This window comes from Methylobacter sp. sgz302048 (assembly GCF_052162025.1).
Taxonomy (GTDB): domain Bacteria; phylum Pseudomonadota; class Gammaproteobacteria; order Methylococcales; family Methylomonadaceae; genus Methylobacter.
The window spans coordinates 1480811-1711496 of sequence record NZ_CP197401.1 but is presented as its reverse complement, the minus strand read 5'-3'; the positions used below and the strand labels follow the sequence as shown (position 1 = coordinate 1711496).

The 230686-nt window shown below is 51.8% G+C and carries 202 protein-coding genes, 3 tRNA genes and 1 pseudogene (2 of these 206 cut by a window edge); 87 read left to right on the top strand and 119 right to left on the bottom strand.

Features of this window, described 5'->3' with window-relative positions:
• Together ftsH and rlmE are read right to left on the bottom strand one after the other, a co-directional pair.
• Positions 1-1717 carry the 5' portion of an ATP-dependent zinc metalloprotease FtsH gene (ftsH, locus tag ACTNE6_RS08045; protein ID WP_442499264.1) on the bottom strand. Its footprint begins 191 nt before the window's first position, so the window shows 1717 of its 1908 coding nt (coding positions 1-1717); it begins with the start codon at positions 1715-1717; its stop codon lies off the left edge, out of view.
• A 178-nt stretch (positions 1718-1895) separates the two neighbouring features.
• Positions 1896-2513 carry a 23S rRNA (uridine(2552)-2'-O)-methyltransferase RlmE gene (gene rlmE, locus ACTNE6_RS08040; RefSeq protein ID WP_194970477.1) on the bottom strand — a complete coding sequence of 206 codons (618 nt, stop codon included), beginning with the start codon at positions 2511-2513 and terminating at the stop codon, positions 1896-1898.
• A 46-nt stretch (positions 2514-2559) separates the two neighbouring features.
• On the opposite strand from rlmE, the gene yhbY reads away from it, so the two are divergent.
• The gene (yhbY, locus tag ACTNE6_RS08035; RefSeq protein ID WP_442499263.1) at positions 2560-2826 is read left to right on the top strand and encodes a ribosome assembly RNA-binding protein YhbY; all 267 of its coding nucleotides are present in this window, start codon (positions 2560-2562) and stop codon (positions 2824-2826) included.
• A 60-nt stretch (positions 2827-2886) separates the two neighbouring features.
• On the opposite strand, the gene greA is transcribed toward yhbY, so the two are convergent.
• The 8 genes from greA to hrcA all read right to left on the bottom strand — a co-directional run bounded on the left by greA (position 2887) and on the right by hrcA (position 13750).
• Positions 2887-3363: a transcription elongation factor GreA gene (gene greA / locus ACTNE6_RS08030; protein WP_434482954.1), complete on the bottom strand. Its 477-nt coding sequence runs from the start codon at positions 3361-3363 to the stop codon at positions 2887-2889.
• An 81-nt stretch (positions 3364-3444) separates the two neighbouring features.
• Positions 3445-6663 carry a carbamoyl-phosphate synthase large subunit gene (gene carB, locus ACTNE6_RS08025; RefSeq protein ID WP_194970474.1) on the bottom strand — a complete coding sequence of 1073 codons (3219 nt, stop codon included), beginning with the start codon at positions 6661-6663 and terminating at the stop codon, positions 3445-3447.
• Positions 6664-6699: 36 nt separating this feature from the next.
• Positions 6700-7830, bottom strand: coding sequence for a glutamine-hydrolyzing carbamoyl-phosphate synthase small subunit (gene carA, locus ACTNE6_RS08020; RefSeq protein WP_442499262.1), 1131 nt, complete (start codon positions 7828-7830; stop codon positions 6700-6702).
• 103 nt (positions 7831-7933) lie between these two features.
• The gene (gene dapB, locus ACTNE6_RS08015) at positions 7934-8743 is read right to left on the bottom strand and encodes a 4-hydroxy-tetrahydrodipicolinate reductase (protein ID WP_442499261.1); all 810 of its coding nucleotides are present in this window, start codon (positions 8741-8743) and stop codon (positions 7934-7936) included.
• 5 nt (positions 8744-8748) lie between these two features.
• Positions 8749-9882 (bottom strand): molecular chaperone DnaJ, encoded by a 1134-nt coding sequence (gene dnaJ, locus ACTNE6_RS08010; protein ID WP_194970471.1) that lies wholly within the window; start codon positions 9880-9882, stop codon positions 8749-8751.
• A gap of 127 nt (positions 9883-10009) precedes the next feature.
• Positions 10010-11935, bottom strand: a complete 1926-nt coding sequence (dnaK, locus tag ACTNE6_RS08005; protein ID WP_194970470.1) for a molecular chaperone DnaK — start codon at positions 11933-11935, stop codon at positions 10010-10012.
• Between the two features lie 68 nt (positions 11936-12003).
• Positions 12004-12624, bottom strand: coding sequence for a nucleotide exchange factor GrpE (gene grpE, locus ACTNE6_RS08000; protein ID WP_442499260.1), 621 nt, complete (start codon positions 12622-12624; stop codon positions 12004-12006).
• A gap of 70 nt (positions 12625-12694) precedes the next feature.
• On the bottom strand, positions 12695-13750 hold the full coding sequence (gene hrcA / locus ACTNE6_RS07995; RefSeq protein ID WP_194970468.1) for a heat-inducible transcriptional repressor HrcA: 1056 nt from the start codon (positions 13748-13750) through the stop codon (positions 12695-12697).
• 227 nt (positions 13751-13977) lie between these two features.
• Here hrcA and ACTNE6_RS07990 point away from each other — a divergent pair, with 227 nt between their 5' ends.
• The 6 genes from ACTNE6_RS07990 to ACTNE6_RS07965 all read left to right on the top strand — a co-directional run bounded on the left by ACTNE6_RS07990 (position 13978) and on the right by ACTNE6_RS07965 (position 19724).
• A complete protein-coding gene (locus tag ACTNE6_RS07990; RefSeq protein ID WP_442499681.1) occupies positions 13978-14859 on the top strand; it encodes an NAD(+) kinase in 882 nt (293 codons plus the stop codon).
• Positions 14860-14864: 5 nt separating this feature from the next.
• Complete coding sequence (recN, locus tag ACTNE6_RS07985; RefSeq protein ID WP_442499259.1) at positions 14865-16544, top strand: DNA repair protein RecN; 1680 nt, start codon at positions 14865-14867, stop codon at positions 16542-16544.
• A gap of 36 nt (positions 16545-16580) precedes the next feature.
• Positions 16581-17609, top strand: coding sequence for an agmatine deiminase family protein (locus ACTNE6_RS07980; RefSeq protein ID WP_442499258.1), 1029 nt, complete (start codon positions 16581-16583; stop codon positions 17607-17609).
• 182 nt (positions 17610-17791) lie between these two features.
• The gene (locus tag ACTNE6_RS07975; RefSeq protein WP_434482963.1) at positions 17792-18136 is read left to right on the top strand and encodes a nucleotidyltransferase domain-containing protein; all 345 of its coding nucleotides are present in this window, start codon (positions 17792-17794) and stop codon (positions 18134-18136) included.
• Positions 18129-18740: a DUF2238 domain-containing protein gene (locus tag ACTNE6_RS07970; RefSeq protein WP_194970463.1), complete on the top strand. Its 612-nt coding sequence runs from the start codon at positions 18129-18131 to the stop codon at positions 18738-18740. Before ACTNE6_RS07975 ends, ACTNE6_RS07970 begins: the two co-directional genes overlap by 8 nt.
• 99 nt (positions 18741-18839) lie before the next feature.
• A complete protein-coding gene (locus ACTNE6_RS07965; protein WP_194970462.1) occupies positions 18840-19724 on the top strand; it encodes a carbon-nitrogen hydrolase in 885 nt (294 codons plus the stop codon).
• 78 nt (positions 19725-19802) lie between these two features.
• Here ACTNE6_RS07965 and ACTNE6_RS07960 read toward each other — a convergent pair whose 3' ends face one another.
• Positions 19803-20147, bottom strand: coding sequence for an H-NS histone family protein (locus tag ACTNE6_RS07960; protein WP_194970461.1), 345 nt, complete (start codon positions 20145-20147; stop codon positions 19803-19805).
• A 1037-nt stretch (positions 20148-21184) separates the two neighbouring features.
• On the opposite strand from ACTNE6_RS07960, the gene ACTNE6_RS07955 reads away from it, so the two are divergent.
• The 4 genes from ACTNE6_RS07955 (at position 21185) to ACTNE6_RS07940 (ending at position 27919) form a co-directional block, all read left to right on the top strand.
• Entirely contained in the window at positions 21185-24016 is a 2832-nt protein-coding gene (locus tag ACTNE6_RS07955; RefSeq protein WP_442499257.1) for a 2-oxoglutarate dehydrogenase E1 component, read from the top strand.
• A gap of 1 nt (position 24017) precedes the next feature.
• Positions 24018-25301 carry a 2-oxoglutarate dehydrogenase complex dihydrolipoyllysine-residue succinyltransferase gene (gene odhB / locus ACTNE6_RS07950; protein ID WP_442499256.1) on the top strand — a complete coding sequence of 428 codons (1284 nt, stop codon included), beginning with the start codon at positions 24018-24020 and terminating at the stop codon, positions 25299-25301.
• 356 nt (positions 25302-25657) lie between these two features.
• The gene (gene lpdA, locus ACTNE6_RS07945; RefSeq protein WP_442499255.1) at positions 25658-27112 is read left to right on the top strand and encodes a dihydrolipoyl dehydrogenase; all 1455 of its coding nucleotides are present in this window, start codon (positions 25658-25660) and stop codon (positions 27110-27112) included.
• Between the two features lie 33 nt (positions 27113-27145).
• Positions 27146-27919: a hypothetical protein gene (locus ACTNE6_RS07940; RefSeq protein ID WP_442499254.1), complete on the top strand. Its 774-nt coding sequence runs from the start codon at positions 27146-27148 to the stop codon at positions 27917-27919.
• 85 nt (positions 27920-28004) lie between these two features.
• Here ACTNE6_RS07940 and parC read toward each other — a convergent pair whose 3' ends face one another.
• Together parC and ACTNE6_RS07930 are read right to left on the bottom strand one after the other, a co-directional pair.
• Positions 28005-30236: a DNA topoisomerase IV subunit A gene (gene parC, locus ACTNE6_RS07935; RefSeq protein ID WP_442499253.1), complete on the bottom strand. Its 2232-nt coding sequence runs from the start codon at positions 30234-30236 to the stop codon at positions 28005-28007.
• 2 nt (positions 30237-30238) lie between these two features.
• Positions 30239-30736 (bottom strand): acyl-CoA thioesterase, encoded by a 498-nt coding sequence (locus tag ACTNE6_RS07930; RefSeq protein ID WP_268120367.1) that lies wholly within the window; start codon positions 30734-30736, stop codon positions 30239-30241.
• Positions 30737-31219: 483 nt separating this feature from the next.
• Between ACTNE6_RS07930 and ACTNE6_RS07925 the strand changes: the two genes are divergently transcribed.
• Entirely contained in the window at positions 31220-32206 is a 987-nt protein-coding gene (locus ACTNE6_RS07925) for a GlxA family transcriptional regulator (protein ID WP_442499252.1), read from the top strand.
• On the opposite strand, the gene ACTNE6_RS07920 is transcribed toward ACTNE6_RS07925, so the two are convergent.
• From ACTNE6_RS07920 to ACTNE6_RS07895, 6 genes are all read right to left on the bottom strand, one after another.
• Complete coding sequence (locus ACTNE6_RS07920) at positions 32207-33205, bottom strand: dienelactone hydrolase family protein (RefSeq protein WP_442499251.1); 999 nt, start codon at positions 33203-33205, stop codon at positions 32207-32209.
• Positions 33206-33248: 43 nt separating this feature from the next.
• Positions 33249-34460, bottom strand: coding sequence for an aminotransferase class I/II-fold pyridoxal phosphate-dependent enzyme (locus tag ACTNE6_RS07915; RefSeq protein ID WP_442499250.1), 1212 nt, complete (start codon positions 34458-34460; stop codon positions 33249-33251).
• Between the two features lie 261 nt (positions 34461-34721).
• Entirely contained in the window at positions 34722-35945 is a 1224-nt protein-coding gene (locus ACTNE6_RS07910; RefSeq protein ID WP_442499249.1) for an MFS transporter, read from the bottom strand.
• Position 35946: 1 nt separating this feature from the next.
• A complete protein-coding gene (locus tag ACTNE6_RS07905) occupies positions 35947-36672 on the bottom strand; it encodes a TenA family transcriptional regulator (RefSeq protein ID WP_442499248.1) in 726 nt (241 codons plus the stop codon).
• Positions 36673-36687: 15 nt separating this feature from the next.
• Entirely contained in the window at positions 36688-37242 is a 555-nt protein-coding gene (locus ACTNE6_RS07900) for a GNAT family N-acetyltransferase (RefSeq protein WP_194972015.1), read from the bottom strand.
• Between the two features lie 474 nt (positions 37243-37716).
• Entirely contained in the window at positions 37717-38067 is a 351-nt protein-coding gene (locus ACTNE6_RS07895) for an FUN14 domain-containing protein (protein WP_194972016.1), read from the bottom strand.
• A 194-nt stretch (positions 38068-38261) separates the two neighbouring features.
• Here ACTNE6_RS07895 and ACTNE6_RS07890 point away from each other — a divergent pair, with 194 nt between their 5' ends.
• The gene (locus ACTNE6_RS07890; protein WP_442499247.1) at positions 38262-39692 is read left to right on the top strand and encodes an aldehyde dehydrogenase family protein; all 1431 of its coding nucleotides are present in this window, start codon (positions 38262-38264) and stop codon (positions 39690-39692) included.
• 4 nt (positions 39693-39696) lie between these two features.
• Here the strand turns inward: ACTNE6_RS07890 and parE are convergent, their stop codons facing one another.
• Positions 39697-41592 carry a DNA topoisomerase IV subunit B gene (gene parE / locus ACTNE6_RS07885; protein ID WP_442499246.1) on the bottom strand — a complete coding sequence of 632 codons (1896 nt, stop codon included), beginning with the start codon at positions 41590-41592 and terminating at the stop codon, positions 39697-39699.
• A 397-nt stretch (positions 41593-41989) separates the two neighbouring features.
• Between parE and ACTNE6_RS07880 the strand changes: the two genes are divergently transcribed.
• The 4 genes from ACTNE6_RS07880 (at position 41990) to ACTNE6_RS07865 (ending at position 45633) form a co-directional block, all read left to right on the top strand.
• Positions 41990-42223 carry an exodeoxyribonuclease VII small subunit gene (locus ACTNE6_RS07880; RefSeq protein WP_194972019.1) on the top strand — a complete coding sequence of 78 codons (234 nt, stop codon included), beginning with the start codon at positions 41990-41992 and terminating at the stop codon, positions 42221-42223.
• Positions 42216-43112: a (2E,6E)-farnesyl diphosphate synthase gene (ispA, locus tag ACTNE6_RS07875; protein ID WP_442499245.1), complete on the top strand. Its 897-nt coding sequence runs from the start codon at positions 42216-42218 to the stop codon at positions 43110-43112. The genes ACTNE6_RS07880 and ispA overlap by 8 nt, the downstream gene beginning before the upstream one ends.
• 85 nt (positions 43113-43197) lie before the next feature.
• Positions 43198-45060 (top strand): 1-deoxy-D-xylulose-5-phosphate synthase, encoded by a 1863-nt coding sequence (gene dxs / locus ACTNE6_RS07870; protein ID WP_442499244.1) that lies wholly within the window; start codon positions 43198-43200, stop codon positions 45058-45060.
• A gap of 57 nt (positions 45061-45117) precedes the next feature.
• A complete protein-coding gene (locus ACTNE6_RS07865; RefSeq protein ID WP_434485086.1) occupies positions 45118-45633 on the top strand; it encodes an adenine phosphoribosyltransferase in 516 nt (171 codons plus the stop codon).
• Between the two features lie 29 nt (positions 45634-45662).
• Here the strand turns inward: ACTNE6_RS07865 and ACTNE6_RS07860 are convergent, their stop codons facing one another.
• From ACTNE6_RS07860 to hpnH, 4 genes are read right to left on the bottom strand one after another with little or no spacing between them, the layout of a single operon-like run.
• Positions 45663-46652, bottom strand: a complete 990-nt coding sequence (locus ACTNE6_RS07860; RefSeq protein WP_194971981.1) for an MlaA family lipoprotein — start codon at positions 46650-46652, stop codon at positions 45663-45665.
• An 11-nt stretch (positions 46653-46663) separates the two neighbouring features.
• The gene (locus ACTNE6_RS07855; RefSeq protein WP_194971982.1) at positions 46664-47275 is read right to left on the bottom strand and encodes an ABC transporter substrate-binding protein; all 612 of its coding nucleotides are present in this window, start codon (positions 47273-47275) and stop codon (positions 46664-46666) included.
• Positions 47276-47305: 30 nt separating this feature from the next.
• A complete protein-coding gene (locus ACTNE6_RS07850; protein ID WP_442499243.1) occupies positions 47306-48433 on the bottom strand; it encodes a glycosyltransferase in 1128 nt (375 codons plus the stop codon).
• A gap of 6 nt (positions 48434-48439) precedes the next feature.
• Positions 48440-49549, bottom strand: coding sequence for an adenosyl-hopene transferase HpnH (gene hpnH / locus ACTNE6_RS07845; RefSeq protein WP_194971984.1), 1110 nt, complete (start codon positions 49547-49549; stop codon positions 48440-48442).
• Between the two features lie 440 nt (positions 49550-49989).
• On the opposite strand from hpnH, the gene ACTNE6_RS07840 reads away from it, so the two are divergent.
• The 7 genes from ACTNE6_RS07840 to dxs (ACTNE6_RS07810) all read left to right on the top strand — a co-directional run bounded on the left by ACTNE6_RS07840 (position 49990) and on the right by dxs (ACTNE6_RS07810) (position 59332).
• Positions 49990-51090 carry a phytoene/squalene synthase family protein gene (locus ACTNE6_RS07840; RefSeq protein ID WP_442499242.1) on the top strand — a complete coding sequence of 367 codons (1101 nt, stop codon included), beginning with the start codon at positions 49990-49992 and terminating at the stop codon, positions 51088-51090.
• Positions 51091-51101: 11 nt separating this feature from the next.
• A complete protein-coding gene (gene shc / locus ACTNE6_RS07835) occupies positions 51102-53057 on the top strand; it encodes a squalene--hopene cyclase (RefSeq protein ID WP_442499241.1) in 1956 nt (651 codons plus the stop codon).
• On the top strand, positions 53054-53794 hold the full coding sequence (locus ACTNE6_RS07830) for a phosphorylase family protein (protein WP_442499240.1): 741 nt from the start codon (positions 53054-53056) through the stop codon (positions 53792-53794). Before shc ends, ACTNE6_RS07830 begins: the two co-directional genes overlap by 4 nt.
• 246 nt (positions 53795-54040) lie before the next feature.
• Complete coding sequence (locus ACTNE6_RS07825) at positions 54041-55429, top strand: aspartate aminotransferase family protein (protein ID WP_442499239.1); 1389 nt, start codon at positions 54041-54043, stop codon at positions 55427-55429.
• 6 nt (positions 55430-55435) lie between these two features.
• Entirely contained in the window at positions 55436-55792 is a 357-nt protein-coding gene (locus ACTNE6_RS07820; RefSeq protein WP_331814685.1) for a copper resistance CopC family protein, read from the top strand.
• 11 nt (positions 55793-55803) lie between these two features.
• Complete coding sequence (locus ACTNE6_RS07815) at positions 55804-57468, top strand: copper resistance D family protein (protein WP_442499238.1); 1665 nt, start codon at positions 55804-55806, stop codon at positions 57466-57468.
• Position 57469: 1 nt separating this feature from the next.
• Positions 57470-59332: a 1-deoxy-D-xylulose-5-phosphate synthase gene (dxs, locus tag ACTNE6_RS07810; RefSeq protein WP_442499237.1), complete on the top strand. Its 1863-nt coding sequence runs from the start codon at positions 57470-57472 to the stop codon at positions 59330-59332.
• Between the two features lie 161 nt (positions 59333-59493).
• Here the strand turns inward: dxs (ACTNE6_RS07810) and ACTNE6_RS07805 are convergent.
• The 3 genes and pseudogenes from ACTNE6_RS07805 to ACTNE6_RS07795 form a co-directional block, all read right to left on the bottom strand.
• A pseudogene (locus ACTNE6_RS07805) lies at positions 59494-59799 on the bottom strand (IS982 family transposase); the annotation flags it as partial.
• Between the two features lie 217 nt (positions 59800-60016).
• Positions 60017-60403 (bottom strand): carboxymuconolactone decarboxylase family protein, encoded by a 387-nt coding sequence (locus ACTNE6_RS07800; protein WP_228779300.1) that lies wholly within the window; start codon positions 60401-60403, stop codon positions 60017-60019.
• 171 nt (positions 60404-60574) lie between these two features.
• On the bottom strand, positions 60575-61054 hold the full coding sequence (locus tag ACTNE6_RS07795) for an SRPBCC family protein (protein WP_442499236.1): 480 nt from the start codon (positions 61052-61054) through the stop codon (positions 60575-60577).
• A gap of 202 nt (positions 61055-61256) precedes the next feature.
• On the opposite strand from ACTNE6_RS07795, the gene ACTNE6_RS07790 reads away from it, so the two are divergent.
• The 8 genes from ACTNE6_RS07790 to ACTNE6_RS07755 all read left to right on the top strand — a co-directional run bounded on the left by ACTNE6_RS07790 (position 61257) and on the right by ACTNE6_RS07755 (position 66405).
• A complete protein-coding gene (locus tag ACTNE6_RS07790; protein ID WP_442499235.1) occupies positions 61257-62156 on the top strand; it encodes an AraC family transcriptional regulator in 900 nt (299 codons plus the stop codon).
• 249 nt (positions 62157-62405) lie between these two features.
• A complete protein-coding gene (locus ACTNE6_RS07785) occupies positions 62406-63029 on the top strand; it encodes a sigma-70 family RNA polymerase sigma factor (RefSeq protein WP_442499234.1) in 624 nt (207 codons plus the stop codon).
• Positions 63022-63222, top strand: coding sequence for a zf-HC2 domain-containing protein (locus ACTNE6_RS07780; protein WP_442499233.1), 201 nt, complete (start codon positions 63022-63024; stop codon positions 63220-63222). The genes ACTNE6_RS07785 and ACTNE6_RS07780 overlap by 8 nt, the downstream gene beginning before the upstream one ends.
• 4 nt (positions 63223-63226) lie before the next feature.
• Positions 63227-63451 (top strand): GDCCVxC domain-containing (seleno)protein, encoded by a 225-nt coding sequence (locus ACTNE6_RS07775; RefSeq protein WP_442499232.1) that lies wholly within the window; start codon positions 63227-63229, stop codon positions 63449-63451.
• A 405-nt stretch (positions 63452-63856) separates the two neighbouring features.
• Positions 63857-64174, top strand: coding sequence for an HvfA family oxazolone/thioamide-modified RiPP metallophore (locus tag ACTNE6_RS07770; RefSeq protein ID WP_442499231.1), 318 nt, complete (start codon positions 63857-63859; stop codon positions 64172-64174).
• Between the two features lie 16 nt (positions 64175-64190).
• Complete coding sequence (locus ACTNE6_RS07765) at positions 64191-65063, top strand: HvfB family MNIO-type RiPP peptide maturase (protein WP_442499230.1); 873 nt, start codon at positions 64191-64193, stop codon at positions 65061-65063.
• Positions 65060-65839 (top strand): HvfC family RiPP maturation protein, encoded by a 780-nt coding sequence (locus ACTNE6_RS07760; RefSeq protein WP_194971921.1) that lies wholly within the window; start codon positions 65060-65062, stop codon positions 65837-65839. Before ACTNE6_RS07765 ends, ACTNE6_RS07760 begins: the two co-directional genes overlap by 4 nt.
• Complete coding sequence (locus ACTNE6_RS07755) at positions 65836-66405, top strand: HvfX family Cu-binding RiPP maturation protein (protein WP_442499229.1); 570 nt, start codon at positions 65836-65838, stop codon at positions 66403-66405. The genes ACTNE6_RS07760 and ACTNE6_RS07755 overlap by 4 nt, the downstream gene beginning before the upstream one ends.
• Before the next feature lie 176 nt (positions 66406-66581).
• Here the strand turns inward: ACTNE6_RS07755 and ACTNE6_RS07750 are convergent, their stop codons facing one another.
• Together ACTNE6_RS07750 and ACTNE6_RS07745 are read right to left on the bottom strand one after the other, a co-directional pair.
• A complete protein-coding gene (locus ACTNE6_RS07750) occupies positions 66582-66950 on the bottom strand; it encodes a reverse transcriptase N-terminal domain-containing protein (protein ID WP_442499228.1) in 369 nt (122 codons plus the stop codon).
• A gap of 665 nt (positions 66951-67615) precedes the next feature.
• The gene (locus ACTNE6_RS07745; RefSeq protein WP_442499227.1) at positions 67616-67765 is read right to left on the bottom strand and encodes a hypothetical protein; all 150 of its coding nucleotides are present in this window, start codon (positions 67763-67765) and stop codon (positions 67616-67618) included.
• A gap of 29 nt (positions 67766-67794) precedes the next feature.
• On the opposite strand from ACTNE6_RS07745, the gene ACTNE6_RS07740 reads away from it, so the two are divergent.
• The 5 genes from ACTNE6_RS07740 to ACTNE6_RS07720 all read left to right on the top strand — a co-directional run bounded on the left by ACTNE6_RS07740 (position 67795) and on the right by ACTNE6_RS07720 (position 71519).
• Complete coding sequence (locus ACTNE6_RS07740) at positions 67795-68409, top strand: uracil-DNA glycosylase family protein (protein WP_442499226.1); 615 nt, start codon at positions 67795-67797, stop codon at positions 68407-68409.
• Entirely contained in the window at positions 68384-68935 is a 552-nt protein-coding gene (locus ACTNE6_RS07735; RefSeq protein ID WP_194971918.1) for a DUF488 domain-containing protein, read from the top strand. Before ACTNE6_RS07740 ends, ACTNE6_RS07735 begins: the two co-directional genes overlap by 26 nt.
• 165 nt (positions 68936-69100) lie before the next feature.
• Complete coding sequence (locus ACTNE6_RS07730; RefSeq protein ID WP_442499225.1) at positions 69101-70834, top strand: NAD-dependent malic enzyme; 1734 nt, start codon at positions 69101-69103, stop codon at positions 70832-70834.
• Between the two features lie 192 nt (positions 70835-71026).
• A complete protein-coding gene (locus tag ACTNE6_RS07725; RefSeq protein WP_442499224.1) occupies positions 71027-71224 on the top strand; it encodes a hypothetical protein in 198 nt (65 codons plus the stop codon).
• 64 nt (positions 71225-71288) lie between these two features.
• Positions 71289-71519, top strand: a complete 231-nt coding sequence (locus ACTNE6_RS07720; RefSeq protein ID WP_442499223.1) for a hypothetical protein — start codon at positions 71289-71291, stop codon at positions 71517-71519.
• 89 nt (positions 71520-71608) lie between these two features.
• Here the strand turns inward: ACTNE6_RS07720 and ACTNE6_RS07715 are convergent, their stop codons facing one another.
• Positions 71609-72121 (bottom strand): transposase, encoded by a 513-nt coding sequence (locus tag ACTNE6_RS07715; protein ID WP_442499222.1) that lies wholly within the window; start codon positions 72119-72121, stop codon positions 71609-71611.
• Between the two features lie 438 nt (positions 72122-72559).
• Positions 72560-74077, bottom strand: a complete 1518-nt coding sequence (locus tag ACTNE6_RS07710) for a cytochrome-c peroxidase (protein ID WP_442499221.1) — start codon at positions 74075-74077, stop codon at positions 72560-72562.
• 549 nt (positions 74078-74626) lie between these two features.
• On the opposite strand from ACTNE6_RS07710, the gene ACTNE6_RS07705 reads away from it, so the two are divergent.
• The 12 genes from ACTNE6_RS07705 (at position 74627) to ACTNE6_RS07650 (ending at position 87113) form a co-directional block, all read left to right on the top strand.
• The gene (locus ACTNE6_RS07705; RefSeq protein ID WP_442499220.1) at positions 74627-74902 is read left to right on the top strand and encodes a hypothetical protein; all 276 of its coding nucleotides are present in this window, start codon (positions 74627-74629) and stop codon (positions 74900-74902) included.
• A 13-nt stretch (positions 74903-74915) separates the two neighbouring features.
• Entirely contained in the window at positions 74916-75104 is a 189-nt protein-coding gene (gene hemP, locus ACTNE6_RS07700) for a hemin uptake protein HemP (RefSeq protein WP_442499219.1), read from the top strand.
• A gap of 91 nt (positions 75105-75195) precedes the next feature.
• Entirely contained in the window at positions 75196-75423 is a 228-nt protein-coding gene (locus tag ACTNE6_RS07695; RefSeq protein WP_442499218.1) for a hypothetical protein, read from the top strand.
• A 113-nt stretch (positions 75424-75536) separates the two neighbouring features.
• Positions 75537-77672 carry a TonB-dependent receptor family protein gene (locus ACTNE6_RS07690; protein ID WP_442499217.1) on the top strand — a complete coding sequence of 712 codons (2136 nt, stop codon included), beginning with the start codon at positions 75537-75539 and terminating at the stop codon, positions 77670-77672.
• A gap of 9 nt (positions 77673-77681) precedes the next feature.
• The gene (locus tag ACTNE6_RS07685; protein ID WP_442499216.1) at positions 77682-78890 is read left to right on the top strand and encodes a hypothetical protein; all 1209 of its coding nucleotides are present in this window, start codon (positions 77682-77684) and stop codon (positions 78888-78890) included.
• Positions 78887-80668 (top strand): IucA/IucC family protein, encoded by a 1782-nt coding sequence (locus ACTNE6_RS07680; RefSeq protein WP_442499215.1) that lies wholly within the window; start codon positions 78887-78889, stop codon positions 80666-80668. Before ACTNE6_RS07685 ends, ACTNE6_RS07680 begins: the two co-directional genes overlap by 4 nt.
• Complete coding sequence (locus tag ACTNE6_RS07675) at positions 80665-81837, top strand: MFS transporter (protein WP_442499214.1); 1173 nt, start codon at positions 80665-80667, stop codon at positions 81835-81837. The genes ACTNE6_RS07680 and ACTNE6_RS07675 overlap by 4 nt, the downstream gene beginning before the upstream one ends.
• A gap of 17 nt (positions 81838-81854) precedes the next feature.
• Positions 81855-83678: an IucA/IucC family protein gene (locus tag ACTNE6_RS07670; protein WP_442499213.1), complete on the top strand. Its 1824-nt coding sequence runs from the start codon at positions 81855-81857 to the stop codon at positions 83676-83678.
• A 1-nt stretch (position 83679) separates the two neighbouring features.
• Complete coding sequence (locus ACTNE6_RS07665; RefSeq protein ID WP_442499212.1) at positions 83680-84906, top strand: type III PLP-dependent enzyme; 1227 nt, start codon at positions 83680-83682, stop codon at positions 84904-84906.
• The gene (locus tag ACTNE6_RS07660) at positions 84890-85666 is read left to right on the top strand and encodes an HpcH/HpaI aldolase family protein (protein WP_194969821.1); all 777 of its coding nucleotides are present in this window, start codon (positions 84890-84892) and stop codon (positions 85664-85666) included. The genes ACTNE6_RS07665 and ACTNE6_RS07660 overlap by 17 nt, the downstream gene beginning before the upstream one ends.
• The gene (locus ACTNE6_RS07655) at positions 85663-86727 is read left to right on the top strand and encodes a PepSY-associated TM helix domain-containing protein (RefSeq protein WP_442499211.1); all 1065 of its coding nucleotides are present in this window, start codon (positions 85663-85665) and stop codon (positions 86725-86727) included. The genes ACTNE6_RS07660 and ACTNE6_RS07655 overlap by 4 nt, the downstream gene beginning before the upstream one ends.
• A 56-nt stretch (positions 86728-86783) precedes the next feature.
• Positions 86784-87113, top strand: a complete 330-nt coding sequence (locus ACTNE6_RS07650; RefSeq protein ID WP_442499210.1) for a cupin domain-containing protein — start codon at positions 86784-86786, stop codon at positions 87111-87113.
• 178 nt (positions 87114-87291) lie between these two features.
• Here the strand turns inward: ACTNE6_RS07650 and ACTNE6_RS07645 are convergent, their stop codons facing one another.
• The gene (locus tag ACTNE6_RS07645; RefSeq protein ID WP_442499209.1) at positions 87292-88044 is read right to left on the bottom strand and encodes a cytochrome b/b6 domain-containing protein; all 753 of its coding nucleotides are present in this window, start codon (positions 88042-88044) and stop codon (positions 87292-87294) included.
• A gap of 274 nt (positions 88045-88318) precedes the next feature.
• On the opposite strand from ACTNE6_RS07645, the gene gloB reads away from it, so the two are divergent.
• Complete coding sequence (gloB, locus tag ACTNE6_RS07640) at positions 88319-89083, top strand: hydroxyacylglutathione hydrolase (RefSeq protein WP_442499208.1); 765 nt, start codon at positions 88319-88321, stop codon at positions 89081-89083.
• A 123-nt stretch (positions 89084-89206) separates the two neighbouring features.
• On the opposite strand, the gene ACTNE6_RS07635 is transcribed toward gloB, so the two are convergent.
• Positions 89207-89620 (bottom strand): carboxypeptidase-like regulatory domain-containing protein, encoded by a 414-nt coding sequence (locus ACTNE6_RS07635; RefSeq protein WP_434484889.1) that lies wholly within the window; start codon positions 89618-89620, stop codon positions 89207-89209.
• Positions 89621-90066: 446 nt separating this feature from the next.
• Between ACTNE6_RS07635 and ACTNE6_RS07630 the strand changes: the two genes are divergently transcribed.
• The gene (locus ACTNE6_RS07630; protein WP_442499207.1) at positions 90067-90594 is read left to right on the top strand and encodes a peroxiredoxin; all 528 of its coding nucleotides are present in this window, start codon (positions 90067-90069) and stop codon (positions 90592-90594) included.
• Positions 90595-90625: 31 nt separating this feature from the next.
• Here the strand turns inward: ACTNE6_RS07630 and ACTNE6_RS07625 are convergent, their stop codons facing one another.
• The 15 genes from ACTNE6_RS07625 to ACTNE6_RS07555 all read right to left on the bottom strand — a co-directional run bounded on the left by ACTNE6_RS07625 (position 90626) and on the right by ACTNE6_RS07555 (position 105058).
• On the bottom strand, positions 90626-91585 hold the full coding sequence (locus ACTNE6_RS07625; protein ID WP_194971213.1) for an IS110 family transposase: 960 nt from the start codon (positions 91583-91585) through the stop codon (positions 90626-90628).
• A 298-nt stretch (positions 91586-91883) separates the two neighbouring features.
• Positions 91884-92201, bottom strand: coding sequence for a DUF2818 family protein (locus ACTNE6_RS07620; protein ID WP_442499206.1), 318 nt, complete (start codon positions 92199-92201; stop codon positions 91884-91886).
• Entirely contained in the window at positions 92201-93697 is a 1497-nt protein-coding gene (gene lysS / locus ACTNE6_RS07615; protein WP_442499205.1) for a lysine--tRNA ligase, read from the bottom strand. Before lysS ends, ACTNE6_RS07620 begins: the two co-directional genes overlap by 1 nt.
• A gap of 88 nt (positions 93698-93785) precedes the next feature.
• A protein-coding gene (prfB, locus tag ACTNE6_RS07610; RefSeq protein ID WP_194969830.1) for a peptide chain release factor 2 occupies positions 93786-94884 on the bottom strand; the annotation gives its coding sequence in 2 pieces (ribosomal slippage) (positions 93786-94808 and positions 94810-94884; 1098 coding nt in all).
• Positions 94885-95041: 157 nt separating this feature from the next.
• A complete protein-coding gene (locus ACTNE6_RS07605; RefSeq protein ID WP_442499204.1) occupies positions 95042-95362 on the bottom strand; it encodes a non-heme iron oxygenase ferredoxin subunit in 321 nt (106 codons plus the stop codon).
• A gap of 77 nt (positions 95363-95439) precedes the next feature.
• Entirely contained in the window at positions 95440-96216 is a 777-nt protein-coding gene (locus ACTNE6_RS07600) for a class I SAM-dependent methyltransferase (RefSeq protein WP_442499203.1), read from the bottom strand.
• Between the two features lie 144 nt (positions 96217-96360).
• A complete protein-coding gene (sufU, locus tag ACTNE6_RS07595; protein ID WP_268120300.1) occupies positions 96361-96813 on the bottom strand; it encodes a Fe-S cluster assembly sulfur transfer protein SufU in 453 nt (150 codons plus the stop codon).
• A gap of 66 nt (positions 96814-96879) precedes the next feature.
• Positions 96880-98103: a SufS family cysteine desulfurase gene (locus tag ACTNE6_RS07590; protein WP_442499202.1), complete on the bottom strand. Its 1224-nt coding sequence runs from the start codon at positions 98101-98103 to the stop codon at positions 96880-96882.
• Between the two features lie 90 nt (positions 98104-98193).
• Complete coding sequence (gene sufD, locus ACTNE6_RS07585; protein WP_442499201.1) at positions 98194-99516, bottom strand: Fe-S cluster assembly protein SufD; 1323 nt, start codon at positions 99514-99516, stop codon at positions 98194-98196.
• Positions 99516-100259, bottom strand: a complete 744-nt coding sequence (gene sufC, locus ACTNE6_RS07580; RefSeq protein ID WP_194969836.1) for a Fe-S cluster assembly ATPase SufC — start codon at positions 100257-100259, stop codon at positions 99516-99518. The genes sufD and sufC overlap by 1 nt, the downstream gene beginning before the upstream one ends.
• A gap of 73 nt (positions 100260-100332) precedes the next feature.
• On the bottom strand, positions 100333-100545 hold the full coding sequence (locus tag ACTNE6_RS07575; protein ID WP_442499200.1) for a type II toxin-antitoxin system HicB family antitoxin: 213 nt from the start codon (positions 100543-100545) through the stop codon (positions 100333-100335).
• Positions 100535-100795 (bottom strand): type II toxin-antitoxin system HicA family toxin, encoded by a 261-nt coding sequence (locus ACTNE6_RS07570; protein WP_442499199.1) that lies wholly within the window; start codon positions 100793-100795, stop codon positions 100535-100537. The genes ACTNE6_RS07575 and ACTNE6_RS07570 overlap by 11 nt, the downstream gene beginning before the upstream one ends.
• Positions 100795-102243, bottom strand: a complete 1449-nt coding sequence (gene sufB / locus ACTNE6_RS07565; RefSeq protein ID WP_442499198.1) for a Fe-S cluster assembly protein SufB — start codon at positions 102241-102243, stop codon at positions 100795-100797. Before sufB ends, ACTNE6_RS07570 begins: the two co-directional genes overlap by 1 nt.
• 14 nt (positions 102244-102257) lie before the next feature.
• The gene (locus ACTNE6_RS07560) at positions 102258-102707 is read right to left on the bottom strand and encodes an SUF system Fe-S cluster assembly regulator (RefSeq protein ID WP_442499197.1); all 450 of its coding nucleotides are present in this window, start codon (positions 102705-102707) and stop codon (positions 102258-102260) included.
• 86 nt (positions 102708-102793) lie between these two features.
• On the bottom strand, positions 102794-105058 hold the full coding sequence (locus ACTNE6_RS07555; RefSeq protein WP_442499196.1) for a DNA internalization-related competence protein ComEC/Rec2: 2265 nt from the start codon (positions 105056-105058) through the stop codon (positions 102794-102796).
• A 74-nt stretch (positions 105059-105132) separates the two neighbouring features.
• On the opposite strand from ACTNE6_RS07555, the gene ACTNE6_RS07550 reads away from it, so the two are divergent.
• Complete coding sequence (locus tag ACTNE6_RS07550) at positions 105133-105642, top strand: DUF2062 domain-containing protein (RefSeq protein WP_442499195.1); 510 nt, start codon at positions 105133-105135, stop codon at positions 105640-105642.
• Between the two features lie 49 nt (positions 105643-105691).
• Here ACTNE6_RS07550 and lolD read toward each other — a convergent pair whose 3' ends face one another.
• Genes lolD through fur form a run of 3 tightly spaced genes read right to left on the bottom strand, consistent with a single transcriptional unit; the run spans position 105692 to position 108055 of the window.
• Positions 105692-106372: a lipoprotein-releasing ABC transporter ATP-binding protein LolD gene (gene lolD, locus ACTNE6_RS07545; RefSeq protein WP_434484905.1), complete on the bottom strand. Its 681-nt coding sequence runs from the start codon at positions 106370-106372 to the stop codon at positions 105692-105694.
• Positions 106365-107612 carry a lipoprotein-releasing ABC transporter permease subunit gene (locus tag ACTNE6_RS07540; RefSeq protein WP_442499194.1) on the bottom strand — a complete coding sequence of 416 codons (1248 nt, stop codon included), beginning with the start codon at positions 107610-107612 and terminating at the stop codon, positions 106365-106367. Before ACTNE6_RS07540 ends, lolD begins: the two co-directional genes overlap by 8 nt.
• Before the next feature lie 23 nt (positions 107613-107635).
• Positions 107636-108055: a ferric iron uptake transcriptional regulator gene (fur, locus tag ACTNE6_RS07535; protein ID WP_194969847.1), complete on the bottom strand. Its 420-nt coding sequence runs from the start codon at positions 108053-108055 to the stop codon at positions 107636-107638.
• Between the two features lie 151 nt (positions 108056-108206).
• Between fur and ACTNE6_RS07530 the strand changes: the two genes are divergently transcribed.
• Positions 108207-108737 (top strand): outer membrane protein assembly factor BamE, encoded by a 531-nt coding sequence (locus tag ACTNE6_RS07530; RefSeq protein WP_194969848.1) that lies wholly within the window; start codon positions 108207-108209, stop codon positions 108735-108737.
• A gap of 34 nt (positions 108738-108771) precedes the next feature.
• Here ACTNE6_RS07530 and ACTNE6_RS07525 read toward each other — a convergent pair whose 3' ends face one another.
• Genes ACTNE6_RS07525 through ACTNE6_RS07515 form a run of 3 tightly spaced genes read right to left on the bottom strand, consistent with a single transcriptional unit; the run spans position 108772 to position 110842 of the window.
• Positions 108772-109056: an RnfH family protein gene (locus ACTNE6_RS07525; RefSeq protein ID WP_194969849.1), complete on the bottom strand. Its 285-nt coding sequence runs from the start codon at positions 109054-109056 to the stop codon at positions 108772-108774.
• Positions 109049-109480: a type II toxin-antitoxin system RatA family toxin gene (locus ACTNE6_RS07520; RefSeq protein WP_194969850.1), complete on the bottom strand. Its 432-nt coding sequence runs from the start codon at positions 109478-109480 to the stop codon at positions 109049-109051. The genes ACTNE6_RS07525 and ACTNE6_RS07520 overlap by 8 nt, the downstream gene beginning before the upstream one ends.
• Entirely contained in the window at positions 109481-110842 is a 1362-nt protein-coding gene (locus ACTNE6_RS07515; protein ID WP_442499193.1) for a sodium-dependent transporter, read from the bottom strand.
• Between the two features lie 103 nt (positions 110843-110945).
• Between ACTNE6_RS07515 and smpB the strand changes: the two genes are divergently transcribed.
• Genes smpB through ACTNE6_RS07490 form a run of 5 tightly spaced genes read left to right on the top strand, consistent with a single transcriptional unit; the run spans position 110946 to position 114018 of the window.
• A complete protein-coding gene (smpB, locus tag ACTNE6_RS07510) occupies positions 110946-111431 on the top strand; it encodes an SsrA-binding protein SmpB (protein ID WP_194969852.1) in 486 nt (161 codons plus the stop codon).
• 8 nt (positions 111432-111439) lie between these two features.
• The gene (locus ACTNE6_RS07505) at positions 111440-112006 is read left to right on the top strand and encodes a hydrolase (RefSeq protein ID WP_442499192.1); all 567 of its coding nucleotides are present in this window, start codon (positions 111440-111442) and stop codon (positions 112004-112006) included.
• A gap of 17 nt (positions 112007-112023) precedes the next feature.
• On the top strand, positions 112024-112377 hold the full coding sequence (locus tag ACTNE6_RS07500; protein ID WP_442499191.1) for a HopJ type III effector protein: 354 nt from the start codon (positions 112024-112026) through the stop codon (positions 112375-112377).
• 26 nt (positions 112378-112403) lie between these two features.
• Complete coding sequence (locus ACTNE6_RS07495) at positions 112404-113465, top strand: NAD(P)/FAD-dependent oxidoreductase (protein ID WP_442499190.1); 1062 nt, start codon at positions 112404-112406, stop codon at positions 113463-113465.
• Entirely contained in the window at positions 113443-114018 is a 576-nt protein-coding gene (locus tag ACTNE6_RS07490) for a class I SAM-dependent methyltransferase (RefSeq protein ID WP_442499189.1), read from the top strand. The genes ACTNE6_RS07495 and ACTNE6_RS07490 overlap by 23 nt, the downstream gene beginning before the upstream one ends.
• A 10-nt stretch (positions 114019-114028) precedes the next feature.
• Here ACTNE6_RS07490 and ACTNE6_RS07485 read toward each other — a convergent pair whose 3' ends face one another.
• Positions 114029-114400 (bottom strand): hypothetical protein, encoded by a 372-nt coding sequence (locus ACTNE6_RS07485; RefSeq protein ID WP_442499188.1) that lies wholly within the window; start codon positions 114398-114400, stop codon positions 114029-114031.
• 221 nt (positions 114401-114621) lie between these two features.
• Between ACTNE6_RS07485 and ppnP the strand changes: the two genes are divergently transcribed.
• From ppnP to ACTNE6_RS07445, 8 genes are all read left to right on the top strand, one after another.
• A complete protein-coding gene (gene ppnP, locus ACTNE6_RS07480; RefSeq protein ID WP_194969858.1) occupies positions 114622-114936 on the top strand; it encodes a pyrimidine/purine nucleoside phosphorylase in 315 nt (104 codons plus the stop codon).
• Between the two features lie 4 nt (positions 114937-114940).
• Positions 114941-115414: a LabA-like NYN domain-containing protein gene (locus tag ACTNE6_RS07475; protein ID WP_442499187.1), complete on the top strand. Its 474-nt coding sequence runs from the start codon at positions 114941-114943 to the stop codon at positions 115412-115414.
• A gap of 73 nt (positions 115415-115487) precedes the next feature.
• Positions 115488-117077 (top strand): ABC-F family ATPase, encoded by a 1590-nt coding sequence (locus ACTNE6_RS07470; protein WP_442499186.1) that lies wholly within the window; start codon positions 115488-115490, stop codon positions 117075-117077.
• 376 nt (positions 117078-117453) lie between these two features.
• Positions 117454-119559: an elongation factor G gene (gene fusA, locus ACTNE6_RS07465; RefSeq protein ID WP_434484916.1), complete on the top strand. Its 2106-nt coding sequence runs from the start codon at positions 117454-117456 to the stop codon at positions 119557-119559.
• 240 nt (positions 119560-119799) lie between these two features.
• Positions 119800-120075, top strand: a complete 276-nt coding sequence (locus tag ACTNE6_RS07460; RefSeq protein WP_442499185.1) for a hypothetical protein — start codon at positions 119800-119802, stop codon at positions 120073-120075.
• A complete protein-coding gene (locus ACTNE6_RS07455) occupies positions 120075-121271 on the top strand; it encodes an EAL domain-containing protein (RefSeq protein ID WP_442499184.1) in 1197 nt (398 codons plus the stop codon). Before ACTNE6_RS07460 ends, ACTNE6_RS07455 begins: the two co-directional genes overlap by 1 nt.
• 93 nt (positions 121272-121364) lie before the next feature.
• Positions 121365-121757 (top strand): DUF2721 domain-containing protein, encoded by a 393-nt coding sequence (locus ACTNE6_RS07450; RefSeq protein ID WP_194969864.1) that lies wholly within the window; start codon positions 121365-121367, stop codon positions 121755-121757.
• Between the two features lie 426 nt (positions 121758-122183).
• Positions 122184-123299: a GGDEF domain-containing protein gene (locus tag ACTNE6_RS07445; protein WP_194969865.1), complete on the top strand. Its 1116-nt coding sequence runs from the start codon at positions 122184-122186 to the stop codon at positions 123297-123299.
• 274 nt (positions 123300-123573) lie between these two features.
• On the opposite strand, the gene ACTNE6_RS07440 is transcribed toward ACTNE6_RS07445, so the two are convergent.
• From ACTNE6_RS07440 to ACTNE6_RS07380, 13 genes are all read right to left on the bottom strand, one after another.
• Positions 123574-125325, bottom strand: coding sequence for a pilus assembly protein TadG-related protein (locus ACTNE6_RS07440; RefSeq protein WP_442499183.1), 1752 nt, complete (start codon positions 125323-125325; stop codon positions 123574-123576).
• Positions 125326-125360: 35 nt separating this feature from the next.
• Positions 125361-125657 carry a DUF3613 domain-containing protein gene (locus ACTNE6_RS07435; protein WP_194969867.1) on the bottom strand — a complete coding sequence of 99 codons (297 nt, stop codon included), beginning with the start codon at positions 125655-125657 and terminating at the stop codon, positions 125361-125363.
• 47 nt (positions 125658-125704) lie between these two features.
• A complete protein-coding gene (locus tag ACTNE6_RS07430; RefSeq protein WP_442499182.1) occupies positions 125705-126445 on the bottom strand; it encodes a tetratricopeptide repeat protein in 741 nt (246 codons plus the stop codon).
• Entirely contained in the window at positions 126438-127370 is a 933-nt protein-coding gene (locus ACTNE6_RS07425) for a type II secretion system F family protein (RefSeq protein ID WP_442499181.1), read from the bottom strand. Before ACTNE6_RS07425 ends, ACTNE6_RS07430 begins: the two co-directional genes overlap by 8 nt.
• Before the next feature lie 11 nt (positions 127371-127381).
• The gene (locus tag ACTNE6_RS07420; protein ID WP_442499180.1) at positions 127382-128284 is read right to left on the bottom strand and encodes a type II secretion system F family protein; all 903 of its coding nucleotides are present in this window, start codon (positions 128282-128284) and stop codon (positions 127382-127384) included.
• Complete coding sequence (locus tag ACTNE6_RS07415; RefSeq protein ID WP_442499179.1) at positions 128277-129560, bottom strand: CpaF family protein; 1284 nt, start codon at positions 129558-129560, stop codon at positions 128277-128279. The genes ACTNE6_RS07420 and ACTNE6_RS07415 overlap by 8 nt, the downstream gene beginning before the upstream one ends.
• A gap of 4 nt (positions 129561-129564) precedes the next feature.
• Positions 129565-130788, bottom strand: a complete 1224-nt coding sequence (locus tag ACTNE6_RS07410; protein ID WP_194969871.1) for an AAA family ATPase — start codon at positions 130786-130788, stop codon at positions 129565-129567.
• A 4-nt stretch (positions 130789-130792) separates the two neighbouring features.
• A complete protein-coding gene (locus ACTNE6_RS07405; protein WP_442499178.1) occupies positions 130793-132148 on the bottom strand; it encodes a type II and III secretion system protein family protein in 1356 nt (451 codons plus the stop codon).
• A gap of 49 nt (positions 132149-132197) precedes the next feature.
• Positions 132198-133181, bottom strand: a complete 984-nt coding sequence (gene cpaB, locus ACTNE6_RS07400; protein WP_442499177.1) for a Flp pilus assembly protein CpaB — start codon at positions 133179-133181, stop codon at positions 132198-132200.
• A gap of 301 nt (positions 133182-133482) precedes the next feature.
• Entirely contained in the window at positions 133483-133986 is a 504-nt protein-coding gene (locus ACTNE6_RS07395) for a TadE/TadG family type IV pilus assembly protein (protein WP_442499176.1), read from the bottom strand.
• A gap of 37 nt (positions 133987-134023) precedes the next feature.
• Positions 134024-134569, bottom strand: a complete 546-nt coding sequence (locus ACTNE6_RS07390) for a prepilin peptidase (RefSeq protein WP_442499175.1) — start codon at positions 134567-134569, stop codon at positions 134024-134026.
• A gap of 38 nt (positions 134570-134607) precedes the next feature.
• Positions 134608-134823 (bottom strand): Flp family type IVb pilin, encoded by a 216-nt coding sequence (locus ACTNE6_RS07385; RefSeq protein WP_442499174.1) that lies wholly within the window; start codon positions 134821-134823, stop codon positions 134608-134610.
• Between the two features lie 430 nt (positions 134824-135253).
• Positions 135254-136147: a hypothetical protein gene (locus tag ACTNE6_RS07380; protein ID WP_194969876.1), complete on the bottom strand. Its 894-nt coding sequence runs from the start codon at positions 136145-136147 to the stop codon at positions 135254-135256.
• Between the two features lie 369 nt (positions 136148-136516).
• Between ACTNE6_RS07380 and ACTNE6_RS07375 the strand changes: the two genes are divergently transcribed.
• Both ACTNE6_RS07375 and ACTNE6_RS07370 read left to right on the top strand, forming a co-directional pair.
• Positions 136517-137308 carry a hypothetical protein gene (locus ACTNE6_RS07375; RefSeq protein ID WP_442499173.1) on the top strand — a complete coding sequence of 264 codons (792 nt, stop codon included), beginning with the start codon at positions 136517-136519 and terminating at the stop codon, positions 137306-137308.
• 527 nt (positions 137309-137835) lie between these two features.
• Complete coding sequence (locus tag ACTNE6_RS07370; protein ID WP_442499172.1) at positions 137836-138186, top strand: hypothetical protein; 351 nt, start codon at positions 137836-137838, stop codon at positions 138184-138186.
• A gap of 248 nt (positions 138187-138434) precedes the next feature.
• On the opposite strand, the gene ACTNE6_RS07365 is transcribed toward ACTNE6_RS07370, so the two are convergent.
• Complete coding sequence (locus ACTNE6_RS07365; RefSeq protein ID WP_442499171.1) at positions 138435-141515, bottom strand: transglycosylase domain-containing protein; 3081 nt, start codon at positions 141513-141515, stop codon at positions 138435-138437.
• Positions 141516-142435: 920 nt separating this feature from the next.
• Here ACTNE6_RS07365 and ACTNE6_RS07360 point away from each other — a divergent pair.
• Complete coding sequence (locus tag ACTNE6_RS07360; protein WP_442499170.1) at positions 142436-144583, top strand: FAD-dependent oxidoreductase; 2148 nt, start codon at positions 142436-142438, stop codon at positions 144581-144583.
• A 31-nt stretch (positions 144584-144614) separates the two neighbouring features.
• On the opposite strand, the gene cas9 is transcribed toward ACTNE6_RS07360, so the two are convergent.
• A complete protein-coding gene (gene cas9, locus ACTNE6_RS07355) occupies positions 144615-147665 on the bottom strand; it encodes a type II CRISPR RNA-guided endonuclease Cas9 (RefSeq protein ID WP_442499169.1) in 3051 nt (1016 codons plus the stop codon).
• 468 nt (positions 147666-148133) lie between these two features.
• Here cas9 and ACTNE6_RS07350 point away from each other — a divergent pair, with 468 nt between their 5' ends.
• Positions 148134-148805 (top strand): lysozyme inhibitor LprI family protein, encoded by a 672-nt coding sequence (locus ACTNE6_RS07350; protein ID WP_442499168.1) that lies wholly within the window; start codon positions 148134-148136, stop codon positions 148803-148805.
• Between the two features lie 89 nt (positions 148806-148894).
• Here ACTNE6_RS07350 and ACTNE6_RS07345 read toward each other — a convergent pair whose 3' ends face one another.
• Positions 148895-149131 (bottom strand): WGR domain-containing protein, encoded by a 237-nt coding sequence (locus ACTNE6_RS07345; RefSeq protein WP_194969882.1) that lies wholly within the window; start codon positions 149129-149131, stop codon positions 148895-148897.
• An 868-nt stretch (positions 149132-149999) separates the two neighbouring features.
• Between ACTNE6_RS07345 and ACTNE6_RS07340 the strand changes: the two genes are divergently transcribed.
• Positions 150000-152822, top strand: coding sequence for a transporter substrate-binding domain-containing protein (locus tag ACTNE6_RS07340; protein ID WP_442499167.1), 2823 nt, complete (start codon positions 150000-150002; stop codon positions 152820-152822).
• Between the two features lie 72 nt (positions 152823-152894).
• Here ACTNE6_RS07340 and ACTNE6_RS07335 read toward each other — a convergent pair whose 3' ends face one another.
• Complete coding sequence (locus ACTNE6_RS07335; RefSeq protein ID WP_442499166.1) at positions 152895-154181, bottom strand: hemolysin family protein; 1287 nt, start codon at positions 154179-154181, stop codon at positions 152895-152897.
• A gap of 143 nt (positions 154182-154324) precedes the next feature.
• Here ACTNE6_RS07335 and ACTNE6_RS07330 point away from each other — a divergent pair, with 143 nt between their 5' ends.
• The 4 genes from ACTNE6_RS07330 to pntB all read left to right on the top strand — a co-directional run bounded on the left by ACTNE6_RS07330 (position 154325) and on the right by pntB (position 160928).
• The gene (locus ACTNE6_RS07330; protein ID WP_442499165.1) at positions 154325-155350 is read left to right on the top strand and encodes a zinc-dependent alcohol dehydrogenase family protein; all 1026 of its coding nucleotides are present in this window, start codon (positions 154325-154327) and stop codon (positions 155348-155350) included.
• Between the two features lie 149 nt (positions 155351-155499).
• Positions 155500-157755 (top strand): copper-transporting P-type ATPase, encoded by a 2256-nt coding sequence (locus ACTNE6_RS07325; protein WP_442499164.1) that lies wholly within the window; start codon positions 155500-155502, stop codon positions 157753-157755.
• 202 nt (positions 157756-157957) lie between these two features.
• On the top strand, positions 157958-159523 hold the full coding sequence (locus ACTNE6_RS07320; RefSeq protein WP_442499163.1) for a Re/Si-specific NAD(P)(+) transhydrogenase subunit alpha: 1566 nt from the start codon (positions 157958-157960) through the stop codon (positions 159521-159523).
• Positions 159524-159533: 10 nt separating this feature from the next.
• On the top strand, positions 159534-160928 hold the full coding sequence (pntB, locus tag ACTNE6_RS07315) for a Re/Si-specific NAD(P)(+) transhydrogenase subunit beta (RefSeq protein ID WP_442499162.1): 1395 nt from the start codon (positions 159534-159536) through the stop codon (positions 160926-160928).
• 468 nt (positions 160929-161396) lie between these two features.
• On the opposite strand, the gene ACTNE6_RS07310 is transcribed toward pntB, so the two are convergent.
• The 8 genes from ACTNE6_RS07310 to ACTNE6_RS07275 form a co-directional block, all read right to left on the bottom strand.
• Entirely contained in the window at positions 161397-161681 is a 285-nt protein-coding gene (locus ACTNE6_RS07310; RefSeq protein WP_434484943.1) for a hypothetical protein, read from the bottom strand.
• Positions 161682-161713: 32 nt separating this feature from the next.
• On the bottom strand, positions 161714-161977 hold the full coding sequence (locus ACTNE6_RS07305; RefSeq protein ID WP_442499161.1) for a hypothetical protein: 264 nt from the start codon (positions 161975-161977) through the stop codon (positions 161714-161716).
• Entirely contained in the window at positions 161974-162504 is a 531-nt protein-coding gene (locus ACTNE6_RS07300; RefSeq protein WP_442499160.1) for a hypothetical protein, read from the bottom strand. The genes ACTNE6_RS07305 and ACTNE6_RS07300 overlap by 4 nt, the downstream gene beginning before the upstream one ends.
• A gap of 151 nt (positions 162505-162655) precedes the next feature.
• A complete protein-coding gene (locus ACTNE6_RS07295; protein ID WP_442499159.1) occupies positions 162656-163792 on the bottom strand; it encodes a methyltransferase in 1137 nt (378 codons plus the stop codon).
• A gap of 165 nt (positions 163793-163957) precedes the next feature.
• Complete coding sequence (locus ACTNE6_RS07290; RefSeq protein WP_442499158.1) at positions 163958-164554, bottom strand: dihydrofolate reductase family protein; 597 nt, start codon at positions 164552-164554, stop codon at positions 163958-163960.
• A 163-nt stretch (positions 164555-164717) separates the two neighbouring features.
• The gene (locus ACTNE6_RS07285) at positions 164718-165230 is read right to left on the bottom strand and encodes a hypothetical protein (protein WP_442499157.1); all 513 of its coding nucleotides are present in this window, start codon (positions 165228-165230) and stop codon (positions 164718-164720) included.
• Positions 165231-165334: 104 nt separating this feature from the next.
• Positions 165335-165772, bottom strand: coding sequence for a DUF4304 domain-containing protein (locus ACTNE6_RS07280; RefSeq protein WP_442499156.1), 438 nt, complete (start codon positions 165770-165772; stop codon positions 165335-165337).
• A gap of 119 nt (positions 165773-165891) precedes the next feature.
• Entirely contained in the window at positions 165892-167184 is a 1293-nt protein-coding gene (locus ACTNE6_RS07275; protein WP_442499155.1) for a HEPN/Toprim-associated domain-containing protein, read from the bottom strand.
• Between the two features lie 218 nt (positions 167185-167402).
• Between ACTNE6_RS07275 and ACTNE6_RS07270 the strand changes: the two genes are divergently transcribed.
• Positions 167403-168371 (top strand): integron integrase, encoded by a 969-nt coding sequence (locus tag ACTNE6_RS07270; protein ID WP_442499154.1) that lies wholly within the window; start codon positions 167403-167405, stop codon positions 168369-168371.
• A gap of 139 nt (positions 168372-168510) precedes the next feature.
• On the opposite strand, the gene ACTNE6_RS07265 is transcribed toward ACTNE6_RS07270, so the two are convergent.
• Positions 168511-170091, bottom strand: coding sequence for a peptide chain release factor 3 (locus tag ACTNE6_RS07265; RefSeq protein WP_434484956.1), 1581 nt, complete (start codon positions 170089-170091; stop codon positions 168511-168513).
• 104 nt (positions 170092-170195) lie between these two features.
• Between ACTNE6_RS07265 and ACTNE6_RS07260 the strand changes: the two genes are divergently transcribed.
• Positions 170196-170843 carry a DUF2959 domain-containing protein gene (locus ACTNE6_RS07260; RefSeq protein WP_442499153.1) on the top strand — a complete coding sequence of 216 codons (648 nt, stop codon included), beginning with the start codon at positions 170196-170198 and terminating at the stop codon, positions 170841-170843.
• A 119-nt stretch (positions 170844-170962) separates the two neighbouring features.
• On the opposite strand, the gene ACTNE6_RS07255 is transcribed toward ACTNE6_RS07260, so the two are convergent.
• The 35 genes from ACTNE6_RS07255 to ACTNE6_RS07085 all read right to left on the bottom strand — a co-directional run bounded on the left by ACTNE6_RS07255 (position 170963) and on the right by ACTNE6_RS07085 (position 213708).
• Positions 170963-171262 (bottom strand): hypothetical protein, encoded by a 300-nt coding sequence (locus tag ACTNE6_RS07255; protein ID WP_228778906.1) that lies wholly within the window; start codon positions 171260-171262, stop codon positions 170963-170965.
• A 207-nt stretch (positions 171263-171469) separates the two neighbouring features.
• Positions 171470-173131 (bottom strand): ATP-binding protein, encoded by a 1662-nt coding sequence (locus ACTNE6_RS07250; RefSeq protein ID WP_434484958.1) that lies wholly within the window; start codon positions 173129-173131, stop codon positions 171470-171472.
• A gap of 251 nt (positions 173132-173382) precedes the next feature.
• Positions 173383-173610, bottom strand: coding sequence for a FeoC-like transcriptional regulator (locus tag ACTNE6_RS07245; RefSeq protein ID WP_194968840.1), 228 nt, complete (start codon positions 173608-173610; stop codon positions 173383-173385).
• The gene (gene feoB, locus ACTNE6_RS07240) at positions 173597-175936 is read right to left on the bottom strand and encodes a Fe(2+) transporter permease subunit FeoB (protein ID WP_442499152.1); all 2340 of its coding nucleotides are present in this window, start codon (positions 175934-175936) and stop codon (positions 173597-173599) included. Before feoB ends, ACTNE6_RS07245 begins: the two co-directional genes overlap by 14 nt.
• Positions 175936-176169 (bottom strand): FeoA family protein, encoded by a 234-nt coding sequence (locus tag ACTNE6_RS07235; protein ID WP_194968842.1) that lies wholly within the window; start codon positions 176167-176169, stop codon positions 175936-175938. Before ACTNE6_RS07235 ends, feoB begins: the two co-directional genes overlap by 1 nt.
• Before the next feature lie 469 nt (positions 176170-176638).
• Positions 176639-176944, bottom strand: a complete 306-nt coding sequence (locus ACTNE6_RS07230) for an integration host factor subunit beta (protein ID WP_194968843.1) — start codon at positions 176942-176944, stop codon at positions 176639-176641.
• Between the two features lie 65 nt (positions 176945-177009).
• Positions 177010-178671, bottom strand: a complete 1662-nt coding sequence (gene rpsA / locus ACTNE6_RS07225; protein ID WP_194968844.1) for a 30S ribosomal protein S1 — start codon at positions 178669-178671, stop codon at positions 177010-177012.
• Between the two features lie 98 nt (positions 178672-178769).
• The gene (gene cmk, locus ACTNE6_RS07220; protein ID WP_434484962.1) at positions 178770-179426 is read right to left on the bottom strand and encodes a (d)CMP kinase; all 657 of its coding nucleotides are present in this window, start codon (positions 179424-179426) and stop codon (positions 178770-178772) included.
• Positions 179426-180745 (bottom strand): 3-phosphoshikimate 1-carboxyvinyltransferase, encoded by a 1320-nt coding sequence (gene aroA / locus ACTNE6_RS07215; RefSeq protein WP_442499151.1) that lies wholly within the window; start codon positions 180743-180745, stop codon positions 179426-179428. The genes cmk and aroA overlap by 1 nt, the downstream gene beginning before the upstream one ends.
• Entirely contained in the window at positions 180723-181622 is a 900-nt protein-coding gene (locus ACTNE6_RS07210; protein ID WP_442499150.1) for a prephenate dehydrogenase, read from the bottom strand. Before ACTNE6_RS07210 ends, aroA begins: the two co-directional genes overlap by 23 nt.
• The gene (gene hisC / locus ACTNE6_RS07205; protein WP_442499149.1) at positions 181615-182727 is read right to left on the bottom strand and encodes a histidinol-phosphate transaminase; all 1113 of its coding nucleotides are present in this window, start codon (positions 182725-182727) and stop codon (positions 181615-181617) included. Before hisC ends, ACTNE6_RS07210 begins: the two co-directional genes overlap by 8 nt.
• Positions 182728-182771: 44 nt before the next feature.
• A complete protein-coding gene (pheA, locus tag ACTNE6_RS07200) occupies positions 182772-183857 on the bottom strand; it encodes a prephenate dehydratase (protein ID WP_194968849.1) in 1086 nt (361 codons plus the stop codon).
• A gap of 15 nt (positions 183858-183872) precedes the next feature.
• Positions 183873-184952, bottom strand: coding sequence for a 3-phosphoserine/phosphohydroxythreonine transaminase (gene serC, locus ACTNE6_RS07195; protein WP_442499148.1), 1080 nt, complete (start codon positions 184950-184952; stop codon positions 183873-183875).
• Positions 184952-187555, bottom strand: a complete 2604-nt coding sequence (gyrA, locus tag ACTNE6_RS07190; protein ID WP_442499147.1) for a DNA gyrase subunit A — start codon at positions 187553-187555, stop codon at positions 184952-184954. Before gyrA ends, serC begins: the two co-directional genes overlap by 1 nt.
• Positions 187556-187724: 169 nt before the next feature.
• Positions 187725-188444, bottom strand: a complete 720-nt coding sequence (locus tag ACTNE6_RS07185; RefSeq protein WP_442499146.1) for a dienelactone hydrolase family protein — start codon at positions 188442-188444, stop codon at positions 187725-187727.
• 46 nt (positions 188445-188490) lie between these two features.
• Entirely contained in the window at positions 188491-188973 is a 483-nt protein-coding gene (locus ACTNE6_RS07180; protein WP_442499145.1) for a low molecular weight protein-tyrosine-phosphatase, read from the bottom strand.
• Between the two features lie 186 nt (positions 188974-189159).
• Positions 189160-197880 carry a GH36-type glycosyl hydrolase domain-containing protein gene (locus ACTNE6_RS07175; RefSeq protein WP_442499144.1) on the bottom strand — a complete coding sequence of 2907 codons (8721 nt, stop codon included), beginning with the start codon at positions 197878-197880 and terminating at the stop codon, positions 189160-189162.
• Positions 197881-198356: 476 nt separating this feature from the next.
• A complete protein-coding gene (locus tag ACTNE6_RS07170) occupies positions 198357-198506 on the bottom strand; it encodes a lmo0937 family membrane protein (protein WP_194968855.1) in 150 nt (49 codons plus the stop codon).
• A 182-nt stretch (positions 198507-198688) separates the two neighbouring features.
• Positions 198689-199816: a DUF1207 domain-containing protein gene (locus ACTNE6_RS07165; protein ID WP_442499143.1), complete on the bottom strand. Its 1128-nt coding sequence runs from the start codon at positions 199814-199816 to the stop codon at positions 198689-198691.
• Between the two features lies 1 nt (position 199817).
• Positions 199818-200285: a BON domain-containing protein gene (locus ACTNE6_RS07160; RefSeq protein ID WP_194968857.1), complete on the bottom strand. Its 468-nt coding sequence runs from the start codon at positions 200283-200285 to the stop codon at positions 199818-199820.
• 645 nt (positions 200286-200930) lie between these two features.
• Positions 200931-201131: a CsbD family protein gene (locus ACTNE6_RS07155; protein WP_194968858.1), complete on the bottom strand. Its 201-nt coding sequence runs from the start codon at positions 201129-201131 to the stop codon at positions 200931-200933.
• Positions 201132-201525: 394 nt separating this feature from the next.
• Positions 201526-201816: a cupin domain-containing protein gene (locus tag ACTNE6_RS07150; protein WP_442499142.1), complete on the bottom strand. Its 291-nt coding sequence runs from the start codon at positions 201814-201816 to the stop codon at positions 201526-201528.
• A 162-nt stretch (positions 201817-201978) separates the two neighbouring features.
• Positions 201979-202905 (bottom strand): ExeA family protein, encoded by a 927-nt coding sequence (locus ACTNE6_RS07145; RefSeq protein ID WP_442499141.1) that lies wholly within the window; start codon positions 202903-202905, stop codon positions 201979-201981.
• A gap of 409 nt (positions 202906-203314) precedes the next feature.
• Positions 203315-204202: a UTP--glucose-1-phosphate uridylyltransferase GalU gene (gene galU / locus ACTNE6_RS07140; protein WP_331820312.1), complete on the bottom strand. Its 888-nt coding sequence runs from the start codon at positions 204200-204202 to the stop codon at positions 203315-203317.
• A gap of 111 nt (positions 204203-204313) precedes the next feature.
• Entirely contained in the window at positions 204314-205714 is a 1401-nt protein-coding gene (locus ACTNE6_RS07135; RefSeq protein ID WP_442499140.1) for a mannose-1-phosphate guanylyltransferase/mannose-6-phosphate isomerase, read from the bottom strand.
• Between the two features lie 569 nt (positions 205715-206283).
• Positions 206284-206358 (bottom strand) — tRNA-Gly (locus tag ACTNE6_RS07130).
• Between the two features lie 17 nt (positions 206359-206375).
• A tRNA-Cys gene (locus tag ACTNE6_RS07125) sits at positions 206376-206449 on the bottom strand.
• Between the two features lie 52 nt (positions 206450-206501).
• A tRNA-Gly gene (locus ACTNE6_RS07120) sits at positions 206502-206576 on the bottom strand.
• Between the two features lie 59 nt (positions 206577-206635).
• The gene (locus ACTNE6_RS07115; RefSeq protein WP_194968863.1) at positions 206636-207160 is read right to left on the bottom strand and encodes a hypothetical protein; all 525 of its coding nucleotides are present in this window, start codon (positions 207158-207160) and stop codon (positions 206636-206638) included.
• A 290-nt stretch (positions 207161-207450) separates the two neighbouring features.
• Complete coding sequence (locus tag ACTNE6_RS07110) at positions 207451-209028, bottom strand: hypothetical protein (RefSeq protein WP_442499139.1); 1578 nt, start codon at positions 209026-209028, stop codon at positions 207451-207453.
• A gap of 46 nt (positions 209029-209074) precedes the next feature.
• Positions 209075-209983 carry a cysteine synthase A gene (gene cysK, locus ACTNE6_RS07105; RefSeq protein ID WP_194968865.1) on the bottom strand — a complete coding sequence of 303 codons (909 nt, stop codon included), beginning with the start codon at positions 209981-209983 and terminating at the stop codon, positions 209075-209077.
• A gap of 88 nt (positions 209984-210071) precedes the next feature.
• Positions 210072-210875 carry an ABC transporter permease gene (locus tag ACTNE6_RS07100; RefSeq protein ID WP_194968866.1) on the bottom strand — a complete coding sequence of 268 codons (804 nt, stop codon included), beginning with the start codon at positions 210873-210875 and terminating at the stop codon, positions 210072-210074.
• Positions 210872-211612, bottom strand: a complete 741-nt coding sequence (locus tag ACTNE6_RS07095; protein ID WP_442499138.1) for an ABC transporter ATP-binding protein — start codon at positions 211610-211612, stop codon at positions 210872-210874. The genes ACTNE6_RS07100 and ACTNE6_RS07095 overlap by 4 nt, the downstream gene beginning before the upstream one ends.
• Positions 211609-212571, bottom strand: a complete 963-nt coding sequence (locus ACTNE6_RS07090) for a PQQ-dependent catabolism-associated beta-propeller protein (protein ID WP_442499137.1) — start codon at positions 212569-212571, stop codon at positions 211609-211611. The genes ACTNE6_RS07095 and ACTNE6_RS07090 overlap by 4 nt, the downstream gene beginning before the upstream one ends.
• A 9-nt stretch (positions 212572-212580) precedes the next feature.
• Positions 212581-213708, bottom strand: coding sequence for an ABC transporter substrate-binding protein (locus ACTNE6_RS07085; RefSeq protein ID WP_442499136.1), 1128 nt, complete (start codon positions 213706-213708; stop codon positions 212581-212583).
• A gap of 215 nt (positions 213709-213923) precedes the next feature.
• Here ACTNE6_RS07085 and ACTNE6_RS07080 point away from each other — a divergent pair, with 215 nt between their 5' ends.
• From ACTNE6_RS07080 to ACTNE6_RS07035, 10 genes are all read left to right on the top strand, one after another.
• Entirely contained in the window at positions 213924-214322 is a 399-nt protein-coding gene (locus ACTNE6_RS07080; protein ID WP_442499135.1) for a PilZ domain-containing protein, read from the top strand.
• 63 nt (positions 214323-214385) lie between these two features.
• Positions 214386-215210: an MOSC domain-containing protein gene (locus ACTNE6_RS07075; protein ID WP_442499134.1), complete on the top strand. Its 825-nt coding sequence runs from the start codon at positions 214386-214388 to the stop codon at positions 215208-215210.
• 133 nt (positions 215211-215343) lie between these two features.
• The gene (locus tag ACTNE6_RS07070; RefSeq protein WP_442499133.1) at positions 215344-217167 is read left to right on the top strand and encodes a Na/Pi cotransporter family protein; all 1824 of its coding nucleotides are present in this window, start codon (positions 215344-215346) and stop codon (positions 217165-217167) included.
• A gap of 67 nt (positions 217168-217234) precedes the next feature.
• Positions 217235-217480 (top strand): hypothetical protein, encoded by a 246-nt coding sequence (locus tag ACTNE6_RS07065; protein WP_442499132.1) that lies wholly within the window; start codon positions 217235-217237, stop codon positions 217478-217480.
• A 196-nt stretch (positions 217481-217676) separates the two neighbouring features.
• Positions 217677-219338, top strand: a complete 1662-nt coding sequence (locus ACTNE6_RS07060) for a glutamine--tRNA ligase/YqeY domain fusion protein (protein ID WP_442499131.1) — start codon at positions 217677-217679, stop codon at positions 219336-219338.
• A gap of 218 nt (positions 219339-219556) precedes the next feature.
• Positions 219557-221275: a DUF2138 family protein gene (locus ACTNE6_RS07055; protein ID WP_442499130.1), complete on the top strand. Its 1719-nt coding sequence runs from the start codon at positions 219557-219559 to the stop codon at positions 221273-221275.
• Positions 221263-221889, top strand: a complete 627-nt coding sequence (locus ACTNE6_RS07050; protein ID WP_442499129.1) for a DUF1175 domain-containing protein — start codon at positions 221263-221265, stop codon at positions 221887-221889. The genes ACTNE6_RS07055 and ACTNE6_RS07050 overlap by 13 nt, the downstream gene beginning before the upstream one ends.
• A gap of 116 nt (positions 221890-222005) precedes the next feature.
• On the top strand, positions 222006-226538 hold the full coding sequence (locus ACTNE6_RS07045; RefSeq protein ID WP_442499128.1) for an alpha-2-macroglobulin family protein: 4533 nt from the start codon (positions 222006-222008) through the stop codon (positions 226536-226538).
• A gap of 3 nt (positions 226539-226541) precedes the next feature.
• Positions 226542-226934, top strand: a complete 393-nt coding sequence (locus tag ACTNE6_RS07040; protein WP_442499127.1) for a DUF2300 domain-containing protein — start codon at positions 226542-226544, stop codon at positions 226932-226934.
• A complete protein-coding gene (locus ACTNE6_RS07035; RefSeq protein WP_442499126.1) occupies positions 226931-228004 on the top strand; it encodes a DUF2135 domain-containing protein in 1074 nt (357 codons plus the stop codon). Before ACTNE6_RS07040 ends, ACTNE6_RS07035 begins: the two co-directional genes overlap by 4 nt.
• Positions 228005-228131: 127 nt before the next feature.
• On the opposite strand, the gene ACTNE6_RS07030 is transcribed toward ACTNE6_RS07035, so the two are convergent.
• From ACTNE6_RS07030 to ACTNE6_RS07020, 3 genes are all read right to left on the bottom strand, one after another.
• The gene (locus ACTNE6_RS07030; protein WP_442499125.1) at positions 228132-228845 is read right to left on the bottom strand and encodes a WbqC family protein; all 714 of its coding nucleotides are present in this window, start codon (positions 228843-228845) and stop codon (positions 228132-228134) included.
• 585 nt (positions 228846-229430) lie between these two features.
• Entirely contained in the window at positions 229431-230075 is a 645-nt protein-coding gene (locus tag ACTNE6_RS07025; protein WP_442499124.1) for an FMN-binding negative transcriptional regulator, read from the bottom strand.
• A gap of 72 nt (positions 230076-230147) precedes the next feature.
• A protein-coding gene (locus ACTNE6_RS07020; protein ID WP_442499123.1) for a hypothetical protein crosses the window boundary here: on the bottom strand, positions 230148-230686 show its 3' portion. The gene runs 301 nt beyond the window's last position; only the last 539 of its 840 coding nucleotides appear in the window; its start codon lies beyond the right edge, outside the window; the stop codon is at positions 230148-230150.

Below are 230686 nucleotides of genomic sequence, written 5' to 3'. Positions count from 1 at the left end.
GAATGTCAATATTTTCCTTAAGAATTTTTTCCGCACGCTCATAATTCCGGTCAATGAAAGAACGAATCTCTTCATCAATCGTATGAGAAGTTTCTTCCGCAACTGTCTTATGCTGCGTTACCGAGCGTCCCAGAAAAACTTCACCTTCCTCTTCACTGTATGCCAACGGCCCTAAACGTTGAGATAATCCCCATTTAGTCACCATGTTTCTGGCTAACTCAGTGGCTCTCTCGATATCATTGGAGGCACCGGTGCTAACCTGCTCCCAACCAAAGATCATTTCTTCGGCAATACGGCCGCCATATAAACTGGAGATCATGCTATCCAATTTTTGTTTGCTGGCGCTGTATTGATCCCTTTCCGGCAAGAACATGGTAACACCCAACGCACGTCCCCGCGGCATGATACTGACTTTGTAAACAGGGTCATGCTCAGGAACAAGCCTTCCGACGATAGCATGGCCGGCCTCGTGATAGGCCGTCATCTTTTTTTCCTTCTCGCCCATAACCATGGAGCGTCTTTCAGCACCCATGATCAACTTATCCTTGGCTTTTTCCAGATCCGCCATATTCACCAGGCGTTTATTCGATCTGGCTGCAAACAAAGCCGCCTCATTAACCAGGTTGGCCAAATCGGCGCCTGAAAAACCTGGCGTACCCTGGGCTATATATTTAACTTCAACATCGTCAGCCGTAGGCACTTTCTTTAGATGCACATTAAGAATCTGTTCACGGCCTCTTACATCAGGCAGACCCACCGTTATTTGACGATCAAACCTGCCGGGACGCAACAAAGCCTGATCCAATACATCGGGACGGTTTGTCGCCGCAATAACGATAATGCCTTCATTACCCTCAAAACCATCCATTTCCACGAGCAATTGGTTCAATGTTTGCTCGCGCTCATCATTTCCGCCGCCCAGGCCGGCGCCCCGTTGACGACCAACCGCATCGATCTCATCAATGAAGATAATGCAAGGTGCGTGCTTTTTAGCTTGATCAAACATATCGCGTACACGCGATGCACCTACACCCACGAACATTTCCACAAAGTCCGAGCCGGAAATAGTGAAAAACGGAACTTTAGCTTCGCCGGCAATGGCTCTGGCAAGTAATGTTTTACCTGTACCGGGAGGACCAATCATCAATGCGCCGCGAGGAATTTTGCCGCCTAATTTCTGATATTTGGCAGGATCTCTCAGGAAATCGACCATCTCGACAACCTCTTCCTTGGCTTCATCGCAGCCGGCCACATCGGCAAAGGTCACTTTAATCTGATCTTCTTCAAGCATGCGGGCTTTGCTCTTTCCAAAAGTCATTGCACCGCGACCACCGCCAGCGCCGCCCTGCATTTGCCGCATGAAAAATACCCAAACAGCAATAAGCAACAGCATCGGCCCAAAGGACACCAGCAACTGCATGAGCATTGAAGGCTGTTCGGGTGGTATAGCTTTGATTTCGACGCCGTTTGCCAGCAAGTCATCAACTAAATGCGGGTCTTCCGGTGCATAGGTTTTAAACCTCTCACCTCCCTGCATTTTGCCTTTGATAACGTTATCGTCAATCATAACTTGCTGAACCTGGCCCGATTTTACCGACTCAATGAACTGCGAATATGATAGCGATGAATCGCCCCGGTCGCTCTGCGGACCAAAATTATTAAAGATGGACATCAATACAACAATAATGACGCCCCACAGGATTATATTTTTAATCATATCGTTCAATTTGCACACCCTAGGGCCGAACGGCTCACGGTTTAAAAAACTGACTAATTATATCAGGAATAATCTTTTTGACAGTGCCTATTTATCTGGAATTCACCAGCTATGAAAATAAAATTTCCACCACACCTAGTAATCTCCTTATTATCTAAATATTAAGGGCTATAAACGATTATTTAAACCCTTTGGCCAAAATATATACTTCATTACTTCTTGGTCTTGAAGCTTTTGGTTTTCTAATGACTACCCTTGAAAAAGATTTCTGCACTTCTTGATAAAACTGCTCAAAGCCTTCGCCATGGAACAGCTTAACCAGAAAAGTACCGCCTTTTGCCAGCACCGCCTTGGCCGTTTCCAAAGCCAGTTCTCCCAAGTAAATAGAGCGCGGCTGGTCTACAGCTTTGTTGCCGCTCATATTCGGCGCCATATCCGACATCACCAAATTAACCTCTGCTCCATCGAGAACGGCATATAACTCATCCAGAACAGCTTGTTCGCGGAAATCTCCCTGTATAAAGTCAACACCTTCAATCGGCTCCATCGGCAAAATATCCAATGCAATAATCTTATTCTTTTTACCGATGATCTCTCGTGCAAACTGCGACCATCCGCCCGGGGCCGCGCCTAAATCGATAATATTCATCCCTGGCTTAATAATTTGATCCTTATCCTGAATCTCATTCAGTTTAAAAACCGCGCGCGATCTATAGCCCTTCACTTGAGCCATTTTGACATATTCGTCACTGAAATGTTCCTGCATCCAGCGGTTGCTACTTTTACTTCGTCCCATTGCCAATTTTTAGTGTAAAATTAAGTTTTTGATTTAGGAATAAAGAGTGAATTCTGCAGATAAGAAAAAACTCCGAGCGCAGGCTCATAGCTTAAAACCCGTAATCATGATCGGCCAATCCGGGCTGACGGCAGCAGTGATGGCAGAAATAGAGCTAGCGCTCGACAGCCACGAGCTTATAAAGGTAAGAATACGTGCCGAACGGGAAGATCGCAAGCAAATTAGCGATAGAATCTGCATGGATACAGGAGCGGCGCTCATTCAAACTATTGGCCAGATTGCTGTCATTTACAGAGTAAACCCCGACAAATAACTCAAACCAAGGCTAAAAATAGGAAGCGCCATAGCTTATATTTTTAGCCTTGAGGCTCAATTAAATATACTCGACCGAAAGGATTTCGTATTCGACATTGCCGCCCGGTGCCTTAACCGTAACAATATCTCCAGCTTCTTTACCAATTAGCGCCCGCGCGATAGGCGATCCGATTGAGATGCGACCATCCTTAATGTTGGCTTCATCTTCACCGACAATTTGATACGTCACTTTCTTTTCCGATTCTATATCTTCTATTTCAACTGTCGCACCGAAAACCACCTTTCCATTCGCATCCAGTTTAGTGACATCAATAATTTGGGCATTGGATAATTTAGCCTCAATTTCGGCAATACGTCCTTCTGCGAAACTTTGTTGCTCACGCGCCGCATGATATTCCGCATTTTCCTTTAAATCGCCGTGCTCACGCGCAGAGGCTATAGACGCAATAATGCGCGGACGAACTACTGATTTCAATTCGTCCAATTCCTCACGCAATTTTTCTGCACCCTTCACGGTAAGCGGTACTTTATTCATTCTGTTACAACTCCAAAAATATTATTCATCCATCCCTTAACCTGGGAATTCAAAACCTGCCTAAGGCAGATCGATCATTAATTAAGTCAGGCTTTTATGCAGATCCTGAAGACTATTCACATTACCAGCATCCAGTTCGCCAAGCGCGTAACAGGCTGCTCTAGCGCCAGCCATAGTCGTGTAATAGGTTACGCGATGCTGCAATGCTTCTCTGCGCATGGTAAATGAATCGGAAATAGCCTTTTTACCTTCCGTTGTATTAATAATCAACTGAACCTGATCATTTTTTATCATATCGACTGTATTAGGTCGACCTTCATTGACCTTAAATACAACTTCACAAGGAATGCCAGCTTCCTTAAGAAACTTAGCCGTGCCGCCGGTTGCGACAATCTCATATTTTTTCTCCACCAGCATTCTTGCAATATCAGGCAGTTTGGGTTTATCAGCATCGCGAATGCTGATCAGCACCTTGCCGCTATGATTCAAGTTAACGCCAGCCGCTCGTTGAGATTTGGCGAACGCTTCACCGAACGTCTTTCCAACTCCCATCACCTCACCTGTTGACTTCATTTCAGGCCCCAATAAAGGGTCTACACCTGGGAACTTAACGAACGGGAACACGGCTTCCTTGACCGAATAATAGGAAGGAATACGCTCTTCAGTAATGCCTTGTTGCGCCAACGATTGCCCTACCATGCAGCGCGCCGCAATTTTGGCCAGCGGATAGCCTGTGGCTTTGGATACAAACGGCGCCGTACGCGATGCCCTTGGATTCACTTCCAGCACATAGATATCCTCGCCCTGAATCGCAAACTGCGTGTTCATCAAGCCTCTTACTCCCAAAGCCTCTGCCATTTTGGCGACCTGTTCGCGCAATTTGTCCTGAATCTCGGGAGCCAGGTCGTATGGCGGCAATGAACATGCTGAATCGCCTGAATGGATACCGGCCTGTTCGATATGTTCCATCAAACCGCCGATCAATACGCGCTCGCCGTCATAGATGGCATCGACATCCATTTCGACCGCATCATCAAGGAATCGGTCGAGCAAAACCGGCGAGTCATTAGACACTGTAACCGCTTCCTTCATATAGCGCTGCAGGCCTTCTTCATTGAAAACGATTTCCATGGCGCGCCCGCCCAATACATAGGAAGGCCTCACAACCAAAGGATAGCCCAGCTCTTTTGCCGCATTAAGCGCTTGCTCGACAGAACGCGCTGTGGCATTGGGCGGCTGTCTCAAGTCCAATCTTTCCAACAACTTCTGAAACCGCTCACGGTCTTCGGCCAAATCAATTGAATCAGGCGATGTGCCAATAATCGGTACGCCCGCCGCTTCCAGCGCGCGCGCCAGCTTCAGAGGCGTCTGTCCGCCGTATTGAACAATTACACCCTTGGGTTTTTCAATATTGACGATTTCAAGCACGTCTTCCAGGGTTAACGATTCAAAATACAACCGGTCGGACGTATCAAAATCGGTAGAAACCGTCTCAGGGTTGCAGTTGACCATGATCGTTTCATAACCGTCTTCACGCAGCGCCAATGCCGCATGCACGCAACAATAGTCGAACTCGATGCCTTGTCCGATACGGTTAGGCCCGCCGCCGAGAATAATGATTTTTTCCTTATCGGAAACGCGTGCTTCGCATTCTTCTTCATAAGTCGAATACAAATAAGCCGTATCCGAGGAAAATTCAGCCGCGCAGGAATCAATGCGTTTATAGACCGGGCGGATATTCTGTTTATGCCTGACGTTGCGCACTTCGGATTCGGTCGTATCGAGCAGCTTGGCCAATCTTTGATCAGAGAAGCCTTTACGCTTTAACCTGTAAAGTTCACCCTCTTTCAAGGTCGACAAGGTTTTAGTCGACAATGATTTTTCGGTCTGCACCAGATCTTCAATTTGCGCCAAAAACCATGGATCGATTTTGGATGCCTCATGCACTTCATCCAGAGTCATGCCGCTACGAAAAGCATCAGCGACATAAAGCAAACGATCTGGCCCTGGATGGCGCATTTCACGCTGCATTTTTTCGCGTGCATCTTCGGCGCTCAAGTCGACAACTTCATCGAGGCCACAGATGCCGATTTCCAAACCGCGCAAGGCTTTTTGCAGCGATTCCTGGAAAGTCCGGCCTATCGCCATGACCTCGCCTACCGACTTCATCTGCGTGGTCAGACGATCGTCGGCTTGCGGAAATTTCTCGAAAGTGAAGCGCGGCACTTTGGTGACGACATAATCGATCGTCGGTTCAAACGAGGCCGGAGTTGCACCCCCTGTAATCTCATTCTGCAATTCATCCAATGTATAGCCAATCGCCAGTTTGGCCGCGACTTTGGCAATTGGAAAACCAGTAGCTTTCGAAGCCAATGCAGACGAACGAGAAACACGTGGATTCATCTCGATAACAACCATGCGCCCGTCTTCAGGATTGATCGCCACCTGTACGTTTGAGCCGCCGGTATCGACGCCGATTTCGCGCAATACTGATACCGCGACATTGCGTAAAATCTGATATTCCTTATCAGTCAAGGTCTGCGCCGGCGCTACAGTGATTGAATCGCCGGTGTGCACGCCCATCGGGTCGAAGTTTTCGATTGAGCAGACGATGATGCAGTTGTCTTTCGAATCGCGCACAACTTCCATTTCATACTCTTTCCAGCCCAGTACCGACTCTTCAATCAGCAACTCATTGGTCGGAGACAAATCCAGGCCGCGTTCGCAAATTTCAATAAACTCTTCCTTGTTATAGGCAATGCCGCCGCCGCTGCCTCCCATTGTAAAAGATGGACGGATAATGGTGGGATAACCAACTTCCTGCTGAGCCGCCAGCGCCTCCTCCATTGAATGCGCAGTCTTTGAGCGCGCCACTTCGAAGCCGATTTTTCGCATGGCCTGATTGAACAGTTCACGGTCTTCGGCTTTGTTGATCGCTTCTTTGGTAGCACCGATCATCTCGACGCCATATTTTTCCAGCACGCCATGCGCATCCAGCGCCAGCGCGCAGTTCAATGCCGTCTGGCCGCCCATGGTCGGCAGGATGGCATCGGGACGTTCTTTTTCGATAATTTTTTCTACGGTTTGCCAATCGATAGGCTCGATGTAGATGGCATCGGCCATATCCGGATCAGTCATGATGGTAGCCGGGTTCGAGTTGACAAGAATGACGCGATAGCCTTCTTCCCGCAACGCTTTACAAGCTTGCGTACCCGAATAATCAAACTCACAAGCTTGACCAATAACAATCGGGCCTGCGCCCAGTAATAAAATCGATTTTATGTCGGTTCTTTTTGGCATTTCGTTGTTTTGCTTTGCTGATTATTGACTGGCTTGTTACTTGTTGACTTGATCCATCATAGTGATGAAATCATCAAACAATGATTGCACATCATGAGGACCTGGACTTGCTTCAGGATGTCCCTGAAAGCTCATGGCGGGGCAATCGGTCCGCTTGATGCCCTGCAAACTGCCGTCAAATAAAGAATGATAGGTTGCGATCAAGTTAGCGGGAAGCGATGCTTCATTAACCGCGAAGCCATGATTCTGGCTGCTGATCATCACGCGGCCTGTAGATTTTTCCTGTACAGGGTGGTTGCCGCCGTGATGGCCGAATTTCATTTTTTCGGTTTTAGCCCCGCTGGCTAAAGCCAATAACTGATGCCCGAGGCAAATGCCGAATACCGGAATTTTCCTGGCTAAAAATACTTTGATCGCTTCTATGGCGTAAGTGCATGGCTCCGGATCGCCAGGGCCGTTGGATAAAAATACGCCATCGGGATTCATCGCCAGCACGGTTTCCGCGGGCGTGGTTGCAGGCACGACCGTAATACGGCAGCCTCGATTTGCCAATAATCTCAAGATATTGCGCTTAACACCGAAGTCATAAGCGACAACATGCCGGGTCAGGTTTTCAGCTTTAGTGTGGCCGTCTCGCAGATGCCAGACATTTTCAATCCACTCATAAGGCTCGGCGACGGTAACGTCTTTCGCCAAGTCCATGCCCTGCAATCCCGGGAAAGTATCGATTGCCGCTTTGGCTTCCTCTACATCCACTGATTCCCCGGCCATGATGCAGCCCCGCTGAGCGCCTTTATCACGCAACAGGCGCGTTAATTTGCGCGTATCGACATCGGCGATAGCGACAACGTTATTGTCGATCAGATATTGCTGCAGAGTTTTTTCACAGCGCCAGTTACTGGCCAGCAATGGCAGATCTCTGATGACTAACCCGCTGGCAAAAACGCCGGTAGACTCGTCATCTTCGTCCGTTGTGCCGACATTACCGACATGCGGGTATGTTAATGTAACAATTTGCCGGGCATAAGACGGATCACTGAGGATTTCCTGATATCCGGTCATAGAGGTATTAAATACGACTTCTCCCACGGAACAACCATCGGCGCCTATGGATACGCCATTGAATACTGTTCCGTCTTCCAACACTAACAACGCAGGCTTACTCAAACACGTCACCTCAAATGTGCAAAACGGGATGAACCCGTAAGGACTCACCCCGTTATAAAAAACAAAATTCTGCTTATTTTACGAGATTATAGCGTTTTGGTCATTAACAATTTTTCAGACCTAAGACATCCTGCATGTCATAAAGACCGGTTTGTTTATCTTTCAACCAAACTGCCGCCCTGACTGCACCATTGGCAAAAGTCATGCGGCTTGTGGCTTTGTGCGTGATTTCCACGCGTTCGCCTTCGTCGGCAAACATAACCGTATGCTCTCCAACGATATCGCCGGCACGGATAGTCGAAAAGCCGATGGTTTTTCGGTCCCGCTCGCCGGTATTGCCTTCACGGCCATAAATCGCACAGTCTTTCAAATCCCGGCCTAGCGCAGCCGCAACTACCTCGCCCATGCGCAAGGCAGTGCCTGACGGCGCATCGATCTTATGCCGATGATGGGCCTCAATGACTTCAATATCGGTATAATCACCCATGACCTTGGCGGCCATTTCCAACAATTTGAGCGACAGATTGACACCGACGCTCATATTGGGCGCCAGCACTATCGCCACTTCTTTGGCAGCCTCTGCAATCCGGGCTTTTTGCACATCACTGTACCCCGTAGTTCCGATTACGATTTTTTTGCCGGCCTGGCGGCAAATATCGATATATTCCATGGAAGCATCTGGACGAGTAAAATCGATCAGCACGTCAAACTGGTCAACAACAGACGCCAGATTATCGACGACTTTAACGCCGACAGCGCTAATACCCGCCAATTCGCCGGCATCCTTTCCCACTGCAAGACTCTCAGGCCGAGAGACTGCCGCAGAAAGTTCAGCCTTGTCGGCCAATGCCGCCGCCTTGATCAGACAAAGCCCCATCCGTCCTGTTGCGCCTACTATAGCAATACGAATCATGGTGCTTATCCTGTCAATTTATCAAAAAAGCTTTTTACACCGTCGGTCCATGAGTGTTCCTGAGGACTATGATGCTTGCCACCACCTGACAGGGAATCACCCAACTGTTGAATCAGCTCTTTCTGCTCTTTGGTCAGATGAACCGGGGTTTCAATCTGCACCCGGCACAACAAATCGCCGATAGCGCCGCCGCGTACCGGCTTGACGCCTTTGCCGCGCAATCTGAATAATTTTCCGGTTTGCGTTTCGGCAGGAATTTTGAGCATCACTTTGCCATCGAGCGTCGGCACCTCTATCTCGCCCCCCAGACAGGCCGTAGGAAAGCTGATCGGCACTTCGCAGTAAAGATTGGCGCCATCCCGTGTGAAAATCTCATGTTCTTTCACCTGAACCTGCACATACAGATCACCGGCCGGCCCGCCGCGCTCTCCGGCCTCGCCTTCTCCAGCCAAACGAATACGATCGCCGGTATCGACCCCAGCAGGCACCTTGACGGACAAGGTTTTGGTTTCCTGAACCCGCCCCTGGCCATAACATTTGCCGCAAGGATCCTTAATTTGCTTGCCTGTACCGCGGCAAGTCGGACAGGTCTGTTGAACGGAGAAGAAGCCCTGCTGCATTCTGACCTGCCCATGACCATGACAGGTCGAGCAGATAACCGGACTGGAACCCTTCTTGGCGCCCGAACCGCTACATTCACTGCAAACCACCAGTACCGGCACCCGAATTTTAGCTTCGGTTCCGGCGACAGCTTCTTCCAGCGTCAATTCGAGGTTATAACGCAGGTCCGCACCGCGCTGCACAGAACTGCGCGCCCTTCCACCACCGCCAAAAATATCGCCAAACACATCACCGAAAATATCGCTGAAGCTTTCGGCGCCAAAACCACCGCGCCCACCGCCCATGGATGGATCAACGCCGGCATGACCGAATTGATCATAAGCGGAGCGTTTTTTAGGATCCGATAAAACTTCGTAAGCTTCCTTAATCTGCTTGAATTTCGCTTCAGCCTCAGCCTGATTGTCTTTGTTTCTATCAGGATGATACTTCATCGCCAAGCGGCGATAGCTTTTCTTAATCTCTGCATCACTGGCGTTTCTTTCTACACCGAGAAGCTTATAAAAGTCTTCTTTTGCCATGTTCCAATCGTTAGTTTCGTCTTGCTTCGCTTAAATCCATTCCCGAGGACTTACTCAGGAGTGCAAGCATTGCCATAAAGTTATCAGGAACCGCGCCGTTAAAGGCGCGGCATGAACTATGTTTTAATTACTTTTTGTCGTCCTTGACTTCTTCAAACTCGGCATCAACAACGCCTTCATCAGCGGCATGCTCAGAAGCGCCCGCGCCAGCAGACTCGCCGCCTGCAGCGCCGGCTTTCTGAGCATAAACGCGCTCAGCCAGTTTGCCAGACAATTCTGTCAAGGCATTGGTTTTCGCTTCGATCTCAGCTTTGTCATCGCCTTTAACGGCGTCTTTCAGCGCATTGACCGCATTCTCGATCGCGCTTCTTTCATCGGCACCGACCTGATCACCCAGCTCTTTCAGCGACTTCTCCGTAGCATGGATCATACCATCGGCATGATTGCGCGCCGCCACCAGTTCCGCCAGTTTGCGGTCTTCATCAGCATGAGCCTCAGCATCTTTGATCATGCGTTGAACTTCTTCATCTGATAAACCGCTGGACGCTTTAATGACAATAGATTGTTTTTTACCGGTTGCCTTATCTTTGGCCGATACATTCAGAATACCGTTGGCATCGATATCGAATGCCACCTCGATCTGCGGAATGCCGCGTGGAGCAGGCGGAATGTCAGACAGATCAAAACGTCCCAATGATTTATTGGCAGATGCCATCTCACGCTCACCCTGCAACACATGAACCGTTACCGCAGTCTGGTTGTCATCGGCCGTAGAGAAAACCTGTGAAGCATTGGTTGGAATCGTGGTATTTTTCTCGATCAGCTTGGTCATAACGCCGCCCATGGTTTCGATACCCAAAGACAACGGAATAACGTCCAGCAACAGCACGTCTTTGACTTCGCCACCCAGAACACCGGCCTGAATCGCCGCACCCAAAGCCACCGCTTCATCCGGGTTAACGTCTTTGCGCGGCTCTTTACCGAAAATGTTTTTTACCATTTCCTGTACTTTCGGCATACGGGTTTGACCGCCCACCAGGATCACGTCATCAATTTCGGATGCAGACAAGCCGGCGTCTTTAAGCGCTATTTCGCAAGGACCTTTCGTGCGATTGATCAACTCTTCAACCAGCGATTCCAGTTTTGCGCGGGTCAGTTTAACGTTTAAATGTTTAGGACCTGTTGCATCAGCAGTGATGTAAGGCAGGTTAACATCGGTTTGCTGGGCTGAAGACAGCTCGATCTTGGCTTTTTCCGCCGCTTCTTTCAAACGTTGTAGCGCCAAAGGATCATTATGCAGGTCAACGCCGCTTTCTTTCTTGAATTCTGACGCCAGATATTCAATGACTCTCAAGTCGAAATCTTCGCCGCCGAGGAAAGTGTCACCGTTAGTCGACAATACCTCAAACTGATGCTCGCCTTCTATCTCGGCAATTTCGATGATGGAAATATCGAATGTACCGCCACCGAGGTCATATACGGCAATTTTGGTATCGCCTTTAGGCTTGTCCATACCGAAAGCCAGTGCCGAGGCAGTCGGCTCGTTGATGATACGCTTTACATCCAGCCCGGCAATACGGCCGGCATCTTTAGTCGCCTGACGTTGTGAATCGTTAAAGTAAGCAGGCACCGTGATAACGGCTTCGGTGACTTCTTCGCCCAGATAAGCCTCGGCGTCTTTTTTCAGTTTCATCAAAACACGTGCTGAAACTTCAGGCGCCGCCATTTTCTTGCCGTGCACCTCAACCCAGGCATCGCCGTTTTCAGCTTCGACAATTTTATAAGGCACCATTTTGATGTCTTTTTGCACGACATCATCTTTGAAACGGCGACCGATCAGACGCTTGATGGCAAACAGCGTATTTTTAGGATTGGTTACGGCCTGACGTTTAGCCGATTGACCCACCAATACTTCGTCATCACTGGTAAAAGCGATAATTGACGGTGTCGTGCGAGCGCCTTCGCTGTTCTCGATCACTCTCGCTACGCCGTTTTCTAAAACCGCAACGCAAGAGTTTGTAGTTCCTAAGTCAATTCCAATTATTTTAGCCATTGAAGTCTCCAGACTTGAATATGTAAATGTTAAAAGTTGTTCTTAATATGGGGATTGTTTTATCTTCTTCAAGCCTGTTTATTATTGCTTGGTGTATCTTCTGCCGGTTTTTCGGAGGCTTTGGCAACCACGACCATGGCAGGGCGCAACAAACGTCCGTTCAGTAAATAGCCTTTTTGAAAAACATTGACCACGGTATTAGGCTCGACGCCCTCTACGACCTGCATGGCCATAGCTTGATGGTGCTCGGGATTAAAAGGCTGGCCGACCGGATCAATCGTTTCAATGTTAAATTTAGCGAATACCGATTCGAATTGTTTGATCGTCAATTCGCTGCCAACGCGAAACTTCTCCACTTCAGGGCTATCGCCAGTCGCTGCCTGTAATCCTAATGTCAGACTGTCCAATACCGGCAGCAACTCTTTGGCAAACCCTTCCAACGCAAATTTATGCGCGCTCTCCAGATCTTTCTGCGTCCTTCTCTTCAGGTTTTCCATCTCCGCTTGGGCACGAACTGCCTTATCCCAGTTTTCCTGGGCTTTCTGCTCGGCCTGCGTCAATTGCTGCTTCAGTTCTTCAAGAGTTGGCTCTTGCAACAACTGCTCTTCGCTGACAACTTCACCAACTGGCTCTTCGTTTTTAGCCTCGGTTTCAACCTGAGATTCAGGCACTTCCTGATCATTACTCATTCGCTATAGCTCCTCAAAATATAAAAATGGGTTATCGCGCCTAATCGCACGAAAGAAAAACAGATGCCAGTTATGATGGGGACGATGATTTTGGATTCAAGGCGGCGCCTAATAATTTTGCCGTAATATCGACATAGGGGATAACTTTCTCATAAGCCATGCGTGTCGGCCCGATGACGCCCAGCACACCCACCACCTCATCACTAATCGAATAAGATGATGTAACCAGGCTGCAGTGATCGAATGCCTGATAGCCGGATTCTTCGCCGATAAAAATCTGCACGCCTTCTGCATTCATACATTGATCCAGCAAATGAATCACATCCTGTTTTTGACTGAATGCTTCAAATAATTTTTTCAGCCGGTCCATATCCGCCAACTCTGAGAAACCCATTAAATTGGTTTCGCCGGTCAGCACGTAATCTTCTTTTTCACTGTCCTGCTCGAAAGTCAGCTGCGCCATTTTGATCGCATCAAGCATACCCTGATTCATGCGCGCCTGATCTTCCTTCAATTCTTCAAAAACCGCTTGCCGCACTGAAACCAGACTGCGGCCGCAATAAATTGAATTCAGATAATTGGCCGCCTGCTGCAATTCAGCAGCGCTAAACGCCTTCGCGGTATGAATGATTTTGTTATGGACTTCCTGCTCATTGGTAACAAAAATCACCAATACACGCGTATTGGATAAAGGCAAAAATTCAATATGCCGAAGGCAGAGCATTTCCCGCCTAGGCAAAGTCACGACCCCGGCCATACGGGTCAATTCCGACAGCAGACGAGAGGCGACGCCGATAACATCACCATTATTATCAGTGACTGATAAACCCTGCTGCAATCGAGCCAATTCTTCCGATTTCAAGGGCTTGACTGTCAACAGGCTGTCTACGAACAAGCGATAACCGCTGACTGTGGGGACGCGTCCAGCCGAGGTATGCGGCGAATGCACCAGCCCCAACTCTTCAAGATCGGCCATAACGTTGCGGATGGTTGCCGGACTCAAGTTTAAGCCCGAGTCTTTTGATAAAACCCTTGAGCCCACCGGCTGACCGTCACTGATATAACGCTCAACCAGCGTTTTCAGCAATTGCAGCGACCTTTCGTTTAAAACTTGACCAGTACTCACATCAACCTCTAAAAGATCATAATTAGCACTCCACCCAAGCGAGTGCCAGCGCCGCAAAATATCAGCTCAACGGTTTGTTGTCAATAAAACCCTTTTTCTTAAAACTGTCTATTAAAAGAAGGTCTTTCGCCATCCCTCATGAGAACCCCAAACATCTTCTGCCAGCAAAACTGGTTGGTTTACTGAGGTTTTTGTATAATTCAATTCATTTTGACTTGTATCCGGCAATGCAGAGCCCTTTCAAAACCATTGGCCTCATAGGCAAACCCAGTGACCCCAGCATTGCTGAGCCCCTGTCAATTCTTTATGATTTTTTAAAAAGCCGGCAATTCACTGTCCTGATTGCCAAGGACAGCGCCCGGTTTATTCGTAACCAGCCCGAATCCCGCCCTATGGACAAACTAGGCCAATATTGCGATCTGGTTATCGCGGTTGGCGGCGATGGTACTTTTTTGACCGCCGCACGGGCCATTGCCGAATATGATATTCCTTTGATTGGCATCAATCTGGGGCGTCTCGGTTTTCTGGTCGACATATCGCCCAACGAACTGCCGGAGAGATTGCACCGCATGCTCCAGGGCCACTATATTGAAGAAAAACGCTGCTTATTGCGGACCAAAATCGTCCGTGACGAACAGGTCATTCACGAAGAAACAGCCGTCAATGAAGTGGTGATTCATCGCTGGGTGACGCCCAGCATGATTGAAATCGTTACCAAGATTGACGGCGTCTTTCTCAATTCTCAACGCTCCGACGGCTTGATTGTTTCCACGCCCACCGGTTCGACCGCCTACTCCCTGTCCGCAGGGGGCCCGATTCTGCATCCGTCGTTAAATGCGCTGGTATTGGTGCCGCTCAACCCCCATACCCTGACCAATCGCCCGATCGTCATCGATGATTCCGCTGAAATTGAAATCAGCTTCTGCCAGACCAAGCAAATCAATGCCCTGGTCACCTGCGATCAAATTGAAATTCCGGCCGTGCTGATCAGCGATAAAATTTTGATCAAAAAAGATCCGAAACCGATTAGAATTCTGCACCCCGAAGACCATGACTTCTTTCAGATACTGCGGGGCAAATTAAACTGGAGCAGTGGTTATCATATTTAATCCTTATGCTATTGAACCTTAACATCATCGACCTCGCCGTTGTCAAATCGCTGGACCTGGACCTTGAAAAAGGCATGTCCGTGCTTACCGGCGAGACAGGAGCCGGCAAATCCATACTGTTGACCGCATTGGGGCTTGCCCTGGGTGACCGGGCCGACTCAGGCTATGTGCGCCCCGAAGCCAAACGCGCCGAAATCAACCTGGAATTTGATCTGGCCGATGCGCCGGAGGCCCAGCGCTGGCTGAAAGAAAACGATCTCGATGACGACCACCATTGCCTTATCCGGCGCATAGTCAACCAGGACGGGCGATCCAAAGCCTATATCAACAACCGGCCGGTCACATTGCAGACCCTGCAGGCGCTCAGCGAGAAACTGGTAGAAATTCACGGCCAGCATGCGCATTTGACCTTGCTCAACAGCGACGAACAACGCCGCCTGTTGGACGCCTACGCCAAAGACCAGCCGCTTCTTGATCAAGTCAACGTTTGTTACCGGCAATGGCAGCAAGCCCATAAGGAACTGGAAGCGCTGATCAAAGCCGGCAAGGACAAAACCGAGCGCGAAGAATTATTGCGCTACCAGATTGAAGAACTGCAGCAGCTTGATCTGCAAAACTTCAATTACGCGGCCTTGTCGGAAGAACACAGCAAACTGGCCAATCTGGGCCAGATTTTAGCGGTCGGCCAAAGCCAGGTTGATATTCTCTACGAAAACGACGAGCAATCAGTCAGCCAGATGCTGGGCCATAGCCTGAATGAAATCACGCACATTGCCCGCTTTGCGCCGGAACTGAACGAGATCTGTTCACTGTTATCGGAAGCGCAGATTCAGACCGAAGAAGCGGCCCAGCAGCTACGCCGGTTCCTCGAATCCCAGGAAGCCGACCCGCAACGCATGGACATACTGGAAAACCAGATCGCCATCATTCAGAACTTGAGCCGCAAGCATCATGTCAAGCCGGACGAACTGCCGGAACTGGCGGAAAAGCTCGAGCAGGAACTGGACGGGCTAACCCACAGCAGCGAGCGTATCGAAGCCTTAAAGATCAACACGGCAAAATTGCTCGAGCAATACGATCAACTGGCCGCACAATTGTCGGAGCGGCGCAAACAGGCCAGTAAAAATCTGGCGCGGCAGATTTCAGCCATGATCAAGGAGCTGGGCATGCCGCAGGGCGAGTTTCTGGTCGACGTCACAGCGCTGGATCTGGAGGCGCCCAAGCTGAACGGCAAGGATAAAATTGAGTTCCTGGTCAGCGCCAACCCGGGCCTGCCGGCCAAGCCGCTGGCCAAAGTCGCCTCGGGCGGCGAATTATCGCGCATCAGTCTGGCCATTCAAGTCACGACCAGCAGCGACAAAACCACGCCGACCATGATTTTCGATGAAGTCGATACGGGCATCGGCGGCGGCATTGCCGAGATTGTCGGGCAAAAACTGCGCAGCCTGAGCCAGAACCGCCAGGTCATGTGCGTGACGCATTTGCCGCAGGTCGCATCGCAAGCGCACACTCATCTCTATGTTGAGAAAAATAATAAGGCCGATATCACATCGTCCAATGTCAGAGTCCTGAACGACGAGGAACGCGTTCAGGAAATTGCCAGAATGCTGGGCGGCGTCAACATCACCGCCAACACGCTGGCCCACGCTAAAGAAATGTTATTTCAATCCGCTGCCAGCCATTAATCAGCCGGCGCACACAACCACAGGGTATCAAAATCAATGATCCGCTTTCCAGCCGAATGGGAAAAACAATCCGCCGTATTAATCGCCTGGCCGCATGCAACCGGCGACTTCAGCAATCGTCTCGATGCTGTCGAACAAAGCTACGGTTTTATTGCCGAAACGATAAGCCAGCATCAGCGCTTATTTATCGTCTGCAAGGATGACGCCCATCAGCAGCATATTCAGTCTTTAATCAAAAACAACGGCAATATCATCTTCCTTCACGCCGAAGTAAATGACATTTGGGTCAGGGATACCGTTTTCCTGACCGCAGAAGAAGACGGCCGTATGAAACTGCTCAATTTCAGATTCAACGGCTGGGGCGGCAAATACCCGCATCAGCGCGATAACGCGCTGAACCATGCCTTATTAAACTACAGTCCGTTCAAGAATGCGGCTTATGCCGACATAGACTTCATCCTCGAAGGCGGCAGTGTTGAAAGTGATGGCATTGACACAATCATGACCACGCGCCAATGCCTGCTGAACCCGAACAGAAACAAAGAACTGTCGCAACAGGACATTGAACAGCGACTGTTACAGTACTTCGGCGCCGAAAGAATATTATGGGTGGACCAGGAAAATCTGTCCGGCGACGATACTGACGCCCATATTGATACACTGGCCCGTTTCTGCTCAGCCACGACTATCGCCTATACCAGCAGCAATGATCCTGAAGACAAGCATTACGCAAGTTTGAAAAACATGGAATCTCAGCTGCAGGCTTTCCGCACGCAAGCAAATGAAGCCTATAATCTGGTGCCGCTACCGATGCCTAAACCGATCTTTGACGAAGAAGGCCAGCGCCTGCCGGCCAATTACGCCAATTTCCTGATCATCAATCAGGCCGTCATGGCGCCTGTCTATGACGACCCGATGGATGCAGTTGCCCTGGAACGGCTGGCCGGCTGTTTTCCGCATCACAAGATTATCGCCACGCCATGCCGGCCGCTGGTGCATCAATACGGCAGCTTGCATTGCATGACCATGCAGTTTCCTGAAAAAGCGTTTGCCGTTATCGGCTAATGCTCAAACCGTAATTCTCAGCGGTAATTAAGTATAAGCGTCCGATATATATTCGGATGCTTATATTATTGATGAAGCCCGTTACATAATAAAACGATTTAAATGAACTTGAAGTACAAGAGCTCATTCAAAGCCATAAATACTTTATATGAGCGAGTTTATTTAAGGCACAATCATAAAACATGAAGTACGGTCTCAAAAAACAAACCATAGCACAGATAAATGCCGTTTTTGCCGGCCATCCTGAAATAGAACAGGTCATACTCTACGGCTCTCGGGCGAAAGGCAATTATAAAGACAGCTCGGATATCGATCTTGCGTTAAAAGGGCATAAATTAAATTCAAGCGTTATTGACAGGGTAAATTTTGAGCTCGAAGACCTGTTTTTACCTTATTGTTTTGATATTTCACTCTTCAGTCGAATAAATAATGCCCATCTTATTGATCATATTAATCATATAGGCGTCATTTTTTATGAATCTGCAAATGCACCGCATTTAGATAGACAAAACTCCAGCCATGACTAAAACCTGGATGGCAATATTCTTTTCGGTACTGATCTGGTCGGCTATCAATCCCAAAGATTATTTTACCTGGCTACTTGAAACCGCACCCGCTCTGATCGCCTTGATCATTCTTATCGCGACACGCCGGCGCTTCCCTTTGACTCGCCTCACCTACAACCTGATTTTGATCCACAGCATTATCCTGATGATAGGCGCCCATTATACTTATGCCGAAGTTCCGCTATTTAATTGGCTAAAAGTGACCTTCGAATTGGAACGCAATAATTACGATAAACTCGGCCATCTGGCCCAAGGTTTTATCCCGGCCATTGTAGCCCGCGAGATATTAATCAGGAATCAAGTCGTGGCAGGCCGTAAATGGCTAAACTTCCTCATTATCTGTATCTGTTTAGCCATATCGGCATTTTACGAACTTATTGAATGGTTCGTTGCCTTAGTCAGCAAAGAAGCTGCCGAATCATTTTTAGGCACACAAGGTTATATGTGGGATACGCAGTCCGACATGGCTTTCGCGTTGGCCGGCGCAGTTTCGGCAATCGTAACGTTAAGCCGTCTTCATGACCGTCAAATAAGCAAAATTGCCGCAGGACAACCTTTGCCTTAGTGACCTTTCGGCTTTCACTGAGCCCGAATAGCGCTACTGCCTATTTTTAAATCGTTGTAAAATAATACTATTGTCAAAACCCATTCAAATTTATTCATCATGAAATCAAAATTAATCGTCAGCGCTGTTCAACAGCCCTGCAATGAAGACAGACAGACTAACCTTGAATTTTCCATTGAGAAAATCCATGAGGCGGCCGCTGCAGGCGCAGACCTGGCCGTACTGCCGGAACTGCATCTGGGGCCTTATTTCTGCCAGAACGAAGATCATAATACCTTCGCTCTTGCCCAGCCTATTCCCGGCCCCACAACCGAAGTCCTATCGGCAGTGGCTAAAAAGCTGGAGATCGTTATCGTTTCAACCATCTTTGAAGAAAGAGCGCCGGGACTTTATCACAACACCGCTGTTGTTTTTGATAAGGACGGCAGTATCGCCGGTAAATACCGGAAAATGCATATTCCCGACGATCCTGGCTTCTATGAGAAATATTATTTCACGCCGGGCGATATTGGTTTCAAACCAATCCAGACTTCAATCGGCAAACTAGGCGTATTGATCTGCTGGGATCAATGGTTTCCCGAAGCGGCAAGACTGATGGCTCTGGCTGGTGCAGAACTATTGATCTATCCTACCGCAATAGGCTGGGACCCTCTGGATACGCCTGAAGAACACAAGCGCCAACTGGATGCCTGGGTCACCGTTCAACGCGCGCACGCTGTAGCCAATGGCATTCCGGTCATATCCTGCAATCGCATCGGCTTTGAGAAAGCGCCTGATTCGGATAAAGGCATAAATTTCTGGGGCAATAGCTTTATCGCAGGCCCCCAAGGGGAAATAATCACTCATGCCAACGAATCGGAGATAAAGCTGCTGACCGCCGATCTTGACAGCTCAAGAGTTGAGCGCGTCAGACGAATATGGCCTTATTTGCGCGACCGAAGAATTGATGATTATGGGGATTTAACAAAACGTTTTATTGATTAAAACCACTGGCACAAGGCAAAAACCGCGCTATTTTGCCTTGTGCCCCGGACCGGAAAATATCTGCCTGAACTTGGATAATCAAACTTCAAATTCAGAACGATCATGGCCGGCATCGATCAAAGTCTGCATCCATTTTGGCGTCACTCCACGGCCAGTCCATGTTTTTTCAGGATCTTGGGGATGACGGTATTTAACAGGCACCTTAACGCCTTTGCGAGCAGACCTTTTATCACCTTCATAAATTTCAACGGCAACATCAATTGATGCCGCCAGTTCTTTTATCTGAGCGATAACTTCCTTACGTTTATTTGCCTGCTTAGTCTTTAATGCTTTTTCGGCTTTTTCAATAAGAGTCTGCAATTCATTTTCAGTGAGATTTTGATACTCTGTCGTTTTAAGATTCTGATACTGGGATTGGGTCATTTTAGCTCCTAATAATAAAAATATATTGCAATCATATCATGATTACCTAATACTATAAATAGTAAGAATTACTTAGATTAATCTTAAATAATCATTTATAACCCTATAATTTTTTAATTCTTAGCCTGCAACACTAAGTTAATAATAATCTTAAAGCTTTTTTAATTTAATAAATGCCCTAGCTCATCAATTAAGTCTAACGCCTCAATTACCTGCATTTTTATCAGTAAATAACTTGCTGCTGGTTGCCCTCCATCTATTACCTAAGATATTTATCCGTTATTAAAGCAGTCTTTCTATTATCTAGCCATTCATGACAGAGCGTCCGACCTTTTAATTCGTTTAATTCAGTAAAATAATAAATGCCTACTGCTTTTGTTTTATTGACACTAACCAGTAGATTTAGTTCTCCGACAGACTTATTATTAACCCCATGAGTCGATAAAGCACGGGAAACATTTTTATTAATAATTGAGACATGCTGTTTTTTGTTGCGCTTTTTGTTTAACTATTATTGGTTGCCTTTTTACTTTCCCCTTAACTTTAATACTAGCCGGTTGGTTTTAGCTTCTGGCCCGATCGTATTATTAACAACTTTGGACAAGCCCACAGGCTCAATTATTACTGGCTGCTCTTTGTGTATATTCATCTATTATTTCCGCTTTAGCTGAAGCATTAACGTTTGCATCAGACAGTGGCGCATCCGTCTTTTTGACATCCGGCTTTATGAAAAGTACAGCCCACTTGAAAGCAGGACGATTACAATGCTGACAATTAATAATATTCGCTTGGCATGCCGCACTGTTATCATCTCAGGCACAGAGACATGCTTTCCGATTTTGAATAATGAACTCTAATTACCATATTTTCTGTCTCTCATATTTTTATCTCAACAACAAGCAGATGAAACTTTATGATTGTCTTTGCCACTAATAAAATGAACCATACTTTGGCTAGACAATATCTAACCAAGTACTATACCACTGCGGATAGGGTGGAAATTTAAAAACCCGTTTTGAATAAATTGGATAATACTAATGAGTAAGCTGCTAAAACTTTTTCAAGATTCTTCCGGCCTCTATGGCAGCAATGCCAGTTTCATTGAAAGTCTGTATGAAAAGTTTCTGGAAGATCCTGAGTCGGTCGACCCCAGCTGGCAGAAAGAATTCAGCGCCATTCACGACGGTGTCGAATATGAAGCGGCCCACAGTCCCATCGTAAAACGCTTTGCACAGCTCGCGATTAAATCTCAAGGCAGGCTGGCTGAATTGCAAGGGTTCACGGAAGAAAGCGTCAAAAAGCAATCAGCCGCTGCCCGGCTCATCAACCATTACCGCGTCCGCGGGCATCAAATCGCTCAAAACAATCCGCTGGGAAAAACAACGCCCCCGCCTCCCGATTTTGATCCGGCTTATTACGGACTGTCCGCGCCCGACATGGATACCCTGTTCGATGCCGACATGCTGCGGGGCATTGACCGGTTACCGCTGCGCGACATCATAACCAGCCTGAAAGAGATTTACTGCGGCAGCATTGGCACCGAATACATGCATATTGTCGATACAACAATCAAACGCTGGATAAGAAATCATCTGGAAAGCCCGAAATCGACTTTAGCGATAGAACCCGAAAAAAAGCGCTGGCTGTTGAAGCTGCTGACTGCAGCTGAAGGCATAGAAAACTATCTGCATACACGATTTGTCGGCCAAAAGCGCTTCTCACTGGAAGGCGGCGAATCGCTAATTACGGTTCTCGACGAACTCGTTCAGAGAGCCGGGGAAAAAGGCGTTAAAGAAGTCGTGATCGGCATGGCGCACAGAGGCCGGCTGAATGTGCTGATCAATGTCCTAGGCAAAAGTCCCGCCATTTTATTCGACGAATTCGCCGGCCTGCCCAAGCTATCGCCCGGTGTCATTTCCGGCGACGTCAAATATCACATGGGGTTTTCATCCAACATTGCCACGCCTGGCGGACCGCTGCATTTGACGCTGGCTTTCAACCCGTCGCACCTTGAGATCATCGATCCGGTCGTGGAAGGCTCGGTAAAAGCACGTCAGGACAGGGCCGGCGCAGATGGCGAAAAAGCTGTCATCCCAGTGCTGATCCACGGCGATGCCGCGTTTTCGGGACAAGGCATCATCATGGAAACGCTGAACATGTCGCAAACCCGGGCCTTTTCCACCGGCGGCACGATTCATATCGTCATCAACAACCAGATCGGCTTTACCACCAGCAATCCGCAGGACGCGCGTTCCACCCTCTATTGCACCGATGTGGCCAGCATGATTCAAGCGCCGGTTTTCCACGTCAATGGAGACGACCCCGAAGCCGTCATTTTTGTCACTAAAATGGCGCTTGATTTCAGAATGACTTTCAACAGAGACGTCGTCATCGACCTGATTTGCTACCGTCGCCTCGGCCACAACGAAGCCGATGAGCCCTCGGCCACTCAGCCGCGCATGTACAAGAAAATCCGCAAACTCAAAACCACGCGGCGGCTTTATGCGGACCGTCTGATCAGTGAAGGCGTCATTACGGAGGAACAGGCGGCCGAAATGGAAGAGCAGTATCAGAAGCAGCTTGATGCCGGCCAGGTCGTTTCCCGGCCTGTGCTGGACCACAACCATTACTCATATACCACGCAATGGAATCAGTTCCTGCACGGAAAATGGGACACCCCCTGCGACACTTCCGTTTCGATAGACCACATTCGCTTCTGCAACGATCGCATGCAGCGGCTGCCGGCCGGCTTTGAACTACATCCGCGCGTCGCTAAAATTATGGATAACCGCCGTAAAATGGCTGCCGGCGCCATGCCTCTGGACTGGGGATTTGCCGAGAACATGGCTTATGCGACCTTGCTGATGGAAAAATATAATGTCCGCCTGACCGGCCAGGATGTCGGCCGGGGCACATTCTTCCATCGCCATGCCGTCTTGCATAATCAGCTCAACGGCAAAACCCACACGCCGCTGAAACATCTGGACAAGGATCAGGGCCAGACGCAGATTTTCGATTCATTGCTGTCCGAAGCAGCCGTATTGGGATTCGAATACGGCTACAGTTCCACCGTACCGAATACACTGGTCATCTGGGAAGCGCAGTTCGGCGATTTTGCCAATGGCGCGCAAGTCGTCATCGATCAGTTCATCAGTTCCGGAGAAACCAAATGGGGCCGACTGAGCGGTCTGGTCATGTTTCTGCCGCACGGTTTCGAAGGCCAGGGACCTGAACACTCATCCGCCCGACTTGAACGCTATCTGCAGCTGTGTGCCGAACACAACATTCAGGTCTGCAATCCGACCACGCCGGCACAGATATTTCATTTGCTGCGCCGGCAATTGATCAGGCCTTACAGAAAGCCGCTGATTGTCATGACGCCCAAAAGCCTGCTCAGGCATAAATTCGCCGTTTCCACGCTGGAAGACCTGACCGATGGGCAATTTCAGACTATCATCGGCGAACAGGACCCGATCAATCCGAAAAAAGTTACGCGCTTTATCTTATGCTCCGGCAAGGTTTACTATGATCTGCTCGAAGCGCGCCGCAAGGACAAAGACAATCTGAAACATGTAGCCATCACGCGCATAGAACAATTGTATCCTTTCCCCATCGAAGCCTTTAGAGCGGAACTGGCGAAGTATCCGGCCATGAAAGAATTCGTCTGGTGTCAGGAGGAGCCTCAGAATCAAGGCGTCTGGTATCAATCCAAACATCATTTCGCAGATAGTCTGCCTGCGCATGTCACTATGAGTTACAGTGGCAGAGAGGCGTCTGCAGCCCCTGCGGTGGGGAATTTCCGCGTCCACATAGAACAACAAAAAGCCGTCGTAGAATCGGCCTTATACAGTAAGTCATCAGGAAAATAACATGAGCATTGAAGTCCTAGTCCCCAACCTGCCCGAATCGGTTTCAGACGCCACACTGGCTACCTGGCACAAGCGCCCCGGCGATTTGGTCGATAAAAACGAAAACCTGGTCGATCTGGAAACGGATAAAGTGGTTCTTGAGGTGCCTGCACCGGACTCAGGCATTCTGCGTGAAATACGCAAGAAAGACGGCTCGATAGTCGTTGCCGGCGAAGTACTGGCCGTGCTCGAGCCTCAAGCCGCTCAAGCACAGACAGCCGGCAAAATACAGGCCGTTGAGGATATTGAAACGGCCGAACCTGAAACACGCGCACCTGGCAGTGAAGCGCATCCTGCGCTCAGCCCTTCGGTACGTCGACTGATTCTGGAAAATAATATCGATCCCGTTGGCATAAAAGGCACGGGCAAAAATGGCCGCATCACTAAAACCGACGTGCTGGATTATCTGGAAAGCCACAAACCACCTGCAACTGAAATCGAACCGCCAAAACCGGAAACCGCGCCCGTAGAGTCCATCAGGCAGGAAACAACGGCTAAATCAGAGATAGTCAAGCCAGCCGAGCCGGCAATGCCTGCTATGAATCTACGTCCGGAACAACGAGTTCCAATGACGCGTTTGAGAGCGAGGATTGCCGAGCGCCTGCTGCAGGCCCAGCAAAATGCAGCCATGCTGACGACTTTCAATGAAGTCAATATGCAAAACGTTATTGATCTTCGCAATCAGTACAAAGCCCGTTTCGAAGAAAAGCACCATATCAAGCTGGGCTTCATGTCATTTTTCGTCAAGGCTTCCATCGAAGCCTTGAAGCGTTTTCCGGCTGTGAATGCTTCCATTGACGATAACGATATTATATATCACGGCTACTATGACATTGGCATCGCTGTTACGACAGAGCGCGGCCTGATCGTACCGGTTCTGCGCGATGCCGATCAGCTCGATTTCGCCGGCATTGAGAGAAGCATCGCCGATTACGGAGAAAAAGCGCGTAACGGCACACTGGGCTACGAGGACCTGAAAGGCGGCACATTCACCATTACCAACGGCGGTATTTTCGGTTCCATGCTGTCAACGCCGATATTGAATCCGCCGCAGTGCGCCATATTGGGCATGCATGCCATCAAGGAGCGCCCCATTGTCGAAAACGGCCAGATTGTCATCCGGCCAATCATGTATCTGGCTTTGTCCTACGATCACCGCCTGGTCGACGGACGCGATGCCGTGCAGTTTTTAGTGACGATTAAAGAATGCCTGGAAGCTCCCGCCCATCTGCTTCTTAATATCTGATGTTACGTCGGACGATTTTATCCCGTTTGCCGCGCCGAGCACCGCAGCTTTCGGCGAGAACACCCAGCATTCGACGCCGCCAACGCTGGGTCCCTGGTTCCCATGGTCCTCCGTAGGAACCGATACCGAGCTTTGAGAGCGGCACGTCGTATCCAAGCCCGGTATACGTTCCCACGCAGGAGCGTGGGAGCGAGGAAATGCAGGAGCAATTGCCGAGGCGACGCAAAAGAAAGGCACTCGCCCTCGGGTGCGATAAACCCGATTAAACCAAACCGTCGCGCTAGCGATATTTTAGCCAAACCGATCTGTATTCAACTTACTGCGTAACATCAGTTAATATTTAAGAAGGCTTTATTATGTCAAAGCTACAATCTCATTACGATGTCGTCGTCATTGGCGCAGGGCCGGCTGGTTATGTCAGCGCCATCCGATGCGCGCAGCTCGGCTTGAAAACGGCCTGCGTCGATAATTGGAGCAATAACAAACGCCAGAGCAGCCTGGGCGGCACTTATCTTAATGCCGGCTGTGTCCCCGCTATAGCCCTTCTCGAGTCGGCAAAAATTTATCATCTGCTGAACCATGAGCTGAGCAGACATGGTATTCATGCTGAAAATATTTCAGTGGACATCTCCCAGATGATGCGACGCAAGGACAAAATCATCGAAACGCTCAGCAATAAAATCGTCGATATATTTAACCATCACAAAATTACCCGTATCCATGCCCAGGCAAAATTGCTCAATGCCTGCGAAGTGGAAATTACCCCTGTAGACCATTCGTCATCGTCCATCATTAAGGCCAAAAATATTATCCTGGCCACCGGCTCATCCCCGATCTGTCTGCCCTGCGCCCCGATCGACAATGAACTCATCATTGACTCCACAACCGCCTTAAGCCTTGACAGCGCACCCAAAAAGCTGGGCATTATCGGCGCCGGTGTCATAGGCCTGGAGCTTGCCTGCATTTGGAAGAAACTCGGCTCTGAAATCGTTATGCTGGAAGCGCAGGAAAATTTTTTAACGCTGCCCGACCAGCAAATCTCACGCGAAGCCTATCGCATCTATACGCAACAAGGACTGGAAATGCGTTTGGGCGCGCGGGTCATTTCCACCAAAAAAGGCCATAAAAAAGTTACTGTCGAATATCAGGATAGTGAAGGTCTGCATTGCCTGCGTGTAGACAAACTGCTTGTTGCCTCGGGAAGAAAACCCAATACCGAAAACCTGATCGCCGCGGAAGCCAACTTAATGCTCGATGAAAATGGCTTCGTGCATGTCGATGAAAACTGCAGAACCACCCTGCCTAGTGTTTATGCGATAGGCGATTTGACTTCGCTCGGCCCCATGCTGGCCCATAAGGGCATAGAGGAAGGCGTCTTCGTCGCCGAACAGATTGCCGGCGTTCACAACCCGATCAATTACGACCTCCTGCCCTGCGTTATTTATACCGAACCTGAAGTCGCCTGGGTCGGCCAGACCGAACAGGCTTTAAGAGCCATAGGCGAGCGCATCAAGATCGGAACTTTTCCGTTAAGCGCGGCCGCCCGGTCTCATGCCATGGGCATTTCTGAGGGGATGGTTAAGATCATTACCCATGCCGAAACCGATGCCATACTTGGCGTTCATATCATTGGCGCCCATGCCTCCGAGCTGATTGCCGAAGCCGCACTGGCTATGGAATTCTCGGCCAGCGGCGAAGATCTGGCCAGAACCATACACGCACACCCGACCATCTCAGAAGCCTTGCATGAAGCGGCGCTGTCTCTTGAGAAACGGACATTGCATTTGCCGGTGGGCACACTGGCATCATAAGAAACGCCGATTCATCTAATACAGAAATCCAATATGCCCCTCTCTTCCGTTTTTGAATCCCTGTTCAAATGGCTTTTCATGCTCAGCGTATTGGTGATGGGAGCGACTTATTTTTATAAGGGCACGTTGCCTGATCCCTCGTATTACGATCTGGCTCAACTCGAAGAACCGGTGCAAACGCCGATTTCCGATCAGGCTTTCACGCTGCAGGTCAATGGACAGGAATATACAGTCAATCCCAAATTCAGCTATGAGCTCGACGGCGTCGTTGTCGGCTATCATGACGCCGATGATTTCAGTGATATCTGGCATCACAAACGCTGGAAGGATTTCATCAATCTGCGTGATCTCTGCGTAATCTGGGGCGAGAATGTCGAGTCAGGCGTTTACAAAAGCATGACGTTCAGCAATGACAGCTGGACCTGCTGGGCGTCCTGGCCCGATGCCTCAGTCGGTGCGCTTTTCAAAATGAATGCACTGTCCAACAATCATCTGCTGACCGATGATGACGCAGTCAAAACAGCCCTGATGAGTGCCGAACCCGGCGATCATATCCGGCTGAAAGGCGTTCTGGCGAGCTATTCCAATAAAGCCAGCGGCTTTCAGCGCGGCACCAGCGTCATCCGTGACGACACCGGCAACGGCGCTTGTGAAACGATTTATCTGGACGAATTCAAGATTATCAAGAAAGCCAACCGCAAGCTGCGCCGGTTATATGGCATGACAAAATGGCTGGCCCTCGTTGCCGGTATCGGATTTCTGATCATGTTTGCCATCACACCGGTCAGAAATAACCGAAGGTATTAACTGCAAAAATTCATCTGCCACGAGGACACGAAGAATAGAACTTCGCGTCCTCGTGGTTTCAGGTTTCATGTTTTAGGCAGCGAACTTACTCACACTCCAAACCATCAACCCGCTGAAAGCCTCTCGGCAAAGCCGATCCTCTATTGGCGCGGCTGCCTGAATAATGCTCGATATCAGACGGTTTCAGCGTCAAATGGCGCTTTCCGGCCAGCACTTTCAGCTGACCGTTTTCCGGCAGCGCAATCACCGCGATCACTTCATCCTTGCCGGCGGCCAGATCCGAAGTCGGGATCTGGATCAGCTTGTTGCCCTTGCCCTTCGCCAGCGCCGGCAGTTCGGCCACCGGAAAGACCAACAAACGGCCCTGCATCGTAACGGCCGCAAGCAGGTCGGATTCGTTGGCTACCCGTGCCGGCTTCAACACCTTGGCGCCATCCGGCAGCGCAATCAGTGACTTGCCGGCCTTGTTCTTGCTGAACAGTTCCTTGAGCTGCACACGGAAGCCGTAGCCGGCGTTGCTGGCCAGCACAAACCAGTCATCGGGATTGCCGGCGAGCAGATGCGTGAAGTAGGCGCCGGCCGGCGGATTAAGGCGTCCCGTCAGCGGCTCGCCCTGGGTTCGGGCCGACGGCAGATCATGCGTCGACGTGCTGTAAGCCCGGCCGGTCGAATCGAGCAGATAAACCGGCTGGGTTGTTCGGGTCCTGACCGCATCGAGAAAACTGTCGCCGGAGCGGTAGCTCAGACTGGTCACGTCAATGTCATGGCCCTTGGCCGCCCTGATCCAGCCTTTCTGCGACAGAATCACCGTCAACGGCTCATTGGCTATCAGCTCGGTCGTATCCAGCGCCTGCGCGGCCTGTCTTTCGATGATCGGCGAACGGCGGTCGTCGCCGTATTTCTCGGCGTCGCGTTCGAGTTCCTTCCTGATCAGGCGGTTCAGCAATTTTGAGGAACCGAGGGTCTTCTCCAGCGCAGCCCGCTCTTTTTCCAGCTCATCCTGCTCGCCGCGGATCTTCATCTCTTCCAGCTTGGCCAGATGTCTCAGCTTTAATTCGAGAATCGCCTCGGCCTGCAGGTCACTGAGGCCGAACCGCGCCATCAGCACCGGCTTGGGATTGTCTTCATTGCGGATAATGGCGATGACTTCATCGATGTTCAGATAGGCGATCAGCAAGCCGTCCAGAATATGCAGACGCGCCATCACCTTGTCGAGCCGATGCTGAAGCCGGCGCCGGACCGTTTCGGTACGGAACGACAGCCATTCGGTCAGGATGTCTCTCAGCCCTTTGACTTGCGGCCGACCGTCCAGGCCGATCATGTTCATGTTGACGCGATAGCTTCTTTCCAGATCCGTCGTCGCGAACAAATGCGACATGACCGCCTCGACATCGAGCCGTTTCGATTTCGGTATGACCAGCAGGCGGGTCGGATTTTCATGGTCCGATTCGTCCCTCAAATCCTCGATCATCGGCAGTTTTTTCGCCAGCATTTGCGCCGCGATCTGCTCCATCAATTTGGCGCCGGATACCTGATGCGGCAGGGCCGTGATAACGATATTGCCGTCTTCAAGCTCGTATTTGGCGCGCATCTTGATCGAGCCGCCGCCGCTGACATACATTTTCCGTATCTCTTCGGCGGGCGTGATGATTTCGGCGTCGGTCGGATAATCGGGACCTTTGATATGCCTGAAAATGACGTCTAGCGAGCAGTCGGGATCATCCAGCAACTCGATGCAGGCATTGGCCACTTCGCGCAGGTTGTGCGGCGGAATGTCGGTCGCCATGCCGACGGCGATGCCCATCGTGCCGTTCAGCAGCACGTTCGGCAATCTTGCCGGCAGTAAAACCGGCTCTTTCAGCGTGCCGTCGAAATTGTCGGTCCAGTCGACCGTGCCCTGCCCCAACTCGCTCAGCAGGGTTTGCGCATAAGGCGTCAGCCGCGATTCGGTGTAGCGCATGGCCGCGAACGATTTCGGATCGTCCGGCGAGCCCCAGTTGCCCTGGCCGTCGATCAACGGATAGCGGTAGGAAAAATCCTGCGCCATCAGCACCATGGCTTCGTAGCAGGCCGAGTCGCCGTGTGGGTGGTACTTGCCGAGCACGTCGCCGACCGTTCTGGCTGATTTTTTGTATTTCGCCGCCGCCGTCAGGCCCAGCTCCGACATCGCATAAACGATGCGCCGCTGCACCGGTTTCAGGCCGTCGGCAATATGCGGCAGGGCCCGATCCAGAATCACATACATGGAATAATCCAAGTAGGCTTTCTCGGCAAAATGCTTTAACGGCAGTTGTTCGTAATTTTCTTGTATACCCACAATCACAATTCATCCTTTGGTAAATCTACATGTAACGCCCGACTCTTTTCCATGAATTCCTGACGCATTTTTTTGCGCATTTCTGCAGCTTCAAATAATCTTCTTTCCACTTCAGTCTCTATCTGTAGTTTCGGTATTTCCTGAGGTTTGCCGTTTTCATCGACGGCCACCATAGTAAAGTAGCAGGAGTTGGTATGCCTTGTTTCTCCTGTCATCAGATTCTCGGCCTCGACCTTGACGCCGATTTCCATAGAGGAGCGTCCCACGTAATTGACATGCGCGGAGAAAGTCACTAGTTCACCAACCTTGATCATCTGCCTAAAGAACACATGGTCCAGCGATGCAGTCACGACATAGTTCTTGCAATACTTCGCCGCGCAGGCATAGGCCACCTGATCCAATAGCTTCAATAGCGCGCCGCCGTGCACATTGCCGGAAAAATTCGCCATATCCGGCGTCATCAGCACGGTCATGGCCAACGACTTCTCTTGTCTATCCATTTTACTTTCCTGACTCAATAAGGCTGTATAGCCTTGTTATGACACGGGCAATCCGAAAAATGCCCTCCTGTCGTCCCCTTACGACGTATTCTACCTGAAGGCTGCTTATAAAGGCCTAAGAACCTGTTCATTGTCTCCACAGCAACGACAAGCAAGCGAAATTACAGGCGGGTATTGGGCAGGCGCGCGGTATTTTTCCATAGGCTCCGGCACTTTACTAGATACGTACAGTCCAGCCTTGGGCTTTTCTTATGTTTCTGTTGTCAGCAGGTATTGAACAGGCCCAGATCCGACGGTTGCGACCTGTTTTTTTCTCCTCACTGCCACTTTTAGCAGTTGATTGCCTTTCAAGCTCATATAAAGCCGCGCATCTGTTTGTAATATTTCTCACTTATAATTTGAGCTCAACGTTAAAATCCATTTTGACTATTCTTAACGCCTTAATGACAATGTAACTTTGTACTTAGTGGAATATAGCAACCTATGCAGCCGAATCATGCCCAAGACAAAGCAATAGTCGCTCAATCCGCGATTCATGTTTATTTCCTTATCACACCAGAAGTTCACCTGTTGGATCTGGCCGGGCCTATTCAGGCATTTCATGAAGCACAGCTTATCCATAGTGGTTTTGTTGTCCATTTTGTCGGTTTTGATTCTGAGGTAACGAGCCGGCAGGGCATGGGAATCAGCGGGCTAAAATTACCGCCCGCGGAGTTGCCGCCACATTCAATCGTTATCGCCTGCGCCAGCCGCTACCATGTTGATATCTATAGCGACCCCGCCAGCCAGAAAAGCATTACGTGGTTGAAAAATGTCCCGCGTAAAGACACGACTCTAGCCAGCCTATGCACAGGCGCTTTTTTGTTAGGCAAGGCCGGCTGGTTGGACGGCAGGGAATGCACTACTCATCACACCCTGACTGCTCAGCTTCAACGGGATTTTCCGAAAGCGAATGTGGTGTCGGACAGAATCCATGTAAAATCCGGAATGGTATGCACGAGCGCCGGGGTTACTGCCGGTATCGATCTTTGTCTGGACATAATTGAAGACAAGGCTGGCGCCTATTGTTCGATTGCGGTTGCCAGAGAGTTGGTGGTTTGCCGACGCAGAATGGCCAATGATCCCCAAATATCCAGCCACCTGAGTTTCAGAAATCATATCAGTCCATTTGTTCATTCCGTCCAGGATTATATTGCTTGTCATTTCAATGAAAAACTGTCGCTCGCCCGGCTGTCTTCGCAGTTCCGGGTATCTCAACGCCATCTGCAGCGTTTGTTCAAAACATATACCGGCATGACAGTGCGGGATTACATAGCAGAGCTGCGGCTTGAAGAAGCCAGACATATTATTAACAGAGGCGAAACGATTGAAAGAGCCGCGCATCAAGCTGGTTTCAATGCCGCGTCATCGCTTCGTTCCGCCTGGAAAAGAAAATATTACAGCCTGCCCAGCCAGACTTTGACTAGATAATCAGTCTCGTCTATTTGGAGCATCCAATTCATAAGTATCCGCCGAGCCGAGTTGTTCGAGCATAAACCCTATTGCGGATTCTACAGCTTGCTCGGTGGCTTCCTTGTTGTATCGAATGGGAACGTCCCCACCCTTTCCTTGATAAGCATATGGATCAAAGAACAGACTGTCCGGCCTGTTAAGATCAAAGGCATGGGTAGCGCCCTCCAATTCCAGAACCTGAACCTGTTTCCTGTCTTCGTCAAACAGACTAGATGCCAGGGCCGTGCAATCGTCTGGGGCATCATACACATCCTCCTTGCCTGAAATAATCAGCACCTGCCGGCTATCCTGAATTTGGTTGAAAGTGTATCCCGGCACTTTGTTATAAACCCAACAGACAGGGTAATTTGCCACCAAGCCATGCAGTACATTTGACTGTGGCGTGTCTTCTCCCGCCATTAACATGGCAACTACCCCTCCCCAGGAAAATCCAATCAATCCTAGTTGGTCCTTCTGAATGTCGATGCGGGACTGCAGGTATTGTATGGCCCCGTATATGTCAGGCAGTGTCTCGCGTACATGAGCGGGACGAGACAAGCCTCCGTCCAGTCCTCGAGCAGCCCACATATCTAATTCCAAAGTAGCAATACCTGCTTGATTCAAGTGCAAGGAATAGAGTTCCCCTCTCTCGTCCACACCGCCTGAGCCATGTACAACAATGACAGCAGGCACCGGTCCTTCCATACCGGTAGGAATTGCAAAACGGGCGCTAATTGTAAGGGGTATGGCTTCACTATCATCGGGATCAAATGAAGGGAATGCAACGTAATTATGCTTAATGCGTGGCGCGTCATTGCCGGTTGCAAACGCTGTAAATTTACTATCATCAGAATCAGATGAATGGATTTTGACGCGATTGTGCTTAATGCGGGGAGTGTGAGCTATAGAATCAGCGCTTATTATCGGTGAAAAGAAAAATGCCAAGGTGCTTAGAATAAATAAATACTTATGCTTCATTTGATCAACTCTTTATTCAATTATCAGTAGCCCTCAGCAGATATTAAGCAGATTCCAATAAAAACGGTTTAGATTCAATATAAGTCAAAGGCCTGCATGCAATGGCTAATGCCTGTTTGATATCCGCTATAATGTCGTCAGGCTCCTCAAGACCTACACATAGCCGAACGAGATTATCGGTAATGCCATTGTTTATTTTTTCTTCTCTACTGTATTTGCCGTGAGTGGTAGATGCAGGATGCGTAATCATCGATTTTGCATCCCCTATATTGGTACAACGTGAAACAAGAGCCAGCGCATTAATAAATGCCCAAGCCTCCTCCTTTTTTCCTCGAAGAGTGAAACTTATGATTGGAGTATGACCCGATTGCTGGCTCCTGATCACATCTGCACTCGCATGGCGCTCATCCATTGTTGAATACACTTCTTCTACTTCGGGCTGTAATATCAACCATTCGTAAATTTTTCTTGTGTTGCACTCATGCAGCATCATTCTGGCTTTTAGTGTGTCCAGACCTTTGCTGAAAATCCAGGCGTTAAACGGGCTCAAGCAAGTGCCGGAGCTTCGCAGGTATTGTTTTAAGGGAGAAATCAATTTCTTACTACCGGCAATTGCACCTCCGACGCATCTTCCCTGTCCATCGATGAATTTGCCTGTGGAATGCAGCACCAGGTCAGCCCCATGCCTGAGGGGTTTCTGGAATGTGGGACTCATTAATGTATTGTCCACAATCAAAAGTGCGCCAAATTGTCTGGCTATTTGGCCTAAAGCAGATAAATCGGCGACTTTCATCATCGGATTTGTTGGTGATTCGACAACCATTAACTTGGTATTGTCTTGCATGGCATTTTTCCATGCGTTCATGTCATCAACACAGACGGATGTTGCAGTAATGCCAAACTGTCCAAAATATTGGCGAAATAAATGACTGGTCGTGCTGAAAATTCCACTTGCCAGAACAACATGATCGCCCTGCTTTAAAAATGTAATGGCAATAGCTAAATAAGCAGACATGCCTGATGACATCGCAACACAGGACTCTGCCTCTTCCATAATAGCCAGTTTTTGTTCAAAACTTTCAACGGTTGGGTTGGTAAAACGACTGTAGACATTGCCAATCTGCTCACCGCTGAATCGAGCACTGGCTTCTTCAGCAGAACTGAAGTCATAACCCGATGTTATTGCAATGGCTTCCGAGTGGCTATCGGACATCATTGGAAGAGGGGCATGAATACTTAGGGTTGTTGTTTCCATTTTGTGCATCCTTTTAACTTAAAAATATTAATTGCAATTCAAACTCGTAATTTAAAAATTGCTATTGTTAATACCATTTTATATTCCTACTTCTATTCTGAGTTGCCTGTATGTTTTTTGGTGATTTTTTCCTCGACGGAAGTTGTAATTTTGGAACATTATTCGACGAATAACAGTTACTGTACTGAGTATCTTTGTAGAAATCCGGGGACGGTGAATTCTGGGTTACGCTTATTGAGCCGATATACGCTGTAAACCGCTCTATGCCATGGATGGAGCAACTTCCTTCTTCTCAAACCTATTCAATATCAGGCCTACAAATACAGATAACATACAGAATCCCATGACAGATAATGTGACGAGGTCATAACTTTGCGTGAATTCATAGGTCATGCCGCCAAGCCAAGCCGTGAGAAACACCATTAATTGGTGGACGGTAAACAGGAAACCGAACATTTTCCCTTTAATTTCCGCGCCGTAGCAGCGCAGGCACATTACGGAAGTAATGATTACTGTGCCCATATAAGTCAAACCAAAAACAGTTGCAAAAGCTAAATAATGCCATGTGTCGCTTGCAGAATGCAGAATCAGCATTGAAAAGGTACGAAGCGTGTAAAGTATAGCCAAAAGCATAGCGGGTGCCGAAAAACGCAATAGCCATCCTACAACAAACGCGCCAATTAACTCAGCGGCACCTAGAATGCTCAAAGTTGAAGCGACCAAGACCGCACCTGTGGGCTCACCGGATAATCTTTCTTGCATCATAGGCACCAAGTGGACATCTATATAAGCCATTGACGCGCCGCAACCGGCAAAAGATATAGCCAGCAGTATGAAAATAGGACGCCGAAGCTGGCTTAATACATTATTATTAGGAATTCTGGCTCCAGGTTGAGGAGACGCATTATTAGGGAATAGTCTGGATAACCACATGACGCCGGGGACAACTACCAACAGAAACGCAATAGCAATACATAAGCTGATCTGCTGCCACGGCACAAAGGTATTTAACCAAACCCACAATGGAGACAACACCATAAACCCTATTGACGTTCCGTTAGTGATGGCTGCATACGCCATGCCTTTTTGATCATCCTGGAATATTTTGTCAATCAATAAGCCAAGAGGGACAAATGTCATAGCGGCTAATGCATAAGCCGCTAATACGCCAAATAAAAACATGAAGCCCCAGAAGTTCACTGTAATACTTAACGCTAAATACGCCAATACTGTTGAAAACGCGCCGGTCAGGATTGTTTTCGCGGGGCCATATCGATCACAGACCCAGCCTACAAATGGTGAAACCACCCCCAGTACAAGCCCGAAAACAGCGCCTGTCAATGCAAAGGTATCCCTCCCTTGACCGAATAGTTTTACCAGGTCAAGGAAGTAAACTTGATAACTGCCCTTAATAGAAGAGGCCAGAAAAGTGACAAAAAAGCCAATGACTACGGCCACTATCCGATGTTTTCGAGATATGTTCATTTTATGCTTCCGCTAATTGAGCTTGACCCAAGCCAAGGTGATCATAAACGCCCTGATACATGCCATAAAATAATTTACATGTCGTATTAATAGCTTCTAAGGACTCCTGCTGCATCTTTTCCGTTGTACACAGGTCAGCAAGCAAGTCCATTCCCTGACGAACATGACCGACATCCTCTTTCTGATGCACGGAGAAAAACAATAAGTCTTCTTCTTTCAAATTGTATACTTTGCCAAAAAGAGTATGGCGCGCTTCCCCGGCAACGGTCTCCAGGTTTTGCCCTTCACTGGCTACCAGTACCGCTGCCGCGCCAATATGGTAACGTTCTTTATCCAGGCAGGCGCTCATTCGATAACTGATGAGTTCCTGAGTCGGTTTCAATGCAGTCGCACGGTCGCGCTCTTCATCCGAAATGCCGATAGCACGTATGAAATCCTCCATCAAAACAACATGATTCTTTGTCTTGGAAAGATTGCCCGTTTCTTCTTCGTACATATTGTGAAGTAAATGCTTCTTGTGCTTTTCCAAGGGACAGTGGAAGAACAGGTTTTCGATGTAAGCCAAAAAGTGTTTGGTTAACTGATAACCTTGCAATGTAGTGAATTTAAGCAACTCTTTATCAGGTTTATTTTCATCCAGAAGATATTTGAATAAAGGGTGCCCAACGGTTAAATGTCCGTTCAATTCGTCTGTCATGGCTGTCTTGAACTCTTTCTTGTCCATCATGGTAAAAAATCCTCACTAAATATATAACTTAAATCGCTGCAAAAGATCGTACGCCGATTGCTTCATAAAATGCCCCTCATAGCTGATGCCTTGATAACGGCTATAATCCGGCAGTACGCCATAGGTTTCAAAACCACACATCACCCATGTTTTATGGGCGCGGGTATTTGCTCTAACGTCAAGAGTAATCAGCTCAACCCCATTTTCTATGCAAACTTGCGCAATGTAAGCAAGGCTCCTCTTCAGAATCTTGCCCCTGTGTTCAGGGTGAATGAATCCTTTTTGTAAATCACAAATGTGCTGAGTCGTTTGTTGATGGCTTCTTTTAAGCATGCAGCAAAAAACAAGCTGGTCTGATGTTCTTCCCAGAACCAATTGCAGTGTGCCCAAGGCGATTTCATGTTCCAGGCTGTCCGCATATCTACTGACATTGCTCCCGGTAAAGCGATCATCAAAGCCCAGTACTGCTTCATCTTGTGCGCTCATGGCCAGCAGCAGCATCAAATTGGCACGATGCGCTCGATAAGTATCGCAACAATCAATCAGAAAAAATTCGACATTTCGTTCCATCCGCTCATTCTCCTTAATACTTTAAGGAAATGATAAGAGAGAGATAAAGCAACAAAAAGCCCAAAAAATGACATTTTTTGGCTTTAAAAACGACATTAGGCGAATGGACTATATAGGGTTGTCCGACAGACAAATCTGAATAATATTCGTTTTTATACGGTTTGCAGCGGACGGGGGCAATAGTTCAGCCGGTTTTGCACAAGCCGAATTTCAGGAAATGTGCTTGTGAATTCACATTGGCAGCGGTTGCATACCTTGGCAACGCCGGCTCAAGCTGTTGCCAAGCTCATAGACCAGCACCAGCCAACTTAGCATCTCATAACCATCCATCAAGCGGTTATCCGGCGTTGCATGGGGCATACAGTACCGCTTGGTTATAGCATTCATCGTCCGCCTTGCTGATGAGACATATGAATGAGGAAACACGCTGAACTGCACGGACGATATAAATATCTTTTCGACTGACCTAGGCTATCACCCCATTTTCAAACCGACATAAAAACCCGCAGCGCCACTGACGCCCTTGCTGGTAATGTTAGATAAGCGATTGATCAGGAAATTGCCGGACTGCTGTGCGACTTCGGTTGCCGCGCTTGCCGCACCCTGCAATTGGGCTTCACTGACGCTGACAATGCCGTAGTATTCGGACACGAACAGCAGCACCACCGCCCCACCGCCCATGAACAACGCTACCTTCAGCATTTTTTTGGCGAAATAGCCGACCGCCAGGCCGATGATGAAAGGAGCCCCCACATTAGGGATCATAAAAGCCGAAGAAAAAATATCGGTGGAGGATGCGCTGTTGATTGCTTGGTCACTGCTCATAATTTGTGTTTCTCTACTGTTATGGCTGATTCCAGCCAGACTGGAAAAAAGCCGACATTTTAATCATTTTCTAGCTGGACGCCAGTTCATTAAAAGCGGCCTGTCAAATATTCCCAGTCATAAGCAGCCCCACTTATTGATTTTGACCCGCTGGCAGGAAAAAATAGCAATTCACTGATTCAAAAGAATTTACTATGCACTATCCCATCAAAGTAGCTGGCGCCAAACCTGCCGGCATCATCGAAGTATTCTCGCCTTATGACGGCAAACGCGTAGGTTCCATTGAAACCATTGATGAGACAGGGTCCGAGCAGGCATTAAAAAACATGCATGAGCTGTTCCGCGACCGCAAAAACCGGTTGCCGGCCCATGAACGCATCGCCATTCTGGAGCGTACGATCGCGCTCATGCAGGAACGCACTGAGCAATTCGTGGCCACGGCCGTAGCTGAAGGCGGCAAGCCTTATAAGGATACTCAAGTCGAGCTGGCGAGAGCGCTCGACAGCCTCAGGATCTGTATTGATTGCATCCGCACAGAGCGCGGCACGGAAATTCCGATGCAATTAAATCCGGCCTCCATGCACCGGCTGGCTTTTACGCACAGGGAGCCTATCGGCCCTGTAGTGGCGATCAGCGCATTCAATCATCCAATCAATTTGATCGTCCATCAGGTTGGGCCCGCCATCGCAGCAGGCTGCCCTGCCGTTATCAAGCCGGCGCGCGACACGCCGCTATCGGCTTTTGCGCTGGTAGATACCTTGCGCGAAGCCGGTCTACCCGATCTCTGGTGTCAGCCCGTTGTAGAAAATGACATCAAAGTCGCCGAACAATTGGCGACCGATCCGCGTGTCGCCTTTTTAAGTTTTATCGGCAGCGCCCGTGTCGGCTGGATGCTGCGCTCAAAACTGCCGCCCGGCACGCGCTGCGCGCTGGAACATGGCGGCGTGGCCCCGGTCATTGTAGCCGAAGACGCCGATCTTGAACGCGTGCTGCCATTGCTGGCCAAAGGCGGCTTTTATCATGCCGGACAAGTTTGCGTGTCGGTACAGCGCATTTATGCGCATGAATCGATAGCTCGAAAAGTAGCAAGCGGGCTGGCGGTCTTGGCCGACAAGATGATAGTCGGCGACCCGGCCGATCCGGACACGGATTGCGGTCCGCTGATCCGGCACAGCGAGGTTGACCGCATTGAAGCCTGGGCGAATGAAGCCATTGCCGAGAATGCTGAACTGATCGCGGGAGGCAAGCGGCTTTCAGACTCGCTGTACAGGCCGACGGTGTTATTGAATGCGTCGCCGGACAGCAAGATCAGCCGGCAGGAAGTCTTCGGGCCGATCGTGTGCGTTTATGAATACAGCCGCCTGGATGACGCTATCGAACAGGCCAATGCCCTGCCTTATGCCTTCCAGGCTTCAGTGATTACGCAAAACATCGATACCGCCCTGTACGCTTACAAGCATCTGGCGGCATCGACCGTTCTGATTAACGATCACACGGCTTTCCGCGTGGACTGGATGCCGTTTGCGGGCCTGCGTGAATCAGGCCTTGGAACCGGCGGCATTCCTTATACGTTCCGCGATATGCAGATCGAGAAAATGGCTGTCTTCCATTCGCCGGCCTTATAAGCGGCTATACCTGGATATCCGCCAGATTTCCTTTCGTCTCCAGCCATATCTTTCTGTCCTGCGCGCGTTTTTTCGCCAGCAATAGATCCAGCTGGGCATTGGTATCGTCTTCTTCCTGTACCGTCAATTGCACGAGCCGGCGCGTGTCAGGGTTCATGGTCGTTTCGCGCAATTGGCTCGGATTCATTTCGCCCAGTCCTTTAAAGCGCTGGACGTTGATCGTCCCCTTGAGCTTTTCGGCCTTGATGCGGTCCAGTACGCCCTGCCGTTCGGACTCGTCCAGGGCATAGAACACCTTCTTGCCGATATCGATGCGATATAAAGGCGGCATGGCCACAAACACGTGCCCTGCCTTCACCAGCGCCGGAAAATGCTGGTAAAACAACGCGCAGATCAGGGTGGCGATGTGGTTGCCGTCGGAATCGGCATCGGCCAGAATACACACCTTGCCGTAGCGCAGGTTTTGCAGATCGTTGGAACCGGGTTCGATGCCCAAAGCCACGGCGATATCATGGACTTCCTGCGAGGCCATGACCTGATTCGAATCCACTTCCCAGGTATTGAGGATCTTGCCGCGCAGCGGCATGATCGCCTGAAAATCGCGCTCGCGGGCCTGCTTGGCCGAACCGCCGGCCGAATCGCCCTCGACCAGAAACAATTCGGTTCTGGCAATGTCCTGCGCCGAACAGTCGGCCAGTTTGCCCGGCAAGGCGGGGCCGGCCGTGATTTTCTTGCGGACTATTTTTTTATTCGAGCGCAGCCTTTTCTGGGCGCTGGAAATAATGATTTCGGCAATTTTTTCGCCTTCGGCCGGATGCTGATTCAGCCACAGGCTGAAGCTGTCCTTGGCTACGCCGGACACGAACGCCACGCATTCTCGGGAGCTGAGCCGTTCCTTGGTCTGGCCTGAAAACTGCGGATCTTCCAGCTTGACCGAAAGCACGAAATGGCAGTTTTCCCAAACATCCTCGGGCGCCACCTTGACGCCGCGCGGCAGGATGTTTCTAAAGTCGCAGAACTCGCGCATCGCTTCAGTCAGGCCGGCGCGCAACCCATTGACATGCGTGCCGCCCTGCGCCGTCGGCACCAGATTGACGTAGCTTTCGGCCAGCATTTCGCCAGGATTTTCGATTGCCCAGACGACGCCCCATTCGACGGCTTCATGGCTGGCGGACATATTGCCCATGAACGGCTGCTGCGGGTAAAACTCGATATCGCCGACGCGGTCCAGCAGATATTCCTGCAAGCCGTTCTGGTAGCACCAGACAATCTCTTCTTCCGGTTGCTCGACCTTCAGCGTTATTTTCAGGCCCGGGCACAGCACCGCTTTGGCGCGCAGCACGTGTTTCAACCGGGTAACGGAGACCTTGCTGGAGTCGAAATACTTTTCATTCGGCCAGAACTTCACCGAAGTGCCCGTATTGTTACGGCCAACCGTGCCGACTTCGGTCAGTTCGGTTTGCTTGTCGCCATTGGCGAATTCCATGCGATAGACTTTGCCATTGCGCTTGACCTCAATTTCCAGTTTCTCCGACAAGGCGTTGACGACCGAAACACCGACGCCATGCAAGCCGCCGGAAAACTGATAGTTTTTATTGGAAAATTTGCCGCCCGCATGCAACTGGGTCAGGATCACCTCGACGCCGGGTATGCCTTGCTCGGGATGGATATCGACCGGCATGCCGCGGCCGTTGTCGGTAACCAAAACAGCGCCGTCCTTGTACAAAACGACATCGATGCTGTCGGCATGCCCTGCTATCGCTTCGTCAACACTATTATCAACGACTTCCTGCACCAGATGATTGGGCCGGGTGGTATCGGTATACATACCGGGGCGCTTGCGCACCGGCTCCAGTCCGCTTAAGACCTCTATGGCCGCCGCGTTATATTCATTACTCATACTTCGTAATCACTCACATCCGAGTTTAATGCCATTGTTAACCGTACATCGTACCATTAACATGAATATTTCACCACGAAGTACACAGAGAACACGAAGACTCTGAAATTCAAATGGTTGCAGATATTTTCTGAAAAATTCATGAGTTTATAAAAAATATCAAGACCATGATTTTTCCATGGATTCTATGATTTCAAGAAATATCCGGGGCAGCCTTGAACCGATAAAGGCAAACTCACCACAAACAAAGCCCCTGCTCGCTTTCTGCCAACACTATCTTTCCAACGTAGGTTTTTAACAAGGACGAGGCGCATTCTTCCTGCTCACTTGCCCGCCAATTTCATATATAATGCCCGGCTTAATTTGTACACCGTATCGTTAAAATATTTTTATCCCTATGCCGAAAAAGAAAAGCTCGACTTTATTCGAAGACTCGCTTGCGGAGCTTGAGCAGCTGGTTACGCAGCTGGAACAAGGCGAGATTTCGCTGGAAGAATCGCTAAAGTCATTTGAACGCGGGGTCAATCTCACCCGTACCTGTCAAAAAGCCTTGCAGGAGGCGGAGCAAAAAGTTCAGATCTTACTGGAAAAAAACGGCACTCAAACCCTGGAGCCCTTTACTGATGAGTAATGCATTAAAAGAATACCTTAGCTTTTGCCAAAACCGTGTAGAGAGGGCTCTGGAAGCGCGTCTTCCCAGCGAAAACATACTGCCGAAGAAGCTGCATGAAGCTATGCGCTATTGCGCGCTGGACGGCGGCAAGCGCATGCGCCCGATGCTGGCGTATTGTACCGGCAAAACACTGGGCATTGCCCCGGAAGTGCTCGACGGACCGGCCTGCGCGGTCGAATTCATTCATGTCTATTCGTTAATCCATGACGACCTGCCGGCCATGGACGATGATGAACTCAGACGCGGCAAGCCTACCTGCCACGTCGCCTTTGACGAAGCGACCGCCATTCTGGCCGGCGACGCCTTGCAGGCTTTGGCATTTGAAATACTCGCGCACGACCCTACCATGACTGTCGATGCCGAAAGCCGCCTCAAAATGATCACGATGCTGGCAAAAGCCAGCGGTTCCCAAGGCATGGTCGGCGGCCAAGCTATAGACCTTGAATCCGTGGGCACCAAGCTGAACCTGCCGGAGCTGGAAAACATGCATATCCATAAAACCGGCGCTTTGATCCGTGCCAGCGTCAATATGGCGACCCTGGCGAAGCCCGATATCGATCATACTGTAGCGGCCAAGCTTGACCATTACGCCAAATGCATCGGCTTGTCTTTCCAGGTCAAGGACGACATTCTGGACGAAGAAAGCGATACGGCTACCTTAGGCAAAACCCAGGGCAAGGACAGGGACAACGACAAACCCACTTATCCTGCCTTGCTGGGCTTGTCCGGCGCCAAACAGAAAGCGCAGGAACTGCATGAACAGGCCATTGACAGCCTGAGCATTTTCGGCAAAGAAGCCGACTTACTGCGTGACTTGTCGCTTTATATCATCCAGCGGGATCATTAATTACCGATTTGATTACTCAGGAATTAATCTGCATAATCCCGCAATTGCCTGAAAGAAATGCCGATTAAAGGAAGTTGATTTATACATGTACAAACCCGGTAATTATCCTATCCTGGATACGATCCATTATCCTGCCGATGTCCGAAGGCTCAGCAAAGACCAACTGCCGGCCTTGGCCCGGGAGCTGCGCGAGTACCTGACCCACACGGTCAGCATCTCCGGCGGCCACTTCGCGGCCGGGCTCGGCACGGTCGAGCTGACCATCGCCCTGCACTACGTGTTCGACACGCCGGCCGACCAGCTGGTCTGGGACGTCGGCCATCAGGCCTATCCGCACAAGATCCTGACCGGCCGCAAGGAGGCCATGCCCACCATCCGCACCAAAGGCGGCGTCTCGGCTTTCCCCAGCCGCGCCGAGAGCGAGTATGACGCCTTCGGCGTCGGCCACTCCAGCACCTCGATCAGCGCGGCCCTGGGCATGGCCATCGCTTCGAACCTGAAAGGCGAGGACAAACAGATGGTGGCGATCATCGGCGACGGCAGCATTACCGGCGGCATGGCGTTCGAAGCCATGAACCATGCCGGCGCCCTGGACGCCAACCTGCTGGTGATCCTGAACGACAACGAGATGTCGATCTCGCCGCCGGTCGGGGCCATGAACAACTACCTGACCAAGATCCTGTCCAGCCGGCTGTATGCCTCCGTGCGCGAGGAAAGCAAGAAGGTGCTGAGCAGGATGCCCAGCGTCTGGGAGCTGGCGCGCAAGACCGAGGAGCACATGAAGGGCATGATCGTGCCCGGCACCTTGTTCGAGGAACTGGGCTTCAATTACATCGGACCCATCGACGGCCACGACCTGGACATGCTGGTCTCGACCCTGGAGAACCTCAAGCACACCACAGGGCCGCGCTTCTTGCACATCGTCACCAAAAAAGGCAAGGGCTACGCCCCGGCCGAGAAGGACCCGCTGGCCTATCACGGCGTGCCGGCCTTCGATCCTTCGAAAGACTGCCTGCCGCAATCGGCGCCGTCGCCCTACCCGAGCTATACCGAAGTCTTCGGCCAGTGGCTGTGCGACATGGCCGGCCAGGACGAGCGCCTGCTGGGCATCACGCCGGCCATGCGCGAGGGCTCGGGGCTGGTCAAGTTTTCCGAGTGCTTCCCGCAGCGCTATTTCGACGTCGCCATCGCCGAGCAGCATGCCGTGACGCTGGCCGCGGGCCAGGCCTGCCAGGGCGCCAAGCCGGTGGTGGCGATCTACTCGACCTTCCTGCAGCGCGCCTACGACCAGCTGATCCACGACGTCGCCCTGCAGAACCTGGACGTGCTGTTCGCGCTGGACCGCGCCGGCCTGGTCGGCCCGGACGGCCCGACCCATGCCGGCAGCTTCGATCACAGCTTCCTGCGCTGCATCCCCAATATGCTGATCATGGCCCCGGCCGACGAGAACGAATGCCGGCAGATGCTGACCACGGGCTATCAGTACGAAGGGCCGGCGGCCGTGCGCTATCCGCGCGGCAAGGGCCCGGGCGTCACGGTGCAGCCCGGCCTGACTGCGTTGCCGATCGGCCAGGGCGAAGTCCGCCACCAGGGCAGCCGCATCGCGATCCTGGCCTGGGGCAGTCTGGTGGCGCCGGCGCTGGCGGCCGGCAAGCACCTGGGCGCGACCGTCGTCAACATGCGCTTCGTCAAGCCGATCGATACGGATTTGATTCTGGAGCTGGCCAAGAGCCATGACGTGTTCGTGACCGCCGAGGAGAACGTGCTGGCCGGCGGCGCCGGCAGCGCCGTCAATGACTTCCTGCAGGCGCAGAAGATCCTGATGCCGGTGCTCAATATCGGCCTGCCCGACCAGTTCGTCGAGCAGGGCACGCGCGAAGAACTGCTGGCCCTGTGCGGCCTCGATGTGCAAGGGCTCATCCACCGCATCGAGACGTTCTGCGCTTAATCCGCAAGAGCGGCTCGCAGGCCGCTCAGATTTCAATTTTTTAATGACAACAAAAAAATGGAAAGACTTAAAAACAAAATCCGCGACATTCCCGATTTCCCTAAGCCCGGCATCATTTTCAAGGATATTACGCCATTGGTAAAAGACCCGGCTTCATTACGCCTGGCTGTTCACCAATTGCTGCAGCCATTCTTGGGCAGAGATATCACAGCCGTTGCCGGCATGGAAGCGCGAGGCTTTATTTTTGGCTCGCTCGTTGCGTGGGAACTGGATCTTCCGTTTGTACCCTTAAGAAAGCCTGGCAAGTTACCCTATGACGTACAAAGTGTGTCTTACGACCTGGAATATGGTTCAGCCACACTGGAAGCCCATATTGATGCGTTTGATGCGAGTGACCGCGTATTACTGATCGATGACCTATTGGCTACGGGCGGAACCGCAAAAGCCAGTTGCGAACTGGTTGAAAAGATGGGAGCAAAGGTTGAAGCCTGTGCTTTTGTGATCGAACTGGACTTTCTGGAAGGCCGGGAGAAACTCGGCAATTACGAAGTCCATTCATTATTGCATTTTTAGAGCTACATCCTTGTAGCTTCTTTAACTGCTTATTTTTTAGCTTTCAATTTATCCAGTTTAGTGCTCGCCTCTTCAAATGACTTGGCTGTCGCGTCAAATGATTGGGCGGTGCTGCTGAATGAATTAGATACCTGTTCAAACTCTTTATTATCGGCGCTTAATTTCAAAGTAAAGCCTTCTGGATTGGCTGTGTCACCTGCAGCCCCCTTCTCGGCAACTGCAGCCTGACCGGAAGCCGCATTTCCGCCTTCTTCAAGCGCCGCCTCTTCATCGATATCCAGTAAATCGTCCGATGCATCGACTTTACCGTCGGCAGCCAAACTTTTACGCCACTGCAAGAAAGACTCGCGAGTAAACACATAAGGATCCAGCGCCGCTTCGTCAATAAATTTCAATGCGCCCTCGGCATTTGCCCGCGAATTGAGCATTGAAACCAACTGTACAGGCGCGCCTACATAAGTTACTGGATTTGCTGCCGTGTCAAATATCGCCCCAGGAATTCCGCGCGCCGTAGAAGGCCCTAAGAATGGCAGTACCAGATAAGAACCTTGAGGCACGCCCCAGACAGCCAAAGTCTGCTCGAAGTCTTCCTCATTCTGCTCCAGACCGACTTCCTTGGCGACATCAAATAATCCAGCCAGACCAACTGTAGTGTTAATCATAAACCGCCCGGAATCCTGAGCGCTTTGCTGGAATTTAGCCTGTAAAACATCATTCAGAACAATATTGATGTTTTTCAGGTTATTGAAAAAATTGAATACGCCTGTTTGCACAAACTGCGGCGTTACGAATTTATACGCGTCTGAAATAGGTTTAGCGACATAATCATCAACGCCATCATTAAAAGCATACATTTTTCTATTGAAGCCTTCATACGGATCGACCGGATTCGCTTCAACTTGCTGCTCAACACCTCCTGTGCTTGCGCAACCGCTCAGAGTGACAGTTGCTCCGATAAGCATGCCTGACAAAATTTGTTTGATTTTACCGTATCGGTAGCCGTTGGTGGGGTTGTTCATTAACATAAAACCTACTGTTTCGAATAATTATCAATTTTTTCGTTGATCTTAGCTATTAAGGCATCAAATCCTTCACGCTGCAAAATAGCAGTGTATTCCGATCTTTTTAACGCCAGGTCACTGACACCATTAGCTATGATGTTAATAATACGCCAGCTAGGGCCTTTCTCCTTCAGCATATAATCGAACTTCACATCTTTTTCACCAGGAACTACCAGATGAGAATGAACAACTACCCCGCCTCTTGCAGTTTCTTCTTCCGAATCAAATACAAATGATTCGCCTGAATAATCTTTAAAGTTATGAGCATAAGAAGCGATGCTCAGACGACTGAATACCTCTACAAGCTTTTGCTGCTGATCTTCGGTTAATTTTTCCCATTCTTTACCAACAACAATACGAGCGATTTTTGTCAGGTCATGACTGTTGGAAACCGGATCCTTAAGTTTCTCATATCTGCCGGAATAACCTAACTGCTTGCCGTTCTTCATTACGCCAATCAGTTCAGCCTGAAATTTTTCTACGACTTGCCTCGCTGTAGCCGCTTCTTCCTGGGCATAAGCAGTCGTCGCAAGGAAATACCACGCCAGGACCAATGCAAACTTTATACTTCTTAAAACCATAATCAAAAACCTCGTAATTATAAAGCATATTTATATCTTTTGATAAACGCGTCCTTTCCATCTTGAACGCTCCCCTTTCCAATAACGTATCGCAGAAGTCCAGGTCATCAATAAATAAAGACTGGCTATCAACGGTAAAGCCAATCCCCAAGCCGGATTAAATTCATAAAATCGAAGGACCGGACTGTATATGAGTGCCATCAACAAAATGGCCAGAATACTTAATAGGGCTGCTCCGCCTTGAAAATAAAACAGGCCGAATGAAGGCAGACAGTACATTATCAGCATGCTAACCGTGCAAATCAGCAATAATGTAACCGAGTAATAGAGCTGCGTATAGGCCGTACGCGCTACCATATCCCAAATATCGTGCAATGTTCCGTAGGGGCGCTGACTCAGTACGCCATGCGTCAAGCCCATCCAGGTTTTGTATCCGGCAGATTTTACTGTTTTTGCCAATGTGCAATCATCGATAAGCGCGTCTTTAATCGAAGCCATGCCGCCGATCTGGCGCAATACATCCGTTTCTACAAAAATACATCCGCCTGCTGCCGTGGCGAACTTGCTATCAGGCCTGTTAGCCAAAGCGAACGGATAAATCATTTTAAAAAAGAAAACAAATGCGGGCATCAGCAGTTTTTCCCAAAACGAGTCAAACCGTAGTATCGCCATCAGAGACACAAAGTTAACATTTTCCAGTGAATGCTTATCCTTGAGGCTTTTGATCATGCCGGGACGCAATGCTATATCGGCATCGAGCAATAAAGTATAAGGCGTTTGCACTTGTTTGAGCCCTTGCTCCTGCGCCCATAATTTGCCTGTCCAACCGACAGGCAGTGGATCGGACCGGACAACCTTCAAAGCTTGCAGATTGGACTGATGAATGATGGACAAGGTTCTATCAGTGGACTCATCATCAACAACTATGACATTTAACCCCTGCCCTTGATGCTCCAGATCTGCCAAGGTCCTGCCAATAACCTCTTCTTCATTACGGGCAGGAATTACGACGGTAACATCACTGAGATCCGTCTGCTCATAGCCAGACGGATCCGCTTCCAACACTTCTTTAACGCTCCAGGGACGCCATGGCAGCAGCAGAACAATCAACCACACTGCTGCCGCTGCAGCGGACAAATAAAAACCAGCATCAACCATTACAATCTATTCGACCATTTCTACTCTGACTGGAATACCGGCAATTGTTGGCGCAGGCTTCTCATGCACATAATCCGGCTCAGGTTCAGGCACCATGATGCCTTCGGTTCTTGGCCCGCGAATTGATGTGAGCATCGCTTTTATCGGATGCTTGAACACGTCCTCAACGGCAGTGGCCTCATAGCCACAATGTGCCATGCAGCCGGCGCATTTAGGATTTTTTACACTGCCGTACTTATCCCATGGCGTGGTATCAAGCAATTCCTGAAAAGTTGCGGCGCTGCCTTCGTCAGCCAATAAGTAACAGGGCTTTTGCCAACCGAACACGTTGCGCGTCGGATTGCCCCACGGCGTGCAGTTGTAGCTTTGATTACCGGCCAGAAAATCCAGATACAGCGTGGAATGATTCAATTTCCATTTACGTTTTTTGCCGATTTTAAAAATACCGCGGAATAATTCCTTGACGTCCCGGCCTTTAATGAAAACGTCCTGTTGTGGAGCCCGTTCATAGCTGAAGCCCGGCGCTATGGTAACGCCTTCCACACCCAGTTCCATTGCGTAATCAAGAAACTCGGCCACCTCTTCAGACGTTTCGCCCTGGAACAAAGTGCAGTTTATTGTGACTCTGAAACCTTTCTCCAAAGCCAGCTTTATAGCTTCAACAGCTTGATCGAAAACACCTTGCTGACATACCGAGGCGTCATGGCGATCGCGCATGCCATCGAGATGAATAGAGAAAGTGAGATAAGGCGAAGGCTTGTAATCATTGATCTTCTTTTTCAGCAATAGAGCATTTGTACACAAGTAGACAAACTTCTTGCGTGCAATGATTCCCTCAACAATTTGCGGCATCTCTTTATGGATCAGAGGTTCGCCGCCTGGGATCGATACCATTGGCGCGCCGCATTCATCCACTGCCTGCAGACACTCTTCAACAGAAAGGCGCTTGTTCAGGATTTCGTCAGGATAATCAATTTTACCGCAGCCCGCACAGGCTAAATTGCAGCGAAACAAAGGTTCCAGCATAAGAACCAAAGGATATCGCTTAACTCCTTTCAACTTTTGCTTGATTAGATAACTGCCTACAGTCAACTGTTGACGTAAAGGAACTCCCACGTGCAAACCCTCCAAAAAAATTCAATAAACTGACGACAGCCTTAGTTACAACAACTGCCTTGAAAGTATTCTTAATTACAAAAAACAAGCGTTGCAATAAAACAACAAAAAAACAATATTCCCTGAAATACAACCTTTCATATAATACAAACGCTTATCTATTGTTGAGTAGAATACTATCTTTTACTGGCCGACTCCAGTTTTTGCGATAAATTATGCATTCATGTCTCAATCCGACATGTCGTCTAGCTGATTTGCGCACACACAACAAACAGACTTAAACTGCTGTTTTTACTCTCATTAGACATCTCAACAATTCTGTCTGCCTGCCATATTAGCAACAAAACAACATTACTTTGCAAAATACCAACAAACAGTCTATTATTGCTGTCAGTACTACAACTCTTTATTAAATTCCTGTAAGTCGACATAAAAAAATTATGAACGGAACTCAAATTTCCTTGGAAAACCCAAAGTCACTCAGCAAATTATCTGATGATGAATTTCAGGCCTTATTGCTTGAAGGTGTATCCAGAACATTTGCGCTGACCATTCCCCAACTACCGGAGAAGCTATATAGCGCTGTAGCGAATGCTTATTTGCTATGCCGCATAGTCGACACTATTGAAGACGAAACCTCTTTATCGCCTGAGCAAAAAAAGTATTTTTGCTCGGAATTTATTAACGTCGTCAAAACCGGCGTCAATTCTGAACCTTTTGCCGTAGAACTGGCCCCACTGCTCTCAAAGCAGACCATTCCTGCTGAACACACGCTTATCCATGTATTGCCGCGCGTCATAGAAATCACGCACAAATTCGAACCGGATCAGATTGAAGCGCTGGCTTGCTGCGTTGAAACCATGGCTGAAGGCATGCCGATCTATCAGGCCATGGACTTGCGGGGCGGTTTGGCCACGATGGCCGACATGGATAAATATTGCTATTACGTTGCCGGTTGCGTAGGCGAGATGCTGGCCAAACTTTTTTGCCACTATTCACCGGAGATCGCCCACCATCGCGAGCGACTCCTGACTTTGTCGGTTTCTTTCGGCCAGGGACTACAAATGACCAACATTCTGAAAGATATCTGGGATGACGCTCAACGCGGCGTATGCTGGCTGCCTCAGGATATTTTTACAGAAACCGGTTTTGATCTTAAAAACCTGACGCCTGAAACCAATGATGAAAAATTCAGAAAAGGATTGGAGCACCTGATCAGCATTGCCCATGGCCATCTGCATAACGCCTTGATTTATACCCAGCTAATTCCTGCACACGAAACCGGCATTCGTAACTTCTGCCTGTGGGCGCTCGGCATGGCCGTACTGACATTGCGAAAAATCAAACAAAATCTAGACTTTAACAAATCCAGCCAGGTCAAAATTTCACGCAACAGTGTCAAGGCTACTATTTTTGCCACTAAATTAGCCGGCCACAGCAATACCATGCTATCCCTGCTTTTCAATTTAGCCGGCCGCGGACTCAAAACGCCCGACTGGACCTATAAAACATTATCCTCAAAATCCATGTCAGATCTTTAAGGACATTCCCCATGTTTACTGAAGCAATTACAGCGATAAATATCAGCACCGCACCGAGTTCATCGACTGCTATTAATTCTCATGCATTGGATCTCAATAAAGCCATAAGCAAAGCCCAAGAAAAACTATTAAGTCTGCAGGACAAAGAAGGCTTTTGGGTATTCGAACTGGAAGCGGACTGCACGATTCCGGCCGAATACATCATGATGATGCATTATCTGGGCGAGATCGACGAACCTCTTCAGGCCAAGATAGCCAATTATCTCAGATCCCGTCAGTCCAAGGATGGCAGCTATCCCTTATTCATGGGCGGCGTCGGTGATATCAGCTGCAGCGTTAAAGTCTATTACGCCTTGAAAATGGCCGGCGACTCTATCGATGCTCCGCACATGGTCAAGCTGAGAAATTACATACTGAGCCAGGGCGGCGCTGCCAAAGCCAATGTTTTCACCCGTATCGCTCTGGCGACCTTTGAGCAGATCCCCTGGCGCGGCGTGCCTTATATTCCGGTTGAAATCATGCTGTTTCCTAAATGGTTTCCCTTCCACCTGGATAAGGTTTCATACTGGTCAAGAACCGTAATGGTGCCGCTATTTGTTCTTTGCACCTTAAAAGCGACTGCCAACAACCCGAAGAAAGTCGATATCCTGGAGCTTTTCGTTACGCATCCTGATAAAGAACAGCATTATTTTCCGGAAAGAACACCTTTAAATAAGTTTTTTCTGGCACTGGATAAACTGGGCCGTAAAACGCGTCCTTTAATCCCCCAAAAAACGCAGGCACTTGCGATCGAAAAAGCCAAGGAGTGGTTCATAGAACGCCTGAACGGCGAAGACGGCCTCGGCGCTATTTTCCCTGCTATGGTCAACGCTTATGAAGCCATGTTATTGCTGGGCATGCCTAAGGATCATGAACTGGTGGTAACTGCGCGTAAAGCCATAGACAAGTTACTGGTCATCAACGAGCATGATGCTTATTGCCAACCTTGCGTATCGCCGATTTGGGATACCGGACTTGCCGCTCTCGCCCTGCTGGAAGCTGACAAAGCCGGCAACAAAGAAAGCCTGACGCGGGCTTTTGACTGGCTGAAAAGCAAACAACTTTCCGACGAACCGGGCGACTGGCGTATTTCCAGACCCAACCTGAAGGGCGGCGGCTGGGCGTTTCAATTCGCAAATCCGCATTATCCCGATGTGGATGATACCGCAGTCGTGGCATTCGGCATGGCCGAATCAAATCTGCCGGACCTGGATGAACCCGTGCTCCGCGCTACCGATTGGATAGTTGGCATGCAATCCAGGAACGGCGGTTACGGCGCGTTCGATGTCGACAATACCTATTATTATCTGAATGAAATTCCTTTTGCCGATCACGGCGCCCTGTTAGATCCGCCAACCGCCGATGTCAGTGCACGCTGCGCCATGCTGATGGGACGCGTAGCCAAGGATCACGCCGAATATCTGCCAGCCCTGGAACGGACCCTCAACTATTTGCGCAGCGAACAGGAAGCAGACGGCTCATGGTTCGGGCGCTGGGGCACCAACTACATCTATGGTACCTGGTCAGTGCTGCTGGGATTGGAGCAAACCAACCTGCCCAAGAACGACCCCATGTATACCAAAGCTGCAAAATGGCTAAAAAGTGTGCAACGCGAAGACGGCGGCTGGGGCGAAGACAACCACAGCTATCACGACACCAGCCATAGTGGCAAATACCGTTTCAGCACGGCCTTCCAGACCGCCTGGGCACTTCTGGCCCTAATGGCGGCCGGCGAAACCCATAGCCCTGAAGTAAAAGCCGGCATCGACTTCCTGCTGCGCAGCCAACAGGCTGACGGCGTCTGGAATGACAAATGCTTCACGGCCCCTGGCTTTCCAAGGGTTTTCTATTTGAAATACCACGGTTACGACAAGTTCTTCCCATTATGGGCGCTTGCCAGATACCGCAACGAGCTTAGCAGACAGTGATTATCGGAATCGTTGTTGCTTTACCGGAAGAACTCGGCACTCTGACATCAAAAAATATTGATAAAGGGCGTTGTGTTTTTATATCCGATAAAGTACTCGTTGCTTATTCAGGCGCCGGCCCTGTCAATGCGCAAACGGCAGCCGAACTGCTGGTTTCCAGAGGCGCCACCCGGCTGATCAGCTGGGGCTGCGCCGCAGCCCTCGACGCTTCGTTGAAGCCTGGAGACCTTACCTTAGCTGACTCGTTGATAGATGCGGATCAAGTTCGGATAGATATAACCTCGGGCTGGCATAGCCACGCCAGAAATATCCTGTCAGCGCATGTGGCTGTTCATACCGGCTGCCTGGCTGAAAGCCATCAAATTGTTTCGTCCGGCAAGGACAAAAAACAGCTGCATGCCAAAACCGGCGCCATTGTATTGGACATGGAAAGCGTCGCGGTCGCCAAAATCGCCAGACAACACACACTGCCGTTTCTGGCAATCCGCGCAATTGTCGACCCGGTGAACATGAGCCTTCCCAGAGCCATCAATCGTTCGCTTAATGATCAGGGCGATGTGGTTTTAAGCAAGTTATTGATATTTCTCGCGTTGCATCCGATTGAACTGCCCGGATTAATCAAGCTGGGGCTGCATTTCAATGCTGCCAAGAATAAATTAAAGTTGGTTGCCCAACAGCTTGATATAATTAACAGCTTTGGCCAATCCAGCATAATTGCGCAAAGTCTTCATGAATAACGCAAACCATTTAAATATCCTATCCATCACTTTTGCCTTTTTGCATCGGCTCGGTTATGGGGGATTACGTTGCTTACAGCTGCCTCAGCTTATATTCCGCCATTCTGGCAGGTTTGGCAGCTGCGAGACGGCAGTTATCGTCCAACGTTGTCACGTTCACGCTCATTTGCTCTTGAATACGCCTGCCCGCTTTTAGCGCCTGCACGAACACAAGCAGCAAAAGAATTTATTTTTTTGAGGTACTTAATGTCTTTCAGCATCGCCGAACTTTTTTCCCAACACAGCACCGATAAATTTGAACTGCACGAGCAGCACCTGAACAATCAAATGGTCAGGGTTTTAAAAACTATCGGCTATGATCGTCATTACAAAAAGGCCGTCGGTCAATATCTCTATGACCAGGATGGCACCGAATATCTGGACCTGCTGAGCGGTTTTGGCGTGTTTGCGATCGGCCGGAATCATCCTACCGTCGTCAAAGCATTGAATGAATCCCTGACGCTGGAATTGCCGAACCTGGTGCAGCTCGACGTTTCGGTGCTCAGCGGCCTGCTGGCCAAGGAAATACTTAAAACCACGCCCGAGAACCTGACCAAAATGTTTTTCTGCAATTCAGGTACTGAATCGGTCGAAGCAGCGATTAAATTCGCCCGCTACGTCACCAAGCGCGAAAAAATCGTTTATTGCGAGCATGGTTATCATGGCTTGACCATGGGATCGCTATCATTAAACGGCGAAGAAATTTTCCGTGAAGGTTTTGGCCCGCTGTTGCCCGGCTGCAGCGCCATACCGTTCAATGATCTCGAAGCGCTGGAAAAAGCGTTAAGCAACAAAGACGTGGCGGCGTTTATCGTTGAACCGATCCAAGGCAAAGGCGTTAACGTTCCTGATGACAATTACCTGCCCGAAGTCGAACGCTTATGTAAAAAATACGGCACGCTATTCGTCGCTGACGAAGTTCAGACAGGATTAGGCCGGACCGGAAAATTCTGGGCGATCGACCACTGGAACGTTAAGCCCGACATGATCTGTATGGCAAAGGCGCTGTCAGGCGGCTTCATCCCGGTGGGCGCAGTCGCGATGACAGCAAAAATCATGGATACCGTTTTTAACCGCATGGACAGAGCGGTCGTGCACGGCTCGACGTTCTCCAAGAACAATGCGGCGATGGCAGCAGGCCTTGCCACTCTGCATGTCATGGAAGCAGAAAACCTGGTCGAAAACAGCGACAAAGTCGGCACCGACATCATCAACAGCCTGAACGCCATGTCAGAAAAGTATGAATTCCTGAAGGAAGCGCGCGGCAAAGGCATGATGATCGCGATCGAGTTCAACTCCCCCAAAAGCCTGACGCTGAAAGCGGCCTGGGCAATGCTGGAAGCGGCCAATAAGGGCCTGTTCTGCCAGATGATCACGATTCCGCTGTTTAAAGAACACCATATTCTAAGCCAAGTCGCCGGACACGGCATGAACGTGGTCAAGCTGTTGCCGCCGTTAACCTTAACGCAAAAAGACCGTGATCATATCGTCACGGCTTTTGACAAGGTCATTGCCGACACGCACCAGATACCCGGATCGATCTGGGATTTAGGCAAGAATCTGGCCAGCCACGCAATGAAAAATAAAAAAGGGTAATAACTAATGAAACGTTTATTCCAACTAAGTCTGTTAACGCTGTGTTTATTGCAGATAGAAGCAGTTTCCGCTCACGCCGTGGTAACGGATTATTCATTAAAAATTGCCCCTATTCGCGCTAATCAGGCAGAAAAGGTCGAATTGACGTTCAACTCCCAGGTTGAACTGGGGTTGTCCCAAATCTTCCTCGTGCGTAAAGGCGATCAACATGAATTATTAAAGGCGACAAAAGGCCAGAAGAACGGCCTTATCATCGTGGAAGTCCCGCCATTAGCGCCCGGTGACTATGCCATCAGATTCAAAGTCTTCGCGGCCGACGGCCATTTAACGGAAGACGTTATTCACTTTGCTGTCTCTCAATAGGTTTAGTAACAATGGAAGCCATAGCCGACTTTCTCGATTCCCTGGTTGGCGGAGTTGACCTTGTTTGTTATTCATTAGCAATAGGCAGCTTGTTCTGGGGACTTTTTGTTTTACGCCCATGGTGCAACAACGATGGATACACCTCAGCGTTGCTGGCTAAAACCATTGCCCTTTTTTATAAGGGCGGTTTTGCCCTGGCGATGATCCAGCTTTTCAAGATCATCCTTAAAATCTGGATGATGACAGCCATCCTGGAGAAATGGCCGTTTCCTGAATTCGCCGAAACCACGCAATTCACAGGCGGTCTGATTCGCACGGTATTAACTTTGTTGCTGGCCGGTTATGCCTACCTGTACCTGCGCAAGAACCCTTTTTCCAAGCCTCACTGGATAACTGCAGGGATTATTGCGATACCCATGATTATTTCCGGCGCCTGGCTGGTGCATGCTGCCGGCCGCTTTGAAAATCAGGCATCGCTGATGACGCTGACCGTGGCCCACCAATTGGCGGCAGCGGCATGGATAGGCGGCGTCTTTCAACTGGTCAACATCTGGTTTTTATGTCGCCAGCAACTGGTTCCTGCTGAACTCTGGCCCATCATGCTGAAACGTTTCTCAATGTTCGGCATGGCCTCGGTCGCCATGATTCTGATTTCAGGCCTGCCGATGGCCTTGCAATATATCGATACCTGGAACGGCTTTATTGGTACTGGCTACGGCAATCTGTTAATGGTCAAAATAATACTGCTATGTATGGCCTTGGGTTTTGCCTGGCTGAACAGAAGCGCCGTGCTGGAATTCGGTGCTTCCGGCAACAACCATGCCTTAAACAATCGAGTGCCTTATTATATTGAGGCGGAAACACTGGTATTGGTTATTTTGTTATTCACGGCTGCCAGCCTCGCGTCACAGCCTCCGTCTATCGATATTCCACACTTGACGGCTGCCTGGCAGGAAGTTTTAAACACATTTGCCCCCCGTATTCCACGCACCACGTCACCTACTCATGAAGCATTGATAGCCGGTGAAGCAGGTCGGGTCGCCATCGTAGGCCAAATTCCCTCGCCGGCAGCAACGGCATGGTCGGATTACAACCATAATATTGCCGGTATATTCCTGACCACGATGAGCTTCATTGCGATGCTTTCCTATATGAAGCGTTTACCGTCCGCGTTTTCCCTTTTTGATAGATATTTACCTTTAACCAAATACTGGCCTTTCGGGTTTGTCGCCTTGGGCATCTTCCTGTTTTTCCGCAGCGACGCTGAAACCTGGCCATTAGGTCCGATAGGATTCTGGGAGAGCACTTTTAATAACGGTGAAGTATTGCAGCACAGAATTGCGACCTTTCTGGTATTAGGACTGGGCGTTATAGAACTGCGCGCCAGAATGACCAAAGACGCCACCAGCAAACTGCCTTTTGTTTTCCCCATATTGGCCGCATTCGGCGGACTCATGCTATTAACGCATTCGCATGTTGGATTTCAGGCTAAAAGCGCTTTCCTTATCCAGGTGGGCCATACCTTAATGGGTGTCTTTTCACTGGTTCTGGCGAGCGGACGCTGGCTGGAATTGAAACTGGACAGACCGGGCAAAGAAATTGCCGGGTTCGTTTCCGTTGCCGCCCTGTTTCAGATCGGACTCATTCTGATGTTCTATCGCGAACCTCTCTATTAATATGAATACATTACATCAATATTCCCTGCTTAAAGACATCAACTCGCCTGACGATGTCCGCAAGCTCAGTAAAGACCAACTGCCGGCCTTGGCCCGGGAGCTGCGCGAGTACCTGACCCACACGGTCAGCATCTCCGGCGGCCACTTCGCGGCCGGGCTCGGCACGGTCGAGCTGACCATCGCCCTGCACTATGTCTTCGACACGCCGGCCGACCAGCTGGTCTGGGACGTCGGCCATCAGGCCTATCCGCACAAGATCCTGACTGGCCGCAAGGAGGCCATGCCCACCATCCGCACCAAAGGCGGCGTCTCGGCTTTCCCCAGCCGCGCCGAGAGCGAGTATGACGCCTTCGGCGTCGGCCACTCCAGCACCTCGATCAGCGCGGCCCTGGGCATGGCCATCGCTTCGAACCTGAAAGGCGAGGACAAACAGATGGTGGCGATCATCGGCGACGGCAGCATTACCGGCGGCATGGCGTTCGAAGCCATGAACCATGCCGGCGCCCTGGACGCCAACCTGCTGGTGATCCTGAACGACAACGAGATGTCGATCTCGCCGCCGGTCGGGGCCATGAACAACTACCTGACCAAGATCCTGTCCAGCCGGCTGTATGCCTCCGTACGCGAGGAAAGCAAGAAGGTGCTGAGCAGGATGCCCAGCGTCTGGGAGCTGGCGCGCAAGACCGAGGAGCACATGAAGGGCATGATCGTGCCCGGCACCTTGTTCGAAGAGCTGGGCTTCAATTACATCGGCCCGATCGACGGCCACGACCTGGACATGCTGGTCTCGACCCTGGAGAACCTCAAACACACCACAGGGCCGCGCTTCCTGCACATCGTCACGAAAAAAGGCAAGGGCTACGCCCCGGCCGAGCGCGATCCCCTGGCCTATCACGGCGTGCCGGCCTTCGATCCTTCGAAAGACTGCCTGCCGCAATCGGCGCCGTCGCCCTACCCGAGCTATACCGAAGTCTTCGGCCAGTGGCTATGCGACATGGCCGGCCAGGACGAGCGCTTGCTGGGCATCACGCCGGCCATGCGCGAGGGCTCGGGGCTGGTCAAGTTCTCCGAATGCTTCCCGAAGCGCTATTTCGACGTCGCGATCGCCGAGCAGCATGCCGTGACGCTGGCCGCGGGCCAAGCCTGCCAGGGCGCCAAGCCGGTGGTGGCGATCTACTCGACCTTCCTGCAGCGCGCCTACGACCAGCTGATCCACGACGTCGCCCTGCAGAATCTGGACGTGCTGTTCGCGCTGGACCGCGCCGGCCTGGTCGGCCCGGACGGCCCGACCCATGCCGGCAGCTTCGATCACAGCTTCCTGCGCTGCATCCCCAATATGCTGATCATGGCCCCGGCCGACGAGAACGAATGCCGGCAGATGCTGACCACGGGCTATCAGTACGAAGGGCCCGCGGCCGTGCGCTATCCGCGCGGCAAGGGCCCGGGCGTCACGGTGCAGCCCGGCCTGACTGCGTTGCCGATCGGCCAGGGCGAAGTCCGCCACCAGGGCAGCCGCATCGTGATCCTGGCCTGGGGCAGCCTGGTGGCGCCGGCGCTGGCGGCCGGCAAGCATCTGGGCGCGACCGTCGTCAACATGCGCTTCGTCAAGCCGATCGATACGGATTTGATTCTGGAACTGGCCAAGAGCCATGACGTGTTCGTGACCGCCGAGGAGAACGTGCTGGCCGGCGGCGCCGGCAGCGCCGTCAATGACTTCCTGCAGGCGCAGAAGATCCTGATGCCGGTGCTCAATATCGGCCTGCCCGACCAGTTCGTCGAGCAGGGCACGCGCGAAGAACTGCTGGCCCTGTGCGGCCTCGATGTGCAAGGGCTCATCCGCCGCATCGAGACGTTCTGCGCTTAAAATACTTCTCTGGATTTTGACTCTTCACTTGCAGGGCGAATTTATTCGCCCTGCAAGTGAAGAGTCACCGTCGCTATCCCAAGCAATCCTCCATAAAAGCTTTAACCGCGTCCGTCACGGCTAAAGCACTGATCATCACCAAACTTTAAAATAACCTCAGTTCGGGATAAGAGTTTGCGCCAAAGGTAACAAATCAAGCTCACGCAGATTGAGATAAACCGGTTGTAACTCAACAGACTAGCAAACGCGGACAGCCAGTGCTTCCGGACATGATTGAGATAAAACCACTTGAAGGTTCGGTAGCCTGACTGATGGTAAGCCACTAACAGCATGATCATCTCGCTATAACTCATGCGATGTGCGCGGTTACGCCTTTTGTCGCCGTTCGTGAGTTGGCGTTTTTGCCAGACTGGAATAAAAGTTTGGCAAAAATCATCTACATTGTAGAACAAGTGTGTTAATTTCATGGTGGGTAGGTTTTTGAGGAAAAAATGGAGGTCGGAGTCTATATTTTTCCTGTTTTTCAAAAACCTGCCTACTGTTCTTATCCCGAACTGAGGTTAATTAACAATGCCCTTCATTTCACTATCCCATTTTGACAAGTCGTACTGCAAGGACCTTTCCATATTTTTGGAGCAAATATCGCATCCACCGGCGTATGGAACCGGTGGTTGGTATGATTGCTCAAGGTTTTGACGGCAATGGCCAGGAGATCTCCAGAATCTGCCGTTCGCCATATCCGGCGGCAAGAAAGGCCTCGACATCACGGGTTTGCGGCAAAGCGCGCTGCTCGACCATCACCCGGGTAAACTTGGCCAAGGCTGACAGTTTCTCATCAGGAATTTCTGTATCGTTGCGGATGGCATCAGTCACTGCACCCGATACATTCGACAGCTTATCGGCAGCAAGACTGTGTCCAGCCATGCAATACTCACAACCATTCAGTCGGCTGATAGTCAGGAACACGACCTCCTGTTCGACCGGAGTGAAGCCGGATTCCGCCCAGAAAGCCGCATAGCCCAGCTGGTACATACCAAACAGCCCTGGCGAATTGGCTATCCTTAAATACATGTTCGGGATAAAGCCTAATTTCTCCTGAGCCTACTGAAGTCCCGTTCTGGCTTTCGGCGCAGCATCTTCAATCGTTTTTGCTGTCAACTTCAATTGATAGTCTGCCAGCATGATTTTTCCCATAATATGCTTATAAAATTTTCTTGTTCTTCCTCTGTAAGAAGGAAGAGATCATCCATGGACACCGAGAGAGGCTTGTTGCGAGCTGCTCAGAAATTCATCCAGCTTTCTGAACATCCGCTTCATCATCATGGTCATCACGGGGTTCATGAACAGCGCATCCATAATCTTGCCGAAGATACCCCATGTGGTCGTGTATTCGATATCGATATAGACTTCCGACGTTTCCGTCCCGGTAGCGCGCACGCCGAAAGTAGCCAAAGAACGCTTCATCAATGGCATGGTCGTTTCATAGATATCAACGGTATAGGACTGATTTTCCTGCCAGTCCAGCACCCGCTCTTTGAGCTGAAAGCCACCCATGTTCATTTCGCAGACGCGTACCGCCCCAACGCCGCAGCTCCGTTCGCCCTCGATATAAGAGCGACCGATCATCGGATGGATACGGTGAATGTTCCCGTAATCCTTGAGCCATTTCCATACCTGATTCGCAGGGTGGTTGAAGGTTTGCTTAAGATGAATTTGTCCCATGATTTTTTCCTTATCTGAATTAGAGAGTGCCTGGATTTACTGCGCTGGAAATTCCTATTGCCGGGAATTTTCTGAACAATCCTGCTCGTCAACATTGAATTGCGTTATAGTGAGCGGTTGATGGATTAAGGTTAATGAATTCCGGACCATTGGCCCATGCTCAGGATTCCGGAATTGATGTGCGTTCGTACGGGAGAAGGATTTGGATACGTTGACTTTACTGATCAATGGCTTGAATTTGCGGGCCAAACTTGCTTATTCAGGCGGTTTTTGTGGCCGTTGGCTGATCGATCACAACTCTCAGCACTCGATCTGGTTTCATCTGGTCAGCAAGGGGAAGAGCTGGGTGCATTCGCTCAGTTGGCAAGCTCCGCTTATGCTGGAAGACGGCGATTTGGCTTTGTTCCTGCCGCATGCGGCAAGGCATTATCTTTCCTATAGCAGTGATTATCTACCGGCTGACTCGACAGACACTATAGCCACGACTTGGGAGGCAGGAGATACCGGGTTTGTCTGTGGAGAAATTGAGCTGGGCATGCCGAAATCAGCGTTATGGCAAGCGTTGCCTGCTGAAATTGTGATCAGAAAAGCTCAGGCCGGCGAGATACTGGGCAGGTTGATCGAGCTGATTGTCAGTGAGTCCGCCGGCAACCGCTTTGGCAGCAGCTCCGTTGTTGAACGACTCTGCGACAGCATTTTTATCTTAGTAGTGCGCTATTGTCTTGAAGAAGGCCTGATACATCAGGGCGTGTTTGTAGCCATGCAGGACAGCCGGCTGGAAACCGTGCTCAGGCTGATGCATCAGGAGCCCTGGCAGTCCTGGACGCTTGCCGAACTCTGCTCCCGGGCAGGCATCTCCAAAACGGTACTTTCTGAAAAATTCGCCGAGCTGGTTGGGGCTTCGCCTATCGAATACCTGGTTTCATGGCGCATGCAGATCGCTGCACGCTGGTTGAAAGAGCCCGGCATGACCATAGAGCGGGTCGCGGAGCGCTGCGGTTATGATTCAGCGCCAGCTTTCAGCAAGGCCTTCAAGCGGTCTTTCGGAATCTCCCCTGGCCTATATCGGCGTGGATGGCATGAAACGAACGATCAGGTATAGCCGCTCGCGTTTGAAAATGATCAGCGTAGTAGCTAACCCAATATTTTGTGTAAGGTTTCGTGATTATCCTACGACTGAAAATATATTGTCGTATTACTCAAGGAGAGCTCCCATGCGCACAAGCTTCTTATTCACCCGTGTTTACGCTTTGGCTTATGCTTATTGCGGCAGAACTAATTGCATAGGTTTCACGAGTTTGTTCGGCGACATATCGGGCCGCCATGCCAGTACTGTTAGGGCAGCCGGCGCATGTTGTTGAAAGCCGGGATTAGATCCTCTAGTCAATTAACCGAAGCCCTGCTGGTCGAACATCGGCCGGTGCTGTTCCGCTATGCCTTGCTGCAACTGCGCGATGATGAACTGGCCGACGATGCCGTGCAAGAGACCTTATTGGCCGCCTGGCAATCAGCATCGGCGTTTGAGGGCAAAGCCGGATTGCGGACCTGGCTGATCGGTATCCTGAAACACAAAATCGCCGACCACTGGCGGCGTAGCGGCCGGGAAATCGTCACCTCGGACATCGGCTTTGGCGAGGCCGGCGAAAGTGATGGCGACGAAGTCGATTTTTTCATGAGCAGCGGCCAATGGAACGGCGGCCCGAGGGCCTGGAACGATCCGGAAGCAGCCCTCAAGCAGCAGGAATTTTGGGCCATCTACGAAACATGCCAGAGCAATCTGCCGCCAAAAATGGGCCGAGTCTTCATGCTGCGGGAACTGGTTGGCCTGGAAGCCGACGAGGTCTGCCGCGAAACCGGCCTCAGCGATGCCAATTACTGGGTCATCATGCATCGTGCCCGGCTGCGGCTGCGCGAATGTCTGGAAATCCGCTGGTTCAATCAATCGAAACAAAAAAAGGAGGAGCGACATGCGTAGCTGCCGCGACATTACGGCGCTGGTATCCCAGGGCCTGGACAGAAAACTCAGCTTAGGCGAACGCCTGGAAATCAATTTGCATATAATGATGTGTTCCCGCTGCCGCAGCTTCCAGCGCCAGACCCGGTTCATCCGTAAGGCCGCCCGGCGCTATACCGAGCACTTGCAAAGCCGCGCGGGCAAAAAACATTAAGCAAATGACAAAGCAGGTCATATGGCAGTCCACGCTAACCTGTCCGGTGTGCGGTTACCGAAAAACCGAGACCATGCCCCGCAATGCCTGCCAGTGGTTTTATGAATGTCAGGGCTGCCATGCCTTGCTGAAACCGAAGCCGGGCGATTGCTGCGTATTCTGCTCCTATGGCAGCGTTGCCTGTCCGCCGATTCAACTGAGTGACGGACAGGCCGGTTGCTGCAGATAATACTGTTCCCGATTCAGAACCTGTTTCTTAAACGCTGCAGCCAAGTTGTGCCGCTGCTTTCTGCCGCCGGCAAATACGGCAGCGATTCATCCAGCAAGCAAGCCAATCCTGCACTGTGCCTCTTTGTCCGGTGGGCTTCAGGCAGTTTGCCCTATTGTTTTTTCAGGCTATTGCTGAAACCGTGCGTATCGTCAATATCACCAATGCCTTCAGCGCCATGAGCAAGCCCCGGCCCTGCCACAAAAGTAGGCCTGCAATACCAGAGGATGGCATTGTTATGCCAATGAATGATATCGCAGGCCGAAAAAATTTGTAAGGAATTAAAAAACTGTTCCGACTGATAGAGCAGGAAGGCACTATTGCTTGTCCTGATCACTTCAAATATCAAACACTCGGAGAGTCTTTATGAATAAAAAAACCTTATCCCTGACTTTGAGCAGCGCCCTGGCTTCGACTTTGTTGAGCACAGCGCCCGCTATTCAAGCCGGCGAAAATCCGTTTGCGATGTCCACCATTAATCCTGCTCAACAACTGGCAGCCGCCGATGCTAAATCCGCTGAAGCCGGCTGCAGTGGCAAAGTGGCCGAAGGTAAGTGCGGCGAAGGCAAATGTGGCGCCAACAAGACGAAAAGTGCCGAAGGCGGTTGCAGCGGCAAAATGCCGGAAGCCGGCTGTAGCGGCAAAATGACCGAAAGCAGCTGCGGCGCCAAAACCAAGCAGTAAGCCGGAGCAACTGCCGATGATCATTCCCAATCCTTTGGGTCTGGCCGGCTCCGGTCTGGGGCTACGCCGTGCGCTGTTGCCGGCGCTACAAGCCGATGTGCCGGACAACATCGATTTTTTCGAAGTCTCGCCGGAAAACTGGGTGGGCATCGGCGGTCAGTTGGGCAAGCAGTTTCGCCGCCTGACCGAGCGCTACCGCTTTGTGGCGCACGGTCTGGCGTTATCGCTGGGCGGGCCGGCACCGTTGGATACCGCCTTTTTACGCGATCTGAAACAATTTCTCGACCATCATGATTTTGCTTTGTACACCGAGCATCTGAGTTTTTGCAGCGACGAAGGGCATTTGTACGATTTATACCCAATTCCCTTTACCGAACAGGCGGTCAAGCATGTTGCAGAGCGCATCCGCCAGACTCAGGATCTGCTTGAGCGGCGCATCGCGCTGGAGAATGCCTCGTACTACCTTCAGCCGCCACAGGCGGAGATGGACGAACTGACCTTCATCAACGCCGTGTTGAGCGAGGCCGACTGCCATCTGCATCTGGACGTCAACAACATTTACGTCAACAGCGTCAATCACGGCTACGATCCAGTGGCATTTTTACGCGGCTTGCCGGGCGAGCGCATCGTCTACGGGCATGTCGCCGGCCATGATACGGATCCTTCCGGCTTGATCATTGACACACACGGCCAGAATACCATCGAGCCGGTATGGGATTTACTGGCCGAAGCCTACCGTTGCTTTGGCGTGTTTCCAACTTTGGTTGAGCGCGATAGCAACATCCCTCCGCTGGCCGAATTGACTTCAGAAGTTGAGCGCATACGTGCCTTGCAAAATCGTTATGTATATTGCCGTAGCACAGATGACATGAAGGAGGAGGCAGCATGAACCAGACACCGCTATTTCAACAACAGCAACGGCAATTTCTGCATTATCTGCGCCAGCCATGGGTAGCCCAATCTCCTGCCGGATTTACGCCGGAACGCCTGGCTGTGTATGCCGATCTGCTTTACAACAAATTCGACGAAAGCTTGACGGCCTGCTTCCCAGTCATTCATCGTATCCTGCCGCCCGATGACTGGCGGGCTTTGCTGCTGGATTTTATCGCCGAACATCGTTGCCTATCCCCGTATTACCGGCAGATTCCTGATGAATTCGTGCAGTATCTGCAGCAGGAACGCGATCATGTCAATGATTTACCCTTTCTGGCAGAGCTGGCGCACTTTGAGTGGATCGAACTACAGCTATCAATCGCCGAGAGTGAATCGATTACGAGCAAGCCGCTGACCAGCGGGCAATTACTATCCGGTGTGCCAGTGTTTACGCCGGCCATACAGCTGCTGCATTACCAGTGGCCGGTGCAGAACATAGGGCCAAACGCCCTGCTCACTGAACCACCCGCTACGACCACCCATATCCTCGGCTTTCGCAATAGCAACGATCAGGTACGATTCATCGCTCTCAGCCCGGCCACAGCCCATTTGATCGAGCTGTTAGGCGACGGTCTGACCGGCCAACAGGCGCTGCAGGCGATGAGAGGAGAGCTGACGCATACGCAGTTTATAGAATTGACCCGATTCGGCCTGAGCATATTGATCGATTTACACCGCCAAGGCGCTATTATCGACATTCGCCCCACAAGTCATCTGGAGCCTCACGCATGAACAATCTGACAACATCCCACCATGGCAGCCGCGCGGCCAGTCTGATTTCATCAGGCATCGAACAAGTTTGTGCCTTGCCTGGCAAGCTTTCCGGCTGGTTCGACCGTAATGCGTACGGCTTGGCGCCGATCTTTCTGAGGTTGCTGCTGACTTATGAATTCGGCGAAGCCGGTCTGGAAAAACTCAAAGGTGAAAACTGGTTTGCCGATGTGAGTTTTCCATTTCCCTTCAATCTGCTAACCGCCGATTTCAATTGGACCCTGGCGACCGGCCTGGAGATCATCGCCCCGCTTGCGCTAATCCTGGGCTTCATGACCCGGTTCTTCAGCGCCGCATTGATGGTGCTGACTGTGGTAGCCATCGCTGTCGTACACTGGCCTGCCGAATGGCATACGCTGACCGAGTTATGGAAGGGTTACGCTATCACAGACCAGGGTTATGGCAATTTTAAACTACCGCTGATGTACTTTTTGATGCTGGCCACGTTATTGTTCAGTGGCGCCGGACGGTTAAGCGTCGATGCCTGGCTGCATTTTCGCTTATGCCAGAGGTTAGAACACTCCTGAAGTTAGCTGTCAGGCAGGCGGGCGCCCAGCATGGCTACCGCATCAAGGACCTGGCGGAGCAACTGGATGCGAAATCCGCCGACATCAAAGCATTGTTCAACAATAATTTCCGCCCCCCGGCTCCAGGGCCAGCAAATACAGGGCTTGCATGGCCCGACCGCCCATCGTTGGGATACTCAACGGCTGTTGCTTGCCGTTTTTTTGGGGATATAAATGCGCCGCAAGGGCTGAGCCTGATAGCCTCTGCGTCTTAAAGCCAAAGCGGCTTTCAATTTCTGCTGCGGCGTCTTCCAGGTGACGCCATCGATACCGGCCATATGCCGGCCACAGTTTTGCCCAATCCGTCTGACGGCTAACAGCTTCGCCGCCAACGAATGGGTGAGCAGCCATTGTAAAGCTTTCACTTTACCCCAGTGCTGCTCTCGGGTTGCCTTTGCAATACGCAGCTGCAGCCGTCTCACCTGCATTGCCACAGCCTGCCAATCGACGGCATCCCATGATAATGCGGCTGAGGATGCACCAACAGGCATCGCTGCCGTCATCATTTGCTTTTCCTCATAAGGTTGGTTCTACCTCTTCTCTTGCAATAAAAGACCCGTCGGACGTGGGCGCACTTTCGTGCCGGGTAACATTTAAACCCGTATCCGTACCATTACAGCACGGCCTTCGCTTCTTTTGACATCCCAAGCCCGCACCGCCCTAGGCGTACCTCACGGCACGCTGTCCCGGCCAAGGCCGGGAGCGATGCGGGGTTTCCACGTTTCCCTCGGGAAGTACGCCGGATTAGACGCTTGCTGTCGACCGGGAAGCGTATGGGGCGCGAGAACGCAGCAACTAAACGTTGCTGCCCGCCTCCCGTACCTTTTTTGCTCAAGCGTATCAACCACTTCCGCTTGTCATTAATAACGGTCTTTATCACAGGTTCAGATATCTTCACCATACTAGCTATCTGGCACTTACCTGGTTTATGGTTACCAGGAGGGTGCGCCTCTCGCGATTTGCACCCCGCACGACTCTCACCATGCTTCGTTACGTTGTCAGGGCAGCTCTTGATTCATGCCCTTAGATTCACCCAGTGACACGGGTAGTTTCCGACAACCTTGTGGAAACAACTTCTCTAAGCGACTTCGTGTCGCAAAGTCACAATTAATTTGAGCCGAAAATCGGGATAATTGCGAGCCCGACCATTTTCAAATGCAAGCCATTATAATTAGCCATAATTATCATAACCTTGCAACAAGACCGTATCTCCCGGCTTAACCGCTGGCAACATATTCCCTTTAGTTAATCCGTCTTCTACAACCATAAATAATAGCACCATCCCGATTGAACCTAGCTTTCCGTATCCGACACTAAACATTAAGCACTATCCTATAACTAGGCCTTCTCATGACCGAAACCCAGTATCCCTCACTGGAAGCCTTGCTGGCGGCCGTACGCAATTGCCGAGCATGCGAGCAGCATCTGCCGCTTGGCCCGCGCCCTGTGCTGCGCGCCGAGGCAACGGCTCGCATTCTCATCGTGGGTCAGGCACCGGGAACGCGCGTGCATGCGACCGGCATTCCGTGGAACGATCCGAGCGGCGAGCGCCTGCGCGCGTGGATGGGCATAGACAAGGACCTGTTTTACGATGCCTCGCATATCGCGATCATCCCCATGGGCTATTGTTATCCCGGACGCGGAAAAAGCGGCGATTTGCCGCCGCGCCGTGAATGCGCGGACTTATGGCTGAACCGATTGCTGGCCGAACTGCCCCGGATTGAATTGACGCTGCTTGTCGGCCAATATGCCCAGCGGCACTTTCTAGGCAGTCGCTGCAAGCCGTCGTTGACCGAAACCGTCAGAAATTGGCAGGCATATGTGCCGCAGTACCTGCCCTTGCCTCATCCATCGCCGCGCAATACGTTATGGCTCAAGCGGAATCCCTGGTTTGAGCAACAACTTCTGCCTGTCCTGCGCGCGCGGATCAGAGCGCTTTATGCTTGCGAAGAAATTGAGGCATGATTCTCAACCTGTCATATTGACCATAGGGCATTCCACCCGCCCTGTGGAAACATTCATCGAGCTGCTCAAGACTCACTCGGTGACTCATCTTATTGACGTGCGCACCGTGCCGCGTTCGCGCCACAATCCGCAATTCAATCAAGACATTTTTTCCGAAGCGCTTGAATCCGCTGGCATTCACTATACGCACGCCACCGGTTTGGGAGGTTTCCGCCGCACGAGCCCGGAATCCCCTAACCAAGGCTGGCGGAACGACTCATTCCGCGGTTTCGCCGACTACATGCAGACTGAGCAATTTGCTGACAATCTGGCTGAACTTATCAGGCAGGCAAAGCAGGAACGCATCGCCTTGATGTGCGCCGAAGCCGTGCCGTGGCGCTGTCACCGCTCGCTGATTGCCGATGCGCTGACGGTACGCGGAATTCGCGTCGAGGAAATCGTCAGTAAAACAAGCCGGCAACTGCATGTGCTGACCCCGTTTGCTAAGGTTGAAGGTACTGCAATTACCTATCCGCCTTATGAGTAGATTTGCCCCCGCCCCGTTTCAGTCAATCACATTTTATTCCGTCATGAGAATTATTTTTTTACTGTCCAGATAAAAACCCGATGCTTTATATCTAATCATTGTCATGTGCGGTATCAGTTTAAGTCTGTACCATTGCAATTCCGTCTCAAATAATCAGGAATATTTATGTCGCGGCTCAGTGATTACTTCGATTACAAAGTGGATAAAAACGGCAATACTTATGTGGAAGTGACCGCCCGCGGCATTATCCTGCTGCGGCTGCCGGCGACCAATAAAGGCACCGCCTTTACTGAGCAAGAACGCATCGAACTCGGCCTTGACGGATTGCTTCCGCCGCAGGTGACCACTCTTGAAATTCAGGTAGATCGCTTGTACGCCAATTTTCGAAGACAGCTTGATGACATTTCAAAATATCAGTTCCTTAGAGCCGTTCAGGAACGTTCCGAGGTGCTTTTCTACGCGCTGCTCGAGCGACACCTGGAAGAGATGGCGCCGATTGTCTATACGCCGACAATCGGTCTGGCGGTGCAGCAATTCAGCAAGATCTATACGACGGCCCGCGGCTTGACCTTGTCTGCCCAAAATATCGACCGGGTTGAAACCATCCTCGACAATTATCCCTGGCACGATATCCGGATGATTGTCGTTACGGATGCGTCCGCCATCCTCGGCATCGGCGATCAGGGCATGGGCGGGCTGAGCATTTGCATCGGAAAACTGGCGCTCTACACGGTCGGGGGCGGACTCTGCCCTTTTCAGACCTTGCCGGTCAATCTGGACGTGGGCACGGACCGGACAGAATTGCTTGAAGATCCCCGCTATCTGGGCATTCACGAAAAACGCCTGCGGGGCCAGGCCTACTTTGAGCTGGTGGATAAATTCGTCAGGGCCGTGCAAAAAAAGTGGCCTAAAGCCGTCATTCAATGGGAAGACTTCGCCAAAAATGTCGCGTTTGACGTGCTGCAACGGTACCGGAACCAAATTCCCTGCTTCAACGATGATATCCAGGGCACGGGAGCTGTCGCGCTCGCGGGGCTGTTATCGGCTTGCCGTAAAAAAGGCGAATCCCTTTCCGGACAGATTGTCGTTGTGGTCGGCGCGGGCGCCGGCGGCGTCGGCGTCGCCAGCGCGATCCAGGAGGGCATGGTGCGCGACGGCCTAAGCCGCGAGCAGGCTCGCCGGCAGATGTTCGTCATGGATGGCCGAGGGCTGGTTGTCGAAGGGATTACGACCGATGCTTACAAACTGCCGGTCGCGCAATTTGCCGACGTTTATGAAAACTGGCACATAACTGGCGAAGTTCCCAACCTCATGGAAGTCGTGAGCAATGCCAGACCCACCGTCCTGATCGGGCTTTCGGGCATGCCGGGGTTATTCAATGAGCCCATCATCAAAGCCATGGCCCGGAATACCCGGCAACCCGTCATCTTCCCGCTGTCGAACCCGACAGCCAATTGCGAAGCCATTCCCGAAGATATCATTGCCTGGACGCAAGGACAGGCGATAGTCGCGACAGGCAGCCCATTTGCCGATGTTGAATATGGCAATCACAGCTACCCTGTCGGCCAGGGCAATAATGCGTTTATTTTCCCCGGCCTGGGCTTTGCCGCCGTGTTGGGGGAATGTTCGCGGATTACCGATGCCATGGTGCTTGAGTCCGCCTATGCGCTGGCCGATTACACGGCGGCGCATTATCTTGCATCCGGCCAGATTTATCCGCCCATTGCAGATCTGCGTAAAGTCAGCATCGTCGTCGCGGCGCGCGTCCTGGTCAGAGCGCTTGAAGACGGTTCATCCAGCCGCCAGGGCCTGGACGGGATCGATCTTGAAGCTTATGTGCGTTCCAGATTCTGGAAAGCCGAACACCTGCCGTTCATCTATTCGCCTCCGAATAAATAAGATCTTCACATCCTTCGAGTCAGGAGGTTTCCATAACATTGGATGTTGACAAACAATATCCAGTCAAATAGATACCGCGGTCTTCCTACTCGCCCAATGCATACCATCACCGAGAAACTCAGTAGCAGAAAAATGCTGTACATTGCAAATGATAATGATTATCATTTGCAAAACAAAAATGAGGGCCTGCTCATGAGATTTTTATTTTCCTTTTTTAGACCGCCCCTAACCGTAAAGCTGGAAATCGAACCGGAATGTCTGGCCTTTTTAATGGAAAAAGGGCAAATTCATGCTACAGATTTCAGATGCCTGGACCTCGGTTCAAAACAAATCGTCTGGAAAATGCTGCTGTCGCTTACCAAGGCGAAAATCGATAAAGGCGTTAAGTAAATTCAATAAAACTGCTTCATATGGCTGAATGATTTCTTATTTATAACTCAAAGGTCCCAAACTTATGACTAAAAAGCCCTGTAACCACGAATATCTGGCGACAAGCGACACCGATGCTGTCTTGATTTGCCGAGAATGCGGAGTGGTGTATCTGCATATGCAAAACATATCGTTGCGTTTCAACGTGAAGCAATTCTCTAAATTCACAGCAATGATGACGGAAGCATCGAAGAAACTTAGCTCAGATTCCGCTGAGCAACCGCGCAAGCGCCCGACGCTTACCTTGGTTCATTGATAGGGCTACACTAGGGCGGTTATCTTTTAGTCGGCAAGAGCCTGAATGCCTGAAGAAGTTCAGGCATTCGTCGGCCTGAAAGCGATCCATTAATTGCCCGACCGTGCGCCAGAGCATTTCATAAGTGCGTTCCGCCGCGCCTTCAGCCTGGCGAAGACCTGCTTGATCGGATTCAGGTCATGATTATAAGGCGGCAGATATAATCGTCGTCCCTTGTGCTGCAATACGATACCGCCGGGCTTTAAAGTCGGTCTCAGTTGTAAGCGCAGATATTCCTTGAAGGCCTCCCCTGCCATGGCCTGATCCACACACCAGGGCGCCGCGATCCGGTCGGCACGCAAGCCGGCAATCAAGGTCATGGTTTGCCAACGACTTGCCGGGGCCGCATCCCGACACCGAGCACCACCCAAGGCCCGTCCATAGCGACGGATCATGTCCGTGGATAGCCCGGTTTCGCTCAGAAACACTAGCTGGAAAAGATCACAGTGTTGTTGCCTGGCTTGCCATTGCTCACGGGCTGCCGCGACATCCTTGCGCTGCAGCTCATGGCGACGAGCGTTTTTTATAGCGATAACCCAGCTTGTGCCGGATAAACTTATCAATGGCCGAAATCGAAACGCTTAAGCTTTGTTCATTTTCCAGCCAATTCTGCAGTTCCTTCAGGGTTATTGACGGACTATGCGCTAGTTGTTCCCTGATGACGGCTTCATAAGTTTCCAACAGGGCAACCGGATAACCACCGATTGGCTTGCTCTGAACGCTGCCGGTGTTTTTCCAGAGTTAATGCACTTTCGAGACAAGGCCCGGGCCACTGATAGTGTACGCCGACTTCACGCGTGGTTTTGCCGCTTTTAAAGACCATCACGACACGCAAGCGAAATCTTCTAAATAAGGGGCGGCATCTTTGGGTCTCTCTAGCATCGATAAAACTCCATATTTAACTCTACCGGGTGATTTCAAATAACAGATGATTGCTCTAAAACCGGTGGTTTACGGCAGGAAACTATCAAAGCTGCCGAAGAATATCGGGAATGCTGCTTTTATTGCAATGTTTTAACGTAGCTTAGCTCAAACATTATTTTTCCATTTTTATCGGGAAGCTGCTTCAACTGACCTGTGTAGGAAACTGTGGCATTCAAGCTATCAATATTTGTTACCTGGGGTACCTCCAGAAGTCCATTATCATATGAGTAATAAGGTATTGACTCTACCAGTGAAAAATCATTAATCGATATTTCGTCAAGTCTTGTCACTTCGAAGTTACTCTCACTTGTTTGCTGCAAATGGGCCGCATAAAACTTGTCCAGTCTGTTCTTGCCTTCCAGCCTGACGTAGGGAAGTTCAATAAGCCCTTTTTGTGCCGAATAGGTCGCTTTTTCCTGTAATTGATAACCATCTGTCAATGTCCGCAAAAATGCGACGATGGCATCAACTTCCTCATCCGTTAACTTCAGGTCTCCCAATTCATCAGCATTGACATTTTCTGCCACTTCAGGGGCTGGCCATTTTCTGTCAACATCTCTGGTATTGTAAAAATTCACCGCTTCTTTTAGATTGGAGAAGAAGCCGTTGTGCATATAAGGCGCCGTTTTCTCGACATTGCGTAATGACGGCACTTTGAATTTGCCATTTTCAGTCGCACTGCCTACTGTTTTTCCCAAGCCCAGATCAATGAAATCAGCACCTTTTAAAGCTAAAATCTTTGGATTGGAAGGCACTCCCAGATTATCGTAGGTAAAATCGGTAAACAGCGGCGGCAGGCCATTTTCAGTTTTACTGATATGGCAGGCGGCGCAATTGCCCTTGTTTTCATCTTCAAATAATTCCAGTCCTTTTTGTTCTTGTTCAGACAAGGCGACACGGCCCACTAAAAAATAATCATACTTGGAGGTAAACCGGTTAAAACTTGCTGTGTTCTCAAATGCGACGATGGCCTGAGCCACTTTGTCGTAGGCTTTGGCCGTATCATCAAGCGTATCTTTACCATACACCTGCTCAAACAGTTGAACATAGTCTGACTTGCGGATTTTCTCAATCACGCTGCGCTCATCAGCATTGTTCATTTCATCCGGATTCAAAAAAGGGCCTTTGGCCTGCTCTATTAAATTAGCTGCCCGGCCATCTAAAAATTGACCGCCTATATACAATCCTTCCTGTTCGTCAAAGTGGAACTGCGGAGCGAATGCCGAATACGCTGCCGACGGTGCGTTGCGAGTGCCCGTACGCTTGGACACAGCCCCCAAGGAAACAGGTGAGTTTGTTATCGGGTCGCTAAATGCCGCTTTGATGTCATGACAGCTCGCACAAGCCTGACCGGCAGGCGATGACAGATTTTTATCAAAAAATATTTTTTCGCCTAGCTGTTGCTCCAAGGTGAGTTTCTTTTTTTCCGCCAGATTCAGTGTTGTGGTTTCGGCCATAGTCTGCTGCGCATAACTGACCAGAATTATAGTCATGCCAAGCATGACCCGTCGGTTGTGAATCATCGTTCCCCCTTTTATTAAATACCATACAAATAAATGATAATGATTATCATTTGCTTTGTAAAGAAGAGCCATTTTTGTTACTTCGTAAAAATGAACGATGCATGGCCAGTGGCCCTGAGGACTGATTTCGGCTGCCGGCAGACACTCTATGAATCGGCGGAATGTCAATCAATAGCGTCAAAGCTAACTGGCAAAAAATTCTATCGGATGGTTTTTTATGAAAACCGATTGTTGAGAATAGTACGGTATATGAATCGCGGTGTAGGTGCGAATTCATTCGCACTGCCTGCCGATACCAACATCTGGTACGTTCCAAATCATGAATTCGCCCTACAACTGCGTAAGAAACCGATACGAATCAAGCCGTGTCATTATTGTCAGATACCCGTCAAAACACTATGGATAATTCAGCCGAATGCTGGAGTCTTCTCAGAAAACATGTAATTCCCAGACGTTGTCACTAAACCTAGAGCAATAAAAATCGCTTGCAATAGAAAATGATAATCATTATCATTTGAATGAGGCGATAATTTGACCTCTCGCTGCTTTCGTTTAACGCGCCTGCTGCACGACAGCGCGCGTTAAACCCTTTTTTCAATCGACTACAAACCGAGGAGTTTTATGCCTGAACAACCATCTACTCCCGTACACATTGAACTGGCAAAATTGCATGCGACCATTTGTCTGTCGATGACCCAGTTTATCAATGGCCGCCACGGCCCGAAACTGGCTCATTCAATCGTGCACCAGTTGAGCCTTTTGCTGGCACACTCGGACCTGGAGCGGATTCCGCCCAGCCGCGGGTTGTATCCACAATTGCTGGACCATTGGCAAAAAGCCACTGCGCGCCTGCTGGAACAGCAGTTCACGCACGAGCTGCGGCCAATCTATCATTGACAGTCCGATTGCGATGAACAGCGAAAATAATAAGAATTTCCGCCGCCAAAGCCTCGTGATCGAGGACCTGGATTCTGCCCCTGAACACGGTCGCTTCAACAGAGCGCTGTTCAGTATGCAAAACGAAATCGTCATTAATCACCATGATGACGAATACCGCCTGCGCATCACCAGCAACGGCAAACTGATTTTGACGAAATAACTTTACCTGCTCCAACCAACGGCATAGCCAGCCACCCAGCCCGACAGGGCCAGGAAGCCAGCCAGTCTTTTTACGACGCGCGAGGCACGCTATGTCAGCACATATCCAACAAGTCATCCCATTTTCGTCTGCGGCCAGAGTCGAGGCGCCGGTATGCTCCGCTGTGACCGTTCTGTTCGATGCGCTGTGCGACGGGGCAAACCGTGTTCCGCAGACCAGCCCATTGAGTACACATCTGGCGGGCACAATGCCAGCATGCCGGCGGAGCGAAGGCTTGATCGAATACCGACGGCGCAGCTGCGCAACTAGACATAGATAAAACCAGCACACGCTGACAACCAAGCGCTCGGCATTCCTTTATCACAACCAATTTTCAATATGCCCTTTCGCACGAACAACGAAAACAACAACATATTATCAAGGAGCTTCATCATGAAACGCGTGGCCACTCGCATGGCAATCACCTTAGCCGGTAGCACCTACCTGGCCTCATTCGCACTAGCCGCTGCGGAGCCGGATCAGGAAGCTGCTGTATTGGAAGAAATGACCGTCGAAGGAGACTGGCTGGGAGCCCCAACCCAGGAGAATGTCCGCACCTACCCCGGCGGACGTTCCGTAGTGGCTGACGCCGATTTGCAGCAGGCCGGCGCCCGCACTCTGGAAGATGCCTTGCGCCTGGTGCCGGGCGTCCGTGCCCAGGACGAAACCGGCACCGGCATTCTGCCGAATATCGGCGTTCGCGGCCTGGACCCCCGGCGCAGCACGCGCACCCTGGTACTGGTCGATGGTATTCCTATGGCCCTCGCCCCTTACGGACAGACGGGCTTGTCCCTGTTCCCTCTGACCATGCAGACCGTAGAAAGCGTGGATGTGGCGCGTGGCGGGGCGGCCGTGCGTTATGGGCCGAACAACGTGGGCGGCGTCATCAATTTCATCAGCAAGGCGATCCCGGATAAGTTCAGCGCTACCGCGAGGGAGGCGCTAACCATCTCCACCGACACCGGCAACGTGTTGACCGACAGCTATGTGCGGGCCGGCGGTTTCGTCAATGACAGCCTGGGCCTGCAATTTCAGGCCAATACCGTGCTGGGCGATTCGTCCCGCGCCCATTCGGAAACGGAAGTGGAAAACCTGGCGCTCGATGCCCATTGGTTCATCACCGACAACGCTTCCATCAAAGCCGGCATACAGTATTACAATACCGATACCGAACTGCCGGGCAGCTTGTCGCCCCAGGCCTACGCGCAGGACCGCTTCCAGTCGCAGCGGCCGTACGACAAATTCCAGGGCGATACCATACGGGGCCATTTGGTTTATGACCAGAGTTTCGATCTTTTCGGCAAGCCTGCCGAATTCAACTGGCCCAATTTCGCGCATACCAGCGACCGCGAATTTACTGTCGGCTGCGATCTGAACGCTGCCGCAAGCGCATGCAATCTTGATCCGGCCAGGCCCTCCAACGGCGTGCAGACCAGTCCTCGCACATTCACCGTCTTCGGCACAGAGCCTCGGCTGACCGTAAGCGCCCAGACCGGCTGGCTGGACCACAAATTCACGTTGGGCGGGCGTTACGTCAACGAGGACGTCGATCAGGGCGTCGACCGGTACCGCCTGGGCACGAATGACGTCATCAATGCTCAGAACTTCCATTTCGACACCGATGCCTTTGCCCTCTATGCCAGCGATACCTTGAGTGTCTGGAAAGAACGGCTCAGCGTCACGCCGGGCTTGCGCGTGGAATGGATCGATCAATCCAGCTACAACCGACTCAAAGATACTGTCGCCGACAACCACAGCAACGAGCTGTTGCCGGGTGTCGATGTGGGCTTCCACCTGTGGCCAGAAAAAATCTTCCTGTTCGGCAACGTACACAAATCCCTGCAACCGGTGCAATTCACCCAGATTACCCTGGAAGGCGATACCGGTGTAGAAAAGGCCTGGAACTATGAAGCCGGCCTGCGCGTGTCGCCGCTATCGGAACTCGACGCTACATTTACTTATTTCCGTTTTGACTTTGATAACCAGATTGTCGGCGTCGTGGAAGACGGCACCACCAAATTCCGCAACCTCGGCCAAGCCGAGCATTACGGCTATGAAACCGAGCTGGACTGGCGACCATCTTTTCTGTCCGGCCTCGATCTCAAGGCAGGCTATACATATGTCGATACGCAGCAGAAGAACGATCTGTTCAGCGGCACCTCGCAGGTCGCGTTTAAAGGCAATGAGGTGCCGTTCAGTTCACACCATCAAATCACCCTGCAGGGCAACTACCGCATCGACACGGTCAATTTCAACGTCAACGGCTCATACCTGAGCTCCGCTTATACCGACGCGGCCAATACCGAGCTGGAAAACGCCATCGGCGACAAAGGCAAGATACCAGGCTATTGGCTGTGGAATGCCCAGATTACCAAAGATTTCCGCCTAGACAAGACCGCTATGCGGGTCGGGCTTGCCGGCAACAACCTGTTCAACGAGGACTACTACTTCCGCGGCGTGGACACCAGCCTCGGCCGCATGCCGGGACCTGGCCGCTCCGTCATGCTCAGTCTGCAAATGGATATATAAGGAGAAATCATGCATAACCAAGAATTAATTCTACTGACCCATGTCCCGACCGAATCGGTCAACGAAGGTTTTCTGCCGGCGGCGCGCCGCCTCGGCCTGTCGCCGGTGCTCTTGACCGATCAGGCTGAAGCGCACCGCCAGCACTTTAGTCAGAGCGGGCTATCGGCCTATCCGGATGCCATCATTTCCTGCGACGTATTCAACCCGCTCGCGGTTATCGAAGCAATCAGCCGACGCGGGCGCAAGCCGGCCGCAGTTTTTTCCAACAGCGATCACCTGCAAACCAGCACGGCCATTGTTGCCGAGTACTTCGGGCTGCCCAGCAAGGACTGGCGCGTAGCCTACCGAGCCAAGAACAAGGCCGAAATGCGCGCTTATCTGGCCGAGCAAGGCATCGAAACGATACGCCATGCCGTAGCATGGGATCTGGACAGCTTGGCGCAGGCCGCCGACCGAGTCTCCCTCCCTTGCGTCGTCAAGCCGCGCGAAGGGGTTGCCAGCCAGGAGGTCGGCCTGGCGCGGGATTACACCGAGCTTGCCGCCCACTGTCAGGCCGTCTGGCAAGCGCGCCCTGGCCAAGTGATGCTGCTGGAGGAATACCTTGAAGGGCCTTTGTGCACGTTGGAAACGCTGGGGGATGGCAAGGCCCTGCGCGCGCTAGGCGGGTTCCATGTACGCCTATCGGCACCGCCGCATTTCGTCGAACTGGCAGCCGAATGGAACAGCAAACTGGCGGAGCGGCACGATGTGCTGAGCCAGATCACCCGTTTCGGCGTCGGCTTCGGCGCCTGCCATACCGAATTCGTACTGACGCCCCAAGGACCGCGCCTGATCGAGATCAATTACCGCTGTATCGGCGACCGGCGTGATTTTCTGCTTGAGCAGACGCTGGGCATTCCGCTGTTCGAAACCGTGCTGCGGCTGCACCTGGACGAGCCGTTGCCCGCCTTGACATTGACCCCACGCGCCGCGGCAATACATTACATTACGCCCTCGATAGAAGGCCAAATCATCCGCGGCCCATCTTCATTCAATCACAGCAGTGCGACAGTCGACATCGGCCTTCGCGTATTGCGCCAAGTGGGCGAAACCGTAACGATCACGCACTCCAATAAGGATTACCTGGGCATCCTGACCGGCGTCGGTACGAACGAGGAGACGGTGCGCCAGATGCTGGCACAAGCCGGCAATGACCTGATTTGGGAGATCCGCTCATGAGGCATCAGCAGGACTATATTAGCCGTCGCGTTGTCGATGCGCTGCTGCGGGAAAATGTGAGAGACATAGTGAGCAAAGGGCGCATGGTCCCGGCTATCGACATGCCATTGCCCGATGCGCCCGAGCAAATCAGCCACTGGCTGGCCGTCGACCATCTCGGTGATGGACGCCTATGGATTCCGGTCCGGTCTTGTACTTTCATGCAGGCCTGGGCGCTCCACGAGCTACCGTTGATCTGGCAAAGCCGCGAGGGTTACCGTCGGCTGGATGACTGCACCGCCATTCTGGCGCTGTTCCGGCAGGGACTGGACCCGGCCTCGGCCGCCTACTTCGATGACTATGCCGAGGAATGCCTGATCGCTGTCGAGCACGGTATCCTGTGCAGACAAGAGCAGCAGCGTTACTTTGCCGAAGTAAGACAAAGTGGACTGAAGAACATCAATACCAGCTGGCTGGAACGGCAGTTGCATTATGAACGGCTGGCCGCCTTTCTCGACCATCCGTTATATCCGACCGCACGCGCAAAGCTGGGGTTGTCCCCGGACGATCTTGCCGCTTTCGCACCGGAATTCCAGCGTCCCTTTCAACTGCACTGGCTGGCCGTAGACAAGACTATCCACTTCGGCGCAACGGCCGAGGCAAGCCTGCAAGGCCTCTGCCCCGGCTTTGAAGAGGTCGGCCTCGATAAGCGACTGAGTGACAATTACACTCTGCTGCCGATTCATCCATTATCCATGCATCAGCAGTTCTATGCCCTGGCAAAAGCGCACGGACTGCAGGGCAAGCTCCTGCTGGCACCCAAGCCCTATCTGGAGGTCTTGCCAACTTTATCGGTGCGTACCGTGGCCGTGCAGGCCAAGCCGGGACTGCATATCAAACTACCTATGGCGATACATACATTGGGCGGCAAGAACATACGCACCATCAAGCCCAGCACCATTGCCGACGGCCATACCGTGCAAAGCCTGCTGAGCCGCATAGCGGCCCAGGATGCGAATATCGCCGGTCGCTTGTTGTTGACCGATGAAAGCCTGGGCGCCCATGTCAATCATCTGCCTGAACTGGGCTACATCCTGCGCCGTTATCCGGCCGGGCTGGAGCGGTCTACGGTCGTGCCGGTAGCAGGCCTGCTCGCGGAAACGCCCCAAGGATGGCTGGTGGTTGAAGAGTTGGCGCAGCATTTTTTCGCCGACCGGCTGGAGGATTTCCTCGATGCCTATCTGGAGGCAACGCTGCGCACGCACCTGGTGTTATGGCTGCGTTACGGCATCGCCCTGGAATCCAATCAGCAAAATTCCATGCTGGTGCTCACTAACGAAGAGCCGACCCTGCGCCTGCTGCTCAAGGACAATGACGCCCCGCGCATCCATGGGTCCCGTCTCGCTGCACGCTGGCCTTCGCTGGCGCCGTTCGTGGACACCTTGCAGGACCGCCGCATCGTCGTGGACGACGAGCTGCCGCTGGCGCAGATGTTCACGACCATCACCCTGCAACTCAACGTGGCGGTCCTGATTGAAGGACTGGCCAATATCAGCCATCTGAGCCGTCAACAACTCTACTGCAATGTGCGACATAAAATAGACGGACTGCTCACGGAACTGGCCCAACAAGGGGAAGATATCGACTTGGCTCGCCGCGTCTTGCTGGAAGACGACTGGCAGTACGTCAAGTACCTGCTCACCGCCGCCAGCCTGAAACCGAAAGCCGCAACGGGTGCTGCGGATGTCAACAAGTTTTACGGCAAAACCGGCCCCAACTTTCTGAAGGAGAACCTGTGACTGTCGCCCAACGCCGTATGGTGATGGCCGTCATGGGTTGCCACTTCATCGCCGCTTTCGCCGCTCTCGGCATGCCGCCCTTTTTCGCCCTGATCCTCAGCGAATCGCTGCACAGCACTGACACTTACCTGGTCGGCTGGTTCTACGTGGTACCGACGATTTTCACGGCACTGTCCAGCCCCTGGTGGGGCGCGTTTGCTGACCGTATCGGCAAGAAAATCTCGCTGCTGCGCGCGCAATTGGGCTTGTCAGCCAGTTTCCTGCTGGCCAGCTATAGCGACAGTACGGAGCTGTTCTTTCTGGCCCTGGCTTTGCAGGGCATACTGGGCGGCACTTTTGCTGCTTCCAACGCTTATTTGGCAACCATGGCCAGCGGCCCTGTCCTGGCCCGTAGCCTGACGCTGATGCAAGGCTCTGCGCGCGCGGCCCTGGTCGTGGCGCCTGCTGTGCTGGGATGGTTCGCCACCTCGATTCCGCCGATAGAACTCTACCGTTATCTGGCTTTGCTGCCGTTGGCTGCGGCTCTGCTGCTTTGGGCGCTGCCTGAGCCGGCATCGGCTACGCATGACAAGTATCGACCGGAGGCACGCGCTGCTGACCCGGCGCCGCTATCTGCGACCAACATTTACTTGCTGCAGTTTGCTTTCATTTTCGCCACGGTCGCCACCTTCCCTTACTTCATTCCTTATGCCCAAGGCCTAGATTCAGTGTCCGTCGAGCTGGCCGGTCTGCTGTTCGGTGTACCGAATCTGCTTTATCTGGTCGCGGCCGGCCTGTTAACCAGCTATCTCAACCGGCGAACATCACCAACGGGATTGGTATGGTTGTTCCTGCTCATGGCCCTTGCCCTGTTCGGCCAGGCCCAGACACAAAGCCTGATAGGCTTGACCCTGTGGCGGGTACTGATGGGACTGGCCATGACTGGCAGCTTTATCGTACTACATGCCTTCATCGCGGCACTGATACTTGAAAGCCAGGCCGGACGCACTTTCGGCTGGCTGGAAAGCGGCTCGAAGTGGGGCGCGGTAGCCGCCGGGCTGGCTGCTGGGGCCGTGGTGGACGGTTTTGGGTCACGGGCACCTTTTTTACTCGGCGCCGGGGTTATGGTCGCCGCCGCCAGCTGGCTGGCTATTTCAAGCCTTGGCCGCTGGCGCACTGAAAATATCTGACACTCTGGAGATAAACTATGGGACATCAAGCTCTACAAATTTTTTATCAGAATTGCTCGGCCGAGGATCAGGCCGGCCAGCGCAGCCTGGAGACCTTGCTTAATTGCTATTGCCGGGAAGTCGCCAGTCCAGCCGGCCAGATCAGCATTGGCCCCTTGTTCGGCCAGGGCGACTGGCCTATGGCCTTGCGCACAGCGCTGGGACAAGGCGGCGGCAAGGCCATGCACATCCTGTTGCCGCACAGCGGAGAGCGGCTGCTGGTCGCCGTCGACCAATCATCGCCTACCGGCAACTATCGCTATCGCTCGCCTTTCTATCACAAGTCGCCGGGCCGGCCCTGGTCTCCTTTGGAATGGCACACATTGGCGACGCTGCTGCTGCGCGATCTGGCCGAACAAAACGATGTGCCGTTCAATGAGGAACTGCTGGAGCAAATCCGCGACAGCGTCGCCGTCGCCGGCGCGATTCTGGCCGTGCCGCAACCGGCAATGCCCCGTGACACTCTGGCAGCCTATCTGGATTCCGAACAATCATTGGCATTCGGCCATCCGTTCCATCCGGCTCCGAAGAGCCGGCAGGGCTTTTCGGCTGCGGATCTGCAGCGCTATGCGCCGGAATTGCGCGCCAGCTTCCCGCTGCATTATTTTGCCGTACGCCGCGAACATTGGCTGCAGAATTCACTGCTGCCGGAATCCACCGATGCCCTGCTGGCGGCCCAGGCACCCGTCGGCCTGCAAGCGGACGATGATTTCGCGCTGCTGCCGACGCATCCGTGGCAGGCGCGCTATTTATTATCCCAGCCGCTAGTACGAGTGGCTATCGAACAGGACCGGCTGCGCGATCTGGGGCCGCAGGGGCCAGCCTATTTTGCCACCTCATCGATACGCACCCTGTTCCATCCGGACAAGCCCTATTTTTACAAATGTTCCCTACAGGTGCGCATTACCAACTGCGTGCGCAAGAATGCCATCTACGAGCTGGAAGGGGCGCTGCAAGTCACCCGCATCATGCAGACTGTATGGCCGCGCCTGGCGGCACAATTCCCTACCCTGCGGGTGCTGGAGGAACCTGCCTATGCATCGGTACGGCTGGGCGGCAATGAAGCCCAGGCCGATCGTGAAGCCGCGGAAGGATTCGGCCTGATTCTGCGCCAGGGCCTGGACCCGGCAGACACTGCTACAGTGACGCCGCTGCTTGCCGGCTCGCTGTTCGGCAATCATACGCGGGGCCAGGCGCGCCTGGCGGACATGCTGGACAGGCTGGCACAAAAGCAGGCTGCACCAAGGGAGTCCGTAGCCGAAGACTGGTTCTCGGCGTACGTGCAACAACTGCTGCCGCCGGTGCTGCATTGCTTTTTCGACCACGGCATCGTTTTCGAACCGCATCTGCAGAACGTGCTGCTGGGCCTGACCGAAGACTGGCCCAGCCACATCTGGCTGCGCGACTTCGAGGGCGTCAAACTGGTCGCCGGGCGATTCAATGCCGTTTCTCTGGGTACCGTCGAGGCAAGGGTGCGACAAGGGTTGTTTTATAGCGACGATCAGGGCTGGAACCGTATCGCTTATTGCCTGCTGGTCAACAATTTCTGCGAGGCCGTGGCGCAGTTAAGTGCACTGCATCCCTCCCTGGAGCCGCGCCTGTGGCGTATCATCGGACACCAGCTGCGCAGTTATCTGGCGCACCACGGCAACCCGAACGCGGCACGGCGCATCAATGCGCTGCTAGCTGGAGCCCCTTTCCCGGCCAAGGCCAACCTTATCAACCGCTTTCACAAGCGTCCTGATCGTGAAGCCTCTTATCTGCCACTGCCCAGCCCGTTGGCCTACCTGCGAGACATCTGATATGAATGGACTATCAACCCGCATGACGGAAGCCGTTCGGCACGCCTGTAGTGATGAGCTGTTGTGCGCTTATATCTACGATCTGGGAGCACTGGACCGGCACGCAGCCGGTCTGGCCGCTTCGCTGCCGGATAATTGCGAGCTTTTTTACGCCGTCAAGGCCAACTCCGATCTGCCGATTTTGCAAACCTTGGCATCTCATGTACACGGTTTCGAAGTTGCATCCGGCGGCGAATTAGCCTGGGTGCGTAGCCATTTTCCTGATGCACCGGTCATCTTCGGCGGTCCCGGCAAGCTCGATACGGAGCTGGCTACCGCCTTGGAACTCGGCGTGGAATTGCTGCATGTGGAGAGCCTAGGCGAATTGCGGCGGCTCGCATGGCTGGCCCGGAATGCGGATCGGCAGGCTGATATACTGCTACGCATCAACCTGGCGCTGGATGACGTACCAGCCACCACCTTGACCATGGGCGGACGCGCCACGCAGTTCGGCATAGAGGCCGGTCAACTACCCGAATGCCTGACATGGCTCGCGGGGCACCCGGAGATTCGGTTGCGCGGCTTCCATTTCCATCTGATGTCCCATCAGCTGGATGCCAGCGTGCATCTGGCATTGCTCGCCCGCTACTTCCGCCAGGTGCGGCAGTGGCGCGAACAATTCGGACTTGCCGTCAACCATATCAATGTAGGGGGTGGCATCGGCATCAATTACCGGGAGCCTGAACGGCAATTTGACTGGCCGGCATTCAGCGCCGGCCTTGCAGCCTTGATAAAAAGCGAAAACATGGCGGACTGGCGCATCCGCTTCGAGATGGGCCGCTATATGACCGCAGCCTGCGGCTATTACGTCATGCAGATACTCGATATCAAGCAATGCTTCGGCCGCCATTTCGTGGTCGGCCGCGGCGGCACGCACCATTTCCGCACGCCCTATGCCCAAGGCCACAGCCATCCGTTTTTCATATTGCCACAGGAACACTGGCCCTATCCCTTCCCGCGGCCCGAAGTCAAACAGGCCCGAGTCACCGTGGTCGGCCAACTTTGCACGCCTAAAGACATATTGGCCAGTGATGCGCCAGTTGAGAGGGTGCGGGTCGGCGATCTGCTAATGTTCCCCTATGCCGGCGCTTATGCCTGGCATATCTCCCATCATGATTTTTTGCGTCACCCGCACCCGCAGCATATCTATCTGCCAGCACAGGAGCCAGCCCATGCTGCAAACCAATAAGCTGAAACAGGCTCTGCGCAACGGTAAAACAGTTTACGGACTGCTGAATTCCATACCGGCGCCCTTGCTGGTGGAGATGATAGGCTATGCCGGCTACGACTTCGTCATCCTGGATCTGGAGCATGTGAACACCAATCCGGAAACCCTGGAGAATATGATTCGGGCGGCGGAATGCGCCGGACTGACCGCTTTAGTGCGTGTGCCCGGTATGGATGCCGACATGATTCTGCGCGCTCTGGACAGCGGCGCGCAAGGCATCGTCGTCCCTCACGTGCAAAGCCGTGCCGAAGCGGAAGCGGCCGTCAGCGCCAGCCGCTACCATCCGTTGGGTGAACGCGGCATCAGCGGCGGCCGCACCACCGGTTTCGGCCGCCTGGATCTGCCGAGCTATTTCGAGCAGGCCAATGCCGAGCTGCTGGTCGCGGTCATGATCGAAGACCGGGCCGGCGTGGAGAATATCGACGCCATCGTCTCCGTGCCGGGCATCGATCTGGTGCTGGAGGGCGCGATCGATCTGTCCCAGTCTTATGGCGTGCCGGGCCAGGCGCAACATCCGGACGTGCAGGCCGCCATCCTGGCCATCGCCGATGCCTGCCGCAAGCACAACGTGCCGTTCTGTGCCATACCGCGCCTGCCGGAACAGGGCGAATACTGGCGCCGGTGCGGCGTTCAGGCCTTTCTGCTGGGCGATGACCGGGGCGTTTCCTTCCGTGCCTTTAAGGCGCACCTACAAAGCTGGAAAAACCAGTCATTATCATGAGCGCAGCCATTTCCAAGAAGCTGTGGTTCGGCCATCTCTATCTGGGAATTGCGCTTGCCCTGCCCCTGCTGATTATTGCCGCCAGCGGCATCGTACTGAGCTTTTACGATGACTTGCGCTTCGCTTCACCGCCTTACCGCCTGGCAGCGCCGGCGTACCAGCCGCGCGATGCCGTCACCTTGGCCGAATCCGTCCGGCGACGCTTTCCCCACCATCGCCTGGAGGTGCTGTTTCTGCCGACGGCTCCGGAACATAGTGCCAGAGCCAGACTGACCGGGCCGGAACCACTGCTGGTGTTTATCCATCCCGGCACGGCCGCCATTCTGGCGATCAGGAACGGCGCCGATCAGGACGGACTGGATTGGCTGCGGGAGCTTCACCGCGGCAGCGTATTGGGCCTGCCCGGAAAGATTGCCGCCAGCATGACTGGTCTGGGGACGCTGTTGCTTTGGCTGATGGGGCTGCGGCTAGGGTTCAGGCGTCAAGGGAAGGCAAAACGGCGGCGGGCAAAGCGTTTCCCTGAACTCATGGCGATCCATCGGCAAGCGGGGCTGCTGCTGGGCGGTCCTGTTGCCGTTCTGGCCTTACTGGGTGCGTTGCTCAACTTTGCCGGCCCGTTGATGCAATGGCTGGACCCGCCGCCGGCCATTGCAGAGCCCGCTTCCGCGCGGCAGATGCTGCCGCTGCCCAGATTGATTGATGCAGCGATTGAAGGTTACCGCAACGCCCCGCTGGAACGCATCTACTTCCCGGCCGATGCAAGCCAGCCCTGGCGTTTTCGGTTCCTGGACGGCAGTTGGGGATTTGTGAATGGTCAAAATGGAACGCTGCTAAAACTCAAAACGCCTTTCTCTCACTGGACCCTGCTGCTGTATCCTCTGCATAGCGGCAAATTGCCGGGCATCAAGGGCCATTGGCTGCCGGTCTTTTGCGGCATCGCCCTACTTTTCCTGCTCGGCAGCGGCGTGCATCGCGGCTGGCGCATCGTCAAGCCGCGCAGCCGCCAGACATCCTTGTGCCGCTCTAACTCAATTCAATCGATTGCCCATGTGAGCGAATAGAACAAATTCTCCCGCGCTCTGTCCAATTTGATATTTTAAAGAAGAAGGTAGCGGCCATGGCAACACATCACGCTGTTCCGGGGGAAATTGTCGACCTTGCCAGTTGGGCTAATGACCTGCCCAATGAAAAAACAAAGGTCATCATAAAAACAGATACGATGGAGCTGGCGCGCCTTGTCGTGCCCAAAGGCAAGGAGTATCCCAGCCACCAGGTGCCCGGGCCTGTGGTCGTCCATTGCGTTCAAGGGAAAATTGAGTTCACTGCCATGGGCGGGACACAAGAGCTGCATGACGGCCAACTGCTCTATCTCATGCCGGGGGAACCGCATTCGCTCAGAGGCGTAGAGGATGCGGTCATCCTGCTGACCATCCTGCTTACGAACTGATGTTACGCAGCTGTAGGGTCAAATTCACTTGTGCCTTTAGGATATTCGACCCGGGACAAACGCCCATGTACCGGCCTGTGCAATGCGAATACCCGCAAGGGGCACAAGTGAATTTGCACCTGCACGGCATCGCAGTAACACTAAAACAGCACAGAGATCGATTCGTGCTTAACATCAATTACGAACTGATGTCGCTATCTCCGGACTCTTTATCTACGGGAATTCCGCTGATAACCTTCTGCCCCGAGAACATAGCAGAAATGATGCCGCCCCCTTCCCTTAACTCGGTAATGATTACCGCCGCCACATGCAAAATGACGATGACAGTCAGGATATAAAAACTATAAAGGTGCACCACTGCAACGGGTTTGCGGTAAGCGCGCATGACTTCATAGGCGGCCGCATCGTACATCTCGGGCGTATAGGGAACCAGCGAATCCGGAGAAACGCCGGAGGCTGCCACCCATTGCGCGATCCAATGGCCAATGGGCGGATAAAACAGATCAGTGCCCGCCAGCACCAGACCGGTGATTGCTTGAACTGTCAGGAACAGAAGTATTGCAGTTACCGACAGCCGCCCTATCGGATTGTGGCCGAGATACTGTTCGGGCCGACTAGCGAAGAAGGCCGCCGCATAGCGGCGCAGCGCTCCAAAATACCCTCTGCCGCCGGGCAGAATCGATCGCCACCGCGCATAACGGTTGCCCCAAAAACCCCACACGATACGCCAGAGCAGATTGAGCGCGAATAGGTAGCCGACCCAGGCGTGGACCGTTTTCAGAGTCACTTTGCCGGCATTGTGAACCCCAAGGTCGCCGGCGTTGAGAATCACAAGTCCCACAGCCGCCAGAACAGTGACGCAAAACACATTGATCCAGTGAAACCAGCGCGTGCCGGCATCCCACACCGTATAACGTTTCAGTTCAGTCATGCCGGTTCTCCATTTTTATCCGTAGATTAATCTGCAATCGATAGCCTTTGCAGACGAATGTTTGATTTGCAATCATTTTACACATCCAATAAGTTATCCAGTTCAGCATCGTTATACGCCAGCCATCCTGCTGGCCGAAAAATTATGAAAAATTAATCGGATATTAGTTTAGATGACATTTCGGCTGCTGTCTGTCATCAAGCAATATTTAAATCTATCCTTATAATAAATAGCTTTTTTGCTTTATTCGACGAAACAGACTGGAGCCCAATAAATGCTTGAAATTATTCACATTCCTGTCCTGAACGATAATTACATTTATCTGATCCGCGACCCCGCATCCGGTGAAACGGCCGCCGTAGACCCCGCCCTTGCCCAGCCGGTTCTGGATGTTCTGCATGAAAAAGGCTGGCGCCTGACCTACATTCTGAACACGCATCACCATGGGGACCATGTCGGCGGCAATCTGGAATTAAAGGAAAAAACCGGCTGCACGATTATCGCGGGCCATTCCGACAGGAATCGTATTCCCGGCATTGATATTGGCGTCAGCGAAAACGATCAGATTGCGCTCGGCCGACATGTGGCCAGCGTTATTTTCACGCCCGGCCATACCAGCGGCCATGTTGTCTATCATTTTGCCGAAGACCATGCGCTGTTTTGCGGCGATACGTTATTTGTCATGGGCTGCGGCCGCCTGTTTGAAGGCACGGCCGAGCAGATGTGGCATTCGCTGCAGAAACTCAAAGCCCTGCCCGCTTCTACGCGCATTTATTGCGCACATGAATACACGCAGACCAATGGCCGGTTTGCCTTAAGCGTAGAACCCGATAACCGGCAGTTAGTGCAAAGAATGGACGAGGTCAATCAATTGCGGGCGAAACACCTGCCGACCGTGCCTTCCACTATAGCGCAGGAACTGGCGACCAATCCGTTCTTCAGGGAAGACAGTCCGGCGCTGCAAAAACACATCAACATGCCGGGTGAAGCGCCGCTGCGGGTATTTGAAAAAACCCGAAAATTGAAGGATCAGTTTTAAAACCTGGCGGTTACGAATTTAGGCTTACTCCCAGGCTCTACTGCCAATTCTCTCAAGAAGAGCCTGGGAATTGAAAGATCGAATAGTTTAATGGGCAACCATCATTCCTGAAACGCAGTCAGCCTATTGCGCAGGCCAGTAGAAAGCCAATGAAGCCCTCTTTCCGCCGCCCACCTTGGCATTCTGGCGCAAGACTCTCCCGTCTTTCTCGGCGAGAACGGTATAATTTCCCGGCTTGAGCCTGGCAAAAAGAAAAGGACCGTCGGCTACGGCTTCAACAACCGTGTTGCCTTGCGCATCGGCAATCCGCACATTGACGTCGGCAAGAAACTCACCTGTTCCTTTAGCGGCGAACAGCAGGTTCAAATTGTAATCGCTTTTCATGGCCTCCATTGCAGAACGCTCGCTCTCGCCAATGCCGCCGCTGACGAATGTCACGTCGCCTTGTGTCTGGGGCTCTGGCCAGTCTTCCTGTGCAAACGCTTGCAGGCTGAACAGAAGGCAGGATGTAACCAGCGCAGATAGTAATCTCTTCATAAATATTTTCTCCTTGATTGTTTGAACATGCGAGGCGCATGAGCATTAATTGTAGTCTTAAAGAAAAATATTTTGTAGATTTTGTAAGTTTTACAGATTTTGCAGATTTTGCAGATTTTATGAATATAGCAAGTTTACACTTCCATATCTGCTCGTTACCGTACAAATCGTGGGCAGATACTTAACGTTGAATTTTTGGGTTAAGCCGAGATCTCCAGCGCATGAATTCCAAAACCAGGCCAGGCTGTTCCCTTGCCGCTTTGAGAAAAATTAAATTTACTAACGGAATGCGATTTGCAAGGATCCTTAAAATAAATCGTTTTACAACCAGTAACAATTGATTTTTTATTGTCTTAAACAAATAGATTGTCATCGTTCTGAGCAAAAGCGCCGCTGTGCGGTAAAAGCCCGCCCGAACAATTCCGTACGAAAACTGGAGGTAAATCATGGCTCCTGATAGGGTACCTAATGTTGTTTTTAAAACCCGAGTCCGCGACGAAAGTATCGGAGGCGATAACCCTTTTCGCTGGCAGGACGTCACTACGGATGACGTTTTCGCAGGCAAGAAAATCGTGTTGTTCGCATTGCCGGGCGCATTTACACCCACTTGCACCAGTGCGCATCTACCGGGTTATGATGCCAAATATACGGAAATCATCGGCCAGGGCGTGGATGAAGTGTACTGTTTAGGCGTCAATGATGCCTTTACCATGTATCAATGGGCCAAGCATCTGGGCATCAAACACGTAAAAATGCTGCCTGACGGCAATGGAGAGTTTACCCGGGGCATGGGCATGCTGGTCAAGAAGGAAAATCTGGGATTCGGATGCCGCTCGTGGCGTTATTCGATGCTGGTCGATGATAAAAGAATCATCAAACTGTTCAGTGAACCGGGACAGACCGATAACTGCCCGGACGACCCGTTCTCGGCCAGCGATGCCGATACGATGCTCGATTATTTAAAGCACCAGTAATCTGCAGCCGTAGATACCGTCTTGTTGCCCATTATGCAAGCGCAAAATTGGGGTCGAAAGGTTTATTCGATTTCAGAATGGCAAAGGCGATATGGACGAGTTTGCGCATTGAAGCACAGGCGATGGCCATGCCATTCTTGCCGCGTGCAGCCAAGCGTTCGCGGAAAAGGCGGATGACGGGATTGTGTCTTCCCGCGACCACGGCGGGCATGTATAGCTTCGCGCGCAACATCGGATCACCCATCTTGGAAATGCGGGTTTTGCCTTTCCACTTGCCGGATTCGTTCAAGGCGGGATTGAGTCCAGCAAAGGCGACAGCTTGCTTGGCGGTGGTGAAGCCGTAGTGATCGCTCAAAGCGACCATGAGGTGGGCAGAGGAGGCTTCGCCGATGCCAGGAATCGTTTCCAGCAAAGCGCGCCGGTGCCTGAGATCAGGGTCTTGATCGATAAGACGTTGAACGCGTTCGCGTGTGGTTTTAAGCGCCTGCTCCAGATGTGCCAAGACGGCTCTGATGGATTCGGCAATCGTGGGGTCAGCCGTATCCAGTCTGTTTTTCTCCATTTGCTGCATTTCCAGCAGGTCTTCGATCCGGCGTAATAAGGCTTGCAGTTCGCGGATATTGGCAGGTGGCGGCGTCCACAAAGGCGGTTTCTTTTCCTGGGCATACCGGGCGATCAGCTTGGCGTCAGCCTTGTCGGTCTTGATTCGGCTCAATTCGCTCTTGGCGAATCCCTTGATTCTGGCAGGATTGACGACAGCCACCGGATAGCCTGATTGGGCCAGGCATTCGGCCAGAGGGATGCTGTAGGCGCCAGTCGCTTCCATGCAAACCGAGGGCTTGACGCCGCCGAACGTCGTCAGCCAGACGATCAAAGCGGCAAAACCTTCCGGCGTGTTGTCGAATTTTTTATGCTTGTATTTGCCGTTCTCCAGGCGGGCAACATCGAATTTATGCTTGGCAATATCCACACCAACCGTCACTTGGGACATCTTTAAACACTCCAAAAAACTATATAAAATCAATAAGATCAATTTTAAGGCATACGCCTGGTTCAGCCTTAGATCATACAGGCTCTCCCGGCGAAACGGGGGCCTACGCATACCGTACGAACTTATGAGGCGGATGAGGGAAACGGAGAGCGAAATCTACGCAGCAGGCTCGAAGCCTCAGGGTACGCCCGGCTTCTCCGCTTCCCGCCCGGTGATCAGCCGGGGATTTTATCCCTAATTGGGTAAAATCGAGATATAAGGGTACGCAGCGCGTACCTTGCCGGAACTCGCTGGCAGATTAGCCCGGCGCCCTTCTCGACAAAAGCCTTTTAAGGTCGTAATGATAAATAAAGCCCGGCAGGGCAAAGACTAAAAACAGGCATAAGGTCGCGACATAAAACTCCCAGCCCTGAACATGCCGCGTACCGGTCAGCTTATATTCGAGAGCGACAGACAAAGCGCCTGCCAAGACATACATCGCCAGCCATTCCAGCCAGCGCAGCCAGGCGTTTTTGTCCCGTTTGAAAACCATGAGAAAGCGATCGCTGACCCACGGTATATTGGCTGCGACGAAGGCAGCCAATATAAAGAAGCCATAAAGTCCTGCCGGCGCCATCAGCCTTTCGGTCTCATGTGCGGGAACAGCAGGACATCGCGGATTGACGGCGAATCCGTGAACAGCATGACCAGGCGGTCAATGCCGATGCCCTCGCCTGCAGTCGGCGGCATGCCATGTTCCAGCGCGACAATATAATCGGCGTCAAAGTGCATGGCCTCATCGTCGCCAGCTTCTTTTTCCTCGACCTGTTTCTGGAAGCGCGCCGCCTGGTCTTCGGCATCATTGAGCTCGGTAAAGCCGTTAGCGATCTCCCGGCCGCCGACGAAGAACTCGAAACGGTCCGTCACATGCGGGTCGTTGTCATTGCGCCGCGCTAGCGGCGACACTTCGACCGGATAGGCCGTGATGAACGTCGGGTTCATCAAACGATGCTCGACGGTTTTTTCGAAGATTTCGATCTGTATCTTGCCCAGGCCGTAACCGTCCTTGACTGGAATTTTCAATTTTTCCGCAACCTTAGCCGCCGCCTCGCGGTTATCGATATCGGCCGGCGTCAAATCGGGATTGAAATGCAGAATCGAATCGAACACAGTCATGCGATCGAACGGCTTGCCGAAATCGTACTGCTCGCCTTGATAAGTAATGATCGTCTTGCCTAGCACGTTTTCGGCCAAGCCGCGCAGCATCTCCTCGGTTAAATCCATCAGTTCATGGTATTCGGCATAGGCCTGGTAGAATTCCAGCATGGTGAATTCGGGATTGTGCCGCGTCGATAGGCCTTCGTTACGGAAATTGCGGTTGATTTCAAACACGCGCTCGAAACCGCCTACAACCAGGCGCTTTAAGTACAGTTCCGGCGCAATGCGCAGATACAAACCCATGTCCAGCGCATTGTGGTGCGTCATGAAGGGCCTTGCCGTGGCGCCGCCCGGAATGGCCTGCATCATGGGGGTTTCCACTTCCAGGAACTGGCGCTCGATCAGGAACTGGCGAATGTAGGCGACGATCTTGGAACGCACCAGAAACGTGTTGCGCGATTCTTCGCTCATGATCAGGTCCAGATAGCGCTGACGGTACTTGACTTCCTGATCGGTGAGGCCGTGGAATTTTTCCGGCAACGGGCGCAAGGCCTTGGTCAGCAGGCGGATATCATCGACCTTGACGCTGAGTTCATCGGTCTGGGTTTTGAACAGCACGCCTTCCGCGCCGACGATGTCGCCGATATCCCACTTTTTGAACTGTTCGTTGTAAAACCCTTCCGGCAGCGTATCGCGGGTCACGTAAAGCTGTATCCTGCCGGACATATCCTGAATATGGCAGAAGCTGGCCTTGCCCATAACGCGGCGCGTCATCATGCGGCCGGCGATCTTGACGCGAACAGGATCTGCTTCGAGCTCCTCCTTGGATTTCTCGCCGTATTCGGCCAGCACTTCGCCGGCAACCACGTTGCGGCGGAAGTCGGTGGGGAATGCGATGCCGTTTTCGCGCAATTCACTCAATTTGCTGCGGCGTTGTCTGATCTGTTCCTGTTCGTCCCGTTCAATTTCTGACATGTGTATCTTGACTCTTATCGTTATAGGATGGGCGCAAGTTTCGCGCCCATCAGGTGTATTTTCTGTTTGCTATAAATTTCGTGATTACTTACAGTCCGCTTTTCAGGCTGGCTTCGATAAACTGATCGAGATCGCCGTCCAGGACCGCCTGCGGATTGCCGGTTTCGACGCCGGTGCGTAAATCCTTGATGCGCGACTGGTCCAGCACGTAAGAGCGGATCTGGCTGCCCCAGCCAATGTCCGATTTGGTATCTTCCAAAGCCTGCTGAGTTTCGCTGCGCTTGCGCATTTCCAGCTCGTACAGTTTGGCCTTCAACTGCTTCATGGCCGTATCGCGGTTTTTGTGCTGCGAGCGGTCGCTCTGGCATTGCACGACGATGCCGGAGGGATTGTGCGTGATACGCACGGCCGATTCGGTACGGTTAACGTGCTGGCCGCCGGCGCCGCTAGCCCGGTAAACGTCGACGCGCAAATCCGCCGGGTTGATGTCGATGTCGATATCGTCATCGATTTCGGGCGATACGAATACCGAAGCGAATGAGGTATGACGGCGATTGCCCGAATCGAACGGCGATTTCCGGACCAGGCGGTGCACGCCTGTCTCGGTACGCAGCCAGCCGAACGCATAGTCGCCTTCGAATTTGATCGTGGCGCTTTTGATGCCGGCGACATCCCCGGCCGATTCCTCGATCAGTTCGGTCTTGAAGCCTCTGCGCTCGCCCCAGCGTAAAAACATGCGTTCGATCATCGAGGCCCAATCCTGCGCCTCGGTGCCTCCGGAACCGGCCTGAATATCCAGGAACGCATTGTTGGCATCCATTTCACCGGAGAACATGCGGCGAAATTCAAGCTCGGCAACCTTTTTTTCCAGCTGTTCCAGATCGTCCACGACCGTATCGACGGTTTCTTCGTCATTTTCTTCCACAGCCAGGGCCAGCAGCTCTTCCGCATCGGCCAAGCCATGTTCCAGTTCCTGAATCGTATTGACGATCGCTTCCAGCTGGCCGCGCTCCTTGCCCATGGCTTGCGCCACTTCCGGGTTATCCCAGATTTTCGGGTTTTCCAGTTCCCTTAGGACTTCGACCAAACGCTCGCTTTTGGTTTCGAAGTCAAAGATACCCCCTAAGGGCATCACCACGGCTTTTCAGGTCGGCTATTTTATGCTTAATCGGATTTATTTCTTGCATGGGGCGTTATTTAACCAAGACGTTCGAAACCGGACGCTATCGACAAGCTCCGGCCAGTGAAAATTCAAATAAAGAGCGGAATTATAAACTATAACGCCGTTCTGTTCATGCAGAACTTAATGACTGATGCGCGGGGTTAATTGTATAAATCGGCGCGTCAATCCCAGCGATCATCCCTGACTTGTACTTTGCCGTTCTCGATGCGCACCGGAAAAGTGTCGATATCCTCATAGGCGGGCGGAGATTTTACGGCGCCGGTTTTCACGCAAAAGCGCGCGCCGTGACGCGGGCAGATAATCTCGCAGCCTTCCAACTTGCCGCTGGCGATTTCCGCGCCGTCGTGCGTGCAAACGTCCTCAATGGCATAGAACTGGCCCTCAATTTTAAACACGGCCACATCGGTTCCATCGACATCGACGACGATATGCTCACCTTCAGCCAGTGCTTTTTGATCGATTACGTTTATCCAGTCGGACATTTTTTCACCTTAACTATTTAATACAGGGGGCAAGCTCATCAATTAAGCAGGAAAGGTACGCAGTGCGCACCCTACGGCTACTTTAAATACACATCGAACCTGAGCAATTTGCCTTGAAAACTCTCGCTCGGCTTGCCGCCTAACGGCTCGGCATAGTCCGGGCTCTTGACCACGACGCGTTTTCCGGCCGCTTTCAAGGCCGCCTCAAAAAGCAGTTCCTTATCCTGATCGTCACCCAACAGATCGCGCAATACCATCATCGTTTTTTTGGCCAGCGCCGATTTCTTCCGCTTGGGCGGAAACATCGGGTCCAGATAGATGCAATCGGGCGGCGTTTCCAATGCGGCCAGGATTTCAATGGCATCGCCGGCCAGCAGTCGGGGCGGCTCCAGATTCAGCCGCTGCATCCAGTCCAGCGCGGCCAGGCGCTTGAATCCGTCAGACAGCAACTCGGCCATGACCGGCGAGCGTTCTATACACTGCAACTCGTAGCCCATTCGGAAAATATGCAGGCTGTCCTGCGCCCAGCCCGTTGTGGCATCGACGACAGTGCGGGTTTTACGTCCGAGCGCGTGCGCCAAGGCGTCTTGCTTCGGTGCCGGCCATGAGCGCTGCTCGCCGCTACGCGGCTCAATATCGACGGACAAGCCGCCTTTCTTGAACAGCTCTCTGTCGAGCAATTTTAATGCGCCATCTCGCCAGGTCAGCAAAAAAGCTTCGGGAATATCTTGCGCAAGCCCCTGATAAAGCGGCACGCCCAGCCGCGCAGCCAGTTGCTGATACGGCAACAGATCGCCATTGCCTTCATAAAGAACGGCAAGCTGGCCGACATAGGGTTGGTTGATTATGTTCATGCCTTGCAAAGACTCGATAGAGAAGGTACTTGGCCTCGCAGTAGCATTATGCTGCGGCTTGTGGGTCGAATGAATTCGACCCTACAATGCAAAGAGCGGGTGTCCGCCCTTGCAGTTTATATGCCCAAGCGCTTACGTTCTGGCTTATTCAGTGGAAATCGATTTTTTCTCGTTCTTTAACGCCGCATCGAGCGTATGCCAGGCCAGCGTCGCACATTTAACGCGCGCCGGGTACTCGCGCACGCCGGCCAGCACGGCCAGTTTGCCGACTGCAGCCAAGCTCGCCTGTTCGTCCTTGCCGGTGGTCATCTCGTGGAACTGTTTGAACAACTCTTCGGCTTCCTGCTCGGTTTTGCCCTTGATGATTTCAGTCATCAGCGAAACCGATGCCGTGGAAATGGCGCATCCCGAGCCCTGAAAACTGGCGTCCGCAATCACATCGCCGTCCATCTTCAAGAATAATGTCAAACGGTCGCCGCACAGCGGATTGAAGCCTTCCACCTGCCGGTCCGCATTTTCCATGACACGGAAATTGCGCGGGTTTCTGTTATGGTCAAAAATGACCTCTTGGTAGAGGTCGCGTAAGTCATCAAACATATAGGTTCTCTGTTAAATTCGGTAAACGAGGAAAGTTCTTTTTGAACTGATTAGAGACCAACTATTTCAGCCAAATACCTCAATCAAGGATTTTATCCCCTGCATCAGCACGTCGATTTCTTCCTTGGTGTTGTACATGGCAAATGAAGCTCTTGCCGTAGCCGGAACCTCGAAGAAATCCATCACCGGCATGGCGCAATGGTGCCCCGCCCTGACCGCGATGCCCAGACTGTCCAGCATGGTGCCGATATCGTGCGGATGAATCCTGTCGAGCACGAAAGACAGAATCGCGCCTTTGTTTTCGGCCTCGCCGATAATGCGCAGCCCCTTGATCTGCCTGGCCTGTTCAGTGGCGTAAGCCAGCAACTCAGCCTCGTAAGCGGCGATGGCTTCCATGCCGACTTCATTCAGATAGTCGATGGCGGCGCCGAGCCCGATCACATCGGCAATGCTGGGCGTGCCGGCTTCAAACTTGTACGGCAGCACATTATATTCGGTTTCTTCGAAAGTAACCTTGCGTATCATGTCGCCGCCGCCCTGATACGGAGGCATGGCTTCCAGCAGCGCCTGCTTGCCATATAAGACGCCGACGCCGGACGGACCATACAATTTATGGCCCGAGAAAGCGTAAAAATCGCAATCCAGTTCCTGCACGTCAACCGGCATGTGCGGAATGGCCTGCGCGCCGTCCAGCAATACCGGAATGCCCTTGCTGTGCGCTGCGGCAATGATCCTCTTGACCGGATTGACTGTGCCCAGGGCATTGGACATATGCACGATGGAAACCAGCTTGGTTTTATCGTTCAGCAGTTTTTCAAATTCATCGTAAATCAATTCGCCTTTGTGATTGATCGGTGCGACTTTTAATACCGCGCCGGTCTGTTGGCACAGCATTTGCCAGGGCACGATATTGGAGTGATGCTCCATGGCGCTGATCACGATTTCGTCGCCGGCCTTGATATTGGCCCGGCCGAAGGTCTGGGCGACCAGGTTGATGGCTTCCGTCGTGCCTTTGACAAAAATAATCTCTTTGTCGCTGGCCGCGTTGATGAAATCCTTGACCTTGATCCGCGCCGCTTCGAACTGATCGGTGGAACGCACGCTCAACGCATGCACGCCGCGGTGCACATTGGCGTAATTGTGGCGATACAAATGCGAGATAGCGTCGATGACCGCGTTGGGCTTCTGGCAAGTGGCGGCATTGTCCAGGTAAACCAAGGGTTTGTTGCGGATTTTCTGGTCCAGAATAGGAAAATCAGCACGAATTTTTGCTACGGGAAAATGGGTCATAACTTTAAATATTTCCAGAGTTTATGCGCTGCTGGGCCAGCAGCGCCACATACTATTTATCTTGATTAACTTGAAAAATGCCGTCTCGGCTTACAGCCATTCCTTTTTGACGCCTTCCTGTGGGAACCGCGCCAACACCTGCTCCAGAATTCTATCGTGCAGACTTTTGATCTTGACCTTATCGACCATCTCGTTGGCAAACGCAAAAGTCAGCATATTGCGGGCCGTCTCCTCATCAACGCAGCGCGATTGCAGGTAAAAAATCGATTTCTCATCGAGCTGGCCTACCGTCACGCCATGGCCGCATTTGACGTCATCGGCGTAAATCTCCAGCTGCGGCTTGGTGTCGACTTCGGCATCTTCGGACAACAGCAGATTGCGGTTATTCATTTCCGAATCGGTGTTCTGCGCATCCTGCGCCACAATCACGCGCCCCTGGAACACGCCGCGCGCCCTGTCGCCGAGCACGCCTTTGTAGACTTCGCGGCTGATTCCGCGCGGCTTCAAGTGGTTGATGCGCGTATGGTTGTCGATATGCTGGCGTTTGCTGCCTAAAAACAGGCCGTTCAGCTCGCATTCGGACGCATGATCGAGATCGGTATGGATATCGCTGCGCGCCAGCAGGCTGCCAAAGGCGAAGTTATGGTGCCTGAACCGCGCGTCGCGCGCCTGCTTAACGTAAATGCCGCCGAAATGGTAAGCCTTCTCGGACTCGCTTTGCTGTTTAAACAGGGTCAGATCCGCATTAGGCCCAACGAACACTTCGGTAACGGCTGCCGACAGATAAGCCTGATCCAGGCCGACGAACGTCTCTATAACTTGCGCCTCGGCCATGTCATCGACAACGACGACGTTGCGCGTTGCGGCCAGCGTATCGGCCTGCGTAGCAATGTGCAGCAACTGCACCGGTTTAGCCAATACCTGTTTAGCCGGCACATGCACAAACAACCCATCGGTGAACCAGGCCATGTTGAAAGCGATGAAACTGTTCTCCTCATTCGCCACGGCGCGGCCCACATGCTGCTCCAGCAGCGCAGACTGCGAATTCAGCGCCTCGGCCATGCTCATCACGGAGACCGACTCGGGCAGACCGTCCAGCACCGATAATTCAGCTGAGAAATGTCCGTCAATCAACACGACCGACCAGGCATCTTCCAGTTGGTGCTGTTTCAGCCAGTCCGCGTCAACGCTACCGGCCGTTAAACCGGTGACCGGTTTAAACAGCTTTTTCTCGATCGCGGACACATTCGTGTAACGCCATTCTTCTTCGCGCAGCGACGGAAAACCGTGCACTGAAAATGCCGCCAGCGCCTCGCTTCTTAATTGCTGCAGCCAAGGCAGAGATTGCCCTGGCAAAGCTGGCGCTATGGTTTGATATTCAGCCGTATAACGGCTTGCTGTTGCTGTAGTCATCAAGCAGCCTCAATCCAACTGTAACCTTTCTCTTCCAGCTCCAATGCCAGCTCGGGACCGCCGGATTTGACGATTTGCCCGTGAGCCAGTACATGCACGAAGTCCGGTTTGATGTAATTCAGCAGACGCTGATAATGCGTCACCATGACAAACGAGCGCTCCGGCGAACGCAAGGAGTTGACGCCATCTGCAACGATTCTCAGCGCATCGATGTCCAGACCCGAGTCGGTTTCATCGAGAATGCACAATTTGGGCTCCATTATCGCCATCTGCAGAATCTCGTTGCGTTTCTTTTCGCCGCCCGAAAAACCTTCATTGACGGCGCGGTACAGGAACCGTTCATCCATCTCCAACAGACGGACCTTGTCCTTGACCAAGGTCAGGAAATCCATCGCATCGACTTCCGGCTGGCCGTGATGTTTGCGAATGGCGTTCAGCGCTGCTTTCAATAAGTAAATATTGCTGACGCCCGGAATTTCTACCGGATACTGAAAGGCCAGAAATACACCTTCACGCGCGCGGATTTCAGGCGCCATGTCCACCAGATTCTTGTTCTGGTAAGTGATAGAACCTTCCGTTACGGTATAACCGCTCTTGCCTGACAATACATGCGACAGAGTGCTTTTGCCGGACCCGTTCGGCCCCATGATGGCGTGAATCTCGCCGGCATTGATCTGCAGATTGATGCCTTTGAGAATGGGCTTGTCGCCTACGCTGACGTGAAGATTTTCTATGCTGAGCATATTTGTTTTACCTGACTATAAAAATTATTTGATGGTTTACGCCAAAGCTATGCCAATCATTGGCTCGCGCTAATTACGCATACAATAAGCGCCCTTTCGGTTCCGGAATAGAACGCCCTAACTCCTTGGCCGTTTCCATCCATTCATTGATCACTTGTTCAGCATTTCGAACGGCCTCTTGGTAACTATTGCCGTCCGCCATACAGCCCGGCAATTCAGGAACCTCAACAATATAAGACTGATCTTGCTCACTCCAATAGATAATCATTTCGTACTTACTGGTCATGTTTCAACCCCAAATGATAATTCACAATAATTTGCCTCACTTGTTTGACCTGATAGGCTTTCGCCATGGCGCCTCTAGGCTGTAAATTCAGAATTTCAGCAATACCATCACGAGTAAAAATATGATGATCGCCGTGTATCCTGACATCAAACTGTAACCGTTGCAGCAACTGCATAAGTTCCAAAAACGAAATATTATTATCGGAACGTCCGCTCAATAGCTTGGTGAGTAATTTATCGTACTTGCCCACTAGCCTACCGAGCCTTCCAGACTCAATCCCAGTAAAGCCTGCGCCTCAACCGCAAACTCCATCGGCAGTTCCTTGAACACTTCCTTACAGAAGCCGTTCACGATCATCGACACGGCGTCTTCCGCCGACAGGCCGCGCTGCTGGCAGAAGAACAGCTGGTCTTCGCTGATCTTGGATGTCGTCGCTTCATGCTCGACCTGCGCCGAAGGCTGCTTGACTTCGACATACGGGAACGTATGCGCGCCGCATTTATCGCCGATCAGCAAGGAGTCGCACTGCGTATAGTTGCGCGCATTCTCGGCATTCTTTAACACTTTGACCAAGCCGCGATAAGTATTCTGCGCACGGCCGGCCGAAATGCCTTTCGAAACAATCGTGCTGCGGGTATTTTTGCCAATGTGGATCATCTTGGTGCCGGTGTCGGCCTGCTGAAAATTATTGGTCAGCGCGACCGAATAAAACTCGCCAATCGAATTGTCACCGGTCAAAATGCAGCTGGGATATTTCCAGGTGATCGCCGAACCGGTCTCCACTTGCGTCCATGAGACTTTGGAGTTTTCGCCGCGGCAGTCGGCCCGCTTGGTCACGAAATTGTAAATGCCGCCCTTGCCTTCCTTATCGCCCGGATACCAGTTCTGCACGGTGGAGTATTTAATCGTCGCATTCTTCAAGGCGACCAGCTCGACCACGGCCGCATGCAGCTGGTTTTCGTCGCGCATGGGCGCCGTACAGCCTTCCAGATAACTGACATGGCTGCCTTCGTCGGCAATGATCAGCGTTCTTTCGAACTGTCCGGTATTGGCGGCATTGATGCGGAAATAGGTCGACAATTCCATCGGGCAGCGCACGCCTTTCGGAATGTAGACGAATGAACCGTCCGTAAACACGGCCGCATTGAGCGCGGCAAAGAAGTTGTCGGTATGCGGCACGACCGAGCCCAAATATTGCTGGACCAGTTCCGGATAGTCGCGCAGGGCTTCCGAAATCGGGCAGAAAATAATGCCGGCATCTTTCAGCTTGCCTTTGAACGTCGTTGCCACCGATACGCTGTCAAACACCGCATCGACAGCTACGCCGGCCAGCCGCTCCTGTTCATCCAGGGGAATGCCCAGCTTCTTGTAGGCTTCCAGCACCTGCGGATCGACTTCGTCCAGGCTTTTCGGGCCGTCTTCCTTGCGTTTGGGCGCTGAATAGTAGCTGATATCCTGATAATCAATCGGGGCAAAATTGACGAAAGCCCAGGTCGGCGACTGCATGGTCTGCCAGTGACGGAATGCCTTCAGCCGGTATTCGAGCATAAACTCGGGCTCGTTCTTGACTTTGGACAGCTTATGAATGACGTCTTCATTCAATCCGGGCGGGAAAGTAGTGGTTTCCAGCTCGGTCACAAAGCCCTGTTTGTATTCCCGGCCAATCAGCTTCTCGATTTCTTTCGCACTTGTTGACATAAACAACTCTAAATTTAACGATATAAACTGGTCACCGGAATGAAAACCTCTTCCGGCACGACGGTAGGTCTGATCAAATCCGCCAGAGTCACGGACTCCAGGGCATTATGAATCGTCCGGTTAATTACTCCCCAGTTGCTGCGAATATCGCAGCCCGTAGCCTGCTCGCAGCCTTGATGGGAAATACTGCATTCGGTCAGCGCAATCGGCCCTTCCAGCGCGCTGATAATGGCTGCCACGCTGATTTTCTCGGGAACTCTGGCCAATGCATAGCCGCCTTTGGCGCCGCGCGTGGAAATCAGCACATCCGCTTTCACGAGCAGTTTCAGAATCTTGCTGACCGTCGGTAAAGCAATACCCGTTGCCGCCGCTATTTCCATAGCCGCATGCACATGCGATCGATCTCTTGCCATAAAGCTCAAGACAACCGTTGCATAGTCAGTTAATTTGCTCAGCCGTAACATACCTACCTCTCTAATTAAGGACTATTTTAGTCCTATTTAATTCCGTAGTAAAGAACTTGGTTATTGTCAAGGTATCATCACAATAATCAATGGCTGTTCCAGTATCTGCTTTCTGTCGTCCGCATGGTATGCACGATTAGTGATTCTTTGCCGGCTTTGACAAAAATCGCGCCTTGATCGGCAACATTCAGCCACTTCGCTTCTATGTCCTGATAGCGCTTCAATACGGACTGATGGGGAAAGCCGAATTGATTGCGATAGCCGGCTGGAATGAGTACATAATCGGGATGAACGGTTTGCAGAAACGTCGAAGTTGATGAGGTTTTACTGCCGTGGTGCGCTGCGATCAGCACATCCGTCTTTAGCTGCTCGCCATAAGCCTCAACCAGCCAGGATTCCGCCGCCGCTTCGATATCGCCCGTCAACAGCACAGAGCCCTTATCAGACTGAATTCTCAGGACGCAGGAATTGTCGTTTTCTGAAACGAAATTGGACGAGCGCGGCGACAACATCATGAATGTCACGCCATCCCAATGCCAGGACTGCCCTGCCGCACACGCAACGGGCGAATGGCCGCTTAGCTGCTGCGGCACACTGGTAAGCACTTGTTCGGCCTCAATGCCTGCCAGTAATGAGTCGGCGCCGCCAATATGGTCATTATCGCCATGGCTGATGATCAGGCTATCGATTTTCTCGACGCCCTGCTGACGTAAAAAAGGCAGCAGCACGCTCTGGCCCATATCGCTTTGCTCGGAAAATTTCGCGCCGGCATCGAACACAAGCACATGATGGGATGTTTGCACGACCGCCGACAGACCTTGACCGACATCCAGCAAGGTCATCCTGAAACCGTCCGATTCAAGGCGTTCCGATTCCGTAAAGGCCAGCGGCAGAAACATAGCCAACCCCAGCCAACGGGCCGGCATGCCGGCCGGCGCAAGCATGACCAGCACACCCGGCACGGCGAAGCACAATGCCCAGAGCGGAGGCTGCGCATGATTGATTACGGACAGAGGCGCCGCCGCCAATTCGTTCAAAATCCACCACAAACCCTGCAGCACGGTATCAACGAGAAAAAACAGCTTACCGGCCAATGCCGGCCATACAAACACCGTTATCACCACCAGCAGCGACAGCGGCACAGCCAGAAAACTGACAACGGGCACCGCAATCAGATTAGCCAATGGCGCAATCAACGAAATCTGCTGAAAAAACAACAATGACAACGGCGATAAGGCCACGGTCGTAGCCCAATTTATCTTTATGACGCCTTCCAGATAGCCAGGCCTGCCCAGGCGCCCGCCAACGGCATAGACAATCACTGCCACAGCCAGAAATGAAAGCCAGAACCCTGCCGACAGGACGGCCGACGGGTCCAGCAATAAAACCGCGAACAGAGCGACGGCCAATGTGTTGAAGGAATGGGTATTGCGCTGAAGAACAACGGCAGCCATGAAAATAGCCAGCATGACCACCGCGCGCTGTGTCGGTATCGAAAATCCGGCCAATGCCGAATACAGGATGCCGGCGACTAATGCCGACAATGCGGCAACTCGTTGAGGCGGCCAGGCCAACAGGTTCGTCCATGCCCAGCACCTGAGCACGATAAAATAAACCAGTCCGGCGATCAAACCGATATGCGAACCGGAAATCACCATCAGATGGAGCGTGCCGGTCTTACGAAAAACCTCCCATTGCGCCTGCGGGATACTGCTGCCATCGCCAATAGCCAGCGCTTTGACAAGCGCCACGCTCTGACTGTCGCCCAACTGCTGCGACAACCGGTCGATTATAAGCTGCCGCCCTGCCGAAATACTGTACCAGGCCGGCTCGTCAGACAGCAGTACAGGCGCCGGACTGTTGCGCACATACCCTGTCGCACCGATGCCCTCCGTGAACAGCCAGCGCTCATAGTCAAATGCGCCGGGATTCAAATTGCCATGCGGGCGCTTCAACTTGACCGTAAACGACCATTGCTGGCCAGCCTTAATCCCATGTTTGGGGTAATACCAGCTTAATTTAATTTTCGAAGGCAGATCCCGGGCGGAATCGGTAACAACAAAATCGAAGCGGGCGCGCTTTTCATCCTGTTCCGGCAAATCGGCAATGATGCCTTTAACGGGTATGTCGATTCCTTCAAGCGATTGGGGCAGCCTGTCCGACAGCCTGTTCATTGCAAACAGCACCGCCCATAAAACGCCCATCATGAAAAACAGCCCCCGCCAAAAGCGCCACCATGCCATCAAACCGGCGATGATTGCGCCGGCCGCTAGCCACTCGGCAGCCGGCAACGTCGGCAACTGCTGGACCAGCAAAACGCCAGCTAAAAATAACAGCGTGGAAACGAGCATTCTTTCCTGGTATTTTGGGGTCGACAAAAACCTGATAAACTTGATGAATTAAGCAACTTTGCAATGCAGACATAATGCCCAAAAAACTGATACAAAAATACCTGCCCAAACCCGAAACAATTAAAAATCATAAAAATCTTCAGTTTCTAGGCGACAGGCTGCATGACCCCAACCTCTGGCATTTAAACCGCCGGTCCGTGTCTATGGCAGCGGCTGTAGGTCTTTTTGTAGCCTGGATTCCAACGCCGGGACAAATGGCCATCGCAGCCGCAGTGGCATTTTATCTCAGAGCCAACCTGCCGATTTCCGTCGCGCTGGTCTGGATAACCAACCCCTTAACCATGCCGCCGATGTTTTATTTTGCCTATCTGGCCGGGCTTTGGTTCTTAAATGAACCCTCGCCCAGCGAAGACTTTGAGTTCTCGATAGACAGCATCATGACAGGGATCGGCAATACCTGGGAGCCGTTTCTTGTCGGCTGTCTGGTCGTGGGTATTATGTGTTCAACCGCCGGATACTTCGGCGTCAATGAATTCTGGCGCTACCATGTCATGAAAAAATGGACTGAAAGAAAGCAAAGATAAGCGCAGAAGTTGCGGTTAAACAAGCGCACAGCCTGTTTAACCTTCATCTTCAAGCGACTATCACGCCGTCTTCCATATGCAGCACCTTACCCATCCTTGATGCCAGATCATGATCATGGGTCACCACCAGAAAACTGACATTCAGCTCCTGGTTTAACTCCAGCATCAACTGGTAAATCTGGTCCGCTGTCTTGCTGTCCAGATTGCCGGTCGGTTCGTCGGCCAGAACGCATTTGGGCTTGTTGATAAGCGCCCTGGCTATGGCCGCACGCTGCCTCTCTCCGCCTGATATTTCCCCGGGCTTATGTTCGATACGATGCCCCAGCCCTACCCGCTGCAATAACTCTATGGCGCGGACGCGCGCCTCTTTTACCGAAAGACCTGCTATCAGCAAAGGCATCGCCGCATTTTCCAATACGGTAAATTCGCCCAGCAGATGATGAGACTGATAGATAAAGCCCAAGGAACTGTTTCTTAACTTGGCTAGCCTTGTTGCGCTGACTTTATTCAGATTGACGTTGTCGAGCACAACCTCGCCGCCGCTGGCTTTTTCCAGGCCGCCCAACAGATGCAGCAAGGTGCTCTTGCCGGAACCCGAGGCGCCCATGATGGCGACGCGGTCACCAATTTCAATGCTCAGGTTGACGCCCTTGAGGACTTCAACGTCCAGCCCGCCCTGGTTGTAGCGTTTGGTTAATTGCCGGCATTCCAGAATGCTAGTCTTATTCATATCTCAGAACTTCCGCAGGATTGATTTTGGATGCCTGCCAGGCAGGATAAATGGTCGCAGCCAGCGACAAAAAGAAGGCCATGCTCGCGATCACATAGACATCTGTCCAGACCAGCTTGGAAGGCAATTGACTGATGTAGTACACATCGGCCGCCATGAACTGAACCTGAAACAATTTCTCAATGGCCGGCACTATCGTTTCAACATTTAACGCCAGCGCAACGCCGCCTATGGTGCCGCAAAGCGTGCCGACGGCGCCGATGACCGTGCCCAGCACCATAAAAATGCCCATGACCGAACGCGAAGTCAGCCCCTGGGTTTTCAGAATGGCGATATCGCCGCGCTTGTCGGTGACCACCATAACGAGCGTCGATACGATGTTAAAAGCCGCTACGGCCACTATCAACAGCAGGATAATAAACATGACCCGCTTTTCAGTCTGAATCGCGCGGAAGAAGTTGCTGTGAGCCTGAGTCCAGTCGCCGACCCGGTATTCATCATAGAAATCGGCCGCCATGGCGCGCGTGATCTTGGGCGCATTGAACAAATCGTCCAGCTTGATCCTGAGCCCTGACACCGAATCGCCTAAACGGAACAATTTAGCGGCGTCATCAATATGAATGATTGCCAGGTTGCGATCGTACTCATACATGCCGACTTGAAAAATGCCCGTCACGGTGAACCGCCGCATGCGCGGCAAAATGCCGGCCGGCGTCGGATTAACCTGCGGAGTGATGATGGTGATTTTGTCGCCGACGATAACGCCCAGATAACTCGCCAGTTCCGCGCCCAGAACAACGCCAAACTCACCGGGAACAAGTTGAGATAGCTGCCCCACTTTCATTTTGTTGGCGACATCCGAAACAGAAGACTCATATTCAGGCAAAATCCCGCTCAACAAGGTACCGCTGACGCGCTGGCCGGAATTAATCATGACTTGCCCGTCGACAAAAGGGGCGGCCGCCTCAACATGCGGATATTGTGTGATTTTCGGTTGCAATTCCCGCCAATTATCCAACCGGCCGTATTTGCCGGTGATCGTGGCATGCGAAGTCATGCCGAGAATCCGCTCGCGCAGCTCGGCTTCAAAACCATTCATGACCGACAACACCGTAATCAGTGCCGTGACGCCAAGAGCTATCCCCAAAACAGAGGTTAATGTGATAAAAGAAATGAAACGAGTACGGCGTTTGGCTCGCGTATAGCGCAAGCCGATATAAAAAATAAGCGGTTTAAACATGGAGTCCGTAAATTAAGGGGGAATCAGGATTTTCTGCAGGCAGAGCAGTAGCCGTACAAATGAAGACTATGGTCGGTCAGCTCATAGCCCAGTTTTTCTGCAATTTCTCTCTGACGGGCTTCAATAAGCTCATCGGTAAACTCGTCCACTTTACCACATTTCATGCAGAGAATGTGGTCATGGTGATCACCTTTGGCCAGCTCAAAAACAGAGTTTCCGCCTTCAAAATGATGCCGAGTCACCAGACCTGCGGCTTCAAACTGGGTTAAAACCCGGTAAACCGTAGCCAGGCCGATGTCCTCATCCTCGCTCAACAGGATTTTATAAACCTTTTCAGCCGTCAGATGATGTTCATCAACTTGTTTTTCTAAAATTTGCAGAATCTTGACCCGAGGCAACGTGACCTTGAGACCAGCATTCTTTAAATCTTGAGTTTCAAACATAAATCTCCAATTTTGCCGTTCAAGTGGCAGCTTTATATAGGGTATCGCACATTGTAGCGTTTTTTTGGCATGAAACGCATGACTGTTTTATAGGATAATCGTTTAACATCAGGTATGATTTCGTCTTTTTCAAATTATTCTGCCGCCTCAAATGGGAAAGCCGCTTTTTTCTTTAACTCTGTTGACCAGCCTGACGCTTGCCTCATGTTCCAGTATTCTTAATAATTTGCCTGGCGTTTATACCGTGGACGTCCAGCAAGGCAATATGATCGATCAGTCCATGATCGATCAGATACGGCCCAACATGAACAAACGCCAGGTACTGTATATCATGGGTTCGCCCATGACGACCGATGCTTTCCACCAGAATCGCTGGGATTACATTTATTCCAATCAACCTGGAGGCGAGGCCAGAATGCAAAAGAAAATCACGCTGTTCTTCGACAATGATCGGGTTGTCGGTTTTCAGGGCGATTTCAAACCCAGCGCGCTCCCTGTGATCAAGGAATCACCCGAAACAACGGTTGATTTGCCGCCAAGGGAACTTGAAAAAACCTTATGGGAGAAAATCACTGGGCTATTCGGCATCGATGACATCGACAGTTCGACTGAATCCGACCCTGTAAATTCAGAGCCCAAATCGGAACGAGGAATAAATAATCCCGACACCCCGATGAACTGAATCGCCTGAAGCATTTTCAAGCGCACTGCTAGCGTTATCCTTTTGCGGCGCGCTGCCGTCTCGCTTCTTTGGGATCGTGAAACAAAGGCCGATAAATTTCCACTCTATCGGCCTGTTTTAAAATCTGGTCCATACTGCAGACATTGCCAAAAATACCCACCTTGATTCCGGACGGCTCAATTTCCGGAAACCGGGATAACAATCCTGATGCCTTTATGGCTTGTTCGACAGAGGCGCCTTCCGGCACTTTGAGGGACAGAATCACCTGCTCTTCAGGCTTGGCGTAGGCAACCTCAACATCAATCAACTGCTCAGCCATAAATCTCCTTGGCCCGCTGAGTAAAAGAACCGACCATGGTATTGCATATCTGGTTGAACACGGCACCGAATGCCAGACTTGCCAGCACGCCTGGCATCTCAAATTCCAGATTCAGGGAAATCTTGCTGGCATCTTCCCGCAACGGCATAAAGTCCCATGTCCCTTCCAGATAAGTGAAAGGCCCTTCCAGCAAGGACACCGTAATCCTGCCGCCCTCATCAATTTTATTTCTCGTTGAAAAGGATTTTGTGAATCCGCCTTTGGAAATCAACAGCTCCGCTTCAATAATGTCGCCCTCCCGTTTAAGGATCCGGCTGCCGCCGCACCACGGTAAAAAGCGCGGATAGGCTTCGATGTCATTAACCAGATCAAACATCTGCTGAGCGGAAAATTTCACCAAAGCGCTTTTTTCAACAACGGTCATTTAAATAACCCCAACCACATTCAGAAACACTAGAAAAACAGCCGCAGGCGCAATGTAGCACACTAAAAATTTCCACAACTGATAGCCTTCTGCGCTGGACATTTGCAGTTCCTGCTCACTATGCCGCTGTTTCATGACCCAACCAGCAAACATCGCAATCCCGAAGCCGCCGATAGGCAACATCAAATTCGCCGTCAAATAATCCACCAAATGAAAAATGCTTCTGTCGAAAACTTTAAAATCGGACCATATGTTGAATGAAAACACGGTCCCCAATCCCAACAGCCAGGTTGCCAAACCGGACCAGACACAGGCTTGCTCTCTACTTAAACCCTTGTTTTCGACCAGCCATGCAACAGCCGGTTCGATCAGGGAGATAGAAGAAGTCAAAGCCGCAAACACCAGCATCACAAAAAACAGAATACCGAACAGCCAGCCGCCGGTCATATTGCCGAAAGCAATCGGCAGCGTTTGAAAAATAAGGCCGGGGCCTGAACCGACTTCCAACCCATTGGCAAAAACAATAGGAAAAATAGCGATACCGGCCAACAAAGCCACGACCGTATCGGACCCGGCGATCAGAAACGCCGTTTTTGCAATAGACACATCCTTGGGCAAATAAGATCCATAAACCATAATGGCGCCCATGCCCAGGCTCAGGGTGAAAAACGCATGCCCCATGGCGGTCAGCACGGAATCGCCGGTAATCTTGCTGAAATCCGGGTTAAACAAAAATTTCAACCCCTGATCATAGGCGCCCGTGGTCATGGCATAGCCGACCAATAAAATCATCAGCACAAACAGACCCGGCATTAAAAAGCGCACGGCTCGCTCCAGTCCGCTTTTTACGCCGCGGGCAACGATCAGCATGGTAGCCAGCATGAATAAGGAATGCCAGAAAATCAACTGGACCGGACTGGCAACGAAGCTGTCAAAAAGCCCTTTTATCTCAGCCGCATCCGCGCCTGAGAAGCTGCCGAAAAAAGCCTTGAAGACATAAGCAGAAGCCCATCCCGCAATGACGCTGTAATAAGAGAGAATCAGGAAGCCGGCGGCAACCCCCATCCAGCCCAGGTAATGCCAGTTGGTATCCGCTTCAGCTTCGGCAGCCAGCGCTTCCATGGTATTGATAGGGCTCTGCCTGCCTCGGCGCCCCATCATCGTTTCCGCCATCATGATAGGCACGCCGATGAATACCACGCACAACAAATAAACGAGAACAAATGCGCCGCCGCCGTTCTCGCCGGTTATATAGGGGAATTTCCAGATGTTTCCCAAACCGACCGCCGAACCCGTGGCTGCGAGGATAAAGGCGAAACGCGATGACCATTCCCCATGAATTGATTTTTTTGTATCCGTCATTTGACTGCCCGTTGTCTCTATTAAAAACTCAATTTTTTCAGTAAATCGAGTAAAATAACAAAATTATACCCTTACGTCAGTCTAAAATCTCAACCAGCACACTATGGCCGATAAAAAGTCCAAGAAAAATAAAAAACAAGAAAACAACACAATAGCCCAGAATCGCCAGGCTACTCATGAGTATCATATTGAGGAGCGGTTCGAGGCGGGTCTTGTTTTGGAAGGCTGGGAAGTGAAAAGCCTGCGCGAAGGCCGCGTACAGCTAAAAGAAAGTTATGTCACCATAAAGCGCGGCGAAGCCTGGCTGGTCGGCGCGCATATCTCAGCATTGGCTTCGGCATCGACCCATGTCAACCCAGAGGCCATCCGCCAAAGAAAGCTGCTGCTGAACCGTCATGAGCTCAACAAGCTGATAGGCGCCGTGGAACGCAAAGGTTACACGATCGTCCCGTTGAACATGCACTGGAAAAAAGGCCGCGCCAAACTGGAAATCGGCCTGGCCAAAGGCAAACAATTGCACGACAAACGCGCCTCCTCAAAAGACCGCGACTGGCAGCGTGAAAAAGCCCGCATCATGAAGCACGCTTAAGGTAAAAAATGAACACACATTCCAATCTCCTCTTAGCGGAAAACAGCCTGCTGATCGTCGTTGACTTACAGCCCAGGCTGTCGGCCGCCATGCCTGGACCGGATGCCGAACTGATGACCGTAAATGCCGGCAAGCTGGTCGAAGCCGCTGGCCTGCTGGATATTCCCGTACTAGTAACCGAACAATATCCCAAAGGCCTGGGGCCTACCGCTGCGTCCGTCATCGAAAAGCTGCCCGAAACCGCGCAGGTTTTCGAAAAAACCGGCTTCTCCTGCTGCGCGGCCGAGGGCTTTACCCAGGCACTGCAGGACAGCCGACGCAAGCAGATCATACTGGTCGGCCAGGAAACCCATGTCTGCGTTTTGCAGACGGCCCTTGAACTGCTGCACGAAGGCTATCAGGTTCACGTAGCCATGGATGCCGTCTGCTCGCGCAAATCGGAACACAAACACTACGCCTTACAGCGCATGCAGCATCAGGGCGCCATCATTACCAACTACGAATCGGTGTTGTTCGAATGGCTGAGAGATTCGACTCACCCCTACTTCAAACACCTGTCAGGTTTTCTTCGTTAATACCTTGAATCTTACTCATGTCACTTACAGCATTTATTGAAAAAATAAAAAACAACGCACCTGTCGGTTTCGATGAAACCATGGCCGTCATTACGGAAAATTACCACTACCAGCCGACGGAATTCAGCAACGGCCTGAACGATGATGTCGTCGTCAGTCCAGCCGGCACTAATGAAGGTTCGTGCAAGATTTTTGCCTTCGCCCGCCTAAACGGATTCGACCAACAACAGACATTAAACCTGTTCGGCGATTATTACCGGGTAGACGTTTTAAATGATCCAAACGGCACTGGCCACGCCAATATCAGGAATTTCATGAAATACGGCTGGGACGGCATTAGTTTCAAAAGCGAACCATTGACTGCAAAATAATCTTAGCCTAACAAAATCAGATAATCATGCCTGTGGATTTTCTGATCATCGGCCAGGGATTGGCCGGCAGTTTGCTCGCTTGGGAACTGATACAGCGCGGCTGCAAAGTCGTCATTATCGATAACGGCCGGGAGAATGCCTCAGAGGTAGCCGCCGGCCTGATCAATCCGGTTACCGGCCTGCGTTTCGTAAAATCCGACGATATCGACGATTTATTGCCGGCCGCAAAGCAGTATTATTCCAAGTTATCGGCATTTTTCCAGCAGTCTTTTTACACCGAGAAACCTATGCTGCGCATATTTCGCAGCGAGGCCGAATCAAAACACGCGCAAAAACGGCTCAACGACCCAAAGTATAAAAACTATTTAGGGGCCATCACAGCATCTGGCAATACCATACCTTTTCTGGAAACGCCTTTCGGATTCATAGAGCAAAAGCAGACCGGTTATTTATTGACCCGGCCGGTGTTGGGCTGTTTGAGAGAATTTTTTATTGCCAAAGGCTGCTACAGATTGGCGGAATTTGATGACCGCGACATTCAGCTCGAACCGTCGCTTCGCTGGCGGGATATTTCGCCCAGACGGATCATTTTCTGCACCGGCCATCACGCGAGCCGGAGCCGCTGGTTTTCATGGCTGCCTTTCCGGCCGGCAAAAGGCGAAATATTAACGCTGGCTCATGCCGGCGAATTACCGGACAACATTCTTAACTACGGCAACTGGCTGATCCCTTTAACTGACCGCCAGATCCGGATCGGCGCCACTTTTGACCGCGACAGCTTAAACACTGACACTACCGATACGGCCCGCGACTATTTATTGACTACGCTGAAGCAAATTGCGCCTGCGCTTGAAACCACCCTGATAAACCAGCAGGCAGGCATCCGACCCTGCACGCAGGACCGTTCTCCTTTTATCGGCTATCATCCGCATCATCCGCAAATCGCCGTTTTCAATGGCTTTGGCGCCAAAGGCAGCCTGCAGATTCCCTGGTACGGCCAGCGTTTTGCCGACTCCCTGCTAAATAGCGCGCCCCTACCTCCATCCTGCAATATCCAACGCCATCATGACACGCATTTCCCTGGTTAAAGAAGCCCATAACCTGATCAAAGACAGACTCCATCCGGGCGATATTGCCATCGATGCCACGGTAGGCAACGGCCATGATGCCCTGTTTCTCGTTGAGCAAGTCATGCCGACCGGCCGGGTTTACGGCTTTGATATACAACAGGCGGCGCTGGATTCAACGCGATCCAGATGCGGGCCATTAAGCCATCCTGAATGCCTGACCTTGATTCATGCCAGCCATGCGTTCATGGCCGAAAAAATTCCCGAGCAGTACCATGGCAAAATCAGCGCCATCATGTTCAATCTGGGTTACCTGCCGGGCGGCGATAAAAACATTATCACGCGCACCGATTCGACATTGCAGGCCCTGAACAACGCCAGCCGGCTGCTGGCAACCGAAGGTCTTATCACGATCCTCGCTTATCCGGGCCATGCAGGTGGCAACCAGGAAACCGATCAGGTCAGAGACTGGTGCGCACAACTGGATACAAAGCTATTCAGCGTCAATACTGTTTACAGCGCCGAACACAAAGATTCAGCCCCCAGGCTTTTTACAGTCAGGAAAATAGGCTGACAAGCCGGTTCTAAGGCTCGTATTTTATAGCTACGGCGCGAACGCTATACAGCGGAACGCCGCGAAAACTGGTGGAATTTGTATTTAATGGCGAATCAATAGGCACGTATACCTGACTACGCTCACGGCCTGGCCCTACGACTATCGCATCGGCGCCCATTTGCCTGGCTTTTCTTACCAGGGCATCGTTAGCCTGATCGCCGGTGCTGACTTCAAGCTCTCCGATTGCAAAATACTTGCGATCCCGAGGCCAGGTACTCAAAACCTCGACATCGACAGTCGGCTCGAAGGTGTCCATAGTATATTTCACTTCCCGCACTTGCGGCTGGCTGCACGCAGCCAGTAAAAAAAGCACAACTGACAGGGTTAATACAGACCTCATGGCTATGCCTCCATAGAATGGTGCGTTGAAACTACTACCTTTCGAGGCTTAATGCCATAGGCATAAACACTGACGATAAGTCATCAGGCAGCGATGCCTTTGCCGCTATACAAAAAGCACATGCCTCGAAAAATGCGCTAAAACCGAACAACAGCCGAGACAATCTGTTATCATTACGGTCTTTTTTATCTCTATCCAGTCTCAACTTTTAAGGACAGACAATGTCAGAATTCACCAATGTATCAGTCGTTAAAAAAGCCAATGTCTACTTTGGCGGCAATGTCAGCAGCCGTACTATCCGTTTTGCCGACGGTTCGGTAAAAACCCTGGGATTCATGCTGCCTGGCGAATATACATTCAATACAGCTGATAAGGAATTGATGGAAATTATCGACGGCGATCTGGATGTGCTTCTGCCCGGAAGCGATGAATGGCAATCGATTAAAGGCGGCGAATCATTCGATGTGCCGGCCAATGCCAAATTCACTGTCAGAATCAAAACGCCCACCGACTATTGCTGTTCATTTATAAAATAATTAGATGGAAAAAGCCGCCATCTTTGTCGATGTGCAGAATATCTATTACACCGTCAAGCAAAGCTATCAGCGCCATTTCAACTACAACGCATTCTGGAGCCGGGCAACAACCGGCAGAGAAGTGGCCGCGGCATTCGCTTACGCCATCGACAAAGGCGACAGCAAACAACTGGGGTTTCAGCAGATACTCAGAAATATCGGTTTTGAAGTCAGACTGAAGCCCTACATTCAGCGCAGTGACGGTTCGGCCAAAGGCGACTGGGACGTCGGCATTACGCTCGACATCATCGACTATGCACCCAAAGTCGATGTCATCATTCTGGTATCGGGCGATGGCGACTTCGCCCTGCTGCTCAACAAAGTCCGTAACGCTTGCCATGTGACTACGGAAGTCTACGGTGTACCGGCGCTGACGGCGCCGTCGCTGGTCGGCTCGGCCGACCGCTTTATCGCCATCGATGACAAGCTGCTGTTATAAATGCACTAAATAACTGCCCGCCGGTCATCCATAACCTTATTTTGAACCTTATACATACTCTCGGAACAAAACCTTGATTTCTACAGCTAACATTACCATGCAGTTCGGGGCTAAACCCCTGTTTGAAAATATTTCCATCAAGTTCGGCGACGGCAACCGTTACGGTCTGATCGGCGCCAACGGCTGCGGTAAATCCACTTTCATGAAAATACTGAGCGGCGATCTGGAACCCACTTCCGGCAATGTCATGATCACACCCAACGAACGGGTGGGCAATCTGCGTCAGGATCAATTCGCGTTCGAGGAATTCAGCGTGATCGACACCGTCATCATGGGCCATAAAGAACTCTGGAGCGTCAAGCAAGAGCGCGACCGCATCTACGCGCTGCCGGCGATGTCCGAAGAGGAAGGCATGAAAGTTGCCGAACTGGAAGTCGAGTTCGCCGAGATGGATGGCTACAGCGCCGAATCCAGGGCCGGCGAATTGCTGCTGGGGCTCGGCATCCCGCTCGAACAGCATTACGGCCTCATGAGCGCCGTCGCGCCGGGCTGGAAACTGCGTGTCCTATTGGCCCAGGCCCTGTTCGCCAATCCCGACATCATGCTGCTCGACGAGCCCACCAACAACCTCGACATCAACACGATCCGCTGGCTGGAAAATGTACTGAACGAGCGTGACTGCACCATGATCATCATCTCGCATGACCGCCATTTCCTGAACAGCGTCTGCACGCACATGGCCGACCTCGATTACGGCGATCTGCGCGTGTATCCCGGCAACTACGATGACTACATGACCGCCGTGACGCAAGCGCGCGAACGCCTGCTGGCCGACAACGCCAAGAAAAAGGCCCAGATCGCCGAACTGCAGACCTTCGTCAGCCGCTTCTCGGCCAATGCCTCGAAAGCCAGACAGGCCACCTCGCGCGCCAAACAGATTGAGAAAATCAAGCTGGACGAAGTCAAGCCGTCGAGCCGGGTCAATCCGTTTATCCGCTTCGATCAGACCAAAAAACTGCACCGTCTGGCTTTGGAAGTTGAAGGATTGAGCAAGGGTTACGGCGAGCAGCCGTTGTTCAAAAACCTGAATCTGATGATCGCCGCCGGCGAACGCGTGGCCGTCATCGGCCCTAACGGCATCGGTAAATCGACGTTGCTGCGCACGCTGGTCGGCGATTTGACGCCTGATACGGGCGAAGTCAAATGGGCTGAAAACGCCGAAGTCGGTTACTTTGCCCAGGATCACGCCGACGATTTCGCCGAAGACATGCCGCTGATTGAATGGATGGGCCAATGGCGCAAGGAAACCGACGACGACCAGGTCATACGCGGCACATTAGGCCGTTTGCTATTCTCGCATGACGAAATCAAGAAATCGGTCAAAGTCATTTCCGGCGGCGAACAAGGCCGCATGTTGTTCGGCAAGCTGATCCTGCAAAAGAACAACATTATGGTCATGGACGAACCGACCAACCACCTCGACATGGAATCAATCGAATCATTGAATATGGCGCTGGAAAACTACCCCGGCACATTGCTTTTCGTCAGCCACGACCGTGAATTCGTCTCGTCCTTGGCGACACGTATTATCGAACTGACGCCGAACGGCATTGTCGATTTCAGCGGCAATTACGAGGACTATTTGAACAGCCAGGCCGTTTAAGAAGGAAGAGCAAGATGCGAAAGCCGTCTTGCTCCTGTTGACCGGAGCCGACTGTAAACCGCTTCAATGCAGGGATTTTGTTATTTGTTAAGACAAATTAACGGTTTCCTGTATTTCTGTCTCACTTTTAGTTAAAATAGCGCCCTTTCGAATCTGGACGAGTGAGCGGTGACAGTGACTTCAACAAACGCTACCTCACTTGGCCTTGAGCAATCTGTAGGTATCCTGCGGGTTTTATCCAAACCGATGGTTTTCAGCCACTGCGGAGCAAAGCAAATACCCGCGGCAGATCGCTCCTGCGCCCCGGTACGAACCCTCTTGAGTAATTTATTTAAGAGTAGTCACGGCAAGTTTTTTATACAACTAGAGTACAAACATGACTGATTTATCGCTTTACAGAAATATCGGTATCTTCGCACACGTTGATGCTGGCAAGACAACCACTACAGAGCGTATTTTAAAGCTCACCGGTAAAATCCATAAAATCGGCGAAGTTCACGAAGGCGAATCAACCATGGACTTCATGGAGCAAGAAGCTGAACGCGGCATTACCATTCAATCGGCGGCTACCACCTGTTCTTGGGCAGGCAGTAAAAACCAATTTCAACCACACCGCTTCAACATCATCGACACTCCGGGCCACGTTGATTTTACGATCGAAGTGTATCGTTCGCTGAAAGTTCTGGACGGCGGTATCGGCGTGTTCTGCGGTTCAGGCGGTGTCGAGCCGCAATCCGAAACCAACTGGCGTTATGCCAACGACTCCAAAGTCGCCCGTCTGATCTACGTCAACAAACTGGATAGACTAGGCGCCGATTTTTTCCGCGTTATCAAACAAGTCGAAGACGTGCTGGGTGCCGTACCAGTCGTAATGACCCTGCCTATCGGGCGCGAAGACCAATTCTCCGGCGTGGTTGACCTGTTAACCCGCAAGGCCTGGATTTGGGATAACTCCGGCGACCCTATGAAATACGAAATTACGGACGTGCCTGCCGATATGGAAGCGGATGTGGAAGAATGGCGCGCAAAACTGATCGACCAGGTTGCCGATCAGGATGACGAAATCATGGAAAAATATCTGGAAGGCGAAGAGCCCAGCATTGACGAGATCAAGCGCTGCATCCGCAAGGGTACCATTAAGATGGATTTCTTCCCGACTTACGGCGGTTCTTCATTCAAAAACAAAGGCGTACAGTTGGTGCTGGACGGCGTTATTGATTATCTGCCCAGCCCGACTGAAGTCAACCCGCAACCCGAAGTCGACCTGGAAGGCAACCCGACCGGCGAACACGCGATCGTCGATGCCGGCCGCCCACTGCGTGCATTGGTCTTTAAAATCATGGACGACCGCTTTGGCGCTTTGAACTTCATCCGGATCTATTCAGGCCGTCTGAAAAAAGGCGATACCTTGTTGAATACCTATACCGGCAAAACCGAACGGGTTGGCCGGATGGTGGAAATGCACGCCGATAACCGTTCCGAAATTGAAACGGCACAAGCCGGCGATATCGTCGCGCTGATCGGCTTGAAAAACGTTCAGACCGGACATACTTTGTGCGATCCTGATAAGCCGGCTACTCTGGAGCCGATGGTATTCCCTGATCCCGTTATCTCTATCGCCATTTCGCCTAAAGACAAAGGCAGCAACGAGAAAATGGGCATTGCCTTGGGCAAGATGATACAGGAAGACCCTTCATTCCGCGTCGAAACCGACGAGGAAAGCGGCGAAACCATCATCAAAGGGATGGGCGAGCTGCACTTGGATATTAAAGTGGACATCCTGAAACGTACCCATGGCGTTGAAGTGAACGTCGGCAAGCCACAAGTAGCTTACCGTGAAACCATCACCAAACGCGTTGAAGACGAATACACCCACAAGAAGCAGTCCGGTGGTTCCGGTCAGTACGCGAAAATCAACTACATCATCGAGCCGGGCGAGCCAGGCAGCGGTTTTGTGTTTGAATCGTCCGTGACCGGTGGTAACGTACCGCGCGAATACTGGCCGGCTGTTGAAAAAGGCTTCAAAGGCAGTGTCGACAAAGGCGTATTGGCAGGTTTCCCATGCTTGGATTTCAAAGTAAACCTGACCGACGGCGGCTTCCACGCAGTTGACTCGTCAGCTATCGCTTTTGAAATCGCCGCTCGCGCAGCGTATCGCCAATCCATTCCTAAAGCGGCTCCGCAATTATTGGAACCGATTATGAAAGTGGACGTGTTTACACCTGAAGCGAACGTTGGCGACGTGATCGGTGACTTGAACCGTCGCCGCGGCATGATCAAATCGCAAGACGCCGGCGTTACCGGAGTGCGTATCAAAGCTGACGTGCCGCTGAGCGATATGTTCGGTTATATCGGCGACTTGCGCACCATGACTTCTGGTCGCGGCCAGTTCTCGATGGAATTCTCACATTACATGCCATGCCCTAAAAACGTGGCTGATGAAGTGATTAAAGAAGTCAACGAACGCAACAAAAACAAGTAAGCTAATAAAGGTGTGCCGGGCAGGCAATCTGCCCGGCTGCATTTTCCTTATCGCATAAATAAGCATCTCTCCTGCCCTACTTTGGGCCCCTCAAAAAGCTCAAACAAGCATGCGCACCAAAATGATGCGTATGTGCCATATTGGCGCATCTAACGGCAGCCAACGAGTTTGCTTACGTCTTTTGGCATAACATTGCTGGCCATTTACAGCTCATGGCACGAGTCATGCTTAATCGTAGAAATGAGCGCACTAAAAATACTCCTGATTGAAGACAGAGCTACTGACCCATTATTGGCAGAAATGTCCATAACACATGGCTATTCGGTAATGACAATGACTGCATCGGACAGCCATATGCCAATCCTGATTTTGGCCAATAAGCCCGACCTGATAATTTTCAACATTCACAGCTTTGGAAAATATTATCACGCCATTCAATATCTTGGCGCACTGCCACTCGTTATTCTTTCCGATGCCGCTATTACCCGATTCAAAGAACAGCAAAGGCTTCAATAATGAATTTAGAACAAAACGCAGATTTTGAACAAGCAGACAAACTATTTCCTTATTTTCAACCCATTATCTGCGTCGCCAGCGGGCTCATCGTCGGCTACGAAGCATTAGCCCGGCAATATGATGAAAACGGACAGGTCATTTCTGCCGGCCAATTGTTCTCTTCCCCGGATATTACCGAGGAACAATTGATAGCCTGGGATCGCACGGTTCGCCATCAGGCATTGCTGAAATTCTGCCAGCTAAATCACAAAAGCTATCTGACGCTCAACATTTCCGCATCATGGATTGATAAGGTTTCAGATTTGAGAGCATTGCCCACCTTACAGATGCTGGATAAGCTCAACATAGACAGAAGCAGGATTATTATCGAAATTGCCGCAACCCGGGGCAGCCTCGATAAAATCGCCGCGGTCGCCAGGGAATATCGCAAGCACAACCTGAAAGTCGCCATTGACAGCTTTGGCGCCGGCTTTTCGCAACTGGAAAGGGTCATAGCCATCCGCCCCGACGTTATCAAGCTGGACATGCGGCTGTTCAAACAGGCTACCAAAGGCGGCATCGCCAACGAAGTGGTGCATCTGTTGGCGCGTCTTAGCAAACGCACCGCCTGCCTTATCGTCTGCGAAGGCGTCGAAACCGACAATGAATTCTTTTACGCATTAAGCTGCGGCGCCCAATATGTGCAGGGCCACCTGTTTTCGCCGGCAGCGGCTGAATTCAAGAAGCCAGACCACTATCAGCGGCATATCGAATCGCTCAGGAAAACATTCCTGCAAAGAGTATTGCGCAAGGAAGCCCGGAAACTGCAATCCGCCGATAAAGTTAAGGATCTGATTGAGCTTCTGCGACAGGCCTTGGCTACCGATTTCAATTTAAACGAATTGTCGGCGCATCCGTTTGAAGAAAGCGGCATACTCAGGTTTTATTTATGCAATAACGAAGGCAACCAGATCTCATCCAACTTTAATTTTGCCGGCGGAAAATGGTTTGAAGAAGCTGGGGAAATCGGCTTTAACTGGTCTTGGCGGCCTTATTTCTATCAACTGCTGGCGCTCGAAAATGTAAGTGACACTCATGGTATTGTTGCTTCCGAACAATACAGGGATTTCAGCACCGGCCGCCTGTGCAAAACACTGTCGCTCAGACTCGACAAGGAGCGCATCCTGTCGGTAGATATTGTTGAGGAGCCGGCATAGCGCACGCCGCCAAAACGCTTTGACCATCCATACAAGCGATGAAAAGAGCTTCAAACCCGAATCAGTTCCAAGAATCATTGCCGTCAACCTATCATGGACATTACCATCACAACCCCTGCCCTTTTATTTCCTGCCATTTCTGTCCTGTTTCTGGCATACACCAACCGTTTTCTGGCCATTGCCAGCCGCATTCGAGAGCAACATAACCTGTTCAACAAAACCCAAAGTCCGGTGGCTAAAAAACAGATCGAAAGCCTGAGGCTACGCATACGCTTTATCATCGCCATGCAATTGTTGGCGGTCATCGGCATTATCGGCTGCATACTGGCCATGGCGCTGATTTTTTATGGATTGCAAAATTACGGCAGCCTCGCATTTGGCATCAGCATGGTATTTATAGTACTGTCGCTGCTGGCTTCAGTCAGTGAATTACTGATTTCGACCAAAGCGCTCAACATTGAGCTTGAAGATATGGAAGCCGGATGATTCGCGAGGCCCGTTCCGATACTCGATTCAACAGGCCTCACGTTAGTAGCCCGCTTTGCATGAATGCTGAATATATGTAAGCCAACCGACGTTGCGCCCAGATCGATAGCGCGGAGGTTTTTACCCTGTAGGGTATTTACTGCCTGCATATCTCGGAGACCCGGGTCGAATACGCTAAAGGCACAAGCGAATCAGACCCCAACGGCGTACTATCCAGTCAATATGTACTGGCTCAATCTTGCTTTATGCCTTTAGTCCTGCCAAAATGGACATATAATTATCAAATATCAAAAACTATAGTGAAAACAAGTTCTTTGGTTTACAGAACGGCAAATATCGTATTCAATCCCTTCCATTTTTCGGCCAAAACAAAAAAACACCGGGCGTTAAGTCTCAGTATTTTTATTAGCGCCAGGACCACTTGCAGTGATTGACCCCGTACAACTTTTCGCACAACTGCTTCGGCAGCTCTATAGGCGCGCAACGGCGGCTTTTGCCATCCATTGCGCACATGTCACTTTGCTCGCCATTTATCTCTGGCAGGAGCTCCCCCTTTCCATTTTTCTTGCATGGCTCGGCATCGCCATGACCGGCGGCGTCTGGCAATTGTTTGCGGGCCGCCGGGCTCTTCGCTATATTGCCGAAGACGCCTTGAAAAGAGGCGCGCTTACACCCGATATATTTGCTGCGGGAGCTGCCGGTCTAGGCTTTGGACTTACCGCGGTGTTGTTCCCCTATTTGTCGCTGACAACAAAATTAGTTGTCATCCTCATGCTTGGCGTGATCGCGGTAAGCGCCCTGCCGCGGCTCAGCGCGCTTCCGTCAGTCTACACCGCCTTTCTTTTAGGAACGCTGGGACCGCTCGTGCCGGTGCTGTTCGTGCTGGACAATGAACCGGGCTGGAGCGCAATACCGGTCATATTGCTGATGGGCGTCAGCCTGTCGTATTCGGCGCGCCAGCTACATACGGATTTACTGGAGAGTTTACTGTCGCGTTTCGGCCTTGAAAATGCCGCCGGCGAAGACAAGCTCACCCATCTGGCCAACCGTCGCCGCTTCGACATGATTCTGGAACAGGAATGGGCGCGCGCGCGACGTTCCAAACAGCCGATATCGCTGATCATGGTGGATGTCGATTTCTTCAAGAAATTCAATGATCGCTACGGTCACCAAGAGGGCGACCACTGCCTGGCGCAAGTAGCGATGGCGCTTTCCCAATCGGCGAGGCGAAGCATAGATCTTGTCGCCCGCTATGGCGGCGAGGAATTCGTTGTCTTGCTTAACCAGACGACACGGGACGATGCCTATGCGGTGTGCGAGCGCATGCGCAGCTCCGTCGAGAAACTGGGCATTCCCCATCAGGATTCAACTTTAGGCCACGTTACGATCAGCATGGGCGGCGTAACTTTGTATGCGAAAGAGAATCTGAAAGCAGTCGATATGGTCAAAACCGCCGACAAGGCTTTGTACCGCGCCAAGGCGGCCGGACGCAACAAGGTGGTATGGTACGACCCGAGCCTTGATGAAGACGGGAACGCATAGGCTGCATACGCATCAATTCAAGCACAATAAGCTTTAAGGACTTGGCTAAGGTTTTGGCGAATGAAATCAGAGTTTATGTAGGCTGAGTTGGAGCTTTAGCGGAAACCCGGCATCGGCAGCTTCGAAATGCGGGGTTTATCCGCCCGGCCTACCCCGCTGCCCTGCCAAAATCAAGGCAAAATCCACTGTAGGGTACGCATCGCGTACCTTTCTGAGCTTTTCGGCATACCGCAAGTCCGGAAAGGTACGCAATGCGTACCCTACAAAGGTTCGCTCAAATCAACAACTGCGGATAGCCGCCTTCAACATCCGTTACAGTGATGTCCGCTCCGGCCACACTAATCCCCAGAGCATTCAAAAGCCCGGATAACAGTGGATCCAGCGCCTGCAAAACAGGCGTCAGCAAGTTAGCCACCAGATCCAGCAATCCTTGCGAGCTGCTGAGTCCAAGAATTTGCAGCACAGGGGTCAAAAGCAAATTAAGCAAAAATCCGAGCCCTCCGTCGAATTCAATCTCTAAGTTGCTCGCCAAGTCTCTAAGAAGCGTACTCACAGCCGTGCCAAGGCGGTTATTGTCCGTGTACTGGGGATCGGCGGGAAAAGGAGGGTCGAAGATCAGTTCCCCCGTGTCCTCGGTGGACTGTCCCAGCCCCAGATCGGCACGCGCGGTAATTACTATCAAATTCAGACCCAGCAAATTTACTACATCACTGGGCACAATCTCCGGATTGAGTTTGCTCATGTCGTCGAACCGACCCACTCCGATGCGTAGCGCCTGAACCGCGTGACCCACTACCGCATTGCGCCCGTTCTCGGTGCAGTTAAAACTCTCGAAACCAGCGCGAGCATGAGCTCCATTAATCGCCAGATCGAGATTGATCAATCCAGTCGCGCCCAAGTTGAGTAAATCCAGAAGTGATAAATGCAGCTCAGCATTAACCTGCGCCGTATGCGCACGGGTGATCCATTCTCCATCGGCGCCGCGACCCGCAGGGCCAATGGCGATTTTCGGCGGCTCGACAATATAAGTGGTAAGAGTGGCAGTAGCAATCCCTGGGATACTGATAGGCAGCCTCACCTCCACTGCATGGTCTTTATTAGCCACTTCCGCACCCAAACTAATAAGATCAAGCACGTTGAGCTGTGTCTCCAGGGCCGCCTGATCGGCGGGCAGATCGAGATTCAACAGATCCCCCAAGTGTAGAAGCAAGTCGGCATCCAGCTCAGCAGCAATGGTTTCCAGCAAATCGATCGCAACAGTGGGAGGCTCCTTTTGATTGGATAGGGCTTCAGCCGCCAGAAGCACGAAGTCCTGCATGCTGATCTCCGAATCCAACAACTTATCCACGGTTCCCACCTCAGCTTGGGCATTGATGAGATCGAGCAAGGTAACGTTGACATCAGCCAATCCCTTGTAGGACACTAAGTCGAGCTTTCCTGACGTTCCTAGCAACCCATCGAGCACTGGGCCGAGTATTGAATCATCTGTATTCAAACGGGCTAGGTAAGAACCCACTGACAGCGTACCCACAGTTGGCGCACCCGCCACGGCTGTGGCTTGCAGATTGACTTTATTACCGAACCATCCGCCAGCGACTATGCTGGCTGCCACATTGGTGTCGCCGGCGATTACACGAACCGCTTCAGGAAGATCCGGATCTTTTGGAGCACTAAACACTCGAACCCCACCCTGTGTTAATGTATCGCCCAGTTCCACGTCGAGAATGTCGCCCGTGTGATTATTGAGCTCAGCGCTCTGGCTTACTGCAGCGTTTACGGCTGTGTCACCGCTGCAAGACAAGGCACGGGCGCCATCCAACGCCGCCATATCAGCAATTTTCTGCAGCCGCCGTTGCTCCAGCATGAGCCGTCCAGTATCCACGGCCAGCGCCGTAAAAAGCACCGAGAGGAGCAATACCGATGCCCCCAGAATGCCTATCGCGCCCCGCTGGCGAGCGAGCGATTTTGTGGCCGGGCGACGGTGCCTTTGCCGCCCATGCTTCAAAGTATTGATTTCAACCGACATGCCCCCCCCTTTGGCCAGTATGTTGTTGCCCGCCGTTACTTCATTGAACCGCCACCGCCGCTGCCGCTGCCGCCGCCGTAACCGTTTTGGTCATTCTTATAGGACTCCGGAATCGGGTGCGTGAAGCTTTCAACGTAGCGTTGGTATATCGCATCGGCCACCGGCCCTGAAACGGTCTGAGGGATTTTCGAGGCCGCCGCGCCGCTGCTTTGCAATTCCAGCCAGCGCCGCGTTTCCTCGCCGACGGAACGGTCCAGGGAATCCGCCGCCGCGATGTTGGCGCCGGACAGCAGGATCAGCGGCAACACCGCTGTAATCGATTTTTGAAACATACTTGCTCCTATGGGTTAAGCTGAATCTGGTCAATACGGTTAGCCGGCTAAGGCGATGAAGTAAGCACTGCCTGCTTGCCTGAATTTCCGGGCGAAGCCTTGATCTTCTCGGCCTGCTCGCGAAGCTGCTCTACGGTTGCAGAATCTATGTTCATTTGTGCGGCAAAGGCCTGCATTTCCTGCTCTTTCCCCGTTACCAACAACAACAGCACCATATTGGTCGCTGCCAGTGAGTTGCCGCCGTCCAGCTCCAGAGCCGTCAGAAATTCGTTGCGCGCCGGGTCGAACTGCCCGTCAAGCAATAGCGCATAGCCCAGGTCATTGCGCACGCTCACGTCGACCGGCAATTCGGCTTCGGCTTTCTGCAGATAGCTTACCGCCTCGGAAACTTTGCTATCCCGGCCGGCAATCAGCCCGAGCCCGTGATAGCCCTTCCCGGCCATGCAGCCGCCGAGCAGATCCCGGTACAATGCGACCGCCTGCTCTGTCCGGTTCGTCCGGCGCAATATTTCGGCGCGCAGGTAAATGGACTGCAGCGAATTCGAGCGGGTGTCCTCCAGATGGGCCAATGCCGCAAACAGCTTGCCGCTGTCCATGAGCTTGCGGATCAGATCCAGCTTGACGTTCTGATCGGGATCGGCGTCCGCCTCGCAGGCCGATACTTTTTTAGGGGGGGCATCGGTTTTATCCGATGGCGTAAGATCCGTTCGCGCCGCCAGCTGACTGCAGCCCATCAAAAGAGCCCCAGCCAAACCCAGCAAGGCACTGTTCACTAAAAATCTAACCATAAACACTCATCAATCCCTTCCCGAGGGCAAGAAACCCCGGGCCGGCAAGAAAAATCAACAGGGCGGGAAACAGGAAAATCATCATCACGACCGACATTTTACCGGACAGCTGATTGACATACTCGCGCAGGGCCGACTGCTGGCGCTCTTCCATCAACTGGGCGAATTTCACCAGGGATTCGCGGATATTGCCGCCGTAGCGGGTCACCTGCCTAAGAATGGCTACAGTGTCGGTCAACTCGGCAACGTCCAGGGGCTCGGCCATTTCGTGCAAAGCGTCGGCGCGGTCATGTCCGGCATCGATGCGCTGCAATGCCCCGGCGATTTCTTCCGAGAGATTCGGCATCAGCACGTCTCCCTCCTCATACATCACCCGCAAGGCATGTTCGGTTGAAAGCCCCGCATCGAACAGCATGCGCAGCAAATAAATCGCCGTGGGCATTTCCCGGGACAAGGCATTGCGGCGCGCTTTCGCCCGGTAACGCAAAACATAGCGGGGCGATAAAAAACCCAGGGCGAATGCAATAAAAACCAATGCCAGCTTTTGTGCACCGGTTATGTCAACGGCATTGACGGCATAGGCGACGGCGCCGACCACGGCAATCAACGGGGCCAGCCACGAAGCCAGCGCAAAAAACGCGCGCTTCCGGGCGGCGTACCACCCGGCTTGTTTCAATAACCGCGTCATTTCTTCCTGATCTGAGCCCTGCAACACTTTTCCCATGCCGCTGCCGCCCATACGCTCGATAGCCGAAAGTATCCAGCTTTCATCCGCGCCGCTGGACTTCACGCCGGTTTTAAGAAGATCGTTGAATCGCCGCTGCGATGTATTAATTACGCTATCTGATCGAAACGATGCCCAGAACAGCAGGCCGCCAGCCAGAACAAGCAGCAGCGCCATCGTAAAATACAACCATAATGTCATGACAACGCCTCTTAAATGCTTTTGATCATGCGCCAGAGCGTGAATGCCCCGGCTATCTGCAAGGCCACGGCGACCATGAGCAGAGTGCGTCCGGAAGGATCATTCCACATGGTCTCCAGATAACTCGGGTTCATGGCCATGATATAAGCCGCCATGCCCGGAGGCAGCAGTCCCAGCACCCAGGCCGTGACCCGGGTCTCTCCGGTCATCGCGCGCAGTTCCCGGCGCGCCGCCTCGCGTTCATGGATCATTTTGACCACGTTCTGCAGCAAATCCCGGACACTGCTGCCGTAAGTCCTGTTTATCCTTATCGCCAGCGCCAACAGGTACAACTCGTTGATTCGATAAAGATCGGCGGTTTCCTGAATCACAGTCCCCAGATCGGCGCCCAATTCGTTGGCGCGCAGCACCCGCTCGATGATTTCCTTGAAAGGCGCTGGCGTTTCCTCGGCGGCCAGCTTCAAGGCGCCCTCCATGCTGCGGCCGGTGCCGAGGCCGCGCAGCACCTGGTCGAGAAACAAGGGAAGCTGGACAAGAATCAAGGTTATGCGGCTGTTCGCCTTATGCGAAAGCCACAGATAAACGATAACAACGCCAACAACCGGCATCGACAGCCCGAATGCAGGGCCTTTCCACAGCCCTCCGAAAACGGCAAGCAGAATCAGACACAGAAGGCCTGCAAACAACTGCCGGCCGCTCACGTCGATGCCCGCCCGCCAGAACAGGCGCTCGATCATGGGCAGTTTGTTCTGCTTCCGATGCAACAGGGGTTGAGTCTCGAGCCCGGACGATTCCGCCATGCGCCGCCCGACTTTTTCGACGAACGCTTCCCGCTGGCTTTGCAGGTAAATAAACAAGGCCAGGGCCAACAGCGCGACAGCCACGGCATAGATCAAAATTTCTTTGCTAACCAAAGGACGCCCCTCCCTCGCCCATGAAGCCTCCTTCGGCTTCGAATTTCTGGCCGGACGGGCGTGTATTGCCGGCCACAAAGCATTTATGCACTTTGTCGTAGCCAAATAGCTCGTTCAGCATGAACTGGCCGTCGCGAATCCCGACCACTTCGACAATGGAGATAATGCGGCGTGTGCCGTCGGAAAACCGGGCGATCTGGACGACAATATCGATGGCACTGCCGATCATTTGCCGGAGTACGTCTATCCCGCCCTGAAAACTCGCCAGAGCCGACAGCATCTCCAATCGAACCAAGGCATCGCGGGCGCTGTTGGCGTGCACCGTGCTCATCGAGCCGTCATGCCCGGTATTCATCGCCTGCAATACGTCCAGGACCTCTTCGCCGCGAACCTCGCCCAGAATGATGCGGTCCGGCCGCATCCGCAAGGCGTTGCGCACCAGATCGCGCGCTCTGACCTCGCCTTCGCCTTCCACATTGGGCGGACGCGTTTCAAGGCGCACCACATGGCTGTGGCCAAGCTGCAGCTCGGCGGCATCCTCGATGGTCACGATCCGTTCCCGCGCATCGATGGACCGGCTCAGAATGTTCAGCAGCGTCGTTTTGCCCGAGCCGGTTCCCCCGCTGATCAGGATATTACAACGGCACATCACGGCTTTCCTGAAAAATTCCAGCATGGCTTCAGTGGCCGTGCCGTAAACCAGCAGATCCGATTCGCGCAGCGGGTCCTTGCGGAATTTGCGCACCGACAAACAAGGGCCGTCGATAGCGAGCGGGGGAATAATGGCGTTGACCCGGCTGCCGTCGGGCAAACGCGCGTCCACCATGGGGCTGGATTCGTCCAGCCGGCGTCCGAGAGGCGCGATAATGCGGCGAATCACGCGCAATACGTGATCGTCATCGATAAATCTCAGATCGGCTTGCTGCACTCTGCCGCCGCGTTCGATAAAGATATGCCTGGCGCCGTTCACCATGATGTCGCTGATCTGATCGTCGGCCAGCAGGGACTGAAGCGGGCCGTATCCGGTGAGTTCGTTGACCATCTCCTCGCTCAGGTCATCAAGGTCGTAGCTGGTCACCGCGAGCTGCCGCTGGCTGGCGTAGCGCGATACATGGTCATGCACGTAGCGCTGAATCTGTTCAGGCGTCCATTCGTTCAGCGGGATGTTATCCTCCTCGATACGGTCGATCAGATAGCGGTGCAGCGAGTACTTGAGATCCTGGTAGCTTTCCGTGTGCTTGAGGCTGTAGTCGTACTGAGGAAATTTCAATCCCATCGCCTTACTCCGCCTTGCCGCCGAACCAGGAACCGATGGACTTGAACAGGCCTTTCTTCATGCTGGACCCCTGATCGGCAGAGGAGCTGTTGGTCATGATTCTTTTCGCCAGTTTCCGGACCGCCAGCGTATAAGGATCGCGAGGAGCGCAGTGAAACAGGCTTTCTCCGGAATTCATCATGCTCAGACGGGCCATGCCGGAAGGCGGCAATGTAGCCTGAAGCGCCAGGCCGAAGCCCCGCGAAAGGCTGTCGGCGTCGGGCGGCAGCTGCGGAAGATAGCGGTCGATGACCAGTTCCACATGCTCCATCGCGATCTTATGTTCGATCATTTTGCGCACCAACTGCATGTTTTGCTTGCAGCTGGGAACACTTTGCTCGATGACCACCAGCGTATTGTCGGCATTGCTCAATAATAAATACAGGAAGTCCGACTGCGGGACGCCGCCCAGATTAATGACGATGCGGGCAAAGTAGCGCCGCAACATGCCCAGCAGCACATAAATGTCGGCCGAAGTAATCTCGCCCATCCCTCCCTGGTCCTCCGGCAATGCCAGCAGGCTGAGCCCGCTTTCATGCTTGGCGAAGGCGCTGTCTATGAGCATGGAATCCAGGCGGCGCAAGCTTCTTACCGCATCGATGAAGCTGTAAGGGGAACTGAGCCCGAGATAGGTCAAGGTATCGCTGGCCGGATTGCCCAGGTCGAGCAGCAGCGTATTGCGCTCCTTATTCTCGCCTTGCATCGCCAGCGCGAGATGGAGAGCCAGCATGGGCGTATCGGAGCCGGGCCGGGCGCTGACCAGCGCCGTGATTTTACCCAGCGATGCCGCGGGGTTATTGGGCGCCGGCGTACGGTTCTGCAGGCGCTGAACCAGATTGATGACTTCACCGGGACGGCTGCCGGTGAGGATAAAATCGCGCGCCCCGGCCCGCATGGCAAAAAGCAGCATCTCGTTATCGACCTGGTCAGCCATGGCGATCACGGACAGCAGCGGCTTGACGGCAACCAGCCCCTCTATCAGGGCCGCGTCCTGCCGCAGCGTCAGCGGCGTCAGCGCCACGAACACGACCTGGGCGCCGGTCAGGTCAAGTATTTGGCGTACACGCTCAAGCGATGGCAGATCGGCGACGACCACCTCGCCTTCATCCCTGAACACCGCATTCAGCCAGCGCATATGCTCCTGATTGTCCGTGACGGCAATGAAACTGTGTTTGCGTGTAATGCTCATATTACTATTTCGAAAATCCTGATGGGGTAGGCGTTTTAGTCCGAAAATCCCCCGTTTCCTTAAAGAAGGTATGGAAGAAACTCGGGTCGTACTGCCGGAAACGCTCGCCCGGCATCGGCGGCAAAGGCGCGCCTTTGGCCAATGGCTGAACCAGGTGCGGCGTCACCACCATGATCAGTTCCTTGTTGCGGCGTTCGAAATGCGTGGATCTGAAGAAGGCGCCGATAAACGGAATATCGCCGATCCACGGAAACTTATCCACGCTGTCCAGCGTGTCCTGGCTCACCAATCCGCTGATGACGAAGCTCTCGCCGTCGCCCAGGGCGATACTGGTATCGGTGCGGCGGACGCGCAACCCCGGCACCCTGATATCGACACCTTCAACTTGAGTGCTGAAGTCCAGCTCGCTGACTTCGGGAGCGACTTTCAGGGCAATCCGGTTCTGGTCCAGCACGGTCGGCGTCAACGACACGCGCACGCCGAACTCCTTGTATTTGATGGTAATGGCGCCAGTTGCCGCCCCGCCTTGCGGTACGGGAATCGGATACTCGCCGCCGGCCAGGAAACTGGCGCTTTGTCCGCTCATGGCGACCAGTGTGGGTTCCGCCAGCGTATAAGCGAAACCGTTGTTCTCAAGGACGGAGATTACGCCGAGTATGCCTTCACTGGCGTTGCCATACACAAAATTGAAGGCCTGGGCATGGGGAAAGAAGCCGCTGCTGAGCAGCGAAAATGCGCCTTGCCCTGCGGATTCAACACCGCTCAGATTATTCGGAGACGAGACAGCCAGTGTCGTATTGGCGGTATTCTTTCCGAGGAATAGCCCGGCATTCTGTAATCGTGTTCTATTGACCTCGACAATTTTGATGTCGATCTGAACCTGCGAATTGAATCCTAGCTTGCTGGTATCCACGACATTGGTTTCACTTTTTTCGTCCATGGCCTGACGAGCCTGGTCATGGGCTTCCAGTGAATCGCTTTCGCCTGAAAGCTCAAGCTTGTCCCCGGCCTCCGAAACCTGGAAATTGTCATTTTCCAGACTTTCGACGGCATGCTGTTTCAGGTTTTCCGAGGCCGTGACCAGCAACTCCACATAAAAGTCGGGCTGTCCTGTGTCGGAGCCCCGCCACAGCATCAGGCTGGTAGAGCCGGGCTTTTTGGGCGTAATCAGTATCTGCCGCGCATCGATCACCGAGACATCGGCGATTTCCGGATTGCCGACGGCGACGCGTTTGATGTTACTGCCATACCGGTAGCTGAGTTGTTTGCCCATCTCGATGCTGACGGTATCGTCATAGGCATGCGCGGAAAAGGCTGCTGCAAGCAGAGCCCAAAGAAGAAGCGCTTTGAAATAATTCATGTTGCTGATTGTCAAACTGGTTGTTGTAATTATTGGTTGACGGCGCACTTTAGTGCCCCAAAGTCAGGGTTTCTGTCGATCCGCCCCGGTGTATGATGACCCGAGGCCCTTCTTTCACTTTGTCGCCTTGGGCATCTGGCTGGACAGCTCCGTTGCCGGTCAGCTCTTTCAAGACGATGAAGTGCTTGTCCTTTTTACCGTTCTCCGTCCCGGACGGAGAAAAAGCTGCCGGCACGAGGCTGTCTTCGATGATTACCGGAGCGCTTTCCTCCCGCTCGGCCCCATGAAGCGCGAGCCTGATCCTACCGCTGGACTCCGCAAGCATAAGCGTCGAGGTATCGGATTCGGCAATAGCCAGCACGGCGGTTTTGCTTTTCTTCCCGTCAGGCTCCTCTTCCTTTTTCTTGCGTTTACCCGTTGCCTCATTGGCGGTGCTGGTTTTGGCCTTTTCCAGCAAGTCCGATTGCTCGTCGGCAGCAGCCGTCTGCTCTTCCGGCGAGTCCAGCATATTGCCGAAAGCCAGCACGCGCACTTTCGACAGAACCACCTGGGCTGAACTGTTCTTGCCGGTTTCCTGGTCAGCCTCTAAAAAGAGCAGCACATCCACCTGGTCGCCGGGCTCGATGAAGCCGCCGGCGCCGACCACTTCATCGACTTTAACGGCGACTGCCCGCTCGCCGGGATGGAGACTGGACGCCAACTGGCTGTAAGAGGGGAAATGGCTGGACAGCAGCATTTCTCCTTTGGAAATATCGGTTCTGGGCTTGCGGCCGATGAGAAGGTCGCCGGCAGGATAGGAACGCACCGGACGGGTAGGAACGAGCGCGGTTGTCAGATCCTCTTGTGTGATAACCTGCCCTGACTGGATATCCCGCGCGGCAAACACCACAGACTCCCCTTTGGGTTCCGCCACTTCGACGCGCACCGGTTCCGGCTTGGGCGGCTGATTGCTCGCCTTGTAACCGATATAACCGATGATGATGGCGCCCACAGCGAGTATTACTGCGAATACGCGCAAAACTGAACTACTCATTACCCCCCCTTGCTCCAGAGTAATTTATTGCAAGCAACTGCTTGGTTATTAGTAAGTAAAAATACTTAGCAATTATAGTTGTGCAGAACTTTTTTGTCTTTAAAGCCATTTTTTTCGGACAAAATAAACCCGCTACGCATCCAATGCCGTTAAGTTAAGCCATTCATGGTTCGACAAGCCTGTCCTGAGCGCAGCCGAAGGGCTCACCACGAACGGCTTAACTTAACGGCATTATCTATGCATCTTGTCTCATAATGCGCCGATCGTGGATCAAAACAGATTTGGCTCAACCGGAGTGATCTCAATCAAGCTGCACGACAGCACTCGCAGTGAGATCCTTGGGTAATTTGGGCACATCGCCTATACCTGGAAACTTCAAAATCGGTATCAGTGGATTGCCAGTATAGTTGGGAAAGCTTACGGTCACGGTCAACATGCCGGCGCTTGGCTTGTCTAATTCCACTTTTACTCCGTTCTTTCCCCCTAGAACGGCCGCATGAGCGGTTGCAGGCAACCAGTCCAGCAACTCGCCTACGACAGTCTTTACCCTGTTTTCCACTAGGGTTTCATAACCTTCTTTAGTCGGATCAACCGCCACCGCTGCCCTAGCCCCCGCTGACGCGGCATGCTGAAACGACTGCATCATGAGAATCGGCATCGAATAACTGACAATGGCATAAAACAGCGTGAAAAAGATGACGAACAGAAGCGCGGCCTCTATGGCTGCCGCACCGCGCTGTTTGCGCAAATTACACGATAAGCGGCGGCGAGTGCTGGCTCGGGGTTGAATGGCTCTTGGTTTCATAACGCCCATTACTTACAGAAAAACAGACTGGTTCTTATCAATCAAATTGAAACGGCAAGACCGATATCCGGGCGACCAAAAGAACCAGCGCGACGACAAAGCCGATGGCAAGCCCCAGACCGAAAGGCAGCATTCTGCCCTTCGGTTCCGGTATCGCCGGCGCATTGATCCCGATGCGCGCCAGTTGGAGCGCCAATAATGGCTCCCACCGATAAGCTATCGTCCAGACAATCGCCGTGCCGCCTACAAGAAGCCCGGCGACGGCATACGCAACCAGCATCGCTTCCATGCCGCCCAGCAATCCCATGGCGGCCAGCAGTTTGGCGTCCCCTGCTCCCAAACGATTCAACACCCAGGCAGGCACTGTTAAAACTAGCGCCAATGCCCAGGCAGCGAAACACGAGGATGGGGAGGCGCTCAACCAACCTTGGCCGGTAACCGCGAGCATCGCCAGTGCTCCTCCATGAGCGCCCAAAGTCAGGACATTGGGGATGCGGCGAAACGCCAGATCATAGCCACCGCATGCGACAGCCCAGCTTCCAATCAGCCAATACTGAACTGGCAAGATCAGGTCTAATCCCATAGTTGTCTTAACTATTAGACATTACTGCAACGACCAATTTATTTAGTGTTTAAGCTATCTTTAATATCAGTAAAAATATTCGTGATTGCCGTCCTAATATCACCAACAAAAGCAACCAAAGCAATCGCAACCATCGCAGCAACCAGCGCATATTCGATACCGCTCGCGCCTTCTTCATCCTTCAAAAACGCCGACAACCATTTTTTCATTTTTTCTACTTTCATTCTGTTACCTTTTACTTCGTTATTTTTCATCTTGTTTTTCTCCCTTGCGACAACCGCACAGCTCCCGATAGTGCGTCGTTTATTGCCTGAGAATAAGGCCGTTATTTCAGGCGGGGTAAGTCACCGACAATCCGTCACTGGAATATCGATGAATATTCAATAACTGAACAAGCTCAGCCTGTGCTAATTTTAGACTAAATTACAAGTTTTGCTCAAAAAATCAGCATGTACTAATTTAAATATGCATAATTTGATCAGGCCGGGATCAGTGGATTTTTTGTGGAACCGTTACAGGGGCAGGATTTGCGTATATGTGGAGGCGACTTCGCCTACCAACAGTAGGCGAAGTCGCCCCGCAAATTCAGCGGGTAGGCTGGGTTGCTAAACCCAGCATTTCAAAGCTCCCTATGCTGGTGGATTTACCAACCCAGCCTACATTTCTCTGATTTGAATGAAAAATCTATTTATTAAATAAACCTTTAACCCATGGCCAGCCATGCTGCAGCCATTTGTCTCTCAGCAAGGCGAATCCGCGCTTGATGGTGCAGTAAGCTTTGTTCATGCCGCTTCCTTCGCCTTTGCAGATCAGGCTTCCCAGCCATTCCTGCACCTTCATGCCGGGGCCTTCGACGAACACGGGCCTGAACAGCCACATTTCCAGAATGGAAGTCACCCACATAAACGCGAACGAAACCCCCATGCCGGTACCGGCCAGAATGACGAGCCAGGCAAACCACGGATGAAGCTTAGTCAGCCACCAGGACATAATGTCAGCCAGCAGGAATACATAAGGCATACCGATGGCAATGGATTTATAAGGCACTGGCGTAGTTTCGGAAAAGGCGAAGATCAGCCCGACAAACATAAAAATAAAGCTGATGCCGAACAAATGGATATGGGAAACCCGCGTCAACGAAGCAAAGGTCTCGCCCTCATCCTGCGCCGTCAAGGCTTTCAGTTGCTCAAAATCGGAGAAGTTAGGGATGCCTGAGGCGTCTTTGTTGTGACACAGGACACAACGCGTCTCAATAATTTTTGCAACGCCAGACGGCTCATAGTCATTGATCTGCGCGCCATCCCGGACCCATTGTATGATCTGGAAGCGTTCCGGCTCCGGCGCCATCTCTTTCATGGAACCGTTCAGTTTCGTCTCTACCACCGTGCCTGAGCGGTTGCCGTAATAACTGTAGACGATATCGTCGATGGACAGGCCGAATTTACCGTCAGCCATGCCGTGCGTAAACAGAATCTGAATCAGCGCAACAACATAACCTATGCCCACGGTGCATAAATAGCCGGTAAATAAAACTTTAACAGGTATCTCGTGATCTTTTAAAGGCGTGTATTTAATCATTTCAGTCCCTTACAGGTTAGTTTGAAAAAGACATGGGCTCAGCCTGAAGCTAATGAATACCGGGATTGACCAGTCTCAATGAGTCCAATTTATTAGTCGCTTGTCACCTTGTGCCGAATTTGGTGCTGCCAATATTTCAAAACTTCCTGTTTGATAAATGGACCTGCTTAATCGTTCCGTATAATTAGCCGTCACTCAAGCGCATACCCAACAGTATGGCACAAACAGGCTTTTTTCTTAAACTGAAAGCAGCGGTTCCGGCAATGTTCGGTTAATTTATTCATAAGATTTCTGATATACAGTCAGCAGATTTGATTAATGTAACACCATTATTGCCGTTAACGCCAAAGCCAAGGAACTCAAAATAAGATGACATCCAACCCCATATCACTGAATCCGGGCCTTATTGCGCGTACATTGGGAATACTGGCTTTTCTTCTGGTTGTCGCCAGTATCACAGGGCAATTGATGTCTTATATCACTGGGGATGACCGTCTTTATGGGTTTGTCTCGCTCTTTAACGTCGACGCCGAGCACAATATTCCGACCTTTTTTACTGTGTTTTTGCTGCTCTCTGCAACGCTGCTTCTTTCGGTCATCACTCTTCTGGAAAGAAACCGTAGGGCTTCTCACGTTTCACATTGGTTGATCCTTTCATGCGGATTCCTGCTTATGGCGGTCGATGAACTGGTCTCCATTCATGAGAGGCTGATAAAACCGATACGCAACCTGTTGGGGGATGGCAATCTTGGCGTCTTTTATTTCGCCTGGGTCATTCTTGGCATTGCGCTGATATTCTTGCTTGCCTGGTTTTTTCTGAAATTCTGGCTGAGTCTCCCTGCAAAAACGATGCTCACTTTCTTTATGGCTGCAGTCATTTATATTGGCGGCAGCATCGGCTTCGAAATGATCGGGGGCCGCTACGCTGAATCGCACGGCTTGGAAGATTTGACTTATAAAATGATCGCAACGGTTGAGGAGAGCCTCGAAATGGCGGGCATCATCCTCTTCATCCGGGGACTGTTGGCATATATTGCAGAAAGCCACAGAGAAGTGCGATTCCGGTTTGATGGATCTTGTGAAGAAGTCACGCTAGCCTCCCCTGAAGCTTGTCAAACTAAAGCCGGCCAAATTGGTCTTTCAGAGACCGGCAATCTTTAAAGCATTTTTTGAAAACCGTTTGCTAAGGATTCGGCTAAAAGTCTCCGTGGGAGCGATGCCTACATCGCTCGGCCAGTCGCGATGTAGGCATCGCTCCCACCCACGAATTGAAAACAAGGCTATCATTCAAAGCCAAATCCAAAAGGGCTTTTAAACACACGGCAGCTTATGTTTCTTGTTAGCACATATCAGGTATTTATACGTATTGTGTATTTGGTTCGTGATTGGTAGCTTTGCCTGAAGCTAATTTACTGATGTTACGCACAAATCGATCTCTGTGCTGTTTTAGTGTTGCTGCGATGCCGTATAGGGGCGAATTCTCTTGTGTCCCTTGCGGGTATTCGCACGGCCTATATATTTCGGTTGTCCCGTGTCGAATGAATTCGACCCTATATCTGCGTAATATCAATAACTTAGGCTAAATTCAAAGTCATTAACGATTAATCGGCATCATGCAGGCCGAGAGATTTTGCTTTCCAGGCATTTTTACCGACACCATCCGATAATCACAACAAAGACTTTATCCTATGAATACGATCAAAAACACAGCCTTAACTTTATTACTGGCTTCCTCTTTATACTCAACCAGCCTTACCGCTTACGCAGAGGAAGCCGGCAAAAGTTCAGCTTACAGCCCGAATGAAGCCATTATGCATATTGAAGCGGCTAAGGTCGAAATCAGTAAAAACGATTTCGTGCCGCCCAGCCAACATTTAAAAGAAGCGCGTGCGGCTTCCGAAAAAGTCACGGGCAAACCGGACATCGTCAAAAAGGCGCATGCCTGCATCATTCAGGCGCAAATCAAAGTAAAACAGGGCGATATAAAAGGCGCGACAGAAGAATTGGACAAGGTTTTAAAGTTGTATAAGTCGCTCTAGCTTGGCTATTTCATAAAGCCACACAGGACTTACGCAGTTTGTCTGTTCAACCGTCGAAACAAGCGGTTTTAAAACCTGCGGAGGCGACTAAAGTCGCCCCACAGATAACTTCATGAGCTCATTGAAATATTTGCAAACCTTAGAACTGAAAAGCCTCAGCGTCCTTCGCGGCTCAAACTGATGCCCGACATATAAGCCGAACTGATAAAACCGAGCCTGAAATCCTCCGCATTCGCTTGAAAGGCTTTTTAAGGCTGTTTTGGAGCAGGCGTTATATTGTTCTTGTCTGTCATCGCCATTCTAGGCACGGGCATGGAGCCCGGATTATTTGATGATCGATTCACCAAAGGCGAAAGCGTCGGTGCCAGAAACTTCACTATCTGCACCGGCAGTGAACTGGTAAAGTGATACTGTTCGGCATTGGGTCCGGCCACATAAGCGGTGATAACGCCAAAGAACCGGTCGCCCATGAAAAACGCAAATACGGCAGCGCGGCTGATGAATTTCGATTCAATCAGATGTCCTCTCTCGCCCCATACCTCGCGGCGATGATCGCCGGTGCCGGTTTTACCGCCTACAGCCAGAGGTTTGCCTTCCGGATCAGTATAAACGCCTCTGAGACGCGAGGCGGTTCCCCCCTCCACAACGCCAATCAGCGCGCCGCGAGCCACTCTTGCAACTTCAGGCGGCATGACACGCTCGCCTTTACCGGGTGATCTGTTCAGCAGCGTCTCGAACGGCGTTGCCTCTGCATAGTGCAGACTCTCGAATCGAATCAGCGGCTGCCTGACGCCGTCATTCTGCAAGATGCCCATCAGCTCCGCGAGGGCGGCAGGCCTGTCGCCGGAGGCGCCAATAGAGGTGGCGTAAGAAGGCGTCAATGCCTGAAACGGATAACCGAGACGCACCCAGGCGCGATGGATTTCCTTAAACGCCTCGGCCTCCAGCAACGTCATGATGCGCCGTTGTTGAGCATGTTTTCTTTTGCTCTTGAGCAGCCACCGGTAAACAGCCTGCCGTTGTTCGACACTGGCTGCCAGAACCTCATCGCGCGTAGCATTCGGGTGCTTGGCCAGATAACCGGCCAGCCAAAGTTCGAGGGGATGGATCTTGGTGATATAGCCCTGATCTTGCAGGTCGAATCGTGATGTTGAAAATTTCTTGTGCAGTTCGCCGATGTCTTCCTTGGCCAGAACGGACGCCGGCAGATTCGCCTTCAGATAAGCATTGAGATCATATTCGTCATGATCCGGATAAACAGCCTGATACAGCATGGTCAGCCGCGAAGCTTTAGCCTTAACCCGCTGGGTGAGCAGGGCCAGGGCTTCATCGGCGCTTTTGCCCTGGTATTTGGCATAAAAACGCCGCAGATAAACCAGCCCTTCGCGATCGGCAAAACGCTCCAGATAAGCTTGCCGGCGCGGGTCTTCTTCATTCTCAAGCCAGCGGGCGACACCTTCCGGCCTGTAAAGATGATGATAGACCACATCGCGCATCAGGCGAATGAAGACCAGATTCACGGAATCGCGCAAGGCATCGCGCACCGACATGATTTTGGCGTTTTCCTCGCGCGTGAAATTCTCGAAATGATGGATACCGCCGCCCGTGAAAAAGTTTTCGAAAGGGCTGGCGGAATAGCGCCGGTCCAGCGCCAGGTTCAGCAATTCCTCCAGACCTATTTGAGGCCGCAAGCGAAGCTGTTCGATAACCCATGCCGACAGATAATCGCGCGGATGCAACTCGACCTTTTCCAGTTCTTGGACTGGCCTGTCTTTATACTGATGGTACAGGCCGCTGATAAGCTGCAGATAATGCACCATCGTCCGCAGCTTGGCGGTCGAACCGAGATCGAGGCGAATGCCTTCATTAATATCGAGAGGCTGATCAAAATTATCGGTCTGGACACGCAACAGATTGCCTCTCTCGCTGCGTTCAAACAGCATCAGGCTATAGATGACGGGAGACAGATCCTGACTATCGCCCAACATCCTGAAGCCGACCGCACCGGCGGCCCGTGCCGTTTCCGAGTCGCTCAGCCGGTGCAAGGCGTTCGCGACGGCTTGTTGCGTCTGATAGTCGATAGTGGTGGTGGCGGTTAAATCCTGCCGATCAAGTTCGTAGATGGATTTCACGCCCGTCGCCTTGGCCAGACGCGTTCTCAGGACGGTTTGGGTCTTTTTTTCGGCCATGAATTTGGCAAGAGGCGAATTCGAACCGCCAGGGCGGGCAATTGATACCTTCAATGCGGCATCGCGCAACGCTGGCGAAATAACGCCCTGGTTTTCCATCACCCGCAAGTATCGATCGGTCAGTGATTGAAGCGCTTGAAAACCCGACCCCAAAAGATAAGAAGGCCGTCTTTGCGACAATAGAATGCTGAGAACCTGCCTGTAGGCCTGCGCCTGTTGTTGACTGATGTGTTCGGAATTGATCGCGCCTGGGCTGAGCAGCTTGTTGACTTCGTTAAAGTCTGCGCCGAACCATGCCGACAGGCCATCGCCCAAACCGTGGACTTCCCCCAGCCTCGGCGTCGCTGCAAGCGGCATGGAGTTCAGGTAAGTCAGGGCAATTTCGCGCCGCATTGCGCGTGTATCAGGCCCTAACAGATAGGCCCGTATCGATGCGCTGCCCATCTGGCGGAATTTTTCGATCAGGGAAGACGTGTAGCCGTCGGGCGAATGGCGGTACTTTTCCAATTGCGTGGCCAGCGTGCTGCCGCCTGGCACATTGATGTCGGCGCCCAGTTTTTTCGCCATCAATTGCAGGCCGGCAAATCCCAGCCGGTCCCATTCAACGGCGGGATTTATGGTGGTATTGGTTTCGTCCAGCAATTCCCGATTCTCTATATAGAGCAACGTGTTCAGGATCAGCGGAGGAATGGATTCGAAAGTCGGGTAACCGTAAGTGGGGTAAACTGCGCTAAACAAGACCTGATTGGCCTGATCGACGATGCGAAGCCCGGCCTGGGTTTTTTCGTGATAAATCGGGAATAAACCGTAATCGACCAGTTGAGTCAGCATCGGAGACGAAGCGGCCTGGGCGGAAATGCTGAAGCCTGCCTTTTCAACACGCTGAATCACATCCGGCAGCATCGCATAGCCTAGCCGCAAATCGTAAGGACCATGATCAGGATAACGAATCGATGAACTGCGGCCGGGCTCTAGCTTGAAACTGAGCTGTTTGCTGATTTCGGAAAGATATTGGGCCTGATATTTGGAGGTTTTGACCTCGTCCCTGATAACTTTTGTTAAAACAATACCGATTCCAACCAAGCCGGCCAGAATTATCAATCCCAATGAACTATGAATTATCCGTTTATTCGTTTGCATTCCTGATCATTTCCTTCAAAACAAAATAAACGCGCGCGCTTCGCTGCGGGCGTAAGAAAGAAACGAAACCGGCACACTATTTCACACTCGATGTTGTTATTAAAAATCATTTTATAGGTGTTAATTCAATTTCACTTATAACGCGCAAGTTTCCTAATGAAGAATATACTATTAATTTTCAAGTGTTAATAAGTGATGCTACGGAGTTTTAAATTTCTATAGCCCGGCCCTAAATTATAAACGCGGACTATTGCATTGTTTATAATAAGTATAGCGTCTTCTTGTCTGTTTTCCTGAATAAACCATCGGCTTTTGGTCAGGCAACATCTTTGAGCTGATCTGACCGCACCTCTGACGCCAAACAACTGACAAGCTATACCCGCTCTGCTTCAATTGCATAAGCGTAACAGATTTGGATGGGATAGGTAATATGGAAAAATAATTTGTTTGCCTTCGACACCATCAAACGATTGGCCGAAAAAGATATCAAACGACTGATGTTACGCCGTTGTAGGGTCGAATTTACTTGTGCCTTTTAGGATTACGTAGCGGGGCGGGGCTTGTAGCCCCGCCCTAACGTTTCTACGATACTCGCTAAGCGACTGCAGTTATCATCGCCGAACATTCCGAACGGGACAACATGTCCCGTCCAGCTATGGATGACTGATGCTACGCTGTTGTAGGGTCGAATTCACTTGTGCCCTTTGGATATTCGACCTGGGGCAAACGCCCATGTCGCCCTATGCAGTGCGAATAAGTTCGCACCTACACGGCAGATCCAAATGCGCCTGGCGCGCCTGCCATTGGATTCGCCCCCAGGCAAAACTAAAGCAGCGCAGAGATCGATCGTGCGTAACATCAGTCAAATGATCATCGAGAAATGCAGCATTTAATCAATCAGGGCTCACCAAGGAAAAACAATGACCAGATCGCACATCGTTTTGCTGATAATCATGGCCGCGCTAATAGGCGCCTTTTTCTATTCCGATTTGCAGCACTTGCTGACACTGGACAATTTAAAGGCCAAACACGAGGCTCTCATTGCTTATACCGATGCCCATCCTGTCAAAGCGACGGCCTTTTATGCACTGATTTATATTGCCATAACGGCCTTGTCCCTGCCCGGTGCCGCACTGTTGACATTAGCCGGCGGTGCGATTTTCGGTTTGTTGTGGGGAACATTGATCGTATCGTTCGCATCCACCATCGGCGCCACGCTGGCTTTTCTGGCCGCGCGTTTCCTGTTCCGCGATCTGGTCAAGGCCAGATTCGCCGATCGCGTCAAAGCCGTGGATGAAGGCATGGCGCGCGATGGGGCTTATTATTTGTTTACCTTGCGGCTGGTGCCGATTTTCCCGTTTTTCGTCATTAATCTGGTCATGGGATTGACCGCCATTGCAACCCGTACTTTCTACTGGATCAGCCAATTAGGCATGCTGCCCGGAACCGTGGTTTATGTCAATGCCGGCACCCAACTGGCCAAAATCGATACGTTATCCGGTCTATTCTCGCCCGCTTTGCTCGGATCGTTCGTCTTGCTGGGATTTTTTCCTCTCATAGCCCGAAGGACCGTATCGGCTGTTCGAGCCAATAAAATTTATCAAAAATGGACTAAACCCGAAAAATTCGACACCAATCTTGTCGTCATAGGCGCAGGGGCGGCAGGATTGGTCGCAGCCTACGTTGCCGCTGCCGCCAAGGCTAAAGTCACACTGGTCGAAAAACACAAAATGGGCGGTGAATGCCTGAATACCGGCTGCGTGCCGTCAAAAGCCTTGATCCGTTCAACGAGATTGCTGGCGCAGTTTCACAGCGCAGCCAAGTTCGGCATCAGCGGCATTAAAGCCGATTTTGACTTTACCGAGATTATGGAACGCGTGCAGCGTGTGATTGAAGCCGTCGCGCCGCACGATTCGGCGCAGCGCTACCTCGAACTCGGCGTGGATGTCATCGAAGGCACTGCCAGGATTGTTTCCCCTTGGGAGGTTGAAGTCACGACAGGCCAAGGCTCACGCATCCTGACAACGCGTTCCATCATCATTGCCGCCGGCTCGCGCCCTTTTATTCCGGCAATCCCGGGCCTTGAAAATATCGATTACCTGACTTCCGATACCGTCTGGAATTTGCGCGAGCAGCCCAGGCGTTTGCTGGTGCTGGGCGGCGGCCCTGTCGGCTGCGAGCTGGCGCAGACTTTCGCCCGCCTCGGTACGCAAGTCATCCAGGTCGAAAAAGCACCGCGCTTGTTGACGCGGGAAGATGCGGAGGTTTCCAAAACCATAGCGGAAAAGTTCGGCCAGGAAGGCATAGATGTACGCCTTGGACATACCGCGAAGCAATTCCTGATCGAAAACGGGGAGCATATCCTGATCGCCGACTATCAGGGCCAGGAAAAACGCATCGGCTTTGATAAGCTGCTGCTGGCTATCGGCCGCACAGCCAACACGTCCGGATTCGGCCTTGAAGACATCGGCGTGGAGCTGTCGCCCGGGCATACGGTGCAGGTTGATGAATGCCAGGCCACCAACTATCCGAATATCTTCGCCTGCGGCGATGCGGCAGGCCCCTATCAGTTTACCCACGTAGCCGCGCACCAGGCCTGGCATGCATCGATCAACGCCCTGTTCGGCAGCTTCAATAAATTCCGTACCGATTACGCCGTGATTCCGTGGGCAACTTTCACCGATCCGGAAATCGCCCGTGTCGGCCTGAATGAGCAGGACGCCAGACAGCAAGGCGTCGCTTATGAAGTCAGCGTTTACAATGTCGATGACCTGGACCGCGCCATCGCCGACAGCGCTGCGCACGGTTTTGTCAAAATACTGACGCCGCCCGGCCGGGATAAAATTCTTGGCGTCACGATAGTCGGTCAGCATGCCGGCGATATCATTGCGGAATTCGTGCTGGCCATGAAACATGGGCTTGGCCTGAACGACATCCTGCGCACTATCCATATCTATCCGACGATGGCGGAAGCCAACAAAAACGCCGCCGGCGTCTGGAGGCGCCATCACCAGCCGGAACTATTATTGAAGTGGATAGCCCGCTTTCATGCCTGGCGGCGGGGCTGAGGCGATTCGATTTTTCACGGCTGGCCGTTGCTTAGCATTCGATGAGCTTGCCGATGGCATTGATCTTGTGCTTTCGTAGCCGCCATCTGTCAAATGACGCTTCGTCAATGCTGAAGTGAATCTCTTCCTCTTCTACGTCGGAGGACGCTGCAGAATGCAGATGCAGCATGCATCCGTTGCTGCCGGCATCCAGTTTCTGTACGCGGTAAAAAATCCTTCGCCCGGCCTGTTCGACGCTGACCGTGTCATTGACATGCAGCGCCATGACAAACTCACACTGTTCTGCCGGGCCTGTTTTAATGACCGGCTGTTTCTGTTTGCCGGCGGCTTTGCCTTGAGGCCTTGCTTCCCTCATGCTCACAAAGTCGCCGATATATTCGCCCGTGTTCTTATTCCTGAATATTTTCACATGATGGCAGAGGCCGTCCAGCCTTTTAAAAACCCTGCCCTGCTCGCCTATAGCGCCGGTTTCGGTTATCTCGGGATTGGGCGATGCGGTTTCCGGCCGTAGAATCCGCACCCGCCTGATCGGCGTTTTGCCATCTTTGTGATATACCGTCACGCCTTCCGCGAACGCGGCCTTGGGTTTGTTGTTGCAGCGCTCCAGGTGCTGCACAATGATCTTCCTGACTGCGGGATCAATAATGCTATTGGTATGTGTAAACGTACCGTCCAGAGGACTTCTATAGGCCTTGCCTGTTCCTGTTTCTTTAAGCAGCGGCGCATGCGCCACAATCATGCTGTCGAGCGCATGCTGCAGGTCCTCACGCAAAGTCTGCCAGGCCGGTTCAACAGGCAGATCGTCCAGGTTTAATTGGGACTGCTTATGTTCCAGCTCTCTGGCCGCCTCAACCAGGCGCTTATAAAACGGCCGATCCATACACGCAATGACCAACGCATCAATCGCATGATTCCGGTGGTCGGCCCGGTCTTTTAACGGTACGCTGCCGAGCTGATTGTTCAATCCCCATCGCTGCCGGACCCAGGCGGTCATCATGCCTTTGCCGACCGAAACTTCCGCTCCTAGTTGTTTCAAATAATCATGCGTTATGCGGCTGATGTAGCGCGCATCATTGAGTTGCTTGCCGATAAAATCCGTTTTCTGCAATTCTGCCGCCGTCGTGAAAAAACGCTTCTTCTTCGGAGCAAGAGACCTGTCCCAGCGATTGAGGTTTTGTACAATGTTATGCCAGTGCGCTTCATGGCCGCCAAACGCATCAATGGGCGCTTTATGGCCCTTGCTGCGGTTTTCCTTGCGGTAGCACAACACTTTGTTCATGTAGGAATCGTCCAGTGATTCGCTGTAGGGCAAAATATGGCCAATCTCAACTTCGGAGCCAAACAGAGCCGATGAGCTGATGCGCAGGCCGGAGTAAGCGCAGCGCTGGTGTTGATCGCGCCATAGCCGGTATTTCAGTTGAACGGTTCTGTCGGAGGCGCCGGCCGGGTTCAGATACGGATACCGCCGCTTCATGTCCTGAAACATCTGCATCGCCTCCTCATTCGCCCGGGCCTTGGCTTTTTGCTGCCTGACGAATTCTGCCTGGCGCCAGGCTTTCATGTCCAGATCACGCGCCATTTGGACTCTGATCGCATCGGGCTTGCCATATTCGGCGATCAGGGCATTGACCAGTCGCCTGAGTTCATGCAGCCCTTTTTGCATGGCGGGATTGGCGATTTCAGGCGGCAGGCCGAGGTTATCCTTTATTTCCATGCCTTGAACTTCAAGGCCATACCCCGCACTGATCCACGCATCGGCGTAACTTTGGCCCTGGTAAAGGAAAGGCAGCAGCTTGTTGATGGCCTTAACGGAAAGCGAACAATATCCCGGCTCAAGCTCCAACAGACACAGACTGGCGGCAGTGGCCGGGCCAAAGCCCCAGTGCGCAATCAGCCGTTTCTTCAAAACCGGCTTCTTGCCGATGGTCAGCAGATCCTCAACCAGAGCCTCCTGTTTCTCAGTTCCCAGATCATCCCATACGCTCAGAGCTTTCCTGATCCGGCAGGCAGTCACATTGCCTTTCAGCGTTTTATGACTGCATTCCAGATTGAATTCCGTGCTTTCATCGAAGCCCAGTATCGCCCGTACCTTCGAAAACGCCACATCGGCTTCGGCTTCGAACAGCGGGATCAATTTGCCTTTTTGCCCGGCTGATAAAAACGCTCCCTGTTCGCCGCCATCCTTAAAGTACGCCAGACTATTGATAGTTTGCAGGTAGCGAAATCGCTGGCTTTCCAGCCGGGCTATACCGGCCTGTTTGCGTTTGGGTTCCAGAGCGCAGCGGCCAACACGGCCAACCCGCGATTCAGGCGGCCTTTGACCAAAGATGATGCGCTCCACCTGTTCTTTGGCCTGTTCCGTTAGCAGAGCGTGGTGGCATTGCTGTTGTTGCCATATCAGTTCCAGTTCATCCTGATACATTTGCCGATCCGTACGCACACGCCGGCCAAAGGCCGGATTATGCTTATGGCCGCGAAGATCCGGTCTCGATAGATATTCTCCCAACGTCCGGCAGCCCGTCTCTTTTATAGCCCTCCTTAGTGCCGCGACCTCTTTTTTTAAATCCGTTTCTTCATTGCCGCACTCGGCATGGGCATCGCCCTCCCCAAACTCGGCCAGAACCGCCAGCGTATCGGGGTCATCGATCATATCGCCCGGCAACGCTTTGCGGCCGCGCGGGCAGCTTCCGCGTTGGGCCAAATGCAGGATCACCCGGCCCAGTTCATACGCGGATAACTTATGATCCAGCGCTTTGGCGCGCAAATGATAGGGATTGCCGATCCGGTTCAGTATGACTTCCGGGCTGGGCGAGGCTTTCAGCGCTTGCGGTAAGAGGTTCAGCTTTAACAAATAATCGAGCGCTTGCTGCTTTCGTCTGGCTCTGCGCTGGAGAATGCGTCGGGTTAATCCGGCATTGCGGCATTCGGCATTTTTAGAGTTCGGTGTTTTCTTTTTAACGGCTTTGCCTAAAACCCGGCAACCCAAATCCACTAGCCCATCAGGCCTGCCGTGCCTTTCTTCAAGCAATGCCCAACCGATGGCATCTGCGCTCAAACTTAATCCCAGAACTCTCTTGCTCATTCTTAATCCTTGTGTATAATCCGAACGCTGATGTAACCGATTACACCTATGGTTAACTTTTCATACCAATGGAATTGTTTTCCGTAGGCAGCGCTTCCAGGCGCCCAAAGCCCTCGCAAAGTAAAACTTAAGGGGGCTTTTTTATATCCGGCAATTGGCTACTTTTGTTATTTCCATACTTCTTCAATCAGCCCTTTTTCTGGTAAGCCGTTGTTTTCATCAGTTGCGATAACCGATATGGTTGGCCGGTTTGTCGATCTTCATATAGCTAAAACTGCTGCTGACTCATCAATCCAGGGTCATGAGTACAAACATTCTTGATAGGCAAGAAGGCGTTTTATAAGCGTTGTATTATAGAAGGCTTAAATTATGAGTCTGAGCTTGAAGTCACAATATTGAATATGAGCGCTGGGCACTCGTGGCGTATCTGCCGTCCATATCGCCAGCTTATCAATCAGGAAAAACAACATGCTTCGAATATTGATTGGAGGAATTATTTATATTTTCCTCACCGGCATCAGCTCGGCTGCGAGTTTTGATTGCAGCAAAGCCAAGAGCCATCCTGAAAGCCTGATTTGCTCGAATTCCGAATTATCCGAGCTTGATGAATATCTTGGACGTTATTATCACGCAGCGATGCAGGAACTGGGAGAAGGCTCGGCCTGCCTCAAGACCGATCAGCTTCAATGGCTGAAGAGCGTGCGCAATGCGTGCGGGGATTTCGCCTGTTTGAAACAGGCCTATATTGAACGTCTTGGAGAACTTGACCTTTTGCAGCCCGGCGTGACTGCGATCAAAAATATGGACCTGCCGGTTCGGAAGAGCCTGGCCTGGATTGTCCCTCCGGCGCCTGACACAACAGTCGCACCGCGAACAGCAAAGGAAAAACCCTTTGCAGTATCGGGTGCGCTGATAAACGGAATCGACAAAGGCGACGGCGTTTCAATCCGGACAGAAACAGGCGAATCCTACCCGGTTATTCTGCTTATGGCGGCTGATGGAGACTCTGTGCAGCGGCTCATTCAATTGGCTGCGAATAAGAACGCTTCATACACTGCCAAAGGGAGCGCCGTCACAGACGCGGCGGGAAAACAATCTTTCGATCCCGGAAAGTGCGTTTACATTTACGAAGTACGATAAAAAACTTGCGACTCCCGCGCCAATGCATACCACCCGGCCCAGCCAATGGAATAATGGAGCCGTTTCCCTTCCGGCCGATACAGCCAATTTCACAGGGAATGATAACGATAGCCGCCTTTCTGCTTGCTCTGGCACAGGCGCTGCGCGGCATTGACGGCCTCTTCTTCGGTATCGAACCAATCCTTGCGTACGGTGCCCGGTGAGCCGACACGGCCCCATTCGCGGATCAATGACCAGTCGCCGAACAGTCCCGGCATGATGATCAGTTGATAAAACTGGTTCATGTTTTTGTCCGCCTCGCTTCGAACCAGATAAATGCGATTCATTTCAATATCGCCTTCAATTGAAAATGCTTTTTACAGGCCGTAGTGTCGCTTTTTCCCGCATTCATAGCAAAAAACCAGCCCTCCGGCAGTCTCAGTAATTTTAAAACTCGATTATAGTTTGTTCCGCCCGATGTTCTTGCGGGGGCATATCATAACCATTCTGCAGCAAATGTGTAGTGAAAGAATGCGCCATGAAAAAAGCAAACACCTTGATCCTTTATGATTAGCGGGGAGCGCGGCACTATCTATCAGCCTGATGGACTCGGGCGACCTTGCCTGGCCTGTCTTTTATTCATAACCGACATACCAATACAAAATGCCTTTTATGCCGTTGCCCAAAGCCCTGAGCCAACGTAATGCCGGCCAATCAGCATTGTTGGATTACGCTCTGACGTTACGCACGAATCGATCTCTGTGCTGTTTTAGTTTTGCCTGGGGGCGAATCCAATGGCAGGCGCGCCAGGCGCATTTGGATCTGCCGTGTAGCGTCAGTTACTCTATCCCCTCTCCTTTTTTGCTTTGATCAATGATCAGAAAATCAGCCTTATCCAGTCAAAAACAAACTTGCAATAGAGTCAGTAATTAAATATCCTGACTAAAAAAGTAGGTTAATAAGCCGCAATTACATTAACGCCATAACAGCTACCGCCGGCAGATGCTCTCCCATAAATGCACATGACTTTGGACCATTGCAGCGGTTATGCTAATTTGTATATTTTTTAGGCGGCTATTACTTTTGAGCCAATCATGAGGCATCGATTTTGAAAACATTACCCAGCCTTACAATAGACGTTGCCCTCTCTGCTCTATTTTCTAGCCAACCTTACAGCTTGCCAGCATTTAAGCCCGACAGGAAATGTTTCCCCGCATGAAGTTCCAGATCAGACTATTTGCGCTCATACTAACTTTTGCCATCCTGGGCCTGCCCAGTCTCGCAGGCGCCGGGCAAAAGCAATCCCTGCGCGTTGGTTCCGAAATCAGCTTTCCGCCCTATGCCGATATTGATGCTCAGGGCCAATCGACCGGTTTCTCTGTCGAGCTGTTTGCCAAGGTTGCAGCAGCCATGGATATTCCCGTCACTTTCGAGCCAGGCAACTGGGATACGGTCTGGCAAAAACTGAAAACGGGCCAGATAGAGGCCCTGCCGCTGGTAGCGCGCATGCCGGAACGCGAAGGCCAAGCGGAATTCACCGAACCGCACACGATCGGCTATGATACCTTTTTTATTCGCAAGGAAGATGCCCCCATCAAGTTTATCGAGCAGGCCCGAGGCCTGAGCATTATCGTCGTGCGCTCGGATGCCTCTCACGATGCGCTTGCCAACCGCGGTTTTAACCAGCAACTGGTGCTCGTCGATAGTCTGGCCGACGGCTTTCGTCTGCTGGCCTCAGGCCAGCATGACGCAGTGCTGGCGCCGCTGCTGCAAGGCAATGTGCTGCTGCATAAAATCGGTCTGGAAAAGATAGTCACTCCCGGACCGCTGCTCAAGGAATATCGGCGGGAATTCTGCTTCGCCGTGCGCAAAGGCGACACTGAACTGCGTGACCGCCTCAATCAGGGCCTAGCCATCATCAAAGCCAACGGGGAGTACGACCGTCTCTACAGAAAATGGCTCGATATCGACAAGTCCTTTTCGTTTCCGGTCAAGTATGCTGTTTGGGGCGCCGGGAGCGTTATCGGCCTTTTAGCGCTTCTGGGTCTGTGGACCTGGCAACTGCGCCGCCAGGTGGCATTGCGCACTGCCGAGCTGGCTCAAGCCTATACAGCCGTACAAGCCGAACGTCAGCGGCTGCATGATGTGTTGCAGGCGCTTCCGGCTTACGTGGTGCTACTGACGCAGGATTACAAGGTAGCCTTCGCCAACCGTTTTTTCGAACAGCGCTACGGCGATGCCCGCGGGCGGGCCTGCTATGAATATTTGTTCAACCGCTACGAGCCCTGCGAAAAATGCGAAACCTTCAAGGTAATGAAAACCCATGCGCCGCTGGAGTGGCGCTGGACCGGCCCGGATGGCCATGTTTACGAAATCCATGACTTTCCTTTCGCCGATACCGACGGCTCGCCGATGATCCTGGAAGTTGGCATCGACATTACTGAAATGAAGCGGGCCAAACAGGCGCTACGCGAAGCCAACGCATCGCTGGAGCAGCGCGTGGCCGAACGTACGGCCGAACTGGAGGCAGCGAGGCAGGAAGCCGTACAGGCCCGCGATCTGCTGCGGGTGAGCATGGATAATTCGCCGGCGCTGATGTCTTATATCGACAAGGAATGCCGATACCGTCGCGCTAACAAGAATTACGAACTGTGGCTCGGCTATAACCCTGAACAGATGTATGGCCGCCATGTGCGCGATATTCTTGGCGAACCCGCCTGGCAGACTCTCAGCCCCTACCTCGAGCGGGCTCTGGCCGGCGAAATAGTCGATTTCGAGCTTCAGGCCCCTTACCTCAATGAAGGCCGCTGGGTCCATACGACATACGCCCCGGACGTCGATGCCGAAGGACAGGTGCGCGGAATCGTAGTCCATGCGCTTGATATCAGCGAGCGCAAACGAGCCGAAGAGGCTCTGAAAGAGATCGACCGCCGCAAGGATGAATTCCTGGCCATGCTGGCCCACGAGCTGCGCAATCCGCTGGCGCCGATCAGCAACGCCGTGCAAATCATGAAGCGCTCTAGCGTGGACGAAACACGCTTCGCCTGGTGCCGAGACGTTATTAATCGCCAGGTCGAGCACTTGGTCCGGCTGGTGGACGACCTGCTGGATGTCTCGCGCATCAGCCGCGGCAAGATCGAGCTCAAGAAAGAAATTCTTGAAGTGTCGACTATCGTGCAGCGGGCAATAGAAACCAGCCAACCGCTAATCGATGCGCGCCGTCATGAATTCACGGTACAGCTGCCGCCTGAACCGGTCTATGTCGAAGGCGATCTGGTCCGGCTGTCGCAAGTCGTGTCGAACCTGCTCAACAATGCCGCCAAGTACACTGACGAAGGCGGCCGCATCAATCTGGCCGTTGAGCCAGCGGACGGTGAAGTATTCATCCGCGTCCGAGACAACGGCCGGGGCATCGAGCCTTCGGCACTGCCCAGCCTGTTTCAATTGTTCTACCAGGTGGACCGCACCATTGACCGCGCCGAGGGCGGTTTGGGCATTGGGCTTGCGCTCGTCAAAAGCCTGGTGGCGATGCACGGCGGTGAGGTGTGGGCCAGCAGCGAAGGCCGGGGCAAAGGCAGTGAATTCGCCATTCATCTCCCTTGCCTGCGGACATCAACGGTCGCGCCTATTTCCTGTCAGACAGGCGCCAAGCCGGATGAAGGCCCGCGCCGCATTCTGGTAGTCGACGACAACCGCGATGCCGCCCAGAGTCTGTCTGTGCTGCTGACCAGTGAAGGGCACGAGGTATTGCTGGCCTATGACGGCTACACGGCATTGGAAATTGCACAGGCTGAACGACCGCAGGTCGCACTACTCGACATCGGCCTGCCCGGCATGGATGGCTACGCGGTGGCACGGACGCTCAGGCAAGATCCCGCCCTGAAAAGGATGCATCTGATCGCCCTGAGCGGTTACGGACGGGAAGTGGATCGTGAAACGGCGAGGACTGCCGGCTTCAACAGCTATCTGACTAAACCGGTCGACTTTGACGAACTGCTGTGCGCCTTGGCGCGGCAGCCCAGTGCTATAGCCCACTAATCCATAATGATCTTCAATCCTTGAAGATCATTACTACTCTTAATTTTTGACGAAAAAGCGATCGAAATCGGCCTATTGATTTACGGAACTGATCAAAACCTTATCAATCCGCGTTCCGTCGATATCCACCACTTCAAAACGCCAGTCATCGTACTCAAAGCTGTCCGCCACGTGCGGAACTCTTTCCAGATGGAACAGAATGAATCCCCCGATAGTATTGTAGACATTGTCAGTCTCGCCAGGGAATTCGATGTCCATATCAAGGACCGACTTCAGCTTCGCTATCGACACGCCGCCGTCAATGAGCCATGAACCGTCATCCCGCTGGACGACATCAGGTTCGAGCTCGGACTCCTCAGTGGGAAAATCGCCGACGATGGCCGTCAAGACGTCGCTGAGCGCCACAAGGCCCTCCATTTCGCCGTATTCATCGACAATCAAGGCAAAATCGGCATGCTCTTCCCGAAAAAGCTCCAGAAGATGCGTAAGCGTTATGGAATCGGGAACGTAGAGCGCCGGACGCACTGTTTTCTCAATATCAAACACGCCCTCCATCATCGACTTCAATAAATCGCCGCGGTGCAGAATGCCCAGTACGTTTTCCAGGCCATCCCGGCAAACCACTAAGCGCGTACACCGGCAATCGGCGATTTTCCGCTTAATCTCATCCTCCGGAGCCATCAAATCGATGGCGATAATCTCTTTGCGCGGCGTCATAATCGCGCCGACGCGCAGTTCGTCCAGTCTCAGCACATTGGCAACCAGCCTTTCTTCGCTGGCATGGAAAACGCCGGCTTCGGAGCCCATTTCCATTAGCAGCTTGATCTCTTCATTGGTGACTGAGGCCTCTCGAGGACGGTGAGCGCCTACGATGCGAAGCAGCAGGTTTCCGGAAGAAGACAGCAGCCAGACCAATGGGCTGGCAATTTTGGCCAAACCTCTCATCGGACGGGCGATAACAACCGCGATGTTTTCCGAATGCAGTAAAGCCAGTCTTTTGGGGAAAAGCTCGCCGATCACCACGGAAAAATAAGTGATTAAAACCACTGTCATTGTCAGGGCAATGCCTTCGGCGTAAGGCGCGAGCATCGGAATTTTCAAAAGCTGCTCATGAATAGGCGTTTTCAGCGCATCTTCACCCAAGGCGCCGCTCAAAATACCGACAGATGTAATGCCTACCTGAATGGTAGACAGAAAATGAGAAGGCTCTTCATGCAGTTTGAGCGCCGCATTGGCGCCGGGCCGACGCTCGGAAGCCAACTTCTGCAGGCGGGCTTTTCTGGAAGAAACAACCGACATTTCCGACATTGCGAAAACGCCATTGATAAGAATCAAAATAAGGATTAGACCAATGTCCATTATGTCTGCCGCTCTTACCGTTACCGGCGCGGCTGAGTAGTTAAATTAACTGGATGATATCACATAATCGGATGTTAATGGTGGAACTGCCGGGAAAATAACCTTTCGAATCAAATAACTAAATAATTTATAAAGGCAATTTCATGAAAGCGATGCTATTAAGACAGCTCTGCGATTTAAAAGACAATCAGGCGCCGCTTGAATGGGCAGACCTTCCCGTTCCCGAACCCGGTGACAGAGAAATTCTGCTCAAGGTTTCTGTCTGCGGCATTTGCCACACCGAACTCGATGAAATCGAAGGCAGAACACCGCCGCCGCATTTGCCTATTATCCCGGGGCATCAAGTCGTGGGCCGCGTTGAAGCAATTGGCAGCAAGGTCAAGCGCATCAAAGAGGGCGACCGGGTCGGTGTCGCCTGGATTTTTTCCGCTTGCGGGACATGCAAGTTCTGCTTGAGCGGTCATGAGAATCTGTGCCCGGTCTTCGAGGCCACCGGCCGCGATGCCAATGGCGGCTATGCGCAATACATGACCGTGAGCGAGAATTTCGCTTATCGGATTCCCGAAGCTTTTTCCGACCTGCAGGCCGCCCCCTTGCTGTGCGCCGGCGCTATCGGCTACCGGTCCTTACGACTGACAGGAATCAAAGACGGACAGCGTTTGGGCCTGACCGGATTTGGCGCGTCCGGCCATCTGGTCCTGAAAATGGCGAAGCACCGTTATCCGAATACCGAGGTGTTCGTGTTTGCCAGAAGCGCCGAAGAACGCGCGTTCGCACTGGAACTGGGGGCCGTGTGGGCCGGCGAAACTGTTGATCGGGCGCCCAGAAAGCTGGACAGCATCATTGACACGACACCGGCCTGGCAGCCCGTCGTGGAAGCATTGGCAAACCTGGAGCCGGGCGGACGGCTCGTGATAAACGCGATCCGCAAGGAAGACGACAAGCAGAGCTTGCTGCAACTGGATTATCCGCAGCATCTCTGGCAGGAAAAAGAAATCAAGAGTGTCGCCAACATTACCCGAACTGATGTACAGGAATTCCTGAGCCTGGCCGCTGAAATAAACTTGAATCCCGAGATTCAGGTCTTTGCCCTGGAACAGGCGAACGAAGCCTTGATCGAGCTGAAAACGGGAAGAATCCGCGGCGCCAAGGTCCTAAAAATTGATTGATAACTTTTATAAGCTGCCGTAGGGTACGCATTGAGTACCTTTACCAAAGTCGCAATGAATCGGCAAACGCTGAAAATGGTATGCGATGCATATCCTACAGAGCTTAAATTTTCAATTGTAAAACTTTAACTCACGATAAGGACACAGTCATGCCAAGAGTCGACAGCAGCATAGCGACAACCACTTACACCTGTCCCATGCATCCCGAAGTGCAGTCGGCCCATCCAGGAAGCTGCCCGAAGTGCGGCATGGCGCTTGAGCCTGTCGAGGCGCCCTTCCCCGCCTCCCGGACGGAATGGGTTTGCCCGATGCACCCTGAGATCGTCCGCAACGAACCGGGAAACTGCCCGATCTGCGGCATGGCGCTTGAGCCCAAAGCCTTTGAGGCCGAGCAGGCTGAACAGAATCCCGAACTGACGGACATGAGCCGCCGGTTCTGGTTTGCCGCCGTGCTGACCGTGCCGTTGGTCCTTGTCGCCATGGGCGATATGCTGCCCGGGCGGCCTGTCTCGCAGCTATTTTCGCAGCGTACCCGCATGCTTATCGAGCTCGCGCTGGCGACGCCTGTCTGCCTGTGGTCGGCATGGCCTTTTTACGTCCGCGCCATGCAATCGGTAAAAAACCGCAGCCTCAACATGTTTACGCTGATCGGGCTCGGCGTGAGCGTGGCCTATTTCTATAGTCTGATCGCGGCGCTGTTTCCCGATATTTTTCCTGCCTCGTTTCGCGAAAACGGCGAGGTTGGCGTCTACTTCGAGGCCGCCGCCGTGATCGTGACCCTTATCCTGCTCGGCCAGGTCATCGAGCTGCGTGCCCGCAGCCGGACGAGCCAGGCCGTCAAGCAACTGCTCGGCATGCAGGCCAAAACGGCGCGCCGTCTGAGCGACGACGGCGCCGAGATTGATGTTCCGCTGGATGCGGTGCAAATCGGTGACAGGCTGCGCGTGCGGCCGGGCGAGAAAATACCCGTGGACGGCGTCGTGCTGGAAGGCGCCAGCTCGGTGGATGAGTCGATGGTCACCGGCGAGCCGATCCCGGCCGAAAAGCACGAAGGCGACCGCGTCATTGGTTCGACCATCAACAGCACCGGCAGTCTGGTCATGCGCGCCGAAAAAGTCGGCGCCGAGACGCTGCTGTCGCGTATCGTGGCGATGGTGGCCGAGGCGCAACGCACCCGCGCGCCGATCCAGAAGCTGGCCGACATCATCGCCGGTTATTTCGTTCCCATCGTAGTGGTTATCGCGATTGTCACGTTTATCGTCTGGTCTCTTGCCGGGCCCGAGCCGCGCATGGCTTATGCGCTCATCAACGCCATCGCCGTGCTGATCATTGCCTGCCCGTGCGCCCTTGGCCTGGCAACGCCCATGTCCATCATGGTGGCGACAGGCAAAGGCGCCGGCGCCGGCATATTATTCAGGAACGCCGAAGCCATCGAACTGATGCGCAAGATTGACACGCTGGTCGTGGATAAGACCGGGACATTGACCGAAGGAAAGCCGAAACTCGTCACTGTCACGGCTGCCGATGGTATTCAAGAAAACGATCTCCTGCGCTTCGCCGCCAGCATCGAACGCGGCAGCGAGCATCCGCTGGCCGAAGCCATAGTTAAAGGCGCTCAACAGCGAGGTATTGATCTGGCCCATGCCGAAGATTTCGAGTCGATCACCGGCCAGGGTGTCAAGGGCCGTGTCGATGGCCGGGAAGTTGCGCTTGGCAACCGCGCCCTGATGGACAGCCTGGGCATCGATCCGGGCCGACTCGCAGCCCGAGCCGAAGAACTGCGCGGCGACGGCCAGACCGTCATGCTTGTTTCGGTCGACGGCAAGCCGGCAGGAGTCGTCGGCGTGGCCGACCCGATCAAGAACAGCACGCCCGAAGCCATCCGATCTCTGCATAGCGAGCACATCCGCATCGTCATGCTCACAGGCGACAGCCGGACCACCGCCCAGGCCGTCGCAAGAAAGCTGGGCATTGACGAGGTCATGGCCGAAACCCTGCCCGACCAGAAGACCGACATCATCAAGCGCCTGCAAGGCGAAGGCCGTATTGTGGCCATGGCCGGCGACGGCATCAACGATGCGCCGGCGCTGGCTCAGGCGCATGTCGGCATCGCGATGGGCACGGGCACGGACGTTGCCATGGAAAGCGCCGGCGTGACGCTCGTCAAAGGCGACCTGCGAGGCATAGCCCGCGCTTGGCGGCTGAGCCGGCACACGATGGCCAATATCAAACAGAACCTGTTCTTTGCTTTTATTTACAATTTTGCCGGCATTCCGATTGCCGCCGGCGTCCTGTATCCGTTCTTCGACCTGCTGCTCAGCCCGATGATTGCAGCCGCCGCCATGAGCTTTAGCTCAGTGTCTGTGATTGGCAATGCCCTCAGGCTGCGCAACGTGAAATTGTAAAAAGCCCTTGCCCGTCTCCTGCAATTACGAATCCTGCGATCCCGGGCACATGACTCCGGAAGCTGGCAGCCGATAATAGGCGTTGTATTTTTTATTGAAAAACCGGCCTCAATCTCCTATGCTCAACAATAAGGTTTCGATTGTTATTCAAAATCTTGCTATTCAATTACTCCTAAATAACTCAAACAACAAAGGGGACTGTATGAAGATCGGTATACCCAGAGAGATCCATGAAGGTGAAAAACGTGTAGCTACAACGCCTGAAGCCGCTGAAAAAATCATTAAAATGGGCTTCGAAGTCAGTGTGGAAAGCGGTGCCGGGGCCGGCGCCGATATCTCTGATGAGGCTTATAAAGAAGTTGGTGTCCAAATCGTCAAATCGGCCAAAACGCTATGGAATGACGCCGACATCATCATGAAAGTCAGGCCGCCAGAACGCCATCCTGAACTCGCCATTGATGAAGTTGAACTGCTGCCTGAAGGCGGCCATCTGATCAGCTTCATCTGGCCGGCGCAAAATGAAGACCTAATGCAGAAACTGGCCGCCAAAGGCGCGACCGTGCTGGCTATGGATAGCGTGCCTCGCATATCTCGGGCGCAGAAACTCGATGCGCTCAGTTCCATGGCCAATATCGCCGGCTACAGGGCCGTCATTGAGGCCGCGCAGCATTTCGGCCGGTTCTTTACCGGCCAGATTACCGCCGCCGGCAAAATCCCTCCCGCCAAAGTACTGGTCATCGGCGCCGGCGTCGCAGGGCTTGCCGCCATCGGCGCGGCCAAGGGCATGGGCGCGATTGTCAGAGCTTTCGACACGCGGCCTGAAGTCAAGGAGCAGATTGAAAGCATGGATGCCGAGTTCCTAATGCTGGATTTCAAGGAAGAAGGCGCCGGAACCGGCGGTTATGCCAAAACCATGTCCAAGGAGTTCATTGAAGCCGAGATGGCGCTGTTCGCGCGCCAGGCCATGGAAGTCGACATCATCATCACAACCGCCCTAATCCCCGGCAAGCCTGCGCCCGAGCTGATCACGCAAGGCATGGTCGAATCGATGAAGCCGGGCAGCGTCATCGTCGATCTGGCGGCCGAGCAAGGCGGCAACTGCGCCCTGACCGAGAAGGATAAAGTCGTAGTCAGGCACGGCGTCACGATTATCGGCTATACCAATCTGCCCAGCCGTCTGGCCAACCAGTCCAGTCAACTGTACGCCACCAATCTCAGACACTTATTGACGGAGCTGTGCCCCGAAAAGAACGGGGTGCTCAACGTCAACATGGACGATAAAGTGATACGCGGCGCGACGGTCATCAAGGAAGGCAAGATAACCTGGCCGCCGCCACCGCCCAAATTATCGGTCGCCCCTCCCCCGCAAACAGAAGCCCCCGCCTACCCCGCCGTCCAGGCACAAGAAAAAAAACACGCCATCCCCGATGGCATCAAGCCCTTTATACCGCTGGTTATCGGCGGACTTGCCCTGTTTGGCATCGGCGCTGTCGCGCCGGCTTCTTTCATGTCGCATTTTACCGTCTTCGTGCTGGCCTGTTTCATCGGCTATCAGGTGATCTGGAACGTGACACCGGCGCTGCACACGCCATTGATGAGCGTGACCAATGCCATCAGCGGCATCATCGTGATCGGCGCGCTGGTGCAGATTTCGGCGCCGGGAAAAATCGCCATGATTCTGGCCGGCCTGGCCATACTCATCGCATCCATCAATATTGCCGGCGGCTTTTTAGTCACGCGCCGCATGCTTGAAATGTTCAGAAAATAAGGGGAAGAAGATGTCTCAAAGCTTAATTACGATGTCTTATCTGGCCGCCACGATTCTGTTCATTTTGAGCCTGAGCGGCTTAAGCCATCAGGAAACCGCCCGGCGCGGCAATTATTACGGCATGATCGGCATGGCCATCGCCATCATCGCTACTGCTTTAACGCTAAACGGTGCGGTTAACGCCTACGTCGTTTTGATCCTGGCTTTGCTGATCGGCGGCGCGATCGGTGCTGTGGCGGCCTTAAAGGTTGAAATGACGCAAATGCCCGAACTGGTCGCCATCATGCACAGCCTGGTCGGCATGGCCGCAGTGCTGGTCGGTTACGCCAACTTCATGGAAACCGGCTCCACGCTCGTGGGTGCCGAAAAAACGATCCATGAGCTGGAAATTTACATCGGCATTTTAATCGGCGCCGTTACCTTCTCGGGCTCGGTAATCGCCTTCGGCAAGCTCAGCGGCAAAATCAACGGCAAGCCGGTCCTGATACCGTTAAGGCATTGGTTGAATCTGGGCCTGTTGATTTTCGTCATCGGTTTGGGCCAGGTGTTTCTGGAACAGACCAAAACCGGCGGCGGCCTCTACCCGCTGTTAATCATGACGTTCATCGCGCTGGTTTTCGGCGTGCACATGGTCATGGCCATCGGCGGGGCCGACATGCCCGTCGTCGTATCGATGCTGAACAGCTACTCCGGATGGGCCGCCGCGGCCACGGGATTCATGCTCAGCAACGATTTGCTGATCGTGACCGGCGCCCTGGTCGGCAGCAGCGGCGCCATCCTCAGTTACATCATGTGCCGCGCCATGAACCGCAATTTCATCAGCGTCATCGCAGGCGGTTTCGGTACCGGCACGGGCGAGGCTGCGGCCGTTGAAGGCGAGGTCTACCCTATCGATGCCGAAGAAACCGCTCAATTGCTGCTGGCCGCCAAGAACATCATGATCATCCCCGGCTACGGCATGGCGGTGGCGCAGGCCCAGCACACGGTCAATGAAATCACCAAGCTGCTCCGGGAAAAAGGCAAGAAAGTCCGCTTCGGCATCCATCCGGTGGCAGGGCGCATGCCCGGGCACATGAACGTATTGCTGGCCGAGGCCAAGGTGCCTTACGACATCGTGTATGAAATGGATGAAATCAATGAGGATTTCCCCAACGTCGACGTCACGATCGTGATCGGCGCCAACGACATCGTCAACCCGTCGGCGCTCGATGACCCGAACAGCCCGATCGCCGGCATGCCGGTGCTGGAATGCTGGAAAGGCGGCGCCACGGTCGCGCTCAAGCGCAGCATGGCATCGGGCTATGCCGGCGTCGGCAATCCGTTGTTCGTGCTGGAAAACACGCGCATGCTGTTCGGCGATGCCAATGAGACGATGCAGGCGGTGTTGAAGGCGTTGCAGGGGTGATCGAAGCATAAGGCTCAGGGTGAAAACGGTATTGCTTGAGCCTTATTTCCCACATTCCGACCGTTATTCTGTTCTTAAGGAATGAGCCGAGAATAAATCAGAAAATGGTAGGTGCGAATTTATTCGCACTGTGCGGATCAATCCGTGCTTACACTGGGAAATGCTCCGCGTACTTGAGAAAGTTACTTTATTCCCATTCTTAAAGGAGCGCTGCCATTGAAAAGTTAACGAAGCCATCAAACCTGATTCAAAAGCAACCTTATCAAAACTACATTAAGGCGACACATCCCTTTGACCGCTGGGTTAGCCTATACGATTGATGCGCTTCATTCCTCAGCGCTTCCTACGTGCTAGGCCAAGCCACTGACCTTGATTGTAAACCTGAACTGTAAAATCGCAACGGTCGGAACGTCCTTTTGACCTGCATGTTAGGCACATTTGAAATGTGACATAGGAGGCTGAGCGAAATTATTTGGTGAAATGTTTTATCCATGATGCTAGCCCGCTGCCAAGTGCGGCGATAAAAGCAGATTGAATAAACTGGAAGGCAAGCCCTATAGGCCACATGCCTTTTGCGGAAACACCAAGGGTATTGAAATAAAAAAGGAAATATATAAGTGATGGAATGACAACTAAAGCGACCACTATAAAAAATGATACTCGGCTTGAGAAGCCGAACCACATGGGAAAAGCTCCACCGAAAAAGGCCAAGGCAATAACCAAGCCCCATCCCTCGAAAGATTCAGATTCCATAGCTTTACCTAGCGCTAAAATCAGCGGCGCATTTAGCGTCCGCTGGTTTTATTCGTTATAACCTTATGCCCAACAATACATAAGCGGACAACAACCGAAATTCCTATTAAAGAACCGAAAATAATAGCAAACCATGAAGTCCAAATACCGAAGGCATAAAAATAGTCAAAAGAGCAAAGGTCTAAATCATCGTTTTTGCAAAATTCACCCATTGAATTGTGCTGTATGCCGACGTAAAGCGGGACAAAAGCGACAAGGAAGGATACCGCAAATAAACCTGATAAAACTGTTTTCATCTTGTGCAGCCCTCCTTAGACCAAGGTCTGGTGATATATAATTTTGCTACACGAGCACCATAATCATTTACCTTTTCCGCGCCTAAGAAATTATAAATAGTGGCAATCTTAGCAATAGTAGGCTGTTCTATCCTTGCCTGAATACGCGCGAGCAGTATTACGCCAAATTCTATGTTGTAAAATGGACAGCCTAAGTTTTCTTTGGTTACACCTAACTCCCGCCAATATTTGTAATGCAGGTTCATCAGCAGAATAGTTTTCCGCATTGGATAAAACATGTCATACCAGCCATGTGTAGTTTCCATATACATAATTGCCTCGACTAACCGAGAGTCTACACCATGCTTTTGAGAGAGATGAATGATAATGCCGCACCATTTGCCAATCTCGCTTGCCTCTTCTATCTCGTAAAAAGGCGCGGCATTTACTGCGTTTGGGTTGTCCACAACCTCAAAAATAGCCGGTGAATCATCAATTATGCTTTTCTTTCTATCACTAACCATTTTTAGTCTGGGTAAGTTTGCCATTCCAATCTCCTTCCTTGAAACATGTTCGCTTAGTTATAACGTAGAGCTAAGGGGCGCGCCTCTCACGGGCGATCAGCAAAGCCGCCGAAGCCGGAAAAACAGCAAACCTTCAAAACTGCCCCGAAAAGGCGCGTCCCGCTTGAGCGCCATGTTAGGCATGAGGACCGGACTGGAATGGTTTGGCGATAATGAATTTGGCAAAAGTTCTCACATTCATGATCTCCATAATTTCAAATCCAGCGTTTTCCAGCAATTGTTTCCACTCGCTCGGTGTACGCTCACGCCCCGTTGTGCCAATCAACATTTGCATATCGAAAGCGGCTATTGTTGGATTAATATGGATTTCCTCAGCAACGGCATCAGCAAAAAGTACAGATGATTGGGTATTACCAACCGCTGTTTTCAGGTTGCTTAATACGGTTGTGCATTCTTCGTCACTTAAACAATGAAATATGGCAGCAAATACGAAGAGGTCATTATCTGAGGCGGCGGTTGGCAGGGACTCAAACATATTGCCGCCCTGAAAATCAATTCGCGCAAGTATATCGGCGGCTATTTTGCCCTGCCAATGGGTTTTGGCGGCTTCGATAATTTGTGGCCTGTCAAACACAATGGCTTTTAGGTTGGGGTGAGACTTAAGAATGGATAAGGCTTTGCTGCCTTTGGAACCGCCGACATCAATAATACGGTCAAACTGCCCCCAATTAAAATCTTCCAAAAATAAGTTACCGGTGAGGTTTTCTACCGTGTCCATTGCTTGAGAGAACAGTAAATCAAAGTTTTTGTGCTGATCCATATAGCTAAATACATCAACACCATATACTTTGGCGAATGGCACGCCGCCGTCACGGATACTTTCCTCCAAAGATTCCATCCACGGTTTAGTCATTTCCGGTGAGTTATGCATCAAGATCATGGCACGCACGTTTTTGGGGTTATCTTGACGCAGAAACGCCGATGTTTTGGAGTTTTTGAACACGCGCGGGGCAGTTTCATCGAAAATACCCATTGAACCCAACATCCTCATCAATCGGTAGAGATGGTCTTCATGAAGCTGTAAAACCATGGCGATTTCCTGTGTGCTTTTCTCGGTGTCGCCAAGCACATCAGCCAATTCGAGCTTAACTGCCACATACAATGCACGGGACTGCCAGAACAGCGAGCCAATTTGCATGAGTCTGAAGGGCGGTGGCGTTATCTTCGCAGGTATGTTTTGAAGCGCACTGGCAAAGCCCATCAATTTATTGAATAGCTTAACGCGGAATGTGTTTGTGGCTAGTTTTTTCATGTTACCCATCTTAGATGTATTTCTAACACTATAACCTGATTAGTGGCTAATCAGTGATTATGCCTAACGTAAAAGTGAGAGGCGCAAGCGGCATCGCCGCGCAGCGTCCCTCCCGACCGAAGGGTTGGGTGTCATATGCAGCCCCATTTCGCATGCTATGAGTGTTCATAAACTTCCGGTTGTGATTGCGCCAGCACGCTCGTAATTTACAACAATGACGCCCTTCGATGTGACTTTGCTTTCCGTCACCTTGTAAGCTACCGGAATCGTACCGTCGGCAAACAACCGTTTTCCGATACCCAGTGTTATTGGATATATCATCAGCCAGAACGCATCGACCAAATCATGCTTGATAAGCGTCTGAATGAGATTACCGCTTCCCCAAACGTGCAAATTCGGCCCTGGCTGTCGCTTGAGTCCGGCGACTTTTTCTGCAACATCTCCGTTTAAAAACACGGATGGTTGCCATTCACCAGACGTCATGGTATTCGAGGCAACGTACTTGGTCGCCGCGTTGACACCCGGCCATATGTCCGCATGTTGCGGCCAGTACGGCGCCCAAATGTCATAGGTTTTGCGTCTTAACAACAGGTCGAACGGCTTGTTCATCTGACTTCCCAGGGCCGTTCCAAGAATCGGGTCGGAATATGGCGCTATCCAACCGCCATAAGCGAAGCCGCCAACGGTATCTTCGTCTGGCCCGCCTGGGGCTTGTATGACTCCATCAAGGGAGATGTGTTCAAGCACAATAACTCTTCTCATAACTGAGTTCCTCCAACATCTGGATTACTGTCTTGTTATTGCAATAGGTTTACGGTCGCTGTTCGTTAAGAGTCAACTTGAGGGCAACGGCCAGCGGCAGTGTTTCGACGCCCAACGTTTGAGGTAAGAAGCGCGCGGTAGCACGTCCTGCTTGACCGATCGGTTATGCATTTTTGCTATCCAGTTTTCTCAGCATGATGGCGATATTGCCTTTTGATAAACGAACTATTCCCAATAAGCCACAAAATGTTAGAAATAGCCAGATGTAAGTATCAATCCAATTAAATAGCAACCCTTTATCAATTCTGGCATTACTTGGGTCATATATTGAATAAATTACGTGTACCTTATTTTTGTACCCAGCCGCATTGGATGAGCCAACATGATCGGTAAACCTTATGGCGGCGTTGGAGGCATCCTGAAATTCCACAATAGGCAATTTTGTTGACGTTGTAATAAATGCACCATTCGTACGACTTTGCCACGACTTTTCTTCATAGCCTATTACTATTCCTTCGGTGTGTAACGGGCTTACCCAGAGAAAATAGTTGTTCTTGATCGAAAAAATTAGGCCAACCAAGCCACACACAAGACCGGCAAGCGCTATCCACCTAAAAACGTTAAAAATAACCCATGCAATTTTTTTAATATCTAGTTTAATTTCTGGATTTGGCATTCAATAACTCGGCTAGTTAAGAGGCATAACGCTTCGCATCACCGGCAGCAAAAAGCAGAGCGACGAAGGAGCGGCGCTTTTTGCTGTCCGAGTGCATGCGATTGTTAGCAGTCATTGTTCCACCACTTCTCTGCTTGTGTATCCAAAAACGGCACCACAGACTTAGCGACATCTAAGTAGTGCTCATATGGTTTTATTGGCCCTTGCTGTTCGTAAGACTTGCGACCAAACTCAAACCAGTGATCCCTAACACCCTCTTCCGGCCTTGATCCTAGCCTTAGCCGCTTTCCAAAATACTGGACACTTAGTTTTTCAACGGGTAGCTCGCTCCCAAATCCACTCTCAACGCCGTTTGGACCTGACTTTGCTATTTCTACAACAAACCCGCCACCCGCGCTATAAAATTGGATAGTCAGATAATCTACGCGATCCTGTAGGATGCGTCGGAAGTGCGGCATGCTCCCTTTAAACCCACGCTTTCGTAGCTCGGGAATAAATGCCTCCTTGAGGGCGCTATCCATCTCTTTGCGTTCTTCGTTCATTGGATTGCTAACGACCTAGCTGTGCGGCGCATACGAAGCGCAACGTAGTTTGCGTCCGCACGAGCGACTTGTTAGGCAATAACTTGCAATGCGCCGACGAGTAAAACAAGGGTAGCTCCTCAGATAACCGAGGTTACCAGTCCGGCCTGTTTGATCAACGCATCAATTAATTTCGTGAGCTTAGAGACATCGTAGCTACCGTTTCGCAGCAGATCGTCGGGCTGATCGTAGAAATGCTTTGAATAGGATTCTTTGAAATCCAACACTCCATGCCATGCGTCGATGTCCTTTTTAAAGTTGCTCCAAGTGACCTGAGATGCGGGATATTGATCTAAACGAAGGTCAAGATAGCACTCAATCGCAGCGGCTCGTCCATTGATATCAGAAACGCCTACGCCCTCCGGGCCGCGAGTGGAAAACGTCCTAAATTCCTCAAGATCAGGTAAGAGCATCGCTCGCATATTTGCAGGTAGTTCCAGTTTCTCAAGCTTGCGAAAAGCGTCAACGCCCTCTGCGTCGTTGTCGAAAACGAATAAGACCTGATTAAGAACCTCAATTCGCAAAAGCCCCTCTGCAAATTTAACGAGATTGCCGGTACCCCAGAAATGATGGCGTTCATCGACATCAACGAAATTGAAAAAATCTGCCACGTCCGGGCGTAGAACATCGAGCGACCGCCGAATGATGCGTGCATCGGATGCGCCCTCGGTTGCGATCAGAACTTTTTGCCTTTGCCGCGCACCTGGCCGGAATGCTTCACGTTGAACCCAACCTGCATGGACGATAGGACCAAACTCCCATGTGACCTCAACTTCAGAATTGGCCGGATTCAGGGAAAACACCTGAAGCATAGATTCCGCACTCAGAATACAAACTCTCGCGGAAAGGAAGCTACTTTCAGACCAATAAGAATCAGCATTATCGGTCCATGGAATTCGCTCAAATTTGTCGATATCAGCGGCAAACCGCCCCTGAGCAATCTTGTCTCGGTCTGGCGTCTCGTACTCGATATAACCACTTTTCAAATCGCCGAGCGGATAGCGGCATGCCAAATTGCAAAATTCTTCAAACGTGAGATATATTTTTTTTGACTCTTCTATCCCACCATATCTAGATATATCTTCCGCTTCTGCGACCGCCGCTTGGTATTCGGCGCGGGCAGCTTCAAGAGTGAAGCCGAGTATCTCAAGACGAGGCAAGATGCGAGAAAGTGTTCTTGCGAAAAGCTCCTCAGCTTCAGCAAGCTCCTCCTTTTCTTCGGGATGCTCTTCGTAATAATCGTAATTTATTGCGTCAGTCTTGCGTCGAAAAAGATCATCTTCCTGAAACAAGAATCCGTAATCTTCGCCCATGAAGTTTTTGGAATACGAAAGGGATACGTTACCAACGCAGAGCTCTATGGAAGTTCCCATTCTATGTACCTTCCCAATAATAACTGAGTCTTGCTATCCATGTTTTATATATCCCAAGATGCCTAACGTAATATATACGACATTACTTGTCCAATAATCCAGTCAATATGTCGTATAATCATACGTAATTAAAATTATTTATTTGTTAATATTGATTAAAGTATAAGCAAATACGACAAACCATGTAAACAAATGCGACACTACCTCAGCCAAAGAAATTGCTGGACCTGGTGCGGGACAAGATTCGTTTCAAACACTATAGTCTAAGCACTGAAAATACCTATATTGCCTGGATTAAACAATTCATTATCTTCCACGGCAAGCGACATCCAACTGAAATGGGCGCAGCTGAAGTGGAGGCATTTTTAACCTGTCTTGCCACGGAACGCCATGTTTCCAGTTTAACTCAGAGTCAGGCATTGTCGGCCATTTTGTTTCTCTATCGTGATGTGCTGGCAGTGGAACTCCCTTGGCTGGATGGATTTGAGCGCTCTAAAAAACCACGACGTTTGCCGGTAGTATTGACGGTTTTGGAAGTGCAGGCATTGCTGAAGGAGGCCGAAATGGCTCCGCCGCCAATCGGTCTAATCATCAAGTTGCTGTACGGCACCGGCATGCGCTTGATGGAGGCGGTGCGCCTGCGCGTAAAGGATGTGGAATTGACGCGCAGGGAAATTATTGTCCGCGATGGCAAGGGTGGCAAAGACAGAGTGACAATGCTGCCGGATAGTTTGCTGGATGCGATGCGTGCTCAGTTGGCGTTGCGCCGGCAATGGCATGAGCAGGATTTAGCGCTGGGCAAGGTGGACGTCTGGCTGCCGGACGCGCTGGCTGTCAAGTATCCCAATGCCTCAAGGGAATGGGGCTGGCAGTACGTGTTTGCGGCAAAAAATTATTCGATTGATCCTCGCGGCAAGGCGGAGCGCCGCCATCATATCGAGGAAAAACAGGTACAGCGATATGTCAAAAAAGCAGCATTGGCGGCCGGCATTGCCAAGCCGACTTCGCCGCACACGTTGCGCCACAGCTTTGCAACGCATATGCTGCAGGCCGGTTACGGTATTCGCACGGTGCAGGAACTGCTAGGCCACAGCGACGTGGCGACGACGATGATTTACACCCATGTGCTGAACAAGGGCGGCAAAGGTGTTATCAGCCCGCTGGATCAATTCTGGCAGGCGGATTGAAAAAGCTTGCGGAACCAGAGTTTCTCATACTCGATCTCTCATATCCCGCAAGCCATGGGACATGCACAAAGTAACTTCCCAAGCTGCACAGTGCGAATGAATTCGCACCTACAACCTGTAGCTCATCACTATGTTGTTTTTATAATTCCCTTGTCGCGCTGAATTTGATATCAGGCCAGCGCTCCTCAGTCAGTTGCAGGTTAACCCGGCTGGTAGCCAGATAAACCAGATAACCGCCGCCGTCTTCGGCCAGGTTGTCGAAGGCTTTATTCCTGAATTCCTCCAGTTTGCCGGGTTTGTCCGAGCTGACCCAGCGCACTGTCGAAACCGATACGGCGTCGTACACGCATTCGACATTGTATTCGGCCTTCAGGCGATAGGCGGTCACGTCGAACTGTAGCACACCCACGGCGCCCAGGATCAGGTCATTGTTTTTCAGCGGCCTGAACAACTGCGTCGCGCCTTCTTCGGTCAACTGCACGAGGCCTTTTTGCAGGGCCTTGGCTCTGAGCGGATCTTTCAGCACTACGCGGCGGAACAGTTCCGGCGCGAAATACGGTATGCCGCCGTATTTGAGGACTTCACCCTGCGTAAAGGTGTCGCCGACCTGAATCGTGCCGTGATTGTGCAAGCCGATGATATCGCCCGGATAGGCTTCCTCGACGCTTTTACGGGTGTCGGCTTGGAACGTGATCGCGTTGGATACCTGAACGTTTTTGCCGATGCGGACGTGATTGATCTTCATGCCTTTGTCGAACTTGCCCGAGCAGACGCGCAGGAAGGCCACGCGGTCGCGGTGGGCTGGGTCCATGTTGGCCTGGACTTTGAATACGAAGCCGCTGAATTTGTCTTCTTCGGGCGAAACGGTGCGTTGGATAGCCTCGCGCGGCCTGGGCGGCGGGGCATATTCGGCGAACGCATCGAGCAGTTCCAGAATGCCGAAGTTGTTGATCGCGGAGCCGAAGAAAACGGGCGTCAGCCGGCCGGCCAGATAGGCATCCAGATCGAACTCGTGGCTGGCGCCTTTCACCAGGTCGATTTCATCCCTTAACTCCTGCGCCTGATCGCCTAACAGTTCGTCCAGCTTCGGATTGTCCAGGCCTTTGATGACTTCGGCTTCGGCGATTCTGCCGCCGTGCTGCGGGCTGAACAGGTGAATCTCATCCTTGTACAGGTGATAGACCCCTTTAAAGCGCTTGCCCATGCCGATAGGCCAGGTCATCGGCGCGCAGTTGATATTCAGGACACTCTCGACCTCGTCCATCAATTCAATCGGCTCGCGCCCTTCCCGGTCCAGCTTGTTGATGAAGGTCAGGATAGGCGTCGTGCGCAGGCGGCAGACTTCCATCAGATTGATCGTTCTTTCCTCGACACCCTTGGCAACGTCTATGACCATGAGGGCCGAATCGACGGCGGTCAGCGTGCGGTAGGTGTCTTCGGAAAAGTCTTCGTGACCGGGCGTATCTAACAGATTGATAATGCAGCCTTTGTGCTCGAACTGCATGACCGAGGTCGTGACCGAGATCCCACGCTCCTTTTCCATCTCCATCCAGTCAGACGTCGCATGACGTGCGGCTTTGCGCCCCTTTACGGAACCCGCCAGCTGAATGGCGCCGCCGAACAGCAACAGTTTTTCAGTCAGTGTGGTTTTACCTGCGTCAGGGTGGGAAATAATAGCGAACGTGCGCCGACGCCGCAGTTCTGAAAGTAGTTCTGACATGCCTTTGATTTAATGGAATTTGCTAACGAAACCGCTAATTATAACTTATTATTCAAGGTGATGTATTTCCAATATAATGCATCGATCTGATAACAGGAGTTTTTATGACTTTTTTACGGCGTTTTATTTTAATCGGCTCAATGTGCTCTTTGACTGCCTGCTCGAGCATGTATTACGGCGGCCTGGAAAAAATAGGCATCCCTAAACGCGAGGTCATGGTTTATCGCGTGGAAAAAGCTCGCGACACGCAGGAAGAAACCAAGGAGCAATTCAAGTCGGCGCTGGAACAGTTCACTGCCCTAACCAATTTTAAAGGCGGAAATCTCGAAGCAACCTATAACAAACTGAACGGTGAATACGAAGACAGCATCAGGAAAGCCGAGGAAGTCAGACAACGCATCAGCGACATCGAGGACGTTTCCGATGCCTTATTCCGCGAATGGGAAGATGAATTAAACCAATACAGCAATGCATCGCTGAAACGCAGCAGCCAGCAAAAACTGACTGCTACCAGGGCGCATTACAAGCAGCTGATTGCCGCCATGAAACGCGCCGAATCCAAGATAGCGCCGGTGCTGAGCGTGTTCAAGGATCAGGTGTTATATTTGAAGCACAATCTGAACGCTCAGGCGATCGCGTCCTTAAAAGGACAATTAGGGCTGGTGCAATCCGATGTATCGACCTTGATCACAGCCATGGAAAAATCGATTCAAGAAGCCAATGCCTTTATCAGGACCATGGAAAAGCAATAGTGCCGGGGCTGGGCAAGTACGCCAGAATGTTTGCAATTTGGGGCAAATCGCGCGCTTTCCGATTTAAATCCGAAAAACGTCTCTCCGATTGCCCCGGACTCAGCTTCGTCTCATCCAAGCTACTCGTTATAATCAAAATCTCCGGCCGGCCGTGCAAAAGTATATTTCGCCGGGTTGACAATCAAGGTGTCCGCCATCAGTTCAAATGCCTTATGCGGCGCTGGAATGGTCGCCAATGCGGTGCCCGGCAATAAGGCAACAAATACTGCAGTTCCGACTATCATGCCGACAAATGATAGCGGCCTGACCACACCCACATCGGCCAGCACGTCATAACCGTCTATTGCCTGGGTTTCGGCGGAAGCCATGTTGGAAAATAACATCGCGATCACCAAGCAAAACACTTGAGTAAATTTCATAACCATACAATCTCGTCTTTAGGAAACAAAGCAATCAAGTTTAGTCAACTTTTAACAACTCATCCAATAAATTGATTTATTCACGCAATGGCTAACCCCGGCTTTCAACCTTGGAGGCTGAAATAAGCCTATTTGGTTTCCGGCGCATGCTAAACGGCATTGCAGGAATAGATCGCCAAACTGCGCCATTTCCACAAGATAGAAGTATTATTTCCTATTCTGCGTGCGCCAGAAATTGACTATTTCATCGACATTCAGATCGGTCGGGCCCTCCCGCCAGCTGGTGAAATAATCGACATCATTGCTTTTCGGTTCCGGACTGGGCCGATAAATCTGTACGCGCGTCGGCAACGGCGCCGCCTCGCCCAGCACCAACGCTTCGCCTCTGCCCAGCGAAGTCAGAATATCGGTTAAGTCACCTTCGGCTTCAGGGACAAGCCCTCTGATATAAGCCTGGTCGTCCGGGTTTGTGGTGCGCAGGCAGATAAATGAACTGCATTGCGACAGCATCGTTTCCGACAGTTCAGTGGGCCTCTGGCTGACGACGCCGATCGATACCCCGTATTTACGCCCTTCTTTGGCTATGCGCTCCATCATCCTTTTAGTGCCTTCGAACGGGCCGTTCTTTTCTCTCGGAATATAGGCATGCGCTTCCTCACAGATCAGCGTGATCGGAAAATCGCGCCGGCGCGGATTCCAATAATTGAATTCATAAGCCAGACGGCCGACCTGGGCGGAAACGGCGGGCCTGACGTCGGTCGGCACGGAACTTAAATCGACGACGGTAATGTTGGCTTTCTTATCGCCAAGACCAACAAACTGCCGCAACAAATCGGACATGCTTTCGGAGGTGTTGCGTAATTTCGGTTTCAGCAGGAAATCATAGCGGACGTCGTTGAAACGGCTTTGCATCCGGATCAGGAATTCGTCGAACTGGCCGAACAAGGCGCCCTGCACTTTGCCGAAGTCTTTTCGCTCCTCATTGGCGGCCTTGAATTGCATATACATTTCGGCCAGCGAAAAATAAATCGGCGTATCGATCGAAACCGTCGGCAGGCCGATCCTTCTGGCTTCCTTGCGCTTGAGTTGTTGCAATACTTCGCGCAGGAAAGACATTTGCAGCGTGGCGCCCTTGTCGTCCCGGTCTATGAATAAATCGACCAGTTCGGCATAGGTCATCATCCAGTACGGCATTTCCATTTCCATGGCATCGACATAGTTGACCAATTCGTTAGGAAACGCCGATTGAATCATACCGTCATTATCTTTCCAGCAATACTCGCCGTGCAGGTCCAGCATGATGATATGGCTTTTGGGCATCGCCTTGATCGTATTTTGAATCAGACTCGTGACGGTCCATGATTTACCGGAGCCCGACTGCCCGACGATGGCGAAATGGCGGCCGAAAAGCGCGCGCGGATCCAAGCTTAAGTGATAATCTTTATGCGAAGCCAATTGGCCGATAAAAAATTTGTACTCGCGGAATTTCGAGAAAATGGCGTTGATTTCATTCAAGCCCACGGCATAGACTTTCGCACCCGGTGTCGGGTAGTGGCGCACGCCTCGAATGAAGGTTCCGTTATCCTGAATCTCTCCAACCGGAATCAGGGAAATAAACCGATCGGACTTGCGCCTGTCGTTATTGTCGAAACGATCCTGTTCCCACATCTTGAAGACCAGCGCCAGAACACCGATATTGGCCTGCCGGATAACGACATAAGATCCGATATGACCGGCCAGTATTTCTTCATCGCCTACTTTGATGATAGGTGAATCATTTGAATGCTCTTCGGTTATTCTGGCATCCATGCCGTCGCCGCGGACTTCGGATAAATAGCCGATCAGAATATCGGATTGTTGCTCGGACATTGTTACGCTCGTCTATGAAGTAAATATAACAAGCTTAGTCCAGTTTCCGAAAGGCACAAGAGACAGGGCATCAGTCTCCCCCTATAACCGGCGTATTTCGGCGCCTATCAAAAAAGTACTTTAGAATTAGCGACCCATGGAAAGTGAAGGTCATTTGATTAATAACCGCGAAGAACTAACCAGAATAAAATCTTCGTGCTCTCTGTGTCCTTCGTGGTTTTTCTGTTTTAATCGATAAGGATGGAAATTAGCTATTTTTCATCAATCCATTCATAAAGCTCTGTCAAAGCCGGATCGCATTTGCAACAACTGGTGCCGCAGGACGATTCCAGCGACGTTTTGCGCACTCTGCCTTTGCTGACCCATTTGCTCAACATGCCGCGAAGCGCATCGGCATCGGTGCCGAAATGATTGACCAAGTCTACCAGGGCAGCCCGGCGCTGTTGCTGTAAATAGTTTCTTAAATCAGACAGTATCATGGTAAGACTCCCGGCTAATTCGCACGTCGCTGTTTCGTCCGACCAGCCACAATCCGATCAGGACAGACGAAAAAGCCAGCATCAGTCCCGCCACCCAGGCCAGGGAATATTCCGGATGCCGACTGTAAGTCATGGCCTGGTAAAACAGAGTGGCCGTCATATAGGCCATGCCGGTAGTCCAGAGCACGACAAACACAGTCCAGCCCAGATTAGTTTCTCTGTAAATAGCGGCAGTTGCTGCTACGCACGGCGCATACAATAAAATAAACAATAGATAGGCAAAAGCGCCTTCCTGACCGTCAAAACTGCTTTGCATGGCGGCAAAGGTAGCGGTTTTGACTTTCTGTTCATCGGCGGCAGTATCGATATTGTCGACCGTACCGATATTTAACCCCAAAGGATCTAAAAGATTATCGGCTACCGCCCGCAAGTTTTCAGGCACAGTCAGACAAGCAGCGATCAAAGCCTCTTTAAGGTCAAACTCTGGCTTATCAGATGCATCCTGTTCAGGCGCTCCGAGTTGACTGTACAAAGCATCCAATGTGCCAACCACGGCTTCTTTCGCCAGTATGCCGGTAAAAATGCCGACTGTTGCCGGCCAGTTTTCATTCTCAATGCCCATCGGTTTAAAAGCGGGCGTCAGGCTTCGCCCGATTTCGCTTAACACCGATTTATTACTGTTTTCCTGGCCAAAACTGCCATCCGTACCCCAGGCATTAAGAAAATTGAGCACCAGCACCATCGGCACGATAACTTTGCCGGCATTGAATAAAAAGGATTTGAGCCGATCCCAAGTGCGGATAAAAACGCCGTTCAACGTCGGCATATGATAGGTCGGCAATTCCATGATAAATGGCGCTGACTCGCCTTTAAACAGCGTATGGCGCATGATCAGGCCGGTCATTACAGCCACAATGATGCCCAGCAGATACAAGCCGAAAACCAGATTCTGGCCGCCGACAGGAAAGAAAGCCGCCGCAAACAAGGCATAAACAGGCAATCTCGCGCCACAGGACATGAACGGATTCATGAGATTGGTCAGGATTCTGTCCCGCTGATTTTCCAGAGTCCGTGTCGCCATAATCGCCGGCACATTACAGCCGAAACCGACAATCATCGGCACGAAGGATTTGCCCGGCAGCCCGATCATGCGCATGAATCGGTCCATGACAAAAGCCGCTCTGGCCATGTAGCCGGAATCTTCCAGAGCCGACAGGAACATAAACAGAAAGCCGACGATAGGAATGAAGGTGGTAACGACCTGGATGCCTCCGCCGACACCGTTGGCCAGCATGACGATCAGCCATTCGGGCCAGTTCAGCCCTGCCAGCACCAGACTCAGGCCATCGACCAGCAAAGCGCCCGCGGCCTGATCGAAAAAGTCAACAAAAGCGCTGCCGATATTGATCGTAAACATGAACATCGCGTACATGACCAGCAAGAAAATCGGGATGCCTAAGAATCTGTTCAGAACAATATAGTCGATTTTATCGGTCATATGCCGGCTGACTTCATGCAGTTTACAGACTGCACCCTGAGTCAGCTGGTTAACAAATCCGTAACGGGCATCGGCAGCAAGAATGTCGATTTCATCGCCGGTCTCGTCCTCCACTCTCCGTTGCAATTCCGAAACTGTCGGCAATAATTTGTTTCCAGCCAACCTTATAGCCAGCGTATCGTCTTCGAGTAACCGAACTGCCAGCCATCGCCGGTCGCACTGGTGCCGTTCGGCCGCATCGGCCAATAAAGACGAAAGGTCGCTTATCGCTTGTTCCAATGCAGACGAATAGGTAACTTTTACCGTCGGTATCGGCTTCGCCATGGCCGAACTGTTGATGGCGGCTTTTAAAACCTTGATTCCGCTCTTGTTTGAAGCACTTATTGGAATGACTGGGCAGCCCAGCTGTTCGGCAAGAAAATCAACATCAATTTTAATCCCGCGCTGTTTTACGACGTCCATCATGTTGAGTACCAGAATCATCGGCACTCGCATTTCAATCAGCTGCGATGTTAGATAAAGATTTCTTTCTATACTGGATGCATCGATGATATTGATGATCAAATCTGCTTCCTTGGAAGCAACGTAATCGCGCGCGACTTTTTCATCCAAAGAAACCTGATCATCGGCGGCTTCTAAAGAGTACGTTCCCGGCAAATCAACCAATTCAATAACTTTGTTATCGAATGTATATTGACCGGTTTTTTTCTCGACTGTAACGCCAGGCCAATTGCCTACGTACTGCTTGGCGCCAGTCAATGCATTGAAGAGCGTGGTCTTGCCGCAATTGGGATTGCCGACCACGCCCACCGTGAAATCGGCACTCATCAGATTTTCTCAATCAACAGAATTGCGGCTTCGTCCTTGCGCAGGGTCAATGAAAACCCGCGCAGCTTAATTTCAACCGGATCGCCCATAGGCGCGAAACGGGTAATGCTAAAATCAGTGCCTGGCGTTAACCCCATGGCCAGCAATCGTTTACGATAGGCTTTGCCTGATGCATCAAAGCCTATTATTTTCCCTGAGTCTCCAACAGCAAGATTTTTTAAGCGTAACCACATAATTGAGCCTTGGGTATTAGGAGTTGTTGAAATCTATGAATGGAACAGACTCTAATCAATAATCGTTCTCATTAAGAATGACTATATCATAATAACCTAACACACTCAAAAACTCGTGTTCCATTGCTTGGAATAAATCAATTTTTATTGATTTGCGTAGTGGTCAGATTAAAGGCGAGAGAATAAAAAGAATGGCTTGCGGCACCACAAAGACATGCCTGAATTTTAGCAACTTTTTGCTTAAATAAAAGCAAATTGAGACTTCAGCTTAATCAAGAAGCCAGCAACACTATTGGCAAAAAGACCGAGAGTGTGTATCAGCATTGAAGAAATCAAAGAAGGCGGTGAAATTGCACCGAGTATGGGGGAAATTGGAAGAAGAAAAAATCAACGCAATGAAAAAGCATCAGAAAATATGCCCTAGCGGTTCTATTACAAATTCCGGCTTGGTTCCTTGCGTTGATGGTTATCAATCAATTATTTTGCATCTTGCGCGCGACTCATCAACTCTATCACGGAGCTCTTTGCCCGGCTTGAAATGCGGTACATATTTTTTTGCCAATGCCACAGAATCACCCGTTTTAGGGTTGCGACCCATGCGCGGCGGGCGTAAATGCAGGGAAAAACTGCCAAAACCTCTAATCTCAATGCGTTCACCGGAAGATAATGCCTGATTCATTTTCTCAATGATGCATTTTACTGCCAGCTCCACATCTTTTTGTGCAAGATGAGGTTGTTGTCTAGCAAGCGCTTCTATCAATTCAGATTTTGTCACATTCTATCCTGTGCAAATAAATAAAATCAAAGGGGGTATGCATGACTGCATACCCCGGATGGTTTTTATTTTTCCATTTGTTTAAAGATATCACCTAAAGTCGGTGTACCAGCTTGTTGCTGGGAATAATCTTTAATAGCGTGCGACTCTTCTTCCTGATCTTTGGCTTTAATGGATAAAGAAATAGTTTTGCTTTTCTTATCCACACCAATGAATTTGGCTTCAACTGCATCGCCTTCCTTCAACAGAGTGCGTGCATCTTCAACGCGGTCACGTTGAATCTCGGAAGCGCGAATGTAGCCTTCAACATGATCCGCCAGGGTAACAACAGCACCTTTAGCGTCGACTTCTTTGATTGTGCCTGTAACCAGGCTGCCTTTCTCATGAGTCGCCAGGAAGTTCTGGAACGGATCCTGCTCAAGCTGTTTGACACCCAGTGAGATACGCTCGCGCTCGGAATCAACCGCTAAAATGACAGTTTCCAGTTCGTCGCCTTTCTTGAATTCACGAACCGCGGCTTCGCCGTCGTCCGCCCAGGAAATATCGGACATATGAACCAGACCATCAATGCCGCCTTCCAGACCGATAAAGATACCGAAGTCGGTAATTGATTTGATTTTACCGGTGATCTTGTCGCCTTTGTTATGAGTCGCAGCGAATTCGTCCCAAGGATTGGTTTTGCATTGTTTCATGCCCAAAGAAATACGACGGCGTTCTTCGTCGATTTCCAGTACCATGACTTCAACTTCATCGCCCAATTGCACAATCTTGGATGGGTTAACGTTTTTGTTAGTCCAATCCATTTCAGATACGTGCACCAGACCTTCCACGCCTTCTTCGATTTCAACGAAGCAGCCGTAATCGGTCAGATTGTTCACTTTACCGAATACGCGAGTGCCGGCTGGGTAGCGACGGTTGATGTTTTGCCATGGATCTTCACCCATTTGCTTCATGCCTAATGAAACACGGTTTTTGTCTTTGTCGTATTTCAGCACTTTAACTTGGATTTCCTGGCCGATTTCAACGCACTCGGAAGGATGACGCACACGGCGCCATGCCATGTCAGTGATGTGCAACAGGCCGTCAATGCCGCCCAGATCAATGAATGCGCCGTAATCGGTCAGGTTTTTAACCACACCGGTAACGATTGCACCTTCTTCCAGCGTTTTCAGCAATTCTTCTCTTTCCGCGCTGTATTCTTTTTCTACAACTGCACGACGTGACAGAACAACGTTGTTACGTTTCTGGTCGATCTTGATAACTTTGAAGTCCAGATCACGGTTTTCCAGGAAAGCCGTATCTCTGATTGGGCGCACATCAACCAGTGAACCTGGCAGGAACGCACGCAACGCGCCAACAGCAACGGTGAAACCGCCGCGTACTTTACCGGTGATGCGGCCTGTAACTGTAGCATCTTTTTCAAACGCGGTTTCCAGTTCAGACCAGGCTTTGTTTTTCTTCGCTTTATCTCGGGAAAGAAGTGTAGCGCCTAAACCATCTTCAAATAAATCAAGGGCAACTTCGATCTCGTCCCCGACTTTAACTTCCAGTTCGCCGTCATTGTTCAAAAACTGCCATTTAGGAATGACACCTTCTGATTTGGAATGAGTGCTGACGATGATCATATCGTTTTCGATATCGACCACAGTACCCATTAACATGGCGCCAGGACGCATTTCTGTCTTGGTTAGACTTTCTTCAAATAATTCCGCAAAGCTTTCGCTCATTTTCAATTTTCCCAAGCCTGATCGAGATTCGAACAAGCCTTCTCGTTGTCAAAGTTAAAAGAATACTGCATAGTCTGCATGCAGCTGTAAAAAAATCCTTAACGGATTAAATTCAGTACCTCTTCAATGACCTCATCAATCGTCATATTAGAGGAATCGATATAAAGCGCATCGCTGGCCATGGACAATGGAGCCGTTTTTCGCTCCGTGTCGCGGCGGTCGCGCTCTTCTATCTCATTTGTTAAGAGAGTTAGATTAGCATCAATTCCTTTTTCTATCAACTGTTTATATCGTCTTTGCGCCCTTTCGGCTGCGCTGGCCGTTAAAAATACCTTTATTTCGGCATCGGGAAAAACCACCGTCCCCATATCGCGGCCGTCAGCGACCAGCCCCGGCATCTTCTTGAAATCCTTCTGCTTCTGCAACAGGACGCTGCGCACTTGCGGCAAGACAGCAATAATCGAAGCTGCATTACCCGTGCTTTCGAGGCCCAATTGCGAGGTAATATCCTCGCCATTGAGCTTTACCGCCAGCTCATCATTGCACTCAAACTCTAACGCCATGGATTGCGCCACTTTCACAATTTCAGGCACATCAGTCAGTTCGACCTTCTGTTTCAACACGGCTATCGCCAGTGAGCGATAGATAGAGCCGCTATCGAGATAATGCCAGCCCAGCCTTTTTGCCACAGCCCGGCTGACCGTGCCTTTGCCCGCTCCGCTAGGCCCATCGATCGCTAAAACCGGTATTGCCATTACATCGCCTCGCAAGCCAAATCAAGCCCTAAATTCTTGGCCAGATCCTTGAATCCCGGAAAAGACGTATTCACATTCTCGCAATCATGAACGGTAATAGGGGCGTTAGCGCGTAATCCGGCAATTGAAAATGACATGGCGATACGGTGATCGCCATGAGAAATCACTTCGCCGCCGCCTATCGGCCCGCCCTGGATGATCATGCCGTCTGCCGTAGGCTGCGCATCGACGCCTAGAGATTGCAAACCATCGGCCATCACCTGAATACGATCCGATTCCTTAACCCGGAGCTCTTCCGCGCCCGTCAGGCGCGTCTGCCCTTCCGCACAGGCGGCGGCTATAAACAGCACAGGGAACTCGTCAATGGCCAACGGCACCAGCGCTTCCGGTATATCGATGCCTTTCAACGGGCTATAAACCACATGCAGATCGGCTACCGGCTCGCCGCCGACAATGCGCTCGTTGAGCACTTCGATACGCGCACCCATCAGTTTTAGAATATCGATAATTCCGGTACGTGTCGGGTTGATACCGACATGTCTCAGCAACAGGTCAGAGCCTGGCGCGATGGAGCCGCCGACCAGGAAAAATGCCGCCGATGAAATATCGCTGGGCACATCAATTTCAGTCGCCTTTAAATACCCATCGGAATTAATGCTGACTTTGTTTCCCTGTTGTTTTACAGGGTACGAAAAACCGGCCAGCATGCGCTCGGTATGATCGCGCGTCGGCGCAGGCTCAGTCACGCTGGTTTCGCCTTGCGCATACATTCCGGCCAGCAGCAGGCACGATTTGACCTGGGCGCTGGCCATCGGCATGACATAATCGATGCCGGTCAATTGCCCGGCCTTTCCGGTAATGTGCAAAGGCGCTGTGCCCTTCTCTGTCGTTTTTATATCGGCGCCCATTGCCGCCAGTGGCTCGGTGACCCGCTTCATAGGCCTACCGGATAGCGATTTGTCACCCGTCAGAACTGAGTTGAACGCCTGCCCTGCCAGCAAGCCGCTCAACAAACGCATGGATGTACCGGAATTGCCCAGGTAAAGTTCTTTCGCGGGCGCTTTCAAGCCATGTTTGCCGACGCCGTGAATTGTCAGTTCACCGTTGACCGGCCCTTCAATCTGTACGCCCATATCGCGAAAGGCCTGCAGCGTTGCCAAAGCGTCTTCCGCTTCAAGGAAGCCTTTGACGTGCGTTACGCCCTCAGCCAGCGCCCCCAGCATAATCGAGCGGTGCGAGACGGATTTATCGCCCGGCACGCGCGCCTCGCCCTGCAATTTTCCGCCCGGCTGAACTTTAAATGTTATTGTTTTCGACATTATTACCTTCAAACTGATCAAGAAAGCGTTGCCGCGCATTTCGGGCATACGTGAAAGTTGCAAAAAGCTGCCGGCGATCATCGTTTGCCAGCATTTGTTCTATTTTATCCAGTTCACTCTTTAATTGTTGGATTAACGGGATAATTTGTTCCTTATTGGCCGAACAGATATCCAGCCACATGGTCGGATCACTGGAGGCGATACGGGTAAAATCCCTGAAGCCGCCGGCGGCATACTTGAAGATTTCGCTTTGCTCATCCTTGCGCCCGAGCATGTCTACTAATGAATACGCAAGGATATGAGGCAGATGGCTGGTCGCCGCCAAGATCGCATCATGATGGTCAACATCCATGATGGATACTAAAGACCCCAGACTTTCCCAAAAACGCTGGATTTTCTGTAACGCATCCGGCCGGGTATTTTCCATCGGCGTAATTATCAGGCGCTTGTTCAGAAACAAATCATCCAAGGCAGCCTCTACGCCGCTTTTCTCCGCCCCGGCAATCGGATGAGCCGGCACCAGATTATCCGGCACGGCGCCGAAAACCTGTTTTGCCGCCTCGATGACGCTGCCCTTGGTACTGCCTACGTCCGTATAAATGGCGTTTTCCGTCCAGAACGGCTTCAACAAAGCCAATATACCGGCCACTGAACCAACCGGCGCGGCAATCACCACGCAATCGGCGTTTTCCAGCGCCTGCCCGATATTCAGATAATAATCATCGATGACCTGCAGCCGTTTTGCCGTCTGCAGATTCTCCAAATCCTGCTCACGTCCATAGCCGACAATCTGCCTGCTTAACCCGCATCGCCTTGCGCCCCGCGCCATCGAGCCGCCGATCAGGCCGACGCCAATAATGCAGAGCCGGTCAAACATTGTTCAGCACATCTGTTAATGCATCGAGAAAAATCCGGTTTTCCTCTTCTGTGCCTATGCTGATACGTAAATGGTTGGGCATTTCGTAATTGGCTACGGGCCTGACGATTACGCCTTTTCTCAGCAGGGCTTCATAAACTGGCTGGCCCGGCTGTTTTAAATCGACTGAAACGAAGTTACCGTGCGAAGGAATCCACTCCAGGCCGAGGGCTTTAAAGCCTTCCGTCAATTGCCGCATGCCCTGCGCATTGACGGCAATCGTCCTCTGCAGATGCTCAGCATCGGATAAAGCGGCTTCTGCGGCCGCCAAAGCCAGCATATTGTTGTTGAAAGGCTGACGGACCCGGTTCAGTATGTCGGCAAGCTCTGGACTCGACAGGCCGTACCCCACGCGCAATCCGGCCAGCCCGTAAGCTTTCGAGAAAGTACGGGTAATCAGCAGGTTGGGATATTTTTTCAGCCAGCTTATCGAGTCGACGGGATCTGTGCTGTGGACAAATTCATAATACGCTTCATCGAGCACGCACAGACAGGTTTCAGGCAAAGCCTTGATGAAACGCTCCAGGCTGGCCTGATCGACCAATGTCCCGGTTGGATTGTTGGGATTGGCGACAAAAACGAGCCGCGTTTTTTCGGTAACGGCCTGCAGCATGGCATCCAGGTCATGCCCGTAATTCACGGCCGGCACGACCACAGCCTTGGCGCCGACTGCTTGCGTCACGATCGGATAGACCGCAAAGGCATGCTGCGAGAACACCACTTCCAGTTCCGGCGTTAAAAACGCGCGGGCAACCAGTTCCAGAATTTCATTGGAGCCATTGCCCAGCGTGATCTGACTGGCCTGGACGTCATATTTGCGGGCCAGCGCCTGTTTTAAGTTGAAGCCATTGCCATCGGGATACAGCGCCAATTGCGGCAAAGTAGCCTCAATAGCCTCCAACGCCTTTTTTCCCGGACCCAAGGGATTTTCATTGGAAGCCAGCTTGATAATCCGGCTCAGTCCCAGTTCCCGTTCCAGTTCTTCAATGGGTTTACCGGGCACATAAGGAACAAGTTGTTGCACGCCGGGTACGGCAAGGTTGTAAATACTGTTAGTGTTGTTCATTGGTTTTGCTTATAAGGCATGCGCCATGTCATAGGAATAAAAAATTAAAGAACGGCTTTAGGATAAGAGCCCAGAATATTGAGCATATGCACATTGCCTTTCAGCAACTCCAGGGCTTGCGCCACACACTTATCCTCGCAATGGCCTTCAATATCAATAAAAAAGACATAATCCCACAAGCCCTGCCTTGAAGGCCGGGACTCGATATGCATCATGCCGATGCCGAATCTTGCGAAAGGCTCGAGAATTTTATGCAAAGCGCCGGGCTGATTGCCTGTAGAGACTACCAGCGAGGTTTTGTCGTTGCCCGTGGAAGCCGACGTTTGCTGGCCTATGATAATAAAGCGCGTTGTATTGTTGGATTCATCTTCAATGTTCTTTTCCAGAATATTGAGTCCATACAACTCGGCAGCCACCTGACCGGCAATGGCGGCCGCCTGTATCTTGGTCGACACCAGCCTTGCCGCCTCGGCATTGCTGTTGACGGCAATCCGCTGAGCATGCGGCAAATGCCTGTCCAGCCACTGCCGGCATTGGGCCAGCGATTGCTGATGGGAAAAGACCTCGGTAATATCGGCCAGGCTCTCCACATTCCCCATCAGGTTATGATGCACCCTGATTTCAACCTCGCCGCAGATTTTCAACGGTGACGACAGAAACCGGTCCAGCGTATGACTGATAACGCCTTCGGTAGAATTCTCGACCGGCACGACGCCGAACTGGCAATTGCCGCTCTCGACCGAACTAAAAATCTCATTAATAGTGGCGGAAGGCACGGTTTTAACGGCATGCCCAAAATGCTTGAAAGCCGCCTGCTGGGTAAACGTGCCTTCAGGCCCTAAAAAAGCCACATCCAGCGGCTTTTCCAGCGCCAGACATGCCGACATCAATTCCCTGAAGAAGCGCACGGCGGTGTCATCGGACAAAGGCCCTTCATTTAATTCCTTGATGCGCCGCAAAACCAGGGATTCGCGATCAGGCCGGTAAAAAGTGCCGTTCTCGCCTTGAGCAATTTTGGTTTTGGCGACTTCCATCGCACAACACGCGCGTTGATTGATCAATTGCAGAATCTGCTTGTCGATCGCATCGATTTTGTCTCTTAATTCGGAAAGTGGGGTGACTGAAGTCATCAGGGCGGCTCTCGTTTAATGGGTTCTCTCAAATTCTGCCATAAAATCGCACAGCGCCCGCACGCCTTCCTCGGGCATGGCATTATAGATACTGGCGCGCATGCCGCCGACCGAACGATGCCCCTTCAATTCGAACAGCCCGTTCGCTTCGGCTTCGGCAAGAAACGCTTTATCCAGATTCTGGTCAGCCAGAATGAACGGCACATTCATTCTCGAACGACAGGAAGGCTCCACCGGATTCCGGTACAAGGAAGATTGGTCAATAGCCTGATACAACAATTCGGCTTTGGCAATATTGCGCTGCTCGATGGCATCAACGCCGCCCTGCTTCATCAGCCATTTCAGCACCAGCCCGACCAGATACCAATTATAAGTCGCCGGCGTATTCAACATGGAATGATTTTTTGCCTGTTCGGCATAGCTGAAGACCGGCGGCACTTGTTTGCCGACATCGCCTATCAGATCGTCCCTGACGATCACGACCGTGACGCCGGAAGGCCCCATGTTTTTCTGAGTCCCGGCATAAATCAAACCGTATCGGCTCAGATCGAATTTGCGCGACAGGATATTGGACGACATATCCGAAACCAGCGGCAAGCCGTGGCTTTCCGGGATGCCGGAAAATTCCACGCCGTGAATGGTTTCATTGGACGTATAGTGCAGATAAGCGGCCTGCTCGTCCAGAACCCAGCCAACAGGATCGGGAATAGTCGTAAAGTTTGACGCCTCCGAACTCGCGCTGACGACGACTTCGCAATAGTTTTTCGCATCCTGTATGGCTTTTTCCGACCAGGCGCCGGTATTGACATAACAGGCTTTGGTCTTGCCTCGCAGAATATTCTGTGGAATGAACGAAAACTGGGCCGTTGCGCCGCCCTGCATGAACAGAACCTTGTAATTGTCGGGAATCGCCAGCAAGGTTCTGAGATCGCTTTCCAGCTCTTCCGCGATGATGGAAAAAAACTTGCCGCGATGGCTCATTTCCATCACGGACATGCCGCTGTCGCGCCATTCCATTAATTCTGACTGAGCCTGATGCAATACCTGCTCAGGAAGCGCCGATGGACCTGCACTGAAATTATATACTCTGGACATTAGGATTCTTCTCCGGATTCAACTTCATCAAGTGCTCCCGTTTCCGATTCCATCACATCTTCGTCTTCTTCGCCAGCCAGTCCGCCTTCAATGCGATCGACTCCGACGACTTTCTCTTTTTTATCCAGACGAATGACTGTGACACCTTGGGTGTTTCTGCCGACGACCGAAATGCCGTCAACGGGTGTACGCACCAGTGTGCCGGCATCGGTAATCAGCATAATTTCATCATGATCGTTGACCAATACAGCCCCGATCACCGCACCGTTGCGTTTCGACGTTTGAATGGCGATCAGGCCTTGGCCGCCGCGTCTGTGGCAGGTGAACTCCTCAAGCCGGGTCCGCTTGCCGAAACCGTTCTCGGTAATGTTCAGCACTGTGCCTTCGGTTCCGATAATCAGGGAAATGACTTTCTGCCCTTCCTGCAGCCTGATGCCGCGCACACCGGACGCCGTTCTGCCCATAGAGCGCACATCGGTTTCGTTGAAGCAGACCGCTTTGCCGTCACTGCTGAACAACAGCACGTTTTGCTGACCGTCGGTCACATCCACGCCGACCAGCGCATCGTTTTCCTTCAATTCAATCGCAATCTTGCCGCTGGTGCGCTGCCGCTCGAACTCCATTAACGGCGTCTTTTTGACTGTGCCGCTGGCCGTTGCCATAAAGATGAATTTATTGTCGGAAAATTCCCGGATCGGCAACATCGCATTGATTTTCTCGCCCTGTTCCAGCGGCAATAAATTCACAAACGGCTTGCCGCGCGAGGCACGACTGGCTACCGGCAACTGGTAGACTTTAAGCCAGTAAACCTTGCCTGACGAGGAGAAACACAAAATCGTGTCGTGCGTATTGGCAACGATCAGCTTATCTATAAAATCGGTTTCCTTGGTTGCCGTTGCCGATTTACCGCGACCGCCGCGCCGCTGGGCCTTGTAATCGCTCAGCGGCTGAGCCTTGACATAGCCTTCGTGCGACATGGTCACGACCATGTCTTCCTCCGTAATCAGATCTTCATCGGACAGATCCAGCTGCGTTTGAATGATTTCAGTGCGCCGCTCGTCCGCATATTGCTCCTTGATGGCGACCAGTTCTTCCCTGATGACTTCCATCAACCGCGCATCGTTGCCGAGGATCGCCAGGTATTCGTCAATCTGTTCCAGCAGCTGTTTGTATTCATTGACGATCTTGTCCTGCTCAAGCCCCGTCAAGCGATGCAGGCGCAAGTCGAGAATAGCTTGAGCCTGTGCTTCAGAAAGCCGGTAAGCGCCATTGACCAGGCCAAATTCGGGAAGCAGATCCTCGGGCCGTGAACGGTCGGCATCGGCCCGCTCGAGCAATGATGAAACCAATCCTGCATTCCAGGTTCTGGCCAACAGCCCTTCTTTGGCGACAGTCGGATTGCTGGCAGCCTTGATCAGATCGATCATCTCATCTATATTGGCCAAAGCGACAGCCAGACCTTCTAAAATATGCGCCCGCTCGCGTGCTTTGCGCAGATTGTAAATCGTTCTTCGCGTGACGATTTCGCGGCGGTGATCAATGAAAGCATTGAGCACCTCTTTCAGATTCAGGCAGTGCGGGCGGCCATCCAGCAGCGCCACCATGTTGATGCCGAAAACAGTCTGGAACTGCGTCTGTTTGTAGAGATTGTTCAAGATGACTTCCGGCACTTCGCCGCGGCGCAGCTCGATCACCATGCGCATGCCGTCCTTGTCGGACTCATCGCGCAGGCCGGAGATGCCTTCGAGCTTGCCTTCCTTGACCAGCTCGGCGATTTTCTCCAGCAAACGCGCCTTGTTGACCTGATAGGGCAATTCAGTTGCGATAATCGCCTGCCGGCTACTGTCGCCTATGTCTTCGAAATGGCACCGCGCGCGCAGATAAATTTTGCCGCGTCCGGTCGTATAGGCGCTGTAAATGCCGGAAGCGCCGTTGATGATGCCCGCGGTAGGGAAATCAGGCCCCGGAATGTACCGCATCAATTCGTGAATCGTGGTTTCAGGCTGGTCGATCAAGGCCAGACAGGCAGTGATCACTTCGGACAGATTATGCGGCGGGATATTCGTCGCCATACCAACGGCGATACCGGATGAACCGTTGACCAGCAATGTCGGAATACGAGTCGGCAGTACAGTAGGCTCGGATTCGGATTCGTCATAGTTGGGCGCAAAATCGACGGTTTCCTTATCGAGGTCGGCCAGCAGGTCATGGGCAATTTTCGACATGCGCACTTCGGTATACCGCATCGCGGCGGGTGAATCGCCATCGACAGAGCCGAAGTTGCCCTGCCCGTCGATTAACATATAGCGTAAGGAAAAAGGCTGCGCCATGCGAACGATGGTGTCATATACGGCCGTATCGCCGTGCGGGTGATATTTACCGATGACGTCACCGACCACACGCGCTGATTTTTTATAAGGCTTGTTCCAATCGTTGCCCAGTTCGCTCATCGCATATAAAACACGACGGTGAACCGGCTTAAGGCCGTCTCTGGCATCTGGAAGGGCTCGACCTATAATCACGCTCATCGCGTAATCAAGGTACGACTGTTTCATCTCGTCTTCGAGATTGACCGGGATAATTTCTTTAGCGAAGTCTGACATTGATCCGTATATATACGTAAATGCCGCGCACGGCGCGGGCATGATTTTCCTTCATAAAGCAACCGCGCCGCGTTCAAAATTCCTTTTAGCCAGCACCGGTTACATGAGATTAATAACCGGTCGATTATAACAAATTATCGCTGTAGAGTCGAAGTGTTGCGGCTATTAGTTAAAGGAACAACTCCGCCAAAAAATTTTGCATCGCCTGCCAGGAGCGCCGGTCGGCAACAGGTTGATAAACCATGCCGGAATCAGGATTGTTGGCGACCGGATTGGTGAACGCATGCATGGTATGACCATAGGCATGCAGTTGCCAGTCCGCGCCGGCCGCGGTCATTTCCTGTTCAAACGCCAGCACCTGCTCGGGCGGAGCCAATGGATCGTCATGGCCGTGCAGCGCGAGCACCTTTGCCTTGATGGCATTGCCCTGGGTATTGCCCGGCGCGCTCAGCAGACCATGAAAGCTGACCACGCCTTTTATGTCGGCGCCGGTTCTGGCCAGATCCAGCACGCACAAGCCGCCGAAGCAAAAGCCGATCGCAGCTATCTTAGCATCATCAACCCAGGGCAACAGTTTGACGGCATACAGCGCCGCCTGCATGCGTTTTTGCAACATGGCCCGATCGTCCATGAGAGGCTGCATCAGTCTGACGTTTTCCTCAGGCCCGGAGCCTAAAATCCCCTTGCCATACATATCAACGGCAAAGCCGACATAACCCAATCCGGCGAGCTTGCGCGCTTTCTCGGCAACAAATTCATCCCGGCCGGCCCAAGTGTGATTGATTAAAACCGCCGGGCGACGGCCTGACACAGAATCGTCAAAAGCAAAAAATGCTTCCAGCTGTACATCGCCATCCATGTAACCTACGGTATTCGATATGATTGCCATCGTACTGTCGTCCTATTCAATGAGTTGTTATTATGTGTTGATGTGGCTACAGATGTCCCGCTTCCCGAAGACTCTTCAGAAAGCCTTCCGACGCGTCTTCCACCATATCCAGCACCCGCTCAAAACCATAGTCCCCGCCATAATAGGGATCCGGCACTTCGCGCGTTCCCAGATGCGGCGCGTATTCCAGAAAATATCTGATTTTATCTTTATATTGTTCGGGGCAGGCGTTGAACAATATCGAATAATTATCGTCGTCCATAGCCAGCAGAAAATCGAAATCCTCGAAATCGCCCATCACGACTTTCCTGCCCCGTAAATGAGCCAATTCCACGCCGCGACCGCGGGCCGCCTTTTGCGCGCGCAAATCAGGCGCTTCGCCGACATGATAAGCATGCGTGCCGGCGGAATCGATCAGAAAATGCCGTTCCAGATCACGCTCCTTCAGCAGTTTTGCAAAAACGCCTTCAGCAGTCGGCGAACGACAGATATTGCCCATGCAGACAAAGAGAACTTTTATTTTCTTCATAGTTTTACCGGTTAAAAAATCAACTCAATATTATATTACGTACTATTCGGGGAAGATACGGCCAAACTAATCAGCTGAAATCTTGCAGAGCGCGAAGATAAACCCGGCCAATCCATAACCGCCGGCCATAAAAAGCCTCATTCGAAGGAATGATCAAACTCGCCGGAATCCGGCCGCTGTTGAGGCCTAACGCCGACCCAACTCCACATCGACATCATGCGGCTGCCGATCGTCGATCAGCGATATGGCGCCCGGCTCTTCAGACTCAGCGCCGTCGATCAGAACACGAATCACCTGCTCCGGCTTTTCGCCTATGCGTTTGACGGTGATGCGGTATAGCGTGTCGCGGTATCGGTAGTGAATCTTGTACGACGGCCAATGGTCGGGCATGTACGGAGTGATGCGCAGCTTGTCAACTTTCAGCTGCAGACCCAGCAGGGTTTCCACCGATAGCCGATACAGCCATCCGGCGGCGCCGGTGTACCAGGTCCAGCCGCCGCGGCCGGTATGCGGCGGTGCGCCGTAAATATCGGCCGCTATGACGTACGGCTCGACCTTGTAGAGTTCTCTCTGTTGCGCCTGACCTGTGCGATTAATGGGATTGAGCATGGTAAACAGTTCCCAGGCCCGCTTCTTGTCGCCCATCATGGCGAAGGCCATTGCGGTCCAGATGGCAGCGTGCGTGTATTGCCCGCCGTTCTCGCGTACGCCAGGTACATAGCCCTTGATATAGCCAGGTTCGAGATCGGACTTGTCAAAAGGCGGCGTCAGCAGCTGGACGATCTGCACCTCCCGCCTTACCAGCCGTTCATTAACCGCTTCCATCGCCTGGCGGGCACGCTCCGGATTACCGCCGCCCGAAATAATAGCCCAGCTCTGGCTGATTGAGTCGATCTGGCATTCGTCATTGCTGGCCGAGCCCAGCGGCGTGCCATCGTCAAAATAGGCCCGGCGATACCAGGCGCCATCCCAGGCATTGGCTTCAATGTTGAGCAGCAGTTGCCCTGCCCGTTCCCGGCAAATTTCGGCAAAGCCCTCGTCGCCTCGGCTTCGAGCCAGATCGGCAAAAAGCCTGAGATTGTCATACAGGAACCAGGCCAGCCAGACGCTTTCGCCTTTGCCTTCGCGTCCGATCAGATTCATGCCGTCATTCCAGTCGCCGCAGCCGATCAGCGGCAGATCATGATCACCGAAGCGCAAGCCATACTTGATGGCCCGCACACAATGCTCGTAAAGACTGGCGCCTTCGGACGATTGCAGCGGCTGGTCGTAATAAGCCTCTTCTTCCGGCCCCAGCTCCCTGCCTTCCAGAAAGTGCACGAACTCGTCGAGCACGCCGGTATCGCCGGTCGCGGTGACATAGCGGCACGTCGCATAGGGCAACCATAAATAATCATCGGAAAAATGCGTGCGCACACCCTGCCCGCCCGGCGGATGCCACCAGTGCTGCACGTCGCCCTGGATGAACTGGCGGCCGGCGCAGCGGAGCAGCTGCTCGCGCGCCAGCCGCGGCGCCGCATGGATCAGCGCCATCGTATCCTGTAACTGATCACGGAAACCGTAAGCGCCGCCCGACTGGTAATAACCGCTGCGCCCCCAGACCCGACAGGACAGGGTCTGATAGATCAGCCAGCCGTTGGCCATCACATCGAACGCGCGGTCGGGCGTTTCGACATAGACCGCGCCCAGCGTCCGGTTCCAGTGAGCCCAGACGGCCTCCAGCGCCTGCCGAGCGCTGATTGGTTCGCCGAACCGCCGGATCAGACGCTGGGCACCTTCGGTATCGTGGCTGGCGCCGATCACAAACACGATCTCACGCTCCTGTCCGTTCTCCAGCTCGATAGGGGTCTGCATGGCGGCGCAGGGATCCAGGCCCGCCCCGATTTTGCCCGACAAATGCGTGCGGTACAGCGCCGCCGGTCTGGCCAGCGATCCGTTGCGGCCGATGAATTCCGCGCGGTTGCCGGTCACCGTGTGCACGAGCTCGCTGATCTGCACAAATACGACCCGATGCGCGCTTTCGCGGCCATAGGCATTGCGCGCAAACAGCGCCCCGCTGTGATGATCCGTTTCAGTGACAATATGCATCTGGTTGGCGTGCCGCCATTCGCCCATGACCAGTTCCCAATAACCTGTCAGCGACAAGTGACGGGGGCGGCCGGAGTCATTGCGCAGCTTGACGACGACAAATTTCACCGGCTCATCCATCGCCACATAAGTCGTCAACTCGGAATAAATGCCCGCTTCGAAGTGCTCGAATGTGCTGTAACCGAAACCATGCCGGCAAACATAACCGGACCGGCCGCGCGCCGGCAGCGGCGTCGGCGACCAGAACTCGCCGGTTTCTTCATCGCGAACGTAGAAGGCTTCACCGCTGATGTCGCTGAGCGGATCGTTGTGAAACGGCGTCAGGCGGAACTCGTGGGCATTCTCCACCCAAGTATAGGCGCCGCCGCTCTCGCTGACGACGGTGCCGATATAAGGGCTTGCGATGACGTTGGCCCACGGCGCCGGCGTATTCTGCCCTGGCTCCAGGGTAATGACATATTCGCGCCCGTCCGGCGTGAACCCGCCCAGCCCGTTGAAAAAAATGCGTTCGCGCGCCGGCAAGGGATTGATGACCTCGGCTGCCGGTTGCCGTATAGGCACCAGCGCTTCCGGAAAATGCTCGGTCAGTATGCGGCGTTGTATCGAACCCTGACGCCAGCGTTTTCTGCGTTCCGCGACACGCTCCGCCGCGACGCGCTGTTCCACCTGTTCGGCTAATGTCCCGGCGGTATCGGTCAGTACGACGCGGGCAACGGTCTGAAACAGGACCCTATCCTCTTCAGTCAGGTCTTCAGCGCGACGCACGAAAACTCCGCCGGGCTTGTCAAGCATCTGGGCTTCATTACTGATAATATTGATCAGCCCCATGATCTGGTCATGCAGCACGGCGCGATAGCCCGAGAAATCCTCGTTCAGAATCACCAGATCCGTAGCCAGGCCTTTCACGCGCCAGTAGGCATGCGCTTGCAGCATCTGTCTGACCAGATCGATGCGGCTGACATCGCCTATGCGTACCAGCACGATGGGCCAGTCGCCGGAAACGGCAAACGGCCAGAGCCCCGGCTGACCCAGCTGATTGCGCGCAATAACACTGGGCGGCGCGCGGCGCAAGGCATTGCTATAGATCACCGAGGTGGCCAGCCGGCCGAAAATCTGTGCATCGGCTTCACTGGCGTTAAGATGGCGCAGTACCTCCTGACTGTGAAACCAGGCCATTTCAAAAGCCCGCTCGATAAAATGCCGGTCGCGATACTTGTCAATCAACTCAAGAACCGCTTCGCGCGTATCGGCCGCGCCGGTAATGATTTTCACGACCGCCGAGCTATCAGTCTCTATAAGCAGAGCCTGGCGAATCGCGATGATAGGATCGAGTACAGGACCTTCGGTATTGGATAATGCCAATGGCCGGTCACTATCATCAAATACGGCCGGGTTGGCGGCCGTTCGCCCCCGGCCGATGAATTGGGTGCGGTCGGTCTCGTATGACGGTTCGTCGGCAGCAGTGCCCGTGACCGTGATCAGATGGAACATCCAAGGGGTGTGCTCCTCCGGCGTGCGGCGGCGGCGCGAGCAAAGTATCGCTTGCCGTTCGGGCAGGATTTCGGTTTGCACGAACAGGTTGCTGAAGACACGATGCGCCAGATCGGCATTCAGCGGCGCCAGCACGACCTCGGCATAACTGGTAACTTCGATACGGCGCATCTGGAGAGACAAATTAGTCAGCGTCACGCGGCGGATCTCGACATCATCCTCGGGTGAAACGCTGATTTCGGTATGCGCTTCAATGTTCCGGTCCCGGCGGCGGTATTCGGCGCGCGATTGCACGAAAATCGATTCATAATGGTCAGCTTTGCGCAGGGTTGGATGATAGGCGCTGGACCAGTATTCGCGCGTATCGAGATCGCGCAGATAAATGAATGCCCCCCAGTTGTCGGCCGTGGTGTCTTCACGCCAGCGCGTAACGGCCAGATCGTGCCAGCGGCTGTAGCCGCCGCCGGCCTGAGTCGCCATGACATGGTAGCGGCCGTTCGATAACAGATGGACTTCGGGTATGGGCGTATTGGGATCGATGAATACGCGCAGGATCTCGCCTTCCTCGGCGACGGGCGGACGCGCGGCAGCGCTGACTTCAGCCGCATGCGGATGCAAGGTATAGCCTTTCTTCGGTACGCGCTCCTGAAGCAGCAAATCGGTCGCCCGAACCAGCGGATCCGACATAAACCGGCGCTGCATCGGCCGGTCCAGAAGCACATGCTCGAACGCCAGAAGGCTCATGCCTTGATGATGCGCCATGAAATTGCGCACGATCGCGCAGTTCTTGCCGCGCATGACCCGCGCCGGCGTATAGTCGATGGCCTCATAAAGCCCGTAGCGGCCGAGAAAACCGTTGGCCACCAGTGTTTGCAGATTACGGCAGGCCGATTGGGGTGTAACGGTCAACGCCAGCGCCGTAGCGTAGGGCGCGATGACCAGATCGTCGCCCAGGCCGCGCTTGAAGCCCAATCCGGGCACGCCGAACGCGCGGTACTGATAGGTCTGATGCATATCGGTCAGGTTGTAGCACGACTCGGAAATGCCCCATGGCACGTTGCGCTGCCGGCCGTATTCTATCTGCCGCGATACGGCGGCCCGGCAGGTCTGCTCCAGCAGCGTGTTCTGGTAACTGGGCATGATCAGCTGGGGCATCAGATATTCGAACATCGAGCCGCTCCATGAAATCAGGCTGACGTCGCTGCCCTGGCTGGTCAGCAAACGGCCTAGCGTGAACCAGTGCTGCTGCGGCAGTTGTCCCTGCGCGATCAGCAGAAAACTGACCAGGCGCGCTTCCGATGCCAATAGATCATAACAGGCCGGATCGCGCCGCCGCTCGCCGACATCGTAGCCGATGGCCAGCAGATCCGCCTTGGTGTCATAGAGAAATTTGAAGTCCATATCGGCCAGCCTGCGGCAGCGCTCGATCAGTTCATCAATGAACCTGATACGCTCTTTCGCCAGTTTATGCTGTATGCCTGCTGCAGGCTCAGCATCTGTCTCGCCTGTTTCAGCCAATTCCTGCAGAGTCGGGATTGCGCTGAAACGCCGCAGATCAGGGACTAAGGTATTAACGTCCTCCCGCAACGAACTGACCTGATGGTCCAGCGCTTGCGCCCAATAGTGGAGTTCGCTTTCGGTGTCGGCCGACAACGCGGCAAACAGTTCTGCTGCGGCGTGCTGTATTTTTTCCAGCTGAGCATCGGCCTCGACCAAGGTCTGAATTTCGCTATCCGGCTTGCGTGCAGCCAATAAATGCTGCAGCGTTTGAATGGGACTGGTCAGCGCCTGTGTTGGCGGCAGACGATCGTATTCAGCCAGCAGCACCTGAAACGTATCGTCCAGCCCTTGAAAGGCATTGGCGGACAATACCGGCTGGAATTTCAGCTCGGCCAGTCCCGTTTGCAATGTCAATAAACTGCCGACCAGATTGCCGCTGTCGACTGACGACACATACTGCGGGTGCAGCGGTTGCAGCGTGCGCGTGTCGTACCAGTTGTAAAAATGGCCGCATTTGTAATTGCAGCCTTTGCCGTGCTGGTAGCGCTCCAGCTTTTCCATGGTCGCCACGGTGTTTTCCGTACGGTACAACAACTCGCCGGCTGAAATATAGCCGAAATCATAAGCCGCCAAGTTGGCCGCCAATGCCATGCCCATGTTCGTAGGCGATGTACGCGAAGCAATGACCGGATCCGGATATTCCTGGAAATTGTCGGGCGGCAGCCAGTTATCGAGCGGCGCGACAAATTGCGCGAAATACCGCCAGGTCCGCCGGGCCAGCGAGCGCAGGAAAATCCGCTCGTCAGCCGTTAAATCAGCGGCTGGCGGCGCCAATGGTTTACTGATCCACCAGCCTATGACTGGCGATACCAGCCAAATCAACAGCACGGGCGCCGTAAGCAGCCACTCCGTCCATCGGCTGCCGTCCCATACGAATGCCAGCGCTACGACTAATCCCGACGCCACAACCGGCGCTATCCACATTTCCAGAAAAAAGTCGTCCAGCGTTCTACGGGTATTGCGGCGCACATAGGAATTCGTGTGCCAGAGCAGCAATCCGCGCCGGGTAAACAGCATGCGCCCCGCCGAAGACAGAATGGCATCCAAGCAAATCAGTGTGTCATAAGGCAAAAGCACCAGAGTCAGCACAGCGAGCAATACCGAGCGCGTAGCGGATTTATTGACCAGAATGAAATGCTCCAGCCACTCGCGATCTCCCGGTTTGCGGATCAGTTCAATCCCGGCCTCCAGCAGTGGTTGAAAAAACAGGATGACAATCACCAGCGATGTCCAGAACCATGCAGGCATGGGACCGAGCAGCCACCCGCCCGCCAGCATGGCAAGCAAAGCCGGCGGCACCAGGCTGCGCCTTAGATTATCGAAAATTTTCCAGATCGACAAAGGCGCAAGCGGGTTCGGCTGCCGCTCGCCGTCCGGTCCCGGCACCTTCGGCAGCAGCCAGCTGACCAACTGCCAATCGCCGCGTATCCAGCGGTGCCTTCTGCTGGCTTCCATCGCGTAACTGGCCGGATGTTCTTCTATCAAATCGACATCGCTCACCAGACCGGATCGCGCATGTCCGCTTTCCAACAGATCATGGCTGAGGATGAGGTTTTCAGGAAAGCGCCCTTCCAGAGTCAGGCGAAAGGCATCGACGTCATAAATGCCTTTGCCGATAAACGAGCCTTCGCCAAAAATATCCTGATAGACATCCGATACTTCACGGGTATAAGGATCAATGCCGGCTTCACCTGCGAACAGGCGAGTAAACCTTGACTGGCTCGCACTGAACAGGCTGATCGACGCACGGGGTTGCAGAATGGCATAGCCGTCCGTTATGCGCCGCTTCGCATGGTCGTAAATCGGCCGGTTAAGAGGATGGGCAATATTGCCGACGAGCCTATGCGCCGCGTCCCGCGGCAGTTGCGTATCGGTGTCTAGGGTAATGACATATTTGATTGAAGGGAGAATAGACGGATCGCCGACCAGTTCCGAAAAGGCGGCTTCGCCATCGCCTCTCAGCACGGCGTTGAACTGTTCCAGCTTGCCGCGCTTGCGCTCGTAACCCATCCAGACGCGCTCATGCGGATTCCATACCCGCGGCCGATGAAATAAATAAAAAATACACGGTCTATCGTTCCGGTATGTTGCATTAAGCGCCTCAACGGCTGTGCGCGCCAGCGTGAGCAGTTCTTCATCGCCTGGCTGCGTCTGTTCGGGCGCGTCGCTGAAATCGGTCAATAACGCAAAGAACAGATTGGGATCCCGATTGCCGAGATAGCGGATCTCCATAGCTTCAACAAGCTCATCCACATCCTGCGGCTTGCTCAACAAAGTCGGAACCACCACCATCGTACGATGTTCGGCCGGAATGCCCCTTGAAAAATCCAGCCGAGGCGGCATGCGAGGCGGAACGATCATCATCGCGAATTGATTGACCAGCGGCACAGCCAGCGCCATGCCGCCGATCATGCTGCAGATGACAAAGAACCAGAATTGCCAGTTACCTGGATCTATACCATCCAGCGACATCAGTACAATCGACGCCGTTACGGCGGTAAGCAACAGAATGGAGCCGATATAAATACTCAGCCGAAACCGCCGGAAGACACGGACGGCGCGAACCATCCAGCTCATGTGATAGTCGACCTTGCGCTCCAGAGGATACCGCCCCTTATCGATCAGATAAAAACCAACATGCGCGGAACGATCGGCGGTCGTCAAGCGCTCGGCAGCGGCCTGCGCGAACGCAACCGCTTCGCGGGCCACGTCTGATTCACTGTGCACGCTGCCCTTCGCTATTTTTTCAATGATGTGCCGATACAGGTCACGCGTGGCGAAATTCTGCCTGCCGTACACACCAGACGGATCTTTTCGCAGGATTTGCTCCACGGCGCTATGCGCTTCGACAAAATCCCGCCAATCCATAGAACTGATAAACCGCAAACTGCCAATACTGTTGGCGATGGAGATCTGGTTGGCTGCCGCCGTGTGGCTGGCGTCCTGGATTAACTGCGTCGAGTTGACGCCCTGTTCGAGCAACTGGTTATCGATCCAGGTCTGCACGAAGGCCAGCGCCGTGCCCTGAATCTGGAGCCTTGCATTGAATTCTTCCACAATCGCCGCCGTTAATGGCACATCGGCAGCCGCAAACTCGGCGAGTAATTGCGCGAGCTGTTTTGGGTCCTTTTCGGCCATGTCCAGCATGCGATCAGCCCACATGACCGCTGTATTGTACTCCTCGCGCCCGCGCGCTATGCGCGATCCAACCCGTCGAAGATTCTCCAGTAAAGCCAGACGCAGCATGATCGGAAATGCCCATAATTCACCCAGCTTCAATGGCTCGACAGTCTGGTAGGCGGCGATGAAATGGGTCGCGTTTTCGCTGTCGACCCTGCCGTCCTGATGTGAAATCAGTTCCAGAGCCAGCTCATAAATACGAGGGAAACCGGCTGACTGACCGGTGGCCAGTTGTGGCAGTTCCCGACTATATGTGCGAGGGAGATGACGGCGCGCCAGATGAATCTGCTGCTCGATCAAATAAAAATTATCGAGCAGCCAAGCCTCAGCCGAGGAAATATGCTGTTCCTCATTGACTGCCGCTGTGACCACATCATAGGCTGCCAGCAGAACCTGTTCATTATCGGCCAACCGAGGCAGCAAACGGTCCGGTCCGGGCCTGGGATTGATTCGATGCCGGCCGGCCAGCGCGACCGCATACCGCTTCAATTGCTCGACGCTGAACAGTTCCGAGCGCAATAGCTCAGTATCCCTGCCATCCTGATGGTTGTGCCGCTCAAGTGTAGAAAACCCAAACTCTTTGAACACTATGCTATTCTCCTTGCTCGAGTTCGACACTGATTGGTCTGTAATTCCGCTCCTTTAGAACTGACTCGTACTATCCCGATACCGGCATTATCTATCTATCGGCCAGGCAAGAAAACTGACTGATTCCTGTGCAACGGGCTGTAAGGAAGTATGAACTGTTTAATAGAGCTTTTCCTGAACTCAAGCCTAAATTAATGGCCCGGACTTTTCATTCAATGCTCAAATATAAAAATTCCGGATTAATTTTAAAGACATAAAAGCGAACATTTAATAAAAACCACTGATTAATCCATACGGAACAAATCTGATAAATCTTGTCATCAGCCGAGAAATAGCAAAGTTGATTCTAAATTTCTTTTCTCAAGTGTTCTTGGCAAGTTTATTGATCGTTTTAATCAAATTTTAGACTCATTAATCCTGTTGTTTTCTCCAGCTCATTAAAACTTACGCGCCCAATGCAAAAAATATTGAAGGACTTAAATCGGTCTTCGACCTTGAATAACGCGTATCACGATCACTATCAGCGCGAGAACCAAAAGAAGATGAATAAAACCGCCCAGCGTGTATGAGGAAACCAAGCCAAGCAACCAAAGAATAATCAGGACGACCGCTATAGTTTCAAGCATTTCTACTTCTCCTCTAAAAAGCCATCAATGGATGACGTTTTTAACTCAAGCGAGCAAAATGGCTGCCGCGAAGGCCAGCCAAAGATGGTTAAAAATATTGCTGTAAATTTACTATCCTTGACCGAAAAGGCTCCAGGATAAAAATGCCTTGCCTCGAGCACTTCATTTCAAACGCTTGCCCGTCAAAAATGGAAATGAGCGCCGAGACCTACATATTCCATTTTATTGACATAGAATTGGCCGCTTGGGGAGTGGCCGTTAAAATATTCCAGAAGAATCTGAAAATGCCGCCCCATCACGTCCAGGTTTTCGAATTGAACGCCAGCGCGCGCCGACACGTCAGTTTGCCAGTCATTCTCTTCGTAGTTTTTGAGATCCACTGCTGCGATTGGCCGCATGGCGCCAAAATCCAGGCGCCAAGGACTTCTGTACTCAATCCCGTATTGCACCGACCAAGGTTTGAGCGATGCCGGATCCGTATTGAACAGGCCACCGCCACCACCATACATTCGAATCCCGTAAGGAAACTCATAAGAGAGCTTTAAATCTATCCCTTCGAAACTCAAATTTACACGCTGCAATTGAGTTCTCAGTAGGAACTCATCACCGACATGAGAGCTTTGATGGAAGAGCCGGCCGAAAGCCGAAAAGTCACCGATGCGTATGCTCGAATACACCGCTCCAAAAAAATCGGTATTGATTAAATCCGTTGAAGGGGCGTCGAGATTGAAATCACTGAATACGCCGGCCTGAAGCCCCGCCTCCCACTGTCCCGCAAATCGTCGCCCAGAACCTAAGTTTCCACGGTAAAACGGTATGGTTTCGCCAAAGCTGACTGTTGCTATATTGTCGGCATTCTCAAAATCGCCAGTGGCACTGGTATAATGATAAGCAGCTGAAAAATGAGGCCAACGCGGATCGGCCAGTAATCGCTTGAACAGATGCCCTTCCGGCAAAAATCCGGTCTGCAGTGCCAATTGCCCGCTCGGTTGAGCAGTTTCACGAACCCATGGTGACGGGGCTGATGCCAACTGTTTTTCACTTGCCACCGTCTCAACGCCGGCAACTCCCGGAATGCTCGACAATGCGTCCATGACCTTGGCACGATCTGTTCCCATTAAGTCATCGGTGCGAATCTTAATAACGCCGTTTCTTACGTTCAATTCCGGATTAGCGAGCTTGAACTCGCGCTGAAGTATACTGACAGCATATCCGGCCATATAAGCATCTTCTACCGGCGCCGCTTTGACGCCGGGAAGACACAGAAAAAAAATGATGGCCATTACTAAGTAGTAACGCACGTAACTCATCTTATTTCGCTACAGGACTAACGACCAGATTGCTCTCTACCGATTTCACTCCCTTAACGCCGCGGGCTATCTCTAAAGCTCTGTCTGCGCTTTGCTGGGAGTTAAGAACACCGCTCAGCTTGACGACGCCTTTATCGGTCACTACATCAATCTTAGTTGCACTCAATAAGGGATCGGCTACCATTTCCCCTTTAATTTTGGCGGTTATAGCGGAATCGTCCAGATATTCTTCGACAGATCCGGATTTTTGTCCCATCGCCTCATCCCGCTTTTCCATGCTTTCCTGTCTCTGCTCAGTGCCCTCTTCGAGTCTCTCCTGCGTTCTTTCAGTAGCCTCATCGACTTTTTTACCTGCCTCTTCGGCCGGCCCTTCCTGTTTACAGCCGGTCAGGCCGATTACTGCGGCTAATAAGAGTGTTACAAACAGGTTATTGGAAAAAATCACTGGTTGATCGTTTTTTATCTTCATGGGATATTCCTTAATAAAGTGGTTGTTAAAAGTCTTGGCTATTTGCAACTTATGATTGCCAATTGGTCAAGGTTACTCCTAATTCCCAAGTTCCTATTCATGACTAAGTTCTGTTCATAAAGATCAGAATCTTAAAAATGACCGGCATCAATCCGATTTTACCGACGTGATTTGCAACCCTGCGGCCGGCATACGTCGGGCTGAAGTTACACTTTAAAGAAATTGCAGCCATTCCTAGCCTTTAAGTTACTGCTTAAGTCAGTGTTGGCTCTAGAACTCAAACTCTATCGCCGACAAATATCGGCTATTTCATTTCATGGCTCAAGATAGTCAGCGCCAGTCCGATATTTAACATTTAGAGGGTAATTCCATACACGGCGATACGAGCTGGCCAAGTCAGAATTACATTTATCTTTCACATCAGAAGATTAGAGTTCCAATAGGGTTATATCTATTGGCCTGCTCATGCTCCTGAAGCTATATGCTCAAACTTATCCATTCATGGCTGGGTTTCAGCCAAAGATTCAATCATGATGTCCTTAGTAAAGGGGATGCTTTGATGCAATGCCGTCCATGTTTTGGCATTGCAATCAAAATGTGTAATACATCAGAAAACCATCCCCTTTCTTTCCAAGAATCTATTGATTAATGGATTCTATCTTCAAAATCCCGAAGCCTTCGTTCGGCTTCGTCTTTTTGAATACCATAGCGTTCCTGGATTTTGCCCAGCAACACGTCACGTTTGCCTGCAATTTGATCGATTTCGTCATCGGTCAAATCGCCCCAGGCTTCTTTTACTTTACCTTTCAATTGTTTCCAATTACCTTCTATTTGGTCCCAAGCCATTTCTATTCTCCTCATTGTTTGTGAAAGAACAAATTTCCTATACCACAGGAAACTCAGCTTAGCGGCGAACAATTGTGCATTTCGCCTTACGTTTAAGGTTAAAATATAGTCAAAGAAACCCAGATGGTCTGTGCGGTGACACACATAAGCATTCTGTCCTTAATATGACCTTGAAGCTTATAAGTATGCGAAGGTGAAGGCGAAGCCGGTCTGTTATTTAGGTATTCATAGATTAAAAAATTTCCAATTCTATGAATTACATGTATTAGTTAAGAATTAACCTGATAGATACTGATTTATTAGCAGTATCTATCAGGCTAATTCAGCCCGTCAGTTTTATTCCAAACGGCTTTGCCTGCAAATGAAATGGGCTTCGAAAAGCTTCATTCGCCGGCTAAATGCCATTAGGATAGTCGTAGCTATAATGCTTGCGCAATGGCTTGACTACTTCCCATTTGCTATCCAATCCGGCGTGGAACGACACCAGATCACCAGGTAGAATCCGTACTGGTTCCCCTTCTGCGGGAGTTACTAAAATTTCGCCTTCCAAGATATAGGCACATTCAGTCTCATCAAAATTTATTGGGAATTTTGAAATTTCTTTTTCCCAGATTTCCCAATTAGAAACCCCCAACTGTTTTAATCTTTCTTCGCTGGGATTGTGTTCGATGGTGATTTTGCTCATATTCTTCCTAAAAAATTACACTTATTGAAAATAATCATTTTAACATTTCATATATTATTGCTGGGACCTTTTTGATCAGTTTATCTATCAGGGTGGACTGCTATTTGATTGATTAACAATTTTCGCAAATTTTACATTCTTAAAAATGCTTAGATCACATCGTTATAAGCATGTCGAGATGTCAAAACCCGTTTTTTCCAAAACCGCTCTGTGAAATTTTTCCGCTTCGGCTATGCGCTCGCTCAACCCCAAATCAGGCGAGACTGTTTCTGTGAATTGATGAATGCCGCTTGTTTTTCTTTCATTCACTACTTCCAGAATGGTTTTCCAGCCAATTTCATGCGTATCGGTAGCAAAAGCAAAAACCATTGCTAAATCACAAATATTGTTAATTAGCCGAGGCACGCCTTCCGTATAATAAAATACAGCTGCACAAGCTGACTCATTAAACACCGACGCGCTTCCACCGGCAGCCTCAATACGATGCGCTATGTAATTTTTTGTTTCGTCATAATTAAGGGGCTTTAAATGGTATTCGATGGAAACGCGCTGTGCGAATTGAGCAAGTTCAGGCAAATTAAGTTTATCGATCAGCTCCGGCTGCCCTACCAGTACGAGTTGCAACATCACGTTATTGCTTAAATTGATGTTAGACAGCAGCCTTAGTTCTTCCAGGGTTTCAATGTCCATATTTTGAGCTTCATCAACAATCAGGATGACGCGCCGTTTTTTTTGATTTTGCTCGGCTATAAATTTAACAAAGATTTGATAGCGATCGGATTTATTCTTAGCATCATGCTGGATATTAAATGAGGCCAATACCCATGTAAGCAGATCGCCAAAGCTGCTGTGTGTGTTAGTGATCAGCCCTACAGCACATTGATCCTTAATTTTGCCTAACATGCATCTGATCAATGTTGTTTTGCCCGAACCTATCTCGCCGGTAATCACGGTGATACCAGCCTGACTCACTAACCCGTAATGGAGCGTAGTCAACGCTTTTTTATGCTTAGAGCTCAAATACAGGAATCCTGGATCAGGTAGAAGAGCGAATGGTTTTTTTTTGAGTCCAAAGAATTTTTTATACATATTACGTAATAAGTTCGTTAGTAGGAGCTTATCAGGAGGACCTTACGAAAGCGTGGCTCAGATGATCTTGTTACTCTGCGCTTATAAATAAGCTGGTTTTATAAAATATAAGGCTAGACATTAAAAAATCCTGCCAAGCTCAAGCAGCTCTAAATCAAGGAATAAAATACACTTTATACATGGCTTTCTTTGCTTTTTTATAACACATCTCTAGTAATTAAAATAATTCTCTTGGATTAAAATTTCCGAGCTCGCTATAACATCATATTACGGTGTGTAAGACTTATGATTTATGCAAAAATTGTCACTAAAAAGGCCACCGTTAATGTGACCTTTTTTGCTTTATACTAAGGAATGGATAATAAATTATCCAGGACTCTACTGCTATCTATAACTAAGAGAAATTGATTTAAATTTTATGCGTTTTAGTCAAATTTCTCAGGTAAGCCAAGAAGTCATCTTTTAGCTCTTTATGCAGTAAACCATGTTCTACTGTAGCGATTAAAAATCCCAGTTTAGAACCGCAATCGTAGCGTTTTCCTTCAAATTCATAGGCCAATACTTGCTCGTCGGCCAATAAGTCGGCAATCGCATCGGTTAACTGAATTTCACCTCCTGCGCCTCTGCCTGTTTTTTTAATTTTGTCAAAAATGGCTGGAGTCAAAATATAACGGCCTACAACTGCCAAATTTGATGGTGCTTCCTCGGGTTTAGGCTTTTCAACGATAAGTTCAACAGGGGCTGATGTACCTGATGATTCCCGGGTTTTCACAATACCGTAACTGCCGGTCTCGGAGGGATCCACTCTCTCGACGCCGAGAATAGAAGTATGTTTTTGTTCATAGAGGCGCACCATCTGCGCCATGCAGCCTCTGCCCGCATCTTCAATCAGGTCATCCGCCAATATAACGGCAAAAGGCTCATTGCCGACCACAGCTCTGGCGCAATATACGGCATGACCTAGGCCCAGCGCTTCAGATTGACGAATAAAAACGCATGAAACATGTGACGGTAAAATGTCTCGAATCATATTCAGCGTTTCAAATTTACCTTTTGCTTCAAGCTCTTTTTCAAGCTCGTAAGCTTTATCAAAATGATCCGGTATAGCTCTTTTGTTACGGCCAGTAACAAAAATCATGGTATCAATGCCAGCTGCGACAGCTTCTTCTACAGCATATTGAATCAGCGGTTTATCAACGATCGGCAGCATCTCTTTCGGGCTGGCCTTGGTTGCCGGTAAAAAACGCGTACCTAACCCTGCAACAGGGAAAACCGCTTTAGTAATCTTTTTATTCATCAATTTTTTCCTTCAATATTTAGTATAACAAATCGATAATTTCAGTTGTGGCATTGCAAATTTATTGAACCCTACAACCAACGCAACAACATGGCGTTGTAATATAGAATATTAATTACGCCCATAGGAATCTTCAAAGCGTACAATATCGTCCTCCCCCAGATAACTGCCCGATTGAACTTCAACCATTTCCAGCGGAATGATGCCAGGGTTTTCAAGGCAATGTACCGTCCCCAAAGGAATATAGGTGGACTGATTTTCGGAGAGTAAGATTGTTTCATCATCCTTGGTTACTAAAGCCGTGCCTTTTACCACAACCCAGTGTTCGGCGCGATGATGATGCTTCTGTAAAGATAATCTGGCTCCAGGCTTGACTACAATACGTTTCGTTTGATAGCGCTCACCGCTATCCACGGAGTCGTAATGACCCCAGGGCCTATAAACTTTACGATGCAATTCCGCTTCGCTGCGCTTATGTTGTTTTAGCTGTGCGACTACATCTTTTACTTCCTGCACTCTGTCTTTTGGCGCAACCATCAATGCATCAGCAGTTTCTACAATAACCAGGTCGCGTACTCCGATAATAGCCACCAATTTATTTTCAGCATGTACAAAGGAATTTTCGCTGTCAACCGCCAGTACATCACCACTGATGGCATTGCCAAACTGATCTTTATCGGCCACATCCCATAATGCCGACCACGACCCCACATCATTCCATCCTGCGTCCAGCGGAATCACTACAGCTTTATCGGTTTTTTCCATCACCGCATAATCAATGGAATCCGCCGGACACGCGGAAAAGAGCGTTTTATCCAAGCGGATAAAATCCAGATCCACTTTAGCGGCTTCAAGTGCACGCCTGCAAGCCAATAACATATCAGGGTTGAATTTATTGAGCTCTTGTAGAAAGCTACCCGCTTTGAAGGCAAACATTCCGCTGTTCCAGAAATAATCTCCGCTTTCTAAATAATACTTTGCAGTGTCTAAATCCGGTTTTTCAACAAACGCCGCAACATTGAAAGCGCCTCCCTGTTGTAGCGCATTCCGTTTGATATAGCCGTATCCGGTTTCGGGCTCCGTAGGTACGATACCGAACGTAACCAATTTCCCCTGCTCTGCCAGGACCTTTGCTTCTGCAATAGCATGATGAAAGACTTCCAAGTCCGATATGACATGGTCCGCAGGCAGCACTAATAAAACATCATCTTCAGATTCCGCTGTCAAGGCAGCAATAGCAACAGCCGGCGCGGTATTTTTGCCCATAGGCTCCAAAATTATTGCGGAGGGCTTGATGCCAATTTCCCATAATTGCTCAGCCATCATGAAGCGATGATCTTCATTACAAATAGCGATCGGGGCTTTCATTCCTTCGACGCCGTTGAGTCTAAGCACTGTTTCCTGCAACATAGTATGATTAGAAATCAACGGCAGAAATTGTTTAGGAAACTGCCCTCGAGATAATGGCCAAAGTCTTGTACCGGAACCGCCGGATAAGATAACGGGAATCATATCTTTTTTCTCTTCCTTTACTTTGTTAAAAGTTATAAGTCCTAACTATAATGATTTTAACACTTCTTTATTAAGACAAAATTGTTTTCAATCAACCGTTGAATATCAGATCAATTTAGAATAATTTTCAGGATAAGTGACTTCTACTTGGCAAAGTTACTGACGCGGTATGACAGCTACTGATCAGCGGCAATTGGTTGAAGTTATTCTGAGGACTGGTCTCGCATAGATTCCAACTCAGCGAAACTTGACGGAAACCTTGAACCATCGGCATCGTACGGTTTATATCGATGTAAGCTGCACAATAAAGCGAATGAAGATTATGCAATACATTTTTTGAATTTGAACAATTTTCGCCGTACAACGCGTTCAACATGAACTAGCGCTTAGCATGAAGCTTTTGCCAAATCGCTCTTGATTTAATGGCTTTCAATTGAATTGTTATGATTGGGCTTCAAATGATAAAGAAGCAGGATGTGCGGCAGAAGTTTTATTCTGCATGGAACAATAAAACAGGAAGTTGATGAAATAAAAAAGCCGCGTACATTCGCGGCTTTTTATAAACACATTGGAGCGGGAAACGAGATTCGAACTCGCGACCCCAACCTTGGCAAGGTTGTGCTCTACCACTGAGCTATTCCCGCATTTCAAATTGTATAAGTGGAGGCTGCGAGCGGAATCGAACCGCTGTTGATGGCTTTGCAGGCCACTGCATAACCACTTTGCTACGCAGCCTTAAAGGCAAAATAAAAAAGCCGCGTACATTCGCGGCTTTTTATAAACACATTGGAGCGGGAAACGAGATTCGAACTCGCGACCCCAACCTTGGCAAGGTTGTGCTCTACCACTGAGCTATTCCCGCGTTTCAATTTATTCGTACATTATAAAGTCTTTCTTAATAATGTCAACATTTGTTTTTATTTATTGAAGATTAATTGATAAGACCCAGCCGTCTTTACCTTGACACTCACCTTCCAGCATTTGAACCTTAGCAAATGCATTTCTCTTACCAGAAAAATCCTGCAGATCTGTAACGGTTACAGGAGTACCTTGAGGCATATGCTTGCAGAGGCCGTTTCTGTCATCTTCTTCTGTATCATCATACGCTGCTATAGTGCCTGGTACGGCGACTAAACGGATTGTCGATGACTTATCATAGGTATTTGGGCTCTTCAGAACATATTTCTGGCCTATTACAATATTTTTGGCAGCCGGTCCGGAAACAGAGGGTGTGGAATCGCCGCCGCTCGCCATAATAATAATTAGAAGAACTACTATGCCTCCAATAGCCCCAAAAAAGACTTTCGGATTTTTTTCTTTTAAACTCAATATTGAGGAAATCAGGTTTCCTGCTGCATTTTTTGCCGAGCTTTCGCTTTTGTTAACATTTTCTTCGGCTTTGTTAACGCTTTCTTCTGTTTTGTTAACGCTTTCTTCGTTACTCATTTTTCATCCTCACGAAATGTAATTTTATTTATTATATTTATTGAGACCCTGCCCAAACTATCATCAACCGCTTGTTCAGATAATCCAAAAGCAAGATTTGCCATACTAATTCACTAAACTATAAATAAGAAATAGTCAACTAACATTCAATTAGGGCAAGCGCTTTCATTTCACCCAACCATAGCATTTTTCAAGATTGAAGGTCCATTATCAAATTTCCGAATCAATTTATCAACTTACCATGAAGAAAAAACTTTTCAAGCGCTATGTGCGTCTTTATTTTGGCCAGCTTAAATAAAATCATAGCCTTTTTTAGTATGAGCCGGAGTTTGTTTTTCCGCTATGCGCTGGAATTCAAATTGCCAATAACCTAACCCGATATTTTTCCTGTTTTTAAGGACTACAGGGAATTCTTCCTGTTGTATAAATAAACGGATAATATCGCCTTCCAGCATGCTGGTATCGGTGATGATATAAGTCATTTCACTTTCGTGTTCATTTCCTGCATAAAACAAGGCTTTTTGCAGTTCATCTTTTACCGAGGCGTCCAGCTGCCTGTAAGTTACAGAGATAGATTGCTGTGCTATCAATTGCATGCCAAAATCTATCTTTCCGTTTTGTTTCGCTACAATGATTTTGTTGACTATCCCTAGGGAGCGTTGATGTTCCGGCATATTTGTTTTTCTGAAGCTCACCAGACTCCCGACAGACAAAACGCCTGTTTTTTCAAATACGCAAGATAATAATTGGTCGGAGCTTGACTGGGCCAAAAACTCCAGCGTTTTTTCGGCATTCGTTTCCGATGAATTTTGCAGATCAAAAGACGCTTCCAGACCAATGGCGATATATCGATCTAATCTGTCGCTGAAAACAGGAGTTCCCTGAAGATCAATTCCTGACCACCTTTGCCCAAGGTAGTCAAGTAATTCTGGCGATAACTTCGCACTGTTATTTTTCGAGACATACATTGAGCTGAATCTTGCCTCGGTCGCGCTGATCAGCTTATTCTTTTTCTGTAATGCCTTAAATAACTTGGTGAAATCCACATATAGCGCGGCCGGGTCATGCCTGGCATCCATGCTCTCCTGATAATGCGGCGGTTTATCTTCATCCGTTGAAATAATACATTGCATCTGCTGGCCGGCAACAGCCTCATTTTTCAGACTCACTAAATAATCTACGGTTTCTATGAAGTTATAAACCAACAAAATCTCTTTTTGTACTAATCCTGTTGGATCAGCAAGGCTGAGCAACAGGATCTGTTTATAACATTCTTCGGGCGAACTTGCTTTATCGGACTGGTTTATACCATTGGCTATTTTGGTCTTGTCTTTTTTTATGTCGACGCTGAGTTTATAAAGCGAATGGAGATCTATCCATACCCAATCAGGAATGGAAATCCCCATAAGAAAATGACTGACAACGAGACTGCTTAATCCTCTAATACAGCGCTGAACCGCCAACGCCGCATTTTTCCCCTGAAACCAACTCACATTGCGTCGAGTCAGTTCTTTAAGCACTATCCAATAACCGATGGTGAATTCCTTTTCAATCGCGACCAATACATCGAGAATTTTCTTGTCGTTTTCTTCTTTGGGAAAGCCGGTTCTTGTCAGTCTTGAGCGAAGATAATCCTCAATAACCAGTAGACTAGGCCTTACAAGCTCCAGGGCATCCAGCCTCATCTGGCTATCCATCTCAATGGAATTGCAATCTACAATAAAATCATAAAGTAGACGTGTAGCTAAACCAGGATTAGCTGTCGGCAATTCGGTAATCCACTGCTGCAATGCCCTGGTTGAAAATTCTCTAAGGCGCAGAGGCTCATTCTGTTGCTCTGGGATTACCAGAAAGAAAGAATTCTTCACATATTCACCGATTTTGACTTCGCTCTGTAAAAACTGACCAGACCATTTAGCCCATGCTCAAATAACGCTCTCCAGTATCATGAATAATAGTGACAACTGTTTTTCCCGGCCCCAATTTTTTAGCCACCCTTAGAGCTGCGCAGACACTGGCTCCTGATGAAATACCTGCCAGAATGCCCTCCTCTTCAATTAATCGCTTGCGCATTGCGAATGCCTCATCCGTGCTCACCAATTCAATGCTATCCAATAAATCCACACTCAGGTTCTTGGGGACGAAGCCGGCGCCGATGCCCTGAATTTTATGAGGACTATGGGTGCCGCCGGATATAACGGGAGACTCTACGGGCTCTACTGCAATAACCTGAAAATCGCCTTTTCTTTTTTTGATAACATCGGCAACCCCTGAAATCGTTCCGCCCGTGCCTACGCCGCACACGAACGCATCAATATTTCCATCAGTGGCCGACCATATTTCTTCTGCCGTCGTCTGTCTGTGTACTTCTGGATTGGCGGGATTCTCAAACTGCTGAGGCATAAACGCGCCCGGCGTATTGGCGACGATTTCTTCTGCTTTATTAATAGCGCCCCTCATGCCTTCGGGCCCGGGAGTCAAAACAATTTCCGCACCGTACAACGCCAGCAAATGCCGTCTTTCCACCGACATGGTTTCCGGCATGGTCAATATGCATCGATAGCCGCGCACTGCGGCAACCATCGCCAAAGCGATACCGGTATTGCCTGATGTCGGCTCGACTATTGTGCCGCCGGCCTTAAGCTTGCCTTCCTGCTCAGCTGTTTTGATCATCGCGAGGCCGATCCTGTCTTTGACTGAGCCCCCGGGGTTGCGAGACTCGAGTTTGACCACTACATCAGCTGAATCAGCCTCTGCAATATGCCTCAATTTCAATAAACTGGTGTTGCCAATCAATTCACTAATATCCTGAGCGTAAGTCATTTCTTTCTCCTAATTAAATTTATTGATTCCGACGTTGAGATAATTTTAGACCAAACCAGCAAATCGGTTTAGACGTGAGAATCGGCTGTCAGCCGCCTCCCTTTCTCGTCATCATACCTTTTGATGGATTATAACCAATGATCGCCGCTGTCATAAAAATAACGAATGCGACCAATGTGTAAACAAAAGCCTCCTGATTAAACTGCTCGTACAAAGCGAATCGAGTTAGCTCAACCGCCTGCGAGAACGGATTGTATTTAGCAAGATTATAAAGCAGCTCACTGGATTCCTTGATTTTCCACAAAGGATAGAGCGCCGTGGACATGAAAAACAGCGGAAAAATGACGAAATTCATGACGCCTGCAAAATTTTCCAGTTGTTTTATGAATGAAGATAACAATAACCCCAGAGCGCCCAGCATCAGTCCGGACAACATCAATGTCGGCAATATCCACAGATACCCCTGCCACGGAGCCTGTATTTCATAAAACCAGGCAATCGCTAAAAACACATACACCTGCAAGATGGATACCGCCGTGCCGGCCAATAATTTGCTGAGCAATAAAAACCCTCGCGGCAGCGGGCAGACCATCAGTATCCGCATGCTGCCCATTTCCCGGTCGTAAACCATTGACAATGAACTCTGCATGCCGTTGAACAGTTGAATCATGCCGATCAAGCCGGGCGTGATATATACTTCATAAAGTATATAAGTTTCATAAGGCGGCGTGATAGCCAGTCCCAATGCCGCTCTAAAGCCGGCGGCAAATACGAACAGCCAGACTAAAGGTCTGACCAGAGCGGAAATAAAGCGCTCGCGCTGCGTGACGAAACGCCATAACTCACGCCAGATGATGCCCCACATTGCCCGCCAGTAATGCAGTATATTCATGCCTGCTCTCCCTGCGTCAATGTGTAGAAAGCCTCTTTAATCGTTGCAGATTGGGTGACTTTCTGGACTTCATCAACAGCGCCCTGGGCTTTAATACGGCCTTTATGCAGCACGATCAAGCGGTCCTCCGGATAAATTTCATCAATCAAATGGCTCGCCCACAAAACAGCCATCTGTTCCTCGCCGGCAAGCCGGTGCACATATTCCACTATATCGTGACGGCTGGGCACATCCAAACCGACGGTAGGCTCATCCAACAACAGCAACGACGGCTTATGCAACAGCGCCCGCGCAATCTCGACCCGTCGTCTGTGCCCGCCGTTAAGTTCTCGTATCTGCTCAAAACGACGCTCATACATATTCAAGCGCTCCAGTTCTTCCTGAATCCGCTGCGTGGCCAGCTTGCGGCCCATGCCGTGCAAGGCGGCATGGTAACGCAAGTTCTGCATCACCGTCAGATCCATGTCCAGCGTGGTCTGTTGAAAAACCACCCCCAGCCTTGCCAGGGCTTTGCGCGTCTGCCGCTTGATATCGAAGCCGCATAATTCGATGCGCCCGACCCGAGCGTCATAAAGCCGCGTAATCAATGAAAACAGCGTGCTCTTGCCGGCGCCGTTCGGCCCCAACAGGATCGTGCACTCGCCTTGCTGAATCTGAAAACTCACCTGATCCAGCGCTTTTTTGCTGCCGTAGGAAAAACTTAAGTCCTTGACTAATAATGCTGTAGGCGCACTCATGGCTTGACTGCAACTCCCCAGGGATAAAGCCCCACGCCGACCGATTTAGTCACTTTCTGGCTGTCCAGATCGATAATGGAGATGTCGTTGCTGATACCGTTTGTGGTATAGAGTCTTTTCTGGTCAGGCGAAAAAGCCAGGTTCCAGACCCGTTGGCCGACCAGCAGATATCTTTCGACTTCATATGTCTTTGCATTGACAACGGCGACACGGTTTGCAGGTCCTAACGCCACATAGCCTCTGTTTCTGTCCTTATCGATCACGATGCCGACCGGCTGAATCTTATCGTTAGTGACGCCAGGTATTTCGAAGTGGATGTTTTTGACGATTTGTTTGGTATTGGCGTCCAGAATCGTTAAAGTGCCGGCCATCTCCGATGTCGCCCATAACTGCTGGCTGTCGGCTGTAAAGTTGACGGCGCGGGGACGCGGATCAACCAGGGTATTGTCGGCAATCGCCATGCTTTTTGTATCGATCCAATGCAGCATGTTCGTCGTCTCTGAAGCACTGATCACCCAACGGTTATCAGGGCTGACCGTAATGCCTTCAGGCTCGACGCCCACCTGAATCTGTTTGACGGCTTTTTTGCTGGCGGTATCGATGACGGTTACCCTACTATCATCTTCATTGGAGACATAAAGCCGGTCGCCGGCCGGGTTCAATGCGAATGTCTCAGGATCCTCGCCCGATGGCAATTGGCCTACTACGGCCAAAGTATTGGCATCAACAATCTTGATGGTATTGTCATCGCTGGTGGCAACATAGAGATACTTGTTATCCGGACTGATAGCGATGCCGCGCGGGCGCTGGCCGACAGGCACTGTCTTGACTAACTTGCCTTCCACTGGATCGACGACTGCCAGGGCATTATCTTTTTCCAGCGTGACGAAAACAGTCTCCGCCTGTACTGAACCCATTGATGCCATTGCCAAAAACAGTGCTAAATAATTTTTTTTCATGCAGCTTCCTCATTTACATGTTGATTCGGATTGATCATATCCTAAAGTGTCGAGCTCGGTTTTCGGATGCAGAAAACCTTCAATGGGCGCTACGGCGACCAATGATCTCGGGGCCGCCAGTAGAATCGGCTGCCTTAATTGGCCGTTCCAGGAGCGGAAAGACAAAGGGTTGCCTTTATAGCCTTGCAACGCAAACTGTTCACTCAACAAGTAATCCTTAACCGGCTTCAATTCATTGGATTTTGTCCGCGTAGCCGCTTCGCCTACGGCCCTGATCGCCAGATAAGCGGCATAATCCTGTTCTTCCATCCAGCGCCCGGCCTGCTCCTTGAAGCGATTTTGAATCTGCACGGCGCCCCATTGCTCATGCGTCCGGTGCCATGCCGTGGCAATCAGGCCCTGAGTCCCGATCACCGGTCGCGGATACCAGGTGCGATAATCAAGGTATTCCCCGAACAGCCCCTGCTCATCGGCGACAACCAGCACATCATAGTCATCCACTTGGGTGAATACAGGCACATCCGATTGCGCCGTGCGCCTCGCATCGTAAGTGTGCTCCCAAGCTTTTTCTTCCACGATTTTCATGCCGAAACGCTTGGCGGCCCGCCTGATGGCATCGGCAAACAAGCGATCCTCGGGATTGGGGCCGATGACCAGAAACCACTCGGTCCAGCGTTTTTTCATCATATATTGCGCTAACGCATCGGCCCGCATGGCTCTGCTGGGCAGCATGTGCAGCACGTTTTTGCGGCATTGCTCATTGCGCAAGGCATCGTCGCGCGTAGCCGCATCGAACAACACCACCTGCTGGGCCGCAGGTAAATCGGCAATGCCGATTATCTGCTCGGCAGGCAGCGTACTCACGACGAACTGAAACTTGCCGGCAATATTTTTGTTGAACTCCTCAGCGACATTGCCGCCAATCGGCACGATGAATTTTTTCAGGACAAATTTCTGTCCGGTAAATTGACCTGTCGTATTGTTGTCATCAATCGCCAGCTCTGCCCCTAAAACGCCCTTATTTTCGATAAGGGGATCTAAATTAGACAGAGGCGGAGGTGCTTTTTGCTCCTGCGCCAAATAAGCGATATCAACCGTCTGTTTAGCTTCCGCATAAACCAGACTTACAGTAAGCAATTGAATAATAAATAAAAATTTAACAACTATCCGAAGTGACTGGTTACGCAACACGGTATTTCCTGGCAATAAAAACGAACAGATCATTAATTTTAACGGATTCACCGACTTTTTTGCTTTTCATTTGAAGTTCGCGCAAAACCGTTATATTGAAATTTACCAGTTTACAGACAATACTTGGGATCATCTTGATAACAACGGTAATCACTATACCCATGAGTTTTGATGATACAGAAGCTGTCGATGAATTTTTTGACTTTGATCTATCCGGGGATCAAGCCATCAACAATCGCATTACCACTCGTTTCATAAGAAAAGACATCAAAGTCACCCTCAGTAAAAACGGCCTGTTCAGTTTTGGCCGCGGAACTCCGGTTGATTTAATTGATATCAGCAGCAAAGGTGTCTTGATTCGCAGCCATAAAAAACTCAATATCAGGAACAAAATAACGTTAGAGCTTGAGTTCGACAGCGGCAAGACTTTCGAAGTCGAAGGCATCGTGGTCCGCAAACCCACTCGTTCAAATATCCGGTATGGTATCAAATTCAAGCGTTATAATGACGCACTCGGGGATTATTTGCTCGAAACCCAGAAAGAATTAATATTCAAATGAATCCTATTCCTGTACAGCTTTGGTAAACATCCTGTACTAATAATGCAAAACAACTTAATCCGAATGACACACTTCAAATTAAGCGGCATATATATTTACCCGGTAAAATCATTGGCGGGCATCAGTGTGCGCCATTGGCCCGTTACCAAAACCGGACTTTTGCATGACAGAAAATGGATGCTTATCGATAAGGACCGGCAATTTTTGAGTCAGCGAAAACTGCCGCGGATGGCCTTGATTAAAACGGCCCTGGCTGAAAACGACCTGGTCCTGTCCGCGCCCGGCATGGAAAACCTGATACTGCCGCTGACGCCCGAAGGCGGCGAGATCATCGACAGCACCATCTGGCGCGATCAGTGTGATGCCCGCAGCGTGTCACCTGAAGCCGATCAATGGCTGAGCCGTTTTCTAAACATCGATTGCCGGCTTGTATATCAGCCCGACGACGAAATCCGTCGAGTCGACCCTGATTATGCACAAGCTACTGACCAGGTCTCGTTTGCCGATGGCTTTCCTTTTCTGATTATCTCGGAAAATTCGCTGGCTTCATTAAATCGTGAAATGGGACTGGATTTTCCGATGACCCGCTTCAGACCCAATCTGGTCATTTCCGGCTGTCCTGCTTATGCTGAAGACAGCTGGCGCGAAATTCGCATTGGCGCTATTGATTTCAGGCTTCCTAAACCCTGTTCTCGCTGCTCGGTGCCCACCATAGATCCCGAAACTGCGCAAACAGGCAAAGAACCACTGACAACGCTTAACCGCGCTAGAAAATGGCAAAATAAAGTCTACTTCGGGCAGAATGCCCTGCATGATCAGTGCGGCGTGCTGACAGTCGGCGATATTGTCCAGATCAAATCGACCGGACCGAATCAACCGCCGATTTAATCTCAATTCATAAAGACGGTTTCAGCCGCCTTTTTCGTGTCAACAGGCGACGAAAGTCGTCTCCGCATTTATAAACTATGTCGTTTTTTTCATGGCTTCCCAAAAGTCAGCCTTGCCCTATTTTTATTGAAACATGCCAAAAACCCTTCTGTTCGTTGTTGTTCTGCTACTGTCTTATGGTTTTTGGCTAAGCGATGAATTTAAAGGCATTGCCGCAGGCATCGCGATTTTTCTCTTCGGCATGCTGTCTCTGGAACAAGGCTTCAAAGCCTTTACCGGCGGCATGCTGGAGCGGATTCTACAAAAAACCACGGATACGATCTGGAAAAGTCTCAGCTTTGGCATTGTATCGACAACTTTGATGCAATCGAGCGGCTTGGTTTCAATTATAACCATTTCCTTTTTAAGTGCCGGCTTGCTTGATTTAGTTGCGGGCATCGGCATCATATTCGGCGCCAATCTCGGATCGACTACCGGTGCGTGGCTGATTGCCGGTCTGGGACTGAAAGTCAAAATCTCCACTTATGCCATGCCGATGCTGGTTTTCGGCGTTTTATGCAGTTTCCATAACAACAAGCAGCTAAAAGGGATCGGTTACATCCTGACCGGATTGGGCTTTCTTTTCCTCGGCATACATTTCATGAAGGAAAGTTTCGAAACTTTTGAAAATACCATCAAGCTGGCGGATTACGCCATGCCAGGCTTAAAGGGACTGTTGATTTACACACTGGTAGGCATCATCGCCACCATGATCATGCAATCCAGCCATGCCACGCTGGTGCTGATCATCACGGCGCTATCCGTGCATCAGATCACTTATGACAATGCCCTGGCACTGGCCATCGGCTCCAATATCGGCTCGACCGTTACCGCCGTGATCGGCTCCCTGAGCGCCAATATCCAGGGTAAACGACTGGCCGGCGCGCACCTGCTGTTCAACCTGCTGACCGGCATTATTGCCCTGATTTTCATCAAAGAATTTATCATTGCCGTTGACAGGATCAACGCCGCGCTAGGCATTGCCGTCACGGATAACACGCTGAAACTGGCGACTTTCCATAGTCTGTTCAATCTGGTCGGCGTTGCCGTTATGCTGCCGTTCATGAACCATCTGGTCGCGCTGCTGGAAAAAATATTCGTAGAGAAACGCCCCAACCTTTTCAGGCCCAAATATTTGAATCCGTCCGCCATTGGTTTTCCTGAAACCGTCGCTGAATCGGTCAGGCTGGAAACCATCCATTTGTATGAGCACGGCATCCATATCATTCTGCATGCGTTTGGTTTGCGCAAACGCAACCTTTCGGACCAATCCGATCTCAAACAATTGATAAAACAAAATAACGACCCTGTTGAATACGATATCGATGCGGGCTATGAGAAAAGAATAAAAGGCATCTACAGCGCCATCATTGCTTTTATCGGACAAGCGAATACCACGTGGGAAATGAAACAATCACCCAATCTCGCCTTGTTGCGCGATGCCAACCGGACGCTGGTTGAAGCGATCAAGGACACCAAACATTTACAGAAAAACTGGGTCCGTTCCAGAACCTCGAAAAATCAGGTCACAATCGACGAGTATAAAAAAATCGCTTATCAGATAGTGTCGCTGATCCAGCAGATTGAACAGTTCAGGCGGGAAATTGCCGAGAACGAATTGCCGTTATTGTCACTGGATGTTTTAAAGGCGATGATTGAAGATGAGGATATGCGAATGAACCGCTCAATTGACACACTGATCAGGGAGCGAAAAATCACGCCTGAAACCGGCTCGTCTTTGATCAACGACAGCACATACATGTACAACATCAAGAAAAACCTGATTAAAACTGCCGAAACGCTATTTGTGAATGACAATATCAACGCTATTTACATTGAACAGCAATTAGCCCTGGATGAAGCCGAGATCAAGGAAGTCGTTCAAGCGGTGGATGCGCCCATAACAGACAATCCGTAGATTAGGATTATACTCGACAGTACTTTTTTAATTCTTGCTTCCACCCGCCATGAATAAAGAAAAGCTATTGCATAAATTACAAGCCTTTTTTGACCCCGCCCAAAAAAGAAAAAAACGCCACAGAGGAGAGCTGAAAAAGATCCTGAAGAGTCTCAAGAAAAAAGAACGGAAGATCTCGGATAAAATAGAACAGGCTGATGATGAATGCTTGAAGAAACTGTATCAAACCGAACTGGAAATCATCCGCCTGCAGCGCAAAAAAGGCATCGACGTACTGCAACAGCTCAGGGAAAATAAAGATTCGACCGACTAAATTCCCTATCGCGTATTTTCGCACCCGGTGCGGTCTTTACTAAAGCGGGCACGTACAGTAGTATGCTCGACAATGATCCAGCAGCTTGAAATGCTAAATACTTATAGAAAGCCTGCCGATCACTCAACGGCTGATCTGGCTGCATTATCTGACTATTAAATCAACATCCATAACGCGACAATTACATACAGACCTCATGGCCACAAACGAAAATCTGCCATCACCAAATTTTATTCGCCATATCATCGACAACGATCTCAAGGAAAACAAAAATAACGGAAAAGTCGCCACCCGGTTTCCGCCTGAGCCCAACGGCTATCTGCATATCGGCCATGCGAAATCGATCTGTCTGAACTTCGGCATTGCCCGCGAGTATAACGGCACTTGCAACCTGCGCTTCGACGATACGAACCCTGAAAAAGAAAGCGACGAATATGTAGAATCCATCAAACGCGACGTGCAATGGCTGGGCTTTCAATGGACGGAATTACGCCATGCCTCGGACTATTTCGAACAGCTTTACGATTATGCCGTACAGCTGATCAAAGACGGCAAAGCCTATGTCGACAGTCTGTCGGCCGAACAAATCAGAGCCTATCGCGGCACCCTGACCGAGCCCGGCCAGGAAAGCCCGGACAGAAACCGCTCTGTGGAAGACAACCTGGACCTGTTCAAACGCATGCGCGACGGCGAATTTGCTGACGGCCAATATGTACTGCGCGCCAAGATCGACATGGCATCGCCGAACATCAACATGCGCGATCCGGCTTTGTACCGCATCCGCCGCGTTCATCACCAGCGCACCGGCGATAAATGGTGCATCTATCCGATGTACGATTACACGCATTGCATCTCCGACGCGCTTGAAGGCATTACGCACTCGCTGTGCACACTGGAGTTTGAAGACCATCGTCCGCTTTACGATTGGGTCCTGGACCAGCTCGCTACGTCCTGCCATCCGCAGCAGATAGAATTTGCCCGCCTGCAATTGGAATACACCATCGTCAGCAAGCGCAAACTCAATCAGCTGGTCACCGAAAAACACGTCAATGGCTGGGATGACCCGCGCATGCCGACCATTGCCGGTCTGCGCCGCGCTGGCTTTACGCCTAAAGCCATACGCGATTTCTGCGAACGCATCGGCGTGACCAAACAGCATTCATGGATAGAAATGAGCATGCTGGAATACTGCATCCGCGAGGACCTCAACGAGAATGCGCCCCGCGCGATGGCCGTACTGCGGCCTTTACGCGTAGTCCTCGAAAATTATCCCGACGACACGACCGAATACATGGAGATCAGCAACCATCCCCAGAAGCCTGAGTTCGGCAAGCGTAAAGTTGCCTTCTCCAAAGTCGTGCTGATTGAACAGGATGATTTTGCCGAAGTACCGCCGCCTAAGTTCAAGCGCCTGATAGAAGGCGGCGAAGTCCGCCTGCGCGGCGCTTACATCATTAAATGCAACGAAATCATCAAGGATGCCGACGGCAACATTACCGAACTGCGCTGCACTTACGATCCTGACACGCTGGGCAAAAATCCGGAAGGACGCAAAGTCAAAGGCGTCATACACTGGGTTTCCGAAGCGCACGCACGGCCAGCGGAAGTACGTTTGTATGACCGTTTGTTCAAGGTGCCCAATCCGGATAATGAAGAGAATTTCCTCGACGCATTGAACCCGAACTCGCTGGAAATACTGACAGACTGCCGCGTCGAAGCCAGCCTCGCTGAGGCAAAGCCTGAAAGCCGCTACCAGTTTGAACGCACCGGCTATTTCTGTCTGGACTCCGACAGCGCAGACGGAAAGCTGGTATTCAACAGGACAGTCACTCTGCGCGATAGCTGGGAAAAAGACTGATCGCTAGAAAACTAACCGGACCTGATCAAAGGTTGCCCATTTAATAGATGGGCAACCTTTTTCTTCACTGTAACTCGGAATGCACAACAAAACGTCATTTGATCTGAAGCTCTGCCTTTGCTGACAATTCCATATTCTTAGTCTAGAATGGAGCGGCTCTTAAAGTGAAAAATACCCATCTTTAAAATCTAACGCTCACTTCTAAAGGAACTCATTGCTTGACTTTTCTGCGCAACCTCGGATCAGCGCTTACCGCAAGCCGCAAATGGCGCTATTCACTGCTGGCCCTGCTTGGTCTGGCGGTCATCATAGTCATCGGGACAGGCATATATCATTGGTATTCGCGGGCTAGGACCGAGCCTGCGCTAGCGGCCGAGGTAAACCTGCTGAACCCGGATGCCTTTCTCAACACACAAAGCCTGTCCAGACTCCCGAAAGATCTGCTCACGGCCCCGGTTTTGCAGCATCTGGCCCTGGAAGACCTGTTCTTCTATTATCGGGAGAACGAGGAGCAACTGAGCCTGGAAGGTACTTTAAGGCGGATCAGCTTTGAGCACAAGCTCAACCTGAGCGATCGCTTCCTTGCTGCGATTCTCGACCGCCCGGCCCAAATCGCCTTTTGGAAAAGCCGCGATGGCCGGCTCGGACGCTGGCTGACGGTGGTCCGCCGCGAAGGTTTGGTGCCGGTCCTGGAAGCGCTGGCCAAGACGGCCCTGGCCGACAGCCAGTTGCGCATCGCCGGCGCTCTCCCCGGCCCCAACGCTTCCCAAGTGTTCGAACTGAGCTATGGGCGCCGCCTGAAGCTATATTTCGCCAGCCTTGGAGATCGCCTGCTGGTCTTTTCCGATGCCGGCATCCTGCTGCACGCAGAGGCGGCGGAACTGGAGAGAGTCAACCGCCTGCTGAACGCGGAAAACCCAGCCGACCTTTGGGCGCAAAGTTTCCAGTTGGACGTTCAGCCCCATGTCCATACTTTCGCGGTGTCCGCGAATTACCTCAGCCTGGGCTATCAGGCGCTGTTCCCGGCGTTGCACGCGCTGCGCTTCGATTATGACGCCCCCGGCTGGACAGCGGCGGTTTCGGCATCGGACACTTTCCCCACGGCTTCCAAAGTGTGGAATGCCGTGCCCGACCATCCGGCCTTATGCGCGGCAGTTCCAATCGATCCGGACCGGACAGCCGCGCTGCTGTCCAAAGTGGTGTCTGCGGACGATGCCGAGCGCTTGGCGGACGCGCTCGAACCGCCTGCCGCCGTGTGCTGGTATGACAAGACCAAGCTCTACGCTCCTCTAGTAGCGATCCGGAAAAATTCCGAAGCTAGCTTGAACACGGCCCTGCAGAACTTGTTCAGGGCCGCCATCGGCACCCATGAAGCGGGCGTGGCGCAAATCAAACCATCCGCCGCTAAACCGGCACAACAGGCCGGAGAAGATGAGCCAACAGAAGCCCCTGTTGTCACCTATCACCCGCCGTTCGAAGTCTTGGAGGACAAGCAGGCGAACGGTATGGTCTGGCGCCGTGAAGTCAGTTCGCCCTACGGAATCCGGCCTCGAGAAGACAGCAAGCACAGTGAAGACATGCGCTCAGGCCGCTATTTCACTGTCGCCCTGGCGGAGTGGCGAGATACGCTGCTGTTCTCGCCGGATGCGACGCTGGTGGATGATGCCATTGCGGTCCTGGAGGGACGCTATCCGGCCCTGGGCGACGCCCTGCCTGAAAATAGCGAAACCGCTGCAGTGCTGTATCCCGACCGACTCGTCAACATGGTCACAACCGCCCTGCTGGACAGCCTGCCGGGCGAGCGGGAACCGATATTCCGGGCCAATGTCTCCGAGCGTCTGCTGCCGGAACTGGAAAAGCTTAAGGACGGACGGATCATGCGTTTGCCGGTGCCGACTGGAAAAACTGCCTGGGAACCGCTCAAGTGGTCCGAATAACGCTGGCGGCGCTGATTCTGCTCGCCGCTTCCGCAGCCTGCGCCGAACCGGTGCTGGACACCCGGCAGACCGATGCCTTCCGCGCCTGGTTCGTGCGCATCGTCGGCGAACAGCTCCGGCAAGGGCCGACGCCACGCTGGGCGCAGCAGGACTGCGCCGGTCTGGTCCGGTTCGCCGTGGGCGAGGCGCTCAAAGCCCATGGCGAGGCTTGGCGCAAAGCCAACGGGGTGTCTAACCGCTTTCTCCCGCCGGAAGTCCGACTGACGCCCGAACAGTCCGCGCTGCATAACCGCTGGAGGCGGGCGGATGGCCAGCGCGGCGCCTACGCTTCGGCCATTGATCTGGTTCAGGAGAACAGCGTCTTCATATCCTCGGATATCAATCAGGCATTGCCGGGAGACCTATTATTTTACGACCAGGGCGACAGCCAGCACCTTATGGTATGGATGGGGGATTACATCGCTTACCATCGCGGCTCCAAGGCCAAAAACGACAACGGCCTGCGGGCCGTTCCCCTCGACACTCTCATGAATTGGAAGGACACCCGGTGGCAACCACGACCCGACAATCCCAACTTTGCCGGTATCTACCGTTTCTCGTTCTTATCACGCTGATTAACATCGCGTGGGCGGGCGACATTGATCCCAGCGGCTATGAACGCGCCGCCGGAGACAGGTTCTTTTTAGTCGCGGAAACCCCGTTCGGCTCCGACGAAATGGCGGTGGTCAGGTTGGACGGACCAGCGAGCGCTTCGGGCGAGGACGCAGACATCCTGATATACCGCGTGCCCGACCCCTTGGCGTTTCTGAAAAGCCAGCGCAACCTGCACCGCATCCAGGTGACGGCGCAATCCCGCCCCGAAGGCATCGCCAACGCGCTGAACTACGTCTTCGACGTGTGGTACAAGAAAACCCGGCTGGCCTGGCAGCGCATTTTTTCCGAGGAGACGCGAACCAAGGTGGTCGAGGCTATCCCGACGCTCAAGCAGGCGCCGCCGCACAGCTACCACACCGAATTCCGCCATGATCCGCAAATTAAGCCCCTACCCGGCTTCGAGCTGGTCGATCGCTTCCGCTATCCGATCTGGGCGGCGAAGCCCATACAGCAGGACTCGGCCGTGAACATGGAAGGCAGCAGCAGCGAATTCATTGCTGCCAAACCGGGCGATGTGAAAATCCCGCTGGGCAAACTGCCGCCCGGCCTGTACCTGGTGGAAGCCGCCATCGGTGGGCAGCGTGCCGTAACGGTAGTATTCGTATCCGATGTGATCGCAGTCGCCAAGGTTTCCAGGGAGCAGTTGCTGGTGTGGACCGCCGAGCGGAAAACCGGCCGTCCAGCCGGACAAGCCCACATCCTATTCTCCGACGGAGTGGGCGTAATGCAGGAGAGCGAAACCGACTCGCGCGGCCTCCTGATGATCCAGCGCAAGGTCCCCGAGCGCAGCTACATCATCGGCCAGGACGGTCGGGGCGGCGTGTTCGTTTCGGAGAATTTCTACTACGACAGCGAGATCGAAGGCGACAAGCTTTACGCTTTCACCGACCGGCCGCTTTATCAGCCGGGCGACAAAGTCCACGTCAAGCTGGTGGGAAGAACTTTCCGGGATGCGCTGAGCTCCTCGCCCCTGGCAGCTGGCAACGTCACCCTTTCCGCGCTCGATCCCAACGGCACGCCGGTCGCGGTTCAGACATTGCAGGCATCCCCTGAACAGGGCGCCAACGCCGAGTTCCGCTTGCCCAAGGAAGCCGTAGCCGGCGGCTATACTCTGAACCTGAGCTATCAGGGGGCGGCCTACATGGGCTCGTTCCGGGTCGCCGCCTACACCAAGCCGCATTTCGATGTGGAGATCTCGACTCACGAGCAGAACTACAAAACCGGCCAGCCCATTCATGCGCGCATCCAGTTGCGCTATCCGAGCGGCGAGCCGGTCAAGGGCGCTACCGTAGAGCTGAACCTCCGCACCCAGGTGCTGAACCTGCTCGGCGACGAGGGCTACAGTAATTATTACACCGGCGCCCAGGTGCATTTCCCGGTCAAGCTGGCCCAGGAGAGCCGGATCGCCGGTGACGACGGCGCGGTGGAGTTCGACCTGCCGCCGGCCAAGGAACCCAGCCATTACATTCTGCGCGTGGCCTGCGCCGACAGTTCGGCCTATCGGGTAACCGCGGTCAAGGAATTCATCATCGAGAGCGGCCGCAAACTTTATCAACTCAACTCTTCCGCCCATATCTCCAAGCCCGGCGAGAGCATCGATTTCACCGCCGTACCGTTGGCGGGCACTCGGCAGGAACCGGGACAGGCCGTGTCCTGGGAGTCACTGCGGCTGGATGACCAAAGCCGCGCAACCGGCGAGGTGAAAAACGACCGCTTCCGGGTGGAATTCACCCAGGCCGGCGCCTATACGGTGCGGATCAAGGACGCCGACGGCGAAGTCGTCGGCCAGACCGAACATTGGGTATCTGGCAATGGTGCCAAACTGGCAACGGGCGGACTCAGGATCGACCTGGACAAGGACGAATACCGCGAAGGCGAAACCGCCCATGCCCTCATCAGCTTCCGCGATCAGGTAGACAACGCCCTGCTCACGCTGGAACGGGATTCCGTACAGAGCGCGGGGCTCATGACTGAAGGCACCGACTGGGCCAGCCTCACCCGCATCGGCGAAACGCAATGGCGGGCGAATATCCCGATACGTCCCGGCTATGCGCCCAACCGGGTGTTCTCGGTGCTGTACGTGAAGGATGGCCGCTACACCTTCCAGAACAAAGGCATCAAGGTTCGGATTCCTGCTGTCGAAATCGCCTTCACTGCCGATAAAGCGATTTATCGGCCCGGCGATGAGGTGCGGGTGGAAGTGCGCACGCAACTGGATGACCACCCCGTTTCCAGCCGTCTCGCCGTAGGTGTGGTGGATGAAGCGGTGTACGGCCTGCAACCCGAAATTGCGCCGAACATTCAGGACTTCTTTCAGCACCTTCGCCGCAACCAGGTGCGGACTTCATCCAGCCTCAATTTCCATGCCTACGATATGGCTCTGCCCGTCGAACGCAGCGCCCCGCCACAGCCCTCCTACAGCAACCGGCCTTTGAAAATGCTGGAACGCCCGCGCCGGGAAGTCATCGACACGGCCGTCTGGCTACCCGATCTGGTGACCGACGCCAAAGGCAAAGCCAGCTTTTCGTTCAGGATGCCGCAATCGTTGACTCGCTGGCGCATCACCGGCCGGGCCTGGACCGATGCCGGCGCGTTCGGGCAGAGCATTGGACAACTGGTCTCCGCCAAGGACATTTATCTTAAATGGACAGGCCCCCGTTCTTTCGTGGCCGGCGAAAAGCCGGTCATCACCTTGGTAGGCTATAACCGGACAGCCAAAAACCAGATTGCAACATTCACGGCCAACGGCGGCGGCATCAACCTTAACCGGGAAGTGGAATTGAAGCCGGGCGCCAATTATCTGGAACTGCCTTACGAAGCCCAAAGCAGCGACGCGCTCAAGACAGCGCTGTCCGTCAAGGGACAAATACAAGACGCGCTGGAAACGACGATCGAAGTGGTTCCCAAGGGCTGGCAAACCCGCTACGAGCGACCGGTGGATCTAAAGCCCGAAGGCAGCACGGTTGCTCTGCCCCAGGGTGCCAGCAATATCCGGCTCATGCCCGCCGGGAAAGGCTGGCAGCACTTCTGGCGCATCGCCGAATCGCTGGTAGATTACCCCTACGGCTGCGCCGAACAAACCGCGAGCCGGCTGATCCCGCTCAGCCTTGCCTATGGTCATCTGAAATCGCTAGGCCCTAACCCGTCCGTGCAGAAAACGACCGCGGAACTGCGGGACGAAATCGCCAGCGCCCGCTTGCGGCTGGTCAAAATGGCCGGACCGAATTCCGCATTCGGCTGGTGGGGCAATCAATCCAAGGATGATCTGCTGCTGACCGCGTATGCCTATTTCGCCGACTGGCACGCCCAGCAAACGCTGGGCATCGCCGCGGCGCCTGCCACCTGGCTGAGCCTCCTGGATGTGTACAAGCAGCAGGCCGCTAAAGAAGATATCCTGACTCAGGCTACCGCACTGTGGCTGACCAGCGCGATGGGCTTGCCGGTCAAAACCCAAACACGCGCTTTAGTCAGACGCATCATGCAGCCCAGCGAGAACAAGCCCAGTGTGACACCGGGTTTGCTCACTCACATCCTGCATGAAAATGAGCTTGACGAGAAAGCACCCGCCGCCCGGCTTCCCATACTGAGCCAGGACGAACGACTGGCCTTGCTGATCCTGGACACATTGGGCGATGTAGGAGCCTATGATCCGGCGGCCCGAAAGGTCGTGGATGCCTTCGCAGGCGATATTCCCGAAACCGGCGCTGGCCGGCTGAAACAAGCCGCCCTGATGCTGGATGCCGCCCGCAAGGGCCAGCCTCCGGCAGACGGCCAACTCTCGGAACTGCTCGCCGATATCGGCCCGGATATACCGACGCTGGAACGCTCGCTGGTGCTGCTCATGGCGCAAAAAGCCGCGGGAGCGGAACCTTACGCAGCAGCGGAAAAGCTGGATTTCACCGCGACTCCGGCTTTCGAGCCCGCTGAGTCCCGCTTCGGCCTGCCGGTCTGGAAACTGGCCGGCAACCGCGACGCCGGCTCCACGCCCCTGTCTATTCAAGTCTCTGCGGCTAAGCCGGGGGCGGCCTATCTGGGCTATGAATTGCATGAGATAGAGGTCAAGAATCCGCTTGCCAATATCCAAGTGACGCGCAAGCTGTATAAACTGGACTTGCCAAAGCCGGATACCGAACAGGAGGAGAACGGGGAAACCGAGGAAAGCTCTGGGCCGGTCTATGCCGCCACAGAAATCCAGCCGGGAGCGGAGATAGATTCCTCGGCCCTTTACCTTGATGAAGTGGTCGTCAGCGGCGAAAGCGGCGCGCGCTACGGCGCCGTGGACATTCCCTTGCCTTCGGGAGCCGATGTGGAAGCCGCACCGTGGGGCATGAAAATTTCGGGGCCGGGTTTTGGCGGCGGGGCAGCGGAAGATGGGCAGGATCAGGCGCAATCCCAGCCTCTGGAACTGGAAAACACCGAGTACCAGACTTTCCCGCATCGATACACCGTCCCTGTCGAAGCGTTAAATGGCGATGCCCGCTTCCTGCACCTGCTCCGGTTTTCCCAACGCGGGGAATTCGAGCTTGGCCGGGCGCGCTATTTCGAGATGTACCATCCCAGCCGGCAAGCGCTACAGACCGAGGCAGCTTATACACTCAAGGTCAGGTAGACGATGAAAAGATTGAAGCACACTTGCAGCCTTTGTCTCTGGGCATTTTCCACCTTCACAGCTGGAGCCTGGGCAGATCCTCAGGAAATGCCGTGCCAGAGAAACCGGCTTATGGAGCAATGGCTGGATAAACAGACTCCGCGCTGGAACAGGCAGCTGGCTGTAATCGACGGATTCGAGGCGCCCGGCGGCATCGAAATCTGCCTCGCCCATTCCGGCAGTCCCCTCGCGGACTATGCCGCCAACCGGATCTGGTTGCGTCATCTGGATTATGAGGAAGACCGCCGAAGTCTGGCGCACGAATACCTGCATCTGGCGTTCAAGCATTCCCCGCGGGCGCTCGACGAAGCTTTCATCGAAGCCACCGCAAGACAAATCCTCGAAGGAGACGTATGAGATTGTTCAAGATGATTGTCGCCGGGGCCGCGCTGCTGGCCTGCGGTATGCCCGCCGCCGCGGCCGGCTTCGATTGCAGCAAGGCGGCCAGTGCGGTCGAAACCGCAATCTGTGCCGATAATACGCTCTCGGCTGCCGACGAGGCCTTGGCTGAGCTTTACGACCAACTCGCCTGGCTTGCGTCAGGCGATAAGAAAGCCTTGCAGCAATTGGCAGCCGGGCAAAGGGAATGGCTGCAAAAACAACGCAATCCCTGCAAGGATAACGCCTGTATTGCCTCGGCCTATAGCCGCCGGCTGACTGAAATCGAAACCCAGATCAAAGCCTTTACCGACGCAGCGCCAGCCGCTCCCGGCCGGGCCGAACTGGACGCGCCCTTGGGCGGCTGGCGCAATTCCTCCGGTGAACGGACGCGCTACGTGCAGAAAGTCACCTACCCGGCCTCGGACGTAAACGCCGAAGACGAGGACAGCCCGCTGGGGCTGATCAAGGGCCGCATCGCCGCCAGCCCGAAATCCGGCGTTGATGCTGAACAGCCGCTAACACTGGTGGTCAACGGCGTCTCGATGCCGCTCAAAACCGACCAGGGCGAATTCGAGCGGCCGTATGCTTTCGGCGCCGGCTCGAACAGCGTTGAAATTCTCGCGCCCGACGGCAGGAGCCTGGCGCGAACGCAGTTTTACGAAGCCTACCGCGAAAAGCCGAGCCCCAAGCTCCGCGTCGTGCTGTCCTGGGACAGCGACGGCACCGATGTCGACCTGCATGTGATCACGCCGGACGGCGGACATGGCTTCTACGGCAACCGGGTGTTGGAAAACGGCGGCGCGCTGGACGTGGACGTGACCACAGGCTTCGGTCCGGAGATTTTTTCCATGCCCGCAATCCTGCCGGGAACCTATCTGGTCTACGTGAATTATTACGGAGGTTACGACAGCGACGAGCAACTGACCACGGGCAGAATCACCGTGATTACCGGTGAAGGCACGCCGGATGAGAAAATGGAAACCGTCACGGTTCCCTTGCGCCATCCGGGGGATTTGGCCCTGGTGTACTCGTTCAGTTATCCCTAATCGTGAGCGTCAACAATTGCCACATCCATCATAGAGATTTTCGGCTGAAGGGCTGAGGCCGCTTGAACCCGGTCTGACTGAGCAAGAACCACTACAGTTATATGCTGCAGTGGTTCCTATACTGCCTTCAAACAAGCTCGTAGTTCACTAAATGAGGCTTCAACTCATCAATGGTATTGTTCATAATGAGATCAATTATGGAAAGGCCGCCCACGAATCCTTGCCCTCCCAATTGCTTATACTTCTCCAACTTCGCTTTAATGAATGAGAGATTTATACCCTTGTCGGAAAAGTATTGTTTATTGTAGAGCGCCGTTCCTCCTATTGGATTTATGTAATTTTCAGAGTCAAGCGACTTGACTATCGTAATAAGCCTGTCAGCTTTATCGATACCTTTCGTTTCACCGAAACGTTCGGATGAAACCAGAAAGTTTTTCTCAATGTTTAACATTTCAAAGAAATCAGTCACAGATTTCATTGCCAATTGGCTGATTAAATCAATATCGGTATCCAATACTTTATCGACGTAACTCATGCCTACTTGATAGTTACATGCCTTGCTATAAGATTGTTCTAATTGCTTAATGAATTTCGATTTGAATTTTTTAATATCAAGTACATTGATATTCTTAATCAATTGAAAAGAGCTTCTTTTTCTCAATGGAATGGTAAACGTGTATGGAACTTTATTTAAAAGCAGTCGGTTTCTGTTAATCCACCCTTGCTTGATGTAATTGACATCGTCATAGAAAACGAATGTATCGCTTGCCTGCACCAGGCAATAATAGCCGATGTATGGAAATACGTAAGGCTGCATGATTGCAACGTTTTTTCCGTTCATGTTAAACACACCGTTTTAATGTACTAAAGGAAAAGTACCAAAGCCGACGTTTTCAATCACTTTTTTGCACTAGTGTTACGATGCGAAACTTCAATCGGATTGGTTTTGATGGTTGGCTTCGATGAACACTTCGTTCGCTTTAGCGTGATCAGTGTGAAGATTAATAGGAAAAAGTATTGCTATAAATGTGATTATGAGAAAAAAACTGTTTTTTCATGGGGCATCTCCTCTCTGACGGATTATTGAGCAGAACCTGATAGAAACAGGACGAAAACCTCTTCCTCGAGATTAAACGCTTGAACCATTTATGCAAGATGTGACTGATGCGGGAAATTTTTGTTCAAGATTTTTTAACCCATGGGGTCATAGATTAGATTGATAAGTCCGGCATGACGCTGCGCGCCATGATGGTTTTTACAGCACAGCAGCTCAGCTTACGAATGTTCTGCTTAAGATTTTTAATCTCGGAAATTTTGTCGCTTATCAACTTTACAGAGCCGGACATGAGTCTTTCGATCTCATCCGGCACCTATTGTACAACCGCCGCCTTGAAATTCAGGTGTTCAAAGAGATGTGTATGAAGGATCAACTCGCGTTTTTGGCGAAAGTCTCTATCAGTGTTGCCATGGATGCGGCATCAGAGGTGCCGCACGCCTTCAACCCTGAAATGACGCTGGCCTGATTCCGCTCCGGCTGATTCTGGCTCACTTTCCATTTGCCTGATAGTTTTGTAACGGTAATTTCAATGCCGACGATCGCCTCGATCAGCTTTTCCGTATACTCATAAGGCGCATCCGATACGGCCCATTGCTTGGAGAAAACCGCTTCGTTATGTGTGGTCAGCGCCTCGAGCTGGGAACGTAGCCATGAGGCATCATCAATAACACGCAGCCTGCCGTAAGCATGAACAACAGCATAATTCCAGGTAGGCACCACTTTTCCGGTTTCCTGCTTGGAAGCGTACCAGGATGGGGTAATGTAAGCATCCGGACCATGAAATATAGCCAGCACCTCAACATCTTTCGCCAGATCGGACCACATGGGATTGGAACGGGCGACATGCCCGCGCAGGACTCCGAACGGCGCCGGCTCTGCCGACAAGAGCAGCGGAATGTGATTTGCATTCAGTCCGCTTGCGGACAGCGTAACCAGCGTAGCAAGTGGCCGGGCCCGAATCAGGTCATGCATGACTTCGATTCTGGGTTCATCAAAATGCTTCGGTATGTACATGGATTTTTTCCTTATATTCCGTTAAAGACAGGCAGGAGCATATTGCCCAAGCCGCACCATTTTTTTCGTTCCTTATAGTTTCGAAGCATCAATATATTTCTCACCGTTAAAAACGTAAGTCACATTTTTGGCGGGAACTACGGAAACGCCGTTTTCTCCGCTTTCAGTGCCGGTGCGGGTGACCAGCAAATCAGGATATTCGGCATTCTCGCCAGGGACAATTGATATAGTTCCTGTATAACGCCAACACGGCATCGAACCGCCTTCATCAGAGGGTGCCTCATCACAGGCGCCGGAATTATCCGCATCGGTTTGAACATAGCCAAGATCGCGCCAGCTGTTTTTCGAGTAGGCGAACAGCGCCTTTCCTGATTCGAAAAACCCGCCCATGCCGCCTCCGGCATCAAGCATAAACGCAATGTTTTCGGGCGACAGTTGAAGTATTTCAGCTTGTTTCACTTCCGGAACATCGCCCCATTCCCCGAAATCGCCAAACTTTGGCTGTTTCGATACGGCCTGCCATTGTCCATCTACCTGCTTATAAGTGATTGCACCCACTTTGACGCCCTGAGCATGCGCTTTGACGATCGCGCCGGATTGTGGGTCGATTT

Coding starts and splice junctions, on each gene's coding strand:
- ACTNE6_RS07060 (WP_442499131.1), top strand. CDS start 217,677: ATGGCCACAAACGAAAATCTGCCATCACCAAATTTTATTCGCCATATC.
- ACTNE6_RS07255 (WP_228778906.1), bottom strand. CDS start 171,262: ATGAAATTTACTCAAGTGTTTTGCTTGGTGATCGCGATGTTATTTTCC.
- ACTNE6_RS07800 (WP_228779300.1), bottom strand. CDS start 60,403: ATGTATTTAAGGATAGCCAATTCGCCAGGGCTGTTTGGTATGTACCAG.
- ACTNE6_RS07100 (WP_194968866.1), bottom strand. CDS start 210,875: ATGAATATACTGCATTACTGGCGGGCAATGTGGGGCATCATCTGGCGT.
- ACTNE6_RS07265 (WP_434484956.1), bottom strand. CDS start 170,091: ATGTCAGAACTACTTTCAGAACTGCGGCGTCGGCGCACGTTCGCTATT.
- ACTNE6_RS07395 (WP_442499176.1), bottom strand. CDS start 133,986: ATGAAACCAAGAGCCATTCAACCCCGAGCCAGCACTCGCCGCCGCTTA.
- cysK (WP_194968865.1), bottom strand. CDS start 209,983: ATGACTTACGCTCAGGATATTAGTGAATTGATTGGCAACACCAGTTTA.
- ACTNE6_RS07980 (WP_442499258.1), top strand. CDS start 16,581: ATGATCCGCTTTCCAGCCGAATGGGAAAAACAATCCGCCGTATTAATC.
- ACTNE6_RS07880 (WP_194972019.1), top strand. CDS start 41,990: ATGCCGAAAAAGAAAAGCTCGACTTTATTCGAAGACTCGCTTGCGGAG.
- ACTNE6_RS07850 (WP_442499243.1), bottom strand. CDS start 48,433: ATGGTTGATGCTGGTTTTTATTTGTCCGCTGCAGCGGCAGCAGTGTGG.
- dnaJ (WP_194970471.1), bottom strand. CDS start 9,882: ATGGCAAAAGAAGACTTTTATAAGCTTCTCGGTGTAGAAAGAAACGCC.
- greA (WP_434482954.1), bottom strand. CDS start 3,363: ATGAATAAAGTACCGCTTACCGTGAAGGGTGCAGAAAAATTGCGTGAG.
- ACTNE6_RS07760 (WP_194971921.1), top strand. CDS start 65,060: ATGAACCAGACACCGCTATTTCAACAACAGCAACGGCAATTTCTGCAT.
- rlmE (WP_194970477.1), bottom strand. CDS start 2,513: ATGGGACGAAGTAAAAGTAGCAACCGCTGGATGCAGGAACATTTCAGT.
- ACTNE6_RS07550 (WP_442499195.1), top strand. CDS start 105,133: ATGCCCAAAAAACTGATACAAAAATACCTGCCCAAACCCGAAACAATT.
- ACTNE6_RS07680 (WP_442499215.1), top strand. CDS start 78,887: ATGAGGCATCAGCAGGACTATATTAGCCGTCGCGTTGTCGATGCGCTG.
- fusA (WP_434484916.1), top strand. CDS start 117,454: ATGACTGATTTATCGCTTTACAGAAATATCGGTATCTTCGCACACGTT.
- ACTNE6_RS07865 (WP_434485086.1), top strand. CDS start 45,118: ATGGAAAGACTTAAAAACAAAATCCGCGACATTCCCGATTTCCCTAAG.
- ACTNE6_RS07500 (WP_442499191.1), top strand. CDS start 112,024: ATGTCACTTACAGCATTTATTGAAAAAATAAAAAACAACGCACCTGTC.
- ispA (WP_442499245.1), top strand. CDS start 42,216: ATGAGTAATGCATTAAAAGAATACCTTAGCTTTTGCCAAAACCGTGTA.
- ACTNE6_RS07705 (WP_442499220.1), top strand. CDS start 74,627: ATGCCTGAACAACCATCTACTCCCGTACACATTGAACTGGCAAAATTG.
- ACTNE6_RS07855 (WP_194971982.1), bottom strand. CDS start 47,275: ATGGTTTTAAGAAGTATAAAGTTTGCATTGGTCCTGGCGTGGTATTTC.
- dapB (WP_442499261.1), bottom strand. CDS start 8,743: ATGATTCGTATTGCTATAGTAGGCGCAACAGGACGGATGGGGCTTTGT.
- ACTNE6_RS07685 (WP_442499216.1), top strand. CDS start 77,682: ATGCATAACCAAGAATTAATTCTACTGACCCATGTCCCGACCGAATCG.
- ACTNE6_RS07495 (WP_442499190.1), top strand. CDS start 112,404: ATGCCTGTGGATTTTCTGATCATCGGCCAGGGATTGGCCGGCAGTTTG.
- ACTNE6_RS07720 (WP_442499223.1), top strand. CDS start 71,289: ATGACTAAAAAGCCCTGTAACCACGAATATCTGGCGACAAGCGACACC.
- ACTNE6_RS07340 (WP_442499167.1), top strand. CDS start 150,000: ATGAAGTTCCAGATCAGACTATTTGCGCTCATACTAACTTTTGCCATC.
- sufD (WP_442499201.1), bottom strand. CDS start 99,516: ATGACTACAGCAACAGCAAGCCGTTATACGGCTGAATATCAAACCATA.
- gyrA (WP_442499147.1), bottom strand. CDS start 187,555: ATGTCAGACTTCGCTAAAGAAATTATCCCGGTCAATCTCGAAGACGAG.
- ACTNE6_RS07795 (WP_442499236.1), bottom strand. CDS start 61,054: ATGGGACAAATTCATCTTAAGCAAACCTTCAACCACCCTGCGAATCAG.
- ACTNE6_RS07820 (WP_331814685.1), top strand. CDS start 55,436: ATGAAACGTTTATTCCAACTAAGTCTGTTAACGCTGTGTTTATTGCAG.
- ACTNE6_RS07070 (WP_442499133.1), top strand. CDS start 215,344: ATGCCAAAAACCCTTCTGTTCGTTGTTGTTCTGCTACTGTCTTATGGT.
- ACTNE6_RS07235 (WP_194968842.1), bottom strand. CDS start 176,169: ATGTGGTTACGCTTAAAAAATCTTGCTGTTGGAGACTCAGGGAAAATA.
- ACTNE6_RS07505 (WP_442499192.1), top strand. CDS start 111,440: ATGAACACACATTCCAATCTCCTCTTAGCGGAAAACAGCCTGCTGATC.
- ACTNE6_RS07090 (WP_442499137.1), bottom strand. CDS start 212,571: ATGAAAAAAAATTATTTAGCACTGTTTTTGGCAATGGCATCAATGGGT.
- sufB (WP_442499198.1), bottom strand. CDS start 102,243: ATGTCAACAAGTGCGAAAGAAATCGAGAAGCTGATTGGCCGGGAATAC.
- ACTNE6_RS07605 (WP_442499204.1), bottom strand. CDS start 95,362: ATGTCCGACTGGATAAACGTAATCGATCAAAAAGCACTGGCTGAAGGT.
- dxs (WP_442499237.1), top strand. CDS start 57,470: ATGAATACATTACATCAATATTCCCTGCTTAAAGACATCAACTCGCCT.
- ACTNE6_RS07990 (WP_442499681.1), top strand. CDS start 13,978: ATGCAGAGCCCTTTCAAAACCATTGGCCTCATAGGCAAACCCAGTGAC.
- ACTNE6_RS07840 (WP_442499242.1), top strand. CDS start 49,990: ATGAACGGAACTCAAATTTCCTTGGAAAACCCAAAGTCACTCAGCAAA.
- ACTNE6_RS07960 (WP_194970461.1), bottom strand. CDS start 20,147: ATGACCCAATCCCAGTATCAGAATCTTAAAACGACAGAGTATCAAAAT.
- ACTNE6_RS07375 (WP_442499173.1), top strand. CDS start 136,517: ATGACATCCAACCCCATATCACTGAATCCGGGCCTTATTGCGCGTACA.
- ACTNE6_RS07670 (WP_442499213.1), top strand. CDS start 81,855: ATGGGACATCAAGCTCTACAAATTTTTTATCAGAATTGCTCGGCCGAG.
- ACTNE6_RS07345 (WP_194969882.1), bottom strand. CDS start 149,131: ATGAATCGCATTTATCTGGTTCGAAGCGAGGCGGACAAAAACATGAAC.
- ACTNE6_RS07590 (WP_442499202.1), bottom strand. CDS start 98,103: ATGACCCATTTTCCCGTAGCAAAAATTCGTGCTGATTTTCCTATTCTG.
- ACTNE6_RS07695 (WP_442499218.1), top strand. CDS start 75,196: ATGTCAGCACATATCCAACAAGTCATCCCATTTTCGTCTGCGGCCAGA.
- ACTNE6_RS07370 (WP_442499172.1), top strand. CDS start 137,836: ATGAATACGATCAAAAACACAGCCTTAACTTTATTACTGGCTTCCTCT.
- parE (WP_442499246.1), bottom strand. CDS start 41,592: ATGAGTAATGAATATAACGCGGCGGCCATAGAGGTCTTAAGCGGACTG.
- ACTNE6_RS07310 (WP_434484943.1), bottom strand. CDS start 161,681: ATGGAATCTGAATCTTTCGAGGGATGGGGCTTGGTTATTGCCTTGGCC.
- ACTNE6_RS07600 (WP_442499203.1), bottom strand. CDS start 96,216: ATGAACATAATCAACCAACCCTATGTCGGCCAGCTTGCCGTTCTTTAT.
- ACTNE6_RS07890 (WP_442499247.1), top strand. CDS start 38,262: ATGCACTATCCCATCAAAGTAGCTGGCGCCAAACCTGCCGGCATCATC.
- grpE (WP_442499260.1), bottom strand. CDS start 12,624: ATGAGTAATGATCAGGAAGTGCCTGAATCTCAGGTTGAAACCGAGGCT.
- ACTNE6_RS07625 (WP_194971213.1), bottom strand. CDS start 91,585: ATGTCCCAAGTGACGGTTGGTGTGGATATTGCCAAGCATAAATTCGAT.
- ACTNE6_RS07385 (WP_442499174.1), bottom strand. CDS start 134,823: ATGAAAAATAACGAAGTAAAAGGTAACAGAATGAAAGTAGAAAAAATG.
- ACTNE6_RS07955 (WP_442499257.1), top strand. CDS start 21,185: ATGAGTAAGCTGCTAAAACTTTTTCAAGATTCTTCCGGCCTCTATGGC.
- ACTNE6_RS07745 (WP_442499227.1), bottom strand. CDS start 67,765: ATGTTTAGTGTCGGATACGGAAAGCTAGGTTCAATCGGGATGGTGCTA.
- ACTNE6_RS07390 (WP_442499175.1), bottom strand. CDS start 134,569: ATGGGATTAGACCTGATCTTGCCAGTTCAGTATTGGCTGATTGGAAGC.
- ACTNE6_RS07920 (WP_442499251.1), bottom strand. CDS start 33,205: ATGAAGCATAAGTATTTATTTATTCTAAGCACCTTGGCATTTTTCTTT.
- cas9 (WP_442499169.1), bottom strand. CDS start 147,665: ATGAGCAAGAGAGTTCTGGGATTAAGTTTGAGCGCAGATGCCATCGGT.
- ACTNE6_RS07975 (WP_434482963.1), top strand. CDS start 17,792: ATGAAGTACGGTCTCAAAAAACAAACCATAGCACAGATAAATGCCGTT.
- ACTNE6_RS07435 (WP_194969867.1), bottom strand. CDS start 125,657: ATGTTTCAAAAATCGATTACAGCGGTGTTGCCGCTGATCCTGCTGTCC.
- shc (WP_442499241.1), top strand. CDS start 51,102: ATGTTTACTGAAGCAATTACAGCGATAAATATCAGCACCGCACCGAGT.
- ACTNE6_RS07915 (WP_442499250.1), bottom strand. CDS start 34,460: ATGGAAACAACAACCCTAAGTATTCATGCCCCTCTTCCAATGATGTCC.
- ACTNE6_RS07305 (WP_442499161.1), bottom strand. CDS start 161,977: ATGAAAACAGTTTTATCAGGTTTATTTGCGGTATCCTTCCTTGTCGCT.
- ACTNE6_RS07475 (WP_442499187.1), top strand. CDS start 114,941: ATGGAAAAAGCCGCCATCTTTGTCGATGTGCAGAATATCTATTACACC.
- ACTNE6_RS07690 (WP_442499217.1), top strand. CDS start 75,537: ATGAAACGCGTGGCCACTCGCATGGCAATCACCTTAGCCGGTAGCACC.
- recN (WP_442499259.1), top strand. CDS start 14,865: ATGCTATTGAACCTTAACATCATCGACCTCGCCGTTGTCAAATCGCTG.
- ACTNE6_RS07275 (WP_442499155.1), bottom strand. CDS start 167,184: ATGGGAACTTCCATAGAGCTCTGCGTTGGTAACGTATCCCTTTCGTAT.
- ACTNE6_RS07520 (WP_194969850.1), bottom strand. CDS start 109,480: ATGACCGTTGTTGAAAAAAGCGCTTTGGTGAAATTTTCCGCTCAGCAG.
- ACTNE6_RS07940 (WP_442499254.1), top strand. CDS start 27,146: ATGCCCCTCTCTTCCGTTTTTGAATCCCTGTTCAAATGGCTTTTCATG.
- ACTNE6_RS07560 (WP_442499197.1), bottom strand. CDS start 102,707: ATGTTACGGCTGAGCAAATTAACTGACTATGCAACGGTTGTCTTGAGC.
- ACTNE6_RS07555 (WP_442499196.1), bottom strand. CDS start 105,058: ATGCTCGTTTCCACGCTGTTATTTTTAGCTGGCGTTTTGCTGGTCCAG.
- sufU (WP_268120300.1), bottom strand. CDS start 96,813: ATGTTTGATGACTTACGCGACCTCTACCAAGAGGTCATTTTTGACCAT.
- ACTNE6_RS07350 (WP_442499168.1), top strand. CDS start 148,134: ATGCTTCGAATATTGATTGGAGGAATTATTTATATTTTCCTCACCGGC.
- galU (WP_331820312.1), bottom strand. CDS start 204,202: ATGAATAAAAAGATTACTAAAGCGGTTTTCCCTGTTGCAGGGTTAGGT.
- lysS (WP_442499205.1), bottom strand. CDS start 93,697: ATGTCAGAAATTGAACGGGACGAACAGGAACAGATCAGACAACGCCGC.
- ACTNE6_RS07425 (WP_442499181.1), bottom strand. CDS start 127,370: ATGACATTATGGTTGTATTTTACGATGGCGCTGCTGCTTGTTCTGGCT.
- ACTNE6_RS07280 (WP_442499156.1), bottom strand. CDS start 165,772: ATGAACGAAGAACGCAAAGAGATGGATAGCGCCCTCAAGGAGGCATTT.
- dxs (WP_442499244.1), top strand. CDS start 43,198: ATGTACAAACCCGGTAATTATCCTATCCTGGATACGATCCATTATCCT.
- odhB (WP_442499256.1), top strand. CDS start 24,018: ATGAGCATTGAAGTCCTAGTCCCCAACCTGCCCGAATCGGTTTCAGAC.
- ACTNE6_RS07970 (WP_194970463.1), top strand. CDS start 18,129: ATGACTAAAACCTGGATGGCAATATTCTTTTCGGTACTGATCTGGTCG.
- hisC (WP_442499149.1), bottom strand. CDS start 182,727: ATGAACAACACTAACAGTATTTACAACCTTGCCGTACCCGGCGTGCAA.
- ACTNE6_RS07725 (WP_442499224.1), top strand. CDS start 71,027: ATGAGATTTTTATTTTCCTTTTTTAGACCGCCCCTAACCGTAAAGCTG.
- lolD (WP_434484905.1), bottom strand. CDS start 106,372: ATGAATAAGACTAGCATTCTGGAATGCCGGCAATTAACCAAACGCTAC.
- hemP (WP_442499219.1), top strand. CDS start 74,916: ATGAACAGCGAAAATAATAAGAATTTCCGCCGCCAAAGCCTCGTGATC.
- ACTNE6_RS07185 (WP_442499146.1), bottom strand. CDS start 188,444: ATGGCAATCATATCGAATACCGTAGGTTACATGGATGGCGATGTACAG.
- ACTNE6_RS07650 (WP_442499210.1), top strand. CDS start 86,784: ATGGCAACACATCACGCTGTTCCGGGGGAAATTGTCGACCTTGCCAGT.
- ACTNE6_RS07630 (WP_442499207.1), top strand. CDS start 90,067: ATGGCTCCTGATAGGGTACCTAATGTTGTTTTTAAAACCCGAGTCCGC.
- ACTNE6_RS07300 (WP_442499160.1), bottom strand. CDS start 162,504: ATGGCAAACTTACCCAGACTAAAAATGGTTAGTGATAGAAAGAAAAGC.
- ACTNE6_RS07170 (WP_194968855.1), bottom strand. CDS start 198,506: ATGCTTGAAACTATAGCGGTCGTCCTGATTATTCTTTGGTTGCTTGGC.
- ACTNE6_RS07930 (WP_268120367.1), bottom strand. CDS start 30,736: ATGGATAGACAAGAGAAGTCGTTGGCCATGACCGTGCTGATGACGCCG.
- ACTNE6_RS07325 (WP_442499164.1), top strand. CDS start 155,500: ATGCCAAGAGTCGACAGCAGCATAGCGACAACCACTTACACCTGTCCC.
- ACTNE6_RS07785 (WP_442499234.1), top strand. CDS start 62,406: ATGTTGTTGAAAGCCGGGATTAGATCCTCTAGTCAATTAACCGAAGCC.
- ACTNE6_RS07730 (WP_442499225.1), top strand. CDS start 69,101: ATGTCGCGGCTCAGTGATTACTTCGATTACAAAGTGGATAAAAACGGC.
- ACTNE6_RS07860 (WP_194971981.1), bottom strand. CDS start 46,652: ATGAACAACCCCACCAACGGCTACCGATACGGTAAAATCAAACAAATT.
- ACTNE6_RS07405 (WP_442499178.1), bottom strand. CDS start 132,148: ATGAATTATTTCAAAGCGCTTCTTCTTTGGGCTCTGCTTGCAGCAGCC.
- fur (WP_194969847.1), bottom strand. CDS start 108,055: ATGTTTGAAACTCAAGATTTAAAGAATGCTGGTCTCAAGGTCACGTTG.
- ACTNE6_RS07450 (WP_194969864.1), top strand. CDS start 121,365: ATGGACATTACCATCACAACCCCTGCCCTTTTATTTCCTGCCATTTCT.
- ACTNE6_RS07250 (WP_434484958.1), bottom strand. CDS start 173,131: ATGTCCGAGCAACAATCCGATATTCTGATCGGCTATTTATCCGAAGTC.
- ACTNE6_RS07210 (WP_442499150.1), bottom strand. CDS start 181,622: ATGTTTGACCGGCTCTGCATTATTGGCGTCGGCCTGATCGGCGGCTCG.
- ACTNE6_RS07080 (WP_442499135.1), top strand. CDS start 213,924: ATGAGTTTTGATGATACAGAAGCTGTCGATGAATTTTTTGACTTTGAT.
- ACTNE6_RS07895 (WP_194972016.1), bottom strand. CDS start 38,067: ATGAGCAGTGACCAAGCAATCAACAGCGCATCCTCCACCGATATTTTT.
- ACTNE6_RS07075 (WP_442499134.1), top strand. CDS start 214,386: ATGACACACTTCAAATTAAGCGGCATATATATTTACCCGGTAAAATCA.
- lpdA (WP_442499255.1), top strand. CDS start 25,658: ATGTCAAAGCTACAATCTCATTACGATGTCGTCGTCATTGGCGCAGGG.
- ACTNE6_RS07925 (WP_442499252.1), top strand. CDS start 31,220: ATGCAGCCGAATCATGCCCAAGACAAAGCAATAGTCGCTCAATCCGCG.
- serC (WP_442499148.1), bottom strand. CDS start 184,952: ATGTCCAGAGTATATAATTTCAGTGCAGGTCCATCGGCGCTTCCTGAG.
- cmk (WP_434484962.1), bottom strand. CDS start 179,426: ATGGCAATACCGGTTTTAGCGATCGATGGGCCTAGCGGAGCGGGCAAA.
- ACTNE6_RS07485 (WP_442499188.1), bottom strand. CDS start 114,400: ATGAGGTCTGTATTAACCCTGTCAGTTGTGCTTTTTTTACTGGCTGCG.
- ACTNE6_RS07645 (WP_442499209.1), bottom strand. CDS start 88,044: ATGACTGAACTGAAACGTTATACGGTGTGGGATGCCGGCACGCGCTGG.
- ACTNE6_RS07755 (WP_442499229.1), top strand. CDS start 65,836: ATGAACAATCTGACAACATCCCACCATGGCAGCCGCGCGGCCAGTCTG.
- ACTNE6_RS07290 (WP_442499158.1), bottom strand. CDS start 164,554: ATGAGAAGAGTTATTGTGCTTGAACACATCTCCCTTGATGGAGTCATA.
- ACTNE6_RS07030 (WP_442499125.1), bottom strand. CDS start 228,845: ATGAACGGAAAAAACGTTGCAATCATGCAGCCTTACGTATTTCCATAC.
- ACTNE6_RS07150 (WP_442499142.1), bottom strand. CDS start 201,816: ATGAGCAAAATCACCATCGAACACAATCCCAGCGAAGAAAGATTAAAA.
- ACTNE6_RS07765 (WP_442499230.1), top strand. CDS start 64,191: ATGATCATTCCCAATCCTTTGGGTCTGGCCGGCTCCGGTCTGGGGCTA.
- pheA (WP_194968849.1), bottom strand. CDS start 183,857: ATGACTTCAGTCACCCCACTTTCCGAATTAAGAGACAAAATCGATGCG.
- ACTNE6_RS07815 (WP_442499238.1), top strand. CDS start 55,804: ATGGAAGCCATAGCCGACTTTCTCGATTCCCTGGTTGGCGGAGTTGAC.
- ACTNE6_RS07910 (WP_442499249.1), bottom strand. CDS start 35,945: ATGAACATATCTCGAAAACATCGGATAGTGGCCGTAGTCATTGGCTTT.
- ACTNE6_RS07285 (WP_442499157.1), bottom strand. CDS start 165,230: ATGCCAAATCCAGAAATTAAACTAGATATTAAAAAAATTGCATGGGTT.
- smpB (WP_194969852.1), top strand. CDS start 110,946: ATGGCCGATAAAAAGTCCAAGAAAAATAAAAAACAAGAAAACAACACA.
- ACTNE6_RS07575 (WP_442499200.1), bottom strand. CDS start 100,545: ATGACCAGTAAGTACGAAATGATTATCTATTGGAGTGAGCAAGATCAG.
- ACTNE6_RS07145 (WP_442499141.1), bottom strand. CDS start 202,905: ATGTATAAAAAATTCTTTGGACTCAAAAAAAAACCATTCGCTCTTCTA.
- feoB (WP_442499152.1), bottom strand. CDS start 175,936: ATGAGTGCCGATTTCACGGTGGGCGTGGTCGGCAATCCCAATTGCGGC.
- ACTNE6_RS07115 (WP_194968863.1), bottom strand. CDS start 207,160: ATGAGTAACGAAGAAAGCGTTAACAAAACAGAAGAAAGCGTTAACAAA.
- ACTNE6_RS07360 (WP_442499170.1), top strand. CDS start 142,436: ATGACCAGATCGCACATCGTTTTGCTGATAATCATGGCCGCGCTAATA.
- rpsA (WP_194968844.1), bottom strand. CDS start 178,671: ATGAGCGAAAGCTTTGCGGAATTATTTGAAGAAAGTCTAACCAAGACA.
- ACTNE6_RS07320 (WP_442499163.1), top strand. CDS start 157,958: ATGAAGATCGGTATACCCAGAGAGATCCATGAAGGTGAAAAACGTGTA.
- ACTNE6_RS07180 (WP_442499145.1), bottom strand. CDS start 188,973: ATGAAGAAAATAAAAGTTCTCTTTGTCTGCATGGGCAATATCTGTCGT.
- ACTNE6_RS07540 (WP_442499194.1), bottom strand. CDS start 107,612: ATGTTTAAACCGCTTATTTTTTATATCGGCTTGCGCTATACGCGAGCC.
- ACTNE6_RS07515 (WP_442499193.1), bottom strand. CDS start 110,842: ATGACGGATACAAAAAAATCAATTCATGGGGAATGGTCATCGCGTTTC.
- cpaB (WP_442499177.1), bottom strand. CDS start 133,181: ATGAGTAGTTCAGTTTTGCGCGTATTCGCAGTAATACTCGCTGTGGGC.
- ACTNE6_RS07260 (WP_442499153.1), top strand. CDS start 170,196: ATGACTTTTTTACGGCGTTTTATTTTAATCGGCTCAATGTGCTCTTTG.
- ACTNE6_RS07365 (WP_442499171.1), bottom strand. CDS start 141,515: ATGCAAACGAATAAACGGATAATTCATAGTTCATTGGGATTGATAATT.
- ACTNE6_RS07620 (WP_442499206.1), bottom strand. CDS start 92,201: ATGGCGCCGGCAGGACTTTATGGCTTCTTTATATTGGCTGCCTTCGTC.
- ACTNE6_RS07750 (WP_442499228.1), bottom strand. CDS start 66,950: ATGATGACGGCAGCGATGCCTGTTGGTGCATCCTCAGCCGCATTATCA.
- ACTNE6_RS07165 (WP_442499143.1), bottom strand. CDS start 199,816: ATGAGTTACGTGCGTTACTACTTAGTAATGGCCATCATTTTTTTTCTG.
- ACTNE6_RS07905 (WP_442499248.1), bottom strand. CDS start 36,672: ATGATGGACAAGAAAGAGTTCAAGACAGCCATGACAGACGAATTGAAC.
- ACTNE6_RS07965 (WP_194970462.1), top strand. CDS start 18,840: ATGAAATCAAAATTAATCGTCAGCGCTGTTCAACAGCCCTGCAATGAA.
- ACTNE6_RS07825 (WP_442499239.1), top strand. CDS start 54,041: ATGTCTTTCAGCATCGCCGAACTTTTTTCCCAACACAGCACCGATAAA.
- ACTNE6_RS07025 (WP_442499124.1), bottom strand. CDS start 230,075: ATGTACATACCGAAGCATTTTGATGAACCCAGAATCGAAGTCATGCAT.
- ACTNE6_RS07410 (WP_194969871.1), bottom strand. CDS start 130,788: ATGAGCATTACACGCAAACACAGTTTCATTGCCGTCACGGACAATCAG.
- pntB (WP_442499162.1), top strand. CDS start 159,534: ATGTCTCAAAGCTTAATTACGATGTCTTATCTGGCCGCCACGATTCTG.
- ACTNE6_RS07525 (WP_194969849.1), bottom strand. CDS start 109,056: ATGGCTGAGCAGTTGATTGATGTTGAGGTTGCCTACGCCAAGCCTGAA.
- aroA (WP_442499151.1), bottom strand. CDS start 180,745: ATGTCGAAAACAATAACATTTAAAGTTCAGCCGGGCGGAAAATTGCAG.
- gloB (WP_442499208.1), top strand. CDS start 88,319: ATGCTTGAAATTATTCACATTCCTGTCCTGAACGATAATTACATTTAT.
- ACTNE6_RS07780 (WP_442499233.1), top strand. CDS start 63,022: ATGCGTAGCTGCCGCGACATTACGGCGCTGGTATCCCAGGGCCTGGAC.
- ACTNE6_RS07655 (WP_442499211.1), top strand. CDS start 85,663: ATGAGCGCAGCCATTTCCAAGAAGCTGTGGTTCGGCCATCTCTATCTG.
- ACTNE6_RS07775 (WP_442499232.1), top strand. CDS start 63,227: ATGACAAAGCAGGTCATATGGCAGTCCACGCTAACCTGTCCGGTGTGC.
- ACTNE6_RS07455 (WP_442499184.1), top strand. CDS start 120,075: ATGAATTTAGAACAAAACGCAGATTTTGAACAAGCAGACAAACTATTT.
- ACTNE6_RS07295 (WP_442499159.1), bottom strand. CDS start 163,792: ATGAAAAAACTAGCCACAAACACATTCCGCGTTAAGCTATTCAATAAA.
- ACTNE6_RS07660 (WP_194969821.1), top strand. CDS start 84,890: ATGCTGCAAACCAATAAGCTGAAACAGGCTCTGCGCAACGGTAAAACA.
- ACTNE6_RS07665 (WP_442499212.1), top strand. CDS start 83,680: ATGAATGGACTATCAACCCGCATGACGGAAGCCGTTCGGCACGCCTGT.
- ppnP (WP_194969858.1), top strand. CDS start 114,622: ATGTCAGAATTCACCAATGTATCAGTCGTTAAAAAAGCCAATGTCTAC.
- ACTNE6_RS07635 (WP_434484889.1), bottom strand. CDS start 89,620: ATGAAGAGATTACTATCTGCGCTGGTTACATCCTGCCTTCTGTTCAGC.
- ACTNE6_RS07710 (WP_442499221.1), bottom strand. CDS start 74,077: ATGGCTCTTCTTTACAAAGCAAATGATAATCATTATCATTTATTTGTA.
- ACTNE6_RS07335 (WP_442499166.1), bottom strand. CDS start 154,181: ATGGACATTGGTCTAATCCTTATTTTGATTCTTATCAATGGCGTTTTC.
- ACTNE6_RS07430 (WP_442499182.1), bottom strand. CDS start 126,445: ATGGTTAGATTTTTAGTGAACAGTGCCTTGCTGGGTTTGGCTGGGGCT.
- dnaK (WP_194970470.1), bottom strand. CDS start 11,935: ATGGCTAAAATAATTGGAATTGACTTAGGAACTACAAACTCTTGCGTT.
- ACTNE6_RS07160 (WP_194968857.1), bottom strand. CDS start 200,285: ATGAAGATAAAAAACGATCAACCAGTGATTTTTTCCAATAACCTGTTT.
- ACTNE6_RS07530 (WP_194969848.1), top strand. CDS start 108,207: ATGGGAAAGCCGCTTTTTTCTTTAACTCTGTTGACCAGCCTGACGCTT.
- ACTNE6_RS07770 (WP_442499231.1), top strand. CDS start 63,857: ATGAATAAAAAAACCTTATCCCTGACTTTGAGCAGCGCCCTGGCTTCG.
- ACTNE6_RS07740 (WP_442499226.1), top strand. CDS start 67,795: ATGACCGAAACCCAGTATCCCTCACTGGAAGCCTTGCTGGCGGCCGTA.
- ACTNE6_RS07440 (WP_442499183.1), bottom strand. CDS start 125,325: ATGTCGGTTGAAATCAATACTTTGAAGCATGGGCGGCAAAGGCACCGT.
- ACTNE6_RS07245 (WP_194968840.1), bottom strand. CDS start 173,610: ATGATACTGTCTGATTTAAGAAACTATTTACAGCAACAGCGCCGGGCT.
- ACTNE6_RS07330 (WP_442499165.1), top strand. CDS start 154,325: ATGAAAGCGATGCTATTAAGACAGCTCTGCGATTTAAAAGACAATCAG.
- ACTNE6_RS07900 (WP_194972015.1), bottom strand. CDS start 37,242: ATGGAACGAAATGTCGAATTTTTTCTGATTGATTGTTGCGATACTTAT.
- ACTNE6_RS07035 (WP_442499126.1), top strand. CDS start 226,931: ATGAGATTGTTCAAGATGATTGTCGCCGGGGCCGCGCTGCTGGCCTGC.
- ACTNE6_RS07735 (WP_194971918.1), top strand. CDS start 68,384: ATGCTTGCGAAGAAATTGAGGCATGATTCTCAACCTGTCATATTGACC.
- sufC (WP_194969836.1), bottom strand. CDS start 100,259: ATGCTCAGCATAGAAAATCTTCACGTCAGCGTAGGCGACAAGCCCATT.
- ACTNE6_RS07490 (WP_442499189.1), top strand. CDS start 113,443: ATGACACGCATTTCCCTGGTTAAAGAAGCCCATAACCTGATCAAAGAC.
- ACTNE6_RS07415 (WP_442499179.1), bottom strand. CDS start 129,560: ATGGGATTGAAATTTCCTCAGTACGACTACAGCCTCAAGCACACGGAA.
- ACTNE6_RS07155 (WP_194968858.1), bottom strand. CDS start 201,131: ATGGCTTGGGACCAAATAGAAGGTAATTGGAAACAATTGAAAGGTAAA.
- ACTNE6_RS07040 (WP_442499127.1), top strand. CDS start 226,542: ATGAAAAGATTGAAGCACACTTGCAGCCTTTGTCTCTGGGCATTTTCC.
- ACTNE6_RS07135 (WP_442499140.1), bottom strand. CDS start 205,714: ATGATTCCCGTTATCTTATCCGGCGGTTCCGGTACAAGACTTTGGCCA.
- carB (WP_194970474.1), bottom strand. CDS start 6,663: ATGCCAAAAAGAACCGACATAAAATCGATTTTATTACTGGGCGCAGGC.
- ACTNE6_RS07380 (WP_194969876.1), bottom strand. CDS start 136,147: ATGATTAAATACACGCCTTTAAAAGATCACGAGATACCTGTTAAAGTT.
- ACTNE6_RS07095 (WP_442499138.1), bottom strand. CDS start 211,612: ATGAGTGCGCCTACAGCATTATTAGTCAAGGACTTAAGTTTTTCCTAC.
- ACTNE6_RS07460 (WP_442499185.1), top strand. CDS start 119,800: ATGAGCGCACTAAAAATACTCCTGATTGAAGACAGAGCTACTGACCCA.